Below are 230686 nucleotides of genomic sequence, written 5' to 3' on the forward strand. Positions count from 1 at the left end.
TTGCTTGCTGGACCAATTGTACAAATTCGATCGATCGTCATATTTCCACCATCCTTTTTAGCTATGATTCCCAGATAAAATGAAAAAATAATATTTCTCATACATGATTTATAATTAAATACCTGTGCTAGCTTTTTTCTCCATCACCTACTGATTATTTCCCTTCACCAATTGGACTTTCACAGGCAGTTAATCTTCCTACCCAACTTTTTCCCTTGCTGACTTTTGAGATAAGAGTTTTACTGGCCGCAAATAACGAGATAAATTTATGTAGAAAAATAAGTATACGAAAAAGGGTAGTAATTTCCTCTCATAGAAATCACTACCCTTTGCATGATGAAAAAGTGAGCTTTGCAGTAAACGTGTCTGATAGATACATGTTCTAGTATGTAGTACTCTTGATGACAGAACACTTATTCCATCGATTGTTGCAATTGTTTTTGTTTCAATCTTTCTTCTAGCACATGAATCATAAATAAGAAATGTTCAGCTTCCCTTGTAACATGATCAGCTAGTAACGGATTAATTACACTTTTAATTTGACATGTCTGGATAAGCTCTAATCCAGCTTTTTTGAAGTTCCTCAACTCAACTGTTGCATTTTCACTATCTTTATTCATCTTTCCAATAATCTGATATGTCGGTTGTTTTTGATACAACATTGATTCAACGTCTCTCGCTTGACCGAGTAGGACTTCAAAATCATCACCAAATTTTAAAGCAGTATGAACTAAATTCCGCTCGGATTGATCAAGTAAAGAGGCAATAAAACGAGAGTGCTCCATCATAATTCTGAGCCAAAACACATTTTCACTTATTATCGCGTCCTGAATTGGATCCATTTTTCCTTCATTAAATTTCTGAAGGGTCCGTATAAAATATTCTGCTTCTCTCGCAACATGATCTACTAATAATGGAAAATTGAAACCACTTACCTTACAATTAATAATCAAAATTAAAAGGTTTCTTTTATAATTACGAAATGCATAAACTAGTTGAATACTTTCTTCATTTAATTGCCTAACTGCTTGAACAGTTTGAGGAATAGAGAATGCTTTTTGTAAATGTCGATCAAAAAGATGATAAAACTGCTCTACTTGTTGAATTAGATTTTTATCTTTTCGATTAAATCCTTCACTAAGAAAAAGTGCATGTTCCTTCATAATCCGTAACCAAAATTGATTTTCAGTTAAGGACCTTTCAATAAATAATTGTTCTGTTAATGATTCAGAAGGTGCAGCTTTCAATTCCGGCGGAAGTAACATAGCCCGCTGTGTATCCATAACAAAGTGACCAGGAATAGGTTGTTGCCCTTTAGTCATTAAAATCCCCCCTAATGCCCTTAAAAGCATCTTTACTATAATTATGTATATTAATCGATAATATTTACTATACCCCCAAAAATAACAACTTGAATTCCGAATATACTGTTTTCAAAAACAATATATAAAATGCGAAAGCTCATATTCTGCTAACATGTGAACTTTCCTTTATTCTATTTATTACCTGAAGCTGATTAGGTACAAACCCTGAAACAAAATCAGCTTTTCCTATCCTACTCACCACTTGTCCATAAAGATAGAATTTATAAACTTATATGCTTAAAAGTAAATTTCATACCTATTTGCTTACTATTGAGAATTAAGAATAATGAAGTAGTTTAAAGCAAATATTATTACTGTTATAAGTCAAAAGGAGGTCATTATAATGAACAAACAACGCGCACAAGAGATTGCAGCTTCACCGATTATGGCTAATGTAACCTATAATGGAGTTGCAATTTACATTCAAAATGTAGATGAAAATAATGAAACAGCTAGAATTTATCCCCTTAACGAGCCTCAAAATGAGCAAGAAATTCCTTTATCTAACTTAATAGAACATTAAACAAACAGTAATTTTCAATACAAACTCTACTCAAAGTGGTGTTTGTTAGGGACAGCTCATACAATTGCTTGTCCCCTCCCTATTTTTATAAATTCAATTATCTCACCTTATCCTCGACACAAAATGGTAGCTCAACGTTATTTGCTGAGAAATATTTCACTAGTGCACCTCACTTATTAATTTCCACACAACCGAAGAACCAAATTTCATTTATATACGACTAGATTCAAAACAATATAATTTAAAAACGTAGAGTAGGATTTCTTTAAATGACATAGAACTTATTATGTAATAACAAGAAATCAATTCCTCAACAGTACCAACCGTTTCAGGAAAAGTTTCTTCAATTGCTCCTTAGGTTGGCTTTTTTCTGCAACAAATACCTAAAAAACAAATTTTGTTTTACACGAGTTATTTACATAGACCATACTTATCACAATAAAGTGAAACTTTAATCAGCGATGGTTTTCTTCATCCCCCACCTAACTTCTCTGTTTTCGCTGAATTTTGAGGTGGGGTTTTACCGTCCACAAATAGTGGGATAATTTGAATGAACTAAAAAGAAAATGAAATTGGGAGGAGTACGATGACGCAACTCGATTCTTTACATCCAGTTGTAGAAAAGATAATCAATAATATTGAGAAAGCGATGGTCGGAAAGCGGAAGGAAATCACCCTTACCTTAGCGGCTCTCTTAGCTGAAGGTCATGTACTATTAGAAGATGTTCCAGGTGTTGGGAAAACAATGATGGTGCAAGCCCTTGCCAAATCCATCGATGCAGATTTCAAACGAATTCAATTCACTCCTGATTTACTGCCATCAGATGTAACAGGTGTTTCAATTTATAATCCGAAAGAATTTCAATTTAAATTTATGCCAGGACCTATTATGGGAAATATCGTGCTAGCTGATGAAATTAACCGTACATCACCGAAAACGCAATCAGCCTTGCTTGAAAGTATGGAGGAAGGCAATATAACAGTAGATGGGACAACAAGACCTTTACCGAAACCATTTTTTGTAATAGCTACCCAAAATCCAATTGAATATGAGGGAACATATCCTTTACCAGAAGCTCAGCTTGATCGTTTCTTACTAAAGCTAAAAATGGGCTATCCCACACCGGAAGAAGAGTTTGAGGTTTTAAATCGTACAGAAAAAACAAAGCCTATTTCTCATTTACAAGCCGTTATTACAATAGGAGAATTACTACAATTACAACAAAACATACGAGAAATATATACTTCCAAGGCCATTAAGCACTACATCGTAAAACTCGTTAACCAAACCCGCTCTTATAACTCCGTTCAATTAGGAGCTAGTCCGCGTGGTTCCATTGCTTTGATGAAAGCTTCACAGGCGTATGCGCTCATAAATGGCAGGGACCATGTCATTCCGGATGATGTTAAATTTTTAGCTCCATATGTTTTGTCCCATAGAATCATTTTAAAAATAGAGGCGAAATTTGAAGGGCTAACGCCAGAAAGCGTCATTACAAAAATTCTCGCCCGGACTCCAGTTCCGGCTCAAAAGGCAAAAAACTCCTGATGAAACAGCTATTACGAGCAGTTCATAATGTCGGAAAAATATCGTTGATTGTTTTATTCGTCGCTTTAACATTTATATACGCAATGTTACAAGGAGAATTCGTAAGTTGGTTTCTATTTTACAGCTTTATTCCATTCAGTCTTTATTCATTATTGTTGCCCTTTTGTGCCCTATGGAACACTGAAGTGAGACGTATAACAAATCAAAAGGAGTACACAGCTGGACAACAATTCGTAGGCACTATTACAATAAAACGAAAAATTCCCTTTCCCTTGCTGTATTTAATTATAGAAGAGGTGCTCCCCATGGAGTTTAAAAATCGCAAACAAACAAAAAGTGCAAAAGTGATATTATTTCCAGGATTAAAACGAAATATTTCATACCAATATGTAATCGACGCAATCCCTAGAGGAGAACACACCTTTTCGAATGTGCGTGTAAAAACTGGTGATGTATTCGGGATTATTGAAAAAGAGACAATCTTTTCAGTTCCCGATAATTTTTTAGTGTACCCTCAATATGTAGACATAGCTTATAGACAAGTGGAAAACTATTTCGAACAAGGTGCACTCTCCTCAAATGTGAATGTAGCAAGAGATACAACAGTCTCAGCTGGTGTCAGAGGTTATAAACCCGGTGACCGTTTTTCATGGATCGATTGGAAGGCAACTGCTCGAAAAAATAATATTATGACGAAAGAGTTTGAACAACAGCGAAGTCATGATGTCGTGATTGTTATGGACAGAACGCCCTCTCCCCTGTTCGAATTGGTCGTTACGTTTACAGCTTCTCTCATGAGATCTATCTTAAAACAGGATTCACAAGTATCATTCATATCCACTGGAAAAGAACAAACCGTACTCCCTTTACATCATAGAGAGACACAATTACAGCAAATTTTCTGTCATTTAGCAAGAGTACAAGCAGACAGTATGCTCCCGCTCTCTCAAACTATAGAAATGGAGTTAAAGAAAATCTATCAACCAGTAACATTCGTACTTGTAACAAGTAATCTTTCTCCCGATATCCAAAAAATTGCTGAAAGTATATCATTGAAAAACAGTAAACTGATGGTATTTGTCGTCAAGGAAAAAGCACATCAACTCTCAAATCGGGAACTAAACGTACTCGAAACACTGCGAAAACAAAAAATATTTGTGAAAGCGGTTTATGAAAATCATTATGCAAATGTATTTTTTGAGGTGAACCAATGATCACATTACCTTCAACTAATAAACGAGATATTAGCAGTTTCCTAATGCATATATTCGGTTTTCTCATTTTATTAGAATGGTTACAGCCGCTTATAGAGGTTACAGATATGGTAAGACTGAACCTCTTTAAAGGATTTGTAGGAATTTGCTTCGCTCTCTCTTTTTTTCAAGTACGATTCCAAATTTCTGTAAAGGTTGTAATCATCTTATTTATGATTCATTCGGTAGATTATAAAGGAGCTTTTATTAATCCTGCCTGGTTGATGGAATTTTCGGCTGATTTTTTTCATAATATCACTCTACTCTTTCAAGCAAACTGGCAGGGGCTTTCCAAAGCTTTTCAGGCCTTCTTATTTTTTCTATTTCTCTGGTTTTTGTGCTTCCTTATCCTCTATTGGATTATTCGTCAAAAACGTGGGCTCTTATTTCTTACATTAACCATTATTTATATCACGATTTTTGATATATTCGGCTTATACGACATGAATAACGCGATCATTCGTACAATTATAATCGGCTTTTTCATGCTCAGTCTCCTCCATGCTGAACGCATAAAAACATCCGAGAACTTGCAAAAGCAGAACAAATTTACATCGAAATTGCTCGTACCGACTGCTGTATCTATTATACTTGCGATCACCTTTGGATATTTTGCTCCAAAACCTGCCCCTCAATGGCCTAATATCGATACTTTTTTTAAATTCGATTCACCTTCAGCGAATAAAGAAGCAGGAATCAGCAAAGTTGGTTACGGTATAGATGACTCTCAATTAGGCGGTCCTTTTAAATTGGACGACACAATTGTTTTCACGGCGCAAATGCAAAACAGCCAATATTGGAGAGTGGAAACAAAAGACTTTTATACCGGTAAAGGTTGGGAAATTTCTGAAAGCCCCAAAAAAATTTCTTTTAAGAATAAAAACAACGTAGTGACTTGGTATGAGCGGAATACAAAAACAGAAGCTGCCGAAGCGATTATCATTATGCAAAAAGACTCCCCTCACCTTATTTACCCCACAGGGTTAATAGCGGTTGAGGCTGCTTCTGATGTATCATTCAGCGCAGATCTTTTTTCGGAAAAAATTGATATAGTGAAAGAAAGATCTTCCACCATCTTAAATAAATATAAGGTGGCTTATGAGACTCCTCATTTTTCCATTGAAAACTTAAAAGCTGTAAAAGCGGCTGAGGATTTAGAGGCAAGCCCTTATTTTATAGCAAAGTATACACAACTACCCAATTCGTTACCAAGGAGGGTAAAAGACTTGGCAATACATCTTACAAAAGATAAAAGCAATCGCTATGATCAAGTATTGGCTATCGAAAGCTATTTCACAGATCATTCCTTTGTATATGAAACAGAACAGGTTAAGATTCCAAGAACAGATCAAGATTATGTAGATCAGTTTATATTTGATACAAAAAGCGGATACTGTAATAACTTTTCAACATCTATGATCGTTTTACTTCGCTCTATCGGAATTCCTGCACGCTGGGTAAAGGGATATACAGGAGGCACTCTTGAAAACAAATTAACTAATTCAGGGTATGAGAACATGTACACAATCACTAATAACAATGCACACTCTTGGGTGGAGGTATACTTTCCAGGATACGGATGGGTCCCATTCGAACCAACAAAGGGCTTTAGCAACCCTTATAACTTTACACAAGACTCTTCAGCTTCCACTTCATCAAATAGCGTAACCACGATACCTAGCAATGAACAGGTTCCACAGCGAAACCAAGAAGCAAAACAAAAAAATTTAATAGAAGATACAGAAATCCCATCTAACGAAAAAATTATTAAATCAAAAAAAGAATTTTCATGGTGGTACTTGTTCCTTTGTATCATATCAATGAGCATAATTGGCTATACCCTTTTTACTACTAGAATAAAGTGGTTCGTATTTTTTATCATTTTCTTCTATAAATACCGAAAGGGAGATGCTGTTTATTCAAAAGCGTACAGCGCACTTTTAAAACAATTGGCAAGAACCGGCATTCCCCGTAATGAAAGTCAAACATTGAGAGAATACGCAATCCTTGTAGATACTCTTTACGATTCGACTGACATGCAAAAGCTCACTCTTAGTTATGAAAATGTTATTTACCGAAACCATCATGCCACATCAGAATGGAACAAATCCGTACAATTATGGGAGAAACTCATGAAAAAAGCATCCACTCTGCCCAAATCTAATGAGTTTGATACGTTTATTTAAAGGCGTATGGTGATTTCTATCATTAGAATGAAACCTGTTTTTTCAAAACATATGGAGGCATCGAATAATGGATGTTAAACAGTCATTGTTAAAAGAAATATATAATATTGAGGATTCTTTTCAAGTCAATTCAAAATTTGATAACTGGCATAAAAAGCTTTTAAATAAAACAATTCAAGAATTTACATTAGATGATGTTTACACAATGTTAAGACAAAATATTTTATTAAAATTAGCTATAGAACAAGCTTATATCTTTATAAAAGAGGATCGATTAGCTGGAGTTATGTATGATGGTCAGTTACTAGAAGTATGATCAGAGTTATCGCCAGAAGCAATTAATAATAAAAGAAATTGTTTAGACAATGCTTGCATAGAAAATTTCTTCGGACACCTAAAATCATAATATTCGCACTTACACAACTTCCAGACAAAAGAGGAAGTAATGAAAGCCGTACAAGAGTACATTTATTTTTATAACACAGAACGATTTCAAGAAAAACTAAATCACCTGAGTCCGATAGAATATCGAACTCAGGTGATAAAAAGTGCATAACCATATAGGTGTTTTCTCTAATGTCTACTTGACAGGGGTATATTCACGTAGTATCAAAGCCTCTCACTCTTAGTAAAGAGACATATATTGATCGCGTTCCCATTGGTGAACTTGCGTTCTGAACATATTTAAGGTCATAAAAACGAATCGAAACCACTGTAAAATGTTAATTTATCAACGTTTCGAAAATTCGATACCGCAAAATAAATCGAACTACACTTGGTAAAATCGGGCATCTTTCGGGTAATTACCGGGCAGTTTTCCAAATAAAAAACAAAAGAGCACAGCGTGTATATACAGTGCTACCAACACTATATATACCATCCGCCTACTCGTGATAGGCAAACACTTGCTGTACTCTTACGAACTATTTTACAGTACGTAAGGGCTCCTAGCAACAGTTTGCTTACATTTGGCATTCTGTTGCTTTTTTTGTTAACACAAAGGAGCCCATGTCTAATGAAAGGACGTATCGATGTTATAGCAAGTGAAGCGTCCTTCCACAACTTATCATCATTCACAGGAATTCAAGAACTAAATAAAACTGTACGTACATACAGAGACATCATCCGTATATCTATTAAACGTACTGACGTACAATCTAAACTCATTACATTACTTGAAATTTTAAAACGCCACAGCTGTAAATATGTAGGTGTTAGTTTCCTTTGCAAAAATTCAATTGCTGACATGATGGAAGTTTCATATAAAACTGTACAACGTTTAATGAAGAAACTTGTAGATTTAAAGATGGTTAAACAGGTAGCAATGAAGCGTACAAAAGATATGCTTCAAACATCTAACGCTATTATTATTCAACCAATTGTGGAAGAAGTGTCCTACAAGGTAGATACAAAAAGGCCTACAAAGTGTCCTACCATTAAAAAAAACCTGTTTCATTAAAACAAAATATAAAAGATATAAACAAACGTAATAGTAATGAGAATAACAATACTCCCGAAGAGAATATTGAACAAGCTGATTTCGTTGCTCACTGGGTACCAGAACGTTTTGTTTCTTTAGTTCGCTCTTTTTACAGTGAATCTAAAACAATTCAAGAACTGTGGAAAGTCGTAAGACAGTGTAATAAAACTATTAACTTCTCTACAGGTGATAAAGCATTTACTAAAGACCAGGAGCTTACTATTGGCTTAAAAGCTATCAAAGAGTTTGTTATGAAAATTAAGTCTGGAGCAAAAATGAAGAATGGTAAATTTGCTTATTTCACTGGAATTGTAAATAACTTAATGGACAAATTTTATTTTGATCCAGACTTTATATGTGATTAATGTATTGCTTATGACTTCACTTATAGTTTATTATTGAATTTTTTTATAGAACCCTCCTGAAAAACATGTAAATTTAAAGAATTAATTTCATAATGTTTATCAATGATTATGAGAATTTAAAGAAAGAATTTAGAATCTCTTGGTTGCCACAATTCATTACTCCACTCTTGACAATGGGAGTTACAATAAAAGAACTCTAGTAGAATAGAAACAGTAAATGGAAAAAGCTTTTTCACTATGAGAAGTCTTTTTCAAATTTTAAATATCTTCTTTTTTATCACAACAACAGTTGTGTTCCTTTTTTGATGTTGTTAGTGCAAAAAAAACATCAGGATTATCTCTACCATTCAACCTATTACGATTATCACCCCAGGCATGAAGCAAGCAATCTCCAGGGCCTGAGATAACCTGATTATAATCACCCATATAACATTGAGCAGCATCTGGGTTAGGGTTTGTAACTGGTATCGGCGAAAACTGAGTGCTCACCATACATTCTTTACTTAAACCCGTTTTAAGCGAGAAACTCTTCATAAATATTCCAAAAGTTCCATCACCTACACCACCAACGTTATTAGGGTCATTAAAACGGTTATATTGAATATGGGCACCTTTATTATTAACCGCTACTGATGGAAAAAATGAATAAGCGATATTATTGGTTACATTTATTTGTGTCCAACTAACCCCTTCATTTTGACTGTATGCTAAAAAAGTATCAATGAAAGTAGTATTACCCACAACTCTACCAGCATTCCAGACTACATATATCGTACCATCTGGTCCTACGGCAGCCTGAGGAAATTCATTCATGCGAATTTGTCTGGAATTATCAACACCTATTGATGGACGATTACAAGGTGATGTTGTTGTTGCGGCAGCAGCAAAAGGTGCTGAAACAGCAACATTGATTGGGAAAGTATTACCACCATCAATTGATTTAGCCATACGGATGGTTCTATTGGGTTGGCCTAATGTTTGAAACCCTGCAAAACCTCCTGTTGTTTCTTCATAAAACACATAAATTATACCACGCTTATCTACCAAAACATAAGATCCTGTAACTCTAACAGTATTGCCGACAACAATATTCTGATTTTGAATGATTGGGGTTAAATTAACGCCAGTTCTAAATTTCGAGAAACGAATATTAGGGTTTGTAGGAGCCGTAAAATCAGTCCATACAATATATAGCGCTTCATTTCCTGGATTATTAGCATCAGGTCCCACTGTAATCCATTCCTTGTCCTGGTCACCCGGGTTACTCCTAGCTGGATTTTGCCCGCGTCCAACGATTTGAGGGCGATTCATAGTTATTCTTTTACTAGCACTGATGGTTCCAGTTGAAACAGTGATTACCCCTTCTAATCTCCCCCCTATAACTTCACCCCCAACTTGTCCGTAATAGAATACACCATTTCTATCTACAGCTATCACAGGATCCCCTTCATTGGTTCCCCCTGGATTTACTGGCAGGGAACCACCATCAGTCCAAGTTTGACCTAAATTATTAGAAAAAGCGAATCCTGAAAAACTTTGGCTCCCTAGCCCCCCTCTATAATCATTACTATCATTAAATCCATAAAGTATAAAATCTTTAAAATGAGCAAGACTTGTCTCACTTTGAGTTATACGTGGGAAATTAATGATATCATCAGCTGGGTTATTCACTTGCTTTTCTGTATTTTTAGGATTGCAATGAACAACATCTTTCTTGTGACTAGAGCAGCAGTCATCCTGTTTCTTATGATGCCTTTCCCTATCTTTCTTGTGATCAGGGCCACTAGCAACATTAACATTAATAGTAGGATTTCCTACATTGGATATAGTATCTGTATCATTTTGTACCTGCGCCTGATTTTGCTCTTGTCGCTGAAGTTGAGCTTGAAATTGTTTTTGTTGTTGGAGTTGTTGTTGGAGTTGAAATTGAAGATCTTCTAATCTTATTTTTAAATTTTTTATATCTTTCTTTTTGTATACACTATACTCGTCTTCACAATACATAACATTACCACCTCGCTTAATTATTTATTGGTTTTAACATCAAGTTTGAATTCATCATAGTTTTTTGGACAAACTTGATTATATTAAAGCCAACATACTGTAGAATATGCATTGCGAAAAAAAAGGACAAGGCTGTTACCTTTGATCCTCAGCACATTTCTAATAGAAATAACTATAAGATTGTAAGACCGTGTAATAGAGTTATTAATCTTACAACAAGTAATAAAGCATTTACTAAAGACCAGGAGCTTACTATTGGCTTAAAAGCTATCAAAGAGTTTGTTATGAAAATTAAGTCTGGAGCAAAAATGAAGAATGGTAAATTTGCTTATTTCAACGGAATTGTTAATAACTTAATGGACAAGTTTTACTTTGATGGGGATTTTATGGGAGCATAAAAAAGCCCCCAAACGCTAAACGTTAGAAGTCGAATAAGGGTAAATTGGGAAGAAAAGCATGCAGAGTGGGGATTCTCTACAACCGTAATACATGTTATCATATTATTGAAATTCCTAAAATTTCCTTTAATGACAAAAAATGAGCTTATATTTGTTTATTTATTTTATGTTACAGTTCCATATGTTAGTCAATTACAACACTGTTAAGAAGGAGTATACATAATGAAAGCAAAGAAACTAGCATACATGGTCCTACCACTCATGTTTTTTGGGTAGGTTGTTCTTTAAATGAGGACTCAAGTGGTAAGAGTAAAACAGCAGTAGAGGAAATGAACTAGGAACAACAAAGAAAGAGTTGGAAGAAAAGAAACAATAATCACAAACAAAGGAGCATATAACAATGAAACGTAAACTATTATCTTTAGCTATTCCAATGTTAATTCTAACTGGGGTTGGTTGTGAGTCAACGAATAAGAAGGAAGACGCAGCAATGAAAGTTTCAGTTGAGCAGAATAAGAAAGAAGACTATAGAAAGAACGTATCATACTTACTTGAAGATTTTTCTGAACAATCTAAAGAAATAGATGACCTTCTAGATAGTAGAAAGTCAATGAAGAAGAAAGCGGTTAAGCTAAAAGAATTATCTAAACCTTATTTTGAATTAGTAGACAAGATAGAAAAACTAGATTATGTATCATCAAATGATTATGAAGTACAACATAACGTAGGAAAAGCAATGATTTACATAAAAAACGGGGTAGAAAACATTCAAAAAGGTTTAGAGGAAGAAGATAAAGACATAGTTGAAATCGCTAAGGAAGACTTAAAAACGGGTGCTGAGTTAATAGACAAGGCAACAAAAGAAATGAATAAAAACAAATAATAACAGCGGGGTATATGTTTATGAAACGTAAACTATTAGCAGTTGCATTGCCAGTTATGTTAATTAGTAAGGTAGTTTGTTCTAAAGACAATGCAGAAAAAAGAAGACTGATAGTTTACAAGTAGCAGTAGATTATAAAACTTCTATACTTGACTTAAGTAAAGAGTTAGAAAGCAAATTATCTACAGAAGAATTAAAAGAGTTACTTATGAATGCTAAAGTTTAATACATAGTAAAAAAGCCGACTCAATTAAGAGTCGGCACTTTTTTACTTAATTATTTAATTTTTACATAATAAGAACTAGCAGTAATGTAATACACATTACCTCGATTATTTTTCACTTTATATTGTTGTGAGCCATTCACAGAGACCTTATCAATGATTTGGAATCCTAATCCTTCATCCACAGTTCCTGCAACATCTCTATCAGCCCAGGAAGGAGAATCATAGAAACGTAAGTTGTCTACTTTAGAAACAACACGTTTTCCTGCAATCAGATTAACTGGCTCTTTCTTCTCAAATTTCACATAAGAAGGATTGTATTTAATCCGCTGATTTCCACCAAGATTTAACCAACCATCTTTTTCGCCCCACACTTTATAAGATTCTGGTTTATTCAACTGACTAATAACAGAATAACTTGCACCTGGTCCTTTACGAAGATTTACATTATAACCCTCAATATATGCAATGCCTTCCACATTAGCGATTGGTTCGCCTGGTTTAGATGGCTTTTCTGGAATAGAAACTTCTACACTAGAATTAAAATGGACAAATTGCCGTCGTGAAAGTAAATGGCTATGACGCAACTGTGAAAAAGATTTCGAAATCAGGAAATATCATTACTTTAATTCCATTGAGTAACGATCCTGTTCATGAACCACAGACTTACGACCTTTCAACTGCAGATGTAAAAATTATTGGTCGTGTCGTACAAGCAGTAAAGAATTATTAAATTTCTAGCGCTAGCAATTTAACATCGAAGAGTAGGCGACGGTCTACTCTTTTTAAACAAACAGAAAGGAGTTATCTTATGGCCACCTTCCATAAGTATAAAAAGAAAGGTTCCACTAAAGACTTTTGGGAATATCGTATCTATTATCAAGATCCAATCACACGAAAAACTAGGGAGAAATCAAAAAAAGGATTCACAAATAAAGCAGAAGCAAAATTAGCTGCTGAGGAAATGGAAAGACAACTACGTGAAGGTCATAATCCAACTGATGAATCTTTGAAGTCGTATCTTGAAACATGGTTGAATGAATATAAAAAAGGAACCGTGGCAAAGAATACATTTTCACTACACCAAAACAGTGTTAAAAATCATATTGTTCCTTATTTCAAAAACATTCTCTTAAAAGATATTAAACCTACTCTATACCAAAAATTTATCAATTATTTAACTGAAAAAGGTTACAGTAGACGAACCGTTGAAATTGTTCATGGAACTATGTATAACGCTATGAAGAAGGCAATAATTCTAAAAAAGATTACAAAGAATCCTTGTGATGGGGTTGAAATAAAAATTAAAAAGCAGAATCCAGAAATACAGTTTATAGAATCAGAACGCATCGCTGACTTTTTACGAGAAGCTTATAAATACGATTATATTTACTGGATATTTTATAAAACATTAATTGAGACTGGAATGCGTAAAGGTGAGACTGCTGCTCTACAATGGACCGATATTGATTTAAAAGAAAAAACTATCAACATTAACAAGTCATTAGATTTCAAAGAAGCATCTAAGAATCCAAATATGATATTTGGGGACACAAAAAATTATAATTCAAAACGAATTATTACAATTAGCCAAGGTCTTGCAAATGACCTACATTTTCATCAGAAATACCAAAACCTGAACAAGCTAGCTTTAAATGATAATTATCACTTTGATCTAAATTTAGTCCTCTGCAGAAATGATGGTAACTATATGCCGAAGTCGAGCCTTTTTAATTCATTCTCAAGAATTTTAAAGAAAGCGAATCTGCCACCATTACCAATCCATTCATTGAGGCATACACACGCAGTACTTCAACTTGAAGCTGGTGTCAGCATGAAATATTTACAAGAACGTCTTGGACATGGTAGTATGCAAATTACATCTGATGTTTATTCACACATCAGTAAAAAATTAGATAAAGAAGCTATGAATAAATTCGAGGAACACATGAGAAATGTCCTTGAATAATTTTTTTAATTAAACCCGGGCAGTTATCGGGCAGTTGATAAAACAAACAACCGCTCAATAAAATTGCCCGAAAGAAAAAAAGACCCCGATACCTAAGTATCAAGGCTTCAAAACTCTTAATAAAGAGACATATATTGATCGCGTTCCCATTGGTGAACTTGTGTGCGGAACATATCCCACTCAATTTCTTTCGCTTCAATGAAGTGCTCAAGTAAATGTTCACCTAATGCACCACATACAACTTCGTTAGATTGTAATTTAACTAACGCTTGTGCTAATGTTGCTGGTAAATCAACGATACCTGCTTCTTCACGTTCTTCTTTAGTCATTACATAGATGTTACGATCTACTGCAGCTGGCGGAGTTAATTTATTTTTAATTCCGTCAAGACCTGCTGCTAATAATGTTGCCATTACTAAATATGGGTTTGCAGCTGGATCGACACTACGCACTTCTACACGTGTACTTATGCCACGAGATGCTGGGATACGTACTAACGGACTACGGTTTTGTGCAGACCATGCTACGTAACAAGGCGCTTCATATCCAGGTACTAAACGTTTGTAAGAGTTTACAGTTGGGTTAGCTACTGCTGTAAATGCTGGCGCGTGTTTTAAAATACCTGCGATAAAGTGGCGCGCATCATCACTTAATTGTAAGTCACCATTTTGGTCGTAGAATATGTTTTCTCCATTTTTAAATAATGACAAGTTACAATGCATACCAGAACCGTTCACTCCGAATAATGGTTTTGGCATAAACGTTGCATGTAAACCATGTTTACGTGCGATTGTTTTTACAACAAGTTTGAATGTTTGAATATCGTCACATGAACGAAGTGCATTCGCATATTTGAAATCAATTTCGTGTTGTCCTGGTGCAACTTCATGGTGAGATGCTTCAATTTCAAAGCCCATTTCTTCAAGTTCAAGAACGATATCACGACGACAGTTTTCCCCTAGATCCATCGGCGCAAGGTCGAAGTATCCACCATTATCGTTTAGTTCTAATGTTGGATTTCCTTTTTCATCAACTTTGAATAAGAAGAATTCTGGTTCTGGTCCAAGATTGAATTCAGTAAATCCTAGTGCTTCCATTTCTTTCAACATACGTTTTAAGTTATTACGTGGGTCACCTTCAAATGGAGTGCCATCAGCATTGTAGATGTCGCAAATTAAGCGGGCTACTTTACCTTTTTCAGCAGTCCAAGGGAAGATTACCCAAGTATCTAAGTCCGGATACAAGTACATATCCGATTCTTCAATACGAACAAATCCTTCAATAGAAGATCCATCAAACATCATTTTGTTATCTAGAGCTTTTGTTAACTGACTAACTGGAATCTCTACGTTTTTAATACTTCCTAAAAGATCCGTAAATTGTAAACGGATATACTTTACATTCTCTTCTTTCGCTAAACGGAAAATATCTTCTCTAGTGTACCTTGCCATTATAAATTCCTCCTTAGTCCCTCTAAACACCTTCAGAATCAGTCATTTCTAGTGAAAAAACCTTGAAATATCACCTTGTCGTAATGAAGTTCGATTAAATCTGCCTGTATGTTGCAGTTCATCTCGAAGAATTTTACGAAGCTCGGATTTTGAAATTTCTTTCGTTTCTCCTTTTGTTTGCACTGCTTCTGTTTGATTTTCTTTCATTTGTAACACTTGTTTAATACCAGCCATATTTAAGCCTTGATCTAACAAATCTTTAATTTCTAACAACTTATCTACATCGTTAAATGAAAACAATCTACGATTTCCCTTTGTACGGGTTGGAAAAATTAAATTGTGCTCTTCATAATAGCGAATTTGACGTGCAGATAGTTGTGTTAAATCCATTACAATACCAATAGGAAACAGCGGGGCAGAACGTCTATCTTCTTTCATTGTTCAGTTCCTCCTTCGCCTTAACTGTCTCTCATTTTATACCATGTTATGTTTAGTGTCAATAGATGTTAGCTTTTCTTACATGTTTTTTTTATTCTTTTTTAAAATGGTACAAATCCCTTCTTCTATGCAAAAAAGCTGTCGAAATCGACAGCTTTCCCTTACGAAATTGTTAATAGTTTTTTTTCAATTAATGCATCAATTGCAGAACAAATTGCGATCTTCACATGAGAATACGTTAATCCACCTTGCACGTAAGCAACATACGGAGGACGAATTGGACCATCTGCTGACAACTCAATACTTGCACCTTGAATAAACGTACCTGCAGCCATGATGACATCATCTTCATAACCTGGCATATAGTTTGGATACGGTGTAAAGTGTGAATTAATTGGAGATGCATATTGAATCGCTTGGCAAAATGCAATCATACGCTCTTTGTCATCAAATTGAACAGACTGAATTAAGTCTGTTCTTGCAGCATCCCAAGTTGGTGATGTATTCATTCCTAACTTTTCTAAAAATGCAGCTGTAAAAATTGCACCTTTTAACGCTTGACCAGCAACATGCGGAGCTAAGAAGAAACCTTGATACATTTCTTGTAAGCTATATAAAGACGCCCCCGCTTCCGCTCCAATCCCTGGAGATGTTAAACGATATGCACAAGCTTCTACATACTTTTCTTTACCAACAATATATCCACCTGTTTTTACAATTCCACCGCCCGGATTTTTAATAAGAGATCCCGCCATCAAATCCGCACCAACATGACACGGCTCTAACTCTTCCACAAACTCTCCATAACAATTGTCTACAAACACAACAACATCTGGCTTAATTTCCTTTACAAATGAAATCATCTCTTTAATTTCCGCAACGGTAAATGAAGGACGAGTCGCATAACCTTTTGAACGCTGAATCCCAATCATTTTTGTCTTTTCATGAATAGCCGCTTCTACAGCTTTAAAATCAACACGCCCCTCAACTGTTAACGGAATCGCACTGTAACCAATGTTATATTCTTTGAAAGAACCAACACCTTTACCACGTACGCCAACAATTTCTTCAAGCGTGTCATACGGTTTCCCTGTTATATATAATAACTCATCATCCGGACGTAATATACCAAATAAAGCTGTTGAAATCGCATGTGTACCCGAAATAATTTGCGGGCGAACAAGACCTGCTTCCGCCCCAAATACATCAGCATACACTTTTTCTAATGTATCACGACCGATGTCATCATAACCATATCCTGTTGTTGGGATAAAGTGCGAATCACTAATTTTATGCTCACGAAAACTTTCTAATACACGGAATTGATTACTCTCAATCACCTCATCCACGCGTTTATGTATATCTGTAATTTGACTTTCTACTTCTTTTACGATAGGAGCAATTCTTTCTCCATTTTTTAGACGATCAAACATTTCTATTCTCTTCTCCTTTTTGCACTAAAAATCTCTTTAATTGTCCATTCAATGTTGAATGAACAAATATATAACCTGTACACTCATACAAGAATTCATCCTCTTTGAATTCCATCCCAGTTAATACCGTTTCTGTTTTTAAAAGTGTTAGCAATCTACCCTCGCTTGGAGGAATCATAACCTTATACGTTTCCATTTCTTCCATCATCTTCATCTCTACCGATTCTTTCAAGTGTAATAAATCCGTTTTTTCAAAAGCACTTGTCATAAGAAACTCACTTTTTGGAAACGGGATGAAATTTTGATGTAATTGATCCTTCTTGTTGTAAACCGTAATAATTGGAATATGATTAATTTCAAGGTCTTGTAGTAATTGCTTCACTGTCTGTTCATGACCTACATAATTGGGATCTGCAGAATCAACGACATGCAAGATTACATTCGCTTCACCTGCTTCTTCCAATGTAGAGCGAAACGCAGCAACTAATGACGTCGGTAAATCCTGAATAAAACCTACCGTATCAGTTAGCAATACAGTATACCCACAAGGCAATTGCATCTTTCTTGTCGTTGGATCTAACGTCGCAAATAGCAGGTTTTCTTCAAATGTATCAGCTTCTGTTAATCTGTTAAACAACGTTGATTTGCCAGCATTTGTATAACCAATCAATGCAACTTGAAATACATGATTATCCTTTCGGCGCTCACGATACCTTTTTCGGTGCTCCACAACAACCGCTAGCTGTTTCTTAATTTCATCAATACGAGAGCGAATATGCCGACGATCTGTTTCTAACTTCGTTTCACCAGGACCTCTCGTACCAATCCCGCCCCCAAGACGCGATAGTGCTAGTCCCTGCCCCATAAGACGCGGCATTGTATATTGCAACTGAGCTAATTCTACTTGAAGCTTACCTTCTTTTGATTTCGCACGCTGAGCAAAAATATCCAATATCAGTTGTGTGCGATCAATTACTCTTGCATCTAAAACAGAGGATAAATTGCGAATTTGACTCGGTGTTAACTCATTATTAAATATAATAACAGCTGGTTCCAGTTCTTCTGTCAGCGCTGCAAGTTCTTCTAATTTCCCTTTACCTATGTATGTTGCAGGATGAAATTTCGGACGTTTTTGTGTTGTAGATACTAAAACTTCCGCACGAGCTGTCTTCGCAAGCGACGCAAGCTCTTTCATGGAATGCATAAACCGTTCATCATCATCTTGAGGCAATTGGCAGCCAACTAATATGACTTTTTCTTTTTCTTCCATCAAATATGTTCACTCATCCTTTTCGAAATTTAAACCTTCTAATATAATAGCAGAGGAAGCACATTTCATCTAGTTAGCGAGGGAGAAAATTCATGGCATGGGAAATTTTTAGCATCATTGGCACAATTGCCTTCGCACTCAGCGGAGCTATTGTCGCAATGGAAGAAGATTACGATATTTTCGGGGTATATATTTTAGGAATGGCAACTGCTTTTGGGGGAGGCGCCCTTCGTAATTTATTAATTGGTTATCCAATCGGCGCTTTTTGGCAACAAGATATGTTATTTCAAATTGCACTCTTATCAATGACGATTATCTTTCTATTTCCAAATAAATTAATTACACACTGGAAACGTTGGGAGAACATTACAGATGCCATTGGCTTATCGGCATTCGCTGTACAAGGAGCGCTTTATGCACAAAAGCTCAACTTACCTATTAGTGCTACAATTGTTGCATCTGTATTAACAGGAATTGGTGGCGGTATCATTCGTGATTTACTAGCACGCCGTAAACCTCTTGTTCTTCGCTCCGAAGTGTATGCATTTTGGACGATTTTAGCAGGGGTTTTAATCGGTGCCAAAATCGTTGTTAGCGATTGGGCATTGTACATTTTATTCATTTTAATTGTTTGCTTCCGTATGATCTCTATTCATTACAAATGGCATTTACCACACAAACGCTTAGATAATAAGGAGCGTTCTCTTCATAAATAGCAACTTCACCCCTTTACATATCGTAAAGGGTTTTTTCTTTTCTGACGTGTTTTTCTGTCCATAGTGTCCATACTAAATTTTAAAGAGAGGTGAACATAATGACAAATCACGTAAACAAAGGAGCTCAAAAAAGCTCAGTCAACCAAATTAACTTCGATCCAAAATCAGCCCATGAAAAAAGTGAAAAAATGGAACGATATCATAGGGCATATCAACAAAAAGCTAAAGAAGAATAGAGGTGACAAGAAATGGCAAAAGGAAATAATAACCGTAATCGCGGACAAAGCAGTAGCGTTAATCCACAAGGACTTGCATCAGATGTAGCTGATACAAGTCCAAAAAGCAAACTAGAACAACGAGCAAAAACAAAAAACACAAAATAGCACCTGACGTATTACACTTACCTTCATAAAGCAAACGCACAGTTTATGAACTGTGCGTCTCTTCTTCAAGCGTTAAATCGCCACTTGATATTCCCATTAAATCATACTTATCGTATGCATCCTCTTGCAATAATCGCATCGCCTGTGTACGAATGGATTTCTCAACAATATTCCGGACATAGCGCCCATTACTAAATGATGTAATTTGTGATGAATATTTCACCGCATGTAAATGATCACGGAATTTCCACTCCGCCTCTTTTGATAACTGATATTCTCGTTCATCATACATTCTCTTACCAATTTCGAGCAACTGATTCACTGTATAATCCGCAAACTCAATAATAAATGGAAAGCGCGATTGCAAGCCGGGATTTAAAGAAAGAAAATGATTCATCTCTCTTGAATATCCCGCTAGAATCAAAACAAATCCATGTTGCTTATCTTCCATATGTTTGACAAGCGTATCAATCGCTTCTTTTCCAAAGTCTTTCTCTCCACCACGCGCAAGCGAGTACGCTTCATCAATGAACAATATTCCACCCATGGCTTTTTTAATTAAATCTCTTGTTTTTTGTGCTGTATGCCCAATATACTCTCCAACAAGATCCGCACGTTCCGCTTCGACTAAATGCCCTTTTGATAAAATGTTCATCTCAAATAATAATTTCCCAATCATTCTTGCAACAGTTGTTTTCCCCGTTCCCGGATTCCCTTTAAACAACATATGAAGCACTTGTTTTTCTGACTTCAAGCCGATTTCTTGCCTTTTTTTATTCACATAAATCCATGCATAAATTTCTTTTATTATTTTTTTTATATCTTCCATCCCAACAAGCTTACCCATTTCCTCATCAATCCGCTGTAGCATCTCATGCTGCGTAGACGTTTCACTTGAAATTACCATTTTTTTTTCTGAAGCAGGTACTGAAATTTTTTTCCGGTGATTTAACACGATATTAATTTGATTATTATTTTTTTTTCGCATCGATTGTTCCATACAATCACCTCTTTTTATCGACTCACCAAATAATATTATTAATATTTCCACTCCCCCAATAAATAACTATTTTCAGAAAAATTTGCTATAATATAAGAAAAAAGGGTGGTGGGAATATGGAAACAAAGGAACTTCATGATACAGTACAAGCTTTTTCTGCCTTTTTATTAAATAAAGGTCGAAAACCTTCAACCATTAAACGTTATGTCTATGATATTGAAGATTTCGGTCATTGGTTAGGAAAAAATAAAAAACTTCCCTCTAGTAATATATGGGCTACACTTTGTACAAAAGACTACGAAGATTATTTTTCCGACTTAAAACAGAAACGAAATTACTCTGAAAAAACAATGCACCGTGTATTTATTGTCTTAAATAGACTATATCAGTTTTTAAACCTCCCAAACCCATTAAAGGATATGGAACTCATCATCCAACCGAATCGCGCGTTACGTGATGAAGATTTCATTTCAAAAGAAGACGAAAAACGTTTAAAACATACCCTCACTTCATTAGAAGGGTTATCAGAGAAGCAACGCCCTGTCCGACCCTTATTAATGGATCGTAATATTTCTATCGTTAACTTACTCATTGACTACGGCTTATCCCTCCAAGAATTGGTGTCATTAAATATGCATCACGTTCATTTTGAAACGAATACAATTTCTATTCCAGCTGTAGCAGGTATTGAAAGAACCATTAATTTAACTCACGATGACAAACAACAACTATATAACTATTATAAAAAAATCCCTGAACCAGTTCGCCCAAAATACCATAGTGATGATCCCCTATTTGTGGCATTCGATTTCAATCGCAACACATATCGGTGGGTGTACGAAAACGATGCACCAAAAGCACTAACAGAAATAGCAGTCCAAAAAATGATTCGCCTTGAGGTAGCTAGGGCAAATTTACGCAAAGGAATTTCCAGCCAGCATTTTCGAAACACCTTTATTTTACGATTAATTGAACAACACATCCCAGAACAAGAAATAATGAAACGCATTGGTTTTAAATCAAAAATTTCCTTAAAAAGGTATTATCAATATGTAAGACAAAAAGAAAACGCCTCATAAATAGGCGTTTTTGCTATTTTTTATATAAACAGCCCGTTTTCCTATTCCTTTTTATACCCAACTCGCATCTACTATGATAGGTTTTTACCACCTTACTTAGAAAGGAGCATTTTAATGTCTTACTTTAATGAGAATCCGAAAAAAGTTTCAAAACCTTATTTTCCAACACAACCTCGTCGTACCCCAGCAGTCCATTATACTCCTATCCCCGAACTATACATGAAACTTTTTTCTGATACCTTAAGTGGCTTAACTGATATTATTCCAACTGTATTTTCTAACCCAACACCATCTAACATAACAGAACTTATGAACCTATTAGAAATAATAAATGGGTTCCTAAAACGCTTAAACTTATCACTTGCGCAACGAGAAACTGGCATTGCAATTGTCGAAAATTTAATTACGATTTTGGATAATCAACCATTTGTAGCAAATGCAACATATATTGAATTACAAAACTTACTAAACTTTTTACTGTACATTACTAAATTATTTAGAGTCAACCGTCTTGCACTGAAAGGACTCCTTGGACGAATCGAAGAATTACAAATTACCTTACTACAAATTGCATCAATTAGAATGACGGGACCTCAAGGAGAGCAAGGACGTCGGGGCGAACAAGGACCTCAAGGCGAGAAAGGTTATCATGGCGAGCAAGGACCTCAAGGCGAGAAAGGTTATCAGGGTGAGCAAGGGCCTCAAGGTGAGCAAGGGCCTCAGGGCGAACAAGGGCCTCAGGGCGAACAAGGGCCTCGGGGCGAACAAGGGCTTCAAGGAGAGCAAGGGCCTCAGGGTGAGCAAGGGCCTCAGGGTGAGCAAGGGCCTCAGGGCGAACAAGGGCCTCAGGGTGAGCAAGGGCCTCGGGGCGAGCAAGGGCTTCAAGGAGAGCAAGGGCCTCAGGGTGAGCAAGGGCCTCAGGGTGAGCAAGGGCTTCAGGGCGAACAAGGGCCTCGGGGCGAGCAAGGGCCTCAAGGCGAGCAAGGGCCTCAAGGCGAACAAGGACCTCAAGGTGCGCAAGGACCTCAGGGTGAGCAAGGGCTTCGAGGCGAACAAGGACCTCAGGGCGAGCAAGGGCCTCAAGGCGAACAAGGACCTCAAGGTGAGCAAGGACCTCAGGGCGAACAAGGACCTCAGGGCGAACAAGGACCTCAAGGTGAGCAAGGGCCTCAAGGCGAACAAGGACTTCAAGGCGAGCAAGGGCCTCAAGGCGAGCAAGGACCTCAAGGCGAACAAGGGCCTCAAGGCGAACAAGGACCTCAAGGTGAGCAAGGACCTCAGGGTGAGCAAGGGCTTCAAGGCGAGCAAGGGCCTCAAGGCGAACAAGGACCCCAAGGCGAACAAGGACCTCAAGGTGAGCAAGGACCTCAGGGCGAACAAGGGCCTCAAGGCGAACAAGGACTTCAAGGCGAGCAAGGGCCTCAAGGCGAACAAGGGCCTCAAGGCGAACAAGGACCTCAAGGTGAGCAAGGGCCTCAAGGCGAACAAGGACCTCAAGGTGCGCAAGGACCTCAGGGTGAGCAAGGGCTTCAAGGCGAACAAGGGCCTCAAGGCGAACAAGGACCTCAAGGCGAGCAAGGGCCTCAGGGTGAGCAAGGACCTCAAGGCGAGCAAGGGCCTCAGGGTGAGCAAGGGCTTCAAGGCGAGCAAGGGCCTCAAGGCGAGCAAGGGCCTCAAGGCGAGCAAGGACCTCGGGGCGAGCAAGGACTTCAAGGCAAACAAGGTATTCAAGGCGAACAAGGGCCTCAGGGTGAACAAGGGCCTCAGGGTGAGCAAGGGCCTCGGGGTGAGCAAGGACCTCAAGGCGAGCAAGGGCCTCAGGGTGAACAAGGGCCTCGGGGTGAGCAAGGACTTCAGGGCGAACAAGGACCTCAGGGTGAGCAAGGCATTCAAGGAGAGCAAGGACTTCAGGGCGAACGAGGGCCTCAAGGGTTTAACTTTCCAGTAACTACAGCTGTACTAAAAAATACACTTCCACAAATTATAGAACCCAACCAAAACATACAGTTTAACCTTACATCAAACATAAATAACATACATTTCAATACAACAGATACAATCACAATTCTTGAAGATGGTGTTTATATCATTGACTTTTCAGCTTCAACATTATTTTCAGGATCAGCTCCTTTTGGCTTTGGCATTTCCATTAATGGCAACATACCTTCAGATAACTTTTCAGCAAACGCAATTGGAAGTTCCATTACATTTTTAACAATTGAAACTTTAAAAGCCAAAACTACGATTACTATCCAATCTACTACTAATACAATTACCATTCCTGAGACAGGTGACACTACTGTCATCCTCTCTATCTTCCGTATTTATTAAAGGATTTCTAAAATATATAAATAAAAAAGAGCGAATTTCTCGCTCTTTTTACTATGTACATTTTTCTACTCTAATTCAATTGAAACGTTTTTTTGTGGAACAAATGTAGAAATAGCATGTTTATAAATAAGCTGTTGCTTACCTTCTGTTTCCAATAAAACTGTAAAGTTATCAAAACCTTTAATCAGTCCACGAAGCTGGAAACCATTTAATAAGTACAGCGTCACAAACGTATTTTCTTTACGGAGTTGATTTAAAAACTGATCTTGAATATTGATTGATTGCTTCATGTCGAATCCTCCTCTTTTTCTCTACTTACTTATTATTCGACTTTAGTTGCAGCTTTCCTTCTATGTACCGTAAAATTTCTGTTGTTTTTTCACCGTCGGTCACATCAAACCATGTAACATCCATTTTATTACGGAACCATGTTAGTTGACGTTTTGCATAGCGACGTGAATTTGTTTTTAATTGCATTATTGCTTCTTCTAGCGAAACATGCCCTTCGAAATAATTATATAATTCTTTATAACCAATCGCCTGAATAGATTGGCAGTCTCGAACTCCGTTTTCATACAAAGCATTTACCTCTTGTACCAACCCTTGTTCCACCATAAGATCAACACGTAAGTTGATGCGATCATATAACATTTCACGATTCATAGTCAAGCCAATTAATGAAACATCATATAACAACTCATTTTCTTGTTTTTCAAGTTGATCACTCATCTTCTGCCCTGTCGTATGAAAAATCTCTAGAGCACGAATGACACGTCTTACATTATTCGCATGAATACGATTCGCACTTTCTGGATCTACCTCTTGCAGTTTCTTATGTATATATTCTACACCATTTTCTATCGCTAATTTCTCCAGTTTCTCTCGATATACAAGGTCTCCAGCTTCATCTGTAAACTGATAGTCATATAAAACTGATTGTATATAAAGACCGGTACCACCAACAATAATGGGTAGTTTTCCACGTTTCGTAATTTCTCGAATATGCCCTCTAACAAGCTCTTGAAATTCCGCCACAGAAAATGAATCTTCTGGATTTCTAATATCGATCATGTAATGCGGAATTCCTTCCATTTCTTCTGTTGTTACTTTAGCTGTCCCGATATCCATCTTACGATAAATTTGCATCGAGTCTCCACTAATGATTTCACCATTTAACGCTTTTGCAAGATCAATGCTTAATTTTGTCTTTCCTACCGCAGTTGGTCCGATGATAACAGCAACTTTTTCGCGCTGCATTTCTCCCATATACTTCAACTCTCTTTATGTAATCTTATCCATCTGATCATTATACCCAATCTTACCAATTTTAATAGTCATAATGCAAGTTCTTTCAATACGGTAAATGAAATTCAAAAAATAGGCACGATACAGTATTAACCAACAGGACCATCTGCTTCCCCTACTGATTATTACTCCTAATAAATAGAAAAATTTTCCCTCCCTTCTCTTTGAACCTTATGGTTAGGGTGTTACTACCCAAATAGCGAGATAAAATTGACATAGTTTGTCCAATGGTACATATACATGATAAAAAATAGGATTGGAGAGGATACAATGCAAATCGGACAAGCTACCATTAATTTCTCAACATTAACGGAAGAACTCATTTTGGCAACAGCAGTAAAAGAAAAAAACTGCTCACAAGAAGAATTATATTTCGCTTTAAATTGTTTACTACGTTCCTTTCATACATTATCCAACAATCAAACTTTAGATGAACCAACTAAACAATATGCACAAACTCAATTTTGCAGTGCCTATAAGATTATTACAGGCCGAACTGTGTATCCATTTTAATAATTTTAAACTCACAAAAATAGCTGTTAGGAAATTCCTAACAGCCTCAAAGACCAGCACTCAATATTTGAAAACTGGATTTATCTTTTTATCAACAATAGCATTATTTTAAAATTTTCACTTTTACAGTTTTACGTCCCCATTTGTCGGCAGCTGAATCAGAGCCAACTAGAACGTCGATACGGTTACCTTTAATCGCACCGCCAGTGTCACCAGCGATTGCTTCTCCATATCCTTCTACCCATACTTTTGATCCTAGCGGAATTACTTTCGGGTCAACAGCGATCATCTTCATGTTTGGATTCGCTGTTAGGTCATGACCCATTGCAGTTAATACTCGACCACCATATGTGCCGCCATTTTCGCTCGGATGAGCTGTATATGCTGACGCTACAACTGTTAGTTCACGACCACCAGAAGGAGCGTTTGTTTCTGCTGCTTTCACTTGAGTAGCAGGTTTTGCTTGTGCTACTGGTGCCTTTGCCTCTGCTTTTGCAGGCACTTCTACTTTTGCCTCTGCTTTTGCAGGTGCTGTAACTTTTGCAGGCGCTTCTGCTTTTGCAGGTACTGGCGTTTCTTGTTTTTCAATAACAGGTGCTGTACCTGTTAAGAAAGGAACATGAACGTAAGCCGTTTTCCCATTATATTCGAATTGTAACCACCCATTTTGTACTTGGTTCGTTGTTTCAATCATATCGTCTTTCTTCAGTGTACCAAGAATTTCTGAGTTTGTGCTCGCTTCAGCACGTACGTTTAATACATTTGCTGTTACGTAGTAGATGCTTTTTGTAAATTCTGCGCTTACGAATACGTCTTTACCGTCTAATTTGATTTTTGACCATCCGTTTTCTGTATTTGTAACATCTAATTTATGACCATTTAATAATTTCCCTACAACTTGTGATTCAGTAGTTGGGTTCTCGCGTACATTTAATACCTCTGTTGTTACAACAGTTTCTGCTTGTGCAGAAGTAGTGAAAATCCCAAGACCAAAAAACGCTGCCGCTGCTATACCAATTAATTTTTTCATGAATAGCCTCCATTTGCTTTGTTTTTGTGTCCTCATTATAGCAACAGTTTTTTAAGAGATTTAGGATATCACATAATTACAAACGATTCGTAATCAATCATTAATGCTTTGTAATATAAAATAGAATGAAAGAATGCTGTATTCTATATGTATTTTCAAGAGTTTCAATCGTTTTTTCTCTTTCAAAAGGTCATATTTTTTTGCAATAAAAGTAATAATGTTACCCTCTTGTTACAAAAAACATCGAAACATTACAACTTTTAGTTACATTATGTCTTTTTACGTAATACATCTGTTGTATTTTACATATATAACCGAATCTAAAACTCCAAAAGGACAGCTACCTAGTAGAGTAACTGTCCTTTTGGAGTTTTTATGAAATTTTCTTTTTCCATATCCCTAGCATCAAAGCTGATACTACAGAGCCTATTAATATAGAAAGAATATATAGAACTGGTTTATTTACTAATAAAATGACGAATATTCCACCGTGCGGGGCTGGCAATGTAATTCCAAATAGCATCGATAATGCACCAGCAAGACTTGACCCAACAACACAACTTACAATTACACGGATTGGATCAGCTGCTGCAAACGGGATCGCCCCTTCCGTAATAAATGACGCTCCCATAATATAGTTTGTAAGACCTGATTTGCGTTCTGCTTCTGTAAATTTTGTTTTAAAAAATGTCGTTGCAAAAGCAATTGCAAGCGGAGGTACCATTCCACCAGCCATAACAGCTGAATGCACACCAAAATTCCCAGCTTCAATTGCAGCAATTCCAAATGTAAATGCTGCTTTATTAATAGGGCCACCCATGTCCACAGCCATCATCCCACCTAAAATGAGACCTAATACTATAGCATTTGCACCACCTAAACTATTTAACCAACTCGTTAACGTCTCATTTAAAGCAACAACAGGAGGATTTACAACTTTCAACATTAATACCCCTGTAAGTAACAAACCAAGTACAGGATATAACAAAACAGGTTTAATTCCTTCTAATTGAGCTGGCAAACCTGCTAATACTTTCTTTAATCCAAGTACAATATAACCAGCTAAGAAACCAGCAATTAATCCACCTAAAAATCCTGCATTTGCTTGTGCTGCCAAAAAACCACCGACAAGACCAGGCATAAATCCTGGACGATCAGCAATAGAACTTGCGATAAATCCAGCTAACACCGGAACAAGAAATGCGAACGCTCCCATCTTTCCTCCACCGATTGTCATGAGAGTCTCTGCAATTGGACCTTCCGCTTGAATTCCTCCGAAAGCAAAAGCAAGTGCAATTAAGATTCCGCCTCCAACTACAAACGGTAACATATTACTCACACCGCTCATCAAATGCTTATATATGCCCAATCCATTTTCTTTTTCTCCACTATCTACTTCTCTACTTTCTTTTCCACCTTTAAAAATTGGAGCATCTTGATTTACCGCTCGATTAATTAACTGCTCTGATTTCCGAATACCATCTGCAACCGGGACTTGAATAACATGCTTTCCAGCAAAGCGATTCATTTCTACTTGCTTATCTGCCGCAACAATAATAGCTGTTGCACGTTCAATATCTTCCTTCGTTAACCCATTTTTCACGCCAGTAGAACCGTTTGTTTCGACTTTAATCGCAATTCCTAACTCCGCTGCTTTCGCCTTTAGACTATCTGCGGCCATATATGTGTGAGCAATACCAGTCGGACAAGCTGTTACCGCTAATATATATGGTTCATTTCCTTCGGGCTTTATTACTTCACTAAGTTCATCTTCTTGTTCGTTTGCATTTTCTTTTTCATCGAACAAGTGCAGAAGCTCCTCTTCACTTTTTGCTTCTAACAATTGTTTACGGAACTCCTCATCCATTAATAGCGTAGATAAGCGTGATAGCGTTTCTAAATGTGTATTGTTCGCTCCTTCACTAGCCGCAATCATAAAGAATAAATGAGCTGGTTGTCCATCAAGCGATTCATAATTGACACCGCTTACACTACGCCCAAAACAAATAGCTGGTTGTTTGACCGCTTTTGTTTTTGCATGCGGAATAGCAATCCCTTCACCAATCCCCGTTGTACTTTGCATTTCACGCTTTAAAATAGCCTCTTTAAATTCAGCTTGGCTATTTAATCTTCCTGCCTTTTCTAATTTCTCTACTAATTCATCGATGACAGCTTCTTTTTCTGAAGCTGTCAAATCCATGATAACGGTATCCCTTTTTAAAAGTTCTGTAATTTTCATACTCTGTTCCCCCTATCGCTTTGTAATCATTACTTGCGATAATAACTCTTCTACTTTATCTTTCGTACATAAATCAGCCGAAAAAGCTGTTGCACTCCCTGTTGCGACACCATAACGAAATGCTTCCTCAACATCTTTCGTTTTTTCATATATCCCCACAAAACCCGCAACAAGAGAATCTCCTGCTCCAACAGAATTGATAACTGTTCCTTTTGGCACAGTTGCCTCATATACTCCTTCACTTGTAAATAACAAAGCCCCATCTCCTGCCATAGAGACAATTACGTTCTGTACACCTTGCTCAATTAACTTTCTGCCATATGGAATAATTTCTTCTACAGTTGAAAGCGCTTCTCCAAATAATTCTCCAAGCTCATGATGATTCGGCTTTATTAAAAACGGCTTATTTCGAATCACATACCGAAGCACATTTCCACTCGCATCAACTATGACGTTAATGTGACGTTCTGCTCCAAAAGCAGCAATTGTTTCATAAAATGTTTTAGAAATCGACGCTGGAATGCTACCAGCTAATACAAGATGATCACCAGCCTGCATATTTTCAATGTTGTTCATCAACTGCCCGAGCTGTTTATCCGTAATAATAGGTCCTTGACCATTCAATTCCGTTTCTTCCTGTCCCTTTATTTTCACATTAATACGTGAATCGCCATCTACATGAACAAAATTCGTTTTAACACCTTCATTTTCCAAAACACCTTCAATAAATTGGCCGGTGAATCCACCTATAAACCCAAGTGCTGTATTATCTATTCCAAGCCGATGAAGCACACGGGATACATTAATCCCTTTCCCACCAGGAAATTTCATATCTTTTTCTGCTCGATTAACAGTCCCCAGCATGAAATTCTCTGCTTGAACAACATAATCAATCGATGGATTTAAAGTAACTGTATAAATCATCGTTTATCAACCTCAATTACGTTTGTTTTTCGTTTATATTCTTCCTGTTCTTCTTCTAATGCATTTGTAATAATTGTTGCCTCTTCAACACTTGCAATTTTCGCAAATGCAACTTCTGCGAATTTACTTTCATCTATTAAAAAATAACCTTCATTTGCTAATGTTAACGCCATTTTTTTCAGCGATGCTTCTTCAGGATCCGGTGTTGTATATCCAAGCTGTTCATGCACACCATTCGCTCCTAGGAAACACTTATCAAATCGATATTGCCCCATACTTTCCTGTGCCATTGCACCAATTAAGGCCTTTGTTCGACTCTTCATCATCCCGCCAAGCAAGTAAGCACGAATATTATTTTCAACTAGTGCTTCAATATGCATAAGGCCATTTGTAACAACCGTAACTTCTTTATCTGTTAAATATGGAATCATTTCAAACGTTGTACTTCCTGCATCTAAATAAATACAATCACCTTTTGCTACAAAAGACGCAGCATATTTAGCAATTTGCTTTTTTATTTGACTGTTTTTGGCTGATTTTTCAACCATCGTAGGCTCTTCACCTTTTCCAGTTAATACAGCAGCTCCGCCATGCACTCTTTTCAATAAACGCCCTTTTTCTAATTGCGCTAAATCACGACGAATTGTTGATTCTGAACTTTCGGTTTGTTCCACTAACTGTTGTAATTTCACTACTTTTTTCTCTCTTACAAGCTGTAAAATTAGCTGATGACGTTCAGGAGTTAACATATCACTCACCTCTTCTTTAATTACAGTATAATGAAATCGGATTCAAAAATCAATCAAAAACATTCAATAACAACCAAAATAAATCACAATTCATTCAAACTCAATCAAAAAAACCTTCTCGATATCTATCAAGAAGGTTTTCAAATCAGATTTACCTTTTAGAGCGAGGCCTTATAAATCGCTACTACATCTTCTTTATTTAATTTTTTAAAATGACCGAATTCACCATACACCATCGCTTTTTCAGCCATTACATTTATCTTCTCTTCTCCAATTTCATAGTCAGCTAAACGAGATGGTGCTTCAATAGATGTCCAGAAGTTGCGTAGCGCTTCGATACCTTCTAACGCAATTTCCTTATCTGCTTTCCCTTCGGTCTCTACGTTAAACACACGCACCGCAAATTGTTTAAAGCGATCTACATTTTCATCTAAAACATGCTTCATCCAATTTGGGAATAAAATCGCTAAACCACCGCCATGTGGAATATCATACACAGCTGAAACAGCATGCTCAATATTATGCGTTGCCCAATCACCTCGGACACCCATTGCTAAAATGCCATTTAGCGCCATTGTCCCGCAGTATAAAATTGTTTCTCGATGTTCATAGTTTTCTAAATCATCTAAAAGTTTTGGTGCTGTTTTAATGACTGTTTTTAAAATAGATTCACAATAGCGGTCTTGTAATTCTGTATTTGAGCCTTGATGAAAATATTGTTCTAATACATGTGACATAATATCAACCATACCATAAATCGTTTGATTTCTTGGTACAGAAGCTGTATGCGCTGGATCTAAAATAGAGAACTGCGGGAATGTAACAGGACTGCCCCACCCATACTTTTCATTCGTTTCCCAGTTTGTAATAACAGAACCTGCGTTCATTTCAGAACCTGTCGCTGCAAGAGTTAGTACTGTACCAAAAGGTAAAGCTTCATTTGCAAATGCTTTTTTTGTCACAATGTCCCATACATCACCATCATATTTACTACCTGCGGCGATTGCTTTCGTACAATCGATGACACTTCCACCACCGACAGCTAAAATAAATTCAATATCGTTTTCTTTACAGATTTGAATTCCCTTGTTTACAGTAGATAAACGTGGGTTCGGTTCAACACCTGTTAACTCAAAAATTTCCGCATCAATTTCTTTTAAGATAGAGATTATATTATCATATATACCATTTCGTTTTATACTACCCCCGCCGTATACGAGAAGAACCTTTTTTCCATACTGAGGAATCTCTGTTTTTAATTGCTCTAATTGCCCTTGGCCAAAAATAAGCTTTGTCGGATTACGAAATACGAAGTTTTGCATACTTTCCCATCCTTCCAATATAAAAATCAATATACTTTTGTATAACATATTTTGTTCGTTTCACAAAAATATTTGCTTCATAAAGTAAAACTTTCATCAGTGAAAGTTGACTCTCACTACTCAAACTTTTCCTCACCTCTCTTCTTTACCTCTCTTTAAATCTTAAGTTGCGGTATACAAGGCCTATAAATGAAATAAAAACATCCCAGCCAAAAGGCTGAGATGTTTTTATTGGTAATACGGTGAAATCATTAAGTAAACAATAACACCAGAAAGGCTTACGTATAACCAAATCGGCATCGTCCAACGTACAATCTTACGATGGCGAGTCAATTGGTTTGTAAAACCATATACAAGCGAGAACAACGCAAGTGGTACAATAATTGCTGCAAGGAAAATATGCGTAATTAAAATAAAGAAATACACATATTTAATAATACCTTCTCCACCAAAATGCGTTGCTGGTGCTAAGTAATGATACGATAAATATGAAACACAAAATAGCAACGTTGTTATAAATGCCGCGAGAATAAAACCACGGTGCATCTTCACATTTTTCTTAATAATAGAAAACAATGCTGCCAATAAAAACACAAATGTAAAGCTATTAAAGATTGCATTTAACATCGGCAAAATTGTTACATCAAAATGTACTTCTCCTTTGTAGCCAACAGGTCCAAAAAACAAAAATAAAATAATCGCATTGACAATTACAGAAAGCGTTATCACAATAGGAGCATAGCTTTTCTGATTTGTTGATTGATTCACCAAATTGTTCACTCCTCTTCTTCTACATATGTATAATTAACCTCACTATTTTAACATATTATTCATAGTGTAAATGTGACAATACTTTGACACAGTAATATGAAACAAAAAAATCCTCCTTAACTATATTTCTTAAGAAGGATTTTATCGGTTTATTATTGAAATAGCAATTCGTTTAGTTTTTGTTAAAAAACGTGTCACTATATGCTTGAAAAATCTCTAATACTTGATATCCCATTAAAGAAATTGCTGTTAATGAAAAGAAACCAATCATAAGAAAACGAAACCACATATTATTCTCCTCCTTGTATTTAGCTTATAAACACTACAGTACAAGTCGGATAGCAATCTCCTTCTTCAGCTTCTTTTTTCTTCACAATAGCTGTTATAAATCGAATCATAAAGAATGTGATAAAAGGAAGTTCCGTCTGTTTTATATTGGCATAGTTGAGCAATGGTTCCCGCTCTAAATCGGACGGAGATGAAAAGGAATAGAACATACCTTGCTCTTCCATATACACAATTACAATTTTTAAACAAAATACAATCCCAAGAAACGAAACAATATCTTGCCAATCTGTTGTATACAAAACATTATAAAGATCCAATACGTACTCTTCCATCATCATCCCTCCTTCCTTTTTTACCATTTTCCTCGCCCGTGTATAAAAAGTCAAGAAAAATATTCTATATGCACTATGCCAATAGTGGTTACATATTTTCTACTTATACTTCTTGTTCTTGTAGTATCTGAACAATTAAAAAAAGTACCACTTTTTGTAGTAACTGATATCTTACTAATACACTATTTTGTTTATTAGAGCATCCTCTTTTCAAAAAGACTTGAAGAAATTAAACAACAATAAATTGTATAGGTTTGTATACTCATCACATATAACTATTAAAACTATCATTTTCACATAATATACCAATTAACTGTTTACCATGAATTGACAAAAATATTCAAATTATGTAACATATTTTTATTGGTATGATTGCAATGTATGTACTTTTTATTTACATGTCATTTTTGATCAAAGTTTTTACAGAATAACTCTAAGTAATTTTTACTTCTACTTACCAACATTATCATTTTTGGTGTTTTTGTGTTCATTCAAAAAAAATTCATCAGTATGTTCTGAGAAGAGAAAACGCTTAATCGAGGGATTTTACTCATTTCTCCGGACTTATCAATTTAACCATCAATGAGACTGAAAAACCCATTAATGGAAATGGATTAATGTATTGAAATATGGAGGGGTTAGTCATGTCTGTCTATGCACCACAAGAAATTACTGAATTGGCCGCAAATTCAGGTCAAAAAAAGGCACTTTTACCGCTACTACCTATGTTGATTCTAGGATTTTTTGGCGGCGCCTTCATCGCACTAGGTTATTTACTTGATATTCACGTCATTGGAACAATGCCAAAATCTTGGGGATCCCTTACTAGTTTTCTAGGAGCTGCTGTTTTCCCTATCGGCCTAATCTTAGTTATCCTTGCCGGTGGTGAACTAGTGACTGGTAATATGATGACCGTAACAATTGCTTGGTTTTCAAAAAGAATATCTTTCTCTAAAGTATTGAAAAATTTAACAATTGTTACGATTAGTAATTTCATTGGTGCTGTATTTGTAGCTTATTTTTTCGGTCACATTGTCGGATTAACAGAAGGACAATTTTTAGCAAAAACTGTATCTATCGCACAAGCAAAACTACATGATACACCATTACAGGCATTTATCTCTGCTATTGGGTGTAATTGGCTCGTTTGTTTAGCCGTTTGGCTCAGTATAGGAAGCAAAGAATTCACTGGAAAAGTGATTGGTATTTGGTTTCCCGTTATGACTTTCGTTGCAATCGGTTTTCAACATGTGGTTGCTAATATGTTCGTTATACCAGCCGCCATCTTTGCAGGGCATTTAACTTGGATGGAATACTTACCAAATTTCATTGTCGTCTTCTTTGGAAACCTAGTTGGTGGTATGCTGTTCGTAGCACTTCCTTACTTCTTAGCCTATAACAAACAAGTGCAGTCAAAAAGTGAAACAACGGAATTAAAGAAAAAATCTATAACTGCTTAACAAAAAGAATTTAATAGAAAACCTGTAGTACACTTGTTCTCTTCTCTTTTATACGTTATAATAACAACTTAAATAGCATTATTTACATATGAGGTGAAAATATGAACAAAACAGAATTAATTAAAAATGTAGCACAAACAGCTGAAATTTCTCAAAAAGAAGCTACTGTAGTTGTGCAATCTGTAGTAGAATCAATCACTAACACTTTAGCTGCTGGTGAAAAAGTGCAACTTATCGGATTCGGTACATTTGAAGTTCGTGAAAGAGCTGCTCGTACAGGTCGTAACCCACAAACAGGTGAAGAAATGCAAATCGCAGCTTCAAAAGTACCTGCATTTAAAGCTGGTAAAGAATTAAAAGAAGCAGTAAAATAATAAAAAAAGCCTTCTCGTTTATGAGAAGGTTTTTTTTATGTTTAAATTGTTATATTCTTCGTTTATACTCTCTATTTGATAAAATTAACCCGGCTACAAAAAGCTTGTTTAGTATATTGATTCTTCAAATTCTCAAATTCATATCGATCAAAAAATAAAAAACAAGCTAGATCCAATACCAGCTTGTTCTATCATGCTTTTGAAAATCGTTCAAAAACTTTCATTAACTCTTCAATTGCTTCGTCTCCATTACCATCTTTAATAGCATTAGAAACACAATGATTTGTATGATTTTTTAGAATACCCATGCCAACCTTCTTCATTGCTGCATTAATAGCTGAAATCTGTACTAAAATATCAACACAATAACGATCATTCTCAATCATATTTTGGATACCACGTACTTGCCCTTCAATTCTCTTTAACCGATTCATAATTTGTTCTTTTTCTTTATCCGATCTATGAGTAGTAGCTGCCTCATTTTCATTATGATTCATTTGATCACCTTCTTAAAGTTTCTATCGTATTAACAAATAGATTTCTATAACAATCCCATTCGATTTCAATCTATATGTAATAACATCTAATCGGAGTATAACACTTATAGCGTAAAATATACATACAGACTAACCAAATCAAATTTTCAAGCGATTCATTAAAAACAATGATCAGAGTATATTACTCACAAATCTCAGCGCTTTACTTAAAGCGGTTGGCACTACCGATGCATGATTCTCTCCCTCGGCTTCATGAAATACGAATCGAAATTTATTATGTTGCAAATTCAGTAAACGCTCTGATAATGCATTAGCATCTCGAACCATATGATCTCTTTCTAATGCTCCTACTGTAAGAAAGACTCCTACTTCCGTGCTTGCTCTTTTTAATTTGTTTATAAATTCCGCTTCCCTTTCAAGAACAGATTGGTTATTCCACCAAATAGATGGACTACTGATGAAATAATTTTGAAAGGCATTTGTATTTGTAAACAATACATGTAAAGCAAATAGTCCACCGAGTGAATGTCCAAATATTGTTTGTCTTTCTCTATCAATCTCAAAATACTTTTCAATTTGCGGCTTCAATTCATCTTGAATGAATTCTAAAAATTCATTCCCCCCTCCTGATTTAGGCCATGGTTTCCCATCAGGTTTCGGTGGTGCATCTACTGAAGGTGAAGAAGGAGTAAAATCGTAGCATCTTTCAGAGACTGCAAAACTTCCTTCTATCGGATAACCAATGCCAACAATAATCGATGGTGCAACTCCAGTTTTTTCAGCTCTTACTGATTGAATCTTAATAGCCTCTTGGAACGTTTGGAAAAATGCATTACCATCTAATACGTAAATAACAGGGTATCCGGCGGCAGGAGCTGGTTGCTTCGGCTTTGAAATATAAATTTGATATTCACGAGTCCCTGTTTTCGAATCCATCTTCCATTGCTCTGTATTTGAAATAGTAACGTCTTTTTTTTCAATACTAGTATTCATGTGATTCCCCCCTTTGATCATTTTAACTCGTTATATATTTCGGCATTTTCTTCTTGGAACACGCTATCATAACCGAAACATACAGGAGCTCCATTATATGGTTCTATCATAACGCGTACATCAATTTGAAATACATTTTTTAACACTTCGTTTGTAATAATGTCGACTTCCCAAAACCATTCGGACCAATAATTGTAGTGAATTTTCGTGATTTGTATTTCTACATTCAAATCACGAAAAACTGTGAATTTCCCATAGCTTATTTCTAGGTTTTCAGCGCTTAGAACATTCACTTTCTATCACTCCTCTTACGCCTTTGATTTGTATAACAGATATAGGAAATATGGTACACCAATAATTGAAATTACAATCCCAACCGGTAACTCAGCTGGTGTGAAAACCGTTTTCGCAATAAAGTCTGAAGCAATCACGAGTAGCATTCCAATTGCACCACATACAGGAATTACATGATTATGATGAATGCCGACCAGACGCTTCGCAATATGTGGTGCCATTAGACCAATAAATCCAATGCTCCCTGACACAGAAACACAAGCACTCACTAATCCAATACTGCTTAATAATAAAATCGATTTTTCTCTTTCTACTGAAACTCCTAAACTTGTTATAATCGTCTCTTCCAATTGAAATAAGTCAAGCAAATACGCTTTTCTTTTGATAATTGGAATTAAGATAATGAGCCATGGCAACACAGCAATAATATACTTCCAGTTTGCATTATATATACTTCCCGAAACCCACACAGTAGCCATTTCAAAGTCAGTTGCTTTCATTTTCAATGATAAATACATAGAAAATGCTCCGAAACCCGAACCTATTGCAATTCCTGTTAACAACAGACGCTGGGAATCTAACTTTCCATTTCTCCAAGAAAACATATAGATGAATATAGCGGCTCCTAAACCACCAACTAAACCAAACAAAGGCATCATCATAATCGAGATCCAATCTGTACTTTTTACTTGTCCTTGAAAGAAAAACATAAAGATAACTATCGCCGTTCCTGCCCCTGCATTAACCCCTAAAATACCTGGATCTGCCAGGCCATTTCGTGTAATACCTTGCAAAACAGCACCAGCAATTCCCAGACCTAATCCTACTAATCCCGCAATTATAATTCTAGGAAGTCTAAAATCAAATATAACTAAATCGTGTTCCGGAGCTGGATTAATTCGTAATAATGTACGAATTACATCTGTAATCGCAATATCAAATGTTCCATTCGTTAAACTAATATAAATTGCGCTCAAAATAAAAAAAATAATAATGCTCATTGTTATGATATAACGCTGAGTTGAACCTCTAAGCATGTTTCTCTCCTCCCCTCTTTCTAATTAAATAAAGGAAGAAAGGAATTCCGATTAGGGAGGTAACGACTCCAATTGGTGTTTCGAATGGATAATTGACAAACCTACTAATTACATCACATACAGCTAAAAAGATCCCGCCTATTACACCAGCACATGGAATTACCCATCTATAGTCCATTCCAATTAAAAAGCGGGTAATATGAGGAATAATTAATCCAACAAAACCAATTCTCCCAACTAAAGCAACCGCAGTGCCTGTTAAAAACACAACTGAAAGAATTGCTACTGCTTTTATAAGTTTTGTCCGTTGTCCTAAATTGATAGAAACCTCTTCACCTAATGAAAGAATTGTAATGGACTTTGAAATAAAAAGTGCCATAATAATCCCAGCAATCCCAAAAGGAATAGCTAATTTTAGTATATTAGGATCAATTTGATGCAATTTTGCATTATACCAAGAGCTAATATTTTGAGACACCTGAAAATAAGACGCAATTGCTACTGAAATACTACTTAAAAAGGTTCCAATTACAGTTCCTATAATCGCTAATCGAACTGGAGATAATCCATTTCGAAGCAATGAGCCAAAACCATAAACCATTCCAGCTCCCAATGCTGATCCAAACATAGAACATAAAATCATATTTATCGAAGACATCCCGGGAAGAAATACCATGCAAAGTGTAATAACAAAAACCGATCCATCTGTCACTCCCATTATAGAAGGGGATGCAAGATAGTTTCTTGTCATCCCCTGCATAAGTGCTCCTGATATGGCTAAAAATACTCCTACTAATAAGGCTCCCACAACCCTTGGTAAACGGGAAGTAACAATAATATTATGATTTACATTTCCTGAATCAAAATGGAACAATGCATTCCAAGCTGTTGTAAAATCAATACTCTTCGCTCCATATAAAATAGATAATAAGATTGTTAATACAATCAATATGGGAGCTAAACATAAAATAATCATTGGTACTGAATTTATTTTCCGCATATTATTCAACGCACCTTACTAGTTAATTAGCTAAATTTTTCTCCGCAGCTTTTAAGAAAGCTGTTTTACTCCAAGCAGTACCACCTTGTGCCATTGGATCAACAGAATTTACAAATACTTTTTTATCTTTTACGGCTGTAATACTTTGCCAAATCGGGTTACTTTGTAAATCCTCTAACGCTTTTGGATTATCTTTATTTTCGCTTCCTTCAAATTGTAAGAAGATATAATCTGGATTGATTTCAGCGAATTTTTCTAAAGAAATCGCTTCTTGTGCTTTTACAGATTTAATTTGTTCTGGAACAGTTAATCCCAAATCTTTATAAATAACGGGATTGAAGTATACGCCTTCCGGATAAAGATATAGGCTACCAGCTCTCAGCCTTACTACAAGAACTTTTTTATCTTTTAATTTATCCCCTATTTTTTCTTTAGCTTTTGTAGCATCTACTTTATAATCCTTAATAATTTTTTCTGCTTTATCTTTTTTACCTGATAACTCTCCCATTAGCTTTAAGTTTTCTTCCCAATTTGTAGAAATATGTGATACTGGGAATGTTGGGGCTACCTTCGCGAATTTCTCAGTTGCCTCTGGTGGGAATTTTGAACTAGATGTAATTACATCTGGTTTTAATTGAAGTAATGTTTCAAAATTGGGTTGCATTTTCTCACCAACAGATTTTGCACCCTCTAAATCTTTTGCTAAATACTCAGGTAACTTTCCACCTACTGTAATTGCCCCTACTGGCTTAATACCAAGTACCGCTGCATCTTCCATTGATTCTAAGCTAGCAGTTACAATATTCTTTACTTTTGCAGGTACTGTATATTCTTTACCTAAATATGTAATCTTTTGCTTCTCATCTTTCTTCGTTTCAGCTGCTTTTGATGCTTGCTTTTGTTCTCCTGAACTCTTATCTGCACCGTTACAGGCTGCAAGACCTACGCTTAATACTGTAACCATTCCTAACGTAAATAATTTCTTGTTCATACTAATAAATCCCCTCTCTTAATTTATTTTATTTAAATATAATATTTTAATAATTATTTTTATATTAATCTCTGTATTTCCCATAAAACCATCTATTCAATATCAAAGCTCATTTATTTCACTTCCCCTAATAACATATTATTTACCACTCAACTAATCGATAACGATTATCGTTATCGATTATATAGTTATAAACAAATTATTTCAAGAATGATTTGAAAAATTTTAACAAAATAAATAAAAAGTCGTGTCTATCCTTCATCCAAGATAGACACGACCTCTCTTTTTCTAAAATTCCATATTCAATTCCACAGGACAATGATCTGATCCTATTACTTCGGTATTAATTTTCGCTTCAACAATTTGACTTTTTAATCTTTCAGAGACAACGAAATAATCTAAACGCCAACCAATGTTTTTTGTTCTTGCATTCATACGATAAGACCACCATGAATATGTCCCTTCTTGATTAGGGTATAAGTAACGATATGTATCGATAAATCCCTCATCAAGAATCCGGGTAAACTTTTCTCTTTCTTGATCTGAAAATCCAGGGTTTTTCCGATTTGTTTTTGGATTTTTCAAATCAATTTCTTTATGTGCTACATTCAAATCGCCACAAAAAATAACTGGTTTCTTTTGATCTAAGCGCTTAATATATGATAAGAAAGCATCCTCCCATTTCATTCGATAATCTAAACGTTCCAATCCCCGTTTGGCATTTGGCGTATAGAGCGTTAGCATATAAAAATCTTCAAATTCTAATGTAATTAATCTTCCTTCTTGGTCATGCTCTTCAATCCCTAAGCCATATGTAACAGAAAGCGGTTCTTTTTTTGTAAAAATAGCAGTTCCTGAATATCCCTTTTTCATAGCATAGTTCCAATACACGTGATATCCTTCAGGATTTAAATCAACTTGTCCACTCTGCAATTTAATCTCTTGTAGACAAAAAATATCTGCATCTACTTCTTCTAAGTATTCTATAAAACCACCTTTTGCAATAACTGCTCGTAAACCATTTACATTCCACGAAAGAAATTTCACTTTTTGTTCCTCCTCTTGCTGCTTTCGCATGCTATCATACTTGTTCTATGTTTTTATTTTCTGCTTACATGCTAACACAAACGAAAGAGACTATCATTTTTTCATCTTTGTAATCTTGCTCTTACATTCTTAAATGCGTACATGTGTACTTTTTTCAGGATATACTAATTTCGGAGGTGATTCCTATGCAAAATGAAAGATTACAATTAGAAACAAGCGTAAACAATTTGACGGATGAACGTTGGCAAGCAATTGTACACAACGATTCTTCTTATGATAACAAGTTTCTTTATGCTGTCAAAACGACAGGGATTTTTTGCCGACCATCATGCAAATCTAGAATACCAAATAAAAACAATGTACGAATTTTTCTCAATGCACAGCAAGCATTATCCGAAAAATTCCGTCCATGTAAACGCTGTAGGCCAAATGGAATGAAGTTACCGGATGAAGATTGGGTGACACAAATTATAGATTACATTAATAAAAATTATCATGAACCATTAACCCTCGACATACTAGCAGATATGTGTCACGGCAGTCCCTATCATTTACAGCGTACTTTTAAGCGAATCAAAGGTATTAGCCCATTAGAATATATACAACAAATAAGGATTTCCGAAGCTATGCAGTATCTTACAAATACAAATCAAACCATGATAGAAATAAGTTTTGCTGTGGGTATACCCAATACTGCACATTTTGCAACATTATTTAAAAAGAAAACGGGGTATACCCCTACTGAATTTCGAAACATTAATCATATAAACGAGGTAAAATAACATGGCATCTAAAACCAAACAAACTATACATTGGACGTTATTTATTCATGAAAACTGGCATATGTATATTGCCGCAACATCAACTGGACTATGCTTTGTAGGGTCTCAGCATCAAACTTTGGAAGAGTTAACAACTTGGACGAAAAAACAGTTTCCGAAACATACTCTCGTTCAAGACACCTTAAAGCTACAACCATATATCCAAGAACTAACAGAGTACCTAGACAAAAAACGTGAAGTATTTACATGTCCTATTGATATTCACGGAACACCTTTCCAATTAGCTGTTTGGAATACATTACGTGAAATCCCTTATGGAAAAACCTATTCCTACTCAGATATTGCAGAGCTTATTCAAAAGCCAAAATCAGTACGCGCTGTAGGCACCGCAATTGGAGCCAATCCTTTACTTATTACAATCCCTTGCCATCGTGTGATTGGAAAGAATGGGAAACTATCTGGCTTTAGAGGTGGATTAGCAATGAAAAAAGAATTGTTAACCTTAGAAAAAATATTATTGTAGGTGGTTGAAAATGAAGAATGTTACAATTCCCCTTGAATGGGATGCCCCTTATTTTATAGGCAACGAAACAATAAAAAACTACTGTTTCCCTTGGTGCGAACAAAAACCGTCCCCAAGAAACAATCGCAAATTTAAATTTAGAAAAGAAGCTGAACAAACTGGTTATCTGCCTTGTAGAAATTGTTGTCCTGGGCTTCCATATAGAGCATGGCAAGACGATGAGGAAAGCATAACAGTAATTGTTCCAAAAGAATTTAGCTTTGAACAAAATTTACACTATCTTTCACGCTCCAAAAATGAATGTATGTTTCACATTGAAAATAACAAAATTTATAGAGTTGTTCCGATTGAGGGAGAAAACCCGTTAATCGAAATAAGTGTAAATGATGAGGGAAACATCCATGTTCGCTTTTTAGGCGATGGGATACCACCTGAAAAATGGGTTCGTGCTGCAGTGGCGAGGTATGTAAGAGAATGGTTTGATTTAGATACAGATTTAATCCCATTTTATGATTTAGCAGAAAATGATGTACTTCTGTCTAAACCAATTAACGAATATTATGGACTTCGTAATATGGGAATTCCTGATTTATTTGAGGCACTCTGCTGGGGGATTCTTGGTCAACAAATCAATCTTGGGTTTGCCTATACATTAAAAAGACGCTTTGTTGAATCCTTCGGCGAATATATCGAATGGGATGGACGTAAATATTGGATATTTCCAACACAAGAGGTTATCGCCAACCTAGCAGTAGAAGATCTAACAGAATTAAAAATAACCCTCAGAAAATGTGAATATCTTATTGGTGTCGCAAAACTCATGACACAAGGTTCCCTAAGTAAAGAATTGTTCATAAAAAGCGACCTAAAAAATGCTGAGAGAACATTACTCAACATACGTGGTATTGGACCATGGACAGCAAATTATGTTTTAATGCGTTGTCTAAGATTCCCGTCTGCTTTTCCAATTGATGATGTCGGCCTACAAAATGTGATTAAACTTTTAACAGAATCAGATGAAAAACCAACAAAAGACGAAATAAAAGAGTATGCTTCAGCATGGAAAAATTGGGAATCCTATGCAACCTTTTATTTATGGCGAGTCCTGTATTAAATTTTTCAGCACAACAATAGATAGGTTCATATTATAAATGAAATTTATTCTTATTTATAACGAAACTCCCTTTCCTTAAAATACCTTATGTATTCCACATATAGACAAGTACATCATCAATATACCAAAAACTCACAATTGAGAAGTGACAAACGGAAGAAATCCGGGTAGCTCCTATTACCCGGATTTCTTTTTATGCCTGCTCTTCAAATAATCGTGCTATTTCTATAATAACCTGAACAGCCTTTTCCATATTATCTACAGAAACGTATTCAAATTTACCGTGATAGTTTTCACCACCAGTAAAAATGTTTGGGGTTGGCAAGCCCATATATGATAGTTGTGATCCATCCGTTCCCCCACGAATTGGTTGAATATTTGGTTCAATATCAAGTTTTTTCATCGCTTCATACGCGATATCAACAATTTCTCTGACCGGTTCAATTTTCTCAAGCATATTATAGTACTGATCATTCATCTCAAGAATAATATTTTCCTCACCATACTTCTCTTGCATCTGCTTCGTAATATTCGTAATTTTTTCTTTACGAGCCTCAAAGTTTTCACGTTCAAAATCTCGAATGATGTAATGAGATTTACTTTGCTCCACATCACCATTTACAGAAATGAGATGATAGAAACCTTCATATCCCTCTGTATATTCTGGCGCTTCTTCTACTGGTAACTGCGCATGAAACTCCATCGCTAACTTACTTGCATTGAGCATTTTATTTTTTGCTGTTCCAGGGTGCGTATTATTTCCTTTAAAAATAAGTTTTGCACCTGCAGCATTGAAGCTCTCATACTCCAATCCTCCAAGTGGACCTCCGTCCATTGTATAAGCGAAAGATGCTCCAAAAGCCTTCACATCAAAGTGAGATGGTCCACGACCGATTTCTTCATCAGGCGTAAATGCCACTCTAATCTTTCCATGTTTAACTTGTGGGTTATGTAATAAATAATTCATAGCAGTCATAATTTCTGTAAGGCCAGCTTTATCATCAGCACCAAGAAGCGTTGTTCCATCGGTCGTAATTAAAGTGTGACCTTTATATGATGGTAATTCTGGAAATTGTTCTGGATTTAAAATAACATTCAATTCCTTATTCAATGTGATTGCCTTACCATCAAAATTCTCATGAATTTGTGGTTTCACATTCTTCCCTGTAAAATCAGTTGCTGTATCTAAATGAGCTAAAAAACCAATTACAGGAACATTTTTATCTGTATTAGCTGGAAGTGTTGCCATAACATAACCGTTTTCGTCCATCGTTACTTCCGTCAAACCAATTTGTTTTAATTCTTCAACTAGTAATTTCCCAAACTCAATTTGCCCCGGTGTTGATGGTACTGTATGACTTTCTTCATTCGATTGTGTATCTATCTTCACATATCTAGTAAATCTTTCTATAAGCTCTTGTCTCAACTTATTTCACTCCTTTTTCATAAATCTCTCTTTATTATAATCCTCAAGACAAAATATTTAAAAGTTTTTGACTGTAACTAAATTATTATTTCTGTCACATTTCGTATGTTGTCTCCATTGAAAAACACATGCTCTTCCTTAGTTAAAGCATAAAAATGTAAGAGTCTATTTTGAAAACAATACCATCAAAGTAGACTCCTATTATATTTAGATTATTATTAACGGAAACTTGGAACAAACAACTACTTTTATTTCTCTATATGCATAAGTACAATTCTCCATCCATCAGGATCTTCTATCGTAATCCCCTTTTCTTTCCAGTATGGATTTTCTGGTTCAACTTCATAGTGCCCCATTGCACGTAACCTATTATTTACTTTTTCAATTTCACCTTTATCCGGTATATAGAATACAAGTAAATTGTCTTTTGTTGGAGCTGGACATGGGCTACCATTTATATGCCTCGTAAATTCTAAATGATATTCTAGATCAGGTAATCCAAACATAACCCCATCATATCCTTCATGATTATGAAACTCACCGATACGTTTTAAACCTAAACCTTCTTCATAAAATGCAATAACTTCTTCAAATTTATCTGTCGGCCGCGCAATTCTAAACTTGCCCCAGTTCTTCATACTTTTCTCTCCCTATAAAATCTCTTTACATTCATATTTTTAATATAAGTGAATTCAATGTTCATTACATCCCCCATTAGTACGAAGATAAGCGAATATATAAAATGCAAATTACTTGAAATACAGAGTACTACACATTAATTTATACTTTGCGTAATAAAATAGTAATAACCATTCTATCAAACTACTTTTTAAATCCATGTTAATGGGAGGAACTGGTATGTATAAAAACGATCGAGAAAGAAAATGGAACGGTCCTTCCAAAGCAATCCCACTTTCTCTTTTAGAAGTAAAAAATGAGCTGAAGAAAAAAAGTAAACTCAAACAAATTCCTATTAAAACATGTAAATTAACAAAAGAAGAGAAAATACTAATTCGTGAAATTAAAGAGCGAACAACACAACTAAACAAAAATAATGTGACGAGAACACGCGCTTATTATCAGTTTTACCTTCGTCATCCTGAGATACACTGGGCTCTCCTTGGACATATGGTATCGCGTAATGGTGGTTGGAATATGACAGATTTAAAAGGAGATTTATACACAAAACTATTATCGGAAAAAGATCAACTTACCTATTTCTCTTTTTTAGAGCGGGGAAACTGGTTAATCTTCCAAGATGTGTATCCACAATTTTTACTATATGAACAAAGTCTCAATAGATCTAAAACTCTCTTTTACCTTCTTCCCTATCTCAATGTCTCAACGTTTATGGAAACGATGTGGAACCATTTTTGGAAAACGGACAATCGCTATACATTAACTATAGCAATGATTATTAACGAACAAAGCTATTTAGAAAAAAGAGTCATTCAAAATGACCACTTTAAAAAGACCGTACTAAATAGCGTTGGCTTTCAATTCTTTGATTTCTTCCATTTTAATCATATCCTTTTTCCATACTATGAGGATGAGACCAAACAAAAAACATCGCTATTTGGTGATACAATGAAACACTTCACCTCCTTACATGAACGGATTTTACTAGGCAAACGTTTGTACTCATTATTGTTTCGTAATGAGAAAACCTTATCAAAAGTAATAAATTGGGCTCATGATCATCCGCATACTGCTTCACGAAAAGACTACTGGCCCCATTTATTTTCTGATGTAAATGAATCATTTTCTCGGGAATTTTATAAACGAAGAACAAAAAAATGTCAACTCAGAAAAGGTGCAAATCGTTTATACAGTCCTCAATTAATATATGCATGGAAAGATTTAGATCATGAAGATGCCGAGAAAGGAGACTGGTTTGAAGATTGGCATATCGTAGACTATTTCATTGAAAAGGGAGAAAATATAAATGGAAAGATCGAGGATAACTATTGCAAAACACTTGAAAAAATTGAACTTGCAATTCTTACGAAAAAAAACATCCTTCTCCGAGATGAAGAAACTGAAAAGTAATTATCTACCGTTTGTAATCACGATAATTCTTTCTTGTTTCATCGGAACATATTTAGACTTTCTATTTGTTAGCAAACAAATGTACACATTCCCAGTCAGGCCATTCCCAAATACATTTACAATTAATGTAGCTTTTACATTATTGATATTGCCAGCCTTTACTGCTTTATTCTTGCTCATAGCAAAGAAATTATCTCCATTTTCAAGAATTCTATTTATTGTTTCAATAGGTGTTTGCGCAAATATATCAGAGCAGATTGCCGAAAATGTAGGATTATTCACCCATAGTAAGAACTGGCATCATTCGTATTCCTTGTTTGGGTATATGCTTTTCCTGTTCTTCATATGGAATTTTTATCGATGGTTAAAAACGAAATGACGATATTACAATATAGAAAATTACATATTATTAATTAACCTGCGAGATTACTGTTCGTTCTAATTCCCTCCCTTATCAGCAGTCTTATTATCGATTGAATTAGAATTAAGATGTTAACCTTTTTGAGTTATACACTAAGTATTTCCCTGTTTGAATTTAGCATAGTTTTCCCTGTTCATTCCCAACTATGAATATATTTACTCATTCTACAATGTGAATAGTGGTAACTATACATATATACAAATTGAATGCCCACTATTATAGGAATAGAGCTTCTTTAGGTTAAAGAATGATGGCTCTCAATCTTTGTAAAAATACACATTCCATTTCATTTAGGCTACCTACTTATCGAAAATGGAAAGACTACAAAACAGTAACCGCATACCAAGTAACTCCTAAGAGAAGACTTAAAACTAGGACGATATAAATAGCAGACAAGTTCGTCACATTCTGCTTCGTGGACTGACCGTAATGATGCTCCGCGTTTCTTGCAACTAACATCGTTCCTAAAAGTGATACAATTACAATAATAATAACTAATGAAATTGCAAATTCCATTGGCTTTCTCTCCTCTAAAACCAGTCTATTTGAACAGAAAATCGAACCGTTCAACTTAAAAAATTTTATATTTTTGGATGAGAACATAACCAAGATCCTTAAAGCATACTACCTTTCTCTATTATAATAAGGGATGTTTATTCAAGAAGGACCATCCACTTCTACAATTTTTTGCTCATCCACTTTACAAGTGAAAACTGGTATTTCTCAGTAATTGCTATCACTAAAAAATTAAAAAACAATACAAAAAAGCAAACAACCTAATGAGTCTTTCTCATCGGTTGTTTGCTTGATATGAGCTCTCAAATACATTTAAGCTTTTATTCCTATATCAAAAATTTTTAATGTCATTAATAAGAGCAATGCTTACCAAACGACGCGAATTAACGGTTAATAACTTCATTCTCTGTCTGAACATCAACTGGAACACGTTTTCCTATTCCAAAAGCATAAAAACTAATGACAACGATTGCTAGGAAAACGATACCTACAATAAGTGAAATTCGTGTATCTTCATTGAACCACATACCGATTAATACCATAATTAAAAAGGCAATCGTTAAATAATTTGTAACAGGCGCAAAAGGCATTTTGAACGGATGATTTTCCATTTCAGCTCCTTTTGCTTTTCTAAATCGAATTTGACTAATCAGGATGACAAACCACGGAACCATACCAGGAAGTACACTTGCGCTGTATACATACACGAATAAGTTTTTTGGTGCAATATAACTTAAAACAACGCCAACTGCTAAACCAATTAACACACCAACCGTACCAAATAAAGGTACACCGTTACGGGAAATTTTCGCAAAGTATTTTGGCGCTTGTCCATTCACCCCTAATGTATAAAGCATACGTCCTGCACTGTAAATACCACTGTTACAGCCAGACATTGCAGCTGTGATTACGACAAAGTTAATCAATCCAGCTGCTGCTGTAATCCCAACTTTCGCAAAAGTTGCCACAAACGGGCTACCAATTGAATTTAGTTGATCCCAAGGATAAACAGTTACAATAACAAAAATTGCACCAATATAGAAGATTAAAATACGCCAAATCGTACTTTGAATTGCTTTTGTTAACGTTTTTTTCGGATCTTTTGCTTCGCCAGCTGTAATCCCAATTAATTCGACACCTTGATAAGCCCCAACCACTAGTGATAAAGCAAAGAAGAATCCTGACCAGCCACCTGTAAAGAAGCCGCCATTTTCCCAAAGATTAGATAACCCAATTGCATTCCCTCCGTTACCCAATCCGAAGAAAATAAGTCCAAACCCTGCAATAATCATTAACATAATGGTAACGATTTTAATCATTGCAAACCAAAATTCAAACTCACCAAATGATTTAACAGAAATTAAATTCGCCGCACCAAGAATCACCATTGTTATGATACCTGGCACCCAAGCAGGTAGATCTGGGAACCAGTACTGCATGTATGCCCCAACCGCTATAATTTCTGACATTCCAACAATTACCCACTGAAACCAGTTACTCCACGCCGTCATATACCCTGCTAATGGATGTATATACTTATGGCCAAATGTCGCAAATGAACCTGTTCCCGGCTCTACATACAACATTTCTCCCATCGCACGCATAATAAAAAATATAAAAATTCCGGCAATCGCATAAGCAAGCATTACTGATGGGCCTGTCCATTGAATCGTGCTGGCCGACCCCATAAATAAACCAACACCAATTGTGCCACCTAAGGCAATCATTTGAATGTGACGCGCTTCTAATCCCCTTTTTAGTTCTTTATTTGCCACTCGATTTCCTCCTCATCCACTATTCATAAGTGAGATACAATACTACAATTCCTATTAAGTAAAAAATAATAAGCAAGCGTCACTTTTTTTCTCTCTCTGAAAAGCTGCCCCTAAAATCCTTTTACTCCCCTTCGATCATTCGCAATAATCAGAAAAATAAACCCATCTTCCTTTCATCATAAAATTACAAAATTACTTATTTTATAATAATTTATCTTTCTGAGAAACACAATTATTTTTTGAAAAATTATTATATACAAATTATTAGAAAATAATAACTATATTGGTAATTTAAAACAAAACTACAACCCCCAAAAAATCATATCATTCACATTACAAATGAACTAAAAAACTTAATTGTAATAACATGTTCATCTTCTGTTCATAAACATTTCTTATTCTACAAAAGTGAAAGGAGGAACACTTATACTTATTACATTTTTGACTTTGTTGGATTTTTCAATCTCTTATATCATTTGTAGCCATCATTTTTATAAAGTGAAACTTCCATCAGTTGGATTTTTCCCCTTATCCCCTACTGTTCAGTCACATGCCAGCAGTCAACTCCCTCCTATCTTCTGTGTTTTCTCAAAATCTTGATACGGAGGACTTACTTTCAAAAAATAGAACGATAAATTAGAGGTGAAAAAATATGCGCTCGTTATATTCTAGATTTGTTATCATATCAGTTTTTATTATGCTGGTTAGTAGTATATTGGCATTTTTACTTACAAATGTATATTATCATGTTTATTTAAAGCCATATAACAGCGAGAAAATTTTAAAATATGCACAAGAAGTAAAATATTTATATGAGAAAAATACAGAACAAAATAAAGATGATTATTTACAGTCTATTTCTAACCTTGGCTTTGAAGTCTACCTAGTAGACGATAAAAAACAAGGCAAGCGGTACAGTGATAATTTCAAGAAAATGAATATTAGCGAAGAGACACTTGAACATGTATTAAAAGGAAATATATACAATGGAATTGCAACGTACCCGAATCGTTTATTTGCTACTGGCTTTTTTGATAATACACTTTTAAATAGTATTGGGATTCCTATCGAAAACAATGGTAAGGTTTATGCGCTATTTATTCGTCCGGATATTCAACATCAATTTGGAGAATTACGTATTTTCTATGCTGTTTTATTAGGACTGATTATTATAATTAGTCTAATTTGTATCGCGGTAGCTACACGCTTTGTCGTTCGCCCTATTCAAAGATTTACATATGCGACAAAAGAGGTTGCAAGTGGTAACTATGATTTAGCACTACCAGAAAATCGCAAAGACGAACTTGGTACACTTGCAACTAGCTTTCGCAAGATGGCCCAAAAATTGCAGAATGTAGATCGGATGCGACAAGAATTTGTTTCGAATGTTTCACATGAATTTCAGTCTCCCCTCTCATCTATTCAGGGATTTTCCAAGACATTACAAACAAATGATTTAACGGGAGCGGAACAGAAACATTACTTAGAAATCATTGAATCAGAAAGTCGCCGATTGTCCAGTTTATGTAAACAATTATTAATGCTAGCTTCACTTGATAAACAAGATCTTACTTTACTTAAACAGCCTTTTAATCTAGGAAAGCAAATAAGGGATATTATTTTTATGCTTGAGTGGGAATGGAGAACAAAAGATCTTGCAGTTGAAATGGATGTTCCTAACATGCAAATTTACGGAGATGAAAACTTGCTCTATCAAGTATGGACCAACTTGTTTACCAATAGTATTAAATTTACAGAAAGTGCTGGGACAATTTCATTTGAAGCGGAAGAGCTAGACACAGAATGGCATATTTCGATTACTGATATGGGTATTGGTATACCCGAGAATGAAGTAAAAAAAATATTTGATCGATTTCATAAAGTTGATACTGCCCGAAATAGAAAAGTAAATGGCAGCGGATTAGGTCTTTCTATTGTAAAAAAAGTGATTGACCTTCATGAAGGAGCAATAACAGTTGATAGTGAGCTTGGAAAAGGAACGACCTTCTCTATTTACCTTCCGAAACAACAAGAAGGAACTATATAAATCCATTTTAATTATTTCAACATATAAGTCGTTGCTATGTAGAATAAAAAGCTTTCTCTCTGACCGCTTCTATGCGTGGCCAGATGCTCTTGCTCACCTAAAAAAAGGGGGGATGTCGTTACTTCAGTTTGTATTTATATATAAATTGTAAACTCTTCTTTTGTAACCTGTTGTTCATATTCCGTTCATATTTCCTCTTTATGATAAGAACATAGAACAAAACAAGGAGGAACGAACCTAATGTTTTTAGCACTTAAAGAATTAAAACAATCGAAATTACGATACGGATTAATTGGTACAATCATGATGTTATTATCATTTCTTGTACTTATTATATCAGGTCTAGCAAATGGTTTATCACATGCTAATGCTTCTTCTTTTATCGAAATGAAAGCAGACAAGTTTATAGTATCAGATGATGTAGATGGTAAATTATTACGCTCCCAAATCAAGAAAGAAGATGTAGATAAAGTATTAGCACAGGTTGATGCAAAAGATGCTATTCCGATGCATATTAAAGTGGCGACATTTGAAAAAGAAGGAAACTCAAATAAAGTTGATGTTGCCATTTTCTCAAGTAAACAAGATTCATTCATTGCCCCAAAAGTTATTGAAGGAAAAAACGGTACGTTAGAAAACAATGAAGTTGTTGTTGATGAATCTATCAAGCAAAAAGGGATCAAACTTGGAGATGAGCTAGTAGAACCTATTTCTAAAAAGACTTTCAAAGTTGTCGGATTCTCGCAAAATCAAATGTTTAGTCATTCACCTGTTGTTCATATGAATGAAAATGCATGGGATGCTATTGCACTTCCACATCAAAAAGATTACAGTGTAATTGCTCTAAATACTGATAAAAAAATCGATAATGCAAAAGTTATTGATAAAAAAGAAGTATTACAAAGTATTCCAGGTTATAAAGAAGAACAAGGAACATTAACGATGATTATTGGGTTTTTACTTGCAATTTCAGCATTGTTAATTGGTGTTTTCTTCTATGTCATTACATTACAAAAAACACATCAATTAGGTGTATTAAAAGCAATCGGAACAAAAAACTCATATTTAGCAAAAACTTTAGTTGTACAATCTATATTCTTAACTGGCGTTGCTCTTATCATCGGCATTGGCCTAATCTTTGCTGTAGAAGCTATTCTACCAGCTAGTATGCCGTTCTTATTAACAACAACAACAATCTTGCAATATATAGGTGTCTTTATCTTAATTAGTATACTGGGTACACTAATTTCTCTATATCAAGTATTGAAAGTAGATGCATTAGAAGCAATCGGAGGTGGCATGTAATGGTAACAGAATTAAAATGGGATAACTCATCGTCATTATTAAAGTTGGATCAAGTAAGTAAAGTATATGGCGATGGAGATACAGAAGTAACTGCTCTGCACCCAATTACATTAGATGTAAAAGAAGGCGAGTTTATCGGTATTGTTGGTCCATCTGGTTCAGGAAAAAGTACATTGCTTTCCATTGCAGGGGCACTTTTATCTCCTTCAAAAGGAAATATCTATGTTTCTGGTCAAAACATAACAAGTTTATCAGAAAAAGAAATGACCGATATTCGTTTAAGAAAAATTGGATTTATATTTCAATTTGCAAACCTCGTACCTTTCTTAACAGTGAAAGAGCAACTCTTATATATCGCTAAGTTAAAGGGAGAAGATAAAAAAGAAGCTGGTAAATTGGCAGAACAATTACTGAACACTTTTGGATTATCACATCGAATGAATCATTATCCAAACCAACTTTCAGGTGGGGAAAAACAGCGGGTAGCCATTGCTCGTGCATTTATGAATAATCCAGATTTAATTTTAGCTGATGAACCTACTGCTAGTCTTGACTCAAAACGTGCTAGAGAAGTAGTTGAACGAATGAAAGTTGAAGTTAAGAAAAATAAAAAAGCAGCGATTATGATTACACACGATGAAAAAATGCTTGATGTATGTGATCGAATTTTAACACTTCGCGATGGAAAATTACTACGAGAAAACGAAGTGTAAGAAAACATGTACAATAACAGTAGTCTAAAAAACTTTCTTATCCCTAGTCAAATAGGAGATAAGAAAGTTTTTTTTCATTAACAGCACATTTTAATTTTTTGTTTACATCACAATTGAATCCCAATATAATAATTCACCAAACTTCATATGTAATATTGCGTTCATATTCTATTCATAATTCTCATGTAACATATTTTATATAAGGAACATGACAGTTAGAAAGGAATGATGAACGTGTTGGCATCTGCTATTACATGTATTACAGCTGCACTCATTTTTTATACAATTGGCGTATGGAGTGAAAAATTCCAAAAGACATTAAAACCTTGGCATGTCGTCATTTTTTGGCTCGGACTCGTATGTGATACACTCGGAACGACTTTAATGGAAAAGATGGCAGAAGCAGGATCCCTATTCAGTTTCCACGGAATCACAGGTCTAGCAGCCATTTTACTGATGTTATTCCATGCTGTTTGGGCAACAATTGTGTTAATCAAAAAAGATACAAAAATGATGACAACATTCCACAAGCTAAGTATTATCGTCTGGTTCATTTGGCTAATCCCATATATTTCTGGCCTTATATACGGAATGACAAACCACTAATAATCGCAGCCTACTATCCAAAAATAAACATTGCTAATACTACCTAGGAGGTATATGATGAAAAAGTTATACAATGCAGCATTCACTTATTTAATTATCGGTTTATTATCAGGTGTATTTGCGAGAGAATATTCAAAAGCGCAAGGAATTCAAGGTACTACATCGTTATACAAGTTGCACACACATGTGCTAGTTCTTGGATTTTTATTCTTCTTACTCGCCTTTGCCCTATCAAAATCATTTGCATTCTATAAAGAAAAAAGTTTTAACATGTGGTTTATCCTCTATAATTTAGGATTAGTTTTAACAGTTGGTTCAATGGCGGCCCGCGGACTCCTTCAACTCAATGGGGCTGATTTTAAAGGGTTAAGTCATATTGCGGGAATGTCTCATACGATCATTGGTGCCGCTCTCGTTTGGTTTATGATTCTATTAAAAAAATCGTTCAAAGGATAAAAGGAGGTCAAACATGAGCTTAGCTGTTTTATCAAGTATCATTGCTCTGTGTATGGCTGTTGGAATGATGTTTCTTCGCTTAAAATCAGCAAAGAAACCTGTAACACTTAAAAAAATTGTACTCCCTCCAATTTTTATGAGTACGGGAGCATGCATGTACTTCTTACCAGAATTTCGCTTAACATCATCTGAAATTCTCGAAGCAGTTATTGTTGGTTTATTTTTCTCTATTTTTCTTATTAAAACATCAAAATTTGAAATTCGCGGAAAAGACATCTATTTAATACCTTCTAAAGCATTTATCTTTATTTTAGTTGGTTTACTAGCTGTCCGCCTCGGTATGAAAGAATATTTAAGTCAATCAATTGATTTAGGACAATTAAGCGGTATGTTCTTCTTACTCGCTTTTGCGATGATCGTCTCTTGGAGAATTGGAATGTACCGTTCATTTATAAAATTGCAGCGGGAAATACAGTTTGTAGACAGAAGCCTTTAATGGAAAAACACATCTCTAAATAACCTGAGCCTGATACAATATCGGACTCAGGTTATTTATTTTCCTTTAAAACCGTTTATGAATGTATAGATGAGCTTCACACATACTTCCTATACATCATCTTCCTATCAATAGTACCCTTATTGTAAAAATAAACATCGCAACAAACAAAAAAGAAGCGATTTATTTTATCACTTCTTTTTCTTCACCTAATATTCCCTCGAAATAACAGACAAAAAAATCTATTATTGCATGTCCATTCCATCTTTCCTATTCACTACTTATTTTCATTGCAGTAAAGGTAATTTCCCTCAACACACCTATCCTACATCACCCGTTTAAACATCTTTTCCAGTTCATACGTCGAATGATGTACAAGGATTGGTCTACCATGTGGACATGTGTAAGGATTTGTTGTTGTGCGCAATTCTTCTAGCAAAGCAAAAATTTGATCGTTCGTTAAATATTGATTTGCTTTAATCGATGCTTTACAGCTCATCATAATGGCTGCTTCTTCACGCAGTTTTTTTATATCAACTTTTTTTAGCTTTACGACTTGCTGCATCATTTCGTCTATGATTTCTGTTTCCTGACCTTTCGGGAACCACGTTGGATGCGAACGAACAATAAAGGATTGGTGGCCGAATTGCTCTAGGAACAATCCTACCTTTTTCAATTCTTCTAATTGTTCTTCGACACGTAGGAATTCAGTAAGGGATAAATCAATACGATATGGTACAAGTAACTCCTGTACTTCTTGCCCAACTTGACCTACTTTATCACGGAAATACTCATAATTGATTCGCTCTTGCGCCGCATGTTGGTCAATCATATATAACCCTTTATCATTTTGAGCGAAAATATAAGTTCCGTGCATTTGTCCAATTGGATAAAGCGGTGGTAAATCGTTTCCGTTCATTTTAATCTCTTCGACCTCTTGAATCTCTTCTTCTAATTCCTCTAATTCAAAGTCTTCTTCACTGCTATCCCATTCTTGTTCTTCTTGAACCTTTTCTTCAATTAGCGATTTAGAAGTTGGTTGCCAACTTTCTTCTCTTACAAGTGATTGTGGTGGCTGCCATTCTTGCTTCGGCTGTTGCCAAAGTTGCGGCGCTGGCGTTTGTTTTATTGTACTTACTTCTTGCTTCTCATCCATCCCAGTTGGTAAGACGATATTAGGCATTGGTGGTTCTTTTGGTTTTGTATGTTCAAAATGAAATTGCTCTTGTACACTTTCATCTTTTTCTTTTTTCTTCGTTGTAACACCAGCATCTGGAATGAGCTGCACTTTTTTAAACGCGTCTTGCAATGTTTTTTCAATGAGTTGCAGTAACTCCTGTTCTTTACTGAAGCGTACTTCTAACTTAGCTGGATGAACGTTAACATCTACTAACATTGGGTCCATCTCGATTGATAAGAAACCAATTGGATAGCGGCCAACTGGAAGCAATGTGTGATACCCTTGCTGAATAGCTTTCATTAATACATAATTCCGAACGTAACGACCATTTACAATCGTTGACATATAGTTACGAGATGCTCTCGTTACTTCAGGTAGCGTTACATAACCACGAATCGTAAAATCTAATGATTCTGCTTCAATTGGAATCAATTTTTTCGCAACTTGAATACTGTAAATGGCTGCAAGTACTTGTCTTACATCACCATTCCCAGAAGTGTGTAACAGCTTCTTCTCATTATGAAACAATTTCAAAGATACTCCTGGATGGGACATCGCAATACGATATACAATGTCTGTAATATTCCCAAGCTCTGTATGAATTGTTTTCATATATTTAAGGCGCGCTGGTGTGTTAAAAAACAGGTTTTGAACCGTAATATCTGTCCCTTTACGGCTCGCTGTTTTTTCCTGCTTTATAATGTCTCCACCTTTAATAATAAGATGTGTACCTGGTGCATCTCCTGTGCTTGTGATTAACTCTAATTCACTAACAGATGCGATACTTGGTAATGCCTCACCGCGGAAGCCAAGCGTTCTGATACGAAACAGATCATTTTCATCTTTAATTTTGCTTGTTGCATGTCGTTCAAAGGCAACAATACAATCTTCCTCAACAATGCCATCTCCATTATCAATGATGCGAATTTTCGATAATCCAGCTTCTTCTAAGTGGATTTCAATAGATGTACTATTCGCATCGATGGAATTTTCGACAAGTTCTTTTACAACTGAAGCAGGGCGTTCGACTACTTCCCCTGCCGCAATTAAATTAGAGAGTTGGTCATCGAGTTTGCGAATTTTCCCCATCTACTTACTCATCCTTTCTTTAACTTTTTTTGTAAACGATACAATTCATTTAATGCTTCTAGAGGCGTCATATCAAGTAAATCAATTTTTTTAATTTGTGTTAAGACAGCCGTTTCTTTTTGATCCAGTACAGGGTTTTCTTGTTTTTTAGGAGATTGTTCTGCCGCAAAGAACGAAAGCTGTGATTCTGCTTCTTCGTTCTTCTCTGGTAGTGTCTCTACCTCTTCTTTTATTACAACTGGTTCTTGTACCTTTTCTTCTTGAATTTTGACTTCTGCACGTTTCGGAATAATGATTTCCTCTTGTCCTTCTAACTGCGCTAATACTTCTTTTGCACGAGCAATTAAACTATCTGGAAGCTCCGCAAGTTGTGCAACATGAATACCATAACTTTTATCTGCTGCACCGTCTTGAATTTTATGCAAGAAGACAACTTTTCCGTTTTCTTCAATAGCCGAAACATGTACATTTTTAAGGTGTGTTAAACTTTCTTCTAACACTGTTAATTCATGATAGTGTGTCGAGAATAGCGTCTTTGCACCAATTTGATCATGAATATGTTCAATAATTGCTTGTGCAAGCGCCATACCGTCATACGTAGATGTACCACGGCCAATTTCATCAAATAAAATTAAACTTCTTTCTGATGCATTCGCAATTGCATTTTTCGCTTCTAACATTTCAACCATAAATGTACTTTGACCTGAAATTAAATCATCTGCTGCACCAATTCTCGTAAAGATTTGATCGAAGACTGGTAATACAGCTTCTGTTGCTGGTACAAAACAACCGATTTGCGACATAACAGTAACAAGTGCTAATTGACGCATATACGTACTCTTACCAGACATGTTTGGACCTGTAATTAAAAAGACATCCATATTTTCTGGCATCACACAATCATTCGGAACATACAATTTGCCGTTCAATACTTTTTCCACAACAGGATGGCGACCATCTTTTATAAAGATTTCACGCTTATCTGTTAAAACTGGTTTTACAAATTGTTCTTCTTCACTCACTGTCGCGAAGCTTTGCAGTACATCTAGTTCACTAATAACTTTCGCTAGATGCTGTAATTTCGGAATAAATACTTTTACTTCTTCACGTAGTGAAGTAAACAAATCATATTCCAGCTGTACAATTTTTTCCTCTGCCTCTAAAATCAATGTTTCTTTTTCTTTTAATTCATCTGTAATAAAGCGTTCCGCATTTGCAAGCGTCTGTTTGCGTTCATAACGCCCTTCTGGGAGCGAAGCGAGGTTTGCCTTTGTCACTTCAATATAGTAGCCGAAAATACGGTTATAACCAATCTTTAATGATTTAATTCCTGTAATATCACGCTCACGTTTTTCAAGTTCTGCAATCCACGTTTTTCCGTTCTTACTAACATAGCGATATTGATCTAACTGGTCATTATAGCCATCTTTTATAATATCACCGTCTTTTATAGAAAGCGGTGGATTTTCTTGAATACTTCTGCCTAGTAATTCTGTTAGACTTTCACATGGATCAGCGCCTTGAATTAATCTTGCTGCATAAGAATTGTCTAATAAACTAATCGCCTCTAAAATAGCTGGCACTTGCAGAAGTGAACGTCTTAATTGCAGTAAATCACGTGCATTTACATTACCATATGCAACTTTCCCTGCTAAACGCTCTAAATCATACACTTCTTTTAGTTTTTCTTTTAAATCTTCACGTAAGAAATAGTCATTCACAAACGTTTCAACCATTTCTAAACGTTCCTCAATCTTTTCTTTTTGTATAAGCGGGCGTTCCATCCACTGTTTTAACATACGACCGCCCATCGCTGTTTTTGTTTTATCTAATAGCCATAATAAAGAGCCCATTTTTTCTTTTGTTCGAAGTGTTTCTGTTAACTCTAAGTTACGCTTTGAATGTACATCAATTTTCATAAATTGATTTGTATAATAAATATCTACAGGCTGCAGATGATCTAATGAACGTTTTTGTGTTCTTAATACATAATTTAATAAGCGTCCTACTGCTGTAACTAATTTCGTTTGGGTTACATTTTTCACAAGATGCTCTAATCCTTCAGGAACTTTCGTTTCATCTTCATAAGAGATTGTCATCTTTAATGTTTCTGTCAACTTATTTAGCTCATCTTTTGAAAATGTAGAATCTACAACAATTTCTTTTGAACCTGTTGCGTATACTTCCAACAAGACATCTTCTACAGAACCTGTTAACAATGTTACCGTATTTTGTCCTGTTGTTAAATCATTACAAGCTAGTGCATAAGAACCATCTTCAAAATGAGTTAACGCTGCTAAGAAGTTGTTTTCTTTCTCATCAATTGTGCGCCCTTCCATCATCGTTCCTGGCGTAATCAATTGAACAACTTCACGACGTACAACACCTTTTGCTGTTTTCGGATCTTCTACTTGTTCACAAACCGCAACCTTATATCCTTTTTCAACGAGCTGTTCAATATAATTTTTTGCTGCATGATACGGTACACCACACATCGGTATACGATCACTACTCCCACCATCTCGGCTCGTTAATGTGATTTCAAGCTCGTGTGCTGCTTTAACCGCGTCTTCAAAAAACATTTCATAAAAATCACCTAATCTAAAAAATAAAAAGGCATCTTGATAGTCTGCCTTGACCTTTAAATATTGTTGTATCATCGGGGTATACTGAGCCATTTGTTTCCTCCATACTTCATAAAAATGTGCTATATATTTATATGCCGCACTTCACGGACACTCTCATCTCCTCTTTTGGGAGTCTCTCTTCATTATAGCACATTTTTATCTTGAAACATGTTCATTCACATCATGTAAAAAGCTAGGAAGAGTTTCTCCCTAGCTTTCTATTATTCTTCTTCTGCATCTACAATAAAGTTTGGATCTAACTCTTCAAATTCATCGTCATCTACTTCAAAATTATCCTCAGCCTCTGGACATCCATCTGGATTTACATTTACACACATTTTTGTTTCACCGACCACTTCAGTTACAAATTCACGCTCTACAGTTACAACAATTTTGTTACCATTTGGTGAAACGATTGCTTCTAAACAATTAGGATGTTGAATAACACGAGTAATAATTTCTAAATCTTCACCCGAAAAGTTTTTGTCACGATATCCAACATTGATTTCATCCGTGTAACTAACACGTTCTGTTACAACTTCTGTTTTTGTGTTTTCATTAAATGAATACCACGTATTCACATCGTAGTATCCTTCAATTTCTACAGACTTCCCATTCTTTCTTGCTTCATATGTGTGATTAATTACCCAACATCCGAGAATACTCGTCGGTTCATGATTTGATTCACATGTATGCGTTGACTTTGTATACCTACGTCCTTTTCCTACTACTGCCTTTGTAATAATCTCTCTAAATTCGGACATTCGGAACCCTCCTCAATCAATATTCACTTAATCATATGCGTGACAATAGCGGAATGTGTCATTCTTTTTTTGACAAAAGACTATAGAGTAGAATAAAAACAAAAAAAGATGTCCATAAGACATCTCTCTTAACAACCACAGTTTCCTTTTTTACTCTCTACTTCAGCACCTGTTTCACCTTTTAACACATTGCCACCAGTTGAAATTAAAATTTCATCTGTTACGTTATTAGAAATGGTACTTGCTACAAGCTGCAGTAAATCATTTACATATGTTTGTGAAGATTTAAATTCCTGTACAACCGGAATGCTATCAAGTTTATCTTGCAGAGCATCTATTTCCGCTTCTACTTTTTTCAATGCTTCCCATTTCCCATAATGCTGCAGGTTTACTGCTTGTTTTTGCAGTACTTTAATTTCATCTATTGCACGTTTGACATTTTCATTTTTATGAATTTGTGCTTCCGCGCGTTTAAAGAAATCTACTTCTTCTGTTTCAGAAATCATTTTCGCCAATTCTTTTGCTTGCTCAACAATTTCATCTTTTGTATAAACTTTCATCTATTATTTCACCTCGATCGGCTCCTCAACCAATTCCCCGTTTAGAGACCAAGTTTTTGCTTCCGTTACTCTTACTTTCACAAGTTGACCAATTGCAGATTTTGGAGCTACGAAGTTTACCAGCTTATTAGTACGTGTATAACCTGCAAGTACATCAGGGTTATTTTTACTTTCTCCATCAACTAATACTTCAACAATTTTACCTTTATATCGTTTATTCTTTTCTATAGAATATTCATTAACTAGTGCATTTAAACGTTGTAAACGCTCTTTTTTGACTTCCATCGGTACATTATCCTTCATTTTTGCAGCAGGTGTACCTTCACGTGGAGAATAAATAAATGTAAATGCACTGTCAAAACCTACTTCGCGATATAACGACATCGTTTCTTCAAATTGCTCGTCTGTTTCATTTGGGAAACCAACGATAATATCAGTTGTTAATACGGCATCAGGAATCGCCTCTTTAATTTTACGTACAAGTTCTAAATAATGTTCCCGTGAATATTTACGTGCCATAATCTTTAGCATATCTGTACTTCCAGATTGCACTGGTAAGTGGATATGTTCAACTAAATTACCGCCTTTTCCAAGCACTTCAATTAAGTGATCATCAAAATCACGTGGGTGACTTGTTGTAAAGCGAACACGTGCTATATCAATTTTACGAAGTTCATCCATTAAATCGCCAAGACCATATTCTAAATCTTCAAAGTCTTTACCATATGCGTTTACGTTCTGACCAAGCAACGTAATTTCTTTATATCCATTTGCAGCTAAATGACGAATTTCATTAATAATATCTTCTGGACGGCGACTACGTTCTTTGCCACGTGTATACGGTACGATGCAATATGTACAGAATTTGTCGCATCCATACATAATGTTTACCCATGCTTTAATATCACCACGACGGACTTTCGGAAGGTTTTCAATTACATCTCCTTCTTTAGACCATACTTCAACAACTGTTGCTTTTGAGAACATCGCATCCTTTAAAATGTACGGTAAACGGTGAATATTATGTGTACCAAATACCATATCTACATGCTGGTTTTTTTGCATAATTTTGTTTACAACGGATTCTTCTTGAGACATACAACCACACACACCGATTAAAAGATCCGGATTTCTTTGTTTTAATGGTTTTAAATGTCCAAGTTCCCCAAATACTTTATTCTCAGCGTTTTCACGAATAGCACAAGTATTTAATAGAATCACATCTGCATCTTCTGTCGAAAATGTTGGTTCATATCCAAGCGCTGTAAAAATACCAGCCATTACTTCTGTATCATGCTCATTCATTTGACATCCATAAGTACGGATATAAAACTTTCTTCCTGCACCAAAGTTACGAAACTCTTCTGGCAAACCAAAATCACGTTCAATTTTAACTTCTTCTTTGCCGCGCTTTTTCGCATCTTTTAAAGAAGGCGGCTGATATACACTTTCAAAGTATTTACTGTAATCTTTTTCTCCTTTTTTCATAGAAGAATTGGCTTGTTGACTTGCTAATCGTTGTTGCTCGTTCATGGGTAATCTCCTTTCAACCTTAACTCTACACACTCTGTAGTCCATTTTGATGACAATTAGACCCATCTTAAAGATTAGGATAGTTTGAGAGATAGCTTGCCCCTTTGAAACTCGAGTAGTCGATCTAACCATCCGTAAGAATGGAGTCCTCCCGACACCAATAGACATTCCCTTTTTTGTTGTTTTAACTTTGTCCTAAAAAACATATTACTTTATTCCTATACACACTATCATAGTATAAGATGTTTAGCCAAATTTAACAACAAAGAGACCATACCATACCCACTTACTTCAGCGCACAAACCCATTTATCTAACAAGACGATACACTTATTATTTTAACATTCTGAATTTTATAGGTGAATAAAAAAGCTGCCATTAAGCAGCTTTTTATTACGATTACATAAACTCAGCAACGAGTTCATCAAACATTTTTTGATCCATTTGTAAATCAGCCTGCACTAAAGGTTTTTCACTATATCCCTTTACAAGTTCTTGATAAGAAGGCTGTTCTGTATTTTGATAAATTAAACCCGTTACTAAACCTTTGTTTTCCATTAATGTTTGCATAGCAATCATACGATTAGATGGATCGTATCCTTCGACTGTACTTAGTTTTGTTAAATTCTCTTTAAACCAGTCATACGTATTTACTTTATTATAAGTTACACATGGACTGAATACGTTAATTAAAGAGAACCCTTTATGCTGAATACCAGCTTCGATAAGCTGTGTTAATTCTTTTAAGTCACTTGAAAAGCTTTGCGCCACAAATGTCGCACCAGCTGTTAATGCCATTTCCATTACAGATAATGCTGGTTCAATTGAACCTTGCGGTGTACTTTTCGTTTTAAAGCCGGCTTCACTACGTGGTGAAGTTTGACCTTTTGTTAAACCGTAAATTTGGTTATCCATAACGATGTAAGTAATGTCAATGTTACGACGAATCGAATGAATTGTATGTCCCATACCGATTGCGAAGCCATCTCCGTCACCACCAGATGCGATAACTGTTAAATCACGGTTTGCCATTTTCACGCCTTGTGCAATTGGCAGTGCACGTCCATGAATACTATGAACGCCATATGAATTAATGTAACCCGAAATACGACCCGAACAGCCAATTCCAGAAATAACAGCTAATTCATCTGGGTTTAAACCAACGTTAGCTGCTGCACGTTGAATTGCAGCTTGCACCGAGAAGTCTCCGCAACCTGGACACCAGTTTGGTTTTACACTGTTACGAAAGTCCTTAAATGTTGCCATTTAATACAACCCCTTTTTTGCATTCGTTGTAAATTTCTTTTGGTAGGAATGGATTCCCGTCATATTTTAACAGACTAGAAATTTTCTCACCATTGCCAAGATTCATTTTCATAATGTTAGTAAGCTGACCAGTTGCATTGTTTTCTACTACAACAACGCGTTTTGCTCCCTTCACAAGTGGAAGAATTTCATCAGTTGGGAACGGATGAATTAAACGAACGTGAGCATGATTTACTTTTAATCCTTCTTGCTCTAAGCGCTCCATCGCTTCTTCAATTGCACCACGAGTAGAGTTAAAGCCAACTAACAATACATCAGCGTCATCATACTTAGCATTTTTGTAAACAGGGGTATTAAACTTTAAATTCTCCATTTTACGGAAACGTTTGTCCATTTGTGCTTTACGATTTAGTGATGATTCAGAAGGTTTACCAGTTTCATCATGCTCTACACCTGTCACATGGTGAATACCATTTTTCATACCAGGTAAAACGCGTGGCGAAATACCATCTTCTGTCACTTCGTAACGTTTAAAGTAAGCTTTATTTTCACGCTCTGGTAACTCTGCTTGTAAATCAAGCTTACCGCGGCGAATTTCTACTCTATCTAACTTCAGTGGTTCTACAGTTTGCTTTCCTAAAGAAAGCTGTAAATCTGTTAAGAAAATCACAGGAACTTGGTATTCTTCCGCTAAGTTAAACGCTTCTACGATATCATAGAACGCTTCTTCAACAGTACTTGGTGCCATTACGATTTTTGGAATTTCCCCATGTGTACCGTAAATCATCGCCATTAAATCAGACTGCTCTTGTTTTGTTGGTAAACCAGTACTTGGGCCACCACGTTGTGTATCTATGATAACAAGAGGTGTTTCTGTAATACCAGCTAAACCAATTGCTTCCATCATTAAAGATAGACCTGGTCCTGCTGATGCTGTTAATGTACGTACACCAGCATAGTTCGCACCAATTGCCATTGTACAAGCGGCAATTTCATCCTCTGTTTGGATGACTGTTCCGCCTACTTTTGGTAATTTTTTAATTAAGTATTCCATAATTTCAGATGCAGGTGTAATTGGATATGCTGACATAAAACGTGCACCGCCAGCTACTGCACCAAATGCAATTGCATCGTTACCGATCATAAACATACGTTTTTGACCATCAGCTTTTTCAAGCTGCATCATATTTACTTTTTCACCAAGTAATTCTTTCATATATTGAGAGCCGCGTTTGATTGCTTCCATATTCTTCTGAACGACTTGCTCTCCCTTGCGACCGAAAATTTCTTCAACAACTTCTAAATATACAGTTTCATCTAATCCTAATACCGCACTAGATGCTCCAACGGCAACCATGTTTTTCATTAATGATGTCCCTAATTCAGAGGCAATATCTGTAAAAGGTATTGCATATAAATTCACACCTGCACTTTCTGGTATAGTTGGATTAAATTTTGCATCTGCAACAACAATTCCACCCGGGCGTAATTCGTGGAAGTTAAAGTCAATTGTTTCTTGATCAAATGCAATTAAAATATCTAAATCATCAGATATCGCACGTACTTCAGTTGTACTTACGCGAATTTTATTATTTGTATGACCACCTTTAATTCGTGATGAAAAGTGGCGGTAACCGTATAGGTAATACCCTAAGCGGTTTAATGCAATACAGAAAATTTCTCCTGTACTTTCAATCCCTTCACCTTGTTGTCCTCCAACTTTCCATGAAAGTTGACTAATCATCTCCTACACCCCTTTTGGCTGCATTCATTGTAGTGTATTTTTTTACAGTAATAGTGTAGCACTTTTTGTGCAAAGAAACTACAATGGACGCAAATTATACCTCTTCAGACTTCCCTGAATCTTTTGCATAATCTTAATTCGTCTACAATTCTAGCCTTACAATGAAAAAAATGCAATGATTTGGCCTGATTTTTATTAAACTTTTTAACTTTTCTAACTATTTGAATTTAAATTTAAAAGACAATATAAAATAAGCATCTAGAAAAGAATGTGATTAATGAAATTATCATATAAAAACCTTTTGACATTTGTTTCACTGTATCGCTTACTCAGTTCATTGATTACACATTCATAATGTCGATACGCCTCTACACCGACAACCATTTTTGTAATACCATCAAAATCCGAACCAAACCCTATATTACGCTCTCCTCCAAGTGAACAAATATGCTCCACATGTCGTAATATGTCATCTATATAAGCAGGCCTTTGATTGCTTAAAAACTCCGGAACGAAAGTTACACCAATTACACCATCTTTTTGAATAAGTGCTTGTACTTGTTCATTTTTCAAATTACGCGGGTGTTGACAAAGCTCATAACAATTTGAATGTGATGCAATTGGATATTGGGCAATTTCTATCACATCCCAAAAACCTTTTTCGTTTAAGTGAGACACATCTGTCCATAAACGAAACGAATTCAGTTCTTCTACAACCTTCTTACCAAACGTAGTAAGTCCTGCTCCTCTCGTTTCAAGTGCTCCATCAGCTAATAAATTCGCATGATTCCAAGTGAGTCCCATAGATCGAACTCCTAAGCGATAGAGCGTGAGCAATTTCATCATTTCTTTTCCAATTGGTTCGCCGCCCTCTAATGTTAAAATGGCACCAATTTCATTGGGTCCTAACTGCTCTATGTCTTTTTTTGTTTGAATCAATTTCATATTTGGTAGCGATAATACCTGCTTATAAAATATATCTACCATAGCTAGCGCGGCTTCAAAACGTTGTTCATATGGCACTGTTTCTGGGACATATATCGCAAAGCATTGAACGCTTCCTTTTCTTTTTTCCAGTTGTTCAAATGTAATATGTAAAGAGGGATCGTTTTGAAAATCCTTCTTTCCTTTTGAACTCCATAGTTGCCATAATACATCACAATGTGCATCAAAAACTTTCACTTTCATCCCCCTTCCTCATAAAAACAACCTGTTTGCATAAAAGCAAACAGGTTGTTTAAACTTAACGAGGTTCTACAATTAATTTTATTGCTGTACGTTCTTCACCATCAATCATAATGTCTGTAAAAGCCGGAATACAAATTAAATCTAAACCACTAGGCGCTACAAATCCTCTTGCAATTGCTACTGCCTTCACGGCTTGATTTAATGCACCTGCGCCAATAGCTTGGATTTCTGCTGTTCCGCGTTCGCGGATAACCCCAGCAAGTGCACCGGCTACAGAGTTAGGGACCGAAGTTGCTTTAACTTTTAATATTTCCATTCCTCGTTTCCTCCTCGTTTCTTTAAAAAGTATTAGCGATTATTTCACTTTAACTTATATTCACGAGGAAAGACATGTATTCCTGCTTAATTTCTGTAATTTTTCTAAAAAATTAAAATATAATGTTTTTTCTAACTTTTAAATTATATTATTCAAAAAATGGCTGATCATCATTGATTAAAATACGTTCAATTTTTTTAGCTTTTCCAGTATTTGGATCAACATCAATTAACACTGCGCTTAACTGTGTTCTTCCATTTGTTACTTCAAAACGTACAGGTAAATTCGTTAAAAACTTCTTCAGTACAGCTTCACGATCCATCCCTAAAATTCCATCATATGGACCAGTCATTCCAACATCTGTAATGTAAGCTGTCCCACTTGGTAAAATACGATTATCTGCTGTTGGAACATGCGTATGTGTCCCTACTACCGCTGTAGCACGTCCGTCTACATACCAACCAAGTGCTTGTTTTTCACTTGTTGTCTCAGCATGAAAATCAATAAAGATAATATTTGTGCGCTTTTTCGCAATGTTAATTAATTCATCCACTTTTCGGAACGGACAATCAATTGGCGGAAGGAACGTACGTCCTTGTAAGTTAATTACTGCTACTTCTGTACCGTTACAATTTACAAAAATAAGTCCTTTTCCTGGTGTTCCCTCCGGAAAGTTGGCTGGTCTTGCAAGATATTTAGCATCATCAATAAATTCAAACACTTCACGGTTATCCCAAGCATGATTCCCAAGTGTAACTGCTTGTGCACCGCACTCTAAAAAGTTCCGGTAAATTTTCTCTGTAATACCACGACCACCTGCAGCATTTTCTCCATTAATAATTGTTACAGTAGGCGTATATTTTTTCTTTAACGCTGGTACGTATTGTTGAATCATACCTCTTCCAGGGGACCCTACTACATCTCCAACAAATAAAATTCTCATATGTCTTACCCTTTCTATGTACTGCTTATTTTATTACTATCCGCAAATAGCGAGATCAAAGTTGTTTCCAAACAATTTATTTTATATTGCCCAATCCCAACACAAAAAAATAAAGTGGTGCTTCACCACTTTATTTTGCGTATTCCACTGCACGTGTTTCACGAATAACAGTTACTTTGATATGTCCTGGATAATCCAGTTCATTTTCAATACGTTTTCGAATATCCCGCGCTAAACGATGAGCTTCTAAATCATCGATTGTATCAGGTTTTACCAAGATGCGAACTTCACGTCCTGCTTGAATTGCAAAAGATTTTTCTACTCCTTCATAGGATTCTGAAATCTCTTCTAACTTCTCAAGACGACGAATATAGTTTTCAAGTGTTTCACTACGAGCTCCTGGTCTTGCAGCTGATAACGCATCTGCTGCCGCAACTAAAACCGCAATGATGGAAGTTGGTTCTGTATCACCATGGTGAGATGCGATACTATTAATAACAACCGGATGCTCTTTATATTTCGTTGCGAGTTCAACACCAATTTCAACGTGACTACCTTCTACTTCGTGGTCAATTGCTTTTCCAATATCATGCAACAGACCTGCTCGTCTCGCTAATTTTTCGTCCTCGCCAAGCTCCGCTGCCATCAGTCCTGTTAAGTACGCTACTTCCATAGAGTGTTTCAACACGTTTTGTCCATAACTTGTACGGTATTTCAAACGACCTAAAATCTTAATTAAGTCTGGATGTAATCCGTGGACACCTACTTCAAACGTTGTTTGTTCCCCAACTTCGCGAATGTACTCATCCACTTCACGTCTCGATTTTTCGACCATTTCCTCAATACGCGCTGGGTGAATACGTCCATCCTGTACGAGCTTATCAAGAGCGATACGAGCTGTTTCACGACGAATTGGATCGAATCCTGATAGAATTACCGCTTCTGGCGTATCATCAATAATAAGGTCAATACCCGTTAACGTTTCTAACGTACGAATATTACGACCTTCGCGTCCGATAATACGTCCCTTCATTTCGTCATTTGGAAGATTTACAACCGAAACGGTTGTTTCAGCAACATGATCAGCCGCACATCTTTGCATTGCAAGAGATAAAATCTCTTTTGCTTTCTTATCCGCTTCTTCTTTCGCACGAACTTCACTTTCTTTTACCATAACGGCAATTTCATGAGAAATTTCACTTTCCACTTTCCCTAAAATGATCGCTTTCGCTTGTTCGCGTGTCAGATTGGAAATGCGCTCTAATTCTGTTTGTTGCTTTTGAACTAACTCTCCCACTTTGCTTTCCAACTCTTCAATCTGTTGTTGTCTCGCTACAAGAGATTCCTCTTTCTTTTCTAACATTTGCTCGCGTTTATCGAGCGTTTCGTCTTTACGATCAAGGTTCTCTTCTTTTTGCATTAAACGATTTTCTTGTTTTTGTAATTCGCTTCTACGGTCACGAATTTCTAATTCAGCTTCTGTACGAAGTGTATGAATTTCATCCTTTGCTTCTAAAAGCGCTTCTTTTTTTAGTGCTTCTGCTTCGCGATTCGCATCGTCTAAAATACGTCTCGCTTCATTCGCTGCACCATTAATCTTCGCTTCTGCAATAGACTTTCGAACAAAAAAGCCAACAACTGCACCGACTGTTGCAAGCAAAATGGAGATGAGTATCCAAACTGTACTACTCATGATTTCACCTCCCCTTGCTATGAATGAAAAAAGACTGTCGGCATGTACATTGAATTGCAACGTACAGCAAAGACCGTCGCCCCGCTTTTTTAAGGGACTTTCTTCATTTCACAATTAAAATGTCATATTATTATTTCGAAAAGGTATAGAACCTACCCCGAATGTTACTTCTCTTCTAGAGAAGAGTGTATCGTATATAAGAAAAAATATACATTCTCATTGTATCTATCGCATTTTTCATTGTCAAGCGTTGTCTACTTTTACTTTCTTTACCTTTGTCATGTAAATCTTCTTTTTACAAAAAAAGTTTATACTTATCAATGATAACAACCCTTACTAAATCAGTTCTAACAAAGGAAAAAACCTTACAAAAAGGCCTTGTTACATATTATTGTGAGATAAAAAATAAAAGACACGGAGTCGTGTCTTTTATTAATCAAGAAGAGTTCCATCTTCCATACTTTCAGCAGCAGAATCTTCACTAATTCCATGGTGCTCACGAATAAAGAATGCAATTTCATCTCTTACATCTGGATTTTCTTTTAAGAACTGCTTCGCATTTTCGCGTCCTTGTCCTAAACGTTCTTCATTATAAGAATACCAAGCACCACTTTTTTGAACGATATCAAGTTCAGAAGCCATATCTAAAATTTCGCCTTCTCGTGAAATTCCTTCTCCATACATAATATCAACTTCAGCAACACGGAAAGGAGGTGCCACTTTATTTTTTACTACTTTTATTTTCGTTTTGTTACCAACAATGTCATTACCTTGCTTTAATTGCTCAGCGCGACGTACTTCAAGACGGACTGTTGAATAGAATTTCAACGCACGACCACCTGGAGTTGTTTCTGGGTTCCCGAACATAACCCCAACTTTTTCACGAATTTGGTTAATAAAGATTGCAATTGTTTTTGATTTATTAATCGCACCAGAAAGCTTACGAAGTGCTTGTGACATTAAACGCGCTTGTAAACCGACATGAGAGTCACCCATTTCCCCTTCGATTTCCGCTTTTGGTACAAGAGCCGCTACAGAGTCAATTACGATGATATCAATTGCACCGCTTCGTACTAATGCTTCTGCAATTTCTAAACCTTGTTCTCCTGTATCAGGCTGTGATAATAGTAACTCATCAATATTAACACCTAACTTTTGTGCATATACCGGATCCATCGCATGCTCAGCATCAATAAATGCTGCTTGTCCACCTTGACGTTGCACTTCTGCAATCGCATGTAAGGAAACTGTTGTTTTACCTGAACTTTCAGGTCCGTAAATTTCGATAATACGGCCACGTGGGTAACCACCAACACCTAAAGCTACATCAAGTGCTAATGAACCACTCGGTACCGTAGAAATTCTACGTTCTGCCTGTTCTCCTAATTTCATAATAGAACCTTTACCGAATTGCTTCTCTATTTGTTTTAACGCCATATCTAATGCCGCTTGACGATCACTCATTCAAAATTCCTCCTTAACTGAATTGCTAATCTCATTATACCTATTTTCATATCAATTTGCCAACAAAAATCGAACATTTATTCGATTTTTTTATTTTCTATAGAAGAATGTATGATTTTCATTACAAAAAAGCTAGAAGAGTTTTAAATCTCTTCTAGCTTTTTATACAAATGATAAAATCCATATTTCACAGAGCGTTCTCGAATTTGCTGACGGCTTCCGCTTAATTTAAGAGAAAAAACAACAGTTGGTTCATTCTTTATCGCTAAACCTACAAAAACAGTACCAGGTTCTTTATTTTCCGAAGCATTTGGTCCTGCCACTCCAGTGAAGCTAACACCAATATCTGTCTTCAATAATGTTTTTACATTTTCAGCAAGATAACGCGCACATTGTTCGCTTACAGCACCAACTGTTTGTAATACTTCTTCAGGTACTTGTAAAATATGTTGTTTTACATCGTTATGATAGCAAATTATGCCGCCTTTAAATACAGAAGATACACCCGCGTTTTCTGTTACTTGATTTCCAAACAGACCGCCTGTTAAACTTTCCGCAGATGCTAAAGTTAAACCTTTTTTCTTCAATAAATCAATTGCTTTATTATGAAGAAAATCTTGGTTATAACCGTAGAAAAATTCCCCTACTCGCTCTAAAATCAAATCTTCTACATGTTGAATGAGCACTTCTGCTTCCTTTACATCACGATGTTTAGCGGTCAAACGCAGCGTTACTTCCCCATCCGAAGCTAGCGGAGCAATTGTTGGATTCGTTTGACTATCAATTAAATCTTGAACTTTCACTTCCAGTTGGGATTCTCCAATGCCGAAAAAACGAAGAACACGGGAATATATATGCTCTTCAGTTGTAAAGTTACGTAAAAATGGCTCTACGTAACTTGTATACATCGGTTTCATTTCTTTTGGTGGGCCTGGTAATAGAATATAAACCTTCTCGTTCTTAGCTAACCCCATACCCGGAGCCATACCATGATCATTTGCAAATACAGTCGATCCTTTTAAAACAAGTGCTTGCTTCTTGTTGTTTTCTGTGAATTCACGCCCTGTACGTTTAAAATATTCACTAATTGACGTTAATGCCACTTCATCATAAACAAGTTCTTCTTGCAAAGTTGAAGCAATTGTTTCTTTCGTTAAATCATCTTTTGTCGGTCCTAATCCACCAGTAAAAATAAGTATATCCGCACGCTTCTCAGCAATTTGAATTGCTTCTTGTAACCGCTGATTATTATCACCTACAACAGTATGATAATACACATTGATTCCAATGGATGCTAACTTTTCAGATAAAAATTTCGCATTTGTATTTGTAATTTGTCCGAGTAACAATTCCGTTCCAACCGCAATAATTTCGGCATTCATTCCGATTCCCCCATAAGCTGTTATTTTGAATTTACAAAAGCAGCTCTATTTTTCCAGAAATAGTCCCATCCAGAAATAACTGTAAAGATAAGCGCAATCCATATGAAAATATCTGCGACTGGAATATGGATTAAATTTAACGGTACATCATGCAATAAATACGCTGAAATTGCGATAATTTGTGTCCATGTTTTAATTTTCCCTAACATATTAGCTGCAACAACCTCACCAGTTCCAGCCAATATAAGACGTAATCCTGTTACAGCAAACTCACGACTAATGATTACAATAACAATCCAAGATGGAACATATTGCATTTCTACTAATGTAATAAGCGCAGCTGAAACGAGTAACTTATCAGCTAATGGATCAAGAAACTTCCCTAAATTTGTTACAAGGTTATATTTTCTTGCATAATGTCCATCAATCCAATCTGTAGCCGAAGCAACAATAAAAATAATTGCTCCTACTAAATGTTGAATTGGTAAATCCACATTTCCAACTGTATATGTTCCCCAGTTAAAAGGAGCTAACATAATTACTAAAAAAATTGGAATTAAGCAGATTCGAGATATTGTAATTTTATTTGGTAAATTCACAGCTATTCCTCCATCATGTCAAAAACATTTGTTCATTGGAAAAAAGTCATCGAAGCGATGACTATTATTGTGCAGGTTGCCCTGTCCCTAGATTTTTAATCACTAATCTTTGGTGATATTCCTTTTCTGGATCTAGTGGGAAAGCAACTGGTTGGCCATTCAGTTTAATTTCAACATTCGGTGCACTTCCAATGTTGAGAAGTACTTCTTTTGCTGTTGTTAAATCATGTTTTTCTGTTTGACCTTCTTGAAGTGTGCCATTAAAAACGACATTTCCAGCTTCACTTTTAATATCTACATAACTTGCACCCTTCGCTGTAATTTCTAACTCCAGTGCTTTATTATTATGAATTTCCAAAGTAGATACCTTACCACTTGTTCCAATAACCTTCACTTCTTCTTGACCAGTAGTCGGCTGTTGCGCTGGTGGTTCTTCTTTCTTTGGCTCTTCTTTCTTAGGTTCTTCTTTTTTAGGTTCTTTTGCTTTTTCTCCTTCTTTCTTTTCATCAAGCGGAGAATCTTTTGCCTTCTGTACTTCTATTTGTTCGCTTTTACTTTGTTTTACTTGTCCTTCATCTTTTCCCGCTAACCATTGAAAAACAAACCACACAGCTACTCCTACTGCAATTACCAATAATGCGATCAATATTTTAGGCATATGATCTGCAATTGGAAGTGATGCTGCTTTTTGCATTGTTTCTTGTGTCTTTTGACTTTTTGATACTTGCGGTACATCATGAGATTCAGATTGTGGTATTACACTTTGATACTCTGCAAGCAATTGTTCTCCATTTAAGCCAACCGCATCCGCATATTGTTTAATAAATGCACGCGCATAAAATGCACCAGGCAATATACTATAATCGCCCTCTTCAATCGTTACTAAATAACGTTTTTGAATTTTCGTAACCCCATGTAGCTGATCGATAGACAAGCCTTTCGCTTCCCTTGCTTCTTTCAGCTTTTGTCCTAATTCCGTCACTTCTAACACCTCAATATTTCTTTAAAAGTCAAACATAGAGAAATTATTTTGCGTTCCTTGCTCAATTTCATCTACTAAATCATATTGAATTTCTTCATCATAATCGTTACGCAATTCAATAATATAATCAAAATCATCAAGTGTGTATTCTGATTGACTCACGAATACATCTGGATGTTCGACAACTTTTGTTGCAGGCAATCTCATAATTTCACGAACGAGCTGCCAATGTTTTTCATTTGCACGCTTTGTTGAAACAATTCCATCTAATATAAAAATATTATCGTCACTATACTCATCTTCAATTAGTTGACTGCGTACAGTTTGTTTAATCAGAGTAGACGAAACAAAAAGCCAACGCTTATTTGCACAAACGCTTGCAGCAACGATAGATTCTGTTTTACCAACGCGAGGCATTCCTCGTATCCCGATGAGTTTATGTCCTTCTTTTTTCATCAGTTCTGCCATAAAATCAACGAGTAACCCTAATTCATCACGCACAAAACGAAATGTTTTCTTATCATCTGCATCTCGTTGTATATACCTGCCGTGCCTAACTGCCAACCTATCTCTGAGCTTTGGCGGACGATATTTCGTTACCGTTATATTATCCATCGTATTCAAAATTGATTCAAGTCTAGAGATTTGCTCTTGACTATCACACATAAGTAACAGTCCACGCCGAGCGTTATCTACACCATTAATTGTGACAATATTAATGCCAAGCATACCGATTAACGAAGAAACGTCACCAAGCAAGCCAGGTCGGTTTTTATGTATTTCATATTCAAAATACCATTCAATCATCAAACGTCACTCCCCCCTGCTTACTTTACACCTACGTACTATATTATATGATTTTACGTTAATAGGGAAGATAAATGTATAATCGAATCACGGTATTTTCGATACCTAAAAAAAAAGAGAGGATTTTCTCCTCTCTTTTTTTTACTTATGTTGTACAAACTTTACCATTAAATTAGCTATTATATGCTGCTCTTGTTCATCAGCCACTTTCCAAAGCTCAGCTAATAACTTTTCTTGATCATTTCGTGCCTCTACTTCATTTGCTAAATAATCTCCTACACGGAATGCCATATCTGAGACCGCACTACCATCAAGCCCTTTTCCTTGCGCCTGTTCTAAGCGCTCTCCTAAATAACTTTTCCACTGGTCAAAATTATCTAATACTGACATGGTTAAGCACCTCACTATTAAGTAATAGAATCATGCTTAATTTGTACAATTTTTCATTTTTTATGTACATATTTTTATTTTAACAATGCCAGCCACCATTCACTCCAATAATTTGTCCTGTTATATATGAAGCAGATGGGGATACAAGGAAAGAAACAGTTTTTGCGACTTCCTCCGGAAATCCAATTCTTCCAGCTGGAATCTCTTCTGCAATTCCTTTCTTGTCCTCTTCTGAGAACACGCTTAACATTTCTGTATTTATTGCTCCTGGTGACACTGCGTTTACACGTATCCCACTTAAAGCTACCTCTTTCGCTAATGCTTTTACATACGAATTTTGTGCCCCTTTTACCATGGAGTATAACACTTCACAAGACGCCCCTATCTGCCCCCATATAGATGAAATAACTACGATATTTCCACTTCTTAGACGAATCATCGATGGAAGCGCAAGTGAAAGAAGTTTATAAACACTCTTCACTTGCAATTCCACCATCTCATTCAATTGCTCATTTGTCACATCTGTCACCAAACCAAATATACTTCGCCCAGCTGCATACACAATTACATCAATAGGATTTTGAATTTGCGCCCAAAGCTTCTGTACGCCATCTGCCGCAGCTAAATTAGCTTGAACCGGAATAATCGCACCCATCTCTAGCTTTAATCCCTTTATCTTTTCTTCACTCTTGTTGTAATGAACATACACTGTATAACCATCTTCAACTAATTGTTTTGAAATTGCAGAGCCGATTCCTCCGCTTCCTCCCGTCACTAGTGCAAACTTTGTCATATATATCCTCTCTTATCTTTCCTCTACAGAGAAACTCTTTCAAGTCACTAATTCTATCATGTATTCACAAACAAATAATACCCCCACCTTACAATTCAGCAATAGCCAAAAGGTTAGGTGAGGGGATAAAGTAAAACTACCTGTAAAGTTCTACATCGTAAAGCTTAAGCTCAACTATTCATGTTTCACTTTATTTTTTGGGCAATACTTGGCAAATGCTCATTCTTTCCTCAGACAAAAATACTTTTGCCGCTTCTTGTAAATCTTGAACAGTTAATCCCTCTAAAACGGAAAGAGCATCGAATAAACTAGATTCATTAAATGCATACCTTGTGAATTGATTTGCAATATATTCAGGCGAATTAAGCGAGCGTAAGAAGCCACCAATCTTCTTTTTCTTTACACGCTCTAGCGCCTTCTCATCTAACTCATTATAATCCGTCTGTAATAAAATACCTTTCAATCGATTGGCTAGCTCATCAGGCTGTTTCGTGTCGCCACCAACCATCGCAAAGCCAAAGTTATTTTCTTCTGTATAATCATAAGAGAATGAATCATCAATAAGTCCTTCATTATATAATGACTCATAATGAGTTGATCCTTTCCCAAATAAATAATCTAAAAGTAATGTAAGCGCAATCTCTTGTTTTAAAAGCTCTTGCCCTTTTTCTTTAAGCCCAGTCGCTTTAATACCAACTAAACATTTCGGTGTTTGAACAGGCATAGAAATAATTTTTTTCTTTTCATTTACTGCTTCTGGTTCCTCTTCAAACGAACGTACAATTTCTGGTTGATTTTTATAATCTTTTTTCGCCTGGTTTTCACGTACTAACTGCATTGTCTTTTCTGGATCAATCGCTCCAACAACAAATAGCAACATGTTGCTAGGGTGATAAAATGTCTCGTAACATTCATATAATAAGTCTTTTGTAATTTCACTAATGGACTCAATCGTTCCTGCAATATCAATTTTAATTGGATGTTTAACGAATAAACTATCGATTAAACCAAAATACAAACGCCAATCTGGGTTATCTTGATACATTTGAATCTCTTGACCAATAATACCTTTTTCTTTTTCAACTGTTTTTTCAGAAAAATACGGCTCTTGAACGAAATTTAATAATGTATTTAAATTTTGTTCTACATTTGATGTACACGAAAAAAGATAGGCTGTTCTCGTAAATGATGTAAAGGCATTCGCAGAAGCACCTTGTTTACTAAACAATTGAAACGCATCATGATCTTCTTTTTCGAACAATTTATGCTCAAGAAAATGAGCAATTCCATCTGGCACCCGAATCATTTCTTCTTTTCCAAGTGGAACAAACGTATTATCAACGGAACCATATTTTGTTGTAAATGTAGCGAAAGTTTTGTTAAATCCTTGCTTCGGCAATATATATACATCTAACCCATTTGGAAGCTTCTCATAATATAGAGTTTCTTTTAATTGTTCATAAGAAATTTTCTCCATCTATTCTCCCTCCGTTCCGTGTAAAAAGTAAATCGTATCAAGTTCAATATTATTGGCAACCTTTACAATTTCCTCTTTTGTAACACGTTCAATCCCAGTCAACCATTCCTCTACTGGACGTGTACGTTCTGCAATAACGCCATGATAAAGCATTTCTACAAAACCACGTGGTGTATCAATCGCCTCTAAAATTTGATTTTGAATTACACTCTTAGTTTGATGAATCTCTTCTTCTGAAAAGTCACCACTTTGCATCGCTTTCATTTGTTCTTTAATAATCTCGACCGCTTTTTTATAATTTTTCGCTTCAATTCCTGACATAACAAAAAGAAGACCTTTATGACTTTCAAAGCGAGATGCTGCATAATACGCTAAACTATTTTTTTCGCGTACATTCACAAATAATTTTGAATGTGAGAACCCGCCAAATAATCCATTAAATAGCTGAAGCGCAAAATAATCTTCATCACGGTACGTAATATATGTGCGATATCCGATATTTAATTTACTTTGCTTTAATTCTTGTTTTTCCACAATTTCTTGTTCTTCATTATTTCGCTTATGAAGAATAACATGTTTCTCTTTTTCTTCACGAGGCGGAATTGAAAAATATTTACCTACTAAATCAATCGCATCTTCAGCTATGTCACCAATGATATATAGATCCATTTCATCTTCCACTAACACCTTTTGATAATAACTGTATAACGTTTCATTCGTAATGGAAGCAACGCGCTCTTTTTGACCATTCGCACTTATACGATACGGTTCTACTTTACACATTTCTTCTATTAATCGTTCATTCGCATAACGCATTTTATCATCATATGTAGCTTCAATTCGTTGCACGAGTGCTCTTTTCTCGCTTTCTACAATTGGTTGTAAAAAGCCACTTCCCTCCGTTGCTGGATGTAATACGATATCGGATAGTATAGAAAGCGCCTTTTCAAAGAGTGGCGGTGCATCCTGTAAATATGTTTCATTTGCAATGTCTACATAAATAGAAATGATATGATCTTCCCCTTTTTTACTTACATCTACCGCTAGGGAAGAACCGTATAATTCCTCTAAATATTGACGAAGACGAATTACGGATGGTAGTTTTTCTGTTGCACTTTGTAATACATATGGTAATAATGCACGCTCTGTCACCGTTTCTTCGTTTAAAGGTGCTTTAAAGCGAAATACAAATGTATTTGTTTTATATTTATCTGTCGGAATCATATGTACACGCAAACCACCTAATTCATGTATTTGCTGTTCCATCAGTTTCATTTTATAGCCCTCCTTTACGTATGTAGGAATATTCCTCTTCAATATACAGTTTTTAGAAACGAAAAATCAACTTTTCTCCCTTATTTCTGTCACATAGTTCTCCTTCTAACGGTTGACTACTTAAAAAGGAAGAAAGTAAATTTCTGTATTAAGCATATTCTATGTAAAAAAGCTCGCACTAATGTGCGAGCTTTTTTATAACTTATTTTCTCTTTACAAATGCTTATAATAATGTAACAGTATTTACTGTTTTATATTATCGTTTTCCTTTTTCATACGGCGTCCCAAGTGCCTTTGGCGCTTCTGAACGTCCTACAAAACCAACAAGTGCTAAAATCGTAAATACATACGGTAATATTGTTAAGAGAACACTTGGGATTTGATCTAATACTGGAATTGTACCGCCCGTTACACTAAGTGATTGTGCAAAACCGAAAAACAATGCGGCACCAAGCGCACCAAGTGGATTCCATTTCCCGAAAATCATCGCAGCTAACGCCAAGAAACCTTGTCCTGTAATCGTAGCACCTGAGAAGTTATTCGAGATTGACATTGAAAAAATGGCACCACCAACCCCTGCAAACATTCCTGAAATACAAACAGCGATATAACGCATTTTATAGACATTAATCCCCATTGTATCTGCCGCCATTGGATGTTCCCCAACAGCACGAAGGCGAAGGCCGAATGGAGTTTTATAAATAATGTACCAAACAACGAATGCTAAAATAATGGCAATATAAGATGTTAATGGTACATTTGAGAAAAAGATCTTTCCGATAATTGGAATATCTGAAAGTCCTGGAATATCAATTTTTTCAATACGGTATTGTATAAAATCAGTTTGTCCTTTACCAAAGATCTTCTTAATCGCAAATACCGTTAAACCAAGTGCTAAAAAGTTGATGGCAACTCCACTGACAACTTGATCAGCCCGGAACGTAATGGATGCAAGCGCATGAAGTAGTGCAAATAATCCGCTTCCAATTGCTGCAAATACAAGCGCAATCCAAGGAGTCATTGCCCCCCAAGTATCACCCATTAATAGCGTTGTAATAACACCAGTAAACGCACCAAACAACATTAATCCTTCTAACGCAATATTTACAACACCTGAACGCTCACTAAACACTCCACCTAGCGCTGTAAAAATAATCGGTGCCGCCGTATATAATGTCCCTGTCACAAGAATGGCTAAAATATCTAGGAAGCTCATTTATTTCCCCTCCTTGCTCATGCGAGTAAGTGCCCATCTTAAAACATAACTACATGCAACAAAGAAGATTATACATGCAATAATTACGTTAATCAGCTCTGATGGAACATCTGCTTCAAAGTTCATTTGCGGCGCTGCACTTTTTAACCCACCAAATAATAACGCCGAAAGTATAATACCGAATGGATTATTCCCCCCAAGAAGAGCTACTGCGATTCCATCGAATCCAATTCCTGTGAATGTCGACATTGCCGTCATGCTTTGGAATGTACCCAACCCTTCCATTGCACCACCAATTCCTGCAAACGCACCAGCAATTGTCATAGAAAGGATAACATTACGTGATACTTTCATTCCTGCATATTTTGACGCATGTTGGTTAAATCCAACTGATTTTAATTCATAACCTAAAGTTGTTCTATCTAGTAAAAACCACATGAAGATTGCAATAAGAATTGCGACAATAATCCCCCAATGAAGACGTGACCCATCTGTCAAAGAAGATAACCAATCCGAAGCTAACGACGCACTTGACTTAACATCATATGTTTTATCGTTTCCTTCATGTAAAAAACGTTTAATGATGTCATATGTAACATATAACGCAATATAGTTCATCATAATTGTGACAATAACTTCGTTAACTTTAAATTTCCCTTTTAAATACCCCGGAATAAATCCCCATAATCCACCTACAATCGCAGCTACTAAAATAGATAACGGAATATGAAGAAATGCAGGAAGTGATACGGCATAACCAAACCAAACTGCCGCAAGCCAACCAACCAGTAACTGGCCTTCTACACCAATATTAAATAATCCTGTACGAAACGCAAACGCGACTGACAACCCAGCAAGAACAAGTGGAATCATTGTACGTAATGTTTCTCCGATTGCACTTGGACTACCAAACATACCAGTCCAAAGTGCACCGTATCCAACAATTGGATCATAACCACTTACTAACATTACAATAGCGCCTACAAGTAATCCAAAGATAACTGATAATACAGGAACTAAAATATTAATCGTTCGTTCGGTTAATATTTTTTTAGCCATTTGTACCCACCTGCTCTTTCTCTGTTCCCCCAGCCATTAAAAGACCAAGCTGTTGTTCATTTGTTTCTTTCGCATCAACTATCGCTACGATTTTCCCTTCATAAATAACCGCGACACGGTCACTCACATTTAGAATTTCATCAAGTTCTAAAGATAACAGAAGCACCGCTTTTCCTTTATCTCTCTGCTCAATTAATTTTTTATGGATAAATTCAATTGCCCCAACATCTAAGCCACGTGTTGGCTGCGCTGCAATTAATAATTCTGGATCACGATCTACTTCACGTGCAATAATTGCCTTTTGTTGGTTTCCACCAGATAGGGCACGAGCTAATGTTTGTTCACTCGGTGTACGCACATCAAACTGTTCAATTAGAGCTTTTGCTTTCTCTGTAATTTTAGCGAAGTTTAAAATTCCTTTTTTTGAAAATTGATTTTTATAATACGTTTGTAAAACCATGTTATCTCTTACTGAAAAATCAAGAACGAGACCATGTTTATGACGATCTTCTGGAATATGACCAATTCCTTCTTCTGTAATACGTCTAACTGGCCAATTTGTTATTTCTTTCCCTTTAATTGCAATAGAACCTGACTCAACTTTTCGTAAACCAGTAATCGCTTCTATAAGTTCGCTTTGTCCATTTCCATCAATTCCTGCAATACCGACAATTTCTCCTGCACGAACAGTTAAGTCAAGGCCTTTTACAGCAGGTAATTGACGTGCATCATGAACCACGAGGTTTGTAATGGAAAGTACATCTCCCTCAGGTTTAGCGTCTATTTTTTCTGTTTTAAAATTCACTTGACGTCCGACCATTAATTCCGCAAGTTTATGTTCATTTGTATTTGCAACATCAACAGTTCCAATTCCTTTTCCTTTTCGAATAATCGTACAGCGGTCACAAACTTCCATAATTTCTTTTAACTTATGTGTAATAAGAATAATAGATTTTCCTTCTTGTACAAGCTTTTTCATAATTTGAATAAGCTCATGAATCTCTTGAGGAGTTAACACTGCCGTCGGTTCATCGAATATTAAAATTTCTGCTCCTCGATAGAGCGTTTTTAAAATCTCAACACGTTGCTGCATACCTACAGAAATATCTTCTATCTTTGCATACGGATCCACAGCTAAACCGTACTGTTCAGATAACTGCTTAATTTCTTTTGCAGCATCTTCAATAGCAATCTTCCCTTTTTTCTTCGGTTCATTTCCAAGAATAATATTCTCTGTAACTGTAAAATTATGAACGAGCATAAAATGTTGATGAACCATCCCGATACCAAGGTCATTTGCAATGTTAGGATTGGTAATTTTTACAGGGTTACCTTTAATTTTAATTTCCCCTTGCTCTGGTTGATACAAACCAAATAATACATTCATGAGCGTTGATTTCCCTGCACCATTTTCTCCAAGTAAAGCATGTATCTCTCCCTGTTTTACTTGTAACGTAATATCATCATTCGCTACAATGCCTGGGAATACTTTTGTAATATTATTCATCTCAATTACGTATTCCATATTGTGCCTCCTTTTAGCAGGGAACAGTCCCCTATTACACTCTATTAACAGCAATTCCATATATACAAAGGTTAGTTCTAAGAACTAACCTTTGCTATTTCTCTATCATTATTTCTTAAGAGAAGCCTCGTATTGCTTGTACTCATCATCAGTCGCAGGTACTTTAATTTCACCAGCAGTAATTTTCTTTTCAAACTCTTCTATTTTTGTTAAAATTTCTGGGTTTACTTTTTTCACATTATCAGTTGTTTTCGCAATACCGACACCGTCATCTTTTAAACCGAACTCTTCTACTTTTCCACCTTTTAGTTTACCGTCTTTTGCTTCTTCTGCTACTTTTTGAACCGCAATGTCAACACGTTTTACCATAGAAGTTAACGTTACGTTTTCAGGCATACCTTCTTGATGTTGGTCACGGTCAACACCGATTACCCAAACATTTTCACCTTTTTTCTTACGGTTTTTCGCTTCAGTAAATACACCGTTACCAGTACCGCCCGCAGCGTGATAAATCACATCTACTCCCTGTCCATACATCGCTGATGCAAGAACTGTACCTTTTTCAGGTTTATCAAATGCTTCTGCATATTCAGATACAATCTCGATGTTTGGATTAACAGCTTTAGCGCCAGCTTTAAATCCGTTCTCAAACTTACTAATTAAATCACTCTTCATTCCGCCAACAAAACCAACTTTATTCGTTTTTGTTGACATCGCTGCTACTGCACCTACAAGAAACGACCCTTCATGATCCTTAAATGTAATGCTTGTAACGTTTGGTTCTTTTACGACAGTATCTACAATCGCAAACTGTTGTTTTGGAAATTCTTTTGCAACCTCTCCAATTGCTTTTTCTAATTTATATCCAATACCAAAAGATAAATCATATTTATCTTTTGCAAATTTCTTTAAGTTCGGAATATAGTCAGCTTCTTTTTCAGACTGAAGGTAACGATAGTTTGTTTTCTCTTTCAGCCCGTTATCTTTACCGAATTTTTTTAAACCTTCCCAAGAGGATTGGTTAAATGATTTATCATCAACGCCCCCAACATCTGTAACCAGACCTACTTTAATGCTCTTTTCATCTTTTTTGTCCCCACTTGCCTTATCCGAGTTACCACATGCCCCTAACACTGCACTCGCTGCCAACGTTAATGATAATAAAATACCTGTTTTTTTCTTCATACTAGAAACCCCTCCTAAATGATATATGTATCTATTAATATGCTAGTGTCCCCTTCTTCTTGCTGTCACCTCCCTAAAAAGGGAACGAATTACATGCGTTTTCTTAATACGTGGAAGCTAAATTTATCTGCTCTAAAATAATTAATAGAATATAAAATTGGTTCATCATTTTGATCATAGTGCATTTGTTTTAGAATCAGCAGCGCTGTTTCTGGTTCGCATTGTAAAATTGGTGATATTTTTGGATGATAACCAATTGGTTCAATGTGAGCAACTGCATATGTAATACGTTTATGCGTGTTATTATGAATTACAGTAAGCAATGATTCCTCATTATAATCGGATAAGTCCGGTAATACTTCTTTCGCCAACTTGTCAACACAGTACACAACAGGTTCCCCATCTGCTGTACGAACACGCTCAATCATTACAGCCTCAAAGCCTTCATCACTATTAAACTTTTCTTTTTCTTCTTCTGTTAGACTCGTAGTAGATGATGATAAAAAGATGGTTCCCGGCGTTTTCCCAACACTAGAAATCATATCTGTAATACTAGAAAGCTGTTCAATTCCAGAAGAAAACAGTGGTTTGGCATTCACAAAAGTACCAACGCCATGTCTACGAATGACAACATTTTCCTCCTCTAAAATACGCAACGCTTCTCGTAAAGTCGCTCTACTTACGCCAAGTTCTTTCGCTAAATCAAACTCTGAAGGCAATTTTTGTTTTTCTTTATATGCCCCGCTTTTGATTTTTTCTTTAATATGATCGATCACCCGTAAATATAAGTGTCGACTATCGGATTTAACTGACATAAGACTCCCCCGCATTCCAATTATTCGACCTCTGATGTAAGACTTCCGTTCTCTTTTTTCAACTAACAACATAGTATAGCAATGCTACCACAAAACGATATTTGTCGAATAAATGTTAATAATTTTTCAAAATGAAATTTTCTATCTTTATTTCATAAAAAAAACTTTGTACCACAAACATTCCTCATACAGAGAAAAAGTTCGGCACAAAGATCCCTTACATCCTTTGTTACACACTTTTCCCCTCATAGTCTAGCAATTCATGGTTGCCAGGTAGAAACTTATGGACCTTATCTCCAAGATTATATGAGGCAGTGATTCTTTTCGAAGTAATCGTAACACTTGCTCCCATATGTGTCAACACAATTCAACATTTTCCCACAAGTAATATCGAACATTTTTCAAAAATAATATTAAAAGCATTCGTATTCTAAAGAACATCTAAAAATGAAAGCCCTTTCTTTACCGGTGACTATAGTATATAACAAAAACACCATATAAAAAAGCCTAATTGTAAACAATTAGACTTTTTTATTAAGAACTTTTTTCTTGTATATCTTTAATCAAAACTTCTCTCGGTTTACTACCTTCATAAGGTCCAACCACACCATTCATTTCCATCGCATCAATAAGACGCGCTGCACGTGTATATCCTACTCGAAATCTACGTTGTAGCATCGAAACAGAAGCTGTTTGCATTTCTACAACAAGCTGAACCGCTTCATCATATAATTCATCTTCTACTTCTTGCTTTGTTTCCGGGACATCTTGCGGTATCATATCTTCTTGATATTGTGCTTTTTGTTGACCAATAACGTATTCTACAACTCGTTCCACTTCATCGTCTGATAGAAACGCTCCTTGTACACGAACTGGCTTAGATGCACCAATTGGTATGAATAACATATCCCCTCGTCCTAATAATTTTTCAGCGCCTCCGCTATCAAGAATTGTCCGAGAGTCAGTTTGCGAGGAAACCGCGAACGCAATACGTGACGGAATATTCGCTTTAATAACACCAGTAATAACATCAACAGATGGACGCTGCGTTGCGATAATTAAGTGAATACCAGCAGCACGTGCCATCTGTGCTAAACGCATAATTGCATCCTCTACATCCGAAGAAGCGACCATCATTAAATCCGCCAACTCGTCCACAATTACAACAATGTATGGAAGCTCAGGTTGTTTTGCTTCTGATTGATCATTATGGTTTCTAATGTATTCATTATACCCTTCAATGTTACGTGTTCCACTATGAGCAAATAGTTCATAACGTCGCTCCATCTCACTCACAACTTTTTTCAAAGCTTGTGATGCTTTTTTAGGATCCGTCACAACAGGTGTTAATAAGTGCGGAACACCATTGTATACATTCAACTCTACCATCTTTGGATCAATCATCATTAACTTTACTTCATGTGGTTTAGCACGCATTAAAATACTAACAATAATACCATTAATACATACACTCTTGCCGCTACCAGTCGCTCCAGCTACTAATAGATGAGGCATCTTATTTAACCGCGCTAACACTGCGTCACCAGTAATATCACGCCCAAGACCAATTAATAATTTTTCTTCCGGATGATTGTTCGCTTTCGAATCAAGTACTTCTCTAAGTGTTACCATGGAAACCTCTGAATTTGGAACTTCAATCCCTACTGCGGATTTCCCAGGAATAGGAGCTTCAATACGAATATCTTTCGCTGCTAATGCGAGTGCTAAATCATCACTCAAACTCACAATTTTACTTACTTTCACTCCCATATCAGGATACACTTCATATTTCGTAACCGCAGGCCCTTTATGTACTTTCGTCACTTTTGCTTTCACACCAAAACTTTGGAACGTACGCTCAAGCTTACGAGCATTTTCATAAATTTTTTCATTTTCATTTGTAACCTGCTTGTTTTTGGGAAACTTCAATATATCGATAGAAGGAAGCTTGTAATCTTTGTTTTCTACATTTGAAAATTGCATTGGGGGAGTTTTCATTTCCCCTTCTAGAGATTCAACTATCTTTTCTCCTCGTTTCTTTTGCGACTGCTCTTTTAATGCCGATGGAAGCTCCTCTTCCATAACAGGGGGGGCAATCAGCTCATCAGCAACTTCATCTTCACGATTTTTATCCTTTTCTTCACTTACTGGATAATTCTCTGTAAAGTTCGAAATAATTGGTGGACCAATTTCTATTTCTTCTACCGGTTCGACAATCTCTTCTTGTATATCATGCCTTTCACTACGTGTGCGCCTTGTCGCTTTTTTCTTTTCTGTTTGTTCAGCAGTGCGTTTCGCTCTCCAGTCCTTATAATCTCCCTGCATCACTTGAAATTGACTTCTAAGTATTCGTCCAACTGGAGCTAGTACTTCCCCAATATGTTTATTTGTAATGCAAAGCATACCAAGAATAACTAGAATAATCCCAATAATGTAAGCACCTACTTCATCAAACAAAAAGTAAAACGTTGCAAACATAAGCGCCCCAAACATACCTCCACCTAAATGAACTGTCTCTGTGCCTTTCTTCATCTCATGAAAGAACATATCTTTTGTGCTCACAATTACAGAAGTATTTTCTACCGCTCCGTCTTTTGTAAGAAGGTTAAATAATGTAATATGACTAAACATCAATATCGCTAACACAATTAAATAGACACCGATTAACCGTTTATTTAAAAGGTTTGGCCAACCGCGTCTTATAACAAACGCAATAGATAAAGCTATTACACCTAACACACCAATTATGTACCATTCGCCAAAGAAAAAGCGAAAAAATAACACAAACGATTTCCCTACAATGCCTAGCTGTAAGATTGTAATGATCGAAAGCGCAAAAAGAGTCAACCCGACGATTTCGTAATACAAAGTTGGCTTTATCGTACGTCTTGCTTTTGATTTCGTCCCTCTTTGCTTTTGTTTTACCATTTCTTCACCCCAAGTCCAAAAATTAAGTGAAACTTTCATTCATTGAAAGTATTTTTCATGTCATTCATCACATTTTTTAAATTTGTTTACGCGGCATTTTACAAGATGTGTAAAATGCCGCGTAAACAGAAGAAAGCAGCCTAATCATGGCTGCTCAACCGTCTTGTTTTTTATATTATACCATAGCTTCTTAACAAAATCCTGCTTTTTGCTAAAAGGTTATTTTCTGGCCTGGTTCATACTGTAAGTAGTGGAATGGATTTGTACTTAACACACGAACAACGGAATAATATTGATTATTCTCTTCCGATACAACCATCTCTACTCCATTTACATTCACTATTTTTTGTCGTTCGTACTGCGAATAGTCCGCCTCATAAATAAGTTGCTCGGGCATAATTGTATATAAAATCATTGTAGCAACTTCCCATCTTGATTTCCACCTGTTTGCATATCTATTAATTCATTCAACTTTCGAATTGCATCTCCAATACCACCAACATCATCTATAAGACCATACTTCACTGCATCTATTCCGATTACATTTGTTCCAATATCGCGCGTTAAATTTCCCTTAGCAAACATAAGCTCTTTAAAACGATCTTCCGTTACTTTTGAGTGTTTTGTTACAAATCTTACCACACGTTCTTGCATTTTATCCAAGTACTCAAATGTTTGCGGCACACCAATAACAAGACCAGTCAGACGAACTGGGTGAATTGTCATCGTTGCAGTCTCAGCAATAAATGAATAATCTGTTGAGACTGCAATTGGCACACCTATCGAGTGCCCTCCACCTAAAACCAAAGATACAGTTGGCTTCGATAATGAAGCTACCATTTCTGAGATTGCCAATCCAGCCTCAACATCCCCGCCCACAGTATTTAGCAATAAAAGTAATCCCTCAATTTTCGGATTCTGCTCAATTGCCACAATTTGTGGAATCACATGTTCATATTTCGTCGTTTTATTTTGTGGCGGAAGCTGCATATGGCCTTCTACTTGTCCAACAATTGTTAAGCAGTGAATACGTGATTCATTCATTTGCGGAACGTTCGTTTGACCGAGTTGTTGGATTTTCTCTATTACTGATGCCTCTTTTGAATCATCTTTCGGCTCTGCTTCTTTTTCCTCATTTGTTAAACCATCACGTTCTGTCATATCGCATCCCCTTTCACTCTTATACCACTATTATTTCTTAAGTTGTAAATTTCATGCGATAGGGATAAAAAGAAAAAACCACCGTTAAAGGTGGTTTTCTTACACTTCCATGATAATTGGTAAAATCATCGGTTTTCTCTTCGTTTCCTCGTATAGGAACTGTCCTAATAATTCGCGAATATTTTGCTTTAACATAGACCATTCAATGGAATATTCTTTAATGGATTGTTCAACAATTGTACGTACAATATCTGTAGATTTTTCAATTAACGCTTCAGATTCACGAACATACACAAAACCACGTGAAATAATTTCTGGTCCAGAGATGATTTTCTTCTCATCTTTTCCAAGTGTTACAACAACAACTAAAATTCCGTCTTGTGATAACATCTTACGATCACGCAAGACAATATTTCCGACATCACCTACACCTAATCCATCAATAAGAACATTGCCCGCTTGTACTTTACCAGCTGGCTTTGCCTCTTCGCCTTCAAAAACAATTACATCGCCTTTTTCTACGATGAAAATATTTTCTTTCAAGACACCAACATCTTCCGCCAAATACGCATGTGCTTTTTGCATACGAAATTCACCATGTACGGGTATAAAATACTTCGGTTTCATTAAATTTAGCATCAATTTCAATTCTTCTTGACTACCATGACCGGAAACGTGAACTTTTCTTTCTCCATAGTAAACAACCTCTGCACCAGCTCTAAATAGTAAATCAATAATTTTAGATACTGATATTTCATTTCCCGGAATCGGAGAAGCAGCAATGATAACTGTATCACCTTTACGAATTGAAATTTGTTTATGTGCTTGCTTTGCCATTCTTGAAAGAGCTGCCATTGGTTCCCCTTGGCTACCAGTTGTTAAAATTGCTACCTTCTTCTCTGGGAAATTATCCACTTCTTGCAGTGAAATAACCATGCCATCTGGAACATCTAAATATCCAAGACGTCTTGCGATATCCACCACTTTCACCATACTACGGCCTACAACAGCTACTTTACGTCCTGTTTCAGCAGCCGCATCAAATACTTGTTGAATACGATGTACATTAGAGGCGAAAGAAGCAACGATGATACGGCCTTCTGCACCATAAAATACTTTTGAAATCTCTATTCCAACTTCTTTTTCAGAACCTGTATAACCAGGACGCTCAGCATTTGTACTATCTGATAACAGACAAAGAACACCTTCATTTCCGATTTGAGCCATCTTTCCAAGGTCTGCTCCACTGTTACCAATTGGTGTTTGGTCAAATTTAAAATCTCCTGTATATACGATCGCACCTTTTGATGTATGGAAACAAACACCAACGGAATCTGGAATACTATGTGTTGTACCAAAGAATGAAACCGTTGTCGTATTGAATTCTACTTCTGAATTAGAATCAATTGTTTTTAAATCTACACGACCAAGCATTCCTGCTTCACCAAGTTTTTCTTGTATTAAACCTACTGTTAACTTAGTTGCATATACTGGGATTGAAAGTTTACGCAGTACATAAACAATTCCACCAATGTGATCTTCATGACCATGTGTAATAAATAAACCTTTTACTCGTTCTTGATTTTCTACTAAATATGTAATGTCAGGGATAACAATATCAATTCCAAACATCTCGTCTCCCGGGAACATCAATCCTGCGTCTACAATAAAAATTTCGGAATCAATTTCCACACAATACATATTCTTCCCGATTTCACCTACTCCACCGAGAGCAAATACTTTTACAGAATCATTCTCTTTTCTCTTCATGTTGTTGCCTGGTTTAAAAATCTTACAAACACTGATTTCACTAAAATTGTAGAGACACCAGGGAAACTCTACAACCACCATATATTCACCGTCCAAGACGAATGTCCTTACCGTTATGCGATATCATGTTCTCGTTCGTTTTTTAAACCAGGTTTCACCTCTCTTTCATTATATAAATCAAATATCTTATGCGATATGATATGAAAATTCCGTTAAACCATAATTTTTTCCAATTTTGCTAAGCATACCCGTACTAAGCTACTTAGCCATATTATAACTGATACAAGAAATAGAACACAAGTTAAATCGTGAGAAAGAAGGATGAAGTATATAAATTTCAAGGAGAATACCTGTAAAAAATTTCTTCCAAAATAAAAATGACCTAGTTTTTACACTAGGTCATTTTTATTAACGAGGAATCGATTGCATTACATCATGTAATGTTAGTCGTTCTTCTTCTGTTAATGGAATAAGTGGTAAACGCACAGATCCTACGTCTAATCCAACCATTTGTAACGCTGTTTTTACTGGTGTTGGGCTTGGTGCCATAAACAATGCATTCGTTACTTTAACAAGCAATTGATGCAATTTCTGTGCTTTTTTGAAATCTCCTACTTGGAATGCCGCAATCATTTCTTGCATTTCATTTCCAATCACATGAGAGGCAACAGAAACAATACCTTTAGCCCCAACCGCCATAGCTGGTAACGTTAAACCATCATCACCGCTGTATACAGCAAAGTCGTCCGCTGTTTTTTCAATAATTTCTGTCATTGTTAACACATCGCCACCAGCATCTTTAATCGCAACGATGTTTGGTATTTCTGATAAACGAACAACTGTATCAACGGAGATTTGTACAATAGATCGTCCTGGAACATTATATAGCATAACCGGAAGTTCTGTACTTTCAGAAATTGTTTTAAAATGCAGATACATTCCTTCTTGACTCGGCTTATTATAATACGGTGCCACTAACATAATTGCATCGACACCAACTTCTGTTGCTTTTTTCGTTAACTCGATAGAAGCATGCGTATTATTGCTACCTGTTCCAGCGATTACGGGCACCCTTTTATCGACAACAGATACGACATGGCGATATAACGCTACTTTTTCTTCTGATGACAATGTAGGAGACTCTCCAGTCGTTCCTCCTACCACAATTGCTGTTGTACCGTTATCAATTAAATAATTTACCAATTTAGTTGTCTTCGCAAAATCGACGTTTCCATTTTTATCAAACGGTGTTACCATCGCTGTTGCAATTGTCCCAAAATCTATCATGGTCTCACTCCTTACTGTTCCAGTTGCTTTTCTTTTGAAAGCTCAAACGCAGTATGCAATGCATTCACAGCTTCCACTAAATCTACTTCTTTTACAAGCACCCAAATTGTCGTATGACTATCAGCTGATTGTAAAATTTGAACACCTTTTTCTGCTAAAGCTGTAACGATTTTAGCAGTAACCCCTGGAATACCTGCCATTCCAGCTCCTACAATAGATACCTTTGCACAGTGCTCCGTCACGATTGGATCATATCCAAGCTTATGAAGAACTTCAACAGCACGCCCAGATACATTATCACTTATTGTGTATGCCACGCCTGTAGGCGAAATGTTAATTAGGTCTACACTAATTCCTTCATTTGCCATTTCTTTAAAAACATGCTTTTGCAAATCGTACGATCCGTCTTTCGCAACTACTTTAATTTGCGTCACATTTGATACATGGGCAATTCCTGTAACTGGACGTTCCTCTATATCACGGCCTTTTGTAGCACCGGCATATGCAGCAATAAGTGTCCCTTCACTATCAGAGTACGTAGAGCGTACACGAAGTGGCACCTTTGCATGCATTGCAATTTCAACTGCACGCGGATGAACAACCTTCGCACCTTGATAAGCCATGTTGCAAATTTCATTGTACGTCACGTTTTGAAGATGACGCGCGTCCTTTACTATACGAGGATCAGCAGTCATCACACCTTCTACATCAGTAAAAATATCGATATATTCAGCATGAAGCGCAACACCTAGTGCCGAAGCTGAAGTATCACTACCACCGCGTCCAAGTGTTGTTATATCGCCATCTTTCGTTTGGCCTTGAAACCCAGTAACAACAATAACATCTACGTTTTGTAACTCTTCATGTATACGATCACAATTCATTTCAACAATCTTTGCGTTCGTAAAATCATCATTTGTCACAAAACCAGCTTGTGCACCATTCAGTGCTGCTGCTTTTATTCCGTTTTCATTTAACATATTTGAGAAAACGATTGCCGAGATTAATTCTCCGCATGATAGTAATAAATCCTGCTCACGTTTTGAAATACTAAATTCATTTTGATTTACAAGACTTAATAATGTATCCGTTGCATATGGTTCACCTTTACGTCCCATAGCTGATACAACTGTAACTACTTTATAACCAGCATCTAATGATTTTTTAACATGGTGAAGTGCATGCTTACGTCCATTTTCGTCACGTACAGATGTACCACCAAATTTTTGAACAATAATTTTCATTTTCTTTGCACCTTCTCTTAGCCGTTTACACTAATTGTAATTTTACTAATCGTTCTGCAATTTGAACAGAGTTCCATGCAGCACCTTTTAATAAGTTATCAGATACGACCCAAAGATGGAATCCTTTTTCATTATTTAAATCTTTACGAATACGCCCAACGAACACTTCGTTTTTACCTACTGCAGTAGATGGCATTGGGTAGAACTGTTCTGCTGGATTATCTTGCAGTACTACTCCTTCTGCATTTGCAAGTAGGTTTTTCATATCTTCTACTGTTACACCTTCTTTTTCTACTTCAATGTAAACAGACTCAGAATGACCTGATACAACAGGTAAACGTACACATGTTGCTGCTACTTCTAACTCAGGCATATGCATAATTTTTTTCGTTTCATTAATCATTTTCATCTCTTCAAATGTAAATCCATTATCTTGAAACTTATCAATTTGTGGAATAGCATTAAAAGCAATTTGGTAATGTTTTTTATCACCTGATACAGGTAAAACACTTGCCTTTACTTCTTCCCCATTTAAGATTGCTTGTGATTGTTCATGAAGCTCCTCAATTGCAGCAGCTCCAGCACCAGACACAGCTTGATATGTGGAAACAATTACTCGTTTTAAACCAAACTGTTGACGAATTGGTTCAAGAGCAACTACCATTTGAATTGTAGAACAGTTTGGATTTGCAATGATACCACTATGTTCTTTTAAGTCATTTTCATTCACTTCTGGTACAACAAGTGGTACATTTTCTGTCATACGGAATGCACTTGTATTGTCAACAACAATCGCACCACGTTTTGCTGCTTCTGGTGCTAATTGTTTCGATACAGATCCGCCTGCACTAAAGAGTGCAATATCGACTCCTTCAAAGCTTTCAGGAGTTGCTTCTTGTACTATGAATTCTTCTCCTTTAAATACAAGCTTCTTGCCTGCAGAACGTTTAGATGAAAGTAACGTTAATTTCCCAATTGGAAATTCTCGTTTCTCTAAAGTATTTAACATTTGTTCACCAACTGCGCCGGTTGCTCCAACTACAGCGACATGAAAAGTTTTTTGCTTTTCCATCACTATGCCCCTTTCTAGATACCAATCCTTCTATACTTAGAATTAGAAGGAGTATAAAATACCCCTTCTAATCTTAATAACGTTAATTTTATCATATTCTGCGATAAGAATGATGGTTTCATAAAAAATTGTCCGTTTTTTTTCGTTTTTTAATTCATATATCTGAATTTTTCTACAACAACAGGTTGTATTTGCTTCCCTTCTATCGCTTCTACAATTGTATCTTCAAGAAGTTCCATACGGGCTACCATTGAGTTTGGTTTTTTCTCTGGTGCATCTTGCCCAAATGGCACAAAATAAATATGTTTTGTCGCCATTAAACGCATAAGGTTTACACCAACAACATGACGACAAAAAAAGAAATATTTTTTATTTACTTCTATTATATATGTACAACGTTACAACGTTTAATAATTATAACTTGTAACATTATAATCATTTTTATAGTCTACGTTTGCAGACACCTCTTTCTTTTTATCTCCAGATACATAACCGTCAACATTAATCCAGCTTCCAGAGATATCGTTAGAAAATTCCACTTTGGTCACTACGATATCCAAATTCTCCTTTACCTTAAAGTATTCAATAGCTGCTTTCGATGCTTTTTCTTTTATCTCTGTCTCTTCTTTTTCACTATAGGGGTGCGTAGCTTTATAAAATTCATAAATAGCACACGAACCCATTCCTAAAATTAACAAAAATATAACGAATAGAATTTTTTTCATTTATTATTACCCCATTACTATTATAATATTAAATATTCAGAAATAAAGGGACATTATAGGGAATGAAATCTCAGATAAAACCTATAAAGATTTGTCTAGCGCAACTATAGAGCTAAGCAAAATCACAAATTATATGTAATCTATAAATTCCTCACTCTTTTCCACTTTCTATCTCATGTAGTTTTTTGCTTATAGTCACTCCAGATACTTCGTAATTATAATTATAATCTACTGTTGCAGATACCTCTTCTCCATTTTCCTTAACATATCCATATACAAAAATAGAACTACCTCCCAAAGACCCAGAAAACTCAACTTTAGTAACTTTAATATCCCAATTTTTTTCTTTTTTAAAATAATCAACAGCAGCTTGTGAAGATTTTTCTTTCATTTCCTTTTCTTCCTGTACGGTGTAAGGATATATCGCTTTGTTATATTGAACCGCAAGATACGCCCCTATACCAAAAACTACCAAAACAATAACGATTATTACCTTTTTCATTCGTTTATCACCCTTAATCCATTATAAAGAAGGAAAATATAAAAGAGCCCTATTAATCTGAGGTCTCTGAAAAAGGACTCCATCACCTACTATATACAGGTGACAACCCCCTTTCTTTTTCAACATATCGATAAAATGCTCATTATTTTTTCAAAGCAATCACTTTTTCAGTGCCATCCTTAATCTAGGTCTCTTTTTTTCTGCATTACTATTCTTGGACTCTATAATCATCTTTCCAGTAAACAGTAACAGCAAATGTTTTGGTTTCATCATTAGAATAATGTCCATTAACAAAAATTGTACCTCCACCTAACTCTCCTGAAAATTCCATGTCTGTAACAATAACATCAACATTTTTTTCTTTTTTAAAATAATCAATAGTAGCATGTTCAGCTTTGTCTTTTATTTTTTGCCTTTCTTCAGGGGACATAGATGTTATAGGGCTTATAATCGGTCTTAATTTAATAACAGTACAGGCTGCAACACTGATAAGAATAATGCTTAATATGATTATAATTTTTGTTGATTTTTTCATTGTATTTCACCCCTGTACCATTACATTCAGGTTTTGTCTAAAACATCCCACTTTTTCTAAAGCCTCTGATATATTTATAATCTCATCAAAAATAAATTGTATAGGCAATTCTTTCAAATTGTATCTTCCTATGGGTTTCGATATTTTTATGCTAATACATAGAGCAGTGTTTTTAATTGTAATTAAACATAATGCGGTACAGGTATTGTTCATTTAGAATAATTAATCACTCGTGTATGCAACTTTATAATCATTTTTATATTCTATACTTGCATATACTTCTTTCTTTTTGTCGTCAGCTACATAGCCATAAACATAAATTGAATTTCTAGTAATATCCGTTGAAAATTCAACTTTTGTCACTGTAATATCCCACTTTTTCTCTGTTTTAAAATACTCGACAGCTACTTTGGAAGCTTTTTCTTTCATCTCTTGTTCTTCCTTTTCAGTGTAAGGATGAGTAGCTTTATAAAATTCATAAATAGTACATGAGCCCATTCCTAAAATTAACAAAAATGAAATTAATAGTATTTTTTTCATTTATTATCACCTCTATTACTAATAATATTATCATTATTTAGAAAAGAGGGAATGTTATGGGGAATGGAATCTCAGATGAAACATATAAACATTTGTCTGACTCAGCATATAAAAAAGAGGAAGCGGTAGTTACTAATAATGGAGGAGAAAAGACAAAGTGGATACCAATCTATCCTGAAGGAGCAACATTACATGATCCTGTAACTGGGTTTGATGCAACTGTATACCAAAACGATAAAACTGGTGAAATTGTAATCTCTTATAGAGGTACAGAAGGAGGGGAATCAATAGACCGGTCAGGGCCAGATTATTGGACAGATTACAGGCATATACTTAAAGAAGAAAAACCTCTACAAGATGGAGAGAAAATAGATCCCTCCGATAAAACTCAAGTAATAGCACCAAATCAATTTACGCAAGCAACGTCTCTCTTACAAATAGTAAAAGAGAAATATGGTGATAAAGCTGAGATAACAGTCACAGGTCATTCTTTAGGTGGCGCAAATGCTCAATATGCTGCAGCGATGTGTGATGTACCTGCAGTAACCTATTCTGCTCCCGGTGTTTATGATATGTTGCCAAAAGAAATTCAAGAAAAGGTAGACTCAGGAGAATATAAAGGAAAAATCATCAATTATATAAACCCTAAGGATTCTATTTCTGGTGGCTTTCTATGGGAAGATAAAGATCATATTGGCGATACATATATGATTGATTCGGATTTTAAAACGGCTACAGATGATTATGGTGTACACATGATTGATAGATTTCTTGATTCAATAGGAGCAGAAGATTATCATGGATTAAGTAAATATCACTTCGATAAATTCGGAAATATAGATAACGGTAAATTGATAGATGCTAGTACAGGAAAAGAAATTTATCAATCTCCGAGATATTCTATTAATGGTGTCGGGGAGGTAAAAGTTATCATGGAATATCTAGAGAAGTCAGCAAACGAAATGAAACAGAGCGCAGAAGCCTTCCGAAACCATATCCCACGGGTAATTGACGAAGTAAAACAGTCTCTAAAATCAACAAAGAGTCAGCGTATGGAAAATAGAATAAATGAACTTTATCACCTTTTAGATCAGACTAGCCGAGTATATGCTTTAAAGTCTCAAGAAGTTGCAGAGTTTATTAAGAAAAAGGCGGACGAATATAAAAATGCGGACGAAAATTTCCAAGGATTTGGGTGGTTAACAAAATGAGACAAATGTACTTTAACGAAGAACATATAGAAGACGCTTTTGAAAGCTTAAACAAATTAATCACATATATAAATGAAAATCAAGAGCGTATCAATGACATTTATAACCTCGTACAAGCTGGTTGGTCACAAAATGGTGCGGGAAAAAAAGCGACGGAAGATTTAGGAACGTTACGTAAAGAATTAAACCACAGTATTGATGAAATACACACAAAGAAAAAAGAATTAAGAAATGATTGGGAACTAATTAAGGCTGTAGATAGAAGTTATAAATAAAAAAGCGCCGGCTCGTATTGATGTGCAACCCAATTGTTAGACACACTTAACAATTGGAGGTGCACTTTTTTATTACTTCACATATACATTAGCTTCATTATTAAATCTATCACATGACCATATAATTAATAAGAACAAAACTTTATTATATGAAAAAGTAATTCTAAAGAAGATGCCTTTTATGTCTTTAATTATTCGTCTAAGGTATATCTAAAATATAAAAAGAATTAAAAAGATCATACAAAATTAAGTTAATACTTGTCGCATTAAATTAAATTGGATTGAATTGAATTATATTCGATTAACAACTAATCATAATCTAAAAACAAAAATCCCTCTCACTCGAGAGGGACTTTCACTTTATCAGCTAAATTCTCTTTTATATTTTCTTTTACATAACAATACATAGTAAAATATTAACCGGTATATTTCCTTCAACAATAGGGAAATCGAATAACTGTTTATAAAGGTATACCTTTACAATATGAAGTAATTACACATAAAAAATTTTATTCAAAAAAGATGACATACCATAACCCTAACAGAGAAACCCATCCAATTGTCAATAATATGTATCTGAAAATTTTCATATATGCCCCTTTTAGATATTATGTGATAAGGTAATAAAATTACTTTATTTTTACAATATAAACAAATATACAATGCACAAAAATTATAGTTTCAATCCTTTTCATTATTCGTATATCCTATATCATATACAAATAGGGAGAGATGATTTATCTCTCCCTAAAATCCATTTGCTATATCAAATTAGCGAGTAACTCCACCGCCAAGTTGTTGTTCAGCTAATGCTACTAGACGTTTTGTGATTTCACCACCAACAGATCCATTTGAACGAGCTGTTGCGTCTGCGCCAAGTTGTACGCCGAATTCTTGTGCGATTTCATATTTCATTTGATCAAGAGCTTGTTCAGCCCCATTTACTAATAATTGATTACGGCTGCCACTATTATTGTTTGACATGTTATATCCCCTCCTTCACTCTTTAATATGTAAAAAAGCATTCGAAAATATATAGCCCTTTTTTTGGTATTAATTTTTATTGTTTTAACACATAATTCATACTTATATTTCACAAAATAGTATTGTGTAGGAGCGCGGAAAATCTTCTTGCCATATGGGTATCATGTAATGAGTGAACCTCCTGAATACGATGAAACGGGTTGTGCTTTATGAAAGTGCAACCCGTTTTTTATTGAAAAGTACTATTCCTACATGAAAGTTAAAAGATAGGAGAACCATTTATGAAACATATTGTTGCATTATTAATTAAATATACCGCTATTAGTGCTGTATTATTGATGATATTAGGCATATTCCAGGGCGTTTCGATTCCTAGAATATTACTGATTTCATTACTAATTACAGGGACAGCCTACTTAACAGGAGATTTATTTGTTCTACCTAGGTATGGGAACATGGTTGCTACAATTGCAGATTTCGGGTTAAGTTTTTTAGGAATCTGGGTATTAACTTATCTTCTTACAGACAACAATTTCGCTCGAAATATTGTCGCATCTTCATTTTGGGCGGCGTTTCTTATTGGTGTGATAGAAGTATTTTTTCACATTTATATGAAAAAGTTGGTTTTATATGAAGACAATGATTCCCGAAAATCAACTAACATACATCATGATAGATATGCTATGGAGATTTCACATGAATATTTAAACCGTTCTGAAATAGAAAAAGTAAGATCCATTCAAAAGGAAAACGATACAAAGAAGAAAATGAAGTAAAAAAGTGGCTTTTAGCCACTTTTTTTATTAAGCTTGTTCAGTATTTTTTATATGTAATGGCGGAGGAACTACCCAGCCTTTCTTCTTACTTAGACGTAGTAAAGTTGCCCCAGCTTGTGCTTTTTTCATATGGAATTGTCCAAAAAGCATCCCTACGTCTTCTCGAAGACATTTCCCCATTATTTGACTACAAATTACTAATCCTGCCGCTAGACCTCCAGAAACTGCTGCTGCAATCTCAGCATCATTGATGCGTGCCCCAGGAGGAATATCTTCAATAGATGCAACCGGTCTTTCTGGAGGTGCTGGTGGTAAAGCCACTCCATTTACCTTTAAAAGAGCTTTTAGTTCTTCTATTTCAGAAGTCATATCATTCTCAATTAAGTTTTCTAAGAACTTTTTTAAATCTTCATCACCCGTATGATTTATAAATACTTGATGTCCAGCAACAGCTCCTTGTGCTGCAAGAAGATAACTCCAAATATCAAATACTTCTCCATAATGTAAAGGTTCATTTTGAGGATTTCCACTTAATACACCCATTTTAAGATGCCTCCCTTTTGTAAATATCATAGTTAGTATGCTTTTCAATATTGAAAATAAATTTTTAAGTATATGTGTTCCTAAAAAGGATTTTTTATGATTCATGGGAAACACCTTCCCCACAAAGTATATGTTTGTAATCTAGAAAAGAATTTTTCACATAAAATACTCAAGGATTATTATTTAAAATTATCAACAATCTTTGAGTACAAATGCAGTCATTATGAGAGTTTATTTTATAAATTAAATACAGACCATATGGAAAGTTGGATATGATAACTACTGTAACCTGCTATGTTTCCAATAATCAACCATATCGATTGCCATAATCTTTTCTATTTTTGGGTGAAGTTAACGAGTAACGCCACCACCAAGTTGTTGTTCAGCCAGTGCTACTAAGCGTTTAGTAATTTCACCACCAACAGAACCGTTTGCACGAGCTGTTGTATCTGCACCAAGTTGTACACCAAACTCTTGCGCAATTTCATATTTCATTTGATCAAGTGCACTTTCAGCAGCCTGAACTAATAATTCATTACGATTTCCACTCTTATTGTTTGCCATATTGTATCACCTCCTATGTTTTTAATATGCTACGAATCATAGAAAAATATAAATTCCTTTTTATGGTATTATTTTATTTTAGAATTTGAGTATAAGTTTTTCCTTTCTTCTTAAAATATGGGTGAGAGAAACAGGAAGAGGAACTGTTCTAACATCTTTTGATCAAAAGGTTTGTTTGAAATGATTGTGTGATTCCTCCTTCTCATCTTCTTTTCTCTTGCTTGAATTTATATGGGAATAACAAGTAAATGGAATCTAATACAAAAATTGTTCATAAAGTGAATGAGTTACATGAAATGTTAACATTTCAAAATGTATATATGACCAAATTTAGAAATTGAACGGGGAAAGCTCTTCCCAGTACCAAACTATGATATCACTAAGTATCCTGAGTATAGAAAGTACGTAAAAATTGGATTTCATAATGCTCCATTTAATTTTAGGTTAGATGGAACAAGAATCGGAGAGATTTCCCAAGATGAATCACCAAGTAGGAACAAAGAAACCTTAAGCGGGATGGAACCACAAAAAGAATTTCCGGTTCCAGAACTTCCCGAAATGCCAAATGAGCATAGTCCAGGTTTAAAAGACATGGACTTATAACTATTTATAAAAGGTCGGTCCTTTAATTGGGACCGATTTTCCTTAACTAAGTTGTGTTCATATGACTATACTAACTCTATTAGATGTCTGAACATAAATATAAAAAGCAACTGTATGTACAGTTGCTAAACATTCATTTTCAAAAAGGTTGATAACTAGACTGATTTAGTCCTCTCGGGTACTGTGTTAATTATAATCGCTAAATATAAATTTCTTCACTGCACAGACAGTTCTTATTTAGTATTTAAATATAAATAAAACAATTAGAGATATTCAAATAAAAAGCGAAGGACAGAACCTAAAAAAAGGGAAAAAAACAAGGATTTTCTTTAGTTAGAATATAAAAATATAAGGATTAATAAATAATTATGTAAGGATTATAGTATTTAATCTCATTAGTAGTAAATAAATAGTCCAAACCTTTTCCGTATAGTATGAATATTTTATTATAGGGAATTGCTTGTCCCTAACACTACGTATATATGGAAAGAAGGGATTTTATGTATTCAGATGATTATCATTCATGCGAATCTAGATGTTCATCTAGCAGTCAATTATGTAATGAATTTGCGAGAATCTTAGGTGGAGAGGGATCAGTCACTCAGGAGGGAGTATGTTTGGTACAAAAGTTTCGTAATATTAGATTTACGATTCTTGGACGTAGAACAAGGTCTCCACTTGTAAACCCTCAATTTTTTTCATTTGAAGATCTGGATAGTAGAGGTAATGCGTTAAATTTAGGAGAAACTGTGCTTTTACAAGAAGAAATTAACCCGTTATTAACTGAACTTAGAAAAAGAGATATTATAGTTACAGCGATTCATAATCACTGGTTATTTGACGAACCACGGGCAATGTATATGCACTTTGAATCTATTGAACCACCATTAGAGTTTGCTAGAAAAATAAGAGCAGCATTTAGAGTATTAAGAGGATAGTCTGATTTTACAACAGGGGGGATTTTAATCCTCCCTGTGTTTTATTTATCTTTATGATTTTTAAGTAAAGGACATCTCTAATCCCCTTTTTGGATAGTAATTGCTGTATTATAATTTTTATTTATTCCCTGGAGCAGGTTGATCCACTCCTTTAACATGGTGTTTATGCCCATCATCTTCAGTCGTGTAAAAATCATAATAATGAACATGCATTCCATTTCCAACAGGAATGGCTGGTCCTGAGTATGCCTTATAATAATGGGTGTGCCCATCCTCAAATAGAACATATCCTTCTGTATAGTGAATATGTCCCCCCTCTTGTGTCGGAATTGGTGGAGATGTTACATCCAAGCATTGATGTACATGACCATCTGCCACGGATGTATAATCAACAGATCCATGGTTATGATGTGGTACAAATCCGGAAACAAAATCATTTTTTCTTACTTTTCTATCCAATCTACCCACCCCTTGTACATGAAGATTACTTCTATAAACTATATGTTTAGAACAAAAAAGTGATTCTTAATAACAACTCATACTTGTATAACCTATACATATGAGGTTGATATAATGTACCATTGTTAGTAGTATCTAAAAAACACCCTAAATTAAGGATAGATCTTGTATCATCTAACCCAACGAATATACTCACCAAAATAAATCCATCCGCGATCTTTTACATGAACCCAATCACCTTCACGACGATCAATCTCGTAATCTTTTTGTTCTAGTACACCTACTACTTTTGAGTTCGTTGTAGAAAATTCACGTAAGCGCACATCAGAACCTCACCATCACGAAGACTATCTTTCGTATCTCCGTTTGATGTTCTAAACTTCACTATACTTCCAGTAGCCTTCGAAGTCGTTTGTGTTTCAGTTGCTTTAAAAGCTTTTTTTCAAAATTTCATGTCTGCGAACAGTTTTCTTTACTTCATCAGAGCATGTTTCTGCTTGCTCTTCACTGTTTGCAACAACAGAAATATTATATTCTGGAATACCATGCAATTCACTGATTAAAAAGTGGATAATAACAGACATTAGACCGTTTTTACCACCGCCGCGCCCTAGCATCCACAAGAATTTACGATAAAGTATACGCGCTCATTTTGTTCAATAAAAAGAGCATCCACGTCAGTAGATGCCCAAATGTGTAGGAGTTTTCAATGAGTATTGAATAGGACCTTGGAGATCTTGTCCCATACTCCAATATATGCTTGTCCTTCTTAAAATGTGAAAGAGAGCACTCCCAAAAATTAAGTGCTTTCTCTTGAAAAATTATGGGGTAACATATTGGAAACGAACTATCCATACAATTGTATGAATATACGCTTGTTCACATTCCTCATTATAATGAAGTAGCTGGCCCCTATGTTAAATATTTTGCTATTACTGCAGTGGCCCTGATTGTTTTCTATTTTGCTGTAAAAATAGTAATGAGAAGACGTAACAAGTAGTTAATTGTAAGGAGTGCTATAAATGTCTGATATAATCCGTCTCTTTATTGTCATGCTCATTGCAATTTATTTATTTTTCTCCGTAATGATGGAATTTCAAAATCCACAAAAAAGTATGTTCTGGTTCACGATTGAAGTCTTGTTTCTTTTGGGAACGTTACTATTAATAAAAGAATTCTTCATCAAATATATAACATAACTTTCTCTCTTCCTCCCTGAATAAAACTCAATATTCCGTAAATACTGTAGATATAATCTTTCTCCAGTCCCCCATTGGAGCCGAGCAGTTAGCCTTTGCTAGCTGCTCTTTTGTTTTTTTCACACTTCTCCCTCAATACTCATATGCTATTTTGAATCAAAAAATAATATCTAAGCTATAAAATGAAAGGTATCCTTTTACAACTTTCCGCTTGATTTCAAGACTCACTTTCCCTTAAAGAGCACTGTTCGAAGGTGCTCTTTTTATTGTGATGTTTTTTATAAAATGAAATTTTTGTTAGATATTTACACCTTGATGAGTAACTTGCATATATTATCATGTGTGCCACATTCCACTCTCTGAGGCCCTGATAAGAGCACGTATATAGTGCTCTTTTTATAGTGGATAATTTCAGTATCAAATGGCGTTTTTGTTGATTTTTGACACATTTAAACGAAACAAGCATATGTTATTGTATGGAGATTCTCTACTCATAGAAATCTACCTTTCTAATCTAAGAGCACGCTTATATGTGTGCTCTTAGATTATTTATTATGAAATAACGATTTTATTCAAAATGACGGTCCTGATTTATTTGGATACATTTACCGGTATTATTTCCAAAAAGTTCATGTTACGGTTAATTAGTCGAGTACGTCATTACTTGACGATTACCCTTAGGAACCCCGTAGATAAACGGGGTTTCTTTTATTTAAATAACTATTTTGTTCAAATTCTGGATAAATGTTAATATTCTTCATAAAGGAGGTCTACTAATGAAAAAGATTTTTTCAGTTATTTTCATAGCAATTTTCCTTTTAATAGTTCTATATTTTGTTGGTATGTCACTTTTTTGGAACCAGCCTTAAGTTAAAATAAATAATAAATTACCACTATGATTATTTAATAAATCTTCCGTCAATATAATAGATAACCCATTAAGTTACTTTCTCTATTACCCATGAACCAAACAGTTAGCTTTTGCTAGCTGCTCTTTTGTTTTTTCACACTTCTCCCTCAATACTCATATGCTATTTTGAATCAAAAAATAATATCTAAGCTATAAACTGAACGGTATCCTTTCACAACTTTTCAATTGATTCCAAAAATTCTTTTCCTTTAAAGAGCACTGTTCGAAGGTGCTCTTTTTATTGTGATGTTTTTTTAAAAATAAAATATTCATTAAATTTAGCGTTTTTATTCTTTTACGGACATACTCAGCTATCAAAAAACAACATACAATATAAAAAATTCACTTCAGAAGGAAAATCTGACTACAAAAGTTTTTCAAAAGATATTAGGGTCTTCATCTGGCTTTCAATATCTATTTTTATTTTGCCTTTTCCTGAATCAACATTCACATTCTGCTTCAAAGTGGCGCTTTTGTTTATTTTTGACACGCCTTAATGAGACAAGCATACTTTATTGTATGAAGACCCTCTCTCATAGATAGCTATCTTTCTAAGAGCACATTCACACATGTGCTCTTTTTTATCAAATAACGTTTTTGTTAAACTATTTATGAATAAGTGTCCATCGAAAAGTTATGTCTTCTGTGACTATTTGCTACAAATAATATGCAGTTTCATACGGAACCGTTGAAAAAGGTATCCTATACTGCATAATGTACATTGGATAATAATATTGCAATGAATGATAGTAAGGTTGTATACTTTGTTGCATTTGTTGTGCTTGTATCGCTTGTTGCTGTGCTTGTATAGCCTGGTGAACAGCTTGAATTGTACTTTGCGCAGGACCATGCCCACCTAAAGGACGCATTCGCATTTCATTGTAAAAATAACTGGGAAACATTTTTATTCACCCCACCCTCGTAAATATTCTCACCTGTCATCTTTCATACTATGAACATTGATTTAAAGTTGATAATTTGTGAAACTTTTTACCTTATCATTCTCTAACCTCTTTCTATTCAAATAACGCTTTCGTCCATTTTATCCAACTGATTTTCCCCTACCCTTTTACTGACTTTTCGGTACATAATAAATCCCTTAAATTTTTAAAATTTCGTCCAAGCACCATTTCTATTTCACAAATAATATATATGGACAACTGAAAAAGGAGAGTGACATACGTATGGCGGATTATTTTTATGAAAATGGTAAGAAGTGTTATAAAAACCAATATCACTCGTATTCTAGTCAAAAAGAACATAAATGTTTCGTTGAGACTCATACAATTTCCGGTTCGGGAGTAAATTTAACTGGAAATATCCCCCTAGATTTTTTCTTACGCCCTAACACTTCAAGAACTATTTTTGAAGACTTTACCAAAAATCACAATAAAACATTAATTCAGATTTCTGCTGCTGGTAATAGTGCCCCTTTTGACGTAACTATTCGAACAAGAGGATCTCGCATACCAATTACCGCTAGATTAAGTGAAGAGGATTCACCACGGATATTTCAAGTGGAGGATTTCGAAAGCCTTACTTTCTCAAATACCACTAACAGCCCTAGTGTGGGGAATATATTTATCCAAAAAACGTTCTGTATTTGCTGTAATGAAAAAGATAATTCTTGTAATGAATGTGACTATGAAGGTTAAAATTCATCACCAGAAGAATCCTTTATATAAAGGATTCTTTTTTCATATCACCATCCAATTATTCACTATTACACCTCCTCATTTCTTAACAAATAACGCTTTTATATGAAATCTGTACACATTTTTGACACATCTACTATCGCAATCCACTGAAAATTCGTGATAATATTAATTTGTTGAATACGCCAAATTTCGACATTGCACGACAACAATATCTCCCTTATCGAATCCCTGTCCCCCAGGGATTTTTCCTTGTATTCATTACTTTTTGTTTCACTAAATGTTCATCCCGAACAAAATTCAAATTTGATTAAAGTAACTGTGTTTTCCGCTCATCCATACGAGTTACTTTTCCACTTTTATATACAAAGGACTCTTCCCCATGACCACTTGTTGGTGGCTCTATTGAATGAATTTGTCCATCTTTCACAACATTTTCTAGCATTACGTAGCAATCCACCTATCGATGAATTGCAATATATACTTGTTCCCATATTTGTTCGCCTCCGTATTCAGTTTTCAAAGGATTACAATAAAATTTATAGAATACATAACTTGTCTATTTTTTATGAAAAAAAGAGGAATTAACCCTCAAGATTTTCTTTTTCTTGCATTTCTTTGATGATGGCCCAACCAGCCTCGTAATATGCTCGAAGGATGTTTTCAATTTCCTTTTGTGTTTTAGGTTCAGGAGCCACAACATAAACTTTCGTTTTTCCAAATTCATAAGTCGCTGCATATTCCTCTTGTTGGCTCATGATGTCACCTCTTGAAGTGCTTTATATATATTTATGCTTTAGATCAATTGGTACTGCCATTGGAAGTGCTGATATTTTCCACCTTTCTTTCTAACTAGTTTATAAGTGCGCTTTTCGCACGTTATATTTTAAAATTTTTTCTACAGTACTTTCTAATGCTTCTGCGATTTTTAAGGCTACAAAAAAGCAAAAGCAAACAATTCCAAACTACATTTTTGTATTCTTACTTTTATGTTAAGGACATTAAACCTCCCCGAAACAAGAAAAGAATCGATATATCTCATTGCAAAAACTTTCAATGTTTCATTCATCCTGCGAAGCAACACTTGTTGCATTATGAAAATCAGCTGCTAGCTTGTCATTTGGAAAATATTTTTTCACAAACATGTCTAATTACATAATAAAAACTATAACTTCTACTTAAACATTGAATTTTTATAATTTATGTCATGTACTCTTCGTATAATTAATACTGAATACAGGAGGTACTGCTATGAAAACCGCGATCTACTTACGTAAATCACGCGCTGATCTAGAAGCCGAAGCACGTGGTGAAGGCGAAACTTTAGCAAAACACCGTACTACCCTGCTGAAAATCGCTAAAGAGAAAAGTTTAAATGTTTTAGCTGTTCGTGAGGAAATCGTTTCTGGTGAGAGCTTAGTGAAACGTCCTGAGATGTTAGCACTACTCGAAGAAATTGAGGATAACAAATATGACGTTGTTCTTTGCATGGATATGGACCGTTTAGGTCGTGGTGGCATGAAAGAACAAGGAATCATTTTAGAGACATTTAAACGCTCCAATACGAAGATTATGACACCTAGGAAGACTTATGACCTTAACGATGAGTGGGACGAAGAATACAGTGAATTTGAGGCGTTTATGGCGCGTAAAGAGTTAAAGATTATTACCCGCCGTATGCAACGTGGTCGTATTGCAAGTGTAGAGGCTGGCAATTACCTTGGTACGCATGCACCATACGGATACGATATCCATCGCTTAAATAAGCGTGAGCGTACGTTAACGATTAATCTAGAAGAAGCCTCTGTTGTCAGAATGATATTTGAATGGTATGCAAATGAGGATATGGGAGCCTCCATCATTACGAACAAATTAAATCAGCTTGGCTATAAAAGTAAATTAGGGAACGACTGGAATCCATACAGCGTGTTAGATATGTTAAAAAATAATATTTACATCGGAAAAGTAACGTGGCAAAAAAGAAAAGAAGTGAAACGTCCGGATGCAACGAAACGTAGTTGCGCTAGACAAGATAAATCAGAATGGATTATTGCGGATGGAAAACATGATTCGATTATCTCAGAAAGTTTATTTGAAAAAGCACAGGAGAAATTAAATACGAGATATCACGTTCCTTATAATACGAATGGATTAAAGAACCCCCTAGCCGGGATTATCAGATGTGGGAAATGCGGATACAGCATGGTGCAAAGGTATCCAAAGAATCGAAAAAAGACAATGGATTGTAAACACCGTGGTTGTGAAAACAAATCAAGCTATACAGAATTAATCGAAAGACGTTTACTCGAGGCTTTAAAGGAATGGTATATCAATTACAAAGCTGATTTTGCTAAAAATAATCAAGACAGTCTTTCTAAAGAAAAGCAAGTAATAAAAATAAATCAAGCTACATTACGCAAGCTTGAAAAAGAATTATTAGATGTTCAAAAGCAAAAAAATAATTTACACGATTTATTAGAACGAGGCGTTTATACGGTTGATATGTTTTTAGAACGTTCTAATGTTGTATCAGATCGCATGAATGAAATTACTGACATGATGGAGAACCTCCAAAAAGAAATTAATACTGAAATAACAAAGGAACGCGTAAAAAAAGATACGATTCCTCAAGTAGAGCATGTATTAGATCTGTATTTCAAAACAGATGATCCAATGAAAAAGAATAGCCTGTTAAAGTCCGTTCTGAAAAAAGCTATTTACACGAAAGAAAAATGGCAAAGGCTCGATGATTTCAAGCTTGTGCTCTACCCTAAGCTCCCTAAAGATGGCGACAAATAAGCGTTTGCTTTTTGTCGTCATCCTCTTGGTGTAATTAGGTTTACACCATTTAGACCAAGAGCATCGTTTGTCGAAACAGCTAATACAACGGGTTTCCCATTCCGAAGCGTTGCCTTTGCTGCCATTAGTACCGGAGAATCTGTCATCGCATTAGCAAATTTACTCATTGAATTTCCTGTTAGTGGAGCAATCACCATACAATCTAATGGTATTTTGGGACCAAGTGGTTCTGCCCCTACGATAGAATTAATAACCTTATTTCCTGTTATCTCCTCAATTCTTTCAATCCACTCTGCCCCTTCACCAAATCTAGTATTTGTTGTTTGTACAGTGTATGAAACAACTGGCAGTACTTCCACCCCCTCTGCAATCAGCTTTTCTACATGTGGCATAACTTCTGCATACGTACAATGCGAACCTGTAAATCCAAAACCAATCCGCTTCCCTTTCAAACTCATTTCCCATTCTCCTCTCTTGCAACCATCTCTGCTGTTAGTAGCTGAGAAAGAACATTCGCCAAAATTTGCCCCGCTGTTTTCGGTGCAACAATTCCGGGAAGACCTGGCGCTAGCAATGCTTTAACTCCTCGTTTCTCTGCATAACGAAAGTCCGTGCCACCTGGTCTAGAGGCTAGGTCAATAATTAAAGTGTGCGCCGGCATCCGTGAAATGACACTTGCTGTTACAACAAGGTGTGGAATTGTGTTAATAACAATATCAATATCACTTACTTCCTCCTCAATGTTATGCATATAAAAAGGAGAAAACATCATTTCCGAAATACGAGCGATATGTTCCGAGCGCCTTGCTCCTACTTTGACATGCGCTCCTAGTGATTGAAAAGCCCTAGCTACACTCATTCCAGTTCTACCAAATCCTAAAACCATTACATTCGAACCGTGAATCGTATAATCTGTATTTTGAATAACCATCATTAATGTTCCTTCTACCGTTGGAATAGAATTGTAGATCGCTACATCATCACGATCGAATAATTTCACAAGTTTTCGATTTGTAGTAGTTACAATATTCTCCAAATACGGTGTACCAATTCCTGAATATATAGTAAAGCTTGCTGGTGTTTTTTCAATTTGTTCCTTCGTAATCACTATTTTTTCATTTGAAAAAATAGTATCTACTTCCCCTTTTGCATTTGTTCCTGCTACCGGCAAAATAATTGCATCTAAAGAAGTGAAATCTAGATCTTGCATACTCTCTTTTGCTGCCCCTGTAAAACCATGATCCAGTTGATCGAACCCTACTAATGAAAGTTTTGCATCAAGTTCAACTAACTTACGAATCACTTCTAGCTGTCTCGCGTCTCCTCCTATGACAGCGATGTGCATCTCAGTCAACATTCCCTACTTCACCTTCTTTTTCTATCATTTATAAGAAAAGCGCCTACTTTTTCTTTTTCCTCCACATCATATGTACCGTACGAGTTAGAGGTGATTGAAAAACAAAAGCATCCACTATTTCTAAACATGTGAAATTCTATAAAATAAAGCTATATTCATTAGGTGTTCTTTTATTAACATGAATTATTAGCCTTCACCAATTGAGCTTCTATAGGGGAGCATTTTATCTCCCGCTTTTTACTAAGCCTGAAAGTAGTGTATTACTACCCAGAAATAGAAAAAAAGACAACCAAAATGGTTATCTTTTACTGTGAGCCTGGACGGTTTGCAAGATCAAAAATAATCATATCATGACCGACCTTTTTAATCCGGCTCCATTCTACCCTTACTTCTTGCTGTTCTCTTTTGAAACCACCCCATTTTCCCACTGGTATAATAAGAGCTTGAATTTTCCCATCCTTCTCGTTTATTTCTAAATCAGCATGACCTAAAATCCCCATTCTTTCCGCACGTTCCAAATCCACAATTTCTTTTCCACTTAATTCACTTAAACGCATGTCACTCTCTCCTTTACCCAAAATCTTTCGTACAATACTCTCAAATCTCATCCTGTAATAAGTACGTATTCTACATATCTCTAAAAAATACCAAGAAAATGAAATCCTCTTCCTAACATTCAAAATCTCTTATAACGTTAAAAAGCTTATTACATAAAAATAACCGCATCTCCTCGTAAGAGATACGGTTATTTCGCCTTATTTCATTCCTTTTGGAAGCTCTCCATTTGGACTAATTAGTGCTGCAGAAAATTCATTGGTAAACATAGTGCGAACCAATGTATCTACATCTTTTTTCGTCACTTTGTTTACACTCTCAATAATTTCATCAAGAGAACGGTGTTTTCTAAGAAGTAATTCATTTTTACCATTACGACTCATACGACTATTCGTACTCTCTAAACTCAACATTAAATTTCCTTTAAGCTGTTCTTTACTGTTCACAAGTTCTTTCTCTGTAATACCGGTATTTTTCAACGTCTCTAAAGTTTCTTGCATTGTATCATATAAAGTATTTAATTGTTGGCTTCCTGTACCACCATAAAGTGTTAACATCCCTGTATCTTCATAAGAAGAATGATACGAGAACACTGAATATGCTAATCCTCGTTGTTCACGCACTTCTTGGAATAAGCGGCTACTCATACTTCCACCTAATATATTATTTAATACAATTAAGTTATAAATATCTTCATGTCCCATTTGCAATCCTTGGAATCCTAAACATAAATGAGCTTGCTCTGTTTCCTTCTTGCGAGCAACTTTATTAAAATGAAAAATTGGGCTATGTACTTGTTCACGATTTGTTGTTCCCTCATAGTTACCGAAATATTGTTCCACCGTTTGAACAAATGTTTCATCAATATTTCCAGCAATCGAAACTACAACATTTTCAGGTGTATAATGATCTTTTATATATTGACGCAGTGTATCCCCTGTAAATGTTTCAAGCGTTTCTTCTGTACCTAGAATTGGGTATCCAAGCGGATGCGTTTCATATGTTGCTTTCGTTAACATGTCATGTACGATATCATCTGGTGTATCTTCATACATTTTAATTTCTTCAAATACAACATTCTTCTCTTTCTTCAATTCCTCTTCATCAAATGTTGAATTAAAGAACATATCCGCTAAAACATCTAACGCATACTTAGCATGTTCATCTAGCACCTTCGCATAATAGCACGTATATTCTTTTGAAGTAAACGCATTTACTTGCCCACCAATGCTATCAAATGATTCTGCAATTTCTCTTGCACTACGCGTCTCTGTTCCTTTAAAAAACATGTGCTCTAAAAAGTGCGAAACCCCATTATTTTTCTCATTTTCATTTCTAGAACCGGCATGAATCCATATACCAATCGCAACTGAACGTACAGTTGGTATGTTCTCCATAACGATCCTTACACCATTTTTACAAGTATATTTTTTAATCAAAAACTTTCCTCCTAATGCCAGTTTCTCTAAATAATTGCTATTATTTAATGATAACAAGTTTGAACATGAATGTCATGTAAATGTATTTAATCAATGCGTTTTTCATCTAATAATTCCGTAATATTACCTACTTTATATCCTTGTTTTTTCAACTGTAAAATCATTGTATTAAGCGCTTCCGCTGTTGGAGATGTCGGGTGCATCAGTACAATTGCACCTGGGTGCACTTTCCTCAGCACCCGCTGAAGAAGTACTTCAGGCTCAGGGCGTTTCCAATCAATTGTATCAACTGTCCACATAATAGTCCCCATCTTTAACCCGGCCGCTACTTCTACAACTTCATCACGAAAACTTCCACTCGGTGGTGCAAACCATCGTACTTTTTGATTTGTAGCTGCCTCAATAATTTGATTTGTCTTTTGTAATTGTTCTTGTATCTGAGTTCTAGATAGCGTTTTCATATCGGGGTGTGTATAAGAATGATTTCCTACTTCTTGCCCTGCATCTACGATCATTTTTGCAAATCGTAAATTTTCTTTTACCCAGCGTCCTTCTAGAAAAAACGTTGCCTTTACATTGTGCTTTTTCAATGTTTCTAATATACGCGGAAGATATTCATTTCCCCACGCCACATTTATGGTTAATCCTACCATTTTTTTATTTGGGTTTCCACGATAAATAGGAGAAGGCGATAAATCTTCTAAGTGTATGCTTGGTGAAACTTCCCGATATACAAGGTGCTTCTCATCAAAATTCCCTATATTCTTCATGTAATTATATGATGCTTCAATATCAACCTCTTTACCATTATACCCTGGTGTCGCCTTCCAAATCTTATCAATTATCGCATTTTGTGGTGCAATTGAATACTGTTTCGCTTGTTTCTGAATTTTTTCATATAGATCGTCATTTGCCAACACTGAATACGAGCATAGGCCTATACAAAATAAGAATATAGCTATGAATACAAAGATACGAGTTCTCATCTAAACCCTCCCATTAACTATAACAAATAAGAAAAGTCCATTCTCTTCTTATCTTTGTTAATTTGAGCGTTATCATGAAAACTATACCTTTCACTAATAAAAATCTATGCATCAAATGTATTTTTATTTAACAAAAAAAGCCAGGAATCCTGGCTTTTTTACTTACTTCTGTTCTTGTATATTTTCTTCTTGTGAAGCTTCTTCTTTTGCCGCTTCTTTTTCTTGCTCTTCTTTTAACAATACTTTTCTAGATAAGTTCACACGACCTTGTTTATCAATTTCGATAACTTTTACTGAAATCTCATCACCGATTTTCACAACGTCTTCTACTTTACCTACACGCTCAAGTGCAAGTTCAGAAATATGAACAAGTCCATCTTTACCACTAAATAATTCAACGAAAGCTCCGAATTTCTCGATACGTTTTACTTTTCCTGAGTAGATTTCGCCCACTTGTACTTCGCGAACGATATCTTCGATAATTTTCTTCGCTTTTTCATTCATTTCTTGATCAATTGATGAAATAAATACTGTACCGTCTTGTTCGATATCAATTTTCACGCCTGTTTCTTCAATAATCTTATTAATTTGTTTACCGCTTGGTCCAATAACATCGCGAATTTTATCTGGATTAATTGTCATTGTGATAATTTTTGGAGCATATGCAGATAGCTCTTTACGCGGTTCAGCAATCACAGATAACATATGATCTAGAATATGCATACGCCCAATTTTAGCTTGTTGTAATGCTTCTTCTAAAATTTCGCGAGATAAACCTTCAATTTTAATGTCCATTTGTAATGCAGTTACACCTTTTGCTGTACCTGCCACTTTAAAGTCCATATCACCTAGATGATCTTCCATGCCTTGAATATCCGTTAAAATTGTGTAGTGCTCACCAGATTTCACTAGACCCATTGCAATACCAGCAACTGGTGCTTTTAATGGCACACCCGCATCCATCATCGCTAACGTACTTCCACAAATACTTGCTTGTGAAGTAGATCCATTAGATTCTAATACCTCTGATACAAGACGAACTGTATACGGGAAGTCCTTTTCAGATGGAATTACAGGTTCAAGAGCACGTTCACCTAATGCACCGTGACCAATTTCACGACGACCTGGTCCACGCATCGGTCTTGTTTCACCAACACTAAAGGATGGGAAATTATAATGATGCATAAAGCGTTTCGATTCTTCTACACCAAGACCATCTAAAATTTGCACATCGCCTAATGCGCCTAATGTACAAATACTTAGTGCTTGTGTTTGTCCACGTGTAAATAGTCCAGAACCGTGCGTACGAGATAAAATACCTACCTCTGATGCTAACGGGCGGATTTCGTCACTCTTACGTCCATCTGGGCGGATTTTTTCAACTGTAATAAGACGACGTACTTCTTCTTTTACAATTTTATATAAAATCTCATTTACTTGTCCTAATATTTCTGCATCAACTTCTTGTGCTTCATAATGCTCAATTACACGTTTTTTTACTTCGCTAATCGCATCTTCACGCGCGTGTTTTTCATGCACTTGAATTGCAGCATGCATATCTTTCTCTGCCATTTCACGAATAACTGTATCAAGATCTGCATTAACTTCATAAAGCACTACTTCTGCTTTTTCTTTACCAATAGCTTGTACAATCTCTTCTTGGAAAGCAATTAAACGCTTAATTTCGTCATGACCGAACATAATTGCTTCTAACATTGTTTCTTCAGGTACCTGATCTGCACCTGCTTCTACCATGTTAATTGCGTCTTTTGTACCAGCTACAACAAGATGAATATCACTTTTCTCTTGCTGTTCAACTGTTGGGTTAATAATGAATTCGCCATCGATACGACCAACTGTTGCACCAGCAATCGGACCTTCAAATGGAATATCTGAAATCGATAACGCTAATGAAGAACCTAACATAGCTGCCATCTCAGAAGAACAATCTTGGTCAACACTCATAACGATGCTGACAACTTGTACTTCATTACGGAAGCCATCTGCGAAAAGTGGACGAATTGGTCGGTCAATTAAACGACTTGCTAAAATTGCTTTTTCACTTGGACGACCTTCACGTTTAATAAAACCACCTGGGATTTTTCCAACTGCATATAAACGCTCTTCATAGTTTACTGTAAGCGGGAAGAAATCTACATTTTTTGGCTCTTTTGATGCAGTTGCTGTAGATAGAACTGCTGTGTCGCCATATCTTACTAATACTGCCCCGTTTGCTTGTTTTGCAAGCTGGCCTGTTTCAATTGTTAGCTGACGACCAGCTAAATCTATCGAGAAGACTTGCTTTTCTTGACTCATTTAAGTACCCCTCTCAGTTTAAAATATTCAATTCTTCTATGTAAATGGCTAATATATCACAATATTCTTCCTCTAGTATTACCGAAATTTAAGTAAGCTATTAAGAGTAGAAGATATATTTTTACCTAACAAAAAAGCGGGAATATTCCCGCTTCTTTGACTATCGACGTAAGCCAAGCTTTGTGATTAATTCACGGTAACGTGTGATATCGCTATTACGAAGGTAAGTAAGTAAGTTACGACGTTTACCAACCATCTTTAATAGACCACGACGTGAATGATGATCTTTCTTGTGAGTACGTAAGTGCTCGTTTAGAGTATTAATTTGCTCTGTTAGGACAGCAATTTGAACCTCTGGAGAACCAGTATCAGTCTCATGAGTTCTAAATTGTGCAATGATTTCATTTTTACGCTCTTGTGTTAAAGCCATCCTATTTCACCTCCTATTAATTAAACCCCCAATTACCGAGCAAGCGTCGGTGAGTCGCAATGCCAAGCAATGGTTGTCATAAAGTACATAACATAGAATACTACTTTTCATTCGAAAAAGCAAGTATATTCTTTCCAGTACTAAAATATTCTTGTGCTGTTTTTTTATCTTTTGCAATTTGGGTAACTAATTCATCAATACCATTGAATTTTTTCTCTTCTCGAATACGCATATGCCACTCAACAGTAACAACCTGATTATATATATCCTCATTGAAATGGAATAGATGCACTTCAATAGACAATTTACGTTCATCTTCTTTAAATGTTGGTTTATAGCCAATGTTACATACGCCATCATGCCACTCATCATGAACTTTTAATCTTACCGCATATACACCAACAGGTGGCAGAAGGTATTCATCGCTCAAAGCTACATTAGCTGTTGGAAAGCCAATTTGACGTCCACGTTTATCTCCGTGTACAACCGTTCCCTCTACTGTATAAGCCCTACCTAAAATAGATGGGATTTGTTCCATTTCTCCATTTCGAATCAGTTTTCGTAATGCTGTGGAACTTACTTTTTCTTCTTGAAACTCAACTCTTTCAATCACGGTCTGTGTAAACTCCCCTCTTGCATGAAATGGTAAAGTCTCCATCGTCCCTTTTCCTAAACGGCCATATGAATAGTCAAAACCTGCTACTACATGTTTTACATTTAGCCCAATAATATATTCATCTACAAACTGTTGTGGCTGTAATCCAGCAAATGATTCATCGAATTTCACCACATATAACATATCAATTCCTAAATCTGCAATTACTTTTTCTTTAATAGATAACGGTGTAATATACTCCACATGCGCTTCTTTTTTCCCTAAAACAACAGATGGGTGTGGATGAAAGGTTATGACAGCACTTTTATATCCTCTTTCATCCGCTATTTTTTTTGCTGTTCGAATCACACGTTGATGCCCTAAATGAATGCCATCAAAAAATCCTAATGCCATTACAGTAGGTGGTAATTCTATTTTATTTTGTTCGTGTGGATGAGTTAAATGAATAAGTTTCACGCTTGAATTCACCTTTTTCTGTAATAATCCTTCCAATAATTTATTATAGCTTTAGTTCTTGATTGTTAACAAGCACTTTCATTGGCTTTAACATGCCAGGGTGTTTTGGATGATGTTCATAAATCGCTAAACAACGTTCATTTTTATCAAATATTGTAATTAACGGCGCTGTAACTTGCAATTCATTCTTTAAAAACATACCATTTTTTATCTTTTCTGCTTGTTTTTCATCTACAACCATTTTTGGAAATTTACTTAACGCTTCATCAATTGAGATAAAAATAGACTCTACTGTTCCATTTTGCATGTTTTCTTCAATTTCTTCAAATGATATGCAATCTTCTAGCAAAAATTCTCCTGAAGCTGTTCTCACAAGATGTGACATATGTGCTGGGAACCCTAGTTTTTCACCAATCATAACCGCTAATGTTCTCACATACGTTCCTTTGCTACATGTAACACGGAAGCGGAATGAAAGATTCTTCCCTTCAAATACTTCACGATCATCAAGTAATACAAATTCGTGGATTGTTATTGTACGAACTGGGCGTTCAACTTCTTGCCCTGCTCTTGCGTATTCATATAGTTTCTTTCCGTTTACTTTTACAGCTGAATACATGGGAGGTACTTGCTCAAGTGTACCCGTTAATTCTGCTAATACGTTTTCCACTTCGGTACGTGTAATTACGCGATTTACATCTTGTTTTTCCACCACTTCACCAGAAGCATCTTCTGTTGTTGTTGAAAACCCTATTGTAACTTCACCTTCATATGTTTTTGTTTCACTTGTTAAAAATTGCGCAATCTTTGTGGCACGCCCTACACAAATTGGTAATACTCCTGTTACATCTGGGTCTAATGTTCCTGTATGACCAATTCTCTTTTCACGCAATATCTTTCTTAATTTAAATACACAATCGTGTGATGTCATTCCTTTTGGTTTATGTAATAGTACTACACCTTCCATATGTTCACCTCATCATAATACTTTTGTAGAAAATATTAACGCATTTCTTCGCCTGTGTCTTCAGTTTGGTTCTCGTAATAGATAAGGTCTATATACCGTATCCTCCTGACTTCCGCACCTCGAACTACTCAGCTCTCTTTAACCTCATTTTAGAACACTCATCTATATGCAAAACTTACTTTCCATTGAAAAAATGGATAGACAAATGTCTATCCATTATTCTTCACGTTTACCGTCTTTATTAATTTCATGTAAAAGTGTATCAATTCGATGACCATATCCGATAGACTCATCAAATTCAAAGGAAATCTCCGGCGTTTTACGAAGACGAATACGTTGGCCAATTTCTGAACGAATAAAGCCTTTCGCTTTCGCTAAACCCTTTAATGTATTTTCTTTCTGCTCTTCATCTCCTAAAACAGAAATATACACTTTAGCAATTTGTAAATCTCCACTCACTTGTACATCTGTTACTGTAACAAATCCAACACGTGGGTCTTTAATTTTGCGACTAATAATGTCGCCTAATTCTTTTTTCATTTGCTCGCCAACACGGTTTGCACGTAGTTTCATAACTATTCACCTCATTCAATACCATTCCAATTGTGTTATCGTACGTTCAATCTCAGGAAATGAATCAATGTACGCAAGTACACGATTTATTTCTTTTTCACAGACAACACGATTTGAGGATACGGAAACAATTGCAATTTCTGTACGTTGCCATACATCTTGATGTCCTACTTCCGAAATAGCCACATTGTAACGCTGTTTCACACGGGTTAGCACACGCTGTAAAATTGCACGTTTCTCTTTTAAAGAATGCACATCATAGATCATACACTCGAATGAGAGTGAAGCGATAATCATCGCTTCACTTCTTCCATAATGTATGCTTCAATGATGTCTCCTTCTTTAAGATCGTTGTATTTCTCAATTGTAATACCGCACTCGTAGTTTTGTGCAACTTCTTTCACATCGTCTTTGAAACGTTTTAACGTATCAAGTTGACCTTCGTAAATTACTACACCATCACGGATAATACGAACACCGCTATCACGCGTAATTTTACCGTCTGTTACGTAACAACCTGCGATTGTTCCAACTTTTGTTACTTTAAATGTTTGACGAACTTCCGCTTGACCAATTACTTTCTCTTCGAATTCAGGATCAAGCATACCTTGCATTGCCGCCTCGATCTCTTCGATTACTTTATAAATAATACGGTGTAAACGAATATCAACATTTTCTAACTCAGCTGTACGTTTCGCGTTTACGTCAGGACGTACGTTAAATCCAATTACAATTGCATTAGATGCAGAAGCTAAAATAATATCAGACTCTGTAATCGCACCTACGCCTGTATGGATAATTTTCACTTTTACGCCTTCAACATCAATTTTACGAAGTGATGCTGCCATTGCTTCTACAGAACCTTGTACGTCCGCTTTCACAATTAGGTTAATTTCTTTTACATCGCCTTCTTGGATTTGTTGGAATAAATCTTCTAGGCTTAATTTAGATTTTTCACCGCGCTGCGCAAGCAATGCTTGTTGTGCACGTGATTCACCAATTTGACGCGCTTTCTTCTCATCAGCAAATGCCATGAAACGATCGCCCGCTTGTGGTACTTCATTTAAACCTGTAATTTCAACAGGAGTAGATGGACCAGCAACTTTTACACGACGCCCGATGTCACTTACCATCGCACGAACACGTCCAAATGATGTTCCAACAACAATTGGATCTCCTACTCGAAGTGTACCATTTTGTACAAGTAATGTTGCGATTGTTCCTTTACCTTTATCAAGCTGTGCTTCAATTACAGTACCAGTTGCATAACGATTTGGGTTTGCTTTATATTCTTCTACTTCACTTACAAGTAGAATCATTTCTAGCAAGTTGTCAATTCCTTCACCTTGAATTGCAGAAATTGGTACGAAAATTGTATCTCCGCCCCAAGCTTCTGGAACTAATTCATATTCTGTTAATTCTTGCATTACACGATCCGGATTTGCTGATGGTTTATCCATTTTATTCACAGCAACAATAATTGGTACTCCTGCTGCTTTAGCATGGTTAATTGCTTCAACAGTTTGTGGCATAACACCATCATCTGCTGCAACAACAAGGATCGTAATATCTGTAACTTGTGCACCACGTGCGCGCATTGTTGTAAACGCTGCGTGACCTGGTGTATCTAAGAACGTAATTTTCTTGTCATTTACTTCAACTTGGTATGCACCAATGTGCTGTGTAATTCCACCAGCTTCGCCAGCAGTTACTTTTGAATTACGGATAGAATCAAGCAATGTTGTTTTACCATGGTCAACGTGTCCCATAATTGTAACAACAGCTGGACGCTCTTTTAAGTTTTCTTCATCGTCTTGCTCGTCGATAAATGTTTCAAACTCTGTTTCACTTACGATTACTTCTTCTTCTACTTCGATTCCGTAATCAGCAGCAAGTAACTCAATTGTATCTTTATCTAAATCTTGGTTAATTGTTGCCATAATACCTAGCATAAAGAGCTTTTTAATAAGTTCAGATGGCTCTTTTCCTAGTTTTTTTGCAAGATCGCCTACTGTAAGCGTACCAGAGAAAGTGATTTTGTCTGGTGTTTCTACAACTTGCGTTTGTTGTCTTCCAGCAAAGTTTTCTTGACGTTTGTCTTCATTTCCTTTGCCTTTTTTCTTCTTCTTATTACTGTTCTTTTTGCTGCGAACAACTTTTTCTTCTACTTCAAACTCATCTGCAACAGAAGGTTTTTCTGCTCCAGTATTATATTGATTATCTAATTTGTTTACTACTTCATCGTCTAACATTGTCATATGATTCGAAACCTCGATATTCATTTCTTTTAGTTTTGTAATAATATCTTTACTTGAGATATTGTGTTTCTTTGCATATTCATACACTCGAATCTTACTCATACCTTCACCCCCGGTAAGTTGTATCGAGCATGCTACGCAGCTTTTTCGCAAAGCCTTCATCTAACACAGCTACAACGACTCGCTCGTCTCTCCCAATCGCATGCCCTAATTGTTGTCGATTTTCGACTTTTCTCATTGGTATGTTGTAGTACGTGGTTTTATCAGTGATGCGCTTTGTAGTGTTCACTGACGCATCTTCAGAAAGCAACACAAGCTTTGCTTTGCCACTTCGTACCTCTTTTAAAACGAGTTCTTCACCCGAAATTATTTTTCGAGCACGGTTTGCTAGTCCTAAAAACGCTTTCCAATCGGACACCTATTTCGACTCCTTCTCAACGAGCTCAAGAAGCTCTTCGTAAAGAGAACTGTCGATCTTCGCTTTTAGATGATGTTCCAAAATATTTTTCTTTTGTGCTTGAATAATACATTCCTTGTCCTTTGACAAATATGCACCGCGTCCTGATTTCTTTCCAGTTAAATCAATGGACACTTCGCCCTCTTTGGAACGAACAATGCGAACGAGCTCGCGTTTTGATTTCATTTCTTGCGTTGCAACACATTTTCTTAACGGAACTTTCCGATTGCTCACCATCATCACCTCTATTCGATTTCGTCTTCAACTGAATCGAATGCGATCATGCTGTCTTCTTCTGTTACAATGCCAAGTTGCTTCGCATCAGACTCGCTCTTAATGTCAATTTTCCAACCTGTTAATTTTGCTGCAAGACGCGCATTTTGTCCACGTTTACCAATCGCTAATGAAAGCTGGTGATCCGGAACTACTACAGTCGTTGCTTTTTCTTCTTCATTTACAAGTACTTTTACAACTTGTGATGGACTTAAAGCATTTGCTACATATTCAACTGGATCGTTTGACCAGCGAACAATATCAATCTTTTCACCTTTTAGTTCATCTACAATGCGTTGTACACGTTGTCCTTTTGGACCTACACAAGAACCTACTGGATCAACATCGATATTCTCTGCATATACAGAAATTTTAGAACGATCGCCTGCTTCACGTGCTACAGAACGAATTTCTACAGTTCCATCATAAATTTCTGGTACCTCAATTTCAAATAAACGTTTTAAAAGACCTGGATGTGTACGTGATACGTAAATTTGTGGTCCTTTTGTCGTTTTTTCTACTTTTGTAATAAAGACACGAATACGATCGTGTGGTTTATATTGTTCGTTCGGCATTTGCTCACTTACTGGTAATAATGCCTCGACTTTTCCTAAGCTTACATAAATAAAGCGAGCATCTTGGCGTTGTACAATACCAACCATGATATCTTCTTCACGATCACTAAATTCTGAATAAATAACACCGCGTTCCGCTTCGCGTACACGTTGTGTCACAACTTGTTTTGCAGTCTGTGCTGCAATACGCCCGAAATCTTTTGGCGTTACTTCAATTTCTAATACGTCGCCATCTTGATAGTTCGGGTTAATTTGTCTTGCTTCTTCTACAGAAATTTCAAGACGTGGGTCAAACACATTACTTACAACGTCTTTACGTGCTAAAACTTGAATTGTTCCCACTTCAGGATTAAAGCTAACACGTACATTTTGTGCTTGGTTAAAATTGCGTTTATAAGCAGAGATTAAAGCTGCTTCAATTGCATCAATAATAATATCTTTGCTAATACCTTTTTCTGATTCTAATACGAGCAAAGCATCTAACAACTCAGTGCTCATGAAGATCCCCCTTCTTACTAAAACGTAACAGCAAGTCGCGCATTGGCAACTTTATCCATTGGAATTTGGATTTCTTTTTTACGTGTTTTAATTGTTAATAATAGTGTAATTGTTGTACCATCATAGGACAGTAGCTTTCCTTCAAACATCTTTTCGCCATCAATCGGCTCATATGTTTTAATTGCCACCTGTCTTCCTACCGCTTGCTGGAAGTCTTTTTCTTTCTTTAATGGGCGTTCCGCTCCAGGAGATGATACATCCAAAAAGTAAAGATGAGGAATTGGATCCTCTTTATCTAAAGCTTCGCTTAAACGTTCACTTACCGCACCGCATTCCTCAATGTCTACTCCTGTTTCAGAATCGATGAATACGCGTAAAAACCAGTCTTTTCCTTCTTTCACATATTCTACATCTACCAGTTCAAGATTTAACTCTTCAACAATCGGCTGCGCGAGTGCTTCAACAACTTCTGTGACTTTCTTATCCATAAACAGCCTCCTTTCTGCCGCCATGTACCATTTGAAAGAAAAGCTCCGCTCTGTTTTATTGCGGTCTATCTTATTCTTTCTCGTTAGCTAACAAAAGCCCCTGCCGCTTAGCAGGGAATATCTGTCTTAGTATTACCAAATTTAAGAAGTAAAACTTGTAACAAAATATGTATATACGACAGAAACATTCTACCTACATACGTAGATAAAACATAGATAGTAACACGAAAGAGTGGGTTTCCCCACTCTTTTTTTTGCACAATATACATGACATGGTTATCTCGGTTAATAGTATAACATAGCAAATAGCGATTTGCAAAGAATTTTCCTACCTATTAGAACAGTGATAATTGGTTTTGATCTGGCAAATCACCTAAACAACCTTGACTATCTAAATACTCAATAATTGTTTTAGAAACCTTACTACGCTGCTGCAAGTCCTCTTTTGATAAAAACTCACCATTTTCACGTGCTTCTACAATACTTATAGCAGCATTTGTACCAAGACCAGGTATTGCATTAAATGGCGGGATTAACGTATCTCCATCAATAATAAAGTCCGTTGCATGGGAACGATATAAATCAACCTTTTGGAATGAATATCCACGTTCGCACATTTCAAGTGTCATTTCTAAAACCGTTAATAAACTCTTCTCTTTAGGAGAAGCATCTAATCCTTTCTGTGCAATTTCATCAATTCTCACACGGATTGATGCTGATCCTTTTACCATTGCCTCTACATCAAAGTCATCTGCACGTACTGTAAAGTATGCAGCATAAAACAGAAGTGCAAAGTGAACTTTGAAGTAAGCTATACGTACAGCCATTAGCACATACGCAGCTGCATGGGCTTTAGGGAACATATATTTAATCTTTTTACAAGAATCAATATACCAACCTGGTACATTATTATTACGCATCTCCTCTTCCCATTCTTCTGGTACACCTTTACCTTTACGCACCGACTCCATAATTTTAAACGCTAAAGATGGATCTAACCCTTGATAAATTAAATACACCATAATATCATCACGACAACCAATAACTTCACTCAGTGTACATGTACCGTTATAAATTAGTTCATTCGCATTACCAAGCCATACATCTGTACCATGGGATAGGCCAGAAATTTGGACAAGCTCTGAGAATGTCGTTGGCTTTGTTTCTTCTAACATCTGCCTTACGAATTTCGTACCAAACTCCGGTATACCAAGTGTACCGGTCTTACAATTAATTTGTTCTTCTGTGACACCTAATGATTCTGGACCTGAGAAGATTTTCATTACTTCTGGATCGTCAGTTGGTATTGTTTTCGGATCAATTCCACTTAAATCTTGTAACATACGAATAACGGTCGGATCATCGTGCCCTAGTATATCAAGTTTTAATAAATTATCATGAATAGAGTGGAAATCAAAGTGTGTCGTTCTCCACTCCGCCCCTACTGAATCAGCCGGGAATTGAATTGGTGAAAAATCAAAAATATCCATGTAATCTGGCACAACAATAATACCACCTGGATGCTGCCCCGTTGTACGTTTTACGCCAGTACACCCTGCAACAAGGCGATCAACTTCAGCATTTCGAATCGTTAAGTTATGATCAGATGCATAACCTTTTACATAACCATAAGCTGTTTTCTCTGCAACCGTACCGATCGTTCCCGCACGATATACATAGTCTTCACCGAACAGTACTTTCGTATAGTTATGTGCTCGTGGTTGGTATTCTCCGGAGAAATTCAAATCAATATCGGGAACCTTATCCCCTTTAAAACCAAGGAATGTTTCGAAAGGAATATCGTGTCCATCTTTTACATAAGGAATATTACATGTTGGACAATCTTTATCAGGTAAGTCAAAACCAGAACCTACAGAACCATCGTTAAAGAACTCTGATTGCTTACATTTTGGACATACATAGTGTGGTGGTAATGGGTTTACTTCAGTAATCTCCATCATTGTCGCAACAAATGATGATCCTACCGATCCACGTGAACCTACAAGATAACCATCAACTAATGATTTTTTCACAAGCTTATGTGAAATTAAATAAATTACGGCAAATCCATGTCCAATAATACTTTTTAATTCTTTTTCTAGACGGGCTTCTACAATTTCTGGTAGTTCTTCACCATAGATACTCCGCGCCATTTTGTAACTCATATCACGTGTTTCATCATCTGCACCTTCAATTTTCGGTGTGTATAAGTCATCTTTTACTGGATGAACGTCACCAATCAATGATGCGATTTTTTGTGTATTTGTCACAACAATTTCCTTTGCTTTTTCTTCTCCTAGGAACGAGAAGCAACCTAACATTTCATCTGTTGTGCGGAAATATACAGGTGGTAATGAATGACGATTTAAAGGATTGGCTCCACCTTGTGAGCTTACTAAAATTTTCCGATACATTGCATCTTCTGGATCTAGATAATGTACATTTCCTGTCGCAACAACCGGTTTATCTAACGTTTCACCTAATTTTACTAAGTTGGAAATAATCGTTTTTAATTGTCCTTCATCTCGAACTAACTCAAGTTCTACTAAATGACGTAACACCTCTGGAGGCATCACCTCAATGTAATCATAAAACTGGGCAATTTCTTCTACTTCTTCTGGTGCCTTTTGCATCATCGCCTCAAATACTTCACCTTTATCACAAGCTGTTCCGACTAATATACCTTCTCGATACTTTTTCAATAATGATCGTGGCACTCGTGGTACTCGGTAGAAATAATTAATATGTGAATATGAAACAAGTTTGTATAAGTTTTTTAAACCTTCATCAGATGTTGCAAGCAAGGTGACATGACTCGGTCTTCCACGCTTATACGAATCGCCTTGTCCCATACTGTCATTTAATTGATCATGATACTCATAACCTTTTTCAATCACATCTTTTAACATTTTTACTAACAAATATCCTGTTGCTTCTGTATCATAAATCGCACGGTGATGTTGTGTTAATTCGATATCAAGCTTTTTACACATTGTATTTAAGCGGTGGTTCTTCATCTCTGGGAATAAGAATCTAGCTAGTTCTAATGTATCAATAACTGGGTTTTTGGGCTTGTCTAAGCCACATTTCTTAAATCCTACATTTATGAATCCCATATCAAAACTTGCATTATGTGCAACAAGTGTATGATCACCCATCCACTCTTCAAACTTTTTAAATACTTCTCCTACTTCTGGTGCATCAGTCAACATATCATCTGTAATACCAGTTAACTCCATGATTGTAGCTGATAGCGGTTGATGCGGATTTGCAAAAGATTCAAAGCGATCAATAATTTCGCCGCCTTTCACTTTTACTGCCGCTAATTCAATAACCGTATCATATACTGCAGATAACCCTGTTGTTTCGACATCAAAGACAACATATGTTTCATCTGCAAGCAACCTGTGTTCTTCATTATACGCAATTGGAACACCATCGTTTACTAAGTTTGCTTCCACACCATAAATAACTTTGATACCTGCTTTTTTACCAGCAGAGTATGCTTCCGGGAAAGACTGCGCAACTGCATGGTCTGTAACCGCAATCGCTTCATGTCCCCATTTTCCAGCTTGCGCGACGAGCTTAGATACTCCGGTAACAGCATCCATTTGACTCATTGGTGTATGCAAATGTAGCTCTACTCGTTTTTCTCCTTCCGGTGCTTTATCCTTACGAGAAGGCCCTGTTATTTCGTTAATATCGTTCGCAATCATTACTAAGTCACGAACGAATGTATCGTTTTGGACCGAGCCTCGAGCTTTTACCCACATTCCTTTTTTCAAAGATTGCAGAAGCGGAAGATCCTCTTTATCACGCGAAAACATCTTAATCATAATGGAATCCGTATAATCCGTCATTTTTAAAGTTAATAACGTACGTCCACTGCGAAGTTCTTTCGTTTCCACATGGAAGACATAGCCTTGAACGGTTTTTCTTCTTTCTTCATCTTGAATTTCGCGCATCGGTGTGATTTCTTCATCCGGCTTAATAAGATACCCAAGCACAACTGGTCCTTCATGTACAACATCGCTTTCTTCAGCTTGCTTCTTAGCCATCTCTTCCATAGCTTGTATAACACGCTGGCGATCCTCCTGCTGTGTTTGCTCACGAAACTTTTGAACTTCCTCTTCGTTTTGCTTTATATTCGTTTCCAGCTGAAAACGTGGAAACCCAAACACTTCATATTGATCTCCTACTGGCTTCGCTAGATTTTTCTTTAAAGTCGTAGATTCTAACTCGTTATTTACATCAAGTAACAACTTTACCCCATTCACATATGGAAGTTGCTTCTTTAAATATGCAAACATAGGTGAAAAAGTAATTCGATCTGTACAGAGCGGCCAATATGCTTTGACCTCTTCTTCCGTATATTGTTTATTCTCCGTCATTAGTGCAAATGACGTGTTTGCAATATGTGAAAATGACTGCTTAAGCTGCGCTTCAAGCAATTCATATAATTCCGTTGGTAAAATACGTGGCACTTGCAAATCAAAATGCCAGCTTTTATTCGCTTTATCGACAACTAACCTTTGTATACCACCACCTTGTAAATATTGATTTACAAGGTCTTCAGGCATCTGCAGCTGCTGGAGCAAAATTTGAAATCGCTCTTGTTGTTCATTTGTTAACGACATAAACATCCTCCTTCCATCTGCTATTATAAATCGAAACTTTCGGCAAAGAAAGATTTCTTCCTTTTAACTCATTACCTTTTACTTTACATAGAAATAGAAGGTACCTCACCTGGAGGTACCTCTTCTTATTTTACAATATTAGTAATGTATGCATGAAGTTCTTCTACCTTCACTTCTGCAGATTCATTTGTAGCACGTACTTTTACTTCAACGATGCCTTCATCAGCTTTTTTACCAACTGTTACTCGAACTGGAAGACCGAATAAGTCCGCATCAGCAAATTTAACACCTGCACGCTCCGCACGATCATCTAACAATACTTCATAACCTTGTTCTTGTAATGAATTGTAGATTGTTTCGCCTACTTCGCGTTGTGCGTCAGACTTCATATTTACTGGAATCACATGTACATGGAATGGTGCAACAGCTTTTGGCCAAACCAGACCATTCTCATCATTAAACTGTTCGGCAATTGCCGCAACTGTACGAGATACCCCAATACCATAGCATCCCATAATAAGTGGCTTCGTTTTTCCATTCTCATCTAAGAACGTTGCATTCATTGCTTCGCTATAACGTGTACCTAATTTAAATACATGCCCAACTTCGATACCACGGGCAAAACGGATTGTCCCTTGTCCATCTGGAGATTGATCTCCTTCTTGAATGAAACGTAAATCTGTATATTGACTCACCTTAAAGTCACGCTCTGGATTTACATTTACATAATGGAATCCCTCTTCATTTGCTCCACAGCAACCATTTACAATTGCTGCTACTGCATGGTCAGCAATGACTTCAACATCATCTGCTACGTCAATTGGGCCTAGAGAGCCCACTTCACAATTTAACAGTTCTCTTACTTCGTCATATGAAGCAAGTTCAACAACTGAAGCGCCGTATACGTTCTTCACTTTTACATCATTTACTTCATGATCCCCGCGAACAAGTACAACAACAAACTTTTCATCGACCTTAAAGACCATAGATTTGATGCAATTTGATGCTTCGATATTTAAAAATGCAGAAACTTCTTCAATTGCTTTTTGATCTGGTGTTGCTACTTTTTCAAGTGCTTTTTCGGCTTCATCGCTCTTTGTATACGAAGCAACAACTGGAGCCATTTCAATATTTGCTGCATAATCAGATGTATCAGAATACGCAATTGTATCTTCTCCTACATCCGATAATACCATAAATTCATGTGTATCTTTACCACCCATTGCTCCAGAATCAGCAATAACAGCACGGAAATTCAAGCCACAGCGAGAAAAAATATTAGAATATGCTTGATATATGCGATTATAAACTTCATCTAAACTTTCTTGTGTCGCATGGAAAGAGTAAGCATCTTTCATTAAAAATTCTCTTCCGCGTAATAAACCAAAACGAGGTCTTTGCTCATCACGGAATTTTGTTTGGATTTGATATAGTGTTAACGGTAATTTTTTATAAGATTTAATCTCATCACGTACAAGATCTGTAATAACTTCCTCGTGCGTTGCTCCTAATGCAAACTCACGATCATTACGATCTTTCATACGCATTAACTCAGAACCGTAAGAATACCAGCGACCTGATTCTTGCCATAATTCAGCCGCTTGCATTGCTGGCATTAATAATTCTACAGCCCCTGCTCGTTCCATCTCTTCTCGAACAATACGTTCCACTTTGTGCAATACTTTTAACCCAAGTGGTAAAAAACTGTAAATACCAGAAGCGTTTTGACGCATAAACCCTGCACGAAGTAGTAATTGATGACTTTTAATCTCAGCATCAGCTGGTACTTCACGTAATGTAGGACTAAATACCGTACTTTGTTTCATCTATTCGCACCTCTTTAATTTACTCTAATACGCAGTAAAACCCCCCACCTCAAATTAGGTGAGGGATTGCTACTTTAAGAGTTCTATTCATTTCATTCATTATTCACAAAAAATATCGTGAATTTTATTCCACTTTATTTTACAAGAAAAACTTCCGAATGTCATTCCACGTTACAACTAACATAAGTAGCATCAATAACGCAAAACCAATAAAGTGAACCATTCCTTCTTTTTGACGATCAATTGGTTTCCCTCGCAACGCTTCGAGTAAGAAGAAGAACAAGCGTCCTCCATCAAGAGCAGGAACAGGTAATAAGTTGAATAAACCAAGGTTTATACTTAAAACAGCCGCCAAGCTCAGAACACGAGTGAAACCATAATCTACTACTTGGTCTGTTAAATTATAAATCCCTACCGGACCTGATAAATCATTAATAGAAAACTGCCCCGTTACTAATTTCATCAGGGAATCAAAAATTAATTTTGTCCATGTATACGTCTGCTCAAAACCTGATTGAATAGAACCAACAATAGATTTCTCTACAGGAGAGTATACACCAATTCTACCAACCTCTTCCTTACCTTCTTTATCAGCTGTTGGCGTTATTTTTACATTAAATTGTTCGCTATCACGTTTTACCTGAAGGGTAATTTCTTTATTTGGGTGCTCACGTACAATCGAAACAACATCTTTCCACGTATTCGTGTCTTTCCCATCAATTGCTTGAATGGTATCATGTTGTTTCAATCCTGCTTGTTCTGCAACACTATCCTTCATTATTTTGCCAATCATTGGCTTATCAGCAGGAATACCTTGTACCAATCCAATGATAACAAAAATAACAAATGCAAGAATGAAGTTCATAGCAGGACCTGCAAAGATTGTTAACGCTCGCTGCCCTAACGTTTTAGAACCAAATTGCCTGTTAAACGGAGCGATTTGGATTTCTTCTCCAGCTGAAACAATACGAGCCTTTTCATTCACACGGAAAGTTTGCAATTCCTCCTCGTATTCTTCGTAACCAGATATTGTGAGACTATGTTCTAAATCCGCTTGTTCTACTTCAATCACGCGAACATTCGGATACTTTTCGCGCCCGTCTAGAACTAATTTCATAACCTCTTCGTTTTCATTTAGCACAAGTCCAACTTTTTTTCCTGGTTTTAATTCAACCGTTTCTGCATCCTCGCCAGCCATTCTAACATAGCCTCCAAGTGGCAGCAGCCGAACTGTATATACCGTTTCATTCTTTTCAAATGAAAATATTTTTGGTCCAAAACCAATCGCAAACTCGCGGCATAAAATACCCGCTCTTTTGGCGAAATATAGATGCCCTAGCTCATGGAAAAATACGAGTGCACCAAAAATTAATATAAAGGCAATCGCTGTATTCAATTCCATAACCACCTTTGCTAAATTTGTTCCATCACAAACCGTCTTGTGGCTGCATCAATTTCCTGAATTTCCTCTAAGCTCGGACGCGCAATGACATTGTGATGGTGCATTGCTTTTTCAATGAGATCTTCTACTGTTAAGAAACCAATTTTCTTTTGTAAAAAGGCTGCCACAGCAACTTCATTCGCTGCATTCATTACAGCTGGCATGCTCCCGCCCGTTTTTCCAGCTTCATACGCAAAGCGTAGGCAACGGAAACGCTCTTGGTTCATTTGTTCAAAATGCAGTGTTCCAATTTCCCATAAATTTAACTGTTTTGTATCTGAAAGTGGTAATCGATCAGGATATGTAAGTGCATATTGAATTGGTACGCGCATATCTGGTGAGCCGAGCTGTGCCATTACACTACGGTCCTCAAATTCAACCATAGAATGAATAATGCTTTCTTTATGTAAAACAACATCGATTTGCTCATAAGGTATGCCAAAAAGCCAATGCGCTTCGATTACTTCCAGCCCCTTATTCATCATTGTAGCAGAATCAATTGTAATTTTCGAACCCATTGACCAGTTTGGATGACGAAGCGCATCCTCTACTGTTACATGATGCAATTCATCTCTCGTTTTATCACGGAAACTCCCGCCTGAAGCAGTGATAACTAAGCGCGAGATTCGTTTTTCATTTTCTCCATTCAAGCATTGAAAAATAGCTGAATGCTCACTATCTACTGGAAGTAATGACACATTATGTTTGCGTGCAGCTTCCATTACAATGTGTCCTGCAGTTACTAATGTTTCTTTATTCGCAATGCCAATTGTTTTTTTTGCCTCAATTGCACGAAGTGTTGGTAACAATCCTACGCTACCTACAACAGCATTTATAACAACTTCTGCACTCGGATGAAGAGCTACCTCTAATAGTCCTTCGTCACCATATACTACTTTTGTATTTCCAGAAACGGATTGTAGCCTGACAACATCCTCCTCTCTTTGTACGGAGACAAGCTGAGGAGAAAATTCCTGAATAACTTTTACTGCGTAGTCAATATTTTTCCCTACAGAAAAAGCAACGAGACGGAATTGGTCTGGGTGCAAGCGTAATACGTCTAAAGTTTGTGTTCCAATCGATCCACTTGCCCCTAATAAACTAATGTTTTTCATGATTCCAACCCCTCGTTTTATTATGAAATGAAATGTAAGAAGTGTAAAATCGGTAATACGAACAACCAGCTATCTGTTCGATCTAATATTCCACCATGCCCAGGTAAAATTGTACCTGAATCTTTCACACCGTAATGGCGTTTAAATGCGGATTGCACCAAATCACCAATTTGTCCAAAAATAGATATTGCAACTGTAACAATAATCACTATTCCAATATTCTCATGCACTTGGAAAAACATATTGTACACAAAAGCAACAACAATACCACACAGAATACCGCCTAATGAGCCTTCTATCGTTTTATTCGGACTAATCTCTGGCCATAATTTTCTTTTTCCAACTGCTTTTCCTATGAAATATGCGCCTGAATCAGTTGCCCAAATAACAAACAATGCATAAAACACATATTCAATCCCGGCTATTCTCGTTTCATTTAAGTACAAGAATCCCATTGCAACATACGTCGTTGCCATAAGTAAAAATGAAGCATTGTCAAAAGTAAATGTATTCTTCGAAAGGACTGTATATGATAAAAGTAATAACACAATCAAAAATGTGATTTCTAATTTATCTAATCCAATCCAATCAAAAACTCCTCGTGCATTACTTGGAACTAAAATAATCCATAATAATAATGCAGCTAAAAACGTTGGCACCGAAATAAATGTAAGCTTGTTCATACGAACTAATTCATATAATCCAATAGAAGCAAGTGCATACACTAAAACTGTAAAAGGCACGCCACCATAAAATACGATGGGAATGAATAGCGCGGCAGCAATCACTCCAGTAATAATTCTCTGTTTCACTACCAAACCCTCTCTTTCTACACGCCTCCGAATCTGCGCCCTCTATGTTGAAAGTCTGTAATTGCATGTAGCAAATGTTCCTCGGTAAAATCTGGCCAATACACATCTGTAAACCAAAGCTCCGAATACGCAATTTGCCATAGCATGAAATTACTAATACGCAATTCCCCACTTGTACGAATAAGCAAGTCTGGGTCGGGTAAAGAACTTGTCATTAAGTATGAAGAAATCATTTCTTCATTTATATCTTCTGAACGAACTTTCCCTTCTTCGTTATCTTTCATCATATGTTGCACAGCAGAAACGATTTCATCGCGACTTCCATAGTTTAACGCAAAATTGAGAATTAATCCCGTGTTCTCTTTTGTATCTTCCATGGCCTTTTCCATCGCTCTGCGCGTATGCGTAGGAAGACGATCTTTTTGTCCAATTACTCGAACTTGTACATTTTCTTCAATCAACTCTGGTAAAAATGTACCTAAAAATTCTTCTGGAAGTTTCATTAAATATTCGACTTCCTTTTTCGGTCTTTTCCAGTTCTCAGTAGAAAAAGCATAAAGAGTCAGCACTTTTACATCAAGTTTACTAGCAAATTTCGTAATTTTTTTTACTACTTGCATTCCTTCATGATGTCCGGCAATGCGGGGCATTGCTCTTCTCTTTGCCCATCTTCCATTACCATCCATAATGATCGCAATATGCTCTGGGATATATCCCTTTTTCACTTTTTCAACGAGATGATCAAACGATGCGACCTTTTTACCTTTAAAAAAAGGAAACTTTTTAAACATCATTCATACCCTCCAACAAGCAGACGTATGCCTAAAAGTGTAAAAAGACCCCCTTAAGAAGAGGGTCATATTTGCGAAGGTATCGCTATTACACTTCCATGATTTCTTTTTCTTTGTTTTTTGCGATTTCGTCAACTTTTGCAATATATTTATCTGTTTCTTTTTGGATATCTTCAGCATATCCTCGTAAATCGTCTTCTGTAATATCGCCAGCTTTTTCAAGCTTTTTAAGATCATCGTTCGCATCACGACGTACGTTACGAACTGCTACTTTTGCTTCTTCAGCATATTTCTTAACAGTTTTTACTAAGTCTTTACGACGTTCTTCCGTTAATGCAGGGAATGCGATACGAATTACTGATCCGTCATTAGAAGGGTTTAAACCTAAATCAGCTTTTAAGATTGCCTTTTCAATATCACCGATAGATGTTTTATCATAAGGTTGAATGACAAGTAAACGTGCTTCAGGAACTGTAATGTTCGCTAATTGCACAACAGGTGTTGGTGCACCATAGTAATCAACTTGTACCTTATCTAAAGCAGACGCGCTTGCACGGCCAGCACGAACTGAAGCTAACTCGCGAGAGTAAGCACCAACTGCTTTTTCCATTTTTTCATTTGCAGTTTTTAATACTTGTTGTCCCATATTTATTTCCCCCTTACAATTGTTCCAATATTTTCGCCTAAAACGGCACGTTTAATATTTCCTTTTTCCATAACTGAGAATACAATTAGTGGAATATCATTATCCATACATAATGAAGAAGCAGTAGAATCCATTACACCTAAACCTTCTTTTAATACATCTAAGTATGTCAGTGATTCATATTTCGTAGCTGTTTCATCAACAGAAGGATCTGCACTGTAAACACCGTCTACATTATTTTTCGCCATTAAAATAACATCAGCTTCGATTTCCGCCGCACGTAAAGCTGCAGTTGTATCTGTAGAGAAATATGGGTTACCTGTACCTGCTGCGAAAATCACAACACGTTTCTTCTCTAAGTGACGAATCGCTTTACGGCGAATATAAGGTTCTGCCACTTGACGCATTTCAATAGAAGTTTGAACACGCGTTTGAATCCCAATGTTCTCCAAGCTATCTTGAAGAGCTAATGAGTTCATAACTGTCGCTAACATGCCCATGTAATCCGCTCCTGCACGATCCATGCCCATTTCGCTTCCGATTTTTCCACGCCAAATGTTTCCGCCACCTACAACAACAGCAACCTCTACATCAAGTTCTGCAATTTCTTTCACTTGTTCTGCAACTGATTTAATAACAGCTGGGTTAATTCCAAATCCTTTTTCACCAGCTAAAGCTTCACCGCTTAACTTTAAAACGACACGGTTATATTTCGGTTTACTCATAATGAACCTCCAATGGCTTACATCTTTATTTTAAAAAAGGGAACACAATGTGTTCCCTAAACTGTATTAGTTGTTACCTTTTACTTGGTTCATTACTTCTTCAGCAAAGTTGTCTTCACGCTTCTCGATACCTTCACCAACAGCGTAGCGAACGAATCCTTTAACTGTTCCGCCTTTAGACTCAACGAACTGACGAACTTTCATATCAGGGTTTTTAACGAATGCTTGGTCAAGTAAGCAAATCTCTTCGAAGAATTTACCTAGGCGACCTTCAACCATCTTAGCAACGATTTTTTCAGGCTTGCCTTCGTTTAAAGCTTGTTGCGTTAATACTTGACGCTCATGCTCAACTTCTTCAGCTGTTACAGCATCGCGGTCGATGTATTTAGGGTTAACTGCTGCAACATGCATTGCTACGTCTTTAGCAGCTGCTTCATCAGTAGAACCTTCAAGAACTGTTACTACACCAATACGTCCACCCATGTGTAAGTAAGCACCGAATGCATCTGCATCAGTTTTTGTTACGATTTCGAAACGACGAAGTGTAAGTTTTTCACCAATTTTAGCAATTGCTTCATTGATGTGCTCTTCTACTGATTTACCGTTTGCAATTGTTTGAGTCATAGCTTCCTCAACAGATGCAGGCTTGTTAGCTAATAAGTGAGCAGCTAATTCTTTTGTTAAAGCTTGGAAACCTTCGTTTTTCGCAACAAAGTCAGTTTCAGAGTTTAATTCTAAGATTAAAGCATCGTTACCGTTTGTTTCGATGTAAGTTAAACCTTCAGCAGCAATGCGGTCTGCTTTTTTCGCAGCTTTCGCAATACCTTTCTCACGTAAGAAGTCAATTGCCTTCTCCATGTCGCCATTCATTTCTGTTAAAGCTTTTTTGCAGTCCATCATACCTGCGCCAGTTTTTTCGCGAAGTTCTTTTACCATTTGTGCAGTGATTGCCATACTTTTCATCCTCCTAAAATATGTATTTATACCTTAAAAAAGGTGATAAAAGGCCGAACCCCTTATCACCTTTCCAAATTTGTTACGCAGTAACAGTCTCTTCACCTTGTTTTGCTTCAAGGATCGCGTCTGCCATTTTAGATGTAAGAAGTTTTACAGCACGAATTGCATCATCGTTTGCTGGAATTACGTGATCGATTTCGTCTGGATCACAGTTTGTATCAACGATACCGATGATTGGAATGTGTAATTTGCGTGCTTCAGCAACTGCGATACGCTCTTTACGAGGGTCTACTACGAATAATGCACTTGGAAGACCTTTCATATCTTTAATGCCGCCTAAGAATTTCTCAAGACGCTCTAACTCTTTTTTAAGTTGAACAACTTCTTTCTTAGGAAGTACTTCGAAAGTACCATCCTCTTGCATTCTTTCGATGTCTTTAAGACGCTTGATACGCTTTTGGATTGTTTGGAAGTTTGTTAACGTTCCACCTAACCAACGTTGGTTAACGAAGTACATACCAGCACGAGTTGCTTCTTCTTTAATAGCTTCTTGTGCTTGTTTTTTTGTACCTACGAATAAGATGTCTCCACCTTCAGCAGCGATGTTACGCATTACGTTGAAAGCTTCCTCAACTTTTTTCACAGTTTTTTGTAAGTCGATGATATAGATACCGTTACGCTCTGTGAAAATGTAACGTTTCATTTTTGGGTTCCAACGACGAGTTTGATGTCCGAAATGAACACCAGCTTCAAGCAATTGCTTCATAGAAATTACTGACATAGTTTAGTTCCTCCTAAATGGTTTTTGATATCCTCCGTTTACTTCATCTTTAAGCGAAACTACAAGCGTAGCACCAACACTTAAATCAGTAAACGTGTGTACTTTGTACTGACACCACTGCTTACTATATCATAATGAAATTGTACAATCAAGTCGAAAATACGAACAATGTGAAACTTTCTTTTTGATTATGATTCTATTCGTCTTTTTCCTCTTATTCAATGCTATATACATACAAATTGAAAAGCCTCCAAAACCCTTTCTGTTTAAGTAATAGAGATCACCCTTCTATGCATTGAACCGATTAGACCATCTTCCTGCTTCACCAAAATTTAACACAAATAAAAAAACAAGCACTGGTTACCTTTTGTTCTACATTACAGTGGCTTTATATGGTTTCACTTTAAAAATCATTATCAACAAGAGAAGATAAATATATACTTCGCACAAATTCATAATGAATCTCTCAGAAAATAAAAAATCTCTCCTCATAGAAGGAGAGATTTTTTTGCAAATTAGTTTGTTTTTAATTTAGCAAGTTCATGTAAAAACTTGTCATTTAATACTTTAATGTATGTTCCTTTCATACCTAAAGAACGAGATTCAATAACGCCTGCACTTTCTAATTTACGAAGTGCGTTTACGATTACAGAACGTGTAATTCCTACGCGATCAGCAATTTTACTTGCAACAAGTAAACCTTCTGTTCCGTTTAATTCTTCAAAGATGTGCTCAATAGCTTCTAACTCACTGTAAGATAAAGAGCTAATCGCCATTTGAACAACAGCTTTACTACGAGCTTCTTCTTCGATTTCTTCTGCTTTTTCACGTAAAATTTCCATACCTACTACAGTAGCGCTGTATTCAGCAAGGATTAAATCATCATCTAAGAATTCTTGACCAAGACGAGCTAACACTAGTGTACCTAAACGCTCACCGCCACCAACGATTGGCACGATTGTAGTTAAACCTTGACCAAATAATTCTTTGTTTTCTACAGGGAATGCTGTATACGCGCTATCTACATCTAAGTTTGAAGATGTTTCCGTAATGTTAAATAGGCTTTGTGTATACTCTTCTGGGAATTGACGCTCTGCAAGCATTTGTTTCATACGTTCGTTCTCGATTTGTTGGTGAATTGCATATCCTAATAATTTACCACGGCGACTTACAACGAATACGTTCGCTTCAATTACTTCACACATTGTGTCTGACATTTCTCTAAAGTTTACAGGTTTTCCTGCAGCGCTCTGTAATAACGCATTTAATTTTCTCGTTTTTGCTAATAATTCCATTTCAAAAGTTCCTCCTACATGTTACTCTCATATTTTTTCATCACTTGGAAACTAGGGCGAGTCACCTGATGACACTATTACAAAATAAACTGGCTCACATCTTTATTTTTAGCAATTGTTGCTAATTTCTCCTCTACATATTGAGGTGTTATCGTTATTTTTTCTAACGTAATTTCAGATGCTTCAAACGATAAATCTTCAAGAAGTTTCTCCATAATAGTATGAAGTCTTCTCGCTCCAATATTATCCGTATCTTGATTAACTTGATAAGCAATCTCAGCAATCTTACGAATAGCATCGTCAGAAAATTCAATTTCTATACCTTCAGTTGCTAATAATGCTATATATTGTTTCACTAAAGCATTATCAGGTTCTACAAGAATTTTAACAAAATCATCTACCGATAATTTTGTTAATTCCACTCGGATCGGGAATCTTCCTTGCAGTTCTGGAATCAAATCAGACGGTTTAGACATATGGAAAGCACCAGCCGCAATAAATAAAATATAATCTGTTTTCACCGATCCATATTTCGTTGCAACATTCGATCCTTCGACAATTGGCAAGATATCACGCTGTACACCTTCACGCGATACATCCACGCTATTCGACTGCTTACCAGCAATTTTGTCAATTTCATCAATAAAAATAATCCCGAGCTGTTCAGCACGATAAACAGCCTCTTGTGTAACTTCATCCATATCAATTAAGCGCTGTGCTTCCTCATTTGTCAAGACTTTTCTTGCTTCTTTTACAGAAAGTTTTCGTTTTTTCGTTTTTTTCGGCATAAAACTCCCTAATGCATCTTGGAAATTCATCCCCATTTGTTCCATGCCAGTCCCTTGCAACATATCAAACATCGAAGATTGTTGTTCCGTCACTTCAATCGATACAATTTCATCTTCAAGTAAGCCAGCTGCAAGTTTCTTTTCAACTTCTTGGCGCTTCTTTTCAATTTCTATATTATCGTGTGTTTCAGCTGTCTGATTTGTGTTTTGATTTCCCCCAAACAACATTTCTAACGGATTTTTGAATCCGGATTGTTTTTGCGGACTTGGTACCAAAATTTCAACAAGTCGCTGATTCGCTTGCTCCTCAGCCTTATCTTTAACCTTTACGACCATTTCTTCTTTTACAATGCGAACTGATGTTTCTACAAGGTCACGCACCATCGATTCTACATCTCGGCCGACATATCCAACTTCTGTGAACTTCGTCGCTTCAACCTTAATAAAAGGTGCTCCAACGAGCTTCGCCATTCGTCGCGCTACCTCTGTCTTCCCGACTCCTGTCGGTCCGATCATTAAAATGTTCTTCGGAGCAATTTCATCGCGTAAATCTTCTGCTAGTTTACTGCGGCGATATCGATTTCTAAGCGCTACTGCAACCGCTTTTTTTGCATCTTTTTGACCAATAATATATTGATCCAATTTTTCTACAATTTGACGCGGAGTAAAATGTAAATGCATATAAAATGCCTCCCTTACGATTCTACAATTCTTCCACAATAATATTGTGATTTGTATACACACAAATGTCACCAGCAATTTCTAAACTTGCTTTCGCAATTGCTTTTGCTGTTAAATGTTCACTCGCATGTTGCTTTAAAGCGCGGCCAGCAGCAAGTGCATAATGCCCACCTGAACCGATTGCTAAAATACCGTCATCCGGCTCTATTACTTCTCCTGTTCCCGAAACAAGAAGTAACGTCGTTTGATCCATAACGATTAGCATTGCTTCCAATTGACGTAGCATTTTATCACCACGCCATTGTTTCGCCATTTCAACTGCGGCACGCTGTAGATTCCCATTATACTCTTCTAATTTTCCCTCAAACATTTCAAATAGAGTAAATGCATCTGCAACAGAGCCTGCAAATCCAGCTAACACCTTTCCTTGAAAGAGTTTTCGAACTTTACGTGCTGTATGCTTCATTACAACAGCATTACCAAATGTCACTTGTCCGTCGCCAGCCATAGCACACTCTCCATTATGGTGAATGGCAAATATCGTTGTAGCGTGGAAATTTCCCATAGAAAAAACTCCTTTATATGTTTTTATAGCTTTAAAAGCAATTTATGCCCGCGGGTGATGCTTCATGTAAACAGAACGCAATCTTTCTTTTGAAACATGCGTATAAATTTGTGTCGCTGATAAATTTTCATGCCCCAATAACTCCTGCACAGTTCGTAAATCTGCGCCTTCATCTAACATATGTGTGGCAAATGTATGCCTTAACATATGTGGACTTATTCGCATTGTAAGGGAAGTTTTCTTAATGAGCTCATTTAAAATATAACGCACACCTCGATCTGTTAACGGCGTACCCTTTGCATTTAAAAACACCATTTGAGAGTGTTCCTCTGTTTTTTTAGCTAACTGTTTTCTCCCGTTTTCTATATAAGTAGTTAAAGCATCTTGTGCATAGCTCCCAAACGGAACGTACCTTTGTTTTTTGCCTTTTCCCATCACTAGAATTGTACCTACCGAAAAATCAATATCAGTAAGCTGTAAACTTACACATTCACTCACACGGATCCCTGTTGCATACATAAGCTCTAATAAAGCTTGATTTCTTTGACCTAGCGGTGTTTCCATGTCAGAAGCTTCAAACAAATTCTCTAATTCTTCGACGTACAAAAACTTTGGGATTGACCATTCTTTTTTGGGGAGTGACGCAAGTGCAAACGGATTATCTTCTCGATATCCTTCACGCATCAGAAAACGATATAAACTTCGTAAACTTGATACTTTTCTTGCGACAGATTTACGGGCTAACTTTTCATCGTGTAACATTGTTAGGTACAAACGAACATCTACGTATGTAACATCTAAAAAAGAGGATATACCTTCTCGCTCCATAAATTGCACAAAATGTTCTAAATCATTTTGATAACTTGCAATTGTATATTTTGAATAATTTCTTTCAATTTGTAAATATCCAACGAATAATTGTAACAATTTCTTCACATTCATATAACTCACCTCAATAAAGGCTACTAAATCGTATCACAACTCAGTAGCCTTTGCAAGAAATTTAACTAAATATTTACAAAATTTTGAATTGTTTCTAAAGCGCGTGTTGCATACGCTTCATTTCGCTCTTGTTTCTTTTTAATTTTCTTTTCTAACGGTGCAAATAAACCAAAGTTCGCATTCATCGGTTGGAAATTTTTCGCATTTGTTGCAGTGATATAATTCGCCATACTTCCCATTGCAGTTACAGAAGGTAATACAACAGGCTCCTCTCCCTTTACAAGACGAGCTGCATTAATGCCTGCTAACAGACCTGAAGCAGCTGATTCTACATATCCTTCCACACCTGTCATTTGACCTGCAAAGAATAGATCATCACGATGTTTGTATTGATACGTTGGACGAAGTAACTTAGGCGAATTAATAAATGTGTTACGATGCATTACGCCATAGCGTACAATTTCGGCATTTTCTAACCCTGGAATCAACTGCAATATTTCCTTTTGAGGTCCCCATTTTAAATGTGTTTGGAACCCAACAATATTGTATAACGTTCCTGCTGCATCATCTTGACGTAATTGAACAACAGCATACGGTGTTTTTCCTGTTTTTGGATCTTCTAACCCAACTGGTTTCATTGGACCAAATACCAATGTTTGTCTGCCACGGCCAGCCATTACTTCTACAGGCATACACCCTTCAAAGAATACTTCTTTCTCAAACTCTTTTAATGGCACTGTCTCCGCAGCAATTAAAGCATCATAAAAACGATCGAACTCTTCCTCTGTCATCGGGCAGTTCAAATATGCTGCTTCTCCCTTATCATAACGAGATTTTAAATATACTTTGTTCATATCAATGCTATCTTTCTCGACAATCGGTGCAGCAGCATCATAAAAATAAAAATAATCTTCACCAGTTAGTTCTTTCAGCTGGGTAGAAAGACCTGGAGATGTAAGCGGGCCCGTTGCAATAACAGTTGGTCCTTCTGGAATTTCTGTAATTTCCTCGTTCATCACAGTTACGTTTGGATGATTTTTCACATACTCTGTTACTTTTGCTGCGAACTCATGACGATCTACAGCTAACGCTCCTCCTGCTGGCACAGAACATTCGTCTGCCGCACGAATAATAACAGAATCCATTTGGCGCATTTCTTCTTTAATAACACCAACAGCGTTCGTTAATGTATTTGCACGAAGTGAGTTACTACATACTAACTCAGCAAATTTATCTGTATGATGAGCCGGTGTTTGTCTTACAGGCCTCATTTCATATAAGTTCACTTGGACACCACGTTTTGCAATTTGATAAGCTGCTTCACTCCCTGCAAGACCTGCACCAATGACGTTTACTACTTGTGTTGTCATATATTTTTCACCTTTCCTTTTCTATTCCGAAAAAAATGTGAGCAGTTACGCTCACATTTGTTGTTCCTCTTCATAATCACAAGAAATACATTGTACCTGAACGCCTTTTTTCAATTTCTTCTCTACAAGCATACCTTCACATTTTGGACATTTCCGACCAATCGGTTTATCCCAAGATACAAAGTCACATTCTGGATATGTGCCGCATCCATAGAAAAGACGCTTCTTTTTATTACTTCGACGTTCAATAATTTGTCCTTTATCACATTTCGGACAAGTTACACCGATTTCTTTCACAATCGGTTTTGTATTTCGACAATCAGGGAAATTTGAGCAAGCCATAAACTTCCCATATTTACCCATTTTAAAGACCATCGGGTGACCACACAACTCACAGTCTTCCCCAGCGGGTTCATCTTTAATTTCAACTTCACGCATTTCCTTTTCCGCTTTTTCTAAACGAGGTTCAAAACCTACGTAGAAATCATTAACAATTTTTACCCAATTTGCTTTCCCCTCTTCTACCTCATCAAGGCTTTGCTCCATGTTGGCAGTAAACTCGATATTAATAATTTCCGGGAAAAACTCTAAAATGAGTTCAATTACAATTTCTCCAAGTTCAGTAGGAACAAATCGTTTATTATCTAATGCAACGTATCCTCGTTTTTGAATCGTCTCGAGTGTCGGTACATAAGTAGACGGTCTCCCAATTCCAAGTTCTTCAAGTGTCCGAACTAAGCGAGCCTCCGTATAACGTGGCGGTGGCTGCGTAAAATGCTGCTTTGGTTCCACATCTTTTGAAAATACCGTTTCTCCTATTTCTAATGGAGGCAACATTTTATCTTTTTCTTCTGCACCATCATCTTTTGACTCTACATACACTTTCATAAATCCTGGGAATTTAACTACTGATCCACTTGCACGGAACTGAACATCATTGTTAATGAGTTTAGCTGTAACGGTATCCATTATAGCAAATGCCATTTGACTTGCAACAAATCGTTCCCAAATCAATTTATACAAACGATGTTGATCACGACTTAAGAAACTCTTCAGTTCCTCTGGCTTTCTCATCACAGAAGTTGGACGAATTGCTTCATGCGCATCTTGTGCATTTGCTTTTTTCGTTTCTTTCTTCTTCTCTGTTCCTATGTATTCCGAACCAAACGCTTCAGTAATGTAAGAACGTGCTTCTTCTTGCGCTGTTTCTGAAATGCGTGTTGAATCTGTTCTCATATACGTAATAAGACCCACAGTTCCTTGCTTACCAATATCTATCCCTTCATAAAGCTGTTGTGCAAGCATCATTGTCTTCTTCGCCCGCATATTTAATTTGCGCGCCGCCTCTTGCTGCAAGGAAGATGTTGTAAATGGTAATGCAGGATTCCGTTTTCGCTCTTTTTTCATTACATCTTCAACTGAGAACGCATTGTCCTTCATTTTTTCAATTATTTCTTTTACTTGCGCCTCATTTGTTAGCTGAACTTTTTCACCGTTCACACCGTAAAATGACGCTTCAAATGTTTCTTTTCCTTTTACAAATTCTGTTTTAATTGTCCAGAATTCTTCAGGAATAAAACTTTGAATCTCCTTTTCACGCTCAATTATTAAGCGAACTGCTACAGATTGTACGCGTCCTGCGCTTAATCCCTTTTTGACTTTCTTCCATAATAAAGGACTAATATTATAACCAACAAGTCGATCAAGTATCCGCCTTGCTTGTTGCGCATCTACTAAATCCATATTGATTGCACGAGGATGTTTAAATGACTCTTTAATTGCATCTTTTGTAATTTCATTAAATACAACCCGACAATCTGATTCAACATCTACATTCAACGTATTCGCTAAATGCCAAGCGATTGCTTCTCCCTCGCGGTCTGGATCGGCTGCGAGATAGACTTTTTTCACTTTTTTTGCTGCTGATTTTAAATCTTTTAAAACAGGACCTTTACCACGAATGGTAATGTATTTCGGATTGAAGTTATTTTTGACTTCTATCCCCATCTGACTTTTTGGTAAATCGCGAACATGTCCCATAGACGCGACGACTTTGTATTTTTTTCCTAAATATTTCTCAATGGTTTTCGCCTTAGAAGGCGACTCCACGATTACGAGGTAATCTGACATGCTAGTGCCTCCTTAAGAGGTGGATTCAAGTCTTCATTAATCTTATTGATTTCTCTTGTTTTTGTCAATCAAGAATGAGTATACCATACAGTGATAGTCTACCATTTGTCAATAATTGTTTAATAAAAACATAAAAATATAAGGTTAAATTAAAAATTCCTCGAGAATATCCTCCGCTTTCTGCACAAGTTTCGCACCTTGCTGAATAAGCTGATTTGTCCCTGCTGAACTTTCCTTAAATATGGGACCAGGAAGCGCAAATACTTCTCTATTTTGCTCTAAAGCGAAATCTGCAGTAATAAGTGATCCACTTCTTGATTTCGCCTCTACAACTAAAACACCTTTACAAAGTCCACTTATAATTCGATTTCTTTTTGGGAAATACCATTTTCGTGGAGGGTAATGAGGTGGATATTCGGTTAATAGCAACATATGTTTTTTCCACATATTATAAAAATAATTACTTTCTTTTGGATACATATACTGTAACCCATGTCCTAATACAGCAATAGTTGAACTTTGTTGATGCACTGTAATTTCGTGGGCGATTGTATCAATTCCACTTGCAAAGCCGCTCACAATTAACCAGTCTTTGTATATCAGCGGTTGTAAAATAGATTGTATGCTATCTTTTCCATATAAAGACGGTTTTCTTGTTCCCACTACAGCTATTTTGTTTGCTTTATTAAGAAACTTCCTTTGCCCTTTTCCGTATAAAACAAAGGGAGGATTCGGTATTTCACGCAACAACTTCGGGTAATCCTCATCCCATATTGTAATATAAAAAATATGATTTTTTTCTAAATGGCGTATACATTGCGAAGGGGTAGTTGTTTGTAAGAAGCTAACTAATTCTGAAGATTTTTTCGAAGTTAACCCAGTATATTTTTCCAATTCCATCGCACTAAAACTATACAGTTTTTTTACCTCTGGATCAATATATAATAAGCGAGTTAATGCTTTCCAATGATCTGCTAACACATAATGAAGATGGAGCAATCGTTCCTTTTTCATAACTATTCTCCTCACCCATAATTTTTATTATGTTAACTGTAAAAAATGTAAAAAGACACCCTCTAGCACGAAGGTGTCTTTCAAAAAGATTAATAGTTTTTACAAGTTTCAAATAATCCCTTTTCTTTTAAAACAGAGATTAAAGTTTCACCCATAACAGCTGGTGTTTCAGCAACTTTGATACCACAAGCTTCCATTGTTTTAATTTTTTCAGCAGCTGTACCTTTTCCACCAGAAATAATGGCACCAGCATGGCCCATACGCTTCCCTGCAGGCGCTGTTTGACCACCGATAAATCCAACAACAGGTTTTGTCATATTTGCTTTTACCCACTCAGCAGCTTCTTCTTCTGCTGTTCCACCGATTTCACCAATCATAATAACAGCATGTGTTTCCTCATCTTCATTAAACGCTTTTAACGCATCGATAAAGTCTGTACCATTAACAGGGTCACCACCGATACCTACAGCAGTTGATTGACCAATGCCCTCTTGTGTTAATTGATGTACAGCTTCATATGTCAATGTACCAGATCGAGATACAATACCTACATGACCTTTTTTATGAATATATCCTGGCATAATCCCAATCTTACATTCATCAGGTGTAATTACACCCGGGCAGTTCGGTCCAAGTAAACGTGTCTGTTTACCTACCATATATTTTTTTACTTTTACCATATCTAATACAGGGATTCCTTCTGTAATACATACTACTAAATCAATCTCTGCATCAACAGCTTCCATAATTGCATCAGCCGCAAAAGCGGGTGGAACGTATACAACTGAAGCATTTGCGCCCGTTGCTTTTACAGCATCTTCTACTGTATTAAAGACAGGTACGCCTTCAATTGCAGTGCCACCCTTACCAGGTGTTACACCACCGACAATTTTCGTACCGTATTCAATCATTTGCTTTGTATGGAATAAACCTTGTGAACCCGTAATACCTTGTACAATAACTTTTGTATCTTTATTAACTAATACGCTCATTTTTCTCCCCCGCTTTCTATTAGCCCACTAGTGAAACAATTTTTTGTGCACCGTCTGCCATAGATTCTGCTGCAACAATATTTAAACCAGATTCATTTAAAATCTTCTTCCCTAATTCAACATTTGTACCTTCAAGACGAACAACAAGTGGTAATTCAAGACCTACTTGTTTCGTTGCTTCAATAACACCTTCTGCGATTACGTCACATTTCATAATGCCACCAAAAATGTTAACGAAAATACCTTTTACATTTTTGTCAGAAAGAATAATTTTGAAAGCTTCTGTTACTTTTTCAGCTGTAGCACCGCCACCAACATCTAAGAAGTTAGCTGGATCACCATGATAATGTTTAATGATATCCATTGTTGCCATTGCTAACCCTGCACCATTTACCATACAACCAATATTTCCATCTAAAGGAATATAGTTTAAGTCGTATTTAGAAGCTTCGATTTCTTTTGGATCTTCTTCTTCAAGATCACGAAGTTCTAAAATATCTTTATGACGATATAATGCATTAGAATCAAAGTTTAATTTTGCATCTAATGCCATTACTTTCCCGTCACCTGTTGTAACAAGTGGATTGATTTCTGCAATAGAACAATCTTTTTCGATATAAGCACGATATAAGCCCATCATAAACTTCACAGCTTGTCCTACAAGCTCATTTGGAATATTGATGTTAAATGCAATGCGGCGTGCTTGGAAGCCTTGCAGCCCTACTGCTGGATCGATATACTCTTTAAAGATTTTTTCTGGTGTTTTCTCTGCTACTTCTTCAATTTCTGTGCCGCCTTCTTCAGAAGCCATTAGAACAACTTGAGAAGTCGCACGGTCTAAAACTAGACCAACATAATATTCTTTTTTAATATCGCAACCTTCTTCGATAAGTAAGCGTTTTACTTCCTTACCTTCAGGACCTGTTTGATGTGTAACAAGCGTAGTACCTAAAATACTTTCCGCATATGTACGAACTTCATCTAAATTTTTCGCAACTTTTACACCGCCAGCTTTGCCGCGTCCACCAGCGTGAATTTGCGCTTTCACTACACATACATCTGTTCCCAATTCTTTCGCTGCTTCTACAGCTTCTTCTACTGTAAAGGCAACTTTTCCGTTCGGAACGCTAACCCCATAGCTTCTAAGGACTGCCTTACCTTGGTACTCATGGATATTCATGGTCCCATCCTCCCCTGTTTTCCTGTTTTACTCAAAAAGTTTTTTAATGTTTAAAAAACACTACATTGCCATTGTATAAAATGATTGCCACGCTGTCTACAATAAAGTGTCAGAAAACTGAAATCGCTTTATTCTTTTTTGAAAATAGTAATGTTAATATGCGAAAATAAAAAAATAAACTGTGAATTCACAGTTTATTTTTCAATCATATCTTTAATCGGGGCAAATGTTTTTCGGTGTTCTTCTAATACACCATATGTTTCAATCGCTTGTAAGTGTTGTTTCGTTCCATACCCCATATGCTGTTCAAAACCATATTCAGGATGTTCCTTACCTAGCTCCTTCATCATACGATCACGTGTGACTTTCGCAATTATGGAAGCAGCCGAGATAGAAATACTTTTGGCATCTCCTTTAATAATAGACGTTTGTGGAATTTGAGTAGGAAGTTTCATTGCATCAATTAATAAATGATCTGGTGTACATGATAAATTCGCAATCGCATCTAACATTGCTCGTTTTGTTGCTTGATAAATATTTATCTCATCAATAACCTGAGGTGATACAATTCCAACACCAATCGCTATTGCCTTTTCTCTAATTTCATTATAGAAACGCTCACGTTTCGCTTCACTTAGCTTTTTAGAGTCATTTAACCCTGGCACATAGAAATCCTCCGGAAGAACGACAGCAGCCGTAACAACAGGCCCAGCTAGTGGTCCCCTCCCTACTTCATCAATCCCCGCAATATAGGAGAGCCCCCGTTCACGCAATGCTTGTTCATATTTAGACATCTCTAAAAATTGCTCTCTTTCTTTTTGTACCAGTTCTTTTTGTTTATGCCATTTCACAATTAATTTTTGAACACCTTTTCGTTCATCTTGCGTCAACATTTGAAAACGTTCATCTTCTTCATTCGTAATCTCTTGTAGTATACTTTCCACTTCTTGTATCGTAATTTTTTGCATTAGTGTACACTCCTTTTAAACATAACCAAAAAGAAAAGACGCACAAACGCACGTCTTATACCTCTTCTACAAATTCATCTGGTGTTTCAAATGTCATTTTTCCGAGTTTACCACCCCGAAGTTCTCGCAGAACCAGTTCTGATGTTTTATCATAATCAACAAGGCCACCGCCCATTAAACAGCCTCTGTTCTTTCCGATTGCATCAAATAATTCTACAATATCTTCTGGAATTACATTTAATTTATAACGCTCTTGCAAACGTTCTGGGTAATATTTTTCCATAAAGCGAAGTGCATAAACCGCTACATCCTGCAAGTTTAAAATAGAGTCTTTAATTGCACCAGTCGTTGCAAGGCGAAGTCCTACTAACTCATCTTCAAATTTTGGCCATAAAATACCTGGCGTGTCTAACAGTTCCATCTCTTTACCCACTTTAATCCATTGCTGAGCTGTTGTAACACCTGGGCGATCGCCTGTTTTTGCGATGTTTTTCTTGGCTAATTTATTAATTAACGTAGATTTTCCAACGTTCGGAATCCCAACGATTAATGCGCGAATTGCTCTTGGTTTAATCCCTTTCGCAATCATTTTATCAAACTTTTCTTTTACAAGTACTTTACATGCTGCCGTAATTTCTTTCATACCTTGTCCAGCTTGTGCATTAATTGAAATTGCTTTATGACCTTTCTCTTCAAAGTAAGCAATCCATTGCTTAGTTAAACGATCATCTGCCATATCAGCTTTATTTAAAACAACCAATCTTGGTTTATGTGTAATAATTTCATCAATCATCGGATTTCGGGAAGATAAAGGTAAACGCGCATCTACAAGTTCAATTACAACATCGATTAACTTTAACTTCTCTGTTACTTGGCGCCTCGCTTTTGCCATATGCCCTGGAAACCATTGGATTGCCATGTTGCCACCTTCTTTTTCTCATTTATTTCACAATACGTGCATCTTTTAATGGCCAATATAACGTATTCGCTTTCCCAATTACTTGGTCCATCGAAATCGTTCCAATGGTACGACTATCTTTACTAAAACGACGATTGTCACCTAGTACAAATAATTGACCTTTGGGAACTGTTTTTTTACCTGTGATTTCTTCAAGCTTGAAATCATATGTAAGTGGTCCATCAGTAAGTTGTTTTTTCTGCTTGTCTAAATACGGTTCCTCATAAGGTTTTCCGTTAATATAGAGTTTATCATTACGATACTCAATCTCATCGCCTGGTAAGCCGATAACACGTTTAATATAATCTTTTTCCTCTGTCGCTCGGAATACAATGATATCAAAATGCTTCGGTTCTCCAATGTGATAGCCGATTTTATTAACAATCATTCGATCACGGTCATGTAGCGTCGGTGACATTGATACGCCATCTACAAGAATCGGCGCAAAGAAAAACTGCCTAATGACACCAGCCAACACAACAGCAATCAAAATTGCTTTTATCCATTCCCAAAGGGAACTCTTCTCTTTCTTCATGCATTTCCCCTCCACAATTTTGTAAGCTGTTCGTATTATATCAAAATTTCATATAGATTGGAAAAAGGGAGCTTGTGCATTTACAAGCTCCCATACATGTCTTATCGAATTTCTTTAATACGTGCTGCTTTACCGCGAAGGTTACGTAAGTAGTATAACTTAGCACGACGTACTTTACCACGGCGAAGTACTTCGATTTTCGCGATTCTTGGTGTGTGAATTGGGAATGTACGTTCAACACCTACACCGTAAGAAATCTTACGAACTGTGAACGTTTCACTAATTCCGCCACCACGACGTTTAATTACAACACCTTCAAAAAGCTGAATTCTCTCACGAGTACCCTCAACTACTTTTACGTGTACACGTAAAGTGTCACCAGGACGGAATGAAGGTAGGTCAGTTTTTAATTGGCCTTTTGTAATTTCTGCGATTAATTGTTGCATATTCAATTCTCTCCTTTAAACAGATGCTCTTATAAAGTCATTAATAAATTACAGCGGAACATCGTTAATACGGCTACTGCTTTCAGTAGCACAAATGTTATAATAGCATATTGCTAGGCCTGTTGCAATAGAAAATATATGCAGTTGTTATTGTTCTTCTTTAATCTGCTCAAGCCATTTTTCTTCTTGCTTTGACAACTCACGTTCTTCAAGTAAATCCGGTCTACGCGTATATGTGCGGCGCAATGATTCCTTATGACGCCATTCTTCAATATTCTTATGATTTCCTGACATGAGTACATCCGGTACCTTCATACCACGAAAATCGCCTGGACGTGTATAATGTGGATGTTCCAATAAGCCCGTACTAAAAGAATCTTCCACTTGTGAGTTTTGATTTCCAAGCACTCCTGGCAAAAGACGCACAACACTATCCGTAATAACCATAGATGCTAATTCTCCACCCGTTAACACATAATCACCAATAGAAATCTCATCTGTTACAAGATGTTCGCGAATCCGTTCATCATATCCTTCATAATGACCACACACAAAAATAACATGTTCTTCCCCAGCAAGCTCTTCTGCCTTTTTCTGGGTAAATCGTTCTCCTTGCGGGCACATTAATACAACTCTTGGTTTACATTCTGTTTCTTTCGTTAATTCTTCTACAGCATCAAAAATGGGTTGTGGAGTTAAAACCATACCTGCACCTCCGCCGTACGGATAATCATCCACACTGTTATGCTTACTTGTTGTATAGTCACGGAAATTTACAACCCTCAGCTTAACTGCTTCTTTTTCTTGCGCTTTTTTTAAAATTGAAGATCCAAATACACCAGTGAACATATCTGGAAATAATGTTAAAATATCAATTTTCATTATAGCAATCCTTCCATCACATGAATGGTTACTAGTTTATTTTCGATGTTAACTTGCAGTACAACATCATCAATATATGGAATTAAAAGATCTTGTCCTTTTGGACGTTTAATTACCCATACATCATTTGCACCAGGAGATAGAATTTCTTTTATCGACCCTAACGCCTCTCCATCCTCTGTTACAACTTTACAACCAATAATTTCATGGTAATAATACTCACCTTCAGCAAGTTCACCTAATTGATCTTCTGGTACTTTTAATAGAGACCCTTTAAATTTCTCTACCTCGTCCACGTTGTTATATCCTTCAAATGTCAATAAATCAAATGTTTTATGTTGACGATGAGAAGTGATTTTTACCGGAAGCGGTTCCGCTCCTTTATCGCTCCATATGTATAGTGTATTCCCTACCTGATATCGTTCTTCTGGAAAATCAGTACGAGAAATGACACGAATTTCTCCTCTAACACCATGAGTATTTACAATTTTTCCTACGTTAAACCATTTTGTCATAAACAGCATGTCACCCCTGTTTTCTATATAATTTAAGCATCTCCATTCCATATGTAGAACATGCAACTTCTCTTAAAATGTTAAAAAAGGGAGAGGAATAGATCCTCGCCCTTTTCATATTTATTGAATTTCCAGTGTAACTTTTTCATGATTATGATGTCCCACTGAATACAAGAGCATTCGAATTGCTTTCGCAACTCGCCCTTGCTTTCCAATGACTTTTCCAACATCCTCAGGATGTACGGTTAATCGATATTTTATCTCTCCGTTGCAAAGTTCCTGTGTAACCTTTACATCTTCAGGATGATCTACAAGAGGCTTGACGATCGTTACGATTAACCCTTTCATAGCCATTACCTCAATTACTTACCTTGTTTAGATAAGTGGAATTTCTCCATAATGCCTTGGCTAGAGAAAAGATTACGAACTGTATCAGATGGTTTCGCACCGTTTCCTAACCATTTTAATGCTGCTTCTTCGTTGATTTTCACTTCAGCTGGTTGAGCAACTGGATTGTAAGTACCGATTTCCTCGATGAAACGTCCGTCACGAGGAGAACGAGAATCTGCAACAACTACACGATAGAAAGGAGTCTTTTTAGCTCCCATACGTTTTAAACGAATTTTAACTGCCATTTATAAAGCACCTCCGAATTTATTTCACACAGATAATTATATTAGCAAAAAGACTATTGCTTTGTAAAGTATTTTTTCTTAACAGAGCCATCTTTTTTTCCTTACATAAATGGAAACTTCAATCCACCTAGTCCTTTTTTCTTACCTTTTTGCATGCCTGTCATCGTCTTCATCATTTTTTTCATATCTTCAAACTGTTTCAATAGACGATTGATCTCTTGTACGGTTGTACCGCTACCTTTGGCAATGCGTTTTTTACGACTAGCATTGATTATTTCCGGTTGTTCGCGTTCTACTTTTGTCATAGAACGGATAATAGCTTCAATATGCCCAATTTGCTTTTCATCAACTTGTGCATTTTTCAGCCCTTTGATTTTATTTGCACCTGGAAGCATCCCTAGCAATTCATCAAGCGGTCCAAGTTGACGCACTTGTCCAAGTTGCTCAAGGAAATCATCAAGTGTAAACGAAAGCGTACGCATTTTTTGCTCAAGTTCTTTTGCTTTTTCTTCATCAACTGTAGCTTGCGCCTTTTCAATTAATGTTAGAACGTCACCCATCCCTAAAATACGAGATGCCATACGTTCAGGATGGAATGCTTCAAGCGCATCTAACTTTTCGCCCATACCAGCAAATTTAATTGGTGTGTTTGTTACTGCTTTAATAGATAATGCTGCACCACCGCGCGTATCACCATCTAATTTTGTTAATACAACACCTGTTAAACCTAACTGTTCATGAAAGCTTTGTGCAACATTGACCGCATCTTGTCCTGTCATCGCATCGACAACTAGGAAAATTTCATCCGGCTTAGCAACTTCTTTTACTTTCGCTAATTCATCCATTAGTTCTTCATCAATATGCAGACGACCTGCTGTATCGATTAAAACATAATCATGATGATCTTCTTTTGCTTTTGCAATCGCTTGTTTTGCAATTTCAACAGGACTTACTTGATCTCCTAATGAGAATACAGGCATATCCAATTGCTTTCCTAGTGTTTCAAGCTGTTTAATCGCTGCTGGACGGTAAATATCAGCTGCAACAAGCATTGGTTTACGATTATGCTTTTTACGAAGCAAATTCGCAAGTTTACCTGTCGTTGTTGTTTTACCTGCTCCTTGAAGTCCAACCATCATAATAACAGTTGGAGGCTTATTAGCGACAGCAATTTTACTTTGCTCTCCACCCATAAGTTCTGTCAGTTCTTCCTGTACAACTTTAATTACTTGTTGTCCAGGTGTCAAACTCTTCATCACATCTTGTCCGACAGCACGCTCAGACACACGCTTTACAAAATCTTTTACTACTTTAAAGTTAACATCCGCTTCTAAAAGAGCTAGACGAACTTCTCTCATCATTTCTTTTACATCGGCTTCGGAAACTTTTCCTTTGCCGCGGATTTTTTGCATCGTCTGTTGAAGTCGGTCGGCTAATCCCTCAAATGCCATATTGCCGCCCTCCTAATCTAATTTTTCGATAGCTTCAACAACTTGTTTCATTTCTTCATTCACATGCTCTTCTTCGCCGATTAGCTGTTTTAGCTTTGCAACAAGTCGCTTTCGCTCTTGAAACTTTTGAAGTAATACTAATTTCTCTTCATATTCTTCAAGCATCGCTTCAGTCCGTTTAATGTTATCATACACTGCTTGGCGACTCACATCAAATTCTTCCGCAATTTCACCAAGAGATAAATCATCTAAATAATAAAGCGACATATAACTTCTTTGTTTTTGCGTTAACAACGATTGGTAAAAATCAAACAAATAATTCATTCTCGTTGTTTTTTCGAGCATGTTGGATCATCCTTTGTTAAGTGATTTCCCTTTACATGGATTAGTTTACATGGAGTCTAAAAGAGTGTCAAGTTTTTTTCTTAACATCTTATATTTTTTATAAAAAAGAAGCGATAACACCGCTTCTTCCACTTTATATTTCTTCTTTTTCTACTAAATTTGCAAATAAACCATACACATATTGTTCTGGATCAAATTGTTGTAAGTCGTCCATTTGTTCTCCAAGCCCAACAAATTTCACTGGTACGTCCATCTCATTACGAATTGCTAATACAATACCACCTTTAGCCGTTCCGTCTAATTTTGTTAAAACAATACCTGTAACATTTGTTGCTTCACGGAATGTTTTTGCTTGACTTAAACCATTTTGTCCAGTCGTTGCATCAATGACAAGCAATACTTCATGAGGAGCACCTGGAATTTCACGCTCAATGACACGTTTTACTTTTTCTAACTCTTTCATTAAGTTCACTTTATTTTGCAGGCGTCCTGCTGTATCACATAGCAAGACATCTGCTTTACGCGCTTTTGCTGCTTGAACTGCATCATACATAACAGCTGCTGGATCAGAACCAGATCCTTGTTTAATTACTTCCACACCAACACGCTCTCCCCATACTTCTAGCTGTTCAATCGCTCCTGCACGGAACGTATCTCCTGCTGCTAATAGGACAGACTTGCCTTCTGATTTAAACTTATGAGCCATTTTACCAATTGTTGTCGTTTTCCCAACACCATTAACACCAACAAATAAAATAACCGTTAATTGATCTTGTTGCATATTCAGTTCATTACTGAAGTCTTTATCACCTTTGTAAATCCCTACTAATTTTTCAGAAATAACAGCTTGTACTTCTTTTGGATCTTGAATATTACGACGTTGTACTTCTTCCTTCAGCTGATCGATAAGCTCCATTACAGTTGTAATACCAACATCTGCACCAATTAAAATCTCTTCTAATTCTTCAAAGAAATCCTCATCAACTTTACGATAACGATATACTAGATCATTTACTTTATCCGCAAATGAATTTCTTGTTTTTTCTAATCCTTGCTTAAATTTTTCAGTTACAGTATCTGTTTGCTTTGAAATCTTTTCTTTTAATTTTTTAAAGAAACTCATTCTTCTCATCCTTCCTATTCACTTGTAACAAGTTCTTCTTCCCCGTCACCTAAACGAACGGAAACAAGCTTAGAAACACCTGATTCTTGCATTGTCACCCCGTACAGTACATCCGATTCTTCCATCGTACCTTTTCGATGTGTAATAACAATAAACTGCGTTTCATCACTAAACTTTTTCAAATACTGCGCAAAACGAGCTACATTTGCTTCATCAAGCGCCGCTTCAACCTCATCTAGTACACAGAACGGAACAGGTCGCACTTTTAAAATACCAAATAGCAGTGCAATTGCGGTTAAAGCACGTTCTCCACCTGAAAGCAAACCTAGATTTTGTAGTTTCTTACCTGGTGGCTGCGCAACAATATCAATGCCCGTATTTAATAAATCTTCCGGATTTGTCATCACTAAGTCTGCTCTTCCCCCGCCGAACAACTCACAGAAAACGGATTGAAACTCCATACGAATTGCTTGGAATGTAGTAGAGAAACGTTTTTTCATTTCCTCATCCATTTCCATAATAACTTGGTGCAATGTCGCTTTTGCTTCCTCTAAATCGTCTCGCTGTTCTAACAAGAACTCATGTCGTTCCGCTACACGTTCGTACTCCTCAATCGCCCCTAAGTTTACGGTTCCGAGCTCCTCAATAGATAATTTAATTAATTTCACCTTTTTACGCGCATCCTCTGCAGGCATCGTCATTGTATATTTCAGTTTTGCTGCTTCAAATGAAATCGTATACGTTTCGCGTAAATGTTGCAATCTATTTTCTAATTCAACATCGAGACGATTGATTTTCACTTCTTGATCTTTTAAGACCTCAAGAACATATTTATGTCGTCCTTTCGTCTCTTTTACTTCACGCTCTATATGTTCTACCCGTTCTTGAAGAGTCAAACGTTGCTCACGACGAGAACTAATTAATTCCGATGTTTGATTTCGATCGTGTGCTTTCTTTTCAATCATATTCGTAATTTGCTCTTCACCGCTTGAATTGGATGTCATTTCTTGCTTTAAGAACGCTAAATCTTCTTTTGTTTTTACCAATGTTCGCTCTGTTTCTTCTTGTTCTTTCGTTAAACGAGCTACTTTCTCTTTTTGATTAGACAAACGTTGCTGCTGTTCTGCCGCTTGTACTTTTAGCTCCGTCATCTCTGTCTGAACTTTTTCTCTTGAAGAATGCTGCTCACTTTTTTGCTTAGTTAAAGCAATAATTCTTTCATCAAGCTCTGTGATATCTTTTTGAAGCTCTGCTAAAATTCCATCCAACTCTTGTTTTCGCCCTTGCATTTTCACTTGATCTTGTAAAAATCCTTCTATTTCTAAATCATAGATGGATAAACGGTCATTAATACGATGCTCTTCTAGCTCTAGTTGATTAATTTCTTCTTTTAATTTTTGTTCAACGACACGCTCTTGTTCCGCATCGTGACGTAATTCTTTTATCTTAACTTCTTTTTCTTGAATTTCTTGTTTTAACGCTTTAACGAAGTTTTCTAACTTAGAAGTTTTTTCTTCCATTTCAGCAAGTTTCTTGCTCCACTCTTCTAATTCTCGCTGGCGTCCTAATAAGGATGATTTAGCTTGCTTCACAGCTCCACCAGTCATAGAACCGCCTGGATTCACAACATCACCTTCAACCGTTACAATACGGTAACGATATTGCAATTGCTTTGCTAGTTCATTCGCACCTCTTAAATCTTTAGCAACAATGACTGTTCCTAATAAATTTGAAATTATGTTTTCATATCTATTATCGTAATGCACGAGTTCCGCTGCCACACCTACAAACGCTTGATGTTGCTTTACCATGCGTAGTTGTTCAATTGATAACGATCTTCCTTTAACAACTGCCTGCGGTAAAAACGTTGCACGCCCATGACGATTTTGTTTCAAAAAGGCAATTGCCTTGCGGGCATGCTCTTCCGTTTGAACAACAACGTGTTGCATCGCTGCGCCCAGTGCAATCTCCATAGCAACTTCATATTCTTTCGGTACCGTAAGTAGTTCAGCTACCGCACCTTCAATACCTTGAAGCTTGTTTTCACGAGCTTTTAATACTTCACGCACTCCCTGATAGAATCCAGAGTAATCTTCTTGCATCTCTTCTAGCATTTCTTTTCGAGAACGAGCTTGTTGAACAAATTGATATGCTTGATACAATTTTGTTTCATTTTCACTATATTGCGCCTTACATTTTCCAAGTGCCGATTCTGTTTTTTGTATATTTGTAATAACACTTGTAACTTTCTCTTTTACTTGTTCATAACCCTCTACAAGTTTTGCCTTTTTAGCTGTAATTTGCAGGCGCATTTGTACATACTTTTCATTTTCTTCATCAAGGCGTTGATTTTTAGAATTTTGTTGTTTGAATTGTTCCTCAAGCATAGATAGTTCATTACGGTTACTTGCTTGTTGATTTAACAATTCAATATAATCACCTTTTAAATGTTCAATTTGCTCTTCCAGGTCTTCCGCATATGTAGAAAGAAGTTTCTCATTTTCATGTAGCTTCTGTTCTAACTCTTTTACCTGATTCGCAAATTTCATAAGTTCTTCTGTACTTGTTTCTATTTCTCCATCGTAAATCTTAGCTTTCTCTGTCAACTCAATAATTAACTGCTCAAGCTGCGCGCAATGCGTTGTTGCATTTTGCTTTCGTTCCTTTAATAATTCACGCTGACCTTCTAATTTTTCTAACTCTTTACTAGAAAGAAGGAGAACTTCTTGCAAGGAATCTACAGATTCATCAATCGCTTGCAATTGTCCGCGCAATTCCTCGAGCTCTGTTTCACTTTTTTGTAAATGCGTTGACATTTTTACTTCTTCATCTTTATTATGTCCAAACTGCTTTCTAAGCGCTTCCCATTTTTCATGTAATTCTTCAATCTCATATACAATAAGAGCGGCTTCAACTTTTTCTAATTCTTCTTTTTTCTCAAGATAATCTTTCGCAATAGAAGCTTGTCGTTCAAGCGGTTCTACTTGACTACTTAATTCGTGAATAATATCTTGCACACGATTTAAATTTTCTTGTGTTTCTCCTAATTTCCCTTCAGCTTTCTTTTTACGAAGCTTATATTTTAATACGCCTGCCGCTTCTTCAAACACACCACGACGTTCTTCAGATTTACTGCTCAAGATTTCTTCTACTTTCCCTTGGCTAATAATCGAGAAAGCTTCTCGTCCCATACCAGAATCCATAAATAAATCAACAATATCTTTTAGTCGACAAGATTGCTTGTTAATAAAAAAATCACTATCTCCCGAGCGAGTAACACGACGTGTAACACTCACCTCATTATACTCAATTGGTAAACGCTGATCTTCATTATTTAATGTTAATGTTACCTCTGCAACATTAACTGCTTTTCGTGTATCGCTTCCCGCAAAAATAATATCCTCCATTTTTGCACCGCGTAATGATTTTGCAGATTGTTCACCAAGTACCCAGCGAATTGCATCTGTAATATTACTCTTTCCGCTTCCATTGGGACCAACTACAGAGGTTACACCTGGGACGAAATCAACAGATACACGCTCCGCAAAGGATTTAAATCCTACTATTTCTAATCTCTTTAAAAACACGAAAGGCCTTCCCCCTATTCTCCGTTTCCATGGTTTATGTCTGTAAAACCAAGCTACTGTACGGATTCATATTTATTTCTTTATATCGAAATAAAAATAAAGTTTTATTCTATGCACAAGGAATCCCCCTCATTTAAAGGGGGATTCCTTATGATTGTTCTTTTAACGTTTTCAACGCCTCTGCAGCAGCTTGTTGTTCTGCTTCTTTTTTCGACTTGCCGCTACCAAGACCAAGAGCTACGCCATTTAATGTCACACGTGACACAAATTCTCGATTGTGAGCAGGTCCTTTTTCTTGCAAAATTTGGTACTCAATATTACCGCTACCATCACGTTGAATTAATTCTTGTAATTGACTCTTATAATCCATCACATGAGAAAAAGCACCTTCATTAATTTTCGGATATACAATTTCTTTTAAGAATTCCCAAACTGTATCCAATCCTTGATCAAGGTAAAGGGCACCAATAAACGCTTCAAAGACATCCGCTAATAAAGCTGGTCGTTCACGTCCGCCTGTCATTTCTTCACCTTTTCCTAATAGAACGAGATTACCAAATGACATTTCATTCGCAAAACGGACAAGAGATGGTTCACACACAACAGCTGCACGCAACTTTGTTAATTCTCCTTCGCTCATTGTCGGATATTTTTGAAACAAATACTGTGATACAGTTAGTTCTAATACAGCATCTCCGAGAAATTCAAGACGTTCATTGTCTTCATGTGGCTTTTTTCGATGCTCATTCACATACGATGAATGCGTAAATGCTTGAATCAATAATTTTTCGTCTGTAAACGTAATGCCTATTTTTTGTTGGAACGTTTTAAAAGCTTCACGATATTTTGTTTCATATTTCTTTTCTCTATATTTTCGGTACGGCATAGGTCCCTCCAGATATAAGCCGAGAAAGCCCCGCTATAAAACGGGACTTCGCTCAAACATTATAGATGACTCTCTATGTAAGTCACAGCATCGCCAACAGTAGCAATTTTCTCTGCATCTTCATCAGAAATTTCCATTTCAAACTCATCTTCTAATTGCATTACAAGTTCAACTACATCTAGGGAGTCTGCACCTAAATCTTCTTTAAAGCTTGCAGCTGGTACTACTTCTGTTTCTTCTACTCCTAAACGATCCACGATGATTTTCGTTACACGCTCTAAAACATCTGCCATAATTCATTCACCTCCCCTCAAATATTATATTAAATATTTCACAAAAAAACTAGGTGAAATCTTTTCTTTTATTACATTACCATACCGCCATCAACATGTAGTGTTTGTCCTGTAATATATTTGCTGTGATCAGCAGCAAAAAATGTAACAGCATTCGCAATATCTTGCGCTTCTCCAAACTTAGCAGCAGGTATTAATTTTAGCATTTCCTCTTTTACGTTTTCGCCTAATATATCTGTCATATCAGTAGCGATAAACCCTGGAGCAATTGCATTAACTGTTATATTGCGACTAGCTAATTCTTTCGCAGAAGTCTTAGTCAATCCAATTACTCCCGCTTTTGCTGCAACGTAATTCGCTTGACCAGGATTTCCTGTAACACCGACAACAGAAGCGATATTAATAATGCGACCATGACGCTGACGCATCATATAACGAGATACTGCTTTTGTACATAAGAATACACCTTTTAAGTTTGTATCAATAACTGTATCCCATTCTTCTTCTTTCATACGCATTAATAAATTGTCTCTTGTTACTCCGGCATTATTCACAAGAATATCAACTTGTCCAAATGTATCTACAGTTTGCTTTACCAGGCTTGTAACTTCTTCAGTATTAGCAACATCCGCTCTTACTGCGATTGCTTCTGAACCAAGTTTTTTTATTTCATCAACTACTTCGTTCGCTTTCTGCTCATTACCAGCATAGTTTACTACAACCGATGCTCCTTGCTTTGCTAAATCAATTGCAATTGCACGGCCAATCCCGCGTGATGCACCTGTTACTAACGCTACTTTCCCTTTTAACATCCGCTTTCTCCTCTCAAACTTGAAATGGTATCTTTCAATGTCTCTTCATCATATATCGCATATACCTTCGCAGATGGAGCAATTGATTTCATAAGACCAGCAAGAACTTTCCCAGGACCGATTTCAATAAATGTATCTACCCCTTGTTCTACCATTTGTTCAATAGATGGGTACCATAACACAGGTGAATAGAGCTGTTCAATTAGCTTTTCTTGAATATCTTCACTACAACTTACGCAATTTGCCGTAACGTTCGCAACAACTGGAATGTTCGCATCTTGAATTGTAATTTCGTTTAGAACACTTTGAAACTTCTCAGCCGCCGGCTTCATTAATGAAGAGTGGAATGGACCACTCACACGAAGTGGGATTGCTCGTTTCGCACCATTTTCCTTCACTTTTTGAGAAGCGAGTTCTACTCCTCGTTTCGTTCCAGAAATAACAATTTGCTTCGTGCTATTCATATTAGCAATTTGCACAGCATGACCTTCACTCGTCACTTCTTCTGTAACTTGTTTCAGAACATCTGGGTCTGCTCCTAAAATAGCAGCCATTGCACCTTCTCCACTCGGCACAGCTTCTTCCATATATTCGCCACGTTTTCTCACAGCGTAAACAGCATCTTCAAATGTTAATGCTCCCGCTGCCACAAGTGCACTATACTCACCTAAACTATGTCCTGCAACATAATCGGGCGTAATATCATATTGTTTCAAAGCTGTTAAGATTGCAATACTTGTCGTCAATAGTGCTGGCTGCGCATTTGTCGTTAATGTTAACTTTTCCTGAGGTCCTTCAAAAATCAACGATGAAAGAGACTCTTGTAAAACTTCATCTGCTTTTTGAAATATTCTTGCAACCTCTTTATTATTCCCTGCTAATTGCTGTCCCATTCCAACTGCCTGTGAACCTTGGCCCGGAAAAAGAAATGCCAGTTTTCCCATTTCAAATCCTCCTCTTATTGAAGCGGCTCTTTCTCCATTACACTTGAAATTGTAGGAATTACTTCTTTCGCTACCATTTCTCTCGTTTGACGAATCGCACTAAAAATCGATTGATCATTAGAAGATCCATGAGCCTTAATGACAGGCGCTTTTAATCCAAATAAAGCCGCTCCGCCATACTCCGAATAATCCATTTTATCTTTTAATACCATCAGCTTCGGTTTTAATACCGCTGCCGCTAATTTACTTGTGAACGAACTCATTAATTGTTCTTTTAACATAGAAAATAATGCAAGTGCAGTTCCTTCTAATGATTTTAATGCAACATTACCAGTAAAGCCATCACATACAACTACATCGGCTACACCTTGTAATAAATCCCTTGATTCAACGTTTCCTACAAAATTAATTGGTGCATCTTTTAGCATGGAAAATACTTGTTTTGAAAGATCATTTCCTTTCCCATCTTCCGTACCAACATTTAAAAGTCCGACGCGTGGATTTTGAATCCCTCTTACCTTCTCAGCGTAAACAGACCCCATAACCGCGTATTGATATAAATGGATCGGTTTTGCATCAACATTTGCTCCAACATCTAGCATCACAAAACCTTCGCCATCCACAGTTGGCATTGTAGGGGATAAAGCTGGTCGTTCAATCCCTTCCATTCGACCTACAACAAATAATCCAGCCGCCATCAAAGCTCCTGTACTACCCGCTGATATACAAGCATCTGCTATACCATCTTTTACTTGCTGTGCTGCAAGCACCATTGAAGCTTGCTTTTTACGGCGAACAGCTCTTACCGGCTCGTCTGTTGCTTCAATCATTTCGTCTGTATGAAGGATTGTAATACGTTCTTCATTTGTTAAATATTGACGAATTCCCTCTTCTTTTCCTACTAATGTTATATGTAAATCTGAATATTCCTTAATAGCTTTCATTGCTCCTAATACAACTGCTTTTGGAGCGTGATCGCCACCCATTGCATCTATTACGATTTTCATAAATTGTTACCTTCCTCACTATAGTTACTAGATCGATACATTTCAAAAGTGCCTGTAATAACAAGTTCTTCTCCAACAAAGCTACGCACTTTGACAACCGTCCGTCCTTTATCATTCTCCACATCCTCAACGCGTGCTTTTGCAACAACGCGTTCTCCTAATTTTACAGGACGAATGTATCGAATGGTAGACTTTGCAGTTAAAGCTAGTTCTTCATCAATAACTGCAACAGCTAGTGAGTTTGCTTGAGCAAACAAATGATGCCCACGTGCAATTTGATTTCTTTTAAATACATGCTCCATCTTTACTTCAAAGATAGAAATTGCATGTCTATCTAATTCTATATCAATTATTTCCCCTACCACTTCTTCTAATGGTAAAGATTTCACATCTTCTTCATGTTGCCGTGTTGCTACATATTTAATTCGCTCTCTTAGCTCTGGAATAGATAATTCCATTCGATCAAGACGAACCGTTTGTATACTTACTTGAAATTGCTCTGCTAATTCTTCATCCGTGATGAAAGGATTTGTTTCTATTGTTTGTTGTAATAATGCTTGTCTTTCTTTCTTACTTCTTCTTTTTTTCATACCGCACCATCCATTTTTATGACTAGGTACTAACAGTAGTATATAATCATTAAAAGTAGAATGCAACAAAAAAATTTGCACATTTCACTTTTAATCGAGCTTTTCCCCTTGAAACACACCTGTTCCTTCAAGATATACACGCAGCGGCGCATACTGTTCATTATGCCAAAATGCTTCTGAATCAACCAGTATGGATGCATCTTGTCTCGCCGTTTCCAATGCTCGATAATCATGTACCATATCAGCTACCTTAAACTCTGGTAGACCACTTTGCTTACTTCCAAAGAAATCCCCAGGACCACGTAACTCTAAATCTTTTTCCGACAATACAAATCCATCATTTGTTTCCGTCATAATGCGCATACGCTCTTTCCCAGTTTCCGATTTCGGATCCGCAATTAACAAACAGTAAGATTGCTCACTCCCACGCCCAACACGACCTCGAAGCTGATGCAATTGCGATAAACCAAAACGTTCCGCATCATAAATTACCATAACTGTTGCATTCGGCACGTTAACACCAACCTCAACTACAGTTGTTGAAACAAGAATTTGCACTGTATTTTCACTAAATTGCTCCATCACCTCTTCTTTTTCTTGAGAAGATAAGCGTCCGTGCATTAATCCTACTTGAAATTTCCCTTGATAATGATGCATTAGCATGCTATGTAAATCAATTGCATTCTGCACATCAAGCTTTTCAGATTCTTCAATAAGTGGACAAATTACATAAGCTTGTCTCCCCTTCTTCACTTCCTTCTCCACAAAGCCAAGAACTCGTTCTAACATGTCATGTTTTGCCCAATACGTTTCAATCACTTTACGTCCAGCTGGCATTTCATCAATAATAGAAACATCCATCTCTCCAAAGGCTGTAATTGCCAATGTACGAGGAATAGGTGTTGCTGTCATAAACAACACATCTGGGCTCTCACCTTTCTCTCGCAAAACACGGCGCTGCGCTACACCAAAGCGATGTTGTTCATCAGTGATAACAAGTCCAAGTCTATGAAAAATGACCTCATCCTGAATTAAAGCATGCGTCCCAACAAGAACATCTATCTCGCCCTGTTCAAGTTTTGCTAAAATTTCACGACGACGTGCTCCTTTAACCGAGCTTGTTAATAATTCTACGTTCATATTAAAATGAGAAAATGTCTCTGCTAGTGACTGATAGTGTTGTTCTGCCAATATTTCAGTAGGAACCATTAACGCTCCCTGATAATGGACAAGTTTTGCTGCATAAAGAGCAATCGCAGCTACGACCGTTTTTCCCGATCCAACATCTCCTTGTAATAACCGATTCATCCGATAAGGAGACTGCATATCTTTCATAACCTCAGAAACAACGCGGCGCTGCGCACCAGTGAGCGGGAATGGAAGCGCGTCAGTGAACTCTTCTAATTCTTTCATAGAAATATCTTTTTTTGTCCCTTTTGAATTTTCTCTTTCTATCTTACGAAGAGTTTGCATTTTGAGCTGGAATAAGAAAAATTCTTCATATACAAATCGTCGACGCGCTTGCTTTAAATCTTCTTGTCCGACTGGAAAATGCAATGCCCGAAGTGCTTCATATCGAGGTAGCAACTTATAACGGCTTAATAAACCATCTGGTAACACTTCAACTATAGAGTTACCATATTCTTTCATAGCTTGTGCAATAAAACGTCGCATTTGCTTTACTGTTAATTTTCCTTTGACGGAATACACAGGTTCTACTTCTTGCTGACGTACAACTGGACCAAAGTGAAGCTCAGAAACAGAAATCGTCTGACGATGCTGATCCCATTTCCCAGTAATCGTCACCGTTTCATCAAGCTTCAATTTTTGCTTATAGTACGGTCTATTAAAACATACAGCTGTAATTAAATAGCGTCCAACAAGCACACGAACAGTAAGACGTGATTTTTTCTTTCCATAGTATTGTAATAAAGGAGCACTATGTACCTTCCCTTCCACTGTTACACGCTCTTCATGCTTCACTTCTGCCAGATCTTTCATCGCGTAGTCTTCATAACGGTACGGAAAATGCTCTAATAAGTGGGAAACTGTATAAATTCCCATCTCATGTAATAATTCAGATGTCTCTTCCCCGATTCCCTTTACATCCGTAATAGGAATTTGCACAACTTCATTCAAGATTTTCACGCTCCGTCACATCATTTTTCTTAGTTTTATTCAAGTACATTCTATATACCAATTTAGATAGATATACAATTCCATATAACTCATACATCTAATGTCGTCCTAACTTGTAATCGCCCACTTCTGCCTTTTCTATTCTATCATAGGCATTCTAAAGGAAACTAGCCTTATACATGATCACCTATATAAAACGATTTTGATTTTCTAACATATACGTCGCAGCTACAAAAACAAAAGGAGACATTCACTCTGCTTTCACATGACATGGGGTTAAAATAGGCAACCACCTCTATCCATGATCAGACCATCTCTACCGTCTAAAAAAAGGTTTTCTATCTATTTTTCAATTTGTATTTATATAAATGTCTACTTATTTAAACAAGCAAACTATGTGAATTTTTTATCATGTATAATTCGAAAAAAGATATATGAAAGAAAAGAGCCTCACTATAGCAGTAAGGCCCTTTTCTCATCCATATACTAGCCTTTTGAATAAGAACTGCAGACAATTTACGTCATTCATTCTTGCTCATTAGCAAATAAACAATTTTCCCCTTATTATCAAAAGGAATTTATCTTATTCTACAGAGAAAATGAAAGAATATACAGGTTGATTTCCTTGGTGTACCTCTACCTCTACCTCTTCAAACTTCTCTTCTACAAACGCAACTAATTCTGCAACCTCTTCATCTGTTGCATCTTCACCTTGCAAAATTGTTACGATCTCAGAATCTTCATCAATCATGCTTTCTAGCAGCTGCTTCCCTGCATCTACCTTTTTAGCATTTGTAGATACGATTTTCCCATCTGCAATACACATGAAATCATTTTTTTGAATCTCTACACCATCAATTTCCGTATCACGAACTGCATACGTAATTTGACCTGTTTTCACATGCGTTAGCGCTTCTTTCATGTTCTCTTCATTTTCTTCTAATGTTCCAGCTGGGTTAAATGCCAACATCGCAGCCATTCCTTGAGGAACAGTCTTTGAGCGAATAACAATAACTTCTTGATCAACAACAGAAGCAGCTTGTTCTGCTGCCATCACAATATTCCCGTTATTCGGTAAAATAATGATTTTTTCAGCATTTGCGTCTTCAATTGCTTTCACGATGTCCTCCGTACTTGGATTCATCGTTTGACCACCTTCGATAACCTCAGTTGCACCAATGCTCTCAAATAAGTTTTTAATACCGGATCCCATCGCTACAGTTACGATACCATACGGCTGTTTTTCTTTCTGTTCTTTCACTTCTTCATGCATTGGTGTTGGTCCATCTAATAGAGCAGTATGCTGTTCACGCATATTTTCTACTTTAATTTTAATCAAACTACCGTAACGTTGACCGTAGTTCATTGCATCCCCAGGATGTTCTGCGTGAATATGAACTTTTACAATTTCATCGTCCGATACAACAAGTAGTGAATCTCCATATACACTAATATCTTCACGGAATTTTTGTTCAGAGAAATTATGTTCCTTTACTTTTTCAGGCTCTAATTTCACCATAAACTCCGTACAATATCCGTATTTAATATCTTCTGTACTCAATTGGCTTTGTACACTACGGTGATGTTCTGCACGTACCATTTCATTCATAGATGGTTGCGCAATTTCATCTGAAGAGATTGTCTCTCCTTTTAAGTCAGCTAAAAAGCCTTCGTATACAACAACAAGACCTTTACCACCGCTATCTACAACGCCAACTTGTTTTAATACAGGTAATAAATCTGGCGTACGATTTAACGATGCATTTGCTTCTTTTACAACGTCTTCCATAAACAAAACAAAGTCGCGTTGTTTTTTCGCAACTGTGACTGCATATTTAGCCGTTTCTCTTGCAACTGTTAAAATCGTTCCTTCAATCGGTTTCATAACCGCTTTATACGCTGTTTCTACACCAGCTTCTAAAGCTGCTGCAAAATCAACTGTTGTTAACTCTTCTTTTAGCTCAATAGACTTAGAGAAACCTCGGAATAATTGAGATAAAATAACTCCTGAGTTACCGCGCGCGCCCATCAATAATCCCTTTGCTAAGCTTACACCGACTTTACCAGCATGCTGCGAAGGGTTTGACTTTACTTCACGTGCGCCTGAAGTCATTGATAAATTCATATTTGTACCGGTATCGCCATCTGGAACTGGGAAAACGTTCAATGCATCAACAAGCTGAACATTGTTCGTTAAATTATTCGCTCCTTGAATAATCATTTGTGATAAACGTTTTCCATCAATTTTTTGAATTGACACAGATTTTCCTCCTTAATGCACATTACAAGTTTATTACTTTAACTCCTTGTACGTAGATGTTTACAGAATCTACTGCTAGTCCTACCGTTTGATCTAATGTATATTTCACTTTCGTTTGGACGTTATGTGCTACCTCTGAAATTTTTGTACCATAGCTCACAATAATATACATATCAATATGTACTTCATCTTCGTCTTTACGAACAATAACGCCTCTAGTGAAGTTTTCTTTTCGTAAAATGTCTGTTAATCCATCTTTTAATTGATTCTTTGAAGCCATACCAACGATACCGTAGCAATCTACTGCGGCACCTCCAGCAATTGTTGCAATTACATCTGTACTAATATCAATTTGACCGTACTTCGTTTTAATTTCAATTGACATCTCGTTTCCCCCTTCATTAATGGTGAAAGTGAGCTAGACTACTTTAATTACTATCATATAATCTTTTTAAAGAAAATTCCATCGTTCTTTCTTTTCGCTCTCATATTTATGACGAGCAAAATAGTCCATTGTTATTATACAACATGTACTACTATAATATGTCAAGTAATTTTTCTTGATTTTTACTTTTCTTTATTAACATTTGGTGTCAAGTAATTTTTCTTGATTTCTTTTTTATACACTGTTGCATTCTCTTTTTAGTTGTGTTAAATTATAGTAGTGTTTTTAGCATCGCATAAAAGACTAACATTGAAAAAATTACGTATGGTAAGGTAATTAAGGGAGGGAAATATAGATGGCTCGTGTTTGTGCTATTACTGGAAGAAAAGCTCGTTCTGGTAACTCTCGTTCTCACGCAATGAACGCTACAAAACGTAAATGGGGCGCTAACCTTCAAAAAGTTCGCGTACGCATCGACGGTAAAGTTCAACGTGTTTACGTTTCTGCTAGAGCATTAAAATCTGGCAAAATCGAACGTGTTTAATAATAAAAAATAGAGCCGATAGGCTCTTTTTTTATTATCCTCATGAAAAAAGCACCATTAATGGTGCTTTTTTAGTCCTTTTTAAAGGTATTTAACACCGCGCGAACAATTCCACCAAGAAATTTAGGTAACTTAATTGTATAAAATCTCATGGTTTCCCTCCTAACCCCCATTACTCCACTTGTTTACTATATGATGCAAGCAGCAAAAGTGTTTCTTTAATCAGTGCTTCTTATCACCATTAATATGCCAGAAGTAAATGAAAAAGTACCTTTTTCCACAATGAGTTCATTACTAATACAAAGCGTCGATCCCCATTCTATCGTTTTATCAGTGAGAGGATATTTAAAACCGCGAAGTGTAATACCATTTACAATTTCCGTAACAGGTACAAAGGATACGTATGGAAATTGTTCATTTTCTTCAATTGTATATGTGCCTACTTTTTTTACAGAGATTTCATTTTTATTGTCAACGATATACATTTCAGTATGCGCTTCAAATCCTTTTAAAAGCATTTGAATATTCGCTAATCCATGGTCAAGCCTTCCACCTGTAGCACCAAAAATACGAATCAATTTCGGCTTTTGCTCCAATGCCCAATGAATTGCAATTTCTAAATCCGTTTGATCTTTTTCCCGCGGAACAATATGTAACTCATCTGTCTGTTTTTGCATCCACGCTAATTCTTCACCTGTAACCGAGTCATAGTCACCAAATGCAACAGTGGGTGCGATTCCTCTTTGCAATAAATAATATACACCACGATCAACCGCAGCCCATACTACTTCCTCGTTTTCATAAAGAGAGAAATCGGCACAATACTCCTTAGGTCCTCCAGCTAAAATATGAATAATCATCTTTTCTTTCCCTTCTATAGAAAAAGGCAATCTGCCATTCGGTAGATTACCTTTTTTCACATTATCCCGTTCTAACAGGTCATGAAAGTTTTCTTACATCTATTCCTTATCCACGAATTATTCGAATTGCTTCACCGCGGTCTTTTTGATTGTAAACTGCCGATCCTGCTACAAGAACATTTGCTCCTGCTTCCACACAAAGTCTTGCAGTCTCAGTGTTTACACCACCATCAACTTCGATTTCTACTTGTAAATTACGCTCTTTGACCATCTCTGCAACTTGTTTAATTTTCGGTAATACAGAATGAATAAACTTCTGTCCACCAAACCCTGGGTTTACTGTCATAAGTAATACCATATCAACATCTTCTAATACGTTTTCAATCATTGAAACTGGTGTGTGAGGATTTAATACAACCCCAGCTTTAATACCATGCGATTTAATTAATTGAATTGTACGATGTAAATGTGGGCAAGCCTCTACATGAACAGTAATAATATCCGCTCCAGCTTTTGCAAAAGTAGGAATATAGTTATCCGGATTTTCAATCATTAAATGTACATCTAATGGTAAAGATGTAATTGGACGAATCGCTTCTACAATTAATGGACCAATTGTAATGTTTGGAACAAAATGGCCGTCCATTACATCAACATGGATATAATCCGCTCCGCCCTTTTCTACATCTTTAATTTCTTCCCCTAGTTTGGAAAAATCTGCTGATAAAATCGATGGTGCAATTTTAATCATAATTAATACCTCGGCTTTCTCTCTCTAATTTCTTCTACAAATTGTTTGTAATGTTCATAACGATATTGCGTAATCTTTCCTTCTTCAACTGCAGCTTTTACCGCACATTTCGGCTCTGAAAGATGTGTACACCCTCTAAACTTACAGTATTGACTTTCTTCTTTCAACTCTGGAAAACAATGCGTAAGATCTTCTACTTCTATGTCAATAAAATCAAGAGAGCTAAAACCAGGTGTATCTGCAACAAGACCGCTTCCTACTGCAATTAATTCCACATGTCTTGTCGTGTGCTTTCCACGTCCTAAATGAGAGGAAATATCATTCGTTTTTAACGCTAAATCTGGGCGTAATACATTTAACATGGAAGATTTACCCACACCAGACTGTCCTGCAACAACTGAGACACAACCTTCTAAAAATGGTTTGAGAATATCAATACTTTCCGATGTATTTATAGAAGTAAACAACACATCATATCCCATTTCACGATAATCATTCGCATAAGATTCAACAGTTTCTCGCATTTTTTCATCTACTAAATCCATTTTGCTAATACAAATAATCGGTTTAATGTTATGATGTTCAATTAATACGAGAAATCGATCTAATAACCCCGGATTAAAATCTGGTTCAACCGCTGAAAAAACAAGGATTGCTTGATCTACATTAGCAATTGGCGGTCTAACAAGTTCATTCTTCCGCTCAAAAACCTCTAAAACATAGCCTTCATTCGGATTATCCGCTTGAAAAACTACTTGATCTCCTACAAGCGGTGTAATTTTATTTTTTCTGAACACACCACGACCGCGACATTGTGTAATGCCATCTTCATGCTGCACATAATAAAAGCCACTCAAAGCTTTTACAATTTTTCCTTCTGCCATATAATTCTCCTTTATTCTATATAAAGTAAAATTTTTATCAGCCCTTCATCAAACAGACTTTTACATGATTTGAGACGAAGTACTGCCAGCGAGTACTGGGATAAAACTAACTACCAGTTCAGATTTCCCTTTATTTTCACTTCACTTTTATGGCCGTTCTTCTATTTCAAAACGTAAATTTTCGCCATTTTTCCCATCCGCTACGTTAACAGCATAACAGGCAAGAACAACAAATTCCACTTTCCATACAAAGAAGGTGGAATCCATAATATGGAGACACACCTTTACTCAGCTGGATATGGTACATCTTTATCAATAATTGTCGTTCCATCTCGAACAATTTTATAATGACCTTTTGTTCCTTCTTGGATAACAAATGCTAAAGAAATAGTAGTTGACTCTGTTATCGTCCGTGTTTCAATCGGTTTATCCATTTTCTGCTGCATATCTTCTTTATATATCTCAATTGTTTGCGGTTTTTTCTCACCTACTACAGGAGACTCGTAAGGAATCGGGATGTTATCCACTTTTACTGTTTTCGTTACTTTTGGTTTCGGACCATCAGAGACAGTAATCGTTACTTTATCCCCTTCTTTTAGCGGTATTCCTGGTTTTGGTGATTGTGAAATTACCAGTCCTTTATCAACTGTATCTGAATATTCTCTTTTCACATCTGGAACCAGTTTCTTTTCACTTAAATAGCTATTCACGCTATTTTCAGTCCATCCAGAAAAATCAACAGGTCGAATTTGGTAAGGACCTTTACTTATCCACACTTTTACATCTTGCTCAGCTTCAACAACCATTTGATCTGCCGTTGGAATTTGCTCAACAACTTCACCTTTTGGTTTTTCACTTTCAATATAGTATGGGACAATAATTTTATACTTCCCTTCTAATTCTTTTTTCAAGGTTTCAAAATCTTGCCCAATTAAATTACTCATCTTATTCTTTTGTTTTCCGCCAGATTGATAAATAGTGATTTTTGTATTTTCCTTTACAACTCTTCCCGCTGCTGGATTTGTTTTAATCACCTTTCCTGCTTCTACTTTATCTGTATAAACAATGTTAGGCTCAGCAACCTCAAAACCTTTCTCAACAAGTGCATTCACAGCTGCTTCATATTTCATACTAGACACATCTGGAATTTTCACTTCTTTCGGTATAAAGAACCCTGGAATCACAGTAAGGGCTAACGTTATACCGATTGCTAAAAGTAAAAATGTTGTAATTAAAATTTTCAACAATTTGTTACTTCGCTTTTTTTTCTCGTTTGGTTTCACTTCTTCATTTTTTATCTGTTCGTCTACCTTACTTCCATTCAATACAATTGTTTCATCACTTACATTTTCAAATAATTGTTCTTGTTGAATAATTGGAATTGCTTTCGTCGCTTCCATATCTTCAGGTATATAGAATGGTTGCTCATTAATCCGTTCTGGATATAAAGCTGTTTCAATGTCTCTTTTCATCGCATTAGCAGACTGATAGCGATGAAATGGATCTTTTGCGGTTGCTTTTAAAATAATATTTTCTACACTTTGTGGAATATCCGGATTCCATCGCTTTGGAGACGGGGTCTCATTTTGTAAATGTTTTAAAGCTACCGCAACTGCCGATTCCCCTGAGAAAGGTTGACGACCTGTTAACAATTCAAACATAACAATCCCAAGTGAGTAAATATCCGATTGTTTATTTGCTATGCCTCCGCGCGCTTGTTCTGGCGACAAATAATGAACAGAACCGAGTACAGAGTTCGTATGCGTTATCGTCGTTGCACTTGTAGCTGTCGCAATACCAAAATCGGTCACTTTCACAATTCCATCATTCCGAATTAAGATGTTATGTGGTTTTATATCTCGATGGACAATTTCAAAATGATGAGCGTGTGCCATTGCAGATGTTAGCTGCTCCATAATATCAAGGGCTTCCCCTATAGGTAACATCCCACGCTGATTTATGTATTGCTTTAATGTTTGTCCAGGTACATATTCCATAACAAGATAATAAATTCCATCTTCTTCCCCAACATCATACATATTCACAATATTTGGATGCGACAACGTTGTAACAGATTGCGCTTCTCGATGAAAACGTTTAATAAACTCATCATTATTCGCATAATCGAGTCGTAGTATTTTTACCGCTACATCCCGGCCTAGTATATCATCATGAGCTAAATATACATTGGCCATTCCTCCGCCACCAATCATTTTTAGCAGCTTATAACGGTCGTTTAGGCGTTTTCCAATCATCACGTTGTTATTCACCTACTTTCGTTTGCCGAATCCACATAATCAACAATGACAAGAGTAATATTATCTTCTCCACCACGATCATTCGCAAGTTGAATAAGACGTTCTCCCTTTGTCTCGAGCTGTTCGTTTAATAGCAAAATTTTTCGCATATCATCCATAGCAACTTTATTTGATAATCCGTCAGAGCAAAGAAGCAATTGATCATTTTCTTCTAACACTAATGTTTTAACATCTAATCCAACTTTTTCTTCTGTTCCAAGCGCTCGTAAAAGCACGTTCTTTTTTGGATGATACTCTGCATCTTCTTTTGAAATTTCACCATACCTGACAAGTTCATTTACAAGTGAATGATCCTCAGTTATAAGTGAAATCTCACCATCTGATAACATGTAACAACGACTATCTCCTATATGTCCAATTGTTACAAACCCTGCCGTACAAATTGCAACAATAACAGTGGTTCCCATACCATTGCACTCTACATGTTGCTTCGAGTATTCGTATACCCTCTCGTTAATCATTTCAACGTTTATATGTAACCATTCTTCCGCTTTTTTTGGTGTATCCATACTATACGTTTGCTTCCAATAATCATGGAATAATTGAATGGCCATCGAGCTAGCAACATCGCCAGCTCGATGACCTCCCATTCCATCAGCTACTACAGCTAAAATATCTCCATCTAAATTATGAAAAACTCCTGCACTATCTTCATTATGTTGACGAACTTTACCTTTATCCGATAGAAACACGGCTTTCATCTTGTCACCTCGTCTCTTCTTTGCGCTCCTTTGCACGCAACTGACCGCAGGCAGCATCAATATCATGACCTTGTTCACGGCGAATCGTTACATTCACTCCACGGTCTTTTAGCGTTTTTTCAAATAAGAAAATTTGCTCACGTGGCGTTCTTACATAATCGCGCTCTGGTACGTAGTTTACCGGAATTAAGTTCACATGACACTTTACACCTTTTAACAATTGAGCAAGTTCTTCAGCGTGCTCAACTTGGTCATTTTCTCCTCCAAATAAACCATATTCAAATGTAATACGACGCCCCGTTCTATTTACATAGTATTTAATAGCTTCCATTAAATCTGGCAGCTTATATGCACGGTTAATTGGCATTAATTTTGAACGTAATTCTGTATTTGGAGCATGCAATGAAATCGCAAAGTTAATTTGCATATCTTCTTCAGCGAACTTATAAATTTTCGGGATAATTCCACTTGTTGAAACCGTCATATGACGCGCACCAATGTGGATTCCTTTTTCATGATTTACAATGCGTAGGAACGCCATTAAATTATCGTAATTATCAAACGGTTCTCCGATACCCATTACAACAAGAGAGCTCACGCGTTCTTCTGTCTCATCAAGCGCACGTTGAACCTCAACTACTTGTGCTACAATTTCCCCAGCCTCTAGATTTCGTTTTAAACCACCTAGTGTAGATGCACAAAATGTACAGCCAATACGACATCCAACTTGCGTTGTTACACAAATGGAATTTCCATATTCATGTCGCATTAATACTGTCTCAATAGAATACCCATCATATAATTGGAATAAAAATTTAATGGTTCCATCAGAAGATGTTTGTTTTACTAGCGTATTTAAAGTAGTAATATCAAAGGAATTCGACAATTTATCACGCAATCCTTTGGAAAGGTTTGTCATATCCTCATAATTTTTTACACGTTTTTTATATAACCAATCAAAAATTTGACCTGCACGGAATTTCGGTTCACCTTTTTCCTTTAACCAATCTTGCATTTCATGAAGTTGTAAAGAGTAAATAGATGGTTTTTTTGTTTCTAAATTTTTCTTTTGTTTTTTTACAGTCGTTTCCATGATGCTACACCTTCTTTCTTAAACAAGCAATATAAAAGCCATCTGTTGCAAAATAATGCGGTAAAATTTGTACTTGTCCCTCATTTATATAGGGACGTAATTTTTCTGGCATGCGTTCTTTCATAGTAGTATCCCATGTAAATTCAGGATGCTCTTGTAAAAATCGCTCTATCACTTGCTCATTTTCTATTTTTTCAATTGTGCACGTACTATAAACAAGGCGACCACCTGCTTTTAACAGAGGAGCTACCTTTTCTAGTATCGATAGCTGAATTGTCGACAGTCTTTCACTATCGCCTTTCTCTTTCCCTAATTTAATATCAGGTTTACGTCTAATTACACCAAACCCAGAACACGGTGCATCCACTAATATTTTATCAAAGCTTTCGCTTGCAAAATGCTCTTGAACTTTTCTGGCATCAAGTGCCTTTGTTTCAACATTTTCTAAATCAAGGCGCTTCGCTTGTTGCTGAATTAAACGAACTTTATGCGGATGTAAATCAAGTGACATCACCTGTCCAGTTCCCTTTAAGCGTTCTGCAATATGTGTTGTTTTCCCACCAGGTGCTGCGCAGCTATCTAGAACCATATCTCCTTCTTCTGGTTCTAGAGCACGTGCAACAAGCATTGAGCTTTCATCTTGAATAGAGAGGAAACCTTTTTGAAACGCTTCTGTATGCGCTACATTTCCTTTTTCAAGTTGGATAGCATCTTCGGATAAATCACCACGTTTTGCCTCTACGCCTTCATCTTCTAATAAACTAATCGCTTCTTCTACTGTTCCCTTATCGACATTTACACGCGCTGCTGAAACAGGTGGAATCAAGTTCATTTCACACATTTTTTCCGCTGTTTCTAAATCATATGCTGCAGTCCACTCTTTTACAAGCCATTCTGGATGACTCGTTGCAACAGCAAGTCGCGATATCGGATTTTGTATTTCTTCTAAAGACGGCACACCTTCACGTTGAATTGAGCGCAGTACTCCATTTACCATTCCTGCAATCCCTTTATGACCACGGCGTTTTGCAATTTCAACCGCTTCATGAATTACCGCTCTTTCTGGAACACGATCTAAATATACCATTTGATATAGGGACAGACGTAGTAAAACTTTTACCCATGCCTCTACCTTTTTTCTTAAAAATGGTTGTAAATAATAATCAAGCGTATCACGACGTTGAATCGTTCCATAAACGATTTCTGTTAACAAGCCAACATCTTTTCTATCAATTTGACTCTTCTCAATCAAGTTATTTAAAAGTAAGTTACTATAAGCACCACTTTTTTCAACTTGCATTAAACCATCAAGAGCTAACTCACGAACATTCTGTCTCATGCGTCTTCTCCTAACTTCGTCCCAATTTTAGGTTTTGTTCCACGTAAAAATTGTGAACAGCTCATACGTTTTTTACCAGATGGCTGCAGTTCAGTAATTTTAACACCCGTTTCATTCCCTGTTGCCACAACGAGACCATCTTCTTCAATCGCTACAATAGAACCCGCTTCAGCCTGCATAGTTACAGGAACTTTTTCGCCCCACCATACTTTTACAACTTGTCCTGCTAAAGTCGTATAAGCAACTGGCCACGGATTTAAACCACGAATATGGTTATATACTTCCTCTCCTGTTTTCGTCCAATCAATCTTTTCTTGTTCACGTTTAATATTGTAAGCAAATGTTACTTGATCCTCATTTTGTTTAATTGGTTCTAATTTCCCTTGTATTAAAAGTGGAACTGTTTTTGATAATAAATGCGCTCCAGCCTCACTCAATTTATCAAATAATGAACCAGTTGTTTCACGCTCTTCAATTTCCACTTCTACTTGCGTTAAAATATCACCAGCATCTAATTTTTCCACCATATACATAATTGTAATACCTGTTTTTTCTTTTCCTTGCATGATGGAATAATGGATTGGTGCACCACCGCGAAGCTCTGGCAGTAATGAAGCATGGACATTAATACATCCGTACTTCGGTGCTTCTAAAATTTCATTTGGCACAATTTGTCCAAACGCAGCTGTTACAATTAAATCGGGCTCTAATGCCAATACTTTTTCATATTCGTCTTTTTCACGAATTTTTAACGGTTGTAATACTGGGATACCATGTTTTTCCGCTTCCACCTTAACAGGTGTTGGTGTCATAACTTTTTTTCTGCCTACTGGACGATCTGGCTGCGTTACAACACCAATCACATCATATCCATCTTCAATAAGACGACGAAGCACCGGTACAGAAAAGTCCGGTGTTCCCATGAATACTACTTTTATCATTCAAAAACCGCTCCTTTTACATCTCTTCTAATTCATTTTCCTCGTAATATCTCGTCACTTTTGATGTAAACAACACACCGTGTAAATGATCGATTTCATGTTGGATTGCGCGTGCTAAAAAATCATTTGCTTCTAACAAAAAGATTTTACCACGACGATTTTGCGCACGTACTTTAATATACTCTGCACGCTCCACTTCACCATAAAGTCCCGGAAAGCTTAAGCAGCCTTCGGGACCTACTTGTTCACCACGTTTTTCTAAAATAACTGGATTAATCAGTTCGATTTTTCCAGTGTCATCACCAATATCAACAACTGCCACTTGCAAACTTACACCGACTTGCGGCGCTGCTAAACCGACTCCATCTGCAACTAACATTGTTTCGTGCATATCTTTTAACAAATTCACTAACTTTTTATCAAAGTTGATTACCCGTTCACATGGGGTTTCTAACACTTCATCTGGGTGCTTTACAATTTCTAAAACTGCCATATTTTCCTCCGCTACATTAACATTGTTGGATTAAAGTCGATTGAGATCTGCAAATCTTTTTGCATTTCTGCCTGATAATGTTCATTTACCATTTTGAGCACGTACTTTAAGTTTGGTTCCCGCTTGTATTTTATCATGCATTGATATCGATATCTATCTTTTATCCTTGGAATTGCTGAAGCAACCGGTCCTAACACCATTGTTTGCTGTGAGCAATGCGTTCGTAAATAACCGACAATTTTTTCCGTTACTTGAACTGCTTTTAATAACTCTGGATGTGAAACGGTTACAAGTGCGACATAGTAATACGGCGGGTATTGCCTCATTTTTCTCATTTGCATTTCTTGTTCAAAAAATACATCGTACTGCTGATTCTTTGCCAGTTCTACGCTATAATGTTCTGGCGTATATGTTTGAATCACTACTTCTCCTGGTAATTCATGTCGACCTGCACGTCCACTCACCTGTGTCAATAACTGATACGTCTTCTCGCTTGCACGAAAATCCGGTAAATGCAGCATCGTATCAGCTGTTAAAACACCAACAAGCGTAACCATTGGAAAATCAAGCCCTTTAGCTATCATCTGTGTTCCAAGTAAGATATCAGCCTTCTCTTCACCAAAGGCTTTTAATAACTTTTCATGCATTCCTTTGCGATTCGTTGTATCAACATCCATACGAATAACCCTTGCCTCTGGAAATAGCTTTGTAATTTCTTCTTCTACCTTTTGTGTTCCTGTCCCAAAGAAACGAATATACGAACTGTTACAAGCAGGACAAGCAGTTGGCATACTTTCCTCATAACTACAATAGTGACATTTTAAACGATTATTCATTTTATGATAGGTGAGTGATATATCACAGTGTGGACATTGTACGACATAACCACAATCACGACACATGACAAACGTTGAATGGCCTCTTCGATTTAAAAAAAGAACCATTTGCTCTTTCTTTTCTAACCGGTCCGCTATCTTCTCATAAAGTAACTTGGAAAACATCGATCGATTTCCATCACGCAGTTCCTCACGCATGTCAACAATTTCTACTGTTGGCAACGCCTGTTCATTCATACGCTTTTGCATAGTTAGTAGCTCATAAACACCTTTTTTCGCTCTAGCAAACGATTCCAGTGTCGGTGTTGCACTGCCGAGCACGATTGGACAATTATGATATTGTCCTCGCCAAATCGCAACATCCCTAGCATGATATCTCGGATTATCTTCTTGTTTATAACTTGACTCATGTTCTTCATCAATAATAATAATTCCTAAGTTTTCAAATGGAGCAAAAATAGCAGAGCGTGCTCCAACAACAACCTTTACTTCTTTTCTTAAAATTTTTCGCCATTCATCATATTTTTCCCCAACAGAAAGAGCACTATGAAGAACTGCAACTTGCGAGCCAAATCGTCCTTTAAAACGGTCCACCATTTGTGGTGTTAATGCAATTTCAGGAACGAGTACAATGGCTTCCTTACCTTTTTTTAATACCGCAGCAATGGATTGCAAATACACTTCTGTTTTACCGCTTCCTGTAACACCATATAGTAAAAACGGATTATATGTTCCATCTTCAATAGATGACAAAATAGGCGTAATCACTTGGTTTTGTTCATCTGTGAGTGGAAATGGCTTTGTCTGTTCAAAAGCTTCGTCGTCATATGGGTTACGGTATACTTCAACATACTTTTCTAAAAGCAATCCTTTTTTTACAAGCGACTTCACAGGTGCATCTGTTATTTGCAGCTCTTCCGTTAATGTTTTTAATGCCACACTGTGATAATTTTCTACAAAATAATAAAGTACATCCTGTTGCTTTTTACTTTTCAGCTCAAATGCAGCTGCCTCTAATTGTTCCTGTGGTAATTCTGGTTGAACCACTCTTTGTTTCTTCTTTTGCACTTTATCCTTTACTTTATAGATGACTTCAATCGTTCCATTTACTATCTCTTTTTGAACTGTGCGATACATATGTGGGTGCGCGGCAATTTCTTCCCAATCTATCGCTTCTTTCCCTTGAAATAAATTACAAATTTCCGGCGCTACTTCTTCTGGTTTATGGAGCTGTAGTCGCTTTTTATAAGTTGCTTTTATTGCAGTTGGAAGCATAACTTGAAAAGCTGAAATCATATAACATAGCGTTTCATCTGTTAGCCAAAATCCAATTTTTAATAACTCTTCATTTAATACTGGGGTAACATCTAGTATTTCATACAACGCTTTTAACTTCTTACTTTCCACATCGACTGAATCTTTTATTTCAATAATAAAACCTTGTAATTTCCTTGGACCAAACGGAACGACTACACGCATACCTGTTTGTACAATATCTTCCCATTTCTTAGGGATTATATAATCAAACGGGCGATCTGTTTGCCGTGCCGGTACATCAACAATTACACTTGCAAATTTCATATACGACCCTCTTCTAACATCGCTTCAATTTGCATTAAAATTTCATGTGCAACTTCTTTCTTTGTTAAAAGAGGCAATCGAATAATTTCTCCATCTTTTCTATACATTGTTACAATATTCGTATCCGTACCAAATCCTGCGCCTTGCGCTTTCACATCATTTGCTACAATCATATTCGCATTTTTTTCACGTAACTTTTTCGTTGCATATTCTTCTATATTTGTCGTTTCAGCAGCAAAACCGATAAGAAGTTGATGCTCCTTTTTCTCCCCGAGAGTTTTCAAAATATCAATTGTTCTTTCTAACTCAATAACTGCATCGCCACTTTTCTTTTTCATCTTCTGATCATGCACAAATTTTGGGCGATAATCTGCTACTGCTGCTGTTTTAATAACAACATCCATAGATCCATAATGTTGCATGACAGCTTCTAACATATCTTGTGCAGATTCTACTTGCACAGTTGTTACATTTACAGGTGGTGTGATTGCAGTTGGGCCTGAAACAAGTATTACATCCGCTCCTAAGTGAGCAGCAACTTCCGCTAGCGCATACCCCATTTTCCCTGAAGAAAAATTCGTCATAAAACGTACTGGATCAATCTTCTCACGAGTTGGACCAGCAGTTACTAAAATTTTCTTTCCTTTTAATGGTTTATGTTCTGAAAAAGCTTCTTGTAACCGATTAATAATTGTTTCCGGTTCCTCTAATCGACCTTTCGCAACATACCCGCATGCTAAAAAACCTTCTCCAGGCTCAATAAATGTATATCCCAATGCTTTTAACGTCATCATATTCTTTTGAACAATTTTATTTTCATACATATGCACATTCATAGCAGGGGCAATCCAGACTGGAGCTGTAGTAGCTAACAATGTTGTTGTAATCATATCATCAGCAATACCATTTGCTAGTTTTCCGATACAATTTGCTGTTGCTGGAGCAACAAGCACAATGTCTGCCCAATCTGCTAAATCAATATGAGCGATAACTGCTGAATCTTTTTCATCAAATGTATCCGTATATACATCATGGCGAGAAAGCGCTTGAAATGTAAGAGGTGTAACAAATTTCATCGCCGATTCACTCATCATTACTTTTACAAGTGCCCCTGCTTGTGTTAATTTACTCGTTAACGCAGCTGCCTTAAAAACAGCGATGCCCCCTGTCACACATAGAAGTATCTTTTTCTCTTTTAGCATATGACTCGTCCTCTTTCTTTTTCAAACTTATTCTGCTGGAATGTATTCATTCCAGTTCGTCAGTGCCAGTATTTCATTAAACAAAAAACTATGTCTTTTTAGCTCTATCGTAAAAAAATAACAACCTACTTGTAAATAGGTTGTTACCGTTACATAGAAAAGTATAAATTCTATGTTTTCATTTGTCGAAGAGAATGCCTTAATCAGATACTTTCTCTTCGCTTGGTACATAATTTAATGCTTCTGCATCGATTTCTTCCAACGCTTTTCCTACACATTTATGAGAAACAGGTTTTTCAACTGCACAGTTGTTAGCTATTTGCATTTCACGAGCGCGTTTTGCAGCTACCGTTACTAATGTATATTTAGAGTCGATTTTTTTTAGTAATGAATCAATTGATGGATTTAACATATTATATACCCTCCGTCATTTCTTTATAATATTTCGCTACTCTTTCTCGGCGGCAATGTTCACCAACCACAATAGCTTTAATGCGATCACAAGCAAGTTCTACTTTATCATTTTCTACTACATAGTCATAAGCGTCCATCATCTCGATTTCTTCTTTTGCTACAGTTAAACGATTTTCAATAACATCCTCAGTCTCTGTACCACGACCCACGATGCGATTTTTAAGCTCTGATAAGCTTGGAGGAGCTAAGAAAATAAATACACCTTCAGGGAAAGCTTTCTTTACTTGAATTGCTCCTTGTACTTCAATTTCTAAGAACACATCTTTTCCTTCTTGCAATGTCTTTTCAACATAATCGATTGGTGTTCCATAGTAATTCCCAACGAACTCTGCCCACTCAAGTAGCTTTTCGTTACGAATCATTTCTTCAAACTCTTCTCTCTCTTTAAAGAAATAATCCACACCATCCACTTCACCTTCACGTGGCTTACGTGTCGTTACTGAAATAGAGTATTGGAATTTTGTATCTTCATGGCTGAACAATTCTTTTCGAACTGTCCCTTTCCCAACGCCAGAAGGTCCTGAAAGAACGATGAGCAACCCTCTTCTACTTCTCATAAATATGTAAAACCTACCCTTCCTCACTTAAATCTTCTTTATTATTTAAACGATGTGCAATCGTCTCTGGTTGAATTGGACTTAATACAATATGTCCATCATCCATAACAATAACCGCCCTTGTTTTTCTCCCATACGTAGCATCTAATAACACGTTATGTTCACGCGCTTCCTGCACTGTTCGTTTAATAGGAGCTGACTCCGGACTTACAATTGCAATAATTCGATGAGCAGATACGATATTTCCATATCCAATATTTAAAAACCGCATGGCCATAGTTTGCGCCTCCTAGTAAGTCTATCCGATTTCCCCACCACGTATAACTTTATATATTTTTTGACAGCTACTCAATATTTTGTACCTGTTCACGAATTTTTTCAAGATTATTTTTCATTTCTACAACATATTTTGAAATTGTTAAGTCGTTTGCCTTAGAACCAATTGTATTAATTTCACGATGCATCTCCTGTACGATAAAGTCCATTTTTCTTCCAACAGGCTCTGCAATCTCAAGCGCTTCTTGAAATTGATCCAAGTGACTTTGCAAACGAACTAATTCTTCATGAATATCACACCGCTCTGCAAACATCGCTACTTCTGTCAGCAGTCGTTGTTCATCTAAATCCTGATTATGTAATTCCTTTAAGCGATTTTCTAATCGCTCACGATATTTTTGAATCACAATCGGTGCGTGCGGAATAATCGCATTTACACAATTATGAATCTCTTGTAGACGATATACTATATCTTTATGTAAGCGTTCTCCTTCGCCATCTCTCATTGTTTTTAACATACTAGCAGCTTGGCGAACAGCTTCATATAAACTTTGTTCAAATTGTTCATTTTCATTTTCCATTTCCTCAATTGCCGTTACTTCTGGCATCTCCATGAGTTGTTGAAGCGTAATGGAATCTTGTAATTGAAATTTTGTTTTCACGTCTTCCATAATGGATTTGTACTGCTCAAGAAGTGGCCAATTCACACTCAGCTTTCTTTCCACAAGCCCTTCACCCGTAATGCTAACAGACACTTCAATACGTCCGCGGCGAACTTGTTCTGCAATTAACTTACGAATTTTGTCCTCAAAAACCATCATTTGTTTCGGAAGTCGAATGTTCATCTCTAAAAACCGATGATTCACTGACTTCATTTCTACTGTAATTTGAAAAGTTTCGTTTTCTACCTTCGACCTTCCAAAACCTGTCATACTAGAAATCATTTTTATCACATCCACGCCATGAAATAACTCAATGAAAAAGGTAATAGAGATGCAACTCTACTACCTTTCGTAAATTATATCACATTTTCATATCATTGACTATTTCAAGTTTAGCCCTTTCTTATACAACACACGCTTCTTCTTCTCCTTTTTCCCTGTCAATAAAGAGCCCACTAATAAAAATGTTGGAATAGACGATAGACCAACAATTAATAACCAATCTCTCGCTTGAACTGGCATCGTACTAAAAATCGGTTGCAATGGTGGATAATAAATAACCACAAGCATTAATAACACCGAGATAATAACTGCTCCAACCAAATACACGTTTCCAAAAGGATTACGATGGAATATAGAATGTTCACTTCGGCAATCAAATACATGAATAAGCTGCGCTAAAACTAATGTAGCAAAAGCTACTGTTTGTGCATATTTCAATTCATTTGGATGTTGATTAAACGCAATAATAAATGCGAGCAAGGTTACAATACCAATTAAAAAGCCACGGCTCACAATTTTCCAAGCCAATCCTCTTGCAAAAACCCCTTCTTTCGGATGACGTGGATTTCTTCGCATTACATCTCCCTCAGCTTTATCTAACCCTAATGCCATTGCAGGTAAACCATCTGTTACTAAATTGACCCATAAAATTTGAATTGGAACCATCGGAAGTGGCAGTGCGAGCATCATCGCAAATAACATAACCAAAATTTCTCCAACATTTGATGCCAATAAATAACGAATGAATTTTCGAATATTTTCATATATATTTCTTCCCTCTTTAATTGCCGATTTAATCGTGGCAAAGTTATCATCTAACAATACAAGAGAAGACGCTTCTTTTGCTACATCCGTTCCTGTAATCCCCATCGCTATCCCAATATCAGCTGTTTTTATTGCTGGAGCATCATTTACTCCATCACCTGTCATTGCAACAATATGATCTTTATTTTGAAGAGCTTTGACAATTTTCAACTTATGTTCCGGTGATACACGTGCAAATACATAAGTATCTTCCACAATATTCTCTAGTTCATCTACAGACATATTTGCTAATTCTACTCCTTCTATAACACGACCGTTCGGCGGTAAAATCCCTAACTGCTCCGCAATTGCCATCGCTGTTACTTTATGATCACCTGTAATCATTACCGTTTTAATACCAGCCTCTTTACACTCTTTTACAGCCTGTTTTACTTCTGGTCTTGGTGGGTCTATCATTCCTTGTATCCCGACAAGCATAAAGTCTTTTTCTACTTCTCTTTCATGTTCAATTGAATCCGTAACTTTTAACGGCTTAAAAGCCACTGCAATTGTTCTAAGCGCTTGACTTCCAAGACTATGAATAGCCGCCTGTACTTCTTTACGATACAATTCACTTAAAGGTTGCTGTTTATTTCCCCACAAAATGGTTTGACTCATTTGTAAAAGAACATCCGGTGCTCCTTTTGTGACTACAAATTTTTTACCATCACGATCGCGGACAATCACACTCATCATTTTACGTGTGGAATCAAATGGGAACTCATGAATAATTTCAAATTTCTCTTTTAAAGCTTCACGTGATACTCCTGCTTTCATCGCTGCTGCAACGAGTGCTCCTTCTGTCGGATCTCCATCTAAAACATACGTTTTTTTCTTTTTTACAATACTCGCGTTATTACATAGACACCCGAATGTTAATAATTGATATAACGACCTTGTCGATGTTGGATTAATCTTCTGCTCATCTTTCATAAACGATCCAGTAGGTTCATAGCCTTGCCCTGTTACATACCATGTTTCGCCACCTGACCACATATGTGTTACCATCATTTTATTTTGTGTCATCGTTCCTGTTTTGTCCGAACAAATAACAGAAGCACATCCTAAAGTTTCTACCGCTGGTAATTTTCGAACAATCGCTCTCTTTTTAATCATACGCTGTACACCGAGTGACAATGCGACCGTAACAATTGCTGGTAATCCTTCTGGAATTGCCGCAACAGCAAGTGACACACCCGCCAAGAACATATGATACACTTCATTTCCTTGATACACTCCAGCTAATACAACAAGCGTCGTTAAGATAAGGGCAACAACGATTAGAATCTTTCCAAGTTGTTCTAACCTTCTTTGCAGCGGTGTTTCCATTTGCTCTGCATTTTGTAACATATTTGCAATCTGTCCCATTGCAGTATTCATCCCTGTCCCTACTACTACGCCTATTCCTGATCCTCTCGTTATCATCGTCCCCATAAAAGCCATATTTCTTTGATCACCAATCGCAACATTTTCACCTTGTAATGCTTCTACCTTCTTTTGAACAGGTACAGATTCACCTGTTAAAGCTGATTCTTCAATATATAAACTAGATGCTTCAATAAGACGAATGTCTGCTCCAATACGATCCCCGCTAGAAAATTTAATGACATCACCAAGAACAAGGGCTTTTGATGGCGCCTTTATCCATTTTCCATTTCGTAAAACTGTTACTTGTGGGGCGGCTAGTTCCTTTAAAGCTTCGAGTGATTTTTCTGCTTTTCGTTCCTGAAAAAAACCAAGGATCCCATTAATAATCACAATTGCCACAATCGCAATTGCATCAATATACTCTCCTAAAAACGCTGAAATAATTGTTGCACCAAATAAAACAAGCACCATAAAATCTTTAAATTGTGATAAAAATACAACGAGTGCAGAAGGCCGCTTTGCTTCTTGCAATTCATTTGGACCTAGTTTCTTTAAGCGTCCTTCCGCTTCTTGCTCTGACAGCCCTACCTTCACATTTGTATTCGTTCGTTCTTCCACTTCATGCGCACGCATTTCATACCAATTCATCTCGCTATCGACCTCCTGATTGCAGACATGCTCTAATGAAAGCTTATTCAGCCCCGTCCAAAAAAATGCTATAATTAACATTTAGTTAGAAAGGAGTGTTCATAATGGCATTCGATGGATTATTTACAAGAGCGATTACACATGAAATTGCTAATTCTCTTCAAACAGGAAGAATTTCAAAAATATATCAGCCCTCAAAATATGAGATTTTGTTACATATTCGAGCGAACGGAAAAAATCAAAAACTGCTTCTTTCCGCACACCCTACATACACACGTATGCATCTTACAAGTCAAGGTTATGATTCACCTGCATTACCACCAATGTTTTGTATGCTTCTTCGCAAACATTTAGAAGGTGGATTTATTGAGAAAATTGAACAAGTCGATTTAGAACGAATCATTCAAATTACCGTTCGAAGCCGTAACGAAATTGGTGACGAATCGTTAAAAACATTAGTGATTGAAATAATGGGTCGTCACAGTAATATTATTTTAGTAGACGCAAAAACGAATATCATTTTAGATAGCTTAAAGCACGTTTCTTTAGCAGTAAATAGGCATCGTACTGTATATGCTGGCGCAGAATATGTTGCACCACCAGCGCAGCATAAAATCAATCCATTGCAGATTGAAACACAAGATGAATTTATTAGACCACTAGACTTTTTGGCTGGAAATATGGATAAACAACTCGTCGGAACCTTTATGGGGATTTCGCCACTATTCGCAAAAGAAGTTGTAAGAAAAGCCGGTATGATAAATGAAAACGCATTATCAGAAGCATTTTTCACATTACAAAAACCGCTGCAAGCACACCAATATGAACCAACAATGATAACGGCAAATGGAAAAGAGTTCTTTTATCTATTCCCGCTCACACATTTAAAAGGTGACGCTAAAACATTCTCATCTGTAAGTGAATTATTAGATCGATTCTTCTTTGGAAAAGCAGAACGCGACCGTGTAAAACAACAAGCACATGATTTAGAACGATTTATGTACAATGAAAAAACAAAGAATGAAAAAAAATTAGTTAAATTAAAGAAAACATTACAAGACGCGGGAAAAGCAGATAAATATCAATTATTCGGTGAGCTTCTTACTGCTAACATGTATGCATTAAAAAAAGGAGATAAAGAAATTGAAGTCGTTAACTACTACGACGAGAATGGTGGAACAGTAAAAATCACGTTAGATCCATTAAAAACACCATCCGAAAATGCACAACGTTATTTCCAAAAGTATCAAAAAGCGAAAAATTCTGTTGCAATTGTAGAAGAACAAATCGAAAAAACGAATGAAGAAATCCTTTACTTTGATAGCTTACTTCAACAAATGGAAGCTGCTTCTTCAAAAGATATTGAAGAGATCCGCGAAGAATTAGCTGAAGAAGGCTACATGCGTAACCGCAAATTAAAAAACGCAAAGAAAAAACCGACAAAACCAATATTAGATAAATATATCGCTAGCGATGGAACAGAAATTTTTGTCGGTAAAAATAACAAGCAAAATGACTATTTAACAACTAAGTTTGCACGCCGTGATGAAATTTGGTTACATACAAAAGATATTCCTGGTTCTCACGTTGTCATTCGTTCATTAGAACCGACCGAGGAAACTTTGCTAGAAGCTGCCAAACTTGCTGCTTATTACAGTAAAGCAAAAGATTCTAGTTCTGTTCCTGTAGATTTCACAAAAATTCGCCATGTTAAAAAACCAAGCGGTGCCAAACTAGGATTTGTTACATATGATAATCAACAAACATTGTATGTAACACCTGATGCTGATACCGTGATGAAATTAAAGGCCTAAGATTATAGGAAACAAAAACGCAATGAATATGGGTGATCATTGCGTTTTTTCTTATAAAATTATATTTCCTATCTTTCACAAAGACGTTCCCCTCTTATCCCCCTCTATCAAACCAATATATAATGATAAAAAAATTGACACTTTATATGTTTCGTGTAAAAAAATATAGACACAAACAAGAGTTATATTCCTAAACTTTTAGACACTTTATGTAGTAATTATTTCTTATACAAAGAAAATTACATTGGCACAATTATTGCTTTATATAAGGAAGTGAAAGGGAGGAATCAAAATGACTTCAAGAATAAAGAAAATACAAGAACAGCTAGATCGATATGGAATAGATGGATTACTCATTACGAAAAAGGAAAATCGCCAGTATGCAACTGGATTTACAGGTAGCGCTGGTACCGTATTACTATCTGCAACTGAAGCTATATTCATTACAGATTTCCGCTATGTCGATCAAGCAAAGACACAGGTACAAGAATCTGAAATCATTATGCATAAAGGAAACATGGAACAAGAGATCGCAAATCATATTACTAGATTAAACATCCAAAGACTGGGAATCGAAGAAAATAATATGACCTTACAACAGTATAGTTCGTTAAAAAAATATACAAACATCGAACTTGTACAAGTAAGTGAACTAGTAGAAACAATCCGTGCCATTAAGGAAGAATCTGAAATCGAAACAATCAAAATTGCAGCACGTATCGCTGATGAAGCATTTCAACATATAACAGGATTTCTAAAACCCGGTGTATCTGAATTTGATGTCCGAGATGAATTAGAGTTTTTTATGCGAAAACAAGGGGCTTCTTCCTCATCATTTAACATTATCGTAGCTTCTGGAGTCCGTTCTTCTCTTCCTCACGGCGTTGCCACAAATAAGATGATTGAAAACGGAGATATGGTTACATTAGATTTTGGTGCACTTTACAATGGATATTGCTCTGATTTAACACGTACTATCGCGATTGGAAGTTACTCCAAAGAATTTGAAAAGATATATGGTATTGTATTAGAAGCATTAAAACGAGGAACCGAAGCAATCCGGCCTGGCGAATCAGCAAAAACAATTGATGATGTAACAAGAAATTACATTACAAATCACGGTTACGGTGAATACTTTGGTCATTCTACTGGCCATGGCGTTGGATTAGAACTTCATGAACCACTTCGATTATCAAAAGAAAGTAAATCAACTTTACAGGAAGGAATGGTTGTGACTGTTGAACCAGGTATTTATATCCCTAGCTGGGGTGGCTGTAGAATTGAAGATGATATTGTCATTACAAAAGATGGACATGAAGTAATTACAAAGGCGAATAGAGACCTTATTGTTATAGGCTAATAAGAAACTCTCCTCTATGTAATGATTCTTTCATTTATCATAGGGGAGTTTTTTTCTTATTATTCTAACAGGAATTCCTGCCTACATAGAGAAATCTTTCTATAAAGATGTCATTTACTAGGAGGAATTTTGATTGAATTTCGTAATTGATAAGATCGATGGATTAAACACAGAGTTTTCAAAACTTGTTTCTATGATGAATTATGCTCGTTACACAACAATGCAAGATGTACAAGATTTAACAATTGAAGAACTCGATTATTTGTACGATGATACGGCAAACTCTGTTGGGATGCTTTTGTATCATATGGCTGCAGTTGAGTTTTATTATCAAATTCATACCTTTGAAGACCGCGAGCCGACAGACGAGGAATTAGAACGTTGGTTGCCAGGAGTTGAATTGGGCGACCTTGGACGCCAAAACATTAAAAATCACCCAATAGAATACTATATAAATACTTTGCAAGAGGTTCGTGCTAAAACGATAGCAACGTTCCAATCCCTTCCGGATGAGTGGCTCTATAAGACGACACCGTTTTGGCATGACAAACCTGCAAATAACTACTTTAAATGGTTCCATGTCTTTGAAGACGAAATCAGCCATCGTGGGCAAATTCGATTGATTAAAAAGATGCATAAAACTCATGTTGTAAAATAATAAAAAGTGCTATCTCTTAACGAGGTAGCACTTTTTATGTTTTAAATTCATTATCTACTAATAATTTTCCATTTACTTTTGTGACAATTATGCCCACTATGATTAAAATAGCAATTAAATATAGTAACTTAGCAAAAGATAACCACCCTTGGAGAATCTGTATCGTGTTCATTTGTTTACCGCCTTCCATTAAGATGAATGGGAGCGTACTCATTAAAACAACGTACTCAACACTTAAAATCAGCTTCTTTTTTCGGCCATATGTTTTCCATTCTCCCCGGCGATATAATAAAGCAAAAATCAATCCAACTACAGCAATCATAACCGCTATCCAATCACTTTCAATGAATCGACTTGAAATAATAGATACAATTAAATAAATCATCACACCATAAAAACCTATTTTCTTAAACATAAGCCCTCCTTTCATTCCATTTTTTAGGATTATTTGTATTGTAACATTCATTATAACCGTAAGTAAGATTTTCTTTACTTACGCTTTCTCTTTGTAAATTGTTGCAATATACTGATTTTACAAAGGGATTTTTAACCCCTTGTTGAAATTATATTAGAAGAACAATATTCTCAAAACGTTTACGAGAAACAGATTACTTCTTCAAAAAAGGGGACATGACCATGAATGAATTGGTGTTCGTCTTATTTATTTGGCCATTACTTATTTTCATTGTTTCAGTAATTGGAACACGTAGAACAAAAACATATTACGTGATGCCAATTGTAACGTTTGCTATTTTTCTCATAATAGGAGTTACATTGTTTCCCCCATCCTTTTTCTTTTGGATTGGCATGTATTGCATTTTCTCATTTATCGTTTCTTATATGACTTTATTATTTGTAAAGGGCTATGAAGCTGCAGAGGGGAGACACTAATATCTTTTATGTAAGTAATATAATCGTGCTCATAATATTGATAATTAAGAAAAATTCAGCACTTCTATGAGGTAGTCCTATTTCTTCGTATACAAGTGATCATCACGAAAAAAATGATTGATTAAACATTCTTCCAGTAAAAAATTGGCTTCCTTTATATTAAGGAAGCCGATTTTTTAGGTTACTTATTAACTTGGATAATATATCGTCATACTTAATCTAGCTAATGTTTCTCCCGAATTATAATATGTATGTAGTCTATCAGCCTTAAACCTGATTGAATCACCACTTTTTAATGTATAGTTGCATTCACTAACACGAATCGTTACTTCTCCATCAAAAACAGTAATAAATTCCTCAGTTCCCTCTTTATGGGATTCGGAACTTAATACTCCGTCTTTTTCAATTTCAACAGCGTACACTTCAAATCGTCTATCCTCTTGGAATGGAAAAGAAGGATAGACTCTATATCTTCCATTGTCTTCAGACAATGCTTGAATTTCATTTCTTAATACCACTGTAGTATCAGGCTGCGGATTATTTATTAAAGCAGTAAAGGAAACCTTCAATCCATTCGCTATTTTCCAAATTGTTGTAAGAGTTGGACTAGATTCCCCTCTTTCAATTTGCCCTATCATCGTTTTACTTACTCCACTTAATTGAGAGACCTTTTCTAAACTCAATTTCTCCTTCTCTCTGATCGCTTTTAAATTTCTTGCGAGAATAAGATGAATTTCTTCCATAAAATCACTCCTATCTATATGCATTATAACGACCGTTTTGTATAACAAAACACACAACGTTATATTGTTCATTTTGGACATTATAACATACACCCATGAAAGGGAGGTCCAAAAATGCCTTTATTTTCATTTTTGTTATTTGTTTTTATTAGTAGTTTTACTCCAGGTCCCAATAACATCATGGCAATGACGTTTGCGAATAAACATGGATTAAAGAAAACTTTTACATTTTGTTTAGGAGTCAGTTTTGGATTTTTTGTTCTCACATTATTGTGTAGTTTTTTTAACATCATACTTACAAGTGCTCTGCCAATCATTGAATTTCCTTTAACCATTTTTGGTGTAGCCTATATGCTATATTTGGCTTTTAAAACACTTACTAGTAAAGGGAATACGGAGGGAAATGATGAAGAGAATCGAAATCTTTTCTTAATAGGTATCTTGTTACAATTTGTGAATCCAAAAGGTATCCTTTTTGGGCTTACAGTAGTAGCAACCTTTATTCTCCCCTATTACCATTCCTATTCCAGCTTCCTTATTTACTCATTATTTTTAGGAATGGTTGGCTTAATGAGTACATTTAGTTGGAGTCTATTTGGCTCTATTTTTCAAAAGCTCTTATTGCAATATAGACAGCAGTTTAATATAGTTATGGCAATTTTGTTGGTATTTAGTGCTGTATCCATTCTTGTTAAATAGATTAAAAAACACGACCGAGTTTCCCCCCACGGTCGTGTTTTCTTTGTTACGCTGTAATCCAAGCCTCGTCAGCTGGATTTTTACGCCACTCTTGTAATTTTTTCGTTTCAGCTTGTCCGATCATACCTTTTTCTGCTGCAACTTCAGTTAATGCACTGTAATCACTTAAAGAATATGATGCTACGTTTGCTGCTTCTAGTTTCTCTTTTCCTGCCTCAAGCTCGTATGTGAAGATTGATACGATTCCTAATACTTCACAACCAGCCTCGCGAAGTGCTTCTACACATGTAATTGCACTACCGCCAGTTGAAATTAAGTCTTCTACTACTACTACTTTTTGACCTTTTTCAGCTTTTCCTTCGATTTGGTTCCCTTTACCGTGTCCTTTTGCCTTGCTGCGTACGTAGCACATTGGTAAATCCATACGATCGCTTACCCATGCAGCGTGCGCGATACCAGCAGTTGCTGTTCCTGCAATAACTTCTACAGCCCCGAAGTGCTCTTTAATTAACTCTTCTAATCCAGATGCGATCGCTTGGCGTACTTTTGGATAAGATAAAGTTAAACGATTATCGCAATAAATTGGTGATTTCATACCTGAAGACCAAGTAAATGGATCATTCGGTTGTAAAAATACTGCTCCAATTTCTAATAAATGCGATGCGATTTCTTTTTTCATACCGTTACACCTTCCCACTGTTGTTTTACTGTTTCATACGCTTCAAGCGGATTTTCTGCTTTTGTAATACTACGTCCAACCACAATGTAACTTGAACCAAGTTCCCTCGCACGTTTCGGTGTTGCAACGCGCACTTGGTCATTTATATCATCACTTGCAAGACGAATACCCGGTGTTACTGTTACAAATTCATCTCCGCATACTTCACGTAATTTCGGAACTTCAAGTGTTGAACAAACAACTCCATCAAGTCCACTTTCTTTCGTTAATTTTGCATAATGAGCAACCGCTTCTTCTAACGTTTTCTCAATGCCGATCTCTTTTTTCATCATAGCTTCCGAAGTGCTTGTTAGTTGTGTAACTGCAATACAAATCGGTCTCTCTTTTCCTTCTTGCTTACCTTCCTCTAATCCCTCAATCGCAGCTTTCATCATACCGCTTCCCCCAGCAGCATGAACGTTCACCATATCAACATCTAGACTAGCTAGGCTACGCATAGCGCTCTTTACTGTATTTGGAATATCATGAAGCTTTAAATCTAGAAAAATCTTATGTCCTTTTTCTTTTAAGTACGTAATAATTGCTGGTCCTTCTTTGTAAAACAACTCCATACCAACTTTGACAAATAACTCTTCCCCTTCAAAGTGTTGTAAGAATTGTTCTACCTCTTGTTTTCCTGGAAAATCTAGCGCAACAATTAACGACTGTGACATACTTGCTTCCAGCTCCTTCCTTGACATTCCGAAATATGATCAAATCCTAATTCATCTAGTAATGCTGGTAACTCTTCAATAATTGTTGGACATATGAAAGGATCGATAAAGTTCGCCGTCCCTACTGCAACCGCGCTTGCTCCAGCATAGAAGAATTCAATTACATCTTCCGCTGATTCAATACCACCCATTCCGATAATCGGAATGTTAACAGCTTGACTTACTTCATGTACCATACGAATTGCTACCGGCTTAATCGCAGGGCCTGATAGTCCACCTGTACGGTTTGCTAAAATTGGTTTTGCTGTTTTTAAATCTAGACGCATACCAAGCAATGTATTAATCATCGTTAAGCCGTCCGCACCTGCATTTTCAATTGCTTTTGCAATTTCCACAATGTTTGCCACGTTCGGTGACAATTTCACATATACCGGCACTTCAGAAACCTCTTTTACTCGCTTCGTTAAATCAGCAGCAACTTCAGGGTTCGTACCAAAAGCGATACCACCCGTCTTTACGTTTGGACAAGAAATATTTAATTCTAGCGCATGAACATTTGGTGCTTTTGAAATTTCTTTCGCAACCGCTACATAATCCTCAGCCTGTGAACCAGCAACGTTTGCAATAATCGGAAGATCAAATTGCTCGAGCCACGGTAATTCAGAATTCATTACCTTTTCTAATCCAGGATTTTGAAGTCCGATTGCATTTAGCATTCCGCCCGGTGTTTCAGCAACACGAGGCGTTGGGTTTCCATAACGAGGTTGTTCTGTCGTCGCTTTAATCATAATGGATCCAAGTACACTTAAGTCATAAAACTGTGCATACTCACGACCAAATCCGAAGCAACCAGATGCTGGGATGATTGGATTCTTTAATGATAATCCTGGTAATTCAACTTGCAATCTGTTCATAGTACAACCTCCCCGATTGGAAATACTGGCCCGTCGCTACACACCTTCTTGTAAGAATGTCCACTCGGATCTTCTTGTAAGTGACATACGCATGCAAAACATGCTCCGATGCCACAGCCCATGCGTTCTTCTAATGAAATGTAGGCTTTTTTCTCTTTATAGCGCCCTTCTAATGCTCGAAGCATCGCTAAAGGTCCACATGAATATAGAATGTCAAAGTCAATTCCATAGCTATCAATTACATCTGTTACAAACCCTTTTGTACCGTGTGTACCATCAACCGTTGCAACATACGTATCACCAAGCTCTGCGAATTTCTCTTCATAGAAGACAACATCTTTCGTTTGAAAACCTAAGATATGAATAACACGTACTCCCTTTGCTGCTAAACGTTGTGACAATTCATATAGTGGTGGTACACCAATTCCACCGCCTACTAATAAAGCCGTTTGTCCAGCTTCCGCTTCTTCTACAGGAAAACCATGTCCAAGTGGGCCTAATACATCAACAAGTTCACCTTGTTTTCTTTTTGCTAATGTTTTCGTTCCTTGTCCTTCCGCACGATATAGCATTGTAAATTCGTTCTTGTCTTGATCGACATTACAAATACTAATTGGGCGGCGCAGAAGAGGCGTAATGCCCTCTGCTACCTTAATGTGTACAAACTGCCCTGGATCGTTCATTTGCTGCACAAGATCCCCTTGAAGCACTAATTCGTAAATGTTTTTTGCGATTTCTTTTTGGTTAACGACGATCATATTTTGCTTTTGCATCATGCATGTACCACCTCGTGACGCTTTGTTGGCGCGATTTCTTTCATTGCGTGAGCCGAGAATGTCATTGATTCTAGTACTCTTAAAATTGCTCTTGTTGTATCAAGTGATGTTAAGCAAGCTACACCATTTTCTACTGATTCACGGCGAATGCGGAAACCATCACGCGCTGGTTGTTTTCCTTTTGTTAATGTATTGATTACAAACTGTGCTTTCCCTTGACGGATAATATCAAGTAAGTTGTAGTCTTCAGAATCAATTTTGTTTACAACTTGCACCGGAATATTTTGCTCTGTTAACGATTTTGCTGTTCCAGCTGTTGCTAATAAGTTATAGCCGATTTCATGGAAGCGTTTTGCAATTTCCATTGCTTCTTCTTTATCTTTATCCGCTACAGTAATGATTACTGATCCGTGCGTTGGAATGTTAATTCCAGAAGCAACAAGTCCTTTATATAGTGCTTTTTCAAGCGTTAAGTCTTTACCCATTACTTCCCCTGTTGATTTCATTTCAGGCCCTAATGTTGTATCAACTGAACGTAGTTTCGCAAATGAGAATACTGGGGCTTTTACATACACTTCATTCTCTTCTTGGCGATAGCCAGTTTCATATCCTTGTTCTACAAGGTTTTGACCTAAAATAACTTTCGTTGCGATATTCGCCATTGGTACACCTGTAATTTTGCTTAAGAATGGTACTGTACGGCTCGCACGTGGGTTTACTTCAATTACATACACTTCGTCTTTGAATACTACAAACTGGATATTCAGTAATCCAACAATGTTTAATCCTTTTCCAAGTGCAATTGTATTTTCAATGATTTGTTCTTTCAGTTTTGCAGATAAGCTTTGCGGTGGATATACTCCAATTGAGTCACCAGAGTGAACTCCAGCGCGTTCAATATGTTCCATAATACCTGGAATGAATACATTTTCACCGTCTGAAATTGCATCTACTTCAATTTCTTTACCAACCATATAGCGGTCAATTAATACCGGATGATCCGCATGAACCTTAACCGCATTTTTCATGTAGTGCAGTAGTTCTTCTTGACGATATACGATTTCCATCGCACGCCCACCTAGTACGTAAGATGGTCTTACTAATACTGGGTAACCAATTTCTTCAGCGATTGCTACCGCTTGTTCTACAGTCGTTGCTGTTTTACCAACTGGTTGCGGAATACCAAGCTGTGTTAAGGCTGCTTCAAATTTATCACGATCTTCTGCACGGTCTAAATCTTCAAGAGATGTTCCTAAAATTTTCACACCATGCGCTTCCAATTTTGCAGCTAAGTTAATTGCCGTTTGTCCACCGAACTGAACGATAACACCTTCTGGTTTCTCTAAATCGATGATGTGCATTACATCTTCGATTGTTAATGGCTCAAAGTATAACTTATCAGAAATACTGAAGTCTGTTGAAACTGTTTCTGGGTTATTATTAATAATAATCGCTTCATATCCAGCTTCTTTAATTGCCCATACAGAGTGAACTGTTGCATAGTCAAATTCAACACCTTGACCGATGCGGATTGGACCAGATCCAAGTACAACTACGCTTTTACGATCTGTAACGATTGATTCATTTTCATCGCCATATGTGCTGTAGTAGTAAGGCGTTGCAGATTCGAATTCTGCCGCACAAGTATCAACCATTTTGAATACTGGCGTCATATTATTTTCTTTGCGCATATCGTAAATTTCACGCTCAGTTTTATTCCAAGCTGCTGCGATGTAGTGGTCACTGAATCCCATTTCTTTTGCAGATTGTAATACTTCCATATTTCCTACATTCGCTTTTACTTCACGTTCCATGTTTACGATGTTTTCAACTTTTTGTAAGAAGAAGAAGTCCATTTCACACCATGAGTTGATTTCTTCTTTCGTTACACCTTGACGAATTGCTTCTGCTACAATAAACAGGCGCTCATCATCCGCTTTAATAATGCGCTTTTTCATCGTTTCTTTATCAAGTTCTTTTAAGTGATCTAACTCTAAGTGATAAATGCCAAGTTCTAGAGAGCGAACCGCTTTTAATAATGATTCCTCTAAATTACGTCCAATTGACATAACTTCACCAGTTGCCTTCATCTGTGTTCCAAGCGTTCTGTTCGCTGATTCAAACTTATCAAATGGCCAGCGTGGAATTTTTGAAACAACATAATCTAATGCTGGCTCGAAGCAAGCATATGTTTTTTGTGTTACTGGGTTTACAATTTCATCTAATGTTAAACCGACTGCAATTTTCGCCGCTAATTTCGCAATTGGATATCCAGTTGCTTTAGATGCTAGCGCAGATGAACGACTTACACGTGGATTTACTTCGATTACATAGTATTGGAAGCTATATGGATCAAGTGCAAGCTGAACGTTACATCCACCTTCAATTCCTAATGCACGAATAATTCTTAATGAAGTATTACGTAACATTTGATATTCACGGTCACTTAATGTTTGGCTTGGCGCTATAACAATGGAATCTCCTGTATGCACACCAACTGGGTCAATATTTTCCATATTACATACTACAATCGCATTATCGTTCGCGTCGCGCATTACTTCATATTCAATCTCTTTAAAACCAGCGATACTTTTTTCCAATAAGCATTGCGTTACTGGGCTATGTTTTAAACCGCTTGTTACAATTTCAATTAGCTCTTTTTCATCATGGCAAATCCCGCCGCCAGTTCCGCCTAGCGTAAATGCAGGACGAACGATTACTGGATAACCAATTTCATTTACAAATTCATACGCTTCATCAAGGTTATGAATAATTTCACTAGGCGGTACTGGTTCGTTTAAATCTCTCATTAATGTACGGAATAAATCACGATCTTCCGCCTGCTCGATTGCTGATAATTTTGTTCCTAAAATTTCAACTCCGCACTCGTCCAGTACGCCTGATTTTGCAAGTTCAACAGCCATGTTTAAACCTGTTTGACCACCTAATGTTGGTAAGATCGCATCTGGACGTTCTTTGCGAATAATACGGCTTACGAATTCTAATGTTAATGGCTCAATGTATACTTTATCTGCTGTTGCAGTATCCGTCATAATTGTTGCTGGGTTTGAGTTAACAAGGATTACTTTGTAACCTTCCTCTTTAAGAGATTGACAAGCTTGTGTACCAGAATAATCAAACTCCGCTGCTTGCCCAATTACAATTGGTCCTGATCCGATTACTAAAATTGTGTTAATGTCTAGGCGTTTTGGCATAACTCTTCCCCTTCTTTCTTGAAGTTTTCAATCATTGTTAAGAAATCTTCGAATAAATCATTTGCATCTTCTGGTCCTGCTGAAGCTTCTGGATGGTATTGTACTGTAAATGCTGGGAATTTCTTATGACGAAGACCTTCTACTGTTCCATCATTTAAAGCTACATGTGTAATTTCAAGCTCTGTATTTTCAACTGATGCTTCTTCTACTGCATAACCATGATTTTGAGAAGTAATTGCTACTTTTCCAGTTGCAAGGTGTTTTACTGGATGGTTTAAACCACGGTGACCGAATTTTAACTTACTTGTATTTGCACCAGATGCTAAAGCGAATAATTGATGTCCAAGACAGATCCCAAATAAAGGTACTTTTCCAATGATTTCTTTTAACATTTCAATCGCTTCCGGTACATCTTTTGGATCCCCAGGTCCATTACTTAACATAATTCCATCTGGGCTTAGGCGTAAAATTTCTTCAGCTGTTGTATTGTAAGGTACAACAATTACATCACAGTCGCGCTTATTTAATTCTCGTAAAATACCATGTTTCATTCCGAAGTCAACAAGTACAACACGATGACCACGGCCTGGGCTTGGGTATGGATCTTTTGTTGATACGCGTTTTACATGATCTGTAAAGACTGTCGCTTTTAATTGGCTAACGATGTATTCTACATCCGCATCCATGTTGCAAAGACGTCCGCGTAATGTTCCATATTGACGAATTTTTCGCGTTAATTTTCTTGTATCAATTCCTGCTAATCCAGGAATATTTCTTTCTTTTAAATATGCATCTAACGAAATTTCACTTCGGAAGTTAGATGGATGATCACAAATTTCGTTTACAATTAAACCATTTACAGATGGATGAATAGATTCAAAGTCATCACGATTAATTCCGTAGTTTCCGATTAACGGATACGTAAATGTTACAATTTGACCGCAATATGATGGATCAGATAATGTTTCTTGATATCCTGTCATTCCTGTTGTAAATACAACCTCACCTGACTTTTCGATTTCTCCTCCGAAACCTTTTCCAATTAATACTGTTCCATCTTCTAAGATAAGTTGTCTTTTCATACTAATGCACTCTCCTTTTGCCATGCGATCTTACCACCAACGATTGTCATAACCGGCCAACCTTGGCATTTCCAACCTGCGAATGGTGTATTCTTTCCTTTTGATAAGAATGTTGTTGGATCAATTTCTTCTTCTTGTTCTAAATCGATAATTGTGATATCAGCTGCTCTACCTTCTTTCAGGCGACCTGCTTCTAAACCAAATGTATCAGCTGGCTTTTCTGTTAAGAATTGAATTAGCTGTTCTAATGTGATAATTCCTTTTTTCACAAGGTTTGTATATAAGAGTGGGAATGCTGTTTCAAAACCAGTAATTCCGAATGGTGCTCTTTCAATACCTTGTGCTTTCTCTTCCGCAGCGTGCGGTGCATGGTCAGTTGCAATCATATCGATTGTCCCATCTAATAATCCTTCAATTAAAGCTTCATGGTCTTCTTTTCCTCGAAGCGGCGGATTCATTTTAAAGTTTGGATCAACTGATGGGATATCATCTTCACATAATACTAAGTGATGCGGTGTTACTTCTGCTGTTACTTTAATTCCAGCACGTTTTGCATCACGGATTACACGTACAGATCCTTTTGTACTTACGTGACATACGTGATAGTGACAATCTGCTGCTTCCGCAAGTAATATGTCCCGGGCAATATGTACGGATTCGCATACTGATGGAATACCGTTTAATCCGTGTTTCTTAGAAAACTTCCCTTCATGTACACAACCTTTATTAATCAATGTATTTTCTTCACAGTGTGCAACGACTGCCATATTTAATTTTGCTGCACGTTTCATAGCAGCTAGCATCATGCTTGCATCTTGTACCCCTACTCCATCGTCAGTAAACGCGAATGCACCAAGTTCTTTTAATGTTTCAAAGTCTGTCATTTCAGAACCTGCTTGGCGTACTGTAATTGCACCATATGGTAATACATTTACATGCGCTTTTTCTTTAATTCGCTTTTGCAAGTCTTCCATATGTTCTTTGCTGTCTGGTACTGGGCGTGTATTTGGCATTGCACAAATTGTTGTAAAGCCACCCTTTGCCGCTGCAAGTGTACCTGTTTCAATTGTTTCTTTATGTTCACCACCTGGTTCGCGAAGATGAACGTGTACATCTACTAATCCAGGTGAGATTAATTTTCCGTTTACATCGATTACTTCAGCATTATCTGCCGTAATATTTTCTGCTACTTTCGCAATTTTACCGTCTTGTACGAGAAGATCTGTTACTACAATGTTTCCTTCTTCATTTAGATAACGTCCATTTTTAAACAAATAATTCATGTTTCATTCCTCCTAATACATTTGGTAACGCGCGTTTTAGTACAGCCATTCTTACGTAAACTCCATTTTCCATCTGTTTGAAAATACGGGAACGCTCACACTCAACAAGTTCACTCGCAATTTCTACATCGCGATTTACAGGAGCCGGATGCATAATAATGCTTCCTTGTTTCATACGTTTTTCTCGTTCAATTGTTAAACCGTGCTGCTCATGATACTCTTTCATGATGTCTGTTTCATAATGGTCATGACGCTCATGTTGCACACGAAGTAACATCATCACATCAACTTCTGGAACAAGTTCATCTAATTCTTTGTATGTTCCGAGTGTGTTTGTTTCACCTTTCCACTCTTCTGGGCTAGCAAAGTAAATTGTTGCTCCTAATTTCGTTAATGCTTCCGCATTGGAACGAGCTACTCGGCTATGACGAATGTCTCCAACAATCGCAATCTTTAATCCTTCAAAGCTTCCAAACTCTTGTTTAATTGTTAGAAGATCTAGCAGGCATTGCGTTGGATGATTTCCACATCCATCTCCAGCATTTAGGATTGGAATACTTACTTTATCTTTTAGTTCATCGAAGTAGCGATCTTGCTGATGGCGGATGACTACCGCTCTTGTTCCGATTGACTCTAGTGTTCTTATCGTATCGTATAACGTTTCTCCTTTTTGTACGCTAGAGGAATCTACTTCGAAATTTAGCACATCAAATCCTAATTTCTTCTCGGCAACTTCGAAACTAAACTTTGTTCTTGTACTGTTTTCGAAGAATAAGTTTGCTACAAATGTTTGCTCTGTTGATTTTCTCTCTTTTCCATTCGCAAAATCTTCTGCGTCTTTTAGGATTTCTGAAATCTCTTCTTTCGATAATTCACTCATCGTTAACAAATGGCTCATTGTCATCCCTCATCTTTCTGATTTTTATGATAACACCTTTGTATTTATATAACAATAACTGCATAAAAATACCCTAGTCGTGTGAGACTAGGGTGCAAGAAAGAAGCTCCCCTTTTTCGTCTCACAGGACTGAATTAAAAGGTTGTTTTTATGAAGCAATCTGCTTAGATTGTTGTTTTTGTTTCGTTTCAGGTAATAGTAGATTTAATAGTACACCTACAATTGCTGCAAGTGCCATGCCTTCTACTTGGAAAGATTCTCCAACACGTAGTACTGCGCCGCCAATACCGATTACCAGGATTACTGATGCAATCATTAAGTTTCGTTTATCACTTAGGTCTGTTTTATCATCTACCATCATGCGTAAACCACTTGATGCAATTACACCGAAAAGTAAGATCGATACTCCGCCCATAACTGGTGTTGGAATCGAGTGAATCAGTGCTGAAATCTTACCGATAAATCCGAACATAATCGCGAACACCGCTGATCCAATGAATAGGTATACACTGTATGCTCTTGTAATTGCTAGTACACCGATGTTTTCACCGTATGTTGTATTCGGTGGCCCACCTATTAATGACGCAATTAATGTTGCTACCCCATCCCCGAAGATCGAGCGATGTAGACCTGGTTTTTCAATTAGATCTCTTTTAATGACATTTCCAAGTACAATTTGGTGCCCGATATGTTCTGAGATTGTTACGAGTGCAACTGGTACCATTAAGAGTACAATCTTCCATGAAAACTCTGGAGTATATGTTACAAATGGTATTGTGAAGTCTGGTACGTCAAACCATTTTGCCTCAGCTACCGGTTTTAAATCTACAAGCCCTTGGAAGTAAGCGAAGATATATCCCCCGACGATTCCAAGTAACACTGGTATGATGCTGAAAAATCCTCTTCCGAATATGGAGCAAATGATTGTAATTGCTAATGTTACTAATGCTACTGAAAAGTGAGTAAAGCTATACTTGCCATCCGCACCATTCATCGCCATATTAACTGCTGTATGTGCTAAAGCTAAACCGATAACCATTACGACTGGACCAACTACGATTGGTGGGAGTAACTTCATGATCCACTCTGATCCTGACTTCTTAATTCCCAGTGAAATTAAGATGTAAACAAGTCCTGCTAGTAAGCCACCAAGCATTGCTGCTCCTGGCCCACCTGCTGTTTTTGCTGTAATGATTGGTGCGATAAACGCAAATGATGATCCTAGATATGCTGGTACTTGACCTTTTGTTATAAGAAGGAACGCTAGTGTTCCTAATCCACTTGATATTAAAGCTACTGATGGATTCAGTCCTGTTAAAAATGGAACAAGCACTGTTGATCCAAACATAGCGAACAAATGCTGTATACTTAAAAATAACCATTTCCCGGGTTTCGGTACTTCCTGAACGTCTAACACTGGCTTTTGCTCCATTGTTATATCCTCCTTCAGTTTAAAACTTTGCAATAAAAAAACTCTTTGTGACTGTGCACAAAGAGTCCTATACTTTCGTATGTCAAATTTGACATACGAAAGTCAAGACCCTTTGGCAGCCTCACAGGACTACATTTAAAAGGGCTTTACTTATCGTATATACTTACTCGATCTTGTTGATCTGTCTCTTGCAAATCAACTTCAATACGCTCTTCACTTGATGTTGGAATATTTTTTCCTACATAATCAGCGCGAATTGGTAATTCACGATGACCTCTGTCTACAAGAACCGCAAGCTGGATTTGTGACGGTCTACCTAAATCCATCAGAGCATCCATTGCTGCTCGAACCGTTCTTCCTGTATATAGTACATCATCCACTAGAATAACTTTCTTTTTCGTAATGTCCACAGGAATATCAGAACCTTTTACAAGTGGCTCTTTATTTTTAGATTGTAGTGTTAAATCATCACGATACAATGTAATGTCTAACTCCCCTACTTCTATTTCTTTCCCTTCAATTTGACCAATGCGTTCTGCTAAACGCTGTGCAATAAAGATACCACGTGTTTTAATCCCGACAAGAACACAATTATCAACACCTTTATTACGTTCCACAATTTCATGACTGATGCGTGTTAAAGCGCGGCGAATCATTTGGTCATCTAAAACGACTGCTTTTTCTTGCATGTTCTACACCTCCAAGCTTTTTTCTTGCGTGAGAGGAATGGTATAAAAAAAGTCCTCTCAGCGTGTGCGAGAGGACTTTTGAAAAAAGGGTATAACTATACCCTAAGTATTTCAAACCGTTACCTTCTCAACCTCACGGGGCTGTGTTAAAGGATCATTATTTAACTGTTGTTAGTATCGCAAATTCCACTTGTTTTGTCAATACTATTTCCGTAAAACATTTAAGACGTCTTCAAACACTGCTGGAACTGGTGCCTCAAACTCGATATATTCGCCTGTACGAGGGTGATCAAATCCTAAGATTCCTGCATGAAGCGCCTGTCCATTTATATCTAACGTCTTTTTCGGACCATATTTCGGATCTCCCGCAATCGGGTATCCAATATATTTCATATGAACACGAATTTGGTGCGTACGGCCAGTTTCTAAACGACATTCTACAAGTGTAAAATCTTTAAATCGTTCTAACACCTGAAAATGCGTAACAGCATTCTTCCCATTTTCATCAACCGTCATACTTTGGCGTTCCTTTTTATCACGGCCAATTGGAGCATCAATTGTCCCTTTATCATGTGGAATTACACCATGGACGATTGCTTTATATCGTCTTGTTACTGTTTTTTCTACAAGCTGATTTACAAGAGATTCATGTGCCATATCATTTTTAGCAACCATCAATAAACCAGATGTGTCTTTATCAATACGATGCACAATACCAGGACGCATTACACCGTTAATACCTGATAGATCTGTACAATGATACATTAATCCATTTACAAGGGTACCACTTGTATGTCCAGGAGCTGGATGTACAACCATACCGCGTGGTTTATTGACAACTAATACATCTGCATCCTCATAATAAATTTCTAAGTTCATATCTTCTGCACGAATATCTAGTTCTTCTGGCTCTGGAATTGCTACCGCAATTTCATCTTTTTCTTTTACTTTATAATTTCCTTTAATGGTATTTCCATTTACGGTTACAACACCATCTTTAATCCATTGCTGCACCTGTGTACGTGACCATTCATTATTTACACCTGCAACAAACTTATCAATCCGTTCATTTTTTTGTTCTTCTGCAACTGTTACTTGTACTACTTCGCTCATTCAATTACTCCTTCATTTTCTTTCCTTCTAATAATGTTTGGATAATAATTAATACAACTCCAATACATAAAGCTGAGTCAGCTATGTTAAATACCGGATAGTTGTATGAAAAAATATACACGTGAATGAAATCCACCACTTCTTGTCTAAATACACGATCAATAAAATTGCCAATTGCTCCGCCTAAAATAAGGCCTAATGAAACTCCTAGTAGTTTATCTGTTTTCGCATACTTTTTCATGTAAAATACGATAAACCCTACAAAAACAACTGTAATAACATAGAAGAACCACATTTTACCTTCTAAAATACCCCAGGCAGCTCCTCTATTCCGATGTGATGTTATGTATAATACATTATCGATAATCGGGATACTTGTACCTAATTCCATGTTCTTTACAATTAACCATTTCGATATTTGATCGATGGCAATGACAAATAAGGCTATTAAATAATATATCATTTTCATTTCCCCCACAAAGACAGTGTACCTCAAAATTTTAGCATAGCTACGGTCTTTTCACAATGAACCTTTACGGAAGAATAAAATAAAATGGAAAAAGGTAATATAATATCATTGTACTATCAGACATTTACTTTCTCATATAAAAATTCATGAATTGTACGAGCTGTTGGCATGATTTGCATTTGCTTTACAGGAATATATTTCCCAGTTTCTTCACAAATTCCATACATATCAATTTCCATTTTAAATAATGCTCGTTCCACATCTTTTAAATCTTCTCTTATATCATGTAAAAATAACTTCTTTTTCGCATCTTCCTTCATGTCATACCCTAGTTCTTGTCCGAATTCCATATGATATGTGTGCATCGCTTCTTTTGCCAGTCGCTCCTGTAATTCTTTTCTCATCAATTGTAATTCTTCTTTGATTTCCATGTAGATTTCATTCACGTGTACATTCCTCCCGGCTGCAATGTACCGTTAGTGTGTCCGAAAATTTCTCACTTACCGCTCACACATTTTTCCTTCCTAGGAAAGAGATGAATCACTGATAAAATAATAATGTCATAAACAAGGTTTTACCACCTGTGAATCATGTAATGCAAATAAAAAACTGACTGCAATAATTAGCAGTCAGTTTTTTATTACTATATCATTATTTTACATAATTTTCTTTAACAACTGTCGCACAACGCTCACATAATGTTTCGTGCTCAACGTCTTTGCCAATTGTTTCAGAAACAATCCAACAACGTTCACATGTTTCACCAGTTGCCTGTACCACAACAACAGCTGTATGCTCATATTTCGGAGCATCTGCTGGAGCTTCCTCAATTGTTCCACCAAGTTTATACTCAGAAACAATAAACAATTGTTTTAAATCTTCACTAATAGACTCTAACATTTGTTTCATTTCTGCAGTTGGATAAAGGGTAATGCTCGCATTTAATGACTTACCGATTACTTTTTCATTACGAGCCACTTCTAACGCTTTTAATACGTCATCGCGAAGGGTCATGAATGCATCCCATTTTGCTTTTAACGCTTCCGCACCTTCTATTTCAACAGCTTCTGGCATATTAGTTAGCTGAACGCTTTCTTCAACCACACCAGGAACATATGGCCATACTTCATCAGCTGTATGCGGTAAGATTGGTGTTACAAGTTTTGTTAATGCAACAAGAACATCATAAAGCACTGTTTGAATTGCACGACGGTCATGATGATTTGCAGCTTCGATGTATAAAATGTCTTTTGCAAAGTCTAAATAGAATGAACTTAAGTCGATTGTACAGAAGTTATGAATTGCATGATATACTGCCGCAAAATCATATGTTTCATATGCTTCTTTTACTTTTGTAATTAAGTCATTTAGTTTCACCAGCATGTAACGATCTACTTCGCGTAGTTCAGCTTTTGCTACTGCATCTTGACTTGGATTAAAGTCAGCTAAATTTCCTAATAAGAAACGGAAAGTATTACGGATTTTACGATATACTTCTGCTACTTGTTTTAAAATATCATCTGAAATACGTACATCAGATTGATAATCAACAGAAGATACCCACAGACGTAAAATATCTCCACCTAATTGGTCCATAATTTTCTTCGGTACAACAATATTCCCGATAGATTTACTCATTTTACGACCTTCACCGTCTAAAACGAATCCATGGCTTAAAACACCTTTATATGGTGCTTTACCTGTTACTGCAACTGCTGTTGATAACGAAGAGTTAAACCAACCACGGTATTGGTCAGATCCTTCTAAGTACAAATCAGCTGGACGTTGTAAGTCTTCGCGCTCTTCTAGAACAGCTTGATGAGAAGAACCTGAATCAAACCATACGTCCATAATGTCTGTTTCTTTACGGAACTCACCATTTGGACTAGATGGATGTGTAAATCCTTCTGGTAATAAATCTTTCGCTTCACGTTCAAACCATACATTAGAACCGTTCTCACGGAATAGATCTGCTACGTGATTGATTGTTTCATCTGTAATAATTGGATCGTTATTCTCTGCATAGAAGACAGGAATTGGTACACCCCACGCACGTTGACGAGAAATACACCAGTCACCACGGTCACGAACCATATTATGAAGACGTGTTTCACCCCATGCTGGCACCCATTTCGTTTCTTCAACGGCTTGTAATAACTCTTTACGGAATGCTTCAATAGATGCAAACCATTGCGCTGTCGCACGGAAGATAATCGGTTTTTTCGTTCTCCAGTCATGTGGATAAGAATGCGTGATAAATGTTAATTTTAATAACGCACCCACTTCTTCTAATTTTTCCGTAATTGGCTTATTTGCTTTATCGTAGAATAAACCTTCAAATCCAGGCGCTTCATTTGTTAATACACCTTTATCATCAACTGGGCAAAGAACCTCTAATCCATATTGTTTCCCAACAATGAAATCGTCTTCCCCATGTCCTGGTGCTGTATGTACACAACCTGTACCAGCATCCGTTGTAACATGTTCTCCAAGCATAACTAAAGAATCCCGATCATAGAATGGATGTTTCGCAACTGTATACTCAAGTTCGCTACCTTTAACTGTTTTCACAACTTCAGCATTTTCCCATTCTAACGTTTTAGAAACTGTGTCAAATAGTTCAGAAGCAATAATATATTTTTCACCATTTACTTTGACAATGCTATATTGAAGCTCTGGGTGAACAGAAATACCTAAGTTTGCTGGTAATGTCCAAGGTGTTGTTGTCCAAATGATAAATTTCTCATCACCTTCTAATACGTTTTTCCCGTCTTTTACTGGGAATGCTACGTAAATAGATGCTGATTTTTTATCTTGATATTCAATTTCAGCTTCAGCTAAAGCAGATTCACTCGTCGGAGACCAATAAACAGGCTTTTGTCCTTTATAGATGTAACCTTTTTTCGCCATTTCACCAAACACTTTAATTTGTTGTGCTTCATACGCTGGCTCTAGAGTGATATATGGATTATCCCAATCTGCGCGTACACCAAGGCGTTTAAATTGCTCACGTTGACGATTTACTTGTTCATATGCATACTCTGCACATAATTTACGAAATTCTGCAACCGTCATTTCTTTACGTTTTACACCTTTATTTGTTAAAGCTTGTTCAATTGGTAAACCGTGTGTATCCCATCCTGGTACATATGGTGCACAGTATCCCGTCATCGATTTGTAACGAACAATAAAATCTTTTAATACTTTATTTAATGCATGTCCCATATGAATGTCACCATTCGCATATGGAGGACCATCATGTAATACAAATAAAGGACGGCCTTTTGTATGTTCTTGTACTTTTTCGTAAATATTCATTTCAGCCCATTTTTCTTGCATTGCAGGCTCACGTTTTGGTAAATTCCCACGCATTGGGAATTCTGTTTTCGGCATTAGTAATGTATTTTTATACTCCATGCTCAATTCCTCCTCGAATGTATAAAAGAAAGACCCTAAAAAATGGAATAAAAAAGAGACTTTCTCATCCCAAAAAGGGACGAGAAAGTCTCCCGCGGTACCACCCTAGTAGACCATACATATATGCACTGGTCCTCTTTGTATTCTTAACGCGAATATACGCCTACGCTTACTTTTTTGTTCAGCGCGGAACTCCAGGGTGATTTTCCCATTATCTCCTTATCCTGAGCTTACACCATCCTCAGTTCGCTATATAAGGTATAAAAAAGGTACTTATCCCTATCTTCGTTTTTCTTAATAAATATGTTGTTTAAAATTATATGTAATAATGAGAAAAACGTCAAGCTTACACTGTTTCTTCTTTCTTTAACAGCTCGTCCACTTCTTCTTCTAGCTCAATTAATTTGTCCCAATCATCGTTGTTTAACATTTCAAGCTGCGCTTCTAATAACATACGGAAACGTGTGCGGAATACTTTCGCTTGTTTCTTTAGTTCTTCAATATCAAATGCAACTTTTCTTGATTTCACTAAAGCTTCATTAATAATACGGTCTGCATTTTTTTCAGCTTCACGTACAATTAATTTTGCTTCTTTTTGTGCATTACGCTTTACTTCTTCCGCTGCTTCTTGTGCAACAACGATAGATTTATTTAGTGTATCTTCAATGTTAGAGAAATGATCCAATTTCCCTTCTAGCTGAGCAACTTTTTCTTCTAATGCTTTCTTCTCACGAATGACCAATTCATAATCTTTGATGATCTGATCAAGAAACTCATTTACTTGATCCTCATCATAGCCACGGAATCCGCGACCAAATTCTTTGTTATGAATATCTAATGGTGTTAACGGCACAAACGCCACCTCCAAGTAGTTATCTAAATTTTCCTCTTTTTAATTATATCTTTTCTTCGACAAAATAAGAGATTTTCCTTCTAAAAAACCAATCATTTTAGTATACCATACAAAACTCTCCATTTGTCGCGTTTCGTTTTTCCTTCTACAGAAAATAATTTCCCACGTCCATATCCTCTAACTGAAAAAACATCACCTGGAAAACACTCGTATGCAGTTTGTTCAACCGTTTTCCAATTTACTTTCACAAGACCATTCTTTATAAGCGGCTGTGCTTTTTGCCGTGATATATGGAGCATTTCAGCTAACAGGACATCTAATCGAAGTGATGAAACAGTTCCAGACTGTTCTCTCCACTCTTCTTGTAATTGTAATACTTTATCTGCTTGTACAGAGGAAAGTGAGACCTTCATTTTCCCTATCGATTGTAAATTCATTTCAATGTACGAAACAATCTCTTTTGCAACTATAATTTGGGCACGATTTTCTCGAAGCAAAATATCACCACACTTTTCTCTTGTGAGACCAAGAGACATAAATGCACCTAATATTTGCCTATGTTCAAGCGCATAAAATTTGGAAGGATAGTCAATTTCTAATACTTCAATTTGAAAATCTTCTTCATTTAAATTAAGGTAACTCGGATAAATAAGAGCTCTTTTTCTTTCCGCTTTTGGCGTAGCACCATAAAGTCGTAAAGTAGCATCTCCTTGATTCCCCACTATCGTAGCAACAATTTGCTGCTGACGTGGATCAAGAAAATCCGTTAGTTTCACTTGATGATATTCTTCAGCCATCTGTTTCCATTCTAATGCTTTATCAACAAAGACCACTTCTTCAGGTCTAAAATGCTCATAGATGCTCATTCATGCAACCTCTTGTTACAAGAAATAACGAAACAGACTTACTAAACCACTACTAGCCAATTTCAACGCAATAATTGCGACAATTGGAGAAATATCAATCATACCAAAAGGTGGGATAAATCTCCGAAACGGCTCTAAATATGGTTCACAAATACGCGCTAGAAAATCACCAAATGTCGATTCTCTAGCCCCTGGAAACCAAGATAGAAGAATATAGATAATAAGCGCCCAGGAATAAATCTGGATGATCCAAAGCAATGCTTGTAAAATAGTTATCATGGCGTATTACCACCTCTTTATATTTGTCTCTTCCTCTTCACCGAACAACTCAGAAATGGCCCCAACAATATCGACAGTCTCAGGTGTACAAATAAATGTTTTCGGTCCTAATTTTTGAATATCCCCGCCTATAGCGTATACAGTACCACTTAAAAAGTCAACGATACGTACAGCTTGATCTGTGGACATTCTTTGCAAATTAATGACAACAGCTCTTCTTCCTTTCAAATGATCCGCAATACCTTGTGCTTCCGAATATGTACGCGGTTCTAGCAAAACAACTTTAGAAGACTGCTTTGCTGTTTCAATACTTACAATATTTTGTTTTGGCTGTGCTTTCGTAACCGGGATATCCTGCTGCTGAGGTTCCTGTTTTTTCATTTCAACTTGCTCCTTTTCCTTTTCGTAAGCCTCTCGCTCTTCTGGTGTGTCAAAAAAGAAGTACTTTACTTTTGACCAACTCATAATAACATTCTCCCTCCTTTTACGCTTTTCCTACTAAAATCGTTCCCAAACGAATATATGTAGCGCCTTCTTCAATTGCAATTGTATAATCATTTGACATTCCCATAGATAACTCTTCACACGGAGCATTTGATAACTCTAGTTCCTGCACTTGTTTTTGCACCCCACGTAACACCTTAAAACAATGACGGATTTCTGCTTCTTCCTCAGTAAATGGTGCCATTGTCATTAATCCAACCACTTCAATTTTATCAAACTCTTGCAAAGCACGAATAAACGCAATCGTTTCCTCAGCTGCTATCCCCTGCTTCGATTCTTCAGACGATGTTTTCACTTGTACAAAACATCGAACCTGCTTTGTAGCACGCTTTTGGATTTCTTTTGCTAGCGAAATGCGATCCAATGAATGCAAATAATCAACTTTATCAATAATTTCTTTTACTTTTCTTGTTTGTAACGAACCAATGAAATGCCAGTTTACTTTTGAACCGAAATGCTCATACTTTTGTAAAAGACCTTCATTACGATTCTCACCTAAATCAGTAAGTCCAGCTTCTATTACTTCATTTGTTTTTTCAATTCCTACTGTTTTTGTTACTGCAACGAGCTTAATCTCTTGTGCCGAGCGCCCTGCTCGTTCACATGCTTTTTTGATTTCCTCATTTACAAATGCTAATTTCTCTTGTACTACCACTGTTTTCAATCCTCCTTAAAGCCTATGAAACTCAACATTCTTCCTGTTTTTCCTTGATCACGGCGATGCGAGAAAAACAATTGTTCTTCACAGCTTGTACAAAGAGACGACATCACAATATGCTCTTCTTTTATGCCAGCTTGAATGCATAATATACGATTGATTTCTTTTAAATCAATTGCATATTGTCCGTCTGAAATCAATTTATATGGAACAGGTCCGTTTACGGCTTGTTTTGCTGCTGATAATACACGATCATCAACTACATAACAGCAGGACCCAATGGCTGGTCCAATTGCAACATACATCTCATGAACTGGTACCCCTTCTGCATTCCACTTTTGAATCATTTCTTTTGCAATTTCTTTTACAGTTCCCTTCCATCCAGCATGTGCAAGTCCTACCATACCATGTGATGGTGCATAGAAATAGAGTGGAACACAATCAGCATAACACGACGTTAAACATACATCTCTATCAGTCGTATAAATACCATCTGTATTTGGGATACCATCTTCATATAAATAGATTCCTCGTCCTTTTTCTCCGTGTCCTACTTTTTCAACGTGATGATCATGAACCTGCTCTGAACAAATCCAATTTTCTAATGGTTTTTGTAACTTGTTCGCTAAAATACGTCTATTTTCATGAACATTCTCCATCATATCATTTACATGTAGTCCTAAATTCATCGCATGAAAGGAGCCTGTACTTACTCCACCATCTTTTGTAGTAAATCCTGCTGTAATGTTTCCAAGTTCTTTCCACGCTTGTAAATACAATATACCGTCCTCATATATAAATGGTTCTCTCATAAAGCGGCTCCTTTTAATAAAATAACATAAAAAGCATGGTACTTCTGTCTATTTTACCATACTTTTATTTTTCCATAATGACAACATAAAAAAAAGAGGAATTTGTAATATTCTTTAAGAAATTGTCGGTGTTTGTATTGATTCTGTTACAGGATTGACATGATCAGCTCTTACTAATATTACATCCTCTCCAATTTTTACAATTTGCTTCCACGGAATAACAAACTCCGCCTCTTTCCCAAATATCCCCAGCATACGCGCTTGCTTTGAAATAATGACAGCTTGAATCTTTCCAGTGTTCATATCAATATCTATATCGCTAATGTTTCCAAGTTTTTTTCCGTCAGAGACATTTACAACATCCTTAATTTGAAACTCTGAAATCCGTATCATTATTATCCTCCTCCTGCCAGCAGTTTCACTTTATTGCCATTATATGAACACGTAATCTTTCCTATGAACAGAATCTTGAGACTCACAACTTAAAAAGGTCTCATCTTAAATGATGAGACCTTATCCTTGAATTGTCTTATTCATTTGTTTAATTGCTGATTTTTCAAGGCGTGATACTTGTGCTTGAGAAATCCCAATCTCTTCGGCAACTTCCATTTGTGTTTTCCCTTGAAAAAAACGTTTTCGAATAATCATTTTTTCGCGATCATTTAATCGCTTCATTCCTTCTTTCAACGCCAATTCTTCCACCCATTGCTCGTCCCTTTGTTTATCATCACTTAGTTGATCCATTACAAAAATAGGATCGCCCCCATCATTATAAATCGGCTCAAATAATGATACTGGATCTTGAATGGCATCAAGCGCAAAAACAATTTCTTCATGTGTGACTTCAAGCACTTTTGCAATATCCATTGCCGTTGGCTCTTTTGAATTTTCAGCAATTAGCTTTTCTCTTACCTGCAATGCTTTATACGCGATATCTCGTAATGAACGAGAGACTCGAATTGGATTGTTATCACGTAAATATCTCCGGATTTCCCCAATAATCATTGGCACAGCATATGTTGAAAATTTAACATTTTGGCTTAAATCAAAGTTATCAATGGATTTCATAAGTCCAATGCAGCCGACTTGGAATAAATCATCAACAAATTCTCCTCTGTTGTTAAATCGCTGAATGACGCTCAGTACAAGACGTAAGTTTCCATTTACTAATTTCTCTCTTGCGCTTATCTCTCCACTTTGCATTTCTCGAAATAATTTACGCATCTCTTCATTTTTTAGTACTGGAAGTTTAGCTGTATCAACACCGCAAATTTCTACTTTGTTTCTCGTCAAAGTGTTCCCTCCTATCGGGAGTTGCTGTACAGTGTAAAGTATCTCCTTTGGAGGGAATTTTATGCATACCGTTTTTTTGTTGCCTTTGATTAAAATATCATTCGCACTTTGCAAGAAAACATGACAAAACCAATCGGAATACCGATTGGTTTTATACACTCCCCTTGATAATACAGCTTTTCAAAAACATCACTTTATACCATCTTATTAAATTCTTTTCGAAGCCTTTTTATAATTCTCTTTTCAAGTCGAGATATATAAGACTGTGAAATCCCTAGCATATCCGCCACATCTTTTTGTGTTTTTTCCTCTCCTCCTGCAAGTCCAAAGCGGAGCTCCATAATTTGTTTTTCACGATCATTCAATTGATGTAGGGCTTTCATAAGAAGGTGCCTGTCTACAGTGGCCTCTAAGTCTTTTGTAATAATATCATCATCCGTACCAAGAACATCTGATAATAACAATTCATTCCCATCCCAATCAATATTTAATGGTTCATCAAATGACACTTCTGAACGATTTTTATTATTTCTACGTAAATGCATTAAAATTTCATTTTCTATACAACGTGATGCATAAGTTGCGAGTTTGATTTTTTTTTCAGGATTAAATGTATTCACAGCTTTAATAAGCCCAATGGTTCCAATACTAATTAAATCCTCAATATTAATTCCTGTATTTTCAAATTTTCGCGCTATATACACAACAAGTCGCAAGTTACGCTCAATAAGTAATGACCGTGCCGCTTGATCACCTTTTGGCAACTTATTAAGGAGTACTTCTTCCTCCTCTTTTGTCAAAGGTGGTGGCAATGCCTCACTTCCACCTATATAGTAAATTTCATCGGTCTTAATTCCAAGTTTCAATAATACTTTATACCAAATATATATGAAATAAAATTTTAATTTCGCCATACTCTCCCACCTCTCATAATTAAGCAATTGTAACTTTCTGAGATATCAACATTTTCGGATGTATAATACATTGGTACTCTCCATTTGTAGACAATTGCTGTGTATTTAAGCCAATTAGTACTTTGTTTACGACCATATCACTTCCTTCATGATGAATTTGAACAATATCAGGCTTAATTGCCCATAAAAATTGATGATCAATTCCTACTGCTCGAAAAGGAATTAAGCGAAGCCTCGTTGCCCAGCCAGAATCATTTTCTGGTATTTGCGGAATCTCTGTCTTGGAATAAATCTGCTGTGTTAACCATGTTGGTAAACAATGCTCTAATGATGAAATATGCATAATCATAACCGGTGTTTTTGTTAACGGATCATAAAGCTGATTTCCACTATCAATTAAACCATCTAATGTAATTTCATTTTCAACAAGTTTAATATTCACCTGTACAATTTGGTCATAGTGAATCTTAGTGACTTCCACATTTTCAATACGTTTTTTTGAAAAGTAATAAATGATCGGGAATCCAAAGATTACAAACATCCAGCTTACAGGATCACCATAAGAAATTGATTTTGACTGGACTAATCCACCTACCATTTCATTTGTTTGTAGGAAAAAATGAGTCCCTATTAACCCTCCCCCTACCATAAATGTTACAAAATAAAAGGTAAAAACAGTTTGTGTATAATCTCTAAAAGTAGAAAATCCAAACGCTGTATACACAATAAGTAACGAGTATACTAGTTTCATAATTGGATGTGTCATCATAGAAGCAAAAGGAGTAAAGGCAAAAATAACAATTGTAGAACCAATGAATGCTCCTAGCACAAGCCTCCATTTTTTGATCCTCTTTTTCAACACAGTTGCTGTTAATATAAGTAAAAGAAAATCAATGCAGGCGTTTAACAACCAAACAACATCGGCGTAAACAACCAAACAATTCACCTCTTTTTTTAAGTTGAGACTAGTATAAAGCATATCCAATAGGAAAGTGTGTCAATTTACGGAGGGGTTTTTTTGTTATTTTGTGGTTTCTAGACATAATCTGTCGTGAGGAATATATTGCAAACTTTCTATAACTTAGATGATGATCTTACTATATAAATACAAATTGAAAAATCAGCATAAAATCTCTCTTTTTAGGGTGAGAGCGCCCGGCCATGCATAGAAACGGTCAGGACCTATTTTAGCCTCATACCATATGAAAATAAAGTAAAAAATGAGTAGGGATGTTCTTTTGTTTTCATAGCCGTGACCTATATGTTGAAAAGTCAAAATGAATTTACATATTTACAAATAGTGCGATAAGTTTTTCATGTGAAAATATTTAAGTTTATGTAATAAAAAAGAAAGGAGCTGAGCTCCTTTCTTTTTTATCGTCTACGACGATTACGTAAAAATGCTGGAATATCGATATCGTCTGAATCGGTATTACGTTCGTGTACAACAGGCTCTTCACGCTTCACTTCGCGTTTTACTTCACGTTGTTTTGGTGGTTGAGCTACTGGTTGTTGCTGCGCATGATTTGTAGTTGTTGCCGAACGTACAAATGGTTTTGGTGGCTGAACTGAAACACTATCATCAAAACCAGTTGCAATTACAGTGACAACAATTTCATCTTTCAAACTCTCATTAATTACAGAACCGAAAATCATATTTACTTCCGGATCTGAAGCTGAAGCAACGATATCTGCCGCTTCTTGTACTTCATATAAACTTAAGTTCGTGCCCCCAGTAATATTCATAAGAACACCTTGCGCACCATCGATAGATGTTTCTAATAACGGACTAGAAATTGCACGTTTTGCTGCTTCTGCTGCACGATTTTCACCAGTTCCAACACCAATACCCATTAACGCAGAACCTTTATTAGACATAATTGTTTTTACGTCTGCAAAGTCTAAATTAATGAGACCAGGTGTAGCAATTAAATCTGAAATACCTTGTACACCTTGTCGCAATACGTTATCCGCTTCACGGAACGCTTCAAGCATTGGTGTATTTTTATCAACGATTTCTAAAATACGATCATTCGGTATAACAATGATTGTATCTACATTATCTTTAAATGCTGCAATCCCAGATATAGCTTGTGTCGCACGCTTGCGACCTTCAAATGTAAATGGACGTGTTACAACGCCAACTGTTAACGCGCCTAATTCCTTTGCGATTTGCGCGATAACTGGAGCTGCTCCCGTACCAGTTCCACCGCCCATACCAGCTGTTACAAAGACCATATCTGCACCGCGAAGTGCTTCTTGGATTTGTTCTTTACTTTCTTCAGCGGCTTTTTTCCCTACTTCAGGGTTTGCGCCGGCACCAAGTCCACGCGTTAATTTTCCGCCAATTTGCATTTTTGTTTCAGCTTTTGATAAATTTAATGCTTGTGCATCAGTGTTTACAGCGATGAAATCCACACCTTGTACACCGTGCTCAATCATACGGTTTACGGCATTATTTCCACCGCCGCCGACACCGATAACTTTTATGCTCGCTAATTGATCTTGAGTAGTATCAAACTCTAACATGTCGAAATCCCCCTAGAACCTCATTTTTCGTGTGCAATTTTAATCCCATAAATAGCGGAATACACGTTTTACTTTTGACATCATTGGCTCATTATCTTCATTATTTTTACTTTGCTTACGAGTTGTTTGTTTTGCAGGTTGTTGCTGTACCGGCATTGGTGCTGGTACTGGTTCAAAAAGTTCTTCCTTTTCCTGAACATTTTTTCCGCGCAATTTCGCTTTTTGATAAGAATGTTTAATTAATCCAACCCCAATTGTATACTGTGGTTCACGAACACCAATATAATCGGGAGTTGCTATACGAACATTTTCATGTAAAATATCATATGCAAGATCAAGAACACCTGGCATAGCAGCAATCCCGCCAGTAAGTACGTAGCCAGACGCTACTTGTTTTACTCCTAGCTTTCGGACCTCTTCTTGAACAAACATCAAGATTTCCTCTACACGTGCCTCAATAATATCAGACAACTCTAATTGTGAATATTGTTCTGTTTGATCGCTTCCCATAATAGGAACCGTAAACACTTCTTCTTCAGATGCTGTATCATAAAAAGCATGTCCATATTTCAGCTTAATTTGATCTGCATTTTCAGTTGAAGTTTTAAATCCTATAGCAATATCCTTCGTTATATGATCTCCACCTAAAGGCAGTACACTTGTTGCTTGTAATTCTCCATCTTGAAAGATTGATAAAGTTGTAGATCCCCCGCCTATATCAACAAGAGCTACACCTCTATTTTTTTCATCAGAAGATAAAGCAACCGTCGCAGCAGCTAAAGGTTGCAGACAAATATCAACAATTTCAAGGCCCGCTTTTTCTACACAACGTAGTAAATTATGTAGTAACGTTCTTGAACCTGTAATTAATGTGCCTTCCATTTCTAATCTTACACCGATCATCCCGCGTGGATCGTTAATCTCATCAAGACCGTCTACAATGAACTGTCGAGGCACCACATCAATAAATTCACGCTCAGGAGCAATTGATACAACTTGTGCTGCATCCAGAACGCGTAAGACATCTTCATTTCCAATTTCACGATCTTCATTTGAAACAGCGACAACTCCATGACAAGGAAGAAGCTGTACCTGATTTGCATTCACACCTACAACAACTTGTTCAATGTGAATTCCCACCATACGCTCAGCTTGTTCAATTGCTTTTTTAATTGATCGAACAGTTTCGTCTATGTCAACTATGGAGCCCTTTTTCAAACCATTTGATTTTACATTTCCAACACCAATAATGTTTAAGCCGTCATTAACCATTTCACCAATGATGACTTTAACATTGGATGTACCGATGTCAAGACTAACATATATTTCATTGCTGTTCATTCTTTGGCACCTCCTTCTTTATTTATACCATACAAGTCAATATATGGAACAACAATCGCAGCTTTACTATTTATAAGAAAAATATTCAACGTCTTTATGCGTTTCCCTTTTTTAACCCGGTATTTTTCTTATTTTTATTTAACATTCACTTATTGATATCACCGTAATCTGTGAATGACTGCTTTATCTTTGAAATAACTGTATTTCAAATGCAAAGATTACCGCCAATTATAAGTCTACACTAAGATGTACTCATAGAAAAGCTAAACTTGTACCAATCCTAGCATGAATCGAAGAAAATCTAGCTATTTTTCAACAAATTAATCATAATTGTAATAAATTTTACATGTAGAAGAACACAATTGTCGTTATTGTATTTAAAAAGAAATAAATCTACTATTCTACTGCTTTTTTTCTTCGTTATCTAAATATTTGAAATACGCGCCAACTTCTAAATCAATTAGAGCTTTTCTACCTGATTCTATATTTTTTATAATAAGTGGATATACTTCCATACGCTTGGCAAAATCTTGTATAGTTGTACTCACTTCATAACCTTCATTCATATATAAAGTAAGATGATCTTCATTTGAATTCGTTGGAGCATAATGAATTTCAGAAATAGACCTGAGAGTAGTCGGAGTTAATTTTTCTAGCTCTTCAATTAACTCTTTCATTTTCTCTTCCTTAAATGGTTCAAAAATCGGAGCTGCGACAGGTAATTTTCCGTTCGGTAACACGTCAAGTGTTTTACCATTTTCTAGAAGTGGTTGTAACTTCCCACCTTTGTTTATATAACCTATCGTTACATACTCTTCAATGTGAATATCAATTTTGTTAGGAAAACGCTTTTTGACAATTACTTTCTTGATTTCATTTCGTTTTGTCAAATTTTCTTCAGCCTTATGTGCCGTCACTCGAAAATAACTCGTTTCATATGTAACTCCAGATTCCTTCATAACCTGTTCATCTGTCATATAATGATTTCCTAAAACACTTATCTTTTTTATATTACTAAGCGGAGATCGAAAATAAATTAAAAAAAGTACTAATAAAAATAAAATCGACACATATAAAATTAATCTCTGATTGACAGGTTTTTTCTTCTTCTTCTTTTGGTTCTTTAGTTTTGGTACACGATCTTGTAGTTTAATCACTTTACTATTTTTCATGTACGATCCCCCTATGTAACATAAAGAACGGCATGTTACGCATGCCGTTCTTATCTTCTTATTATACCATAAATGATAACGAGCGGAACAAATAACAGCTATCTTCCAATGATTTCTACTTCTGTATGCATATCTACACCAAATTTTTCTTTAATTGTTTTTTTGACAAATGCAATTAAATCCAGCACATCTTTTGCTGATGCAGATCCTGTATTAACAATAAAATTCCCATGCATTTCAGAAATTTTTGCACCGCCGATTTGATAACCACGTAGATCTGCTTTTTCAACTAGATTCCCAGCGAAATTGGGTAGTGGATTTCTAAATATACTCCCCGCACAGTGGTGATTCCACGGCTGAGTTTCACGACGATACTCCTTATTCTTTTGCATTATACCAACTATTTCTTCACGATTTCCTGCTTTCAGCTGCAATTCCGCTTCTACTACAATGCCCGGACGTTTTGTTTGCAAAACAGAAGTGCGATAAGAAAATTCCATCTCTTCTTTTGTTAACCACTTCATTGTACCATCGTCAAACATAACACGCGCACTCATCAAAATTTCTGACATATCTGATTGGTGTGCACCAGCATTCATATATACTGCTCCACCGACACTTCCTGGAATACCACTAGCAAACTCTAATCCAGCTAAACCTTGGCGACTAAGTAATGTTGACAACTTAATAAGAGGATATCCTCCTCCTACTCGTACAGTAGTTCCTTCTACTTCTAGGTGATCTAATCCTTCTCCTAAACGAATTACAACACCTTCAATTCCCTTATCAGATACGAGAAGATTAGAACCACGTCCAATCGCTGTCCACTTTGTGTTATGTTTCTTTACTAAATCTAAAGTCTTTTCCACACCAACAACACTACTTGGCAAAATTAGAATGTCAGCCGGCCCACCTATTTTCATAGTTGTATAACGAGCTAACGATTCATTTTCTAGTACTTTACCAACTTCCGCTTCGACAAGCTCCTTTGCTAATCGTTTCATGATGATCTCCCCCATATGAAATCTCCGTATTACAGTAGTATGCAGGGCATTCACCTAACGTTATTTTGTACAAGTTGTTTCATCACTTCAAATAATTTATTTGCTGCATCAGGCATTCCTAATTGCGTAGCAGCTAGTTTCATATTTTGTAATGTTTGTGTATTTAATAGAATTTCATCAATATCATGAAGAAGAGTTTCAGCAGTTAAATCTTTTTCAAGAAGCATTTTTGCCGCCCCTTTATCGACAACTGATCTCGCGTTTTTCTCTTGATGATTATTTGTCACATAAGGACTTGGAATTAAAATACTTGGCTTTCCTAGCGCTGTCAATTCCGCTAATGTTGTAGCACCAGCACGTGAAACAACAAGATCCACACCAGTAAGTACCTCTGGCATATTATGAATAAATGGTTTAATAATTACATTATTCGGATTCCCTTTTTGTTTCACAGCCTCCATGACTTTATCATAATGCACTTCACCTGTTATATACAATACTTCATAGTTTTTATTACCAAATTGTTCAATTGCTGCCACAAATGCATCATTAATCGGCCTTGCCCCGCGGCTTCCACCAAAAATAAGCACAGACTTTTTAGGAAGAGATAATCCAACAGAGCGCTTCCCTATCATGCCGTTTTGGTTCATCACTTCTGATGCACGTGGATTTCCTGTCATGACAACTTTCGACTTTGGAAAATGTTCAGATGCCGCTTCAAAACAAACAGCTACTTTATCGACATATCGACTTAAAAATTTATTCGTTACACCAGGTACACTATTTTGTTCGTGTACAATCGTTGGAATTCCTAGTTTTGCTGCCGCATATACGACTGGACCACATACATAGCCACCTGTACCAATTACAACATCCGGATTGAAACGGCGAATATACCTTTTACTATCTTTTACACCTGTTAGAAAACGCATCACTGTTTTCACATTATCAAGAGATATTTTTCGTTTAAATCCACTAATAACAATTGATTGAAATGGTATTCCTGCCTTTGGAACAATTGTACTTTCTAATCCATTTTCTGTACCAATGTATAAAAATCTTGCTTCAGGATGTAATTTTTTTATTTCTCTAATTAAAGCAAGAGCTGGATATATATGTCCTCCTGTGCCACCACCGCTAACTAATACTCGCACTACAAATTCCTCCGCTTCTCTATTCTACATTCCATTTTATGTATTCGTATATCTATAATCTGTTTTTCCGCTTTCTATATAAAGTTTGATTTCTCTACACATAGGTCGCTGCTGTGAAGAAGAGCAAGTGACTTGCACTTGTCTCTTCCCCCTTAAAAAGAAAGGGTTTAGATTTATATACATACGAAAAACCCTGTCTTATAAACAGGGTTTAATAGCGAGAATGACGACTTATATTCAATAATACGCCAACTGCCATTAACATTAAGGTCAAACTCGACCCACCATAACTTAAAAATGGCAAAGTAATTCCTGTAACAGGCATTAGTCCTGTTACAACACCAACATTAATCATTACTTGAATCGCAATCATCGCCACAATACCTACCGCTAAAAACGTACCATATAAATCAGGCGCTCCTAATGCTATACGAACTCCACGCCATAATAATAGACTAAATAATAATAACACAAACGATCCACCAATAAAACCTAATTCTTCGGATAAAATTGCAAAAATAAAGTCAGTCTGTGGCTCAGGTAAATAAAGAAATTTTTGTCTACTTTGCCCAAGTCCAAGCCCAAACAAACCACCAGGCCCGATTGCAAGTAACGATTGAATAATCTGAAATCCACTCCCAAGTGGATCTGACCATGGATCCAAATAAGAAGTAATTCGTTTCATTCGATATGGTGCCGATGCAATTAATCCGACAAACCCCGCTATCCCTATTAGCCCTAACATCGAAAAATGAAAAACACGTGCTCCTGAAATAAAAATCATTACGATACATGTCCCAACCATTACTGTTCCTGTTCCAAGATCCGGTTGTAACATAATCATGCCAAATGCAACAAATACAAAACCAAGTGCGGGAAGTAGTCCTCGTTTAAAAGAAGTAATTAACTTTTGCCTTTCTGCTAAAAATTTAGCCAAAAAAATAATCATCGCAAATTTCATAAATTCTGACGGTTGAATCGAAAATGCTCCAATTCCAATCCAGCTTCGTGCTCCTCCCCGAACAAGTCCAACTCCAGGAATCAGGACAAGGATAAGGAGAATAAAGCAAACCAGTAAAATCACCTTCGAATAAGTTCGCCATGTCCAATAGTCAATTCTCATAATAAAAAACATGGCAGCTACACCAATTCCCGCAAATAACAGCTGTCGTTTTGCAAAAAAGAATGAATCACCCATCTTATAAGAAGCCCAGACAGCACTTGCACTGTAGACCATTATCATTCCAATTGTTAACAACAAAAGTGTAACGATAATTAAAATAAAATCAGGTGTTTTCTTCATTGGCAATGAGCACCACCTCTTTTAAAGAAGCTTTTTTTAATCTATGTAACAAAGCATCAGTAGGTGTTAACCTACTGATGCTTTGTCTACTTTATATAAGTTTATGCACAGCTTGTATAAAAATGTCTCCTCTTTCTTCAAATGTTTTAAATTGATCCCAGCTTGCACATGCTGGTGAAAGAAGAATAACATCTCCATCTGCAGAATGAGCATACGCTCTTTCTACTGCCTCTTCTAAATTATCGACAGTTTCAATGATATCTAATCCTGCTTTTTCAGCTGCCTTTACTAATTTTGGTGCAGTTTGTCCATATGTCACAATCGCTTTTACATGTTCAAAATATGGAATTAAATCGTCAAATTCATTCCCACGATCAAGCCCACCTGCTAGCAAAATAACAGGCTGCGTAAATGCTGATAACGCCTTTTCCGTTGCTAACATATTTGTTGCTTTTGAATCATTATAAAACTTACGATTATTAATTGTTGTTACATATTCTAAACGATGTTTTACACCTGTAAAGCGTTTTAATACTAGAACAATTGCCTCATTTGCTACACCTAACAATTTAGCAATACTCATAGCAGCTAAAATGTTTTCTAAATTATGTTTACCTGGTAAAACGATGTCCTTAATTTCCACAACTTTCTCACCTTTAAAATAAAGAGCACCATCTTTAATACACGCACCATCTTCAATTACCTTAGTAGCTGAAAATAACACTTTTTGTCCTTTACTATTTGCTGATAAAGCCATTACATCTGTATCATCAGCATTCATTACACTATAGTCAGTCTCAGTTTGGCTTTTAAAAATATTCGCTTTCGCTAAACCATACTCTGCCTTTGTACCATGGTAATCTAAATGCGCTTCAAATAAATTTAAGAATACTGCAATTTTAGGCTGGAATGTTTCCACTCCCATTAACTGGAATGATGAAAGTTCTGTAACAACTACTTCATTTTCTTTCGCAAATTGTGCCACTTCACATGCTACTGTACCTATGTTTCCAGCAATAACAGGATGTTTTTGTCCTTCTTTCAACATCTCGAATGTTAGCATTGTCGTTGTTGTTTTTCCATTTGATCCAGTAATTCCAACAAACGGCGCCTCTGAAACACGATACGCAAGCTCTATTTCTGTCACAATCGGAATTTGTTTTTCTTTCGCAGCAACTAGTAATGGGTTAGAGTATGGAATCCCTGGATTTTTTACAACAAGTGAAATATTTCTTTCTAACAACTCTAGTGGATGACCGCCGCATACAACGTCCATTCCTTTTGCTTGCAATTCTGCAGCTAATACATTATCAGCAAATGGTTTCCCGTCATTTACAATCACATTTGCACCTAAGCTTTTTAATAAAGTTGCTGCTGCATAACCACTTTTTGCAATACCCAATACAAGAATATTTTTATTTTGATAGTCAATTACAGTTTTCAATTACATCCACACCCCGATATAGATTCCTAATACTGCCAATAAAAATCCTACAGACCAGAATGTTACAACAACACGCCATTCTGACCAGCCGCATAATTCGTAATGATGATGCAGTGGACTCATTTTAAAGACACGTTTTCCTGTTGTTTTAAATGAAATAACTTGAATGATAACAGATAATGTTTCCATTACAAATACGCCGCCAATTACAACAAGTAATAGTTCTTGTTTTAATAAAATAGCTACTGCGGCTATTGCGCCACCTAAAGCGAGCGATCCTGTATCCCCCATAAACACCTTAGCTGGATTTGCATTAAATACTAAAAATCCAAGTACTGCTCCTACGACTGCCATACAGAAAATAGCTACTGCATATTGACCTTGCGCAACTGCAATAATACCAAATGCTCCAAATGCGATTGCAGCTGTTCCTGATAATAATCCATCTAGACCATCTGTTAAATTGACTGCATTAGATCCACCAATAAGCATAAATAGCACAAGGATAAAATATGCCCAGTGTAAATCAAATTTAATTTCAGTTCCTGGGATCATTAAATGCGTATCAAATCCCTGTCCTTTTGCGATTACAAAGAATGCAATTGCAATAACTAACTGACCGATTAATTTTTGTTTTGATGTTAAACCAAGATTTCTTTTTTTAACAACTTTTATATAGTCATCTAAAAAGCCAATCAATCCATAACCAAATGTAACTAATAATAATAATGATACTTCCGTACCTAAATGTTTAAATTTAATTGCCATGATAAGTGTTGTCACCATCATAGACACATAAATCACAATACCACCCATCGTTGGTGTTCCTGATTTCTTTTGATGTGATTTCGGTCCTTCATCACGAATACTCTGCCCAAACTTTAACTTACGTAAAAATGGGATAAACAATGGCGAAAGGGCAACTGAAATTAAGAAAGCTACCCCAGCCGTTACTAATAAACCTTGTTCAAGCACATGTAGTCCTCCTCTCATGTTGTCACTCTTTGTTGTTTAGACGTTCATTGATTGCTTCTTTTGCAATTTCACGATCATCAAAATGATGTACGTCTTTTCCAATAATTTGATACGTTTCATGCCCTTTTCCAGCAATAATAATAATATCTTCTGCTTTCGCTTCTGAAACCGCATGGAAGATTGCTTCTTTTCGATCAATGATTACTTCATAATTATTTCCTTTTGCACCTGTTAACATATCATCTAAAATTGATTTTGGATCTTCACTTCTTGGATTGTCTGAAGTCAAAATTGCATGCGTTGCATATTCTGTAGCAACGCCAGCCATAATTGGCCTTTTCGTCCGATCACGATCACCGCCGCAACCAACAATGCAATAAACGTTTCCTTTCGAAAATTGTTTTGCTGTTGTTAACACATTTTCTAAACTGTCTGGAGTATGCGCATAATCGACAATAACTGTATAATCTTGTCCTCCATCCACAACTTCAAAACGACCTGGAACTCCAGTAAGTTTCTTAACAACCTCAACAATCGTTTGTAAAGATACACCTGAAACAAGAGTAGCCGCTATCGCCGCTAAAACATTGTATACGTTAAACTTTCCAATTAACTTCATCGTAATATCTATATTTTCACTTGGCGTAACAAGGGTAAATGTTGTTCCACCGCTCGTCATCACAATATCTTTCGCCATAATATCACTATGTGTATCAATTCCATACGTAATAACCGTAGCTGCTGTACTTCTCATATACTCTTCCGCTACTGGATCATCACTATTTAACACAGCGTACTTTTCACGATTATTATGGTAACTATTGCCTAGTTGAGCGAACAACAAACCTTTTGCATGCTTATATTCTTCCATCGTTTTATGATAATCTAAATGATCTTGTGTTAAATTTGTAAATACGGCCACATCATAATCACAACCGTGTACACGACCAAGGCTTAACGCATGTGAAGAAACTTCCATTACAGCGCTATTTACATTTTTCTCAACCATACGGTGAAACGTTTGCTGAAGTGTCAGTGCATCTGGCGTTGTATTTTTCACCTCGAATGTTTCATCACCGATTTTCATATTAATTGTTCCGATTAGCCCTGTTTTATGACCATGCGCTCGCATAATTTCATCCATAATATGCGATGTTGTTGTCTTTCCATTTGTACCTGTAATTCCAATCAAGTGTAACTTATGCGTTGGCTGTTCGTAAAAATAATCAGCTAAAACCGCTAAAGAACGATAGGTATTTTTCACAAGTACAACTGGAACGTCAACATCAATCGGTCTTTCCGCAACAATAGCAGCCGCACCTTGCGCGGCTGCTTGCTTAGCAAAATCATGGCTATCAACCGTATACCCCTTCATACATACAAATAAGCTTCCATTTGTCACTTTACGCGAATCCGCTTCAATGGATGTAATTTCTGGATTTTCTTTTGGAACAACTGGAAAATCATGCAAACATGATACAAGTGTGTGCAACTTCATTTCACTAAACCCTCTCTACATTGTTTATTTATCTCTTACTTAATAAGCAGTTCTCGCATCCTTCATTCGCTAAAAATTGAGGAAGGAAGCATTTGCTAAGAGTCCGAGAAATCAGACTCGTTTATCAGTGCAGCATATAATAGCTAAGCTGACAAAGTGTTTACTTTATTACTTATGTCTAAGAGCAATATAATCTGTTTTCATAGAAATAAATTTCTATGAAAACAGATATTTATATTAACTCAACTTCCACCAATTGTATCATAAAACACAATCTCTGACCTTTAATTCCCAAAGTAAATTCGAATTTTCGAACCTTCTTTTACTTTCGCACCAGCTTCTGGTGATTGTTTAATTACTTTGTCTCCCTCACCACTTATATCAAGCTGTAAGTCTACAAGTTGCGTTTGTAAATCTTTCTTCTTCATCCCGATTAAATCCGGAACTTCTATTGTAGGGGTATCGCCCCATTTATATTCCTTCTCAACTTGCTCCTTGCGTGGCTCTACTCCCATAACAGGAAGCACATCACGAAGAATATTCCCCACAATCGGCGCAGCAACTACACCACCAAATTGAGTAACCCCCTTTGGATTATCAACCGCAACATACACAACGATTTGCGGATCATCTGCTGGAGCAAATCCTATAAAAGATACAATATAGTTATTATCTAAGTATTTTCCGTCTT

At 36.4% G+C, this 230686-nt stretch carries 217 protein-coding genes, 15 pseudogenes, 1 riboswitch and 1 other annotated feature (2 of these 234 cut by a window edge); of the genes and pseudogenes, 46 read left to right on the forward strand and 186 right to left on the reverse strand.

Features of this window, described 5'->3' with window-relative positions:
* Both QRY57_RS18200 and QRY57_RS18205 read right to left on the reverse strand, forming a co-directional pair.
* Window positions 1-41 carry the beginning of a pyruvate kinase gene (locus QRY57_RS18200; protein ID WP_286015808.1) on the reverse strand. The gene continues 1012 nt to the left of window position 1, outside the view, so the window shows 41 of its 1053 coding nt (coding positions 1-41); it begins with the start codon at window positions 39-41; the stop codon falls past the left edge of the window.
* 372 nt (window positions 42-413) lie between these two features.
* Window positions 414-1322, reverse strand: a complete 909-nt coding sequence (locus tag QRY57_RS18205; RefSeq protein ID WP_286015809.1) for a DUF2935 domain-containing protein — start codon at window positions 1320-1322, stop codon at window positions 414-416.
* Between the two features lie 385 nt (window positions 1323-1707).
* Between QRY57_RS18205 and QRY57_RS18210 the strand changes: the two genes are divergently transcribed.
* The 7 genes and pseudogenes from QRY57_RS18210 to QRY57_RS18235 all read left to right on the forward strand — a co-directional run bounded on the left by QRY57_RS18210 (window position 1708) and on the right by QRY57_RS18235 (window position 8720).
* Window positions 1708-1887 carry a small acid-soluble spore protein H gene (locus QRY57_RS18210; protein WP_026592646.1) on the forward strand — a complete coding sequence of 60 codons (180 nt, stop codon included), beginning with the start codon at window positions 1708-1710 and terminating at the stop codon, window positions 1885-1887.
* Between the two features lie 586 nt (window positions 1888-2473).
* The gene (locus tag QRY57_RS18215) at window positions 2474-3436 is read left to right on the forward strand and encodes an AAA family ATPase (protein ID WP_098301851.1); all 963 of its coding nucleotides are present in this window, start codon (window positions 2474-2476) and stop codon (window positions 3434-3436) included.
* On the forward strand, window positions 3436-4650 hold the full coding sequence (locus tag QRY57_RS18220; RefSeq protein ID WP_286015810.1) for a DUF58 domain-containing protein: 1215 nt from the start codon (window positions 3436-3438) through the stop codon (window positions 4648-4650). The genes QRY57_RS18215 and QRY57_RS18220 overlap by 1 nt, the downstream gene beginning before the upstream one ends.
* Window positions 4647-6875: a DUF4129 domain-containing transglutaminase family protein gene (locus tag QRY57_RS18225; protein WP_286015811.1), complete on the forward strand. Its 2229-nt coding sequence runs from the start codon at window positions 4647-4649 to the stop codon at window positions 6873-6875. The genes QRY57_RS18220 and QRY57_RS18225 overlap by 4 nt, the downstream gene beginning before the upstream one ends.
* Before the next feature lie 67 nt (window positions 6876-6942).
* Window positions 6943-7191 (forward strand): contact-dependent growth inhibition system immunity protein, encoded by a 249-nt coding sequence (locus QRY57_RS18230; RefSeq protein WP_286015812.1) that lies wholly within the window; start codon window positions 6943-6945, stop codon window positions 7189-7191.
* A 114-nt stretch (window positions 7192-7305) separates the two neighbouring features.
* Window positions 7306-7431: pseudogene (locus QRY57_RS27215) on the forward strand (IS3 family transposase); the annotation flags it as partial.
* Window positions 7432-7890: 459 nt separating this feature from the next.
* Window positions 7891-8720 (forward strand): annotated as a pseudogene (locus tag QRY57_RS18235) (helix-turn-helix domain-containing protein).
* A gap of 258 nt (window positions 8721-8978) precedes the next feature.
* Here QRY57_RS18235 and QRY57_RS18240 read toward each other — a convergent pair.
* Window positions 8979-10724 carry an exo-alpha-sialidase gene (locus QRY57_RS18240; RefSeq protein WP_286015813.1) on the reverse strand — a complete coding sequence of 582 codons (1746 nt, stop codon included), beginning with the start codon at window positions 10722-10724 and terminating at the stop codon, window positions 8979-8981.
* A gap of 173 nt (window positions 10725-10897) precedes the next feature.
* Between QRY57_RS18240 and QRY57_RS18245 the strand changes: the two are divergent.
* Window positions 10898-11122: pseudogene (locus tag QRY57_RS18245) on the forward strand (helix-turn-helix domain-containing protein); the annotation flags it as partial.
* A 400-nt stretch (window positions 11123-11522) separates the two neighbouring features.
* Window positions 11523-12005, forward strand: a complete 483-nt coding sequence (locus tag QRY57_RS18250) for a hypothetical protein (RefSeq protein WP_286015814.1) — start codon at window positions 11523-11525, stop codon at window positions 12003-12005.
* Window positions 12006-12281: 276 nt separating this feature from the next.
* Here the strand turns inward: QRY57_RS18250 and QRY57_RS18255 are convergent.
* Window positions 12282-12773, reverse strand: a pseudogene (locus QRY57_RS18255) (SH3 domain-containing protein); the annotation flags it as partial.
* Here QRY57_RS18255 and QRY57_RS18260 point away from each other — a divergent pair.
* Window positions 12773-12961 (forward strand): annotated as a pseudogene (locus QRY57_RS18260) (LexA family protein); the annotation flags it as partial. The pseudogenes QRY57_RS18255 and QRY57_RS18260 sit on opposite strands and share 1 nt — an antisense overlap.
* Window positions 12962-13039: 78 nt before the next feature.
* Window positions 13040-14197, forward strand: coding sequence for a site-specific integrase (locus tag QRY57_RS18265; protein WP_286015815.1), 1158 nt, complete (start codon window positions 13040-13042; stop codon window positions 14195-14197).
* A gap of 116 nt (window positions 14198-14313) precedes the next feature.
* Here QRY57_RS18265 and glnA read toward each other — a convergent pair whose 3' ends face one another.
* From glnA to hflX, 4 genes are all read right to left on the reverse strand, one after another.
* Window positions 14314-15648, reverse strand: coding sequence for a type I glutamate--ammonia ligase (glnA, locus tag QRY57_RS18270; protein WP_026592638.1), 1335 nt, complete (start codon window positions 15646-15648; stop codon window positions 14314-14316).
* 48 nt (window positions 15649-15696) lie between these two features.
* The gene (gene glnR, locus QRY57_RS18275; protein WP_000656778.1) at window positions 15697-16086 is read right to left on the reverse strand and encodes a transcriptional repressor GlnR; all 390 of its coding nucleotides are present in this window, start codon (window positions 16084-16086) and stop codon (window positions 15697-15699) included.
* Between the two features lie 161 nt (window positions 16087-16247).
* Window positions 16248-17519: a methionine gamma-lyase family protein gene (locus QRY57_RS18280; RefSeq protein WP_286015816.1), complete on the reverse strand. Its 1272-nt coding sequence runs from the start codon at window positions 17517-17519 to the stop codon at window positions 16248-16250.
* Window positions 17512-18789: a GTPase HflX gene (gene hflX / locus QRY57_RS18285; protein ID WP_208017182.1), complete on the reverse strand. Its 1278-nt coding sequence runs from the start codon at window positions 18787-18789 to the stop codon at window positions 17512-17514. Before hflX ends, QRY57_RS18280 begins: the two co-directional genes overlap by 8 nt.
* Window positions 18790-18881: 92 nt before the next feature.
* On the opposite strand from hflX, the gene QRY57_RS18290 reads away from it, so the two are divergent.
* The 3 genes from QRY57_RS18290 (at window position 18882) to QRY57_RS18300 (ending at window position 19888) form a co-directional block, all read left to right on the forward strand.
* Window positions 18882-19505, forward strand: a complete 624-nt coding sequence (locus QRY57_RS18290) for a trimeric intracellular cation channel family protein (protein ID WP_026592635.1) — start codon at window positions 18882-18884, stop codon at window positions 19503-19505.
* 98 nt (window positions 19506-19603) lie between these two features.
* Window positions 19604-19741: a hypothetical protein gene (locus QRY57_RS18295; protein WP_170833591.1), complete on the forward strand. Its 138-nt coding sequence runs from the start codon at window positions 19604-19606 to the stop codon at window positions 19739-19741.
* 12 nt (window positions 19742-19753) lie between these two features.
* Entirely contained in the window at window positions 19754-19888 is a 135-nt protein-coding gene (locus QRY57_RS18300; RefSeq protein ID WP_001051869.1) for a hypothetical protein, read from the forward strand.
* A gap of 43 nt (window positions 19889-19931) precedes the next feature.
* Here the strand turns inward: QRY57_RS18300 and spoVK are convergent, their stop codons facing one another.
* On the reverse strand, window positions 19932-20888 hold the full coding sequence (gene spoVK / locus QRY57_RS18305; protein ID WP_286015817.1) for a stage V sporulation protein K: 957 nt from the start codon (window positions 20886-20888) through the stop codon (window positions 19932-19934).
* Window positions 20889-21004: 116 nt separating this feature from the next.
* Between spoVK and QRY57_RS18310 the strand changes: the two genes are divergently transcribed.
* The 4 genes and pseudogenes from QRY57_RS18310 (at window position 21005) to QRY57_RS27220 (ending at window position 24298) form a co-directional block, all read left to right on the forward strand.
* Window positions 21005-21967 carry a tyrosine-type recombinase/integrase gene (locus QRY57_RS18310; protein WP_026592633.1) on the forward strand — a complete coding sequence of 321 codons (963 nt, stop codon included), beginning with the start codon at window positions 21005-21007 and terminating at the stop codon, window positions 21965-21967.
* A gap of 219 nt (window positions 21968-22186) precedes the next feature.
* Window positions 22187-22522 (forward strand): annotated as a pseudogene (locus tag QRY57_RS18315) (collagen-like repeat preface domain-containing protein); the annotation flags it as partial.
* Window positions 22523-22616: 94 nt separating this feature from the next.
* Window positions 22617-23915: a hypothetical protein gene (locus QRY57_RS18320; RefSeq protein WP_286015818.1), complete on the forward strand. Its 1299-nt coding sequence runs from the start codon at window positions 22617-22619 to the stop codon at window positions 23913-23915.
* A gap of 35 nt (window positions 23916-23950) precedes the next feature.
* Window positions 23951-24298 carry a Gly-Xaa-Xaa repeat protein gene (locus QRY57_RS27220; RefSeq protein ID WP_244525337.1) on the forward strand — a complete coding sequence of 116 codons (348 nt, stop codon included), beginning with the start codon at window positions 23951-23953 and terminating at the stop codon, window positions 24296-24298.
* A 65-nt stretch (window positions 24299-24363) separates the two neighbouring features.
* On the opposite strand, the gene hfq is transcribed toward QRY57_RS27220, so the two are convergent.
* Entirely contained in the window at window positions 24364-24588 is a 225-nt protein-coding gene (hfq, locus tag QRY57_RS18330) for an RNA chaperone Hfq (protein WP_000813896.1), read from the reverse strand.
* A gap of 25 nt (window positions 24589-24613) precedes the next feature.
* Window positions 24614-25564 carry a tRNA (adenosine(37)-N6)-dimethylallyltransferase MiaA gene (gene miaA / locus QRY57_RS18335; protein ID WP_286015819.1) on the reverse strand — a complete coding sequence of 317 codons (951 nt, stop codon included), beginning with the start codon at window positions 25562-25564 and terminating at the stop codon, window positions 24614-24616.
* 315 nt (window positions 25565-25879) lie between these two features.
* Between miaA and QRY57_RS18340 the strand changes: the two genes are divergently transcribed.
* Window positions 25880-26116, forward strand: a complete 237-nt coding sequence (locus QRY57_RS18340; RefSeq protein WP_026592630.1) for a hypothetical protein — start codon at window positions 25880-25882, stop codon at window positions 26114-26116.
* A 103-nt stretch (window positions 26117-26219) separates the two neighbouring features.
* Here the strand turns inward: QRY57_RS18340 and QRY57_RS18345 are convergent, their stop codons facing one another.
* From QRY57_RS18345 to QRY57_RS18375, 7 genes are all read right to left on the reverse strand, one after another.
* The gene (locus tag QRY57_RS18345) at window positions 26220-27146 is read right to left on the reverse strand and encodes an SH3 domain-containing protein (RefSeq protein WP_286015820.1); all 927 of its coding nucleotides are present in this window, start codon (window positions 27144-27146) and stop codon (window positions 26220-26222) included.
* 373 nt (window positions 27147-27519) lie between these two features.
* The gene (locus QRY57_RS18350) at window positions 27520-29385 is read right to left on the reverse strand and encodes a PTS fructose transporter subunit IIABC (protein ID WP_286015821.1); all 1866 of its coding nucleotides are present in this window, start codon (window positions 29383-29385) and stop codon (window positions 27520-27522) included.
* 12 nt (window positions 29386-29397) lie between these two features.
* Window positions 29398-30309, reverse strand: a complete 912-nt coding sequence (pfkB, locus tag QRY57_RS18355; protein ID WP_286015822.1) for a 1-phosphofructokinase — start codon at window positions 30307-30309, stop codon at window positions 29398-29400.
* A complete protein-coding gene (locus QRY57_RS18360; RefSeq protein ID WP_286015823.1) occupies window positions 30306-31058 on the reverse strand; it encodes a DeoR/GlpR family DNA-binding transcription regulator in 753 nt (250 codons plus the stop codon). The genes pfkB and QRY57_RS18360 overlap by 4 nt, the downstream gene beginning before the upstream one ends.
* 158 nt (window positions 31059-31216) lie before the next feature.
* Window positions 31217-32380 (reverse strand): iron-containing alcohol dehydrogenase, encoded by a 1164-nt coding sequence (locus QRY57_RS18365; protein ID WP_286015824.1) that lies wholly within the window; start codon window positions 32378-32380, stop codon window positions 31217-31219.
* Window positions 32381-32608: 228 nt separating this feature from the next.
* Window positions 32609-33151: a DUF420 domain-containing protein gene (locus QRY57_RS18370; RefSeq protein WP_090687014.1), complete on the reverse strand. Its 543-nt coding sequence runs from the start codon at window positions 33149-33151 to the stop codon at window positions 32609-32611.
* 308 nt (window positions 33152-33459) lie between these two features.
* Window positions 33460-33798 (reverse strand): hypothetical protein, encoded by a 339-nt coding sequence (locus QRY57_RS18375; protein WP_026592623.1) that lies wholly within the window; start codon window positions 33796-33798, stop codon window positions 33460-33462.
* A 617-nt stretch (window positions 33799-34415) separates the two neighbouring features.
* On the opposite strand from QRY57_RS18375, the gene QRY57_RS18380 reads away from it, so the two are divergent.
* Both QRY57_RS18380 and QRY57_RS18385 read left to right on the forward strand, forming a co-directional pair.
* Entirely contained in the window at window positions 34416-35231 is an 816-nt protein-coding gene (locus QRY57_RS18380; protein WP_208017164.1) for a formate/nitrite transporter family protein, read from the forward strand.
* Window positions 35232-35332: 101 nt separating this feature from the next.
* Window positions 35333-35605, forward strand: coding sequence for an HU family DNA-binding protein (locus tag QRY57_RS18385; RefSeq protein WP_003199316.1), 273 nt, complete (start codon window positions 35333-35335; stop codon window positions 35603-35605).
* A gap of 191 nt (window positions 35606-35796) precedes the next feature.
* On the opposite strand, the gene QRY57_RS18390 is transcribed toward QRY57_RS18385, so the two are convergent.
* The 8 genes and pseudogenes from QRY57_RS18390 to QRY57_RS18420 form a co-directional block, all read right to left on the reverse strand.
* Window positions 35797-36102, reverse strand: coding sequence for a metal-sensing transcriptional repressor (locus QRY57_RS18390; protein WP_026590413.1), 306 nt, complete (start codon window positions 36100-36102; stop codon window positions 35797-35799).
* Between the two features lie 171 nt (window positions 36103-36273).
* The gene (locus QRY57_RS18395) at window positions 36274-37095 is read right to left on the reverse strand and encodes an alpha/beta hydrolase (RefSeq protein ID WP_286015825.1); all 822 of its coding nucleotides are present in this window, start codon (window positions 37093-37095) and stop codon (window positions 36274-36276) included.
* A gap of 17 nt (window positions 37096-37112) precedes the next feature.
* Window positions 37113-37262 (reverse strand): annotated as a pseudogene (locus tag QRY57_RS18400) (ABC transporter ATP-binding protein); the annotation flags it as partial.
* Window positions 37244-37388 (reverse strand): annotated as a pseudogene (locus tag QRY57_RS27225) (ATP-binding cassette domain-containing protein); the annotation flags it as partial. The pseudogenes QRY57_RS27225 and QRY57_RS18400, both read right to left, overlap by 19 nt.
* A gap of 15 nt (window positions 37389-37403) precedes the next feature.
* On the reverse strand, window positions 37404-38426 hold the full coding sequence (locus tag QRY57_RS18405; protein ID WP_208017162.1) for a FecCD family ABC transporter permease: 1023 nt from the start codon (window positions 38424-38426) through the stop codon (window positions 37404-37406).
* Window positions 38419-39426 carry a FecCD family ABC transporter permease gene (locus QRY57_RS18410; RefSeq protein ID WP_208017161.1) on the reverse strand — a complete coding sequence of 336 codons (1008 nt, stop codon included), beginning with the start codon at window positions 39424-39426 and terminating at the stop codon, window positions 38419-38421. The genes QRY57_RS18405 and QRY57_RS18410 overlap by 8 nt, the downstream gene beginning before the upstream one ends.
* 22 nt (window positions 39427-39448) lie before the next feature.
* Window positions 39449-40417 (reverse strand): iron-hydroxamate ABC transporter substrate-binding protein, encoded by a 969-nt coding sequence (locus tag QRY57_RS18415; protein WP_286015826.1) that lies wholly within the window; start codon window positions 40415-40417, stop codon window positions 39449-39451.
* Window positions 40418-40705: 288 nt separating this feature from the next.
* Entirely contained in the window at window positions 40706-41464 is a 759-nt protein-coding gene (locus QRY57_RS18420; RefSeq protein WP_286015827.1) for an exodeoxyribonuclease III, read from the reverse strand.
* 185 nt (window positions 41465-41649) lie between these two features.
* Between QRY57_RS18420 and QRY57_RS18425 the strand changes: the two genes are divergently transcribed.
* From QRY57_RS18425 to QRY57_RS18435, 3 genes are read left to right on the forward strand one after another with little or no spacing between them, the layout of a single operon-like run.
* Window positions 41650-42246: a bifunctional transcriptional activator/DNA repair enzyme AdaA gene (locus QRY57_RS18425; protein ID WP_286015828.1), complete on the forward strand. Its 597-nt coding sequence runs from the start codon at window positions 41650-41652 to the stop codon at window positions 42244-42246.
* Window position 42247: 1 nt separating this feature from the next.
* The gene (locus tag QRY57_RS18430; RefSeq protein WP_286015829.1) at window positions 42248-42769 is read left to right on the forward strand and encodes a methylated-DNA--[protein]-cysteine S-methyltransferase; all 522 of its coding nucleotides are present in this window, start codon (window positions 42248-42250) and stop codon (window positions 42767-42769) included.
* Between the two features lie 10 nt (window positions 42770-42779).
* A complete protein-coding gene (locus tag QRY57_RS18435) occupies window positions 42780-43883 on the forward strand; it encodes a DNA-3-methyladenine glycosylase family protein (RefSeq protein WP_286015830.1) in 1104 nt (367 codons plus the stop codon).
* Window positions 43884-44076: 193 nt separating this feature from the next.
* Here the strand turns inward: QRY57_RS18435 and pepT are convergent, their stop codons facing one another.
* Window positions 44077-45309 carry a peptidase T gene (gene pepT / locus QRY57_RS18440; protein WP_098303576.1) on the reverse strand — a complete coding sequence of 411 codons (1233 nt, stop codon included), beginning with the start codon at window positions 45307-45309 and terminating at the stop codon, window positions 44077-44079.
* Between the two features lie 248 nt (window positions 45310-45557).
* On the reverse strand, window positions 45558-45947 hold the full coding sequence (locus tag QRY57_RS18445) for a VOC family protein (RefSeq protein WP_286015831.1): 390 nt from the start codon (window positions 45945-45947) through the stop codon (window positions 45558-45560).
* Window positions 45948-46167: 220 nt separating this feature from the next.
* On the opposite strand from QRY57_RS18445, the gene QRY57_RS18450 reads away from it, so the two are divergent.
* Both QRY57_RS18450 and QRY57_RS18455 read left to right on the forward strand, forming a co-directional pair.
* The gene (locus QRY57_RS18450) at window positions 46168-47358 is read left to right on the forward strand and encodes a DUF2515 domain-containing protein (protein WP_286015832.1); all 1191 of its coding nucleotides are present in this window, start codon (window positions 46168-46170) and stop codon (window positions 47356-47358) included.
* Window positions 47255-47737, forward strand: a complete 483-nt coding sequence (locus tag QRY57_RS18455; RefSeq protein ID WP_231503890.1) for a CBO0543 family protein — start codon at window positions 47255-47257, stop codon at window positions 47735-47737. The genes QRY57_RS18450 and QRY57_RS18455 overlap by 104 nt, the downstream gene beginning before the upstream one ends.
* A gap of 363 nt (window positions 47738-48100) precedes the next feature.
* Here the strand turns inward: QRY57_RS18455 and QRY57_RS18460 are convergent, their stop codons facing one another.
* Window positions 48101-48295, reverse strand: a complete 195-nt coding sequence (locus QRY57_RS18460) for a hypothetical protein (protein WP_286015833.1) — start codon at window positions 48293-48295, stop codon at window positions 48101-48103.
* Between the two features lie 383 nt (window positions 48296-48678).
* Window positions 48679-50070 carry an amino acid permease gene (locus QRY57_RS18465; RefSeq protein ID WP_026590401.1) on the reverse strand — a complete coding sequence of 464 codons (1392 nt, stop codon included), beginning with the start codon at window positions 50068-50070 and terminating at the stop codon, window positions 48679-48681.
* 652 nt (window positions 50071-50722) lie between these two features.
* Here QRY57_RS18465 and QRY57_RS18470 point away from each other — a divergent pair.
* The 6 genes from QRY57_RS18470 (at window position 50723) to QRY57_RS18495 (ending at window position 55693) form a co-directional block, all read left to right on the forward strand.
* Window positions 50723-52117, forward strand: coding sequence for a sensor histidine kinase (locus QRY57_RS18470; RefSeq protein ID WP_286015834.1), 1395 nt, complete (start codon window positions 50723-50725; stop codon window positions 52115-52117).
* Between the two features lie 240 nt (window positions 52118-52357).
* Complete coding sequence (locus QRY57_RS18475; protein ID WP_208017152.1) at window positions 52358-53422, forward strand: ABC transporter permease; 1065 nt, start codon at window positions 52358-52360, stop codon at window positions 53420-53422.
* Window positions 53422-54135, forward strand: coding sequence for an ABC transporter ATP-binding protein (locus tag QRY57_RS18480; protein ID WP_208017151.1), 714 nt, complete (start codon window positions 53422-53424; stop codon window positions 54133-54135). Before QRY57_RS18475 ends, QRY57_RS18480 begins: the two co-directional genes overlap by 1 nt.
* Before the next feature lie 234 nt (window positions 54136-54369).
* Window positions 54370-54741 (forward strand): HsmA family protein, encoded by a 372-nt coding sequence (locus QRY57_RS18485; protein ID WP_090687047.1) that lies wholly within the window; start codon window positions 54370-54372, stop codon window positions 54739-54741.
* Between the two features lie 57 nt (window positions 54742-54798).
* Complete coding sequence (locus QRY57_RS18490) at window positions 54799-55197, forward strand: DUF2871 domain-containing protein (RefSeq protein WP_208017177.1); 399 nt, start codon at window positions 54799-54801, stop codon at window positions 55195-55197.
* A 13-nt stretch (window positions 55198-55210) separates the two neighbouring features.
* Window positions 55211-55693, forward strand: a complete 483-nt coding sequence (locus tag QRY57_RS18495) for a CcdC family protein (RefSeq protein ID WP_090687051.1) — start codon at window positions 55211-55213, stop codon at window positions 55691-55693.
* A gap of 325 nt (window positions 55694-56018) precedes the next feature.
* On the opposite strand, the gene mutL is transcribed toward QRY57_RS18495, so the two are convergent.
* The 38 genes and pseudogenes from mutL to QRY57_RS18685 all read right to left on the reverse strand — a co-directional run bounded on the left by mutL (window position 56019) and on the right by QRY57_RS18685 (window position 97328).
* Complete coding sequence (mutL, locus tag QRY57_RS18500) at window positions 56019-57962, reverse strand: DNA mismatch repair endonuclease MutL (RefSeq protein ID WP_286015835.1); 1944 nt, start codon at window positions 57960-57962, stop codon at window positions 56019-56021.
* Window positions 57963-57970: 8 nt separating this feature from the next.
* Window positions 57971-60640, reverse strand: coding sequence for a DNA mismatch repair protein MutS (mutS, locus tag QRY57_RS18505; protein WP_208017148.1), 2670 nt, complete (start codon window positions 60638-60640; stop codon window positions 57971-57973).
* 170 nt (window positions 60641-60810) lie between these two features.
* Window positions 60811-61353, reverse strand: a complete 543-nt coding sequence (gene cotE, locus QRY57_RS18510; RefSeq protein WP_026590392.1) for an outer spore coat protein CotE — start codon at window positions 61351-61353, stop codon at window positions 60811-60813.
* 128 nt (window positions 61354-61481) lie between these two features.
* Window positions 61482-61913, reverse strand: a complete 432-nt coding sequence (locus QRY57_RS18515) for a YlbF/YmcA family competence regulator (protein WP_208017147.1) — start codon at window positions 61911-61913, stop codon at window positions 61482-61484.
* 3 nt (window positions 61914-61916) lie between these two features.
* A complete protein-coding gene (miaB, locus tag QRY57_RS18520) occupies window positions 61917-63446 on the reverse strand; it encodes a tRNA (N6-isopentenyl adenosine(37)-C2)-methylthiotransferase MiaB (RefSeq protein ID WP_026590390.1) in 1530 nt (509 codons plus the stop codon).
* Window positions 63447-63844: 398 nt separating this feature from the next.
* A complete protein-coding gene (locus QRY57_RS18525) occupies window positions 63845-64711 on the reverse strand; it encodes a 2-oxoacid:ferredoxin oxidoreductase subunit beta (RefSeq protein WP_018764680.1) in 867 nt (288 codons plus the stop codon).
* Window positions 64698-66455: a 2-oxoacid:acceptor oxidoreductase subunit alpha gene (locus QRY57_RS18530; protein ID WP_286015836.1), complete on the reverse strand. Its 1758-nt coding sequence runs from the start codon at window positions 66453-66455 to the stop codon at window positions 64698-64700. The genes QRY57_RS18525 and QRY57_RS18530 overlap by 14 nt, the downstream gene beginning before the upstream one ends.
* 258 nt (window positions 66456-66713) lie before the next feature.
* The gene (locus QRY57_RS18535; RefSeq protein ID WP_286015837.1) at window positions 66714-67637 is read right to left on the reverse strand and encodes a dipeptidase; all 924 of its coding nucleotides are present in this window, start codon (window positions 67635-67637) and stop codon (window positions 66714-66716) included.
* Between the two features lie 61 nt (window positions 67638-67698).
* Entirely contained in the window at window positions 67699-67959 is a 261-nt protein-coding gene (gene spoVS, locus QRY57_RS18540) for a stage V sporulation protein SpoVS (protein ID WP_000404341.1), read from the reverse strand.
* A gap of 148 nt (window positions 67960-68107) precedes the next feature.
* Window positions 68108-68902, reverse strand: a complete 795-nt coding sequence (locus QRY57_RS18545; RefSeq protein WP_003199419.1) for a TIGR00282 family metallophosphoesterase — start codon at window positions 68900-68902, stop codon at window positions 68108-68110.
* Between the two features lie 130 nt (window positions 68903-69032).
* Complete coding sequence (rny, locus tag QRY57_RS18550; RefSeq protein ID WP_026590387.1) at window positions 69033-70595, reverse strand: ribonuclease Y; 1563 nt, start codon at window positions 70593-70595, stop codon at window positions 69033-69035.
* 432 nt (window positions 70596-71027) lie between these two features.
* Entirely contained in the window at window positions 71028-72059 is a 1032-nt protein-coding gene (gene recA, locus QRY57_RS18555) for a recombinase RecA (protein ID WP_026590386.1), read from the reverse strand.
* Between the two features lie 143 nt (window positions 72060-72202).
* Complete coding sequence (locus tag QRY57_RS18560) at window positions 72203-73441, reverse strand: competence/damage-inducible protein A (protein WP_286015838.1); 1239 nt, start codon at window positions 73439-73441, stop codon at window positions 72203-72205.
* A gap of 20 nt (window positions 73442-73461) precedes the next feature.
* Window positions 73462-74040: a CDP-diacylglycerol--glycerol-3-phosphate 3-phosphatidyltransferase gene (gene pgsA / locus QRY57_RS18565; RefSeq protein ID WP_001052962.1), complete on the reverse strand. Its 579-nt coding sequence runs from the start codon at window positions 74038-74040 to the stop codon at window positions 73462-73464.
* A gap of 64 nt (window positions 74041-74104) precedes the next feature.
* Window positions 74105-75022 (reverse strand): helix-turn-helix domain-containing protein, encoded by a 918-nt coding sequence (locus QRY57_RS18570; protein ID WP_090687059.1) that lies wholly within the window; start codon window positions 75020-75022, stop codon window positions 74105-74107.
* Between the two features lie 21 nt (window positions 75023-75043).
* On the reverse strand, window positions 75044-75829 hold the full coding sequence (locus QRY57_RS18575; protein ID WP_286017903.1) for a DUF3388 domain-containing protein: 786 nt from the start codon (window positions 75827-75829) through the stop codon (window positions 75044-75046).
* 141 nt (window positions 75830-75970) lie between these two features.
* A complete protein-coding gene (locus QRY57_RS18580) occupies window positions 75971-76219 on the reverse strand; it encodes a DUF3243 domain-containing protein (protein ID WP_026590382.1) in 249 nt (82 codons plus the stop codon).
* Window positions 76220-76298: 79 nt separating this feature from the next.
* Window positions 76299-77012: an elongation factor P 5-aminopentanone reductase gene (gene ymfI / locus QRY57_RS18585; protein WP_286015839.1), complete on the reverse strand. Its 714-nt coding sequence runs from the start codon at window positions 77010-77012 to the stop codon at window positions 76299-76301.
* Between the two features lie 190 nt (window positions 77013-77202).
* The gene (gene yfmH, locus QRY57_RS18590; RefSeq protein ID WP_090687063.1) at window positions 77203-78489 is read right to left on the reverse strand and encodes an EF-P 5-aminopentanol modification-associated protein YfmH; all 1287 of its coding nucleotides are present in this window, start codon (window positions 78487-78489) and stop codon (window positions 77203-77205) included.
* On the reverse strand, window positions 78490-79764 hold the full coding sequence (yfmF, locus tag QRY57_RS18595; RefSeq protein ID WP_026590379.1) for an EF-P 5-aminopentanol modification-associated protein YfmF: 1275 nt from the start codon (window positions 79762-79764) through the stop codon (window positions 78490-78492).
* 256 nt (window positions 79765-80020) lie between these two features.
* The gene (locus QRY57_RS18600) at window positions 80021-80980 is read right to left on the reverse strand and encodes an ABC transporter permease (protein WP_286015840.1); all 960 of its coding nucleotides are present in this window, start codon (window positions 80978-80980) and stop codon (window positions 80021-80023) included.
* Complete coding sequence (locus QRY57_RS18605) at window positions 80981-82039, reverse strand: ABC transporter permease (protein ID WP_026590377.1); 1059 nt, start codon at window positions 82037-82039, stop codon at window positions 80981-80983.
* Window positions 82032-83564 (reverse strand): ABC transporter ATP-binding protein, encoded by a 1533-nt coding sequence (locus QRY57_RS18610; protein ID WP_026590376.1) that lies wholly within the window; start codon window positions 83562-83564, stop codon window positions 82032-82034. Before QRY57_RS18610 ends, QRY57_RS18605 begins: the two co-directional genes overlap by 8 nt.
* 108 nt (window positions 83565-83672) lie before the next feature.
* Window positions 83673-84749, reverse strand: a complete 1077-nt coding sequence (locus QRY57_RS18615; RefSeq protein WP_026590375.1) for a BMP family lipoprotein — start codon at window positions 84747-84749, stop codon at window positions 83673-83675.
* Window positions 84750-84838: 89 nt separating this feature from the next.
* A complete protein-coding gene (locus tag QRY57_RS18620) occupies window positions 84839-85564 on the reverse strand; it encodes a GntR family transcriptional regulator (protein WP_026590374.1) in 726 nt (241 codons plus the stop codon).
* A 228-nt stretch (window positions 85565-85792) separates the two neighbouring features.
* Window positions 85793-85894, reverse strand: a riboswitch (purine riboswitch).
* A 204-nt stretch (window positions 85895-86098) separates the two neighbouring features.
* Window positions 86099-88492 (reverse strand): DNA translocase FtsK, encoded by a 2394-nt coding sequence (locus QRY57_RS18625; RefSeq protein ID WP_286015841.1) that lies wholly within the window; start codon window positions 88490-88492, stop codon window positions 86099-86101.
* A 211-nt stretch (window positions 88493-88703) separates the two neighbouring features.
* Window positions 88704-88907, reverse strand: a complete 204-nt coding sequence (locus tag QRY57_RS18630) for a YlzJ-like family protein (protein ID WP_090687066.1) — start codon at window positions 88905-88907, stop codon at window positions 88704-88706.
* Window positions 88904-89653 carry a ClpP family protease gene (locus tag QRY57_RS18635; RefSeq protein WP_286015842.1) on the reverse strand — a complete coding sequence of 250 codons (750 nt, stop codon included), beginning with the start codon at window positions 89651-89653 and terminating at the stop codon, window positions 88904-88906. Before QRY57_RS18635 ends, QRY57_RS18630 begins: the two co-directional genes overlap by 4 nt.
* Window positions 89654-89752: 99 nt before the next feature.
* On the reverse strand, window positions 89753-91423 hold the full coding sequence (locus QRY57_RS18640; RefSeq protein WP_026590370.1) for a ribonuclease J: 1671 nt from the start codon (window positions 91421-91423) through the stop codon (window positions 89753-89755).
* 408 nt (window positions 91424-91831) lie between these two features.
* Window positions 91832-92710 (reverse strand): 4-hydroxy-tetrahydrodipicolinate synthase, encoded by an 879-nt coding sequence (gene dapA / locus QRY57_RS18645; protein WP_286015843.1) that lies wholly within the window; start codon window positions 92708-92710, stop codon window positions 91832-91834.
* Between the two features lie 11 nt (window positions 92711-92721).
* On the reverse strand, window positions 92722-93954 hold the full coding sequence (gene dapG / locus QRY57_RS18650) for an aspartate kinase (RefSeq protein ID WP_026590368.1): 1233 nt from the start codon (window positions 93952-93954) through the stop codon (window positions 92722-92724).
* Between the two features lie 25 nt (window positions 93955-93979).
* Window positions 93980-95026, reverse strand: coding sequence for an aspartate-semialdehyde dehydrogenase (gene asd / locus QRY57_RS18655; protein ID WP_090687070.1), 1047 nt, complete (start codon window positions 95024-95026; stop codon window positions 93980-93982).
* A gap of 149 nt (window positions 95027-95175) precedes the next feature.
* Window positions 95176-95364: pseudogene (gene spoVFB / locus QRY57_RS18660) on the reverse strand (dipicolinate synthase subunit B); the annotation flags it as partial.
* A gap of 69 nt (window positions 95365-95433) precedes the next feature.
* Complete coding sequence (locus tag QRY57_RS18665; RefSeq protein ID WP_286015844.1) at window positions 95434-95751, reverse strand: hypothetical protein; 318 nt, start codon at window positions 95749-95751, stop codon at window positions 95434-95436.
* Window positions 95752-95902: 151 nt separating this feature from the next.
* Window positions 95903-96253 (reverse strand): hypothetical protein, encoded by a 351-nt coding sequence (locus QRY57_RS18670; protein ID WP_286015845.1) that lies wholly within the window; start codon window positions 96251-96253, stop codon window positions 95903-95905.
* A gap of 208 nt (window positions 96254-96461) precedes the next feature.
* Complete coding sequence (locus QRY57_RS18675) at window positions 96462-96788, reverse strand: hypothetical protein (protein WP_286015846.1); 327 nt, start codon at window positions 96786-96788, stop codon at window positions 96462-96464.
* A gap of 12 nt (window positions 96789-96800) precedes the next feature.
* A pseudogene (locus QRY57_RS18680) lies at window positions 96801-96920 on the reverse strand (DNA-binding protein); the annotation flags it as partial.
* 90 nt (window positions 96921-97010) lie between these two features.
* Entirely contained in the window at window positions 97011-97328 is a 318-nt protein-coding gene (locus QRY57_RS18685; RefSeq protein WP_286015847.1) for a hypothetical protein, read from the reverse strand.
* A 56-nt stretch (window positions 97329-97384) separates the two neighbouring features.
* Here QRY57_RS18685 and QRY57_RS18690 point away from each other — a divergent pair, with 56 nt between their 5' ends.
* The gene (locus QRY57_RS18690) at window positions 97385-98539 is read left to right on the forward strand and encodes a Tle-like phospholipase domain-containing protein (RefSeq protein ID WP_286015848.1); all 1155 of its coding nucleotides are present in this window, start codon (window positions 97385-97387) and stop codon (window positions 98537-98539) included.
* Window positions 98536-98814 carry a hypothetical protein gene (locus QRY57_RS18695; protein WP_208017131.1) on the forward strand — a complete coding sequence of 93 codons (279 nt, stop codon included), beginning with the start codon at window positions 98536-98538 and terminating at the stop codon, window positions 98812-98814. The genes QRY57_RS18690 and QRY57_RS18695 overlap by 4 nt, the downstream gene beginning before the upstream one ends.
* A 771-nt stretch (window positions 98815-99585) precedes the next feature.
* On the opposite strand, the gene QRY57_RS18700 is transcribed toward QRY57_RS18695, so the two are convergent.
* Window positions 99586-99798 (reverse strand): alpha/beta-type small acid-soluble spore protein, encoded by a 213-nt coding sequence (locus tag QRY57_RS18700; protein WP_026591502.1) that lies wholly within the window; start codon window positions 99796-99798, stop codon window positions 99586-99588.
* Window positions 99799-100079: 281 nt separating this feature from the next.
* On the opposite strand from QRY57_RS18700, the gene QRY57_RS18705 reads away from it, so the two are divergent.
* Window positions 100080-100574 carry a YndM family protein gene (locus QRY57_RS18705; RefSeq protein ID WP_208017130.1) on the forward strand — a complete coding sequence of 165 codons (495 nt, stop codon included), beginning with the start codon at window positions 100080-100082 and terminating at the stop codon, window positions 100572-100574.
* A 27-nt stretch (window positions 100575-100601) separates the two neighbouring features.
* On the opposite strand, the gene QRY57_RS18710 is transcribed toward QRY57_RS18705, so the two are convergent.
* Together QRY57_RS18710 and QRY57_RS18715 are read right to left on the reverse strand one after the other, a co-directional pair.
* Entirely contained in the window at window positions 100602-101117 is a 516-nt protein-coding gene (locus QRY57_RS18710; protein WP_208017129.1) for a DUF3231 family protein, read from the reverse strand.
* A 351-nt stretch (window positions 101118-101468) separates the two neighbouring features.
* Window positions 101469-101681 carry an alpha/beta-type small acid-soluble spore protein gene (locus QRY57_RS18715; RefSeq protein ID WP_286015849.1) on the reverse strand — a complete coding sequence of 71 codons (213 nt, stop codon included), beginning with the start codon at window positions 101679-101681 and terminating at the stop codon, window positions 101469-101471.
* A gap of 330 nt (window positions 101682-102011) precedes the next feature.
* Here QRY57_RS18715 and QRY57_RS18720 point away from each other — a divergent pair.
* Window positions 102012-102284, forward strand: a pseudogene (locus QRY57_RS18720) (manganese catalase family protein); the annotation flags it as partial.
* Window positions 102285-102784: 500 nt separating this feature from the next.
* Window positions 102785-103222: a DUF1259 domain-containing protein gene (locus QRY57_RS18725; RefSeq protein ID WP_286015850.1), complete on the forward strand. Its 438-nt coding sequence runs from the start codon at window positions 102785-102787 to the stop codon at window positions 103220-103222.
* Window positions 103223-103339: 117 nt separating this feature from the next.
* Here the strand turns inward: QRY57_RS18725 and QRY57_RS18730 are convergent, their stop codons facing one another.
* The 3 genes and pseudogenes from QRY57_RS18730 to QRY57_RS18740 form a co-directional block, all read right to left on the reverse strand.
* The gene (locus QRY57_RS18730) at window positions 103340-103681 is read right to left on the reverse strand and encodes a YmaF family protein (protein ID WP_026590353.1); all 342 of its coding nucleotides are present in this window, start codon (window positions 103679-103681) and stop codon (window positions 103340-103342) included.
* 170 nt (window positions 103682-103851) lie between these two features.
* Window positions 103852-104004, reverse strand: a complete 153-nt coding sequence (locus QRY57_RS18735; RefSeq protein ID WP_286015851.1) for an SH3 domain-containing protein — start codon at window positions 104002-104004, stop codon at window positions 103852-103854.
* A gap of 2 nt (window positions 104005-104006) precedes the next feature.
* Window positions 104007-104325 (reverse strand): annotated as a pseudogene (locus tag QRY57_RS18740) (terminase large subunit); the annotation flags it as partial.
* Between the two features lie 378 nt (window positions 104326-104703).
* Here QRY57_RS18740 and QRY57_RS18745 point away from each other — a divergent pair.
* Window positions 104704-104880 carry a hypothetical protein gene (locus QRY57_RS18745; RefSeq protein ID WP_286015852.1) on the forward strand — a complete coding sequence of 59 codons (177 nt, stop codon included), beginning with the start codon at window positions 104704-104706 and terminating at the stop codon, window positions 104878-104880.
* Between the two features lie 1566 nt (window positions 104881-106446).
* On the opposite strand, the gene QRY57_RS18750 is transcribed toward QRY57_RS18745, so the two are convergent.
* Window positions 106447-106692 carry a DUF3947 family protein gene (locus tag QRY57_RS18750; RefSeq protein WP_286015853.1) on the reverse strand — a complete coding sequence of 82 codons (246 nt, stop codon included), beginning with the start codon at window positions 106690-106692 and terminating at the stop codon, window positions 106447-106449.
* Window positions 106693-106974: 282 nt separating this feature from the next.
* Between QRY57_RS18750 and QRY57_RS18755 the strand changes: the two genes are divergently transcribed.
* Window positions 106975-107445 (forward strand): exosporium protein D, encoded by a 471-nt coding sequence (locus QRY57_RS18755; RefSeq protein WP_286015854.1) that lies wholly within the window; start codon window positions 106975-106977, stop codon window positions 107443-107445.
* A gap of 310 nt (window positions 107446-107755) precedes the next feature.
* On the opposite strand, the pseudogene QRY57_RS18760 reads toward QRY57_RS18755, so the two are convergent.
* Window positions 107756-107878: pseudogene (locus QRY57_RS18760) on the reverse strand (DUF3954 domain-containing protein); the annotation flags it as partial.
* Between the two features lie 151 nt (window positions 107879-108029).
* A pseudogene (locus QRY57_RS18765) lies at window positions 108030-108263 on the reverse strand (hypothetical protein).
* Between the two features lie 433 nt (window positions 108264-108696).
* Here QRY57_RS18765 and QRY57_RS18770 point away from each other — a divergent pair.
* The gene (locus QRY57_RS18770; protein WP_208017122.1) at window positions 108697-110244 is read left to right on the forward strand and encodes a recombinase family protein; all 1548 of its coding nucleotides are present in this window, start codon (window positions 108697-108699) and stop codon (window positions 110242-110244) included.
* A gap of 32 nt (window positions 110245-110276) precedes the next feature.
* On the opposite strand, the pseudogene dpaB reads toward QRY57_RS18770, so the two are convergent.
* From dpaB to QRY57_RS19050, 56 genes and pseudogenes are all read right to left on the reverse strand, one after another.
* Window positions 110277-110702: pseudogene (dpaB, locus tag QRY57_RS18775) on the reverse strand (dipicolinate synthase subunit B); the annotation flags it as partial.
* Complete coding sequence (gene dpaA / locus QRY57_RS18780) at window positions 110699-111601, reverse strand: dipicolinic acid synthetase subunit A (RefSeq protein WP_090687094.1); 903 nt, start codon at window positions 111599-111601, stop codon at window positions 110699-110701. The pseudogene dpaB and the gene dpaA, both read right to left, overlap by 4 nt.
* A 305-nt stretch (window positions 111602-111906) precedes the next feature.
* Window positions 111907-112158, reverse strand: coding sequence for a YlmC/YmxH family sporulation protein (locus QRY57_RS18785; RefSeq protein WP_026590342.1), 252 nt, complete (start codon window positions 112156-112158; stop codon window positions 111907-111909).
* Between the two features lie 198 nt (window positions 112159-112356).
* On the reverse strand, window positions 112357-113595 hold the full coding sequence (locus QRY57_RS18790) for a M16 family metallopeptidase (RefSeq protein ID WP_026590341.1): 1239 nt from the start codon (window positions 113593-113595) through the stop codon (window positions 112357-112359).
* Between the two features lie 86 nt (window positions 113596-113681).
* A complete protein-coding gene (locus QRY57_RS18795; protein WP_208017120.1) occupies window positions 113682-114581 on the reverse strand; it encodes a polysaccharide deacetylase family protein in 900 nt (299 codons plus the stop codon).
* Between the two features lie 162 nt (window positions 114582-114743).
* Complete coding sequence (gene pnp / locus QRY57_RS18800) at window positions 114744-116897, reverse strand: polyribonucleotide nucleotidyltransferase (protein WP_286015855.1); 2154 nt, start codon at window positions 116895-116897, stop codon at window positions 114744-114746.
* A 160-nt stretch (window positions 116898-117057) separates the two neighbouring features.
* The gene (rpsO, locus tag QRY57_RS18805; protein WP_001229392.1) at window positions 117058-117327 is read right to left on the reverse strand and encodes a 30S ribosomal protein S15; all 270 of its coding nucleotides are present in this window, start codon (window positions 117325-117327) and stop codon (window positions 117058-117060) included.
* A 100-nt stretch (window positions 117328-117427) separates the two neighbouring features.
* Window positions 117428-118399 carry a bifunctional riboflavin kinase/FAD synthetase gene (ribF, locus tag QRY57_RS18810; RefSeq protein WP_026590338.1) on the reverse strand — a complete coding sequence of 324 codons (972 nt, stop codon included), beginning with the start codon at window positions 118397-118399 and terminating at the stop codon, window positions 117428-117430.
* A gap of 43 nt (window positions 118400-118442) precedes the next feature.
* Window positions 118443-119366, reverse strand: a complete 924-nt coding sequence (gene truB, locus QRY57_RS18815; protein WP_208017119.1) for a tRNA pseudouridine(55) synthase TruB — start codon at window positions 119364-119366, stop codon at window positions 118443-118445.
* 216 nt (window positions 119367-119582) lie between these two features.
* On the reverse strand, window positions 119583-119939 hold the full coding sequence (rbfA, locus tag QRY57_RS18820) for a 30S ribosome-binding factor RbfA (protein ID WP_017151269.1): 357 nt from the start codon (window positions 119937-119939) through the stop codon (window positions 119583-119585).
* Between the two features lie 15 nt (window positions 119940-119954).
* The gene (locus QRY57_RS18825) at window positions 119955-120236 is read right to left on the reverse strand and encodes a DUF503 domain-containing protein (protein WP_026590336.1); all 282 of its coding nucleotides are present in this window, start codon (window positions 120234-120236) and stop codon (window positions 119955-119957) included.
* Window positions 120233-122299, reverse strand: coding sequence for a translation initiation factor IF-2 (infB, locus tag QRY57_RS18830; protein WP_026590335.1), 2067 nt, complete (start codon window positions 122297-122299; stop codon window positions 120233-120235). Before infB ends, QRY57_RS18825 begins: the two co-directional genes overlap by 4 nt.
* Window positions 122300-122303: 4 nt before the next feature.
* On the reverse strand, window positions 122304-122615 hold the full coding sequence (locus QRY57_RS18835) for a YlxQ family RNA-binding protein (protein ID WP_026590334.1): 312 nt from the start codon (window positions 122613-122615) through the stop codon (window positions 122304-122306).
* Window positions 122616-122888, reverse strand: a complete 273-nt coding sequence (gene rnpM, locus QRY57_RS18840; protein WP_026590333.1) for an RNase P modulator RnpM — start codon at window positions 122886-122888, stop codon at window positions 122616-122618. It lies immediately after the preceding gene.
* A gap of 11 nt (window positions 122889-122899) precedes the next feature.
* Window positions 122900-124000, reverse strand: a complete 1101-nt coding sequence (gene nusA / locus QRY57_RS18845) for a transcription termination factor NusA (protein WP_026590332.1) — start codon at window positions 123998-124000, stop codon at window positions 122900-122902.
* A gap of 17 nt (window positions 124001-124017) precedes the next feature.
* The gene (rimP, locus tag QRY57_RS18850) at window positions 124018-124488 is read right to left on the reverse strand and encodes a ribosome maturation factor RimP (protein WP_026590331.1); all 471 of its coding nucleotides are present in this window, start codon (window positions 124486-124488) and stop codon (window positions 124018-124020) included.
* A 335-nt stretch (window positions 124489-124823) separates the two neighbouring features.
* Window positions 124824-129125 carry a PolC-type DNA polymerase III gene (locus QRY57_RS18855; protein WP_286015856.1) on the reverse strand — a complete coding sequence of 1434 codons (4302 nt, stop codon included), beginning with the start codon at window positions 129123-129125 and terminating at the stop codon, window positions 124824-124826.
* A gap of 125 nt (window positions 129126-129250) precedes the next feature.
* Window positions 129251-130951: a proline--tRNA ligase gene (locus QRY57_RS18860; RefSeq protein ID WP_026590329.1), complete on the reverse strand. Its 1701-nt coding sequence runs from the start codon at window positions 130949-130951 to the stop codon at window positions 129251-129253.
* A gap of 139 nt (window positions 130952-131090) precedes the next feature.
* Window positions 131091-132347, reverse strand: a complete 1257-nt coding sequence (gene rseP / locus QRY57_RS18865; RefSeq protein ID WP_286015857.1) for an RIP metalloprotease RseP — start codon at window positions 132345-132347, stop codon at window positions 131091-131093.
* A 17-nt stretch (window positions 132348-132364) separates the two neighbouring features.
* The gene (gene dxr / locus QRY57_RS18870; RefSeq protein WP_286015858.1) at window positions 132365-133507 is read right to left on the reverse strand and encodes a 1-deoxy-D-xylulose-5-phosphate reductoisomerase; all 1143 of its coding nucleotides are present in this window, start codon (window positions 133505-133507) and stop codon (window positions 132365-132367) included.
* 20 nt (window positions 133508-133527) lie between these two features.
* Window positions 133528-134319 carry a phosphatidate cytidylyltransferase gene (locus QRY57_RS18875; protein ID WP_286015859.1) on the reverse strand — a complete coding sequence of 264 codons (792 nt, stop codon included), beginning with the start codon at window positions 134317-134319 and terminating at the stop codon, window positions 133528-133530.
* Between the two features lie 17 nt (window positions 134320-134336).
* Window positions 134337-135113 carry an undecaprenyl pyrophosphate synthase gene (uppS, locus tag QRY57_RS18880; protein ID WP_026590325.1) on the reverse strand — a complete coding sequence of 259 codons (777 nt, stop codon included), beginning with the start codon at window positions 135111-135113 and terminating at the stop codon, window positions 134337-134339.
* Between the two features lie 85 nt (window positions 135114-135198).
* Entirely contained in the window at window positions 135199-135756 is a 558-nt protein-coding gene (gene frr, locus QRY57_RS18885) for a ribosome recycling factor (protein ID WP_026590324.1), read from the reverse strand.
* Between the two features lie 2 nt (window positions 135757-135758).
* A complete protein-coding gene (gene pyrH, locus QRY57_RS18890) occupies window positions 135759-136481 on the reverse strand; it encodes a UMP kinase (RefSeq protein ID WP_026590323.1) in 723 nt (240 codons plus the stop codon).
* Window positions 136482-136547: 66 nt separating this feature from the next.
* Entirely contained in the window at window positions 136548-137435 is an 888-nt protein-coding gene (gene tsf, locus QRY57_RS18895; protein ID WP_090687105.1) for a translation elongation factor Ts, read from the reverse strand.
* An 82-nt stretch (window positions 137436-137517) separates the two neighbouring features.
* Window positions 137518-138219: a 30S ribosomal protein S2 gene (gene rpsB, locus QRY57_RS18900; RefSeq protein WP_026590321.1), complete on the reverse strand. Its 702-nt coding sequence runs from the start codon at window positions 138217-138219 to the stop codon at window positions 137518-137520.
* Between the two features lie 515 nt (window positions 138220-138734).
* Window positions 138735-139514: a GTP-sensing pleiotropic transcriptional regulator CodY gene (gene codY, locus QRY57_RS18905; protein WP_208017115.1), complete on the reverse strand. Its 780-nt coding sequence runs from the start codon at window positions 139512-139514 to the stop codon at window positions 138735-138737.
* A 77-nt stretch (window positions 139515-139591) separates the two neighbouring features.
* The gene (hslU, locus tag QRY57_RS18910; RefSeq protein WP_026590319.1) at window positions 139592-140983 is read right to left on the reverse strand and encodes an ATP-dependent protease ATPase subunit HslU; all 1392 of its coding nucleotides are present in this window, start codon (window positions 140981-140983) and stop codon (window positions 139592-139594) included.
* Window positions 140984-141005: 22 nt separating this feature from the next.
* Window positions 141006-141548: an ATP-dependent protease proteolytic subunit HslV gene (gene hslV / locus QRY57_RS18915; RefSeq protein ID WP_003199482.1), complete on the reverse strand. Its 543-nt coding sequence runs from the start codon at window positions 141546-141548 to the stop codon at window positions 141006-141008.
* Between the two features lie 42 nt (window positions 141549-141590).
* A complete protein-coding gene (gene xerC, locus QRY57_RS18920) occupies window positions 141591-142490 on the reverse strand; it encodes a tyrosine recombinase XerC (RefSeq protein WP_026590318.1) in 900 nt (299 codons plus the stop codon).
* Window positions 142491-142555: 65 nt separating this feature from the next.
* On the reverse strand, window positions 142556-143860 hold the full coding sequence (trmFO, locus tag QRY57_RS18925; protein ID WP_286015860.1) for an FADH(2)-oxidizing methylenetetrahydrofolate--tRNA-(uracil(54)-C(5))-methyltransferase TrmFO: 1305 nt from the start codon (window positions 143858-143860) through the stop codon (window positions 142556-142558).
* A gap of 51 nt (window positions 143861-143911) precedes the next feature.
* Window positions 143912-145990: a type I DNA topoisomerase gene (gene topA / locus QRY57_RS18930; RefSeq protein WP_286015861.1), complete on the reverse strand. Its 2079-nt coding sequence runs from the start codon at window positions 145988-145990 to the stop codon at window positions 143912-143914.
* 144 nt (window positions 145991-146134) lie between these two features.
* Complete coding sequence (gene dprA / locus QRY57_RS18935) at window positions 146135-147004, reverse strand: DNA-processing protein DprA (RefSeq protein WP_026590315.1); 870 nt, start codon at window positions 147002-147004, stop codon at window positions 146135-146137.
* Between the two features lie 89 nt (window positions 147005-147093).
* A complete protein-coding gene (sucD, locus tag QRY57_RS18940) occupies window positions 147094-147996 on the reverse strand; it encodes a succinate--CoA ligase subunit alpha (RefSeq protein WP_026590314.1) in 903 nt (300 codons plus the stop codon).
* Between the two features lie 19 nt (window positions 147997-148015).
* Window positions 148016-149176, reverse strand: coding sequence for an ADP-forming succinate--CoA ligase subunit beta (sucC, locus tag QRY57_RS18945; protein ID WP_026590313.1), 1161 nt, complete (start codon window positions 149174-149176; stop codon window positions 148016-148018).
* Window positions 149177-149370: 194 nt separating this feature from the next.
* Window positions 149371-150144: a ribonuclease HII gene (rnhB, locus tag QRY57_RS18950; protein WP_026590312.1), complete on the reverse strand. Its 774-nt coding sequence runs from the start codon at window positions 150142-150144 to the stop codon at window positions 149371-149373.
* 55 nt (window positions 150145-150199) lie between these two features.
* A complete protein-coding gene (gene ylqF / locus QRY57_RS18955) occupies window positions 150200-151063 on the reverse strand; it encodes a ribosome biogenesis GTPase YlqF (RefSeq protein WP_286015862.1) in 864 nt (287 codons plus the stop codon).
* 22 nt (window positions 151064-151085) lie between these two features.
* Window positions 151086-151637, reverse strand: a complete 552-nt coding sequence (lepB, locus tag QRY57_RS18960; RefSeq protein ID WP_026590310.1) for a signal peptidase I — start codon at window positions 151635-151637, stop codon at window positions 151086-151088.
* Window positions 151638-151738: 101 nt separating this feature from the next.
* Window positions 151739-152083, reverse strand: a complete 345-nt coding sequence (gene rplS / locus QRY57_RS18965; RefSeq protein WP_017151244.1) for a 50S ribosomal protein L19 — start codon at window positions 152081-152083, stop codon at window positions 151739-151741.
* A 147-nt stretch (window positions 152084-152230) separates the two neighbouring features.
* On the reverse strand, window positions 152231-152965 hold the full coding sequence (gene trmD / locus QRY57_RS18970) for a tRNA (guanosine(37)-N1)-methyltransferase TrmD (RefSeq protein WP_026590309.1): 735 nt from the start codon (window positions 152963-152965) through the stop codon (window positions 152231-152233).
* The gene (rimM, locus tag QRY57_RS18975) at window positions 152965-153480 is read right to left on the reverse strand and encodes a ribosome maturation factor RimM (protein WP_286015863.1); all 516 of its coding nucleotides are present in this window, start codon (window positions 153478-153480) and stop codon (window positions 152965-152967) included. Before rimM ends, trmD begins: the two co-directional genes overlap by 1 nt.
* A gap of 120 nt (window positions 153481-153600) precedes the next feature.
* Window positions 153601-153828 (reverse strand): KH domain-containing protein, encoded by a 228-nt coding sequence (locus QRY57_RS18980; RefSeq protein WP_090687110.1) that lies wholly within the window; start codon window positions 153826-153828, stop codon window positions 153601-153603.
* A 14-nt stretch (window positions 153829-153842) separates the two neighbouring features.
* The gene (rpsP, locus tag QRY57_RS18985; RefSeq protein ID WP_026590306.1) at window positions 153843-154115 is read right to left on the reverse strand and encodes a 30S ribosomal protein S16; all 273 of its coding nucleotides are present in this window, start codon (window positions 154113-154115) and stop codon (window positions 153843-153845) included.
* Window positions 154116-154216: 101 nt separating this feature from the next.
* On the reverse strand, window positions 154217-155566 hold the full coding sequence (gene ffh / locus QRY57_RS18990) for a signal recognition particle protein (protein WP_026590305.1): 1350 nt from the start codon (window positions 155564-155566) through the stop codon (window positions 154217-154219).
* Window positions 155567-155578: 12 nt separating this feature from the next.
* Window positions 155579-155911, reverse strand: a complete 333-nt coding sequence (locus QRY57_RS18995; protein WP_026590304.1) for a putative DNA-binding protein — start codon at window positions 155909-155911, stop codon at window positions 155579-155581.
* Between the two features lie 133 nt (window positions 155912-156044).
* Window positions 156045-157034 carry a signal recognition particle-docking protein FtsY gene (ftsY, locus tag QRY57_RS19000; RefSeq protein ID WP_090687111.1) on the reverse strand — a complete coding sequence of 330 codons (990 nt, stop codon included), beginning with the start codon at window positions 157032-157034 and terminating at the stop codon, window positions 156045-156047.
* 14 nt (window positions 157035-157048) lie between these two features.
* Entirely contained in the window at window positions 157049-160621 is a 3573-nt protein-coding gene (smc, locus tag QRY57_RS19005) for a chromosome segregation protein SMC (protein ID WP_286015864.1), read from the reverse strand.
* Between the two features lie 148 nt (window positions 160622-160769).
* Window positions 160770-161507, reverse strand: a complete 738-nt coding sequence (gene rncS / locus QRY57_RS19010) for a ribonuclease III (RefSeq protein ID WP_026590301.1) — start codon at window positions 161505-161507, stop codon at window positions 160770-160772.
* Between the two features lie 59 nt (window positions 161508-161566).
* The gene (gene acpP / locus QRY57_RS19015; RefSeq protein WP_000786062.1) at window positions 161567-161800 is read right to left on the reverse strand and encodes an acyl carrier protein; all 234 of its coding nucleotides are present in this window, start codon (window positions 161798-161800) and stop codon (window positions 161567-161569) included.
* 71 nt (window positions 161801-161871) lie between these two features.
* A complete protein-coding gene (fabG, locus tag QRY57_RS19020) occupies window positions 161872-162612 on the reverse strand; it encodes a 3-oxoacyl-[acyl-carrier-protein] reductase (protein ID WP_026590300.1) in 741 nt (246 codons plus the stop codon).
* Complete coding sequence (gene fabD, locus QRY57_RS19025) at window positions 162606-163556, reverse strand: ACP S-malonyltransferase (RefSeq protein WP_286015865.1); 951 nt, start codon at window positions 163554-163556, stop codon at window positions 162606-162608. Before fabD ends, fabG begins: the two co-directional genes overlap by 7 nt.
* 14 nt (window positions 163557-163570) lie before the next feature.
* Window positions 163571-164563, reverse strand: coding sequence for a phosphate acyltransferase PlsX (plsX, locus tag QRY57_RS19030; protein ID WP_026590298.1), 993 nt, complete (start codon window positions 164561-164563; stop codon window positions 163571-163573).
* A complete protein-coding gene (gene fapR / locus QRY57_RS19035) occupies window positions 164560-165153 on the reverse strand; it encodes a transcription factor FapR (RefSeq protein ID WP_026590297.1) in 594 nt (197 codons plus the stop codon). The genes plsX and fapR overlap by 4 nt, the downstream gene beginning before the upstream one ends.
* Before the next feature lie 90 nt (window positions 165154-165243).
* The gene (gene recG / locus QRY57_RS19040) at window positions 165244-167292 is read right to left on the reverse strand and encodes an ATP-dependent DNA helicase RecG (protein ID WP_286015866.1); all 2049 of its coding nucleotides are present in this window, start codon (window positions 167290-167292) and stop codon (window positions 165244-165246) included.
* Between the two features lie 583 nt (window positions 167293-167875).
* On the reverse strand, window positions 167876-169552 hold the full coding sequence (locus QRY57_RS19045) for a DAK2 domain-containing protein (protein ID WP_286015867.1): 1677 nt from the start codon (window positions 169550-169552) through the stop codon (window positions 167876-167878).
* Between the two features lie 22 nt (window positions 169553-169574).
* Window positions 169575-169937 carry an Asp23/Gls24 family envelope stress response protein gene (locus QRY57_RS19050; RefSeq protein WP_000021109.1) on the reverse strand — a complete coding sequence of 121 codons (363 nt, stop codon included), beginning with the start codon at window positions 169935-169937 and terminating at the stop codon, window positions 169575-169577.
* A gap of 355 nt (window positions 169938-170292) precedes the next feature.
* Between QRY57_RS19050 and rpmB the strand changes: the two genes are divergently transcribed.
* The gene (gene rpmB / locus QRY57_RS19055) at window positions 170293-170481 is read left to right on the forward strand and encodes a 50S ribosomal protein L28 (RefSeq protein ID WP_000124776.1); all 189 of its coding nucleotides are present in this window, start codon (window positions 170293-170295) and stop codon (window positions 170479-170481) included.
* Window positions 170482-170552: 71 nt separating this feature from the next.
* Here the strand turns inward: rpmB and spoVM are convergent, their stop codons facing one another.
* The 17 genes from spoVM to QRY57_RS19140 form a co-directional block, all read right to left on the reverse strand.
* Window positions 170553-170633, reverse strand: coding sequence for a stage V sporulation protein SpoVM (gene spoVM / locus QRY57_RS19060; protein ID WP_001213600.1), 81 nt, complete (start codon window positions 170631-170633; stop codon window positions 170553-170555).
* 66 nt (window positions 170634-170699) lie between these two features.
* Window positions 170700-171341, reverse strand: coding sequence for a thiamine diphosphokinase (locus QRY57_RS19065; protein WP_286017904.1), 642 nt, complete (start codon window positions 171339-171341; stop codon window positions 170700-170702).
* A gap of 106 nt (window positions 171342-171447) precedes the next feature.
* On the reverse strand, window positions 171448-172092 hold the full coding sequence (gene rpe, locus QRY57_RS19070; RefSeq protein ID WP_286015868.1) for a ribulose-phosphate 3-epimerase: 645 nt from the start codon (window positions 172090-172092) through the stop codon (window positions 171448-171450).
* Between the two features lie 2 nt (window positions 172093-172094).
* The gene (gene rsgA / locus QRY57_RS19075; RefSeq protein WP_026590292.1) at window positions 172095-172976 is read right to left on the reverse strand and encodes a ribosome small subunit-dependent GTPase A; all 882 of its coding nucleotides are present in this window, start codon (window positions 172974-172976) and stop codon (window positions 172095-172097) included.
* A gap of 284 nt (window positions 172977-173260) precedes the next feature.
* On the reverse strand, window positions 173261-175234 hold the full coding sequence (pknB, locus tag QRY57_RS19080; protein WP_090687124.1) for a Stk1 family PASTA domain-containing Ser/Thr kinase: 1974 nt from the start codon (window positions 175232-175234) through the stop codon (window positions 173261-173263).
* Window positions 175235-175242: 8 nt separating this feature from the next.
* Window positions 175243-175995 (reverse strand): Stp1/IreP family PP2C-type Ser/Thr phosphatase, encoded by a 753-nt coding sequence (locus tag QRY57_RS19085; RefSeq protein WP_026590290.1) that lies wholly within the window; start codon window positions 175993-175995, stop codon window positions 175243-175245.
* Window positions 175996-175999: 4 nt separating this feature from the next.
* The gene (gene rlmN, locus QRY57_RS19090) at window positions 176000-177088 is read right to left on the reverse strand and encodes a dual-specificity RNA methyltransferase RlmN (RefSeq protein ID WP_026590289.1); all 1089 of its coding nucleotides are present in this window, start codon (window positions 177086-177088) and stop codon (window positions 176000-176002) included.
* Window positions 177089-177092: 4 nt separating this feature from the next.
* Window positions 177093-178427: a 16S rRNA (cytosine(967)-C(5))-methyltransferase RsmB gene (rsmB, locus tag QRY57_RS19095; RefSeq protein ID WP_026590288.1), complete on the reverse strand. Its 1335-nt coding sequence runs from the start codon at window positions 178425-178427 to the stop codon at window positions 177093-177095.
* Window positions 178424-179368: a methionyl-tRNA formyltransferase gene (gene fmt / locus QRY57_RS19100; RefSeq protein WP_286015869.1), complete on the reverse strand. Its 945-nt coding sequence runs from the start codon at window positions 179366-179368 to the stop codon at window positions 178424-178426. Before fmt ends, rsmB begins: the two co-directional genes overlap by 4 nt.
* A gap of 16 nt (window positions 179369-179384) precedes the next feature.
* Complete coding sequence (gene def / locus QRY57_RS19105; RefSeq protein WP_026590286.1) at window positions 179385-179861, reverse strand: peptide deformylase; 477 nt, start codon at window positions 179859-179861, stop codon at window positions 179385-179387.
* Window positions 179862-179872: 11 nt separating this feature from the next.
* Window positions 179873-182278 (reverse strand): primosomal protein N', encoded by a 2406-nt coding sequence (priA, locus tag QRY57_RS19110; protein WP_286015870.1) that lies wholly within the window; start codon window positions 182276-182278, stop codon window positions 179873-179875.
* Window positions 182275-183480, reverse strand: a complete 1206-nt coding sequence (coaBC, locus tag QRY57_RS19115; RefSeq protein ID WP_286015871.1) for a bifunctional phosphopantothenoylcysteine decarboxylase/phosphopantothenate--cysteine ligase CoaBC — start codon at window positions 183478-183480, stop codon at window positions 182275-182277. Before coaBC ends, priA begins: the two co-directional genes overlap by 4 nt.
* A 199-nt stretch (window positions 183481-183679) precedes the next feature.
* The gene (gene rpoZ / locus QRY57_RS19120) at window positions 183680-183892 is read right to left on the reverse strand and encodes a DNA-directed RNA polymerase subunit omega (RefSeq protein ID WP_208017104.1); all 213 of its coding nucleotides are present in this window, start codon (window positions 183890-183892) and stop codon (window positions 183680-183682) included.
* Window position 183893: 1 nt separating this feature from the next.
* Window positions 183894-184511 carry a guanylate kinase gene (gmk, locus tag QRY57_RS19125; RefSeq protein ID WP_026590282.1) on the reverse strand — a complete coding sequence of 206 codons (618 nt, stop codon included), beginning with the start codon at window positions 184509-184511 and terminating at the stop codon, window positions 183894-183896.
* Between the two features lie 13 nt (window positions 184512-184524).
* Window positions 184525-184788, reverse strand: coding sequence for an extracellular matrix/biofilm regulator RemA (remA, locus tag QRY57_RS19130; RefSeq protein WP_001251459.1), 264 nt, complete (start codon window positions 184786-184788; stop codon window positions 184525-184527).
* Window positions 184789-184855: 67 nt separating this feature from the next.
* A complete protein-coding gene (locus QRY57_RS19135; protein WP_026590281.1) occupies window positions 184856-185731 on the reverse strand; it encodes a YicC/YloC family endoribonuclease in 876 nt (291 codons plus the stop codon).
* Between the two features lie 99 nt (window positions 185732-185830).
* Window positions 185831-188551 (reverse strand): calcium-translocating P-type ATPase, SERCA-type, encoded by a 2721-nt coding sequence (locus QRY57_RS19140; protein ID WP_026590280.1) that lies wholly within the window; start codon window positions 188549-188551, stop codon window positions 185831-185833.
* Between the two features lie 104 nt (window positions 188552-188655).
* On the opposite strand from QRY57_RS19140, the gene QRY57_RS19145 reads away from it, so the two are divergent.
* From QRY57_RS19145 to QRY57_RS19155, 3 genes are all read left to right on the forward strand, one after another.
* On the forward strand, window positions 188656-190365 hold the full coding sequence (locus QRY57_RS19145; protein WP_286015872.1) for an Rqc2 family fibronectin-binding protein: 1710 nt from the start codon (window positions 188656-188658) through the stop codon (window positions 190363-190365).
* A 292-nt stretch (window positions 190366-190657) separates the two neighbouring features.
* Window positions 190658-191725: a M24 family metallopeptidase gene (locus QRY57_RS19150; RefSeq protein ID WP_286015873.1), complete on the forward strand. Its 1068-nt coding sequence runs from the start codon at window positions 190658-190660 to the stop codon at window positions 191723-191725.
* 133 nt (window positions 191726-191858) lie between these two features.
* Complete coding sequence (locus tag QRY57_RS19155) at window positions 191859-192383, forward strand: DinB family protein (RefSeq protein ID WP_026590277.1); 525 nt, start codon at window positions 191859-191861, stop codon at window positions 192381-192383.
* Window positions 192384-192417: 34 nt separating this feature from the next.
* Here QRY57_RS19155 and QRY57_RS19160 read toward each other — a convergent pair whose 3' ends face one another.
* Window positions 192418-192798: a YoqO family protein gene (locus QRY57_RS19160; RefSeq protein WP_286015874.1), complete on the reverse strand. Its 381-nt coding sequence runs from the start codon at window positions 192796-192798 to the stop codon at window positions 192418-192420.
* Between the two features lie 221 nt (window positions 192799-193019).
* Here QRY57_RS19160 and QRY57_RS19165 point away from each other — a divergent pair, with 221 nt between their 5' ends.
* Complete coding sequence (locus QRY57_RS19165) at window positions 193020-193274, forward strand: YbeF family protein (RefSeq protein ID WP_026590275.1); 255 nt, start codon at window positions 193020-193022, stop codon at window positions 193272-193274.
* Window positions 193275-193462: 188 nt separating this feature from the next.
* On the opposite strand, the gene QRY57_RS19170 is transcribed toward QRY57_RS19165, so the two are convergent.
* Window positions 193463-194017, reverse strand: coding sequence for a helix-turn-helix domain-containing protein (locus QRY57_RS19170; RefSeq protein ID WP_286015875.1), 555 nt, complete (start codon window positions 194015-194017; stop codon window positions 193463-193465).
* Window positions 194018-194131: 114 nt separating this feature from the next.
* Here QRY57_RS19170 and QRY57_RS19175 point away from each other — a divergent pair, with 114 nt between their 5' ends.
* Window positions 194132-194716 carry a LysE family transporter gene (locus tag QRY57_RS19175; RefSeq protein WP_286015876.1) on the forward strand — a complete coding sequence of 195 codons (585 nt, stop codon included), beginning with the start codon at window positions 194132-194134 and terminating at the stop codon, window positions 194714-194716.
* A gap of 46 nt (window positions 194717-194762) precedes the next feature.
* Here QRY57_RS19175 and pyrE read toward each other — a convergent pair whose 3' ends face one another.
* The 34 genes from pyrE to QRY57_RS19345 form a co-directional block, all read right to left on the reverse strand.
* Complete coding sequence (gene pyrE, locus QRY57_RS19180; protein WP_026590272.1) at window positions 194763-195395, reverse strand: orotate phosphoribosyltransferase; 633 nt, start codon at window positions 195393-195395, stop codon at window positions 194763-194765.
* Window positions 195392-196108 carry an orotidine-5'-phosphate decarboxylase gene (gene pyrF / locus QRY57_RS19185; RefSeq protein WP_286015877.1) on the reverse strand — a complete coding sequence of 239 codons (717 nt, stop codon included), beginning with the start codon at window positions 196106-196108 and terminating at the stop codon, window positions 195392-195394. Before pyrF ends, pyrE begins: the two co-directional genes overlap by 4 nt.
* Window positions 196093-197022, reverse strand: coding sequence for a dihydroorotate oxidase B catalytic subunit (gene pyrD, locus QRY57_RS19190; RefSeq protein ID WP_026590270.1), 930 nt, complete (start codon window positions 197020-197022; stop codon window positions 196093-196095). The genes pyrF and pyrD overlap by 16 nt, the downstream gene beginning before the upstream one ends.
* A complete protein-coding gene (gene pyrK, locus QRY57_RS19195) occupies window positions 197019-197798 on the reverse strand; it encodes a dihydroorotate oxidase B electron transfer subunit (RefSeq protein WP_286015878.1) in 780 nt (259 codons plus the stop codon). The genes pyrD and pyrK overlap by 4 nt, the downstream gene beginning before the upstream one ends.
* Window positions 197795-201013 (reverse strand): carbamoyl-phosphate synthase large subunit, encoded by a 3219-nt coding sequence (gene carB, locus QRY57_RS19200; protein ID WP_286015879.1) that lies wholly within the window; start codon window positions 201011-201013, stop codon window positions 197795-197797. The genes pyrK and carB overlap by 4 nt, the downstream gene beginning before the upstream one ends.
* The gene (locus QRY57_RS19205) at window positions 200998-202095 is read right to left on the reverse strand and encodes a carbamoyl phosphate synthase small subunit (RefSeq protein ID WP_026590267.1); all 1098 of its coding nucleotides are present in this window, start codon (window positions 202093-202095) and stop codon (window positions 200998-201000) included. Before QRY57_RS19205 ends, carB begins: the two co-directional genes overlap by 16 nt.
* On the reverse strand, window positions 202092-203378 hold the full coding sequence (gene pyrC / locus QRY57_RS19210) for a dihydroorotase (RefSeq protein WP_286015880.1): 1287 nt from the start codon (window positions 203376-203378) through the stop codon (window positions 202092-202094). Before pyrC ends, QRY57_RS19205 begins: the two co-directional genes overlap by 4 nt.
* Window positions 203362-204276 carry an aspartate carbamoyltransferase catalytic subunit gene (locus QRY57_RS19215; RefSeq protein WP_286015881.1) on the reverse strand — a complete coding sequence of 305 codons (915 nt, stop codon included), beginning with the start codon at window positions 204274-204276 and terminating at the stop codon, window positions 203362-203364. Before QRY57_RS19215 ends, pyrC begins: the two co-directional genes overlap by 17 nt.
* Window positions 204277-204424: 148 nt before the next feature.
* Entirely contained in the window at window positions 204425-205708 is a 1284-nt protein-coding gene (gene uraA / locus QRY57_RS19220) for a uracil permease (RefSeq protein WP_286015882.1), read from the reverse strand.
* Window positions 205709-205854: 146 nt separating this feature from the next.
* Entirely contained in the window at window positions 205855-206397 is a 543-nt protein-coding gene (gene pyrR / locus QRY57_RS19225) for a bifunctional pyrimidine operon transcriptional regulator/uracil phosphoribosyltransferase (protein WP_001156487.1), read from the reverse strand.
* A gap of 204 nt (window positions 206398-206601) precedes the next feature.
* The gene (locus QRY57_RS19230) at window positions 206602-207510 is read right to left on the reverse strand and encodes an RluA family pseudouridine synthase (protein WP_286015883.1); all 909 of its coding nucleotides are present in this window, start codon (window positions 207508-207510) and stop codon (window positions 206602-206604) included.
* 4 nt (window positions 207511-207514) lie between these two features.
* Window positions 207515-207973: a lipoprotein signal peptidase LspA gene (lspA, locus tag QRY57_RS19235; protein WP_026590262.1), complete on the reverse strand. Its 459-nt coding sequence runs from the start codon at window positions 207971-207973 to the stop codon at window positions 207515-207517.
* 122 nt (window positions 207974-208095) lie between these two features.
* Window positions 208096-208425 carry a TraR/DksA C4-type zinc finger protein gene (locus tag QRY57_RS19240; protein WP_026590261.1) on the reverse strand — a complete coding sequence of 110 codons (330 nt, stop codon included), beginning with the start codon at window positions 208423-208425 and terminating at the stop codon, window positions 208096-208098.
* A gap of 205 nt (window positions 208426-208630) precedes the next feature.
* Window positions 208631-211396 carry an isoleucine--tRNA ligase gene (gene ileS2, locus QRY57_RS19245; RefSeq protein WP_026590260.1) on the reverse strand — a complete coding sequence of 922 codons (2766 nt, stop codon included), beginning with the start codon at window positions 211394-211396 and terminating at the stop codon, window positions 208631-208633.
* Between the two features lie 72 nt (window positions 211397-211468).
* Window positions 211469-211691 (reverse strand) — a binding site (T-box leader).
* A 51-nt stretch (window positions 211692-211742) separates the two neighbouring features.
* A complete protein-coding gene (divIVA, locus tag QRY57_RS19250; RefSeq protein WP_016116021.1) occupies window positions 211743-212249 on the reverse strand; it encodes a septum site-determining protein DivIVA in 507 nt (168 codons plus the stop codon).
* 92 nt (window positions 212250-212341) lie between these two features.
* A complete protein-coding gene (locus QRY57_RS19255) occupies window positions 212342-213115 on the reverse strand; it encodes a YlmH family RNA-binding protein (RefSeq protein ID WP_286015884.1) in 774 nt (257 codons plus the stop codon).
* A 15-nt stretch (window positions 213116-213130) separates the two neighbouring features.
* The gene (locus QRY57_RS19260; protein ID WP_026590258.1) at window positions 213131-213394 is read right to left on the reverse strand and encodes a YggT family protein; all 264 of its coding nucleotides are present in this window, start codon (window positions 213392-213394) and stop codon (window positions 213131-213133) included.
* Between the two features lie 6 nt (window positions 213395-213400).
* Entirely contained in the window at window positions 213401-213859 is a 459-nt protein-coding gene (locus QRY57_RS19265) for a cell division protein SepF (RefSeq protein ID WP_026590257.1), read from the reverse strand.
* Between the two features lie 19 nt (window positions 213860-213878).
* Window positions 213879-214553, reverse strand: coding sequence for a YggS family pyridoxal phosphate-dependent enzyme (locus QRY57_RS19270; protein WP_286017905.1), 675 nt, complete (start codon window positions 214551-214553; stop codon window positions 213879-213881).
* 5 nt (window positions 214554-214558) lie between these two features.
* A complete protein-coding gene (pgeF, locus tag QRY57_RS19275) occupies window positions 214559-215368 on the reverse strand; it encodes a peptidoglycan editing factor PgeF (protein ID WP_090687151.1) in 810 nt (269 codons plus the stop codon).
* A gap of 114 nt (window positions 215369-215482) precedes the next feature.
* Window positions 215483-215761: a YlmC/YmxH family sporulation protein gene (locus QRY57_RS19280; RefSeq protein WP_026590254.1), complete on the reverse strand. Its 279-nt coding sequence runs from the start codon at window positions 215759-215761 to the stop codon at window positions 215483-215485.
* 120 nt (window positions 215762-215881) lie between these two features.
* Window positions 215882-216661: an RNA polymerase sporulation sigma factor SigG gene (gene sigG / locus QRY57_RS19285; protein ID WP_003199794.1), complete on the reverse strand. Its 780-nt coding sequence runs from the start codon at window positions 216659-216661 to the stop codon at window positions 215882-215884.
* Between the two features lie 194 nt (window positions 216662-216855).
* Window positions 216856-217575, reverse strand: coding sequence for an RNA polymerase sporulation sigma factor SigE (sigE, locus tag QRY57_RS19290; RefSeq protein WP_026590253.1), 720 nt, complete (start codon window positions 217573-217575; stop codon window positions 216856-216858).
* Window positions 217576-217594: 19 nt separating this feature from the next.
* Window positions 217595-218512 (reverse strand): sigma-E processing peptidase SpoIIGA, encoded by a 918-nt coding sequence (gene spoIIGA, locus QRY57_RS19295; RefSeq protein ID WP_286015885.1) that lies wholly within the window; start codon window positions 218510-218512, stop codon window positions 217595-217597.
* Window positions 218513-218949: 437 nt separating this feature from the next.
* Entirely contained in the window at window positions 218950-220104 is a 1155-nt protein-coding gene (ftsZ, locus tag QRY57_RS19300; RefSeq protein WP_286015886.1) for a cell division protein FtsZ, read from the reverse strand.
* Window positions 220105-220143: 39 nt separating this feature from the next.
* Window positions 220144-221445 carry a cell division protein FtsA gene (gene ftsA, locus QRY57_RS19305; RefSeq protein WP_208017087.1) on the reverse strand — a complete coding sequence of 434 codons (1302 nt, stop codon included), beginning with the start codon at window positions 221443-221445 and terminating at the stop codon, window positions 220144-220146.
* A gap of 401 nt (window positions 221446-221846) precedes the next feature.
* Window positions 221847-222617, reverse strand: coding sequence for a cell division protein FtsQ/DivIB (locus tag QRY57_RS19310; protein ID WP_026590249.1), 771 nt, complete (start codon window positions 222615-222617; stop codon window positions 221847-221849).
* A gap of 98 nt (window positions 222618-222715) precedes the next feature.
* Window positions 222716-223621, reverse strand: coding sequence for a UDP-N-acetylmuramate dehydrogenase (murB, locus tag QRY57_RS19315; RefSeq protein ID WP_286015887.1), 906 nt, complete (start codon window positions 223619-223621; stop codon window positions 222716-222718).
* Window positions 223622-223671: 50 nt separating this feature from the next.
* Complete coding sequence (gene murG, locus QRY57_RS19320) at window positions 223672-224775, reverse strand: undecaprenyldiphospho-muramoylpentapeptide beta-N-acetylglucosaminyltransferase (RefSeq protein ID WP_286015888.1); 1104 nt, start codon at window positions 224773-224775, stop codon at window positions 223672-223674.
* A gap of 211 nt (window positions 224776-224986) precedes the next feature.
* Window positions 224987-226078, reverse strand: a complete 1092-nt coding sequence (gene spoVE / locus QRY57_RS19325; protein WP_026590246.1) for a stage V sporulation protein E — start codon at window positions 226076-226078, stop codon at window positions 224987-224989.
* A 91-nt stretch (window positions 226079-226169) separates the two neighbouring features.
* Window positions 226170-227522, reverse strand: coding sequence for a UDP-N-acetylmuramoyl-L-alanine--D-glutamate ligase (gene murD, locus QRY57_RS19330; RefSeq protein ID WP_090687164.1), 1353 nt, complete (start codon window positions 227520-227522; stop codon window positions 226170-226172).
* Complete coding sequence (gene mraY / locus QRY57_RS19335; RefSeq protein ID WP_026590244.1) at window positions 227523-228497, reverse strand: phospho-N-acetylmuramoyl-pentapeptide-transferase; 975 nt, start codon at window positions 228495-228497, stop codon at window positions 227523-227525.
* Between the two features lie 22 nt (window positions 228498-228519).
* Window positions 228520-229995 carry a UDP-N-acetylmuramoyl-L-alanyl-D-glutamate--2,6-diaminopimelate ligase gene (locus tag QRY57_RS19340; protein WP_286015889.1) on the reverse strand — a complete coding sequence of 492 codons (1476 nt, stop codon included), beginning with the start codon at window positions 229993-229995 and terminating at the stop codon, window positions 228520-228522.
* Between the two features lie 284 nt (window positions 229996-230279).
* Window positions 230280-230686: the 3' portion of a stage V sporulation protein D gene (locus QRY57_RS19345; protein ID WP_090687167.1), read on the reverse strand. The gene runs 1510 nt beyond the window's last position; the window shows 407 of its 1917 coding nt (coding positions 1511-1917); its start codon lies beyond the right edge, outside the window; its stop codon occupies window positions 230280-230282.

The organism is Bacillus arachidis (assembly GCF_030285945.1).
Classification (GTDB): domain Bacteria; phylum Bacillota; class Bacilli; order Bacillales; family Bacillaceae_G; genus Bacillus_A; species Bacillus_A arachidis.

Bases quoted from the DNA above. Each gene is read 5' to 3' on its own strand.
- QRY57_RS18205 (WP_286015809.1), bottom strand. From the start codon at position 1,322: ATGACTAAAGGGCAACAACCTATTCCTGGTCACTTTGTTATGGATACA.
- QRY57_RS18210 (WP_026592646.1), top strand. From the start codon at position 1,708: ATGAACAAACAACGCGCACAAGAGATTGCAGCTTCACCGATTATGGCT.
- QRY57_RS18215 (WP_098301851.1), top strand. From the start codon at position 2,474: ATGACGCAACTCGATTCTTTACATCCAGTTGTAGAAAAGATAATCAAT.
- QRY57_RS18220 (WP_286015810.1), top strand. From the start codon at position 3,436: ATGAAACAGCTATTACGAGCAGTTCATAATGTCGGAAAAATATCGTTG.
- QRY57_RS18225 (WP_286015811.1), top strand. From the start codon at position 4,647: ATGATCACATTACCTTCAACTAATAAACGAGATATTAGCAGTTTCCTA.
- QRY57_RS18230 (WP_286015812.1), top strand. From the start codon at position 6,943: ATGGATGTTAAACAGTCATTGTTAAAAGAAATATATAATATTGAGGAT.
- QRY57_RS18240 (WP_286015813.1), bottom strand. From the start codon at position 10,724: ATGTATTGTGAAGACGAGTATAGTGTATACAAAAAGAAAGATATAAAA.
- QRY57_RS18250 (WP_286015814.1), top strand. From the start codon at position 11,523: ATGAAACGTAAACTATTATCTTTAGCTATTCCAATGTTAATTCTAACT.
- QRY57_RS18265 (WP_286015815.1), top strand. From the start codon at position 13,040: ATGGCCACCTTCCATAAGTATAAAAAGAAAGGTTCCACTAAAGACTTT.
- glnA (WP_026592638.1), bottom strand. From the start codon at position 15,648: ATGGCAAGGTACACTAGAGAAGATATTTTCCGTTTAGCGAAAGAAGAG.
- glnR (WP_000656778.1), bottom strand. From the start codon at position 16,086: ATGAAAGAAGATAGACGTTCTGCCCCGCTGTTTCCTATTGGTATTGTA.
- QRY57_RS18280 (WP_286015816.1), bottom strand. From the start codon at position 17,519: ATGTTTGATCGTCTAAAAAATGGAGAAAGAATTGCTCCTATCGTAAAA.
- hflX (WP_208017182.1), bottom strand. From the start codon at position 18,789: ATGGAAGAAAAAGAAAAAGTCATATTAGTTGGCTGCCAATTGCCTCAA.
- QRY57_RS18290 (WP_026592635.1), top strand. From the start codon at position 18,882: ATGGCATGGGAAATTTTTAGCATCATTGGCACAATTGCCTTCGCACTC.
- QRY57_RS18295 (WP_170833591.1), top strand. From the start codon at position 19,604: ATGACAAATCACGTAAACAAAGGAGCTCAAAAAAGCTCAGTCAACCAA.
- QRY57_RS18300 (WP_001051869.1), top strand. From the start codon at position 19,754: ATGGCAAAAGGAAATAATAACCGTAATCGCGGACAAAGCAGTAGCGTT.
- spoVK (WP_286015817.1), bottom strand. From the start codon at position 20,888: ATGGAACAATCGATGCGAAAAAAAAATAATAATCAAATTAATATCGTG.
- QRY57_RS18310 (WP_026592633.1), top strand. From the start codon at position 21,005: ATGGAAACAAAGGAACTTCATGATACAGTACAAGCTTTTTCTGCCTTT.
- QRY57_RS18320 (WP_286015818.1), top strand. From the start codon at position 22,617: ATGGCGAGCAAGGACCTCAAGGCGAGAAAGGTTATCAGGGTGAGCAAG.
- hfq (WP_000813896.1), bottom strand. From the start codon at position 24,588: ATGAAGCAATCAATCAATATTCAAGATCAGTTTTTAAATCAACTCCGT.
- miaA (WP_286015819.1), bottom strand. From the start codon at position 25,564: ATGGGAGAAATGCAGCGCGAAAAAGTTGCTGTTATCATCGGACCAACT.
- QRY57_RS18345 (WP_286015820.1), bottom strand. From the start codon at position 27,146: ATGAAAAAATTAATTGGTATAGCAGCGGCAGCGTTTTTTGGTCTTGGG.
- QRY57_RS18350 (WP_286015821.1), bottom strand. From the start codon at position 29,385: ATGAAAATTACAGAACTTTTAAAAAGGGATACCGTTATCATGGATTTG.
- pfkB (WP_286015822.1), bottom strand. From the start codon at position 30,309: ATGATTTATACAGTTACTTTAAATCCATCGATTGATTATGTTGTTCAA.
- QRY57_RS18360 (WP_286015823.1), bottom strand. From the start codon at position 31,058: ATGTTAACTCCTGAACGTCATCAGCTAATTTTACAGCTTGTAAGAGAG.
- QRY57_RS18365 (WP_286015824.1), bottom strand. From the start codon at position 32,380: ATGCAAAACTTCGTATTTCGTAATCCGACAAAGCTTATTTTTGGCCAA.
- QRY57_RS18375 (WP_026592623.1), bottom strand. From the start codon at position 33,798: ATGGTAAAAAAGGAAGGAGGGATGATGATGGAAGAGTACGTATTGGAT.
- QRY57_RS18380 (WP_208017164.1), top strand. From the start codon at position 34,416: ATGTCTGTCTATGCACCACAAGAAATTACTGAATTGGCCGCAAATTCA.
- QRY57_RS18385 (WP_003199316.1), top strand. From the start codon at position 35,333: ATGAACAAAACAGAATTAATTAAAAATGTAGCACAAACAGCTGAAATT.
- QRY57_RS18390 (WP_026590413.1), bottom strand. From the start codon at position 36,102: ATGAATCATAATGAAAATGAGGCAGCTACTACTCATAGATCGGATAAA.
- QRY57_RS18395 (WP_286015825.1), bottom strand. From the start codon at position 37,095: ATGAATACTAGTATTGAAAAAAAAGACGTTACTATTTCAAATACAGAG.
- QRY57_RS18405 (WP_208017162.1), bottom strand. From the start codon at position 38,426: ATGCTTAGAGGTTCAACTCAGCGTTATATCATAACAATGAGCATTATT.
- QRY57_RS18410 (WP_208017161.1), bottom strand. From the start codon at position 39,426: ATGCGGAAAATAAATTCAGTACCAATGATTATTTTATGTTTAGCTCCC.
- QRY57_RS18415 (WP_286015826.1), bottom strand. From the start codon at position 40,417: ATGAACAAGAAATTATTTACGTTAGGAATGGTTACAGTATTAAGCGTA.
- QRY57_RS18425 (WP_286015828.1), top strand. From the start codon at position 41,650: ATGCAAAATGAAAGATTACAATTAGAAACAAGCGTAAACAATTTGACG.
- QRY57_RS18430 (WP_286015829.1), top strand. From the start codon at position 42,248: ATGGCATCTAAAACCAAACAAACTATACATTGGACGTTATTTATTCAT.
- QRY57_RS18435 (WP_286015830.1), top strand. From the start codon at position 42,780: ATGAAGAATGTTACAATTCCCCTTGAATGGGATGCCCCTTATTTTATA.
- QRY57_RS18445 (WP_286015831.1), bottom strand. From the start codon at position 45,947: ATGAAGAACTGGGGCAAGTTTAGAATTGCGCGGCCGACAGATAAATTT.
- QRY57_RS18450 (WP_286015832.1), top strand. From the start codon at position 46,168: ATGTATAAAAACGATCGAGAAAGAAAATGGAACGGTCCTTCCAAAGCA.
- QRY57_RS18455 (WP_231503890.1), top strand. From the start codon at position 47,255: ATGGAAAGATCGAGGATAACTATTGCAAAACACTTGAAAAAATTGAAC.
- QRY57_RS18460 (WP_286015833.1), bottom strand. From the start codon at position 48,295: ATGGAATTTGCAATTTCATTAGTTATTATTATTGTAATTGTATCACTT.
- QRY57_RS18470 (WP_286015834.1), top strand. From the start codon at position 50,723: ATGCGCTCGTTATATTCTAGATTTGTTATCATATCAGTTTTTATTATG.
- QRY57_RS18475 (WP_208017152.1), top strand. From the start codon at position 52,358: ATGTTTTTAGCACTTAAAGAATTAAAACAATCGAAATTACGATACGGA.
- QRY57_RS18480 (WP_208017151.1), top strand. From the start codon at position 53,422: ATGGTAACAGAATTAAAATGGGATAACTCATCGTCATTATTAAAGTTG.
- QRY57_RS18490 (WP_208017177.1), top strand. From the start codon at position 54,799: ATGAAAAAGTTATACAATGCAGCATTCACTTATTTAATTATCGGTTTA.
- QRY57_RS18495 (WP_090687051.1), top strand. From the start codon at position 55,211: ATGAGCTTAGCTGTTTTATCAAGTATCATTGCTCTGTGTATGGCTGTT.
- mutL (WP_286015835.1), bottom strand. From the start codon at position 57,962: ATGGGGAAAATTCGCAAACTCGATGACCAACTCTCTAATTTAATTGCG.
- mutS (WP_208017148.1), bottom strand. From the start codon at position 60,640: ATGGCTCAGTATACCCCGATGATACAACAATATTTAAAGGTCAAGGCA.
- cotE (WP_026590392.1), bottom strand. From the start codon at position 61,353: ATGTCCGAATTTAGAGAGATTATTACAAAGGCAGTAGTAGGAAAAGGA.
- QRY57_RS18515 (WP_208017147.1), bottom strand. From the start codon at position 61,913: ATGAAAGTTTATACAAAAGATGAAATTGTTGAGCAAGCAAAAGAATTG.
- miaB (WP_026590390.1), bottom strand. From the start codon at position 63,446: ATGAACGAGCAACAACGATTAGCAAGTCAACAAGCCAATTCTTCTATG.
- QRY57_RS18525 (WP_018764680.1), bottom strand. From the start codon at position 64,711: ATGGCAACATTTAAGGACTTTCGTAACAGTGTAAAACCAAACTGGTGT.
- QRY57_RS18530 (WP_286015836.1), bottom strand. From the start codon at position 66,455: ATGATTAGTCAACTTTCATGGAAAGTTGGAGGACAACAAGGTGAAGGG.
- spoVS (WP_000404341.1), bottom strand. From the start codon at position 67,959: ATGGAAATATTAAAAGTTAAAGCAACTTCGGTCCCTAACTCTGTAGCC.
- QRY57_RS18545 (WP_003199419.1), bottom strand. From the start codon at position 68,902: ATGAGAATTTTATTTGTTGGAGATGTAGTAGGGTCCCCTGGAAGAGGT.
- rny (WP_026590387.1), bottom strand. From the start codon at position 70,595: ATGAGTAGTACAGTTTGGATACTCATCTCCATTTTGCTTGCAACAGTC.
- recA (WP_026590386.1), bottom strand. From the start codon at position 72,059: ATGAGTGATCGTCAAGCGGCATTAGATATGGCGTTAAAACAAATAGAG.
- QRY57_RS18560 (WP_286015838.1), bottom strand. From the start codon at position 73,441: ATGAATGCCGAAATTATTGCGGTTGGAACGGAATTGTTACTCGGACAA.
- QRY57_RS18575 (WP_286017903.1), bottom strand. From the start codon at position 75,829: ATGATTGAATGGTATTTTGAATATGAAATACATAAAAACCGACCTGGC.
- QRY57_RS18580 (WP_026590382.1), bottom strand. From the start codon at position 76,219: ATGTCAGTATTAGATAATTTTGACCAGTGGAAAAGTTATTTAGGAGAG.
- ymfI (WP_286015839.1), bottom strand. From the start codon at position 77,012: ATGACAAAGTTTGCACTAGTGACGGGAGGAAGCGGAGGAATCGGCTCT.
- yfmH (WP_090687063.1), bottom strand. From the start codon at position 78,489: ATGGAGAAAATTTCTTATGAACAATTAAAAGAAACTCTATATTATGAG.
- yfmF (WP_026590379.1), bottom strand. From the start codon at position 79,764: ATGAAACTGATGGAACAGCAAATACATGAATTAGGTGGTTTGCGTGTA.
- QRY57_RS18600 (WP_286015840.1), bottom strand. From the start codon at position 80,980: ATGAGCTTCCTAGATATTTTAGCCATTCTTGTGACAGGGACATTATAT.
- QRY57_RS18605 (WP_026590377.1), bottom strand. From the start codon at position 82,039: ATGGCTAAAAAAATATTAACCGAACGAACGATTAATATTTTAGTTCCT.
- QRY57_RS18610 (WP_026590376.1), bottom strand. From the start codon at position 83,564: ATGGAATACGTAATTGAGATGAATAATATTACAAAAGTATTCCCAGGC.
- QRY57_RS18615 (WP_026590375.1), bottom strand. From the start codon at position 84,749: ATGAAGAAAAAAACAGGTATTTTATTATCATTAACGTTGGCAGCGAGT.
- QRY57_RS18620 (WP_026590374.1), bottom strand. From the start codon at position 85,564: ATGTCAGTTAAATCCGATAGTCGACACTTATATTTACGGGTGATCGAT.
- QRY57_RS18625 (WP_286015841.1), bottom strand. From the start codon at position 88,492: ATGGTAAAACAAAAGCAAAGAGGGACGAAATCAAAAGCAAGACGTACG.
- QRY57_RS18630 (WP_090687066.1), bottom strand. From the start codon at position 88,907: ATGATTTTATATACAATTATGCCCGAGCAACTTATTTATGAGGCGGAC.
- QRY57_RS18635 (WP_286015842.1), bottom strand. From the start codon at position 89,653: ATGACAGAACGTGATGGTTTAACAAATGAGGAAAAAGAAGCAGAGCCG.
- QRY57_RS18640 (WP_026590370.1), bottom strand. From the start codon at position 91,423: ATGAAGAGAAAAGAGAATGATTCTGTAAAAGTATTTGCTCTCGGTGGA.
- dapA (WP_286015843.1), bottom strand. From the start codon at position 92,710: ATGATAGATTTTGGGACAATTGCAACAGCGATGGTAACACCGTTTGAT.
- dapG (WP_026590368.1), bottom strand. From the start codon at position 93,954: ATGAAAATTATTGTTCAAAAATTTGGTGGTACATCTGTACGTGACGAA.
- asd (WP_090687070.1), bottom strand. From the start codon at position 95,026: ATGGAAAAGCAAAAAACTTTTCATGTCGCTGTAGTTGGAGCAACCGGC.
- QRY57_RS18665 (WP_286015844.1), bottom strand. From the start codon at position 95,751: ATGAAAAAAATTCTATTCGTTATATTTTTGTTAATTTTAGGAATGGGT.
- QRY57_RS18670 (WP_286015845.1), bottom strand. From the start codon at position 96,253: ATGAAAAAGGTAATAATCGTTATTGTTTTGGTAGTTTTTGGTATAGGG.
- QRY57_RS18675 (WP_286015846.1), bottom strand. From the start codon at position 96,788: ATGAAAAAATCAACAAAAATTATAATCATATTAAGCATTATTCTTATC.
- QRY57_RS18685 (WP_286015847.1), bottom strand. From the start codon at position 97,328: ATGAAAAAAATACTATTAATTTCATTTTTGTTAATTTTAGGAATGGGC.
- QRY57_RS18690 (WP_286015848.1), top strand. From the start codon at position 97,385: ATGGGGAATGGAATCTCAGATGAAACATATAAACATTTGTCTGACTCA.
- QRY57_RS18695 (WP_208017131.1), top strand. From the start codon at position 98,536: ATGAGACAAATGTACTTTAACGAAGAACATATAGAAGACGCTTTTGAA.
- QRY57_RS18700 (WP_026591502.1), bottom strand. From the start codon at position 99,798: ATGTCAAACAATAATAGTGGCAGCCGTAATCAATTATTAGTAAATGGG.
- QRY57_RS18705 (WP_208017130.1), top strand. From the start codon at position 100,080: ATGAAACATATTGTTGCATTATTAATTAAATATACCGCTATTAGTGCT.
- QRY57_RS18710 (WP_208017129.1), bottom strand. From the start codon at position 101,117: ATGGGTGTATTAAGTGGAAATCCTCAAAATGAACCTTTACATTATGGA.
- QRY57_RS18715 (WP_286015849.1), bottom strand. From the start codon at position 101,681: ATGGCAAACAATAAGAGTGGAAATCGTAATGAATTATTAGTTCAGGCT.
- QRY57_RS18725 (WP_286015850.1), top strand. From the start codon at position 102,785: ATGTATTCAGATGATTATCATTCATGCGAATCTAGATGTTCATCTAGC.
- QRY57_RS18745 (WP_286015852.1), top strand. From the start codon at position 104,704: ATGTCTGATATAATCCGTCTCTTTATTGTCATGCTCATTGCAATTTAT.
- QRY57_RS18750 (WP_286015853.1), bottom strand. From the start codon at position 106,692: ATGTTTCCCAGTTATTTTTACAATGAAATGCGAATGCGTCCTTTAGGT.
- QRY57_RS18755 (WP_286015854.1), top strand. From the start codon at position 106,975: ATGGCGGATTATTTTTATGAAAATGGTAAGAAGTGTTATAAAAACCAA.
- QRY57_RS18770 (WP_208017122.1), top strand. From the start codon at position 108,697: ATGAAAACCGCGATCTACTTACGTAAATCACGCGCTGATCTAGAAGCC.
- dpaA (WP_090687094.1), bottom strand. From the start codon at position 111,601: ATGTTGACTGAGATGCACATCGCTGTCATAGGAGGAGACGCGAGACAG.
- QRY57_RS18785 (WP_026590342.1), bottom strand. From the start codon at position 112,158: ATGCGTTTAAGTGAATTAAGTGGAAAAGAAATTGTGGATTTGGAACGT.
- QRY57_RS18795 (WP_208017120.1), bottom strand. From the start codon at position 114,581: ATGAGAACTCGTATCTTTGTATTCATAGCTATATTCTTATTTTGTATA.
- pnp (WP_286015855.1), bottom strand. From the start codon at position 116,897: ATGAGTCAAGAAAAGCAAGTCTTCTCGATAGATTTAGCTGGTCGTCAG.
- rpsO (WP_001229392.1), bottom strand. From the start codon at position 117,327: ATGGCTTTAACACAAGAGCGTAAAAATGAAATCATTGCACAATTTAGA.
- truB (WP_208017119.1), bottom strand. From the start codon at position 119,366: ATGGAAGGTGTAGTACTATTACATAAACCAAAAGGAATGACATCACAC.
- rbfA (WP_017151269.1), bottom strand. From the start codon at position 119,939: ATGAAACTACGTGCAAACCGTGTTGGCGAGCAAATGAAAAAAGAATTA.
- QRY57_RS18825 (WP_026590336.1), bottom strand. From the start codon at position 120,236: ATGATTATCGCTTCACTCTCATTCGAGTGTATGATCTATGATGTGCAT.
- infB (WP_026590335.1), bottom strand. From the start codon at position 122,299: ATGAGTAAGATTCGAGTGTATGAATATGCAAAGAAACACAATATCTCA.
- nusA (WP_026590332.1), bottom strand. From the start codon at position 124,000: ATGAGCACTGAGTTGTTAGATGCTTTGCTCGTATTAGAATCAGAAAAA.
- rimP (WP_026590331.1), bottom strand. From the start codon at position 124,488: ATGGATAAGAAAGTCACAGAAGTTGTTGAAGCACTCGCGCAGCCGATT.
- QRY57_RS18855 (WP_286015856.1), bottom strand. From the start codon at position 129,125: ATGTCGTTAACAAATGAACAACAAGAGCGATTTCAAATTTTGCTCCAG.
- QRY57_RS18860 (WP_026590329.1), bottom strand. From the start codon at position 130,951: ATGAAACAAAGTACGGTATTTAGTCCTACATTACGTGAAGTACCAGCT.
- dxr (WP_286015858.1), bottom strand. From the start codon at position 133,507: ATGAAAAACATTAGTTTATTAGGGGCAAGTGGATCGATTGGAACACAA.
- uppS (WP_026590325.1), bottom strand. From the start codon at position 135,113: ATGATGTTTAAAAAGTTTCCTTTTTTTAAAGGTAAAAAGGTCGCATCG.
- frr (WP_026590324.1), bottom strand. From the start codon at position 135,756: ATGGGACAACAAGTATTAAAAACTGCAAATGAAAAAATGGAAAAAGCA.
- pyrH (WP_026590323.1), bottom strand. From the start codon at position 136,481: ATGAGTAAACCGAAATATAACCGTGTCGTTTTAAAGTTAAGCGGTGAA.
- tsf (WP_090687105.1), bottom strand. From the start codon at position 137,435: ATGGCAATCACTGCACAAATGGTAAAAGAACTTCGCGAAAAAACTGGC.
- rpsB (WP_026590321.1), bottom strand. From the start codon at position 138,219: ATGTCAGTAATTTCTATGAAGCAATTGCTTGAAGCTGGTGTTCATTTC.
- codY (WP_208017115.1), bottom strand. From the start codon at position 139,514: ATGGAATTATTAGCAAAAACGAGAAAATTAAATGCGTTATTACAGAGC.
- hslU (WP_026590319.1), bottom strand. From the start codon at position 140,983: ATGCATTTACATTTTACTCCGCGTCAAATTGTAGAAAAATTGGATCAA.
- hslV (WP_003199482.1), bottom strand. From the start codon at position 141,548: ATGGGAAATTTCCACGCTACAACGATATTTGCCATTCACCATAATGGA.
- xerC (WP_026590318.1), bottom strand. From the start codon at position 142,490: ATGAATGTGAAGAAATTGTTACAATTATTCGTTGGATATTTACAAATT.
- trmFO (WP_286015860.1), bottom strand. From the start codon at position 143,860: ATGACAACACAAGTAGTAAACGTCATTGGTGCAGGTCTTGCAGGGAGT.
- topA (WP_286015861.1), bottom strand. From the start codon at position 145,990: ATGTCAGATTACCTCGTAATCGTGGAGTCGCCTTCTAAGGCGAAAACC.
- dprA (WP_026590315.1), bottom strand. From the start codon at position 147,004: ATGAAAAAGGAACGATTGCTCCATCTTCATTATGTGTTAGCAGATCAT.
- sucD (WP_026590314.1), bottom strand. From the start codon at position 147,996: ATGAGCGTATTAGTTAATAAAGATACAAAAGTTATTGTACAAGGTATT.
- sucC (WP_026590313.1), bottom strand. From the start codon at position 149,176: ATGAATATCCATGAGTACCAAGGTAAGGCAGTCCTTAGAAGCTATGGG.
- rnhB (WP_026590312.1), bottom strand. From the start codon at position 150,144: ATGCAAAAAATTACGATACAAGAAGTGGAAAGTATACTACAAGAGATT.
- ylqF (WP_286015862.1), bottom strand. From the start codon at position 151,063: ATGGCAATCCAATGGTTTCCAGGGCATATGGCAAAAGCGAGGCGCCAA.
- lepB (WP_026590310.1), bottom strand. From the start codon at position 151,637: ATGAAGAAAGAGAAGAGTTCCCTTTGGGAATGGATAAAAGCAATTTTG.
- rplS (WP_017151244.1), bottom strand. From the start codon at position 152,083: ATGCAACAATTAATCGCAGAAATTACAAAAGGCCAATTAAAAACTGAC.
- trmD (WP_026590309.1), bottom strand. From the start codon at position 152,965: ATGAAAATTGATATTTTAACATTATTTCCAGATATGTTCACTGGTGTA.
- rimM (WP_286015863.1), bottom strand. From the start codon at position 153,480: ATGACAAAATGGTTTAACGTAGGAAAAATTGTAAATACTCATGGTGTT.
- QRY57_RS18980 (WP_090687110.1), bottom strand. From the start codon at position 153,828: ATGAAAGGGTTAATCGTAACGATCGTCAAGCCTCTTGTAGATCATCCT.
- rpsP (WP_026590306.1), bottom strand. From the start codon at position 154,115: ATGGCAGTTAAAATTCGTTTAAAACGTATGGGAGCTAAAAAGACTCCT.
- ffh (WP_026590305.1), bottom strand. From the start codon at position 155,566: ATGGCATTTGAGGGATTAGCCGACCGACTTCAACAGACGATGCAAAAA.
- QRY57_RS18995 (WP_026590304.1), bottom strand. From the start codon at position 155,911: ATGCTCGAAAAAACAACGAGAATGAATTATTTGTTTGATTTTTACCAA.
- ftsY (WP_090687111.1), bottom strand. From the start codon at position 157,034: ATGAGTTTCTTTAAAAAATTAAAAGAAAAGATTTCAAAGCAAACAGAT.
- rncS (WP_026590301.1), bottom strand. From the start codon at position 161,507: ATGCCGTACCGAAAATATAGAGAAAAGAAATATGAAACAAAATATCGT.
- acpP (WP_000786062.1), bottom strand. From the start codon at position 161,800: ATGGCAGATGTTTTAGAGCGTGTAACGAAAATCATCGTGGATCGTTTA.
- fabG (WP_026590300.1), bottom strand. From the start codon at position 162,612: ATGTTAAAAGGGAAAGTAGCGTTAGTAACAGGTGCATCACGCGGGATT.
- fabD (WP_286015865.1), bottom strand. From the start codon at position 163,556: ATGGGAAAACTGGCATTTCTTTTTCCGGGCCAAGGTTCACAGGCAGTT.
- plsX (WP_026590298.1), bottom strand. From the start codon at position 164,563: ATGAAAATCGTAATAGATGCAATGGGTGGCGATCACGCTCCAAAAGCA.
- fapR (WP_026590297.1), bottom strand. From the start codon at position 165,153: ATGAAAAAAAGAAGAAGTAAGAAAGAAAGACAAGCATTATTACAACAA.
- QRY57_RS19050 (WP_000021109.1), bottom strand. From the start codon at position 169,937: ATGTCAATTGAAATTAAAACGAAGTACGGTCAAATTGATATTAGTACA.
- rpmB (WP_000124776.1), top strand. From the start codon at position 170,293: ATGGCTCGTGTTTGTGCTATTACTGGAAGAAAAGCTCGTTCTGGTAAC.
- spoVM (WP_001213600.1), bottom strand. From the start codon at position 170,633: ATGAGATTTTATACAATTAAGTTACCTAAATTTCTTGGTGGAATTGTT.
- QRY57_RS19065 (WP_286017904.1), bottom strand. From the start codon at position 171,341: ATGATTATTCATATTTTAGCTGGAGGACCTAAGGAGTATTGTGCCGAT.
- rpe (WP_286015868.1), bottom strand. From the start codon at position 172,092: ATGATTAAAATTGCACCATCGATTTTATCAGCAGATTTTTCCAAACTA.
- rsgA (WP_026590292.1), bottom strand. From the start codon at position 172,976: ATGGCAGAAGGAAAAATTGTAAAAGCTTTGAGTGGCTTTTATTATGTG.
- QRY57_RS19085 (WP_026590290.1), bottom strand. From the start codon at position 175,995: ATGAAAGCCGTGTTTCTATCGGATAAAGGTAAAGTTCGTCAACATAAT.
- rlmN (WP_026590289.1), bottom strand. From the start codon at position 177,088: ATGGAAACGACTGTAAAAAAACAAAAGAAAAATTTAGAAACAAAAAAA.
- rsmB (WP_026590288.1), bottom strand. From the start codon at position 178,427: ATGAGACAGAATGTTCGTGAGTTAGCTCTTGATGGTTTAATGCAAGTT.
- fmt (WP_286015869.1), bottom strand. From the start codon at position 179,368: ATGATAAAAGTAGTATTCATGGGAACACCGGACTTTTCTGTACCGGTG.
- def (WP_026590286.1), bottom strand. From the start codon at position 179,861: ATGGCAGTTTTAGAAATTGTAAAGCACCCAGATGAAGTGTTAGAAACC.
- priA (WP_286015870.1), bottom strand. From the start codon at position 182,278: ATGAAATTTGCAAGTGTAATTGTTGATGTACCGGCACGGCAAACAGAT.
- coaBC (WP_286015871.1), bottom strand. From the start codon at position 183,480: ATGCTAAAAGAGAAAAAGATACTTCTATGTGTGACAGGGGGCATCGCT.
- rpoZ (WP_208017104.1), bottom strand. From the start codon at position 183,892: ATGTTAAATCCATCAATTGATTCATTACTAAAAAAAATCGACTCTAAA.
- gmk (WP_026590282.1), bottom strand. From the start codon at position 184,511: ATGAGAAGTAGAAGAGGGTTGCTCATCGTTCTTTCAGGACCTTCTGGC.
- remA (WP_001251459.1), bottom strand. From the start codon at position 184,788: ATGGCCATGCGGTTTTTAAATATTGGATATGGAAATATCGTATCTGCT.
- QRY57_RS19135 (WP_026590281.1), bottom strand. From the start codon at position 185,731: ATGATTTCTAGTATGACAGGTTTTGGAAGGTCGAAGGTAGAAAACGAA.
- QRY57_RS19140 (WP_026590280.1), bottom strand. From the start codon at position 188,551: ATGAATTGGTATGAAATGCGTGCGCATGAAGTGGAAGAACGAACGAAT.
- QRY57_RS19145 (WP_286015872.1), top strand. From the start codon at position 188,656: ATGGCATTCGATGGATTATTTACAAGAGCGATTACACATGAAATTGCT.
- QRY57_RS19150 (WP_286015873.1), top strand. From the start codon at position 190,658: ATGACTTCAAGAATAAAGAAAATACAAGAACAGCTAGATCGATATGGA.
- QRY57_RS19160 (WP_286015874.1), bottom strand. From the start codon at position 192,798: ATGTTTAAGAAAATAGGTTTTTATGGTGTGATGATTTATTTAATTGTA.
- QRY57_RS19165 (WP_026590275.1), top strand. From the start codon at position 193,020: ATGAATGAATTGGTGTTCGTCTTATTTATTTGGCCATTACTTATTTTC.
- QRY57_RS19170 (WP_286015875.1), bottom strand. From the start codon at position 194,017: ATGGAAGAAATTCATCTTATTCTCGCAAGAAATTTAAAAGCGATCAGA.
- QRY57_RS19175 (WP_286015876.1), top strand. From the start codon at position 194,132: ATGCCTTTATTTTCATTTTTGTTATTTGTTTTTATTAGTAGTTTTACT.
- pyrE (WP_026590272.1), bottom strand. From the start codon at position 195,395: ATGAAAAAAGAAATCGCATCGCATTTATTAGAAATTGGAGCAGTATTT.
- pyrF (WP_286015877.1), bottom strand. From the start codon at position 196,108: ATGTCACAGTCGTTAATTGTTGCGCTAGATTTTCCAGGAAAACAAGAG.
- pyrD (WP_026590270.1), bottom strand. From the start codon at position 197,022: ATGAACAGATTGCAAGTTGAATTACCAGGATTATCATTAAAGAATCCA.
- pyrK (WP_286015878.1), bottom strand. From the start codon at position 197,798: ATGATGCAAAAGCAAAATATGATCGTCGTTAACCAAAAAGAAATCGCA.
- carB (WP_286015879.1), bottom strand. From the start codon at position 201,013: ATGCCAAAACGCCTAGACATTAACACAATTTTAGTAATCGGATCAGGA.
- QRY57_RS19205 (WP_026590267.1), bottom strand. From the start codon at position 202,095: ATGAAAAGACAACTTATCTTAGAAGATGGAACAGTATTAATTGGAAAA.
- pyrC (WP_286015880.1), bottom strand. From the start codon at position 203,378: ATGAATTATTTGTTTAAAAATGGACGTTATCTAAATGAAGAAGGAAAC.
- QRY57_RS19215 (WP_286015881.1), bottom strand. From the start codon at position 204,276: ATGAGCCATTTGTTAACGATGAGTGAATTATCGAAAGAAGAGATTTCA.
- uraA (WP_286015882.1), bottom strand. From the start codon at position 205,708: ATGGAGCAAAAGCCAGTGTTAGACGTTCAGGAAGTACCGAAACCCGGG.
- pyrR (WP_001156487.1), bottom strand. From the start codon at position 206,397: ATGCAAGAAAAAGCAGTCGTTTTAGATGACCAAATGATTCGCCGCGCT.
- QRY57_RS19230 (WP_286015883.1), bottom strand. From the start codon at position 207,510: ATGAGCGAAGTAGTACAAGTAACAGTTGCAGAAGAACAAAAAAATGAA.
- lspA (WP_026590262.1), bottom strand. From the start codon at position 207,973: ATGATATATTATTTAATAGCCTTATTTGTCATTGCCATCGATCAAATA.
- ileS2 (WP_026590260.1), bottom strand. From the start codon at position 211,396: ATGGAGTATAAAAATACATTACTAATGCCGAAAACAGAATTCCCAATG.
- QRY57_RS19255 (WP_286015884.1), bottom strand. From the start codon at position 213,115: ATGAGCATCTATGAGCATTTTAGACCTGAAGAAGTGGTCTTTGTTGAT.
- QRY57_RS19260 (WP_026590258.1), bottom strand. From the start codon at position 213,394: ATGATAACTATTTTACAAGCATTGCTTTGGATCATCCAGATTTATTCC.
- QRY57_RS19265 (WP_026590257.1), bottom strand. From the start codon at position 213,859: ATGAGTTGGTCAAAAGTAAAGTACTTCTTTTTTGACACACCAGAAGAG.
- pgeF (WP_090687151.1), bottom strand. From the start codon at position 215,368: ATGAGAGAACCATTTATATATGAGGACGGTATATTGTATTTACAAGCG.
- QRY57_RS19280 (WP_026590254.1), bottom strand. From the start codon at position 215,761: ATGATACGGATTTCAGAGTTTCAAATTAAGGATGTTGTAAATGTCTCT.
- sigE (WP_026590253.1), bottom strand. From the start codon at position 217,575: ATGGCGAAATTAAAATTTTATTTCATATATATTTGGTATAAAGTATTA.
- ftsZ (WP_286015886.1), bottom strand. From the start codon at position 220,104: ATGTTAGAGTTTGATACTACTCAAGATCAATTAGCGAGCATAAAAGTT.
- ftsA (WP_208017087.1), bottom strand. From the start codon at position 221,445: ATGAACAGCAATGAAATATATGTTAGTCTTGACATCGGTACATCCAAT.
- QRY57_RS19310 (WP_026590249.1), bottom strand. From the start codon at position 222,617: ATGAAAAATAGTAAAGTGATTAAACTACAAGATCGTGTACCAAAACTA.
- murB (WP_286015887.1), bottom strand. From the start codon at position 223,621: ATGAAACGATTAGCAAAGGAGCTTGTCGAAGCGGAAGTTGGTAAAGTA.
- spoVE (WP_026590246.1), bottom strand. From the start codon at position 226,078: ATGAAGAAAACACCTGATTTTATTTTAATTATCGTTACACTTTTGTTG.
- QRY57_RS19340 (WP_286015889.1), bottom strand. From the start codon at position 229,995: ATGAAGTTGCACACACTTGTATCATGTTTGCATGATTTTCCAGTTGTT.